This is a genomic window from Paraburkholderia suaedae, assembly GCF_040812055.1.
Classification (GTDB): domain Bacteria; phylum Pseudomonadota; class Gammaproteobacteria; order Burkholderiales; family Burkholderiaceae; genus Paraburkholderia.
On the sequence record NZ_JBFOAH010000013.1, the window covers coordinates 1 to 201,504 of the forward strand.

Below are 201,504 nucleotides of genomic sequence, written 5' to 3' on the forward strand. Positions count from 1 at the left end.
TGGCGCTCAACGACTTGACGCCGGGCGAGTTTGCCCGGCAGCACAGCCTTCGGCCTACGGCCGAAGGCTCATGAAAGGCCTGACACTAACATTGCAATGTGTCCAGGAAACCCAAGCGGTTCAGCTGTCCACGTATCGCGCGCTATCGCCTGTGTAGTGGGGTGGGAGCATCAGACCGGCTTTTTTGAAGCGACGCCGATGAACACCGCATTCCTCGGTCTGGGCATATTGGCGCTGCCGTGTCTCTCGATTGGCGTGGTCATGCTTGCTCACGACCGGATGGCCGAGCGCATGGAGCGGCTCGCAAACGTCGACGGACTGACCGGTGCGCTAGTGCGCCGTGCTTTTCTTGTCGAGGCAGAGTCCTTGTTGCATAAGGCCATGAATGCGGAGCTGCGGCTGTCCATTGCAATTCTGGACCTCGACAAGTTCAAGACGATCAATGATGTACACGGGCATGCGGGCGGCGACCAGGCGCTTGCGCATTTCGCCTCGGCAATATCGAGCGGCTTAGGGACCTGCAGATCTGTTCGGTCGCCTTGGCGGCGAGGAATTCGCTGTGCTGTTCCTGTCCAGCGGGCAGGCCGACACCGTTCGTTTGATGGACGAGCTTCGCGCCAGTGTCGCCGCATCGCGTCTGACTACGCCATCCGGCGAAGTCGCGTACACCTTCAGCGCCGGCGTCGATGAGTATCACGAAGGGGATGCGTTGGCGACCATGATGGGCAGAGCAGACGCCGCGTTATACGCGGCCAAAGCGATGGGCCGCAACTGCGTTGTCGGTACGCTGTTGTCCGGCATCCGACCGGTCGACGATGCGCTGAGCGAGAACACGGGTGAGGAAACAACGCAGGTGCGTGAAGATCGCTGAGCTTTGATTCTGTTTCCGGCGCGCTTTGCTGTCGAATGCTTGAGCCACTGGTCGGCATAGGTCATGATCGTGGCCGTCTTGGGAGCCCCCGCTCATTGTCCAGTAGCCCAATGGGACTCGCGCAGTGCTTCGGCGTGACCGTCTGACGCCAACACCGTCCCAGGAACCACGAAGGCGAGGAGTGCGGCCATACGTTTGGTTCAGCCATTGCTCAACTTCGGTTCCCGCCACGATGTCCCCGACTTCTCGCAGCAACGGTAGACACCGGTCAATCAGTTCCTCTCGCGAGCCCTCCTTGTCGCAAGCTCGAAGCCGCCGTTCTCACGGCGTGCGCTACCAGTAGCAGGGAAGTCCACGGAGTCAAACTCTGGCAGGAAATGCTGTTTTATTGGCCGTGTTGCAGGTACGGATCAGTTTGAAAACGACTTGAGACAAGCCAATACTATGGGTGCGGGCTTTCCCTTCGAGGGATTTGACGATTCACAACAGGCGTCGGTAGTACGGTAGAAGAGACGACTGGCAATCCGAATGTTTCGAGAAGCAAAAGCTCAATTCTCAACGTTGCTTGCGCAGCCATCCGGACGATGGACGGCGCAACGAAGCACCTATTGGAGCAACCAAAATGACGACGATCGCAGGAATCAAGATTCCCGACAGCGCGATGGCACGTGCGGCCACTGAACTCGTTCGCGACACAGAGTCGGACCTGCTTTTCCATCACTCCACCCGCGTGTTTCTGTTCGGTGCCCTCGCCGGGCAACGCAAACAGTTGGAGTACGACCCGGAGCTTCTGTACATCGGCGCGATGTTCCATGATATGGGACTTACCGAGCAATTCCGCACGTCGCAGAATCGTTTCGAAGTGGATAGCGCGAACGCGGCACGCAGCTTCCTTCAGCAGCACGGCATTCATGAAGGGGACATCGATCTCGTGTGGGATGCTGTCGCCCTGCACACTACACCGGGCATTCCGCCGTTCAAGAAACCCGTGGTACAACTCGTTACTGCGGGGGTCGAAATGGACGTGCTCGGCCTGGCATACGACGAGTTCACGGAGGAACAGCGTAAGCTGGTGGTGGCTGCCCACCCTCGCGGGGAGAACTTCAAGGAGCAAATAATCAATGCGTTCGATGAGGGAATGAAGCACCGGCCCGATTCGACGTTTGGCACAGTCAACGACGACGTGCTTGCGCTGAAAGACCCGAGTTTTCGTCGCATGAACTTCTGCAGCATTATTCTGGGAAATGCGTGGAACGACTCGCACTACGCATGTGCTTGCAACGACCCGGGACATCATCACAGCTGAAAGGAACCGTGCCTTTTGAGGCACCTTCCATTGCAACGCCTACCGGGCGTCAGCAAAAGTTATCCTCCCACATCGGATAACCGCGCCAGTGCCGGTGCCAATCCAAACAGAATGTCGTTATTCTGCCAGCGGACGTCGTATTGGCGACATGCCGGCAAGGCGGCGGACCGCTACATTCGGAGGTAGAAAGCCCCCAACGTCGGTAAACCGTGCCGCGCAGGACGAACGAGACTCAGCACGAATGAAACAGGCACCGGAACCGGCTGTTTGCCGGCCAACGGGCGCGTCCTTTTTAACGGACGCGCTACCGCTCGCCGATCGCGGTCAAAGTGCCGCTCCCCATAGCGCCGCGGTCGAAACGGGCGTGCCGGCGGGCAGCGTCGGGCCAGCTGCTTCCGTTATGAAGCCTGCGCCGGCCGCCGGAAGCTTGCGCTCCACCGCGGTCCTGCTCCTGGGCTACGCGATTCTCATCACCGGTAACGGCCTGCTGGGCACGCTCATCTCGCTGCGCCTGATTCAGCAGCAGTCGTCGGCGATTGTAGTGGGTGTCGTGCAGTCGGCGTATTACATCGGCTTCCTGCTTGGCGCCGTGTATGGCGGCGCGCTGATTGGGCGCGTCGGTCATCACCGCGCGTTCGTCGCATTGGCCGCGTCCTCGGCATGCTGCGCCCTCGGCTACGCGGTTTGGGGCGCGGCCGCGATGTGGGTCGTACTGCGCCTCGTCACGGGCTTTTGTCTCGTCGGCATCTTCACTGTGGTCGAAAGCTGGCTGCATCAGGTCGCGAGCAACGCGCAACGGGGCCGCGTGTTCTCGGCCTACCTGATCACCAATTATCTCGGCGTCGGCACCGGGCAGTTCCTGATCGGGCTCGCGGACCCGGGCGGCTTCGAGCTCTTTAGCGCAGTCGCAGCTTTGTTCACGGCGTCATTGATTCCCGTCGCGCTCGCAGGCACCGCGCCCGCCAGCGCGCCCGATGCGTGTAGCGCAGCGTTCGGCTCGCGTCTCGCGCGCGGCCTGTCGGGGCTACAGACCATCTATCGTTGGGCGCCGCTCGGCGTGGTCGCGTGTCTGTCGGCAGGCGCGCTCAATAGCGCGTTCTATACGATGCAACCGGTGTTCATGCGGCGCGTCGGCTATCCGGTGCCCGATGTGTCGCACTTCATGGGCTTCGCGCTGCTTGCCGCGCTCTTGCCGCAATGGCCTGTCGCGCGGTTGGCCGACCGGTTCGACCGGCGCAAGGTGTTGCTGTGTCTCGCTGTCATCGCCGGGTCCCTGAGCGTGCTGTTGTTCCTGCTGCGCGATGACGGGCTGATCCGTGCCTTCGGCTATCTCTACGTGGCGGTGGCCTTTTCCATGTACGGCGTGGTCACGTCGTACGTCAACGACTGCATTCCTTCGGACCAGCGCATCGCCGTCAGCGCCGGCCTGCTGCTGATCTTTTCGGTAGGCGCAAGCGCCGGCCCGACGCTCGCCTCCGCGACGATGGCAGTGGCGGGCCCCGCCGGTCTTTATCTGTTCACGGCGCTCGTCACAGGCACGCTCGCCACGCTGACGATCCGCAGCCTTGTGCGTCAGCAAGCGGGCTAACGCAAGCCGCGCCTGCGGCCAGGCGAAAGGGCGCCGCGACTCGTCGCACGGCAGGTCCTCGTCAGGCCCCCTTTTTCCAATTCTCCGAAACGCTGCAAAGTTGCGAGCTGTCGCTTCCAGGACGGGGATTACCCTTAATCGCCACTTGGTCAAATCCCCAGCCTGCAAGGGAAACCGGCCGACAGAAAACCGACATGTCGCATTCGTGACAAACGACGTCGAAAGCAGATGAAGGGTTTCAAATTTTGTCCGGATATCTTTTGCGCATGGCGAAGCACACCGACACGCAGCGCGAAACGGAGAGAACGTGGAAACCCTTGCTTTCATGCTCGACAACATGGCGTCGATCATCAGGCTCACCGTCGATCACATCGAGATCGTCGGCGTCGGTGTCGGCCTGGCTATCGTCACTGGCGTGCCGCTCGGCATTGCGATCACGGCCAATGCACGCGTCGCGAGAATCGTGTTGTACCTTGCGGCGATCCTGATGACCATTCCGTCCGTCGCACTATTCGGCCTGATGATTCCAATTCTGTCGATGATCGGCCAGGGTATCGGCTTTCTGCCGACAGTCATCGCGCTCTTTCTCTATTCGCAACTGCCGATCGTGCGCAATACGTACACGGCGATTACGAACATCGATCCTGCATTGCGCGAAGCCGCGCGCGGCATCGGCATGACGACGCGCCAACGCTTGTGGAAGGTGGAGATTCCCATCGCGCTGCCCATCATCATGGCGGGGGTCCGCATGGCCGTGGTGATCAATGTCGGCATTGCCGCCATCGCCGCTTATATCGGCGCCGGTGGGCTCGGCAAGCTGATCAGCCGCGGCATATCCCAATCTGACCCGCGTCAGCTGATTGCCGGCGCGATTCTCGTGAGCCTTCTTGCCATCGCCGCCGATTTCGGCCTCGGCTGGGTGCAACGTCTGCTGACGCCCAAGGGCCTTCGCAGCCCGTCGCGTACCGGCCGGCTTGCGTTGCGTCTCGGCGCGTGGGCGTCGTTCCGTAAATCTCCTCATCACGCGCAATAACCATGATCAAGCTCTCCAGCATCTCGAAGCGCTACGAAGGCGCGAGCGCCCCGGTGGTCGACGGCATCGACATGGAAGTCGGCGCGGGCGAAATCTGCGTGTTGCTCGGCCCCTCAGGCTGCGGTAAAACGACCACGCTGAAAATGATCAACCGTCTGATTCAGCCGAGCTCGGGCAAGATTTTCATTGACGGCCGTGATACGGATGAATTCGAAGTCGTCGAATTGCGGCGCCAGATCGGCTACGTGATTCAGCAAATCGGGCTTTTTCCCAACATGACGGTCGAGGAAAACATCAGCGTGGTGCCGCGCCTGCTGGGCTGGGACAAGGCGAAGGCTAGGCGCCGCGCGGCCGAACTGCTGGAGATCGTGGCGCTGGATCCGGCGATCTATTTGTCCCGCTATCCAAAGGACCTTTCCGGCGGCCAGCAGCAACGAGTCGGCGTGGCCCGCGCACTGGCGACCGACCCGCCCGTCATGCTGATGGACGAACCGTTCGGCGCAATCGATCCGATCAACCGCGAGCTGATCCAGGACGAGTTTCTGCGCATCCAGCAGCAGGTGAAAAAGACGATCATGTTCGTGAGCCACGACATTGACGAAGCCGTGAAGATGGCCGACCGCATTGCCATTTTTCGCGGCGGCAGGCTGGAACAGTTCGATACGCCCGACACGATTCTCGCGAGACCCGCGAGCCCGTTCATTGCCGGCTTCGTCGGTGCGGACCGCGCCTTGAAGCGGCTGCGCCTCGTGCGGGCCAAGGACGCTTTGTCCGCCTGCGAGTGTGCCGCCCGTGTGGGCGACAGCAGCGACCGTGCGCGGGCATTGCTCGAACGGCACGGCGTCGAACAGATCGTTCTGCTCGATGCCGCCGGCAAGCCGCAAGGCTGTCTCGGCGCTGCCGAGCTCGGTGCGATCGAGGGCTCGCTCATGGCTGCGCATGCAAAACCGGTGCAAGGCGTGGCGCGTCATAACGACGATTTGCGCAGCGTGATTTCCTCGATGTTCGCGCTCGGGCAATCCTGGTTGCCCACCGTCGACGACGAGGGCCGTTTCGTCGGTTACGTGAATCAGGCGCATATCGTCGACATGCTGCGCCTGCCCCCGGAGACGTGCGCATGAGAACACTGCTTTCACGCTGCGCTGTCGGGTTCGCCTGCATTGCGCCGATGCAGGCGCGCGCGGACAACTGGCTTGCATCGATTGCGCAATATCGCAGCGATATTATTTACCAGTCCATCCAGCAGATGACGATGGTCGCCATTGCAGGCGGGCTCGCAATTGTCGTCGCCGTGCCGCTCGGCGTCTATCTGAGCCGTGAGTCGGTCAAACAGGCGCGGGTCGGTCACGCGGTCTTGCAGACCCTGAACATGGGTCAGGCCGTGCCGAAACTCGCACTTCTCGCGCTCGCCATGAGCGTGCTCGGCATAGGACACTGGCCGTCAATCTTCGCGCTATGGGTGGCGACCTTGCTCCCGATCGTGCTGAACACGCTGGAAGGCTTGCGCGCCGTGCCGCGCGCGCTCATCGAAGCCGCCACTGGCATGGGCATGACACCCAGGCAGGTTTTATTGCGCGTCGAATTGCCCAATGCGCTTTATGTGATCTTCGCGGGCATTCGCACCGCACTCGCAATTACCGTCGGCACGGCGCCGCTCGCGTTCCTTGTCGGCGGCGGCGGACTTGGCGAACTGATTTTTACCGGCATCGATATGAACGATTTTTCGATGCTGCTGGCGGGCGCGATTCCCACCGCGGTGCTCGCGGTTCTCACCGACGTGCTCGTCGGCCAGATGCAGGCGCATCTGGTGTCGCGCGGCGTCACACCCCAACGCTAGTTCAATCACACGCATACGCGTTTCTTCGAGGACATCATGAACACTACGTTTTTCAAGCGGGCCTGCGCGTTCGTCGCTGTTTCTTTTGCGTCCTGCTGGGCCATCAGTTGCGCGGCGGCCAATGTCGTGGTCGGCGGCAAGAATTTTACGGAACAGCAACTGCTCGCCGAAATGACGACCGAGTTATTGCAGGCAAAGGGCTTCACCGTCACGAAGAAGGACGGCTTGGGCAGCGCAGTGCTGCGAGCGGCGCAGGAGAACGGACAGGTCGACGTGTATTGGGAATACACGGGCACCTCGCTCATCACGTACAACAAGATCGATGACCGCCTGTCGCCGGAAGACACTTACAAGAAGGTCAAGCAACTCGATGCAGCAAAGGGGTTGGTATGGCTCGATCCTTCCCGTGCGAATAACACCTATTCGTTCGCAATGAATCAGGACGAAGCGAAGAAACTGGGCATCGTGACGCTGAGCGATCTTGCGAAGGCCATCAAGTCCGGCAAGACGTTGAGCTTTGCGTCGAATTCTGAGTTTTATGCGCGCCCGGACGGGCTGCGTCCGCTGCAAAAGCTTTATGGCTTCGAATTTTCGCAGGACGAAGTCAAGCGGATGGACTCGGGTCTGACGTACCAGGCGCTCAAGGACCGTCAGGTCGACATCGCGCTCGTTTTCGCCACCGATGGCCGCGTGCCCGCATTCAACTTCGTCATTCTCAAGGACGACAAGGGCTTTTTTCCCTCCTATGCGCTGACGCCCGTCATCCGCAAGGCGACGCTCGATGCGAACCCGAAGCTCGGCCCGATCCTGAACTCGCTTTCGGCAAAGCTCGACGCGCCGACCATGGCACGTTTGAACGCATCCGTCGACGTGCAAAAGAAATCGTTCAGCGAAGTCTCGCATGACTTCCTGAAGCAGGCGGGTCTGCTGTAACGCTCGAGATTCGCCCCTACCTGAGAGAACAGAACATGCCTTCGTCTTCCCTCAACGCGCCGCGCGACGCCGCGCTGAAAGTCGCCGCCGCGCAGATCGACAGTTCATACGGCGATCTCGACACCAATCTCGCGAAGCACCTGGCCATGATCGACGAAGCGCGTCAGCGCGGTGTCGCCATGCTGCTGTTTCCGGAATTGTCCTTGTGCGGCCATAGCGCGGGCAAGGACGCGCCGCAGCTTGCAATGTATGCCGATGATCCGGCCATTGCGGCGCTTGCAGAAGCGAGCGTCGACATTCATACGTCGTTCGGTTTCATCGAAGAAGCGCCCGGCGGCCAGTTCTACAACAGCCAGGCAACCGTGACGCGGGGGCGGACCGTGCACGTGCATCGCAAGATTCAACTGGCGACGTACGGCAAGCTGCGCGATGGCCTGTACTACGCGCCGGGAGCGGATCTCGGCGCGTTCGGAATCGGCCGAAACTGGCGCGTCGCCACGCCGATCTGCAACGACCTGTGGAACCCGGCTCTCGTGCACGACCTGATGTGCGACGGCGTGACGCTGCTGGCCGCCCCGATCAGTTCGGCGCGCGAAGCGGTGGGCGGCAGCTTCGACAATCCGTCCGCATGGGAACTGAACCTGCGCTTCTATGCAGTGACCTACGGCGTGTCCGTGGTCATGGCGAATCGCGTCGGCACCGAAGGCATGCTGCGTTTCTGGGGTGGCTCGCGCATTCTCGATGCATTCGGCAATACGGTCGCGACGGGTTCGACTACCGACGAAGAACTGGTGGTCGGCGAACTCGACTATGCAGCGCTGCGCGAAGCGCGCTTCCTGCTGCCGACCGTGCGCGATGCACGCGTCTATGCCGCGCGCGGCATTCGTGCAGCGCATTCACCTGTCAACACTTGATGCGTCGTCCGCCATGCAAGATTTCCTCCTGACCGACGAAGACCGCGCGTTCCGCGCCGAGGCGCGGGCTTTTCTGCAACGCGAACTCGCGCCGCGCGCCGCCGATATCGAAGACCGCCGCGACTGGGACGCCGTCAAACGCGTGGTGCGAGCGCTCGGTGAAGCGGGCTATTTGCGGCTGATGTTCGCCGACCTGTATCGCGGCTCGCTGACAAAGCCCGGTCTCACGCACGCGACGATACTGTCCGAAGAAGCGTCCGCCATCAACTATGCATTTGAAACGACCATCGCAACGGCCTTGAGTTGTGCCTATCCGCTGCACCGGCACGCGACGAGGCAAGTGCGCGATGTGTATCTCGAACCCATTCTGGATGGCCGCGCGATCGGCGCGATCTGTGTGACCGAGCCCGGCACGGGGAGCGATTCCGCCGACATGCAAACGCGCGTCGAATACGACGCACGCACCGATGAATGGGTCATCAACGGCTTCAAGCGCTATATCTCGAACGCGTCGGTCGCGGACGTCTATATCGCGTACGGCATCACGCCGCGCGATGGGTTGCAGAGGCCGGGCATCACCGCCGTGGCCGTGCCCAAAGACGCGCGCGGGATCAGCTTTCCGCGCAACTATACGTTCATGGGCCGGCACGGCTGCATCGTCGGCGAAGTGAAGTTCGACGATTGCCGGGTCAGCGCCGATCACCTGCTGGGTACGGTGGGCGAGGGCTTTACGATCATGCGTGGCATGTTCAACTTCGAGCGCGCGATCCTGGGCGGCTCCGGCCTCGGCGTCGCGCGTAGTGCGTTCGAAATCGCGCGTGCCCATGCGCAAAGCCGCAGGACGTTCGGGCAGTTCCTCGGCTGCAAGCAACTGATCTGGGACAAGATCGCGCAGATGAGCTGGCGCATCGACGCGGCCGAACTCATCACCTATCGCGCGACGAAGATGTACGACACGGGCGCCGACGGCAAGGCGCTGATGAAGGAAGCGGCAATGGCCAAGCTGGTCGCCACCGAGACGGCGAACTTCTGTGTCAACGAAACCGTGCAGATACTGGGTGGCGACGGTCTCACCAAGGAATACGGCCGGGCCGAACAGCTCTATCGCGACGCGCGCGCGCTGACGATTGTCGGCGGAACGTCGGAAATGGCGAAATACCTGATCGCTTCGCGCGATCTCCCCGATCTGAAGATCAACCTCTGAGCGCATTCCATTTCCATCATGCTGACCATTACCTCGCTGTTCGAAAATACGGTAGCGAAATACCCCGACCGCCTCGCGCTGGTCTGCGGCGACGCGCGCTTGACCTACGCGCAATGGGACGTGCGCGTGCGCGGACTCGCGCAGGCGCTGTTCGACCTGGGCGCGCGGCAAACGGACCGCATCGCCATTTTTCAAAAGACCTCCGACGCCACGGCCACCGCTTATCTTGCCTGCCAGCTGCTCGGCGCGATTGCCGTCCCGATGAACTACCGGATGTCCGCGAACGAAGCCGCGTTCGTCATCCGCGATGCCGGCGCGCGCGTGCTGATTTACGACGATTCGATGCAGTCCGTCGTCGCGAAGATCGAACAGGCTCTGCCCGATCTGCGCATCTATGTGCGTGTCACGGGGCACGGCAGCCACGACGACGAACCCGATCGCCACGATGCGCCTTCGCATCATCACGATTTCGACGCGCTGATCGACAGCACGCGCCATCGCGATGCGCCGTTGCCTCCGCTTGCGCCCGACGACATCTCGGCGCTCGTGTACACGTCGGGCACGACGGGGCGCCCGAAAGGCGCGATCCACACGCATGGCAACGACGTGGCGATCGCCACGAACTGCGTGATGGAGTACAGCCTGACCAGCAATGATTCGGCGCTGCATATCGCGCCGCTTTACCACGTTGGCGGCATGCAGGCGTATTTCATGCCGCACCTGATGGTCGGTGCAGCCAACATCGTGCTGCCGCGTTACGATCCAGAGCGCACGCTTGCGGCCATCGGGCAACATCGCGTCACGACGCTCTTTGCCGTGCCGACGCAGATACAGGACATGCTGTTTCACCCCGCATTCAGCGGCAGCGACCGCAGCAGCCTGCGGATGATTACCACGGGCGGCGCGGCCATTCCCGCCGCAGCGATGCAACGGGTGATCGACGAGTTCTGTCCGAACGTGTACAACGGCTACGGCATGACGGAAGCCAGCCTCACGCTGCTGCTGCACCCGCGCGATGCGCTCTCGCGCCTGGGCTCCTGCGGCAAGCCGACGCTGATCAGCACATGCCGGATCGTGACGAACGACACGGAGCGCGCCGTGCCTTCCACCGAAGGCGTCGCTCCCGGCGAAGTGGGCCAACTGATCGTGCGCGGCCCGCAACTGGCGCGCGCATACTGGAACAATCCCGTCGAAACGGCGAAGAAGTTTCGCGACGGCTGGCTTTATACGGGCGATCTGTTCAGCGTCGACGCGGGCGGCTATTTCCACTTCCACGGCCGGGCCGACGACATGATCGTCTCGGGCGGCGAAAACATCTATCCGCGCGAAGTCGAAGAGGTGCTGTATCACTGCCCGGGCGTCCAGGAGGCCGCGGTGATCGGCGTGCCGGACGCGAAGTGGGGCCAGGCGGTGACGGCCTTCGTGGTGCGCAGCGACAGCCATTTGACGGAAGACGCGATCATCGCGTTCTGCAAGGCGAGTGACGACCTCGCGCCGTATAAGCGGCCCAAAAGAGTGCTATTCGTGGACCGTTTGCCGCTGAACCCGAGCGGCAAGGTGCTGCGGCGTGAACTGGCCGCTTCGGTGGCTTAGAATCTTTTGCGAACGGGAACTTGATCATGAACGAACCGGTACTTTACGAACTGGATGGCGGCGTCGCTACGATCACGCTGAACCGCGCGGAAACGCGCAACGCACTCACCGAAATGGAAGTGGTGGATGCGCTCGTGGCGAGCCTCGATCGCGCGCAAGCCGATCTGAACGTCCGCGCCATCGTGCTGACGGGCGCGGGTCCCGCCTTCTCCTCGGGCGGCAACATCAAACACATGCGCGACGAGCTCGGCACGTTCGCCGGCAACTCGGCGCAAATACGCGAGAGCTACCGGCGTGGCATCCAGCGCATTCCACGCGCGTTTCATGAACTGGACGTGCCTTGCATCGCCGCGGTCAACGGACCGGCGCACGGCGCGGGCTGCGATCTCGCGCTGATGTGCGATATCCGTATCGCAGCCGAGAGCGCGCTGTTCGCGGAAAGCTTTGCAAAGATCGGCATTATTCCCGGCGACGGCGGCGCGTGGTTGCTGCCACGCGCGATCGGCCTCTCGCGCGCCGCGGAGATGATCTTTACGGGTACGCCTATCGATGCTCAATGCGCGCTCGCCTGGGGCCTCGTGTCGCGGGTCGTGCCCGACGCGGAGCTGCTGTGCGCAGCAAAGGAACTGGCCGCGCGAATCGCCAGCAATCCGCCCAACGTGCTGCGCATGAGCAAGCGCCTCATCCGCGAAGGACAGCGGACTGACCTGCCGAGCCTGCTGGAACTGTCGGCCGCTTTCCAGGGCATCGCGCATCGCACGGCGGATCATCGCGAGGCGCTCGCCGCGACTTTCGAGAAGCGCGCGCCGAACTACACGGGCGATTGATCCCGGCCTCGTCGGCAGATGCGCATACATGAGGCGATGGACCGGCGAGGCGCAATATGCGACAGTTTCCCCACCTTGGCCAATCCAGCATCGACATGCGCAGGAAAATCAGCGACGAGAGGCCGCAAGCGGCCGCGGCGAGTCATTTGAAGCGGCCTGTGGCGGAGGAGGGCGGACCCGCCGCCGCGCCCACGGAAAGGACGGCGGATCCGAGCCACGAGCGGCCGGCCGACACTCAACGCATCGGTTTTTTTCTGGTACCCAACTTCTCGATGATGGCGCTCAGCTCCGCGAGCGAGCCGCTGCGCGCGGCCAACCGGATGAGCGGCAAGCCGCTGTATAGCTGGCACCTGATCAGCGCGGACGGCGAGCCGGTGTCGTCCAGCTCCGGATTTTCGCTACAGCCTGAATCGGCAATGACTTCATCGATTGCTGTCGACCAACTGTTCGTGGTGGCGAGCATCGGCGTCGAGAACTACCGCAACGAGCGAGTGTTCGAGTTTTTGCGACGCTATGCCGCGACAGGCAAACCGCTCGGCGGTGTGAGCCTCGGCACGATGATCCTGGCGCGCGCCGGGCTGCTCGACAAGCGGCGCTGCACCATTCATTGGGAAGCGTTGAAAGCACTCGCCGACGAATTTCCCTCGTTGGCGATCACGCGCGACCTCTACTGCATCGACGGTGACCGACTGACGTGCGGCGGCGGCACTGCCGCAATCGATCTGATGCTCGACGTGATCGCGCGCGCGCATAACCATCGGCTTGCCGCGGATGTCGCCGACCAGTTTCTGCATACCCGCATTCGTGCGTCGCAGGAAAGCCAGAAGATGGCGATTCAGTGGCGCTATGGCATCGAAGACCGGCGCATCGTCAATGCGATCACGCTGATGGAGCAGAACATAGAACGCCCGGTTCCCGTGCAGACGCTCGCGTCGCTGGTCGGCATTTCGCCTCGGCAGTTCGAACGTATGTGGCTCAAGCACTTCGACATGGGGCCCTCGCAGTTCTATCTGGGCGTGCGGCTCAAGGCGGCGCAAAAGCTCCTGCATGAATCGACATCTTCCATCTTCGACATTGCGATGCAGTGCGGATTCGCCAGCGCCTCGCATCTGGGGCGGTGTTATCGGAAGGTCTTTGACGCCACACCCGGACAGGAACGTACTGCCAAGGGCAAGTGACGCTGGCGCGGCGGCAGACATACGTGAATACCGCGCCGGCGCAGCAGCGGGGCGCTGACGATCGATCGGGTGCTTCGAAACAAACGGTCACGCCGTTACCGACGGTCGCTGGGTTCCCGTCGGCTCCATCCACGCCTACGGTCGGTGAACGCCGGCCGCAGCATGCGTCCGGCAATCACCAGAAACCTCCCGCCGAACCCTTCCCGTCGCATATCAGACTAAACTGATGGAAATTTGCTCCTGGTTGTCTTCGTAAGATGGAAAAACGAGATCCCGCCGCAGAAGACCGGACTGGGGCGCTTCCCGGGGCCTCGGCGCTTGACTTCCCGATCGTCGGCATGGGTGCATCGGCAGGCGGGGTTCAAGCCTTGGTCCGATTCTTCGAGCACATGCCACGGGACCCGGGCATGGCGTTCGTAATCGTGCTTCATCTTTCGCCTTCGCACGAAAGCCAGGCCGACAGCGTCCTGCGGCGCGTCACCCAGATGCCGGTGTTGCAGGTGACCGGCGCTACGCCGATTGAGAAAAACCACGTTTATGTTATTTCTCCGGCGACCGCGCTGTCGATGACCGACGGCTATCTGTCCGTGACGCCGGTCGAGCGGGGACGCGGCAGGCCAGCCGCGATCGACCTGTTCTTTCGCAGCCTCGCCGACGCACACGGCGAGCGTGCGATCAGCGTCATTCTGTCGGGGTCGGGCAGCGACGGGGCGGTGGGCATCGGCCGCATCAAGGAACGTGGCGGGATCACCGTGGCCCAATCGCCGGAGGATGCCGAGTATGGCGACATGCCGGCCAACGCCACGGCAACCGGGCAGGTCGACATTGTCCTGCCCGTTGCCGACATCCCGCAGAAGCTGATCGAGTTGAGCAAGAACGCTCGCGCGATAACTGTTCCGTCCGCCGACGCCAAGCCCAACGGGACCTCAGGGAACGACGCAGAAGACGAAACCGTGTCGGCAGAGCATGCGCTACAACGCATCCTGAAGGCGCTGCGCGTGCGCACCGGGCATGACTTCCGGCACTACAAGCGGGCCACGGTATTGAGGCGGATCGAGCGCCGTTTGCAGGTGAACGGCCTGCCAGACCTGCCGGCCTATCAGCGCTTCGTCGAAACGCATATGGACGAGACCGGCGCGCTGCTTCGCGACATGCTGATCGGGGTGACCAACTTCTTTCGCGACCGCGAGGCGTTCGAGGCCGTCGAGCGCGAAGTGGTGCCCGCCATCATCGCGAGCAAGGCGGACTCCGACTCTGTTCGGGCATGGGTCGCCGGCTGCTCCACGGGTGAAGAGGCCTACTCTCTCGCCATGCTGTTCAGCGAGCGCACGGCCGAGGGCACCGAGTTACCGAAGCTGCAGATCTTCGCCACGGACCTCGACCAGCAGGCGATAGAAGTCGCGCGCACCGGCAGCTACCCTGAGTCGATTTTGACCGATATTCCGCCTTCACGCCTGCGGCGTTTCTTTACGCTGGAGCGAGGCCGATACGTGATCAACAGGGCGCTGCGGGAAACCGTGCTGTTCGCGCCTCACAACTTGCTGTGCGATCCGCCTTTCTCGCACCTCGATCTCGTGTCGTGCCGCAACCTGCTGATCTATCTCGACCGGAGCGTGCAGCGTCAGGTGCTGGAAACGTTCCATTTCGCGCTTCAGCCAGGTGGCTTGCTGTTTCTGGGCAGTTCGGAGTCGGCGGACATCGCGGAAGATCTCTTCAGCACGGTCGACAAGAAGAACAGGATCTTTCGGGCGAGGATCCTGCCCACGAAGGTGCCGTCGATCTCGTCGCCGGCTGTGACGGGCAATCAGGCCGCCGCGCCGCGCCCGCTCGCACCGGCACCCATGCGCGATCCGGGAAGCCTCACTTTTGCGAGCCTGCATCAGCAGGCGATCGAACGCTATGCACCGCCGAGCGTGCTGGTCGACCACAACGCCGAGATCCTGCACATGTCCGACGACGTCGGGCGCTTCCTGCGACATGTCGGTGGCGAGCCTTCGCACAATCTGCTCACGCTCGTCACCCCTGAGCTGGGTCTTGAATTACGCACCGCGCTCTTTCAGGCGCTGCAAAACGGCAAGAGCGTCGATGCCGAGCGGGTGCGGTTCTCGCGCGGCGCCACGCATTCGTACGTGAACATGACGGTGCGTCCGTTCCACGACGCCACGAACTCGGCCGTGTTCTGTACGGTTTTCTTCGATGAAGTCGAGGAGACGACGCGGCCCGATGAAGCAGCGCAAGACAGCGCGGACCACAATCCCGTCGTGACGCACCTCGAGGGCGAATTGCATCGCACCAAGGAACTGCTGCGACTGAGCGTTGAGCAATCCAACGCATCGAACGAGGAACTGAAGGCTTCGAACGAAGAACTTCAGGCGATCAATGAAGAAATGCGCTCGGCGACCGAGGAACTCGAAACGAGCAAGGAAGAGCTCCAGTCGGTCAACGAGGAACTCGTCACCGTCAATAGCGCGCTTCAGGCCAAGGTCGAAGAAACGGTGAAGGCCAACGACGATTTGCAAAACCTCATTGCGTCGACGGGCATCGCCACCATTTTTGTCGACAGCGAGATGCGTATCAAGCGATTCACGGCGCCCGCTGTCGGATTGTTCAACCTGATCGAAACGGACGTTGGTCGTTCGTTGTTCGACCTGACGCATCGCCTCGTCTATCCGGAGCTGGCCGCCGATGCGAGCGCTACTTTTCAAAGCCTGCAGATTACGCAACGTGAAGTCAGCACGACGAGCGGTGAATGGTATCTGGTTCGGCTGCTGCCTTATCGCACCGGCGAAGACCGCATCGACGGCGCGGTGCTGACGCTGATCGACATCACGGAGCGACGCCTTGCGCAGCAGGAGGTTCGTTTGGGCGAGGAGCGGCTCAAGCTTGCTGCACTCGCTACCGACGACTACGCGATCATCGTCCAGGATCTGGACGACAGGATCGTTAGCTGGAACAGGGGCGCGCAGCGTGTGTTCGGTTATGACGAACAGGAAGTACTCGGCAAGCCCGTCGATCTGATCTTCACGCCGGAGGATCGCGCGCAAAATGTCGCCCGTCGGGAACGTGAGACCGCAAAGGCGACGGGTCGGGCGGAAGACGAACGGTGGCATCAGCGCAAGGATGGAAGAAGAATCTACTGCAGCGGGGTGATGACCACAATCACCAGCGAAGGCTTCAGCGGATTGGCCAAGATCGTCCGCGACATGACCGACAGGAAGAGCGTGGAGAGCCAACAGCAGATGCAACTCGAGCTGGAGCGAGCGACGCGTGCCCAGGCCGAATCCATCAACCGCCAGAAGGACGAGTTCTTCGCCGTACTGTCACAGGAGCTCAAGAATCCGCTGAACCTCATCCACGTCAAGGCCGAGCTGCTCAGCCGTGCGCCCGATGCACGGCATATTCCTCTCGTGCAGAATGCGGCCCAGGCCATCCAGCGCTCAGTGATCAGTCAGGCAAAAATCATCGACGATCTTCTCGATCTGTCCCGGGTGCGCACTGGAAAGCTCGCCCTGAACTTCGCCGACGTCGATCTGGCGGCCGTCGTTCGCTCTGTAACCGAAGCCTGCGCCAGTGATGCGGAGAAGAACGGCATCGCCTTGAGTACGTCCGGGATCGACACTGCGCTTGTCATTCAGGCTGACTCCGTGCGCGTCGAACAGATGCTGTGGAATCTTCTTCGCAACGCTGTCAAGTTCACACCGCCCGGGGGCAGTGTCAGGGTTGCGCTATCCGAAGATAATCGCTTCGCCTGTATTGAAGTGAAAGACTCGGGCAAGGGCATTGCGCCGGAGTTCCTGCCCAAGGTCTTCGACATGTTCAGTCAGGCGGAGCGCAGCGTCAAACGAAACAGCAGCGGACTCGGGATTGGCCTGTCGCTGACGAAGCAACTGGCTGAAATGCATGGCGGGAGGATCGAGGGGGAATCGGCCGGGATCGATCGGGGAGCGTGTTTCCGGTTGTGGTTACCCAAGCATTCTCCTTTTGCCATGCGCTCGACGTCGCAGGGTGTTGCCGACGCCAGCATCCTCAAGGGGCTCAGAGTCCTGCTGGTCGACGATTCGATCGAAGGCCTCGAGGCGTTTGGCGCGCTGCTCCAAATCGAAGGCGCCCAGGTCACCGTCGAGTCCAGTGCGCAAAAGGCACTTGCTCTGACCGAGGATCGTCAATTCGATCTGATTCTGTCGGACATCGCCATGCCTGACATGAGCGGGTACGAGCTGATCGAGGCACTGCGCAAGCAGCCGAATATGGCCAAGGTTCCTGCCATAGCGTTGACGGGGTTCGGACGTGATCAGGATGCCGCGCGGGCGTTGCGTGCCGGGTTCGATGCGCATCTGGGCAAACCGGTAACCTTGAGCGTGTTACTGCATGTCATCGGAGCGACTATGCGGCAGCCATAGCAAGTTGGCTCTTTCGAGTCGATTCCACAATGGGTCGCGAGCATGCATTGGCGAACATCGAGACATGACATTCGCGGCCATCGGTATGCGAACGCCAGGAAAGTGACCGAAGCGTCCTCACCGACGCAGTCCTCTGAACGACGGCAATTGCACGAGCTATGGCCGACAGCAGCATTGCGGCCATGCGGGCAATGCGTCGAGCACCACGCCCATCAGCCTCTTGTCGCCGCAGCGTAACGCGGCGCGCAGCTACGATGTCAGCGTCGATTCGAGTGTGCGATAGACCGCAGCCATCTCCTGGTTACTGCGACCGGCAGCAAGGATGGGGCGTATCGCGGCAACACGTTCTCGCCGAGGTGATGCGGCAGGACGCCGTGGTACAGTGATTAAACATAGACGGTTGATTTTCAATGGTAAATTTTATTCTGGCCAGACGGCCCCGGACGTCAAGGAACGAGAGATGACATATTGCGTCGCGATGTCCGTCGATGACGGACTCGTGTTCCTCTCGGACACGCGCACCAATGCCGGCGTCGATCACATCAGCACTGCGCGCAAGATGTCGGTGTTCGAGCAGCCGGGTGAGCGCATGCTCGTGCTGCTGGCGGCCGGTAATCTGTCGCTCACGCAAGCGGTGCTGCACGAGTTGTCCGAGCCGACCGACGCGGCGTCGCCCACCCTCTGGAGCGCCACCACGATGGCGGATGCCGCCCGCGTGGTCGGCCACGCGGTGCGATGCGTGCATCAGCGAGAGGCGCCGGCGCTGCGGGAATTCGGCGTCGAGTTCAATTGCAGCTTCGTTCTCGGCGGGCAGATTGCGGGGAATCGGCCGCGCCTGTTCATGATCTACGCGGCCGGCAATTTCATCGAAGCGTCGGCGGTAAACCCGTATTTCCAGATCGGCGAGGCGAAGTACGGCAAGCCGATCATCGACCGCGTGCTGACGCCATCCACGCCGCTCGACGAAGCAGCCAAGTGCGCGCTGATCTCCATGGACTCGACCTTGCGCTCCAACTTGTCGGTGGGCTTGCCGCTCGATCTGCTGGTCTATGAGAAAGACTCGCTGCAGGTGACGCGTTTCGTCTCGATCGACCACGACAACGCGTACTTCGACATGATCCACAGCACGTGGGGCGAACAGTTGCGCCAGGTGTTCGGCGCAATTCCAGATCCCGACTGGCAGGACGTGTCCAACCTCCCGTCGTTGCAGCGCGAGCGGGCCCTGGTGCTGCATCGCGCGCCGGTGGGCGCCGACGGCATCGAGCATGAACTCGACGCAAAACCCTCGCAGACGCTGGCCCAGGCGGACAAAGCGAAGGTGCAGCGGCGCTAGGACCCAGTCATCCGACACGAGGACGGCCGGCCAATCCGCTTGCGAATTCGTGCCGGCGGGCTTTTCCTTTGCCGCCGCCACTGAACCCGCCCGCGACGCGGCAAAAAAGTCAGGACGAAAAAAAGCCAGCCATCGGCAGTGCCTTTGGCTGGCTTTTTACTACGTCGCTCTCAGCTACGTAGCAAGTCCCGATCAGAACTTGTGACGGATACCGACGCTGACCATGACCTGGTTGCTGGTGCTCGACTGGTTGCCGTACGAACCGATCGAAGCGGTCGCGGAAGCGAGGCCGCCGCCCGGAATACGCTGGTCGCCGCTAGCATGTTGCCATGCGCCGACTGCGTAGAAGTCCGTGCGCTTGGACAGCGAGTAGTCCGCGCCCAGCGACACCTGGTTGTACGTCGCCGATGCGTCGCCCGTGCCGCGCGTGTACGCGTAGCCGACGCCCAGCAGCGCTGCCGGCGTGACCTGGTAGCCCAGGTAAGCGCGGCCGATGTTGAACTTCTGCGTCGAACCGAAGCCCGACGATGCATCCGGCTTGTACAGCGCGTTGCTGTAGCTCAGGCTGCCCGTGAAAGGACCCGTCACGTACTGGACGGCTGCCGAAGCGATGCCGATCGACTTGGCTGCAGCGTAAGCGGAGTTGATGCCTGCATTCGCCGGGAAATTGGAGTCGAACGTAGCGCCAGGCGCTGCGGTACCGGCCCAGCCGCCTGCTGCCGCGCGTGTAGCCGCCGAAGCTGCGTTGCTTGCGTGCAAGTAGCCACCAGCGACGCTGAACGGACCCGTTGCGAAGGTTGCCGCGCCCGCCCACGTCTGGCCCGAACCCGTCGCGCCCGCGACGCCGCCCAGTGCGTACAGGCCTTCGACCTGGAAGCCCGACCAGACCGGCGACACGTACTTGAGCGCGTTGGTCACGCGGAAGCTGTTGTCGTTGTTGTCGAGGTCACCCGGCGTTGCGAACGTGCTGCCGAAGTAGTTGTCGCCCGTCAGCGGCTGGACCATGTCGACGAGCGGGTCATATTGACGACCAGCCGTGAACGTGCCCCATGCGTCGCCCGTCAAACCGACGTAAGCTTGACGGCCGAACAGCGAACCGCCTTGCTGAAGCTTGCCGTTGTTGATGTCGAAGCCATTTTCCAACTGGAAGATTGCCTTCAGCCCGCCGCCCAGGTCTTCCGTGCCCTTCAGGCCGAAACGGTTACCTTGAAGGTTGCCGCCGAACAGTTGCACGAGGCTACCGCCGCGGGGGGTCGCGTTGTTGACGTACTGGACCGATTCGTCCAGCAAACCGTAAAGGGTGACGCTGCTTTGAGCATGTGCCACGCCGGTGGCACCCAGAAGCGCCAGCGAGAGGCTAGACAGTGCGATACGTTTCATCCATTTCTCCACGCAGATGATTAGTCGTTGTTGCGCAAAGGAGAATAGCGCACCGCGTCCGCCGGTAAGAACAGGAAAAAAAAGAGTGTCTCTAAAAACCGACAATCCGCGCAACGCCTTGTATTTAAAGCCACTTATGGATAGTTGCGATTTGCGCAATAGTCATTCATGGACCAGGCATTATTGTTGTTTCGTCGACAGTTACAGGAGTGTTAAACGCATCTTACGCATTGATTTGTAGGCTTTATGTAATGAAGTCGTCTAACGCTGTTGGCCATTTCATTAAAATCCGTCAATGCGCATTTACGAGCGATCAACGTGCGAGTGGACAGAAGCGATGCGTTGTGACCAATGGAGGTGCGACCGTCCTGGCAGAGAGTGCAACCAACTGCCGCCGGTAACGACGCCCGCGGGGGTAACAGCGTGCGGCTTCGCGGCAGCTTCGGGAAGCGGTCAGCGATGGGGGCCGGAGTCCTCGCTGTTGCGGCGAATTGCAACCGCAGCGGCCAGGCCGGCGACCGCGGCCAGCATCACCGAGGTCCACGGGTTACGCCTCACGTAGCGGTCGGCCAGCCTGGCATTGCGGCCCGTTTCGATTAACGCGAGCGCCGCCAGTCGCGTGGCCTGTGCTTCCGCGTGCACGACGCCGCGCGCCACGCTCATGGCGCTCGAGAGTGCGCCAGCGTGGCTGTCGGCTTGCAGGGGCAAGACGCCCGCCGCGCGAGGCGCGTCGGGCCGGGGCGTGCCGGGGGTGCCGTGGGCGGCACGCGCTTGCGCGTATCCCGGAACAGTCGACGCCGCCAGCACCGACGCAAGCTTCGCGCGGCTGCCCGGCGGCCCGTTGCTCTGGAGGCCACCGCCGCCTCGCGGGTCGCTGGCACGTGCGCGGGCCGCCGCGAATTCCGCGCCGAGCAGCAGCACGGCAGCCGAGAAGTACAGCCACATCAGCAGCACCGCGAGCGAACCCGCCGCGCCGAACGAAGACGCCATGCCCGCGCGCGCTAGATAAAGTGCGAAGAGTTTCTTGCCCGCGGAAAACAGCACGGCGGCCACGATCCCGCCAACCAGCGCATCGCGCCAGCGCACCCTGGCGTTTGGCAGGAACTTGAGCAACCCGGCAAACGCGAACGCCAGCACCACCAGGCCGACCCCGAGTTGCAGCAGGTTGCCGATCACCACGTAGGGTGAGTCGCCCCACAGCCAGTTGCCGACAAAGGTGATGAGCGTATCGAGCACGAGCGAGACGATCAGCAGAAAGGCGACGCCCAGCACCAGTCCGAACGAAATGAGGCGCACCCGCACCAACGCGATCACGCTCGACGTGTGCGGCCCCGTGTAGGGCCACACCTGGTTGAGCGCGGTATTGAGCGACGAGAACGTGGCCGATGCGCCGATCGCCAACGCCGAGAACGAAATGATCGCCGCGATGCCGCCGGCACTGCCGTTGTGATGCGCGTTCTCGACGATGGTCTGCACGCCCGCCGCGGCCTGGTCGCCGAGCAGCCCGTTGATGTGGTGGTACAACTCGCCGCGCGCGGCGGCCGCGCCGAAAAACCAGCCGGCCACCGCGATCACCATGACGAGCGTCGGCGCGAGCGAAAACGCCGCATAAAAAGCGATGCTGGCGGCCATGGCGGCGCAGCGGTCGTCGGCGAACTGCCTGAAAGCGCTGATTGCCCAGTTGGCCTGCTTGCGGGCCGCATGCTGGAGGTTGTCCGCGGAAAGGCTGTCGATGTCCATGGTCGTGCTTCTCAAGGGAGTACTCGCGTGCGCTACGCCGCGTACGCGCCGTTGACTGGCCCTGACGCAGTGTTCGCACCGGGAGTTCCGCAAAGCTTGTGCCTGTGACTATACAAGCGAAGCGCCGGGCTTACGCGGTCGACGTTCGTGGTCGTGGCAAGCGGGCGTCGGACCTTGCCGCCGCCGCGCCGTCGACCACGCGCGGCGAGGCGTGCCGGTAGAATGCCAGGGGATCCTCAGATAACTTTGCTCACTATGCACTCGCATGAACTCGTCAAGCAGCTGGAAGTCATTGCACCGGACCAATTGGGCGCGTACTTGCCTGCGCATGTCGTCGAGCAGTTGCCGGCTCGGGGCGTGACGGTTTTTACCGTCACCGACGACGCGTCCGACACCGCCGCATTCAGCGCGCGCTATGGCTTCGGTCTCGAAGACTGCGCGAACACCATCGTGGTCCGCTATAAGAAGGAGGGCGCCGAGCATTACGCGGCGCTGGTCTCGCTGGGCGCGCGACGGCTCGACATCAACGGCGCGGTGAAGGCCGCGCTAGGGGCGCAGCGGCTCTCGTTCGCCAGGCGGGAGCAGGCGGTCGAGCACAGTGGCATGGAATTCGGCGGGATCACCGCATTCGGCTTGCCGGCCGACTGGCGCGTGCTCGTCGATGCCGCGGTGCTGGAGCGCCCGCAGATCGTCATGGGCGCAGGCGTGCGCGCGGCCAAGCTGCTGCTCGCACCCGACGTGCTGCGGCAGTGGCCGCGTTGCGAAATCGCGGCGCTGACGCTGCCGCTGGAATAGCGCGGAGCACGCGTCGTGGGCGTTGTGCGTCGAGCGTCGAGCGTGTCGATGTCGCTGGCGCGCCGCAACGGAGGCGGGCATGCCGTCACGCACGCTGGGGCTGCCCGGCCGCGATGTGACGTGACGGCAAACACCGTCAGTGATCCTGACGATTTCGAATGACTGTCAGATGATCAGACGCGAAACTTTGGTCCCTTCGAGCGACACGCCGGCCATCAGGCCGCCGTTCGTCAGCACGAATGCTTCGACAGGCCCCGTTGCCGTGGATGTGTCGACTGCGCCGTTCGCGCCGACCTTCAGCACGGCGACGGTCGCGTCCGCGCCGGCCGCCCATCCCTGGCTGTGCAGGAATTTGTCCAGTGCTTCCTGGGTCATGAACAGGAATATGAGAGCTTTGGACTGCGCGCCGATCTGCAAACCGAACGAGCCCGCGACCGTACTGTAGTAACCGGTCGTCTGGCCGTTCACACGCAAGGCCCCTTCGCCATACTGCCCGCCGATCCAGAAGCCCGCCGAGATCACGGACGGAAACACGAGCACGCCCCGCGCTTTCGCGACCAGCTCGCGCGAGCCGTTGACGTTTTCGTAGAGGCGCGCGAGCGTCGAGTCGACGCCTGCGTTGATCGTCTCGCGCTTGCCGGCGTTGGCTGCGGGCGAGGCGCTGGAAGCCGGCGAAGTCGTCGTGCAACCGGCGAGGCCGAGGCCTGCAGTGGCCAAAGCAGCGCTGCCGGTGAGGATGAACTGTCGTCTGCGCATGATGATTTTCCTTTTGACTTATAGAGGTGGCGGGACCTGCATCGATTCGACTCGTTCTATCTGCTTGCGTTCGCATGCGGGCCGTCACGGCCAGCATTGGAATGTTTGCTACTGAGCAGATAGCGTGCCCGAACGCGCCGCCTGCGCAGCGGCAGCGCAATTCGCGCAATGCGACGGGGAATCGCGCATACGGGCGCGCGATTCCCCGTTGAACTGACGTGAGCCACCTCACGCAAGCCAGGGCAAGCTAGGCGGCCGGACGAATGTTCTGATTGCAACGAAACAGATTGTGCGGATCATAGCGGCTTTTTACCGCGACGAGCCGTTCGTAGTTGGGCCCGTATGCATCGGCGACGCGGCCGCCTTCTTCCTGCGTCATGAAGTTCACATAGACGCTGCCGAGCGCGAACGGCGCAGCGGCATCGAAGAAGGCGCGCGACCATGCGATGCAGCGCTCGTCGTCGCCGGCATCGTCCCAGCGGCCATGCACGTTCATCGCGTACTTCGTGTCGCGGCTCGGATAGGCCGTGGCCGCGACCGCGACGCGTTGCGTTTGCGCGCCTAGCTTCCCGAAGAAAATCTCGCACTGAGGCGACGGAAGATCGCCGATCGCCTGAAGCAGCGCGTCGATCAGGCCGTCCTCGATATGGGCGAGGTTGTGCGACTTCCAGTAATTGCGTGCGCCAGGCGCGAGCAGCGGATCGAACGCCTGCTGCCACGCCACGTAAGGCATCGGGCCGAGATGTTCGCCGAGCGGCGTGCCATAGCCGCGCACCGGTTGCACCGCGGACGGGCCGTCTTCCAGCGGGCCGCTATAGCACATCGCGAAGATGAGCACCGGCTTACCGTGCACGTCGGGCGGCAGGAACGGCAGGGGCGGCGCCAGCCGCGCAACCGCCCAGACGCTGAGTTCATCAGGGCTTTCGGCGGCGCGGTATTTCATCAGCGCGTCCTTTGCCTGTTCGATGGGCAGGACGACGAGGCCGCCGTAGACGAGCGGGCCGACCGGATGCAGCTGGAATTCGAATAGCGTGACGACGCCGAAATTGCCGCCGCCGCCGCGAATCGCCCAGAACAGATCCTCGTGCGAATCCGCGCTGACGTGCAGCAACTCGCCGTCGGCGGTAACGATGTCCGCTGACCGCAAGTTGTCGACTGTCATGCCGTACTTGCGGCTCAGCCAGCCGAAGCCGCCGCCGAGCGTCAGGCCCGCGACGCCCGTGGTCGAGTTGATGCCGAGCGGCGTAGCAAGCCCGAAGGCCTGCGCTTCGTGATCGAAATCGTGAAGCGTCGCGCCGGGCTCGACGTAGGCCCGCTGCGCTACCGGGTCGATACGCACGGATTTCATCGACGACATATCGAGCACGACACCGTCATCGCACAGCGCGCTGCCTCCTATGTTGTGACCGCCGCCGCGTATCGCCAGCGGCAGGTCGTTGTCGCGCGCGAACGCGACGCCGCGGCGCACGTCGGCGGCGCCCGCGCAACGCAGGATCATCGCCGGATGCCGATCGATCATCGCGTTCCAGATGCTGCGCGCCTGATCAAAGCTGGCGTCGCCGGGGCGCAGCAACTGCCCCCGGATCGTCGATCTCAAGTCGTCGATTGCACTGCTGGAAACGTTGACCATGGCTTACCTCGTGGGAAAGTGTATGCAGCAAAGCCAAGCAAAATGAAAGCGTATTGAGAGCTTGGTGTGCGTCCAGTAAACGGGGCCGTCCCGTCAAGTCAAACACAGGTTTACCCGCGCTCGCGGCGGTGTGCGCGCGAGCGCTCGCGCGACAAGCATCGACGGCCCCCCCCGGCCGCGCCGACGCGTGCCGATGCCGTGGATAATTGAAACGCATTGGTAAAACTTTGCGCGAGCAAGTGTTGGTGTGCGCCGCGCTGATGGTCGCGCGGCGACACTTGGCGCGAGCCCCGCGTATCTGTGCAATGCGTGGGGTCTTCCGCCCTTCATGAGCGGACCGTCGCAATGGCTGAGTTGGCGTGGTGGTCCGCAGCAGGCGGGGCTTGTAGCTGAAGAGGATGGATGCGTGCGGCGACCATGCTGCCGGATCTTTCCGGTGCATGCGGGGTGCAACTGCTCGGGACCCCATCCATTGCGATTGCGCCACCAACATCGATTGTTCGGACGGAAGCATCGGTGTTCGTTCGGTGATCAAGCCGCGATGTGCGGCTGTCGCCTGATTCGCGTTTTGCGTTCACCGGTCTTTTTCCGAGTAACAGGGTGATGACGTATCCGCGACTGTTTTTGAGTGCTATTCCGCACACAAACGCACGACTGTCGTCAGAGAGCGAGTGCCATCAAACAGACACGTGCGCAGTGGATCGCTTTTCCATCGCAGCACGCATCAATTCAACGACACGCTAACCCTTGGCCGCTCCGCACGCCGACACATAAGATTTGTTGTCGGTTTTCGTTTTTGCAATTAAGTGACCGGAAAATCGGAACGAAATAGTTCGGAGTGCGTAGATATCTATAGAAATTCCCGGCGTTAGATGCGCTCTTCAAGCGGCGCTTCGTGACAACCGGCGATACCTGAACCCCTTGGCATTGATTTGCAATAGCCCATTGCGTGGGCTAACGCACGGTCATCGCGTGGCGCTGCGCATAACTTCAACGTCCATCAGGCCTTGCTGTGCCGTTCTAACGAAGAGCTTCGCGCGCAGCCAGTTGATTCTTTCGAATAGCGCCAAATCGGACCGGAATTGCGCGCGAGAGAGAAGCCATCTGCGATGCGCTTTTGCATCGCATGACGCAGCGTCGACTGGGCTTTGAATTTTTCGTTTTAACGGTGAACAGAAATTCGTTCGTTGTTCGGACCGGTCACTTTATATGAATAGTTAGGAGAGTGAAATGAAAAAGCAAAGCGGGGACGCGCGGGCGCTGGGAACGTGCAAGGCCGTGTTGGCCGTCGCGGTGGGTCTGTACGCGGCGATGGCGGGCGCTCAAACGAATCCGGCGCCATCCGATGCACGGTTGCCGGGTTCGACGCTGGTGCTTGCGCAGACATCGTCGGGCGGCTGTCCGGCGTCCGGCTTCCCTGGTTGCAGGCCGCAAAGCGATGCCCTGTTCACGGGCGGCGGCCGCGGGGCAATTGCTGCGGCGAATGTGGGAACGACGGCGAGTGCGGGGCCGCAAGGTGGGAATGGAACCGGCACGTCCTCGGCGGGGTTGGGATCGGGCAACAATGGCGGTGTGAGCAACTCGGGCTCGGGTGGACTGGGAACGGGCAGCACCGGAAGCGGTGGCGGCAATGCAGGCGGGAAGGGCGGTGGCACGGGTGGTGGTTCCGGCAGTGGTTCTGGCGGTGGTTCTGGTGATGGTGGTGCGGGCAACGGCGGCTCAGGTGATGGTGGATCGGGGACCGGAGGCGACGGCGGCAGCGGTGGTGATGGTGGTGATGGTGGCGACGGTGGACATGGACATGGGCACGGGCATGGCGACGGTGGTCATCATGGCGACGGCGGTCATGGGCATGGCCATGGTGGTGATGGAGACGGTGGCCATGGCGACAGTGGCCATCATGGTGATGGCGGTCATGGGCATGGCCATGGTGGTGATGGAGACGGTGGCCATGGCGATGGTGGTCATCATGGTGATGGTGGCCACGGCCACGGTGGCAAAGGTGATGGCGGCCACGGGAATGGTGGTGGAGACAGTGGCCACGGCGACAGCGGTCATGGCGACAGCGGCCACGGTCAGAGCGGCCACGGCGATGGCGGTCGCGGAGACGGCGGTCACGGCGACGGCGGCCAGGGCGATGGTGGCCATGGCGATGGTGGCCACGGCGAAGGCGGTCACGGCGACGGCGCCCATGGCGATGGTGGTCACGGCGACGGCGGTCATGGTCAAAGCGGCCACGGCGAAGGCGGTCATGGCGACGGCGGTCACGGTCAAAGTGGTCGCGGGGAAGGCGGCCATGGCGACGGCGGTCATGGTCAGAGTGGCCACGGCGAAGGCGGTCACGGCGACGGCGGTCATGGTCAAAGCGGCCACGGCGAAGGCGGTCATGGCGACGGCGGTCACGGTCAAAGCGGTCGCGGGGAAGGCGGCCATGGCGATGGCGGTCACGGCGACGGCGGTCATGGTCAAAGCGGCCACGGCGAAGGCGGTCGTGGCGACGGTGGTCATGGCGACGGCGGTCATGGTCAAAGCGGCCACGGCGAAGGCGGTCATGGCGACGGCGGTCACGGTCAAAGCGGTCGCGGGGACGGCGGCCATGGCGATGGCGGTCACGGCGACGGCGGTCATGGTCAAGGCGGTCGCGGCGAAGGCGGCCACGGTGACGGTGGTCACGGCGACGGCGGTCATGGTCAGAGCGGCCACGGAGACGGCGGCCACGGCGACGGCGGCCACGGCCCAAGCGGCCACGGCGAAGGCGGCCATGGCGACGGCGGTCATGGCGACGGCGGCCACGGTGGCGGCTTTGGCTCAGGCCACGGCGGCGGCTTCGGCGGCGGCTTTGGATCGGGTCATGGCGGGGGTTACGGCGGCGGCCAGGGCGGTGGTCACGGCGGTGGCAACCACTGAACCAAAGCAGCCCTTCCGCAGGAAGAAGCGGAGGCCGGCAGTCCCCGGTCTCCGTCGCAAACCAGGCGAAGCCAGACCAAGCGTAACGAGTGGACGGCCCCCGTCCACTCACCTCACCGCAGCACCCAACTCAATCACCCGCTCCTGTACCACCAGAAACACCTTCTCTCCAGTCGCACGTCCTTCATCGCGCGCGCCCCCGGTAAAGCTTCCAAAAGCCGGCAACACGCCACAGTCCAAACCGAAGCGGAAACACGGCACCCGCACGGAATCCGTGCGCGTCGAGAGCCGATAAACCGGATGCAGATGACCCGCAAGCACGTACGCATCCTCGACCCGTTGCGGATGATGACACAGCGCCCACGGCCCAATAACCCAAGGCTCCTGCACATACTCGACACACAACGTCTGCGGCAGCACACCCGCATGCCGATCGTGATTGCCTTCCACCAAGACGACCCGTAGTCCCGCATGCCGGGCGCGCCATGCATGCAACGCATCGAGCGTCTGCGTCGCATGCGACTCGCGCGCGTGTAGCAGGTCGCCGAGAAAGACCAGCATCGCCGGCTCGTATTCGGCGATCAGCATATCGAGGCGCATCAGATTGTCGGCGCTCGAGCCGACCGGCACCGGGACGCCGCGCGCGCGAAACACCGCATCCTTGCCGAAATGCGCATCGGCGACGCACAGGCAACGCAGCACCGGATCGAAACAGGCGCGCAAGTTCGACAATACAAGCGGATGGCCGGCGATCTCGACGGTCAACGAAACAGCCTTCATTTGCGCGCTGCCTTTTCGAGTTCGGCAAGCATCCGCTCGACGCGGTCCGCGAGCTTCTCGGTACTCACCTTCTCGCGCAAGCGTCCGACGATCAACGGAAATGCAAACGGCGTCGGCTTGCTGGGCCGGCTCACGACCACGCGGCTCGCGTTCATGCGTTCGAGCGCGATCCGAATGCGCTGCGCGTCGAGTTCCTGCAGCAGCACTTCGTCATCGGCCTGGTTGAGCAGCAGATTGCCGCTATCGTGATTGCGGAAGATTTCGTAGAAGAGCCCGCTCGACGCCTGCAACTGCCGCGCGCTTTTTTGCTGTCCGGGATGTCCCTGGAACACGAGTCCCGACACGCGCGCAATCTCGCGAAAACGCCGCATCGAGAGTTCCGAAGAGTTGAGGCTCGCGAGAATGTCATGCTCCAGTTCGTCGAGTGACAGCACGCCGCCCTGCAATTGCGCGGCCCAATCGAAGGGTTGTGCAGAAAGCAGTTCGAATCCATAGTCGTTCATGGAAATCGAAAAGGTGCCGGGCCGTTCGCGCGAGGCACGCCATGCGAGCAATGCACCGAGGCCGATGTGCGCGGTACGACCCGCAAACGGATAGCAGAAGAAATGATGTCCCTCGCGCGACTTCAGCAACTCGACCACCAGCACACCAGGTTCGGGCAAAGCCGACCACTTCTGCTGCAATTCGAGCAACGGCCGTACCGCGCGCATTTCCGGCTCGTCGTAGATGCCGGCGGCGGCGCGTGCGAGCATCGCCAAGGTCGCGTCGGCGAGTTCCGACGACAGCGGCATGCGACTGCCCGCCCATTGCGGCATCGCTCCACGCGACGAACTCGCGCGACGTACCCACGCGGTCATCTCCTGCACGCGGATCAATTCGAGCGCGCGCCCGCCGAAGGTGAAGACGTCGCCGGGTCTGAGCCGCGAAATGAACGACTCTTCGATTGCGCCGATTCGTCCGCCCGTCAGATAGGCGACATTCAACGTGCCGTTTGCGACGATCGTGCCGATGTTGTTGCGATGCCTGCGCACCAGGTCCTCGCGCGGCACACGGTACAGTCCGTCGCTTTCGCGTACTACGCGGTGATAGTCGGGATAGGCGCGCAGCGCCGCGCCGCCGCCTTCGACGAAGCCGAGCGCCCAATCGAACTCCGCTTGCGTCAGTTGCCGGTACGCGTAAGTGCCGCGAATTTCACTGTACAGATCACGCGCATCGAAGCCGCCGCCGATCGCCACGGTGACCAGATGCTGCACCAGCACATCGAACGGTTTGTCCGGCGTTTCGCGGCCTTCTATGCGACGTTGTTCGACGGCCTCGCGTGCGGCGGCGGCTTCGACCAGTTCGAGCGCATGCGTGGGCACGATCGTCACGCGCGACGGACGTCCCGGCGCATGCCCCGAGCGTCCCGCGCGTTGCATCAGACGCGCGACGCCCTTGGGCGAACCGATCTGAAACACGCGGTCGACGGGCAGGAAGTCGACTCCGAGATCGAGGCTCGACGTGCACACCACCACTTTCAGCAAACCGTTCTTCAGTCCACGTTCGACCCACTCGCGCACTGTCTGATCCAGCGAGCCGTGATGCAGCGCGATTCGTCCGGCCCATTCGGGCCGCGCTTCCAGCAGCGCCTGATACCACACTTCGCACTGCGAGCGGGTGTTGGTGAAGACGAGCGACGTTTGCGCGTCGCCGATCGCGTCGGCTACCGCGCCGACCTGGCGCATGCCCATATGACCGCCCCACGGAAAGCGCTCGATGGTCTCGGGAATCACCGTATCGACAATCAGCGTTTTGGGCAGCGCGCCATGCACGCTCACGCACGGCGTCTGCACGGACGCGAGCAATACGTCGGCGGCAAAGGCCAGGTTGCCCAGCGTCGCCGACAAGCCCCACACCTGCACATCGGGCCGCCAATGAACGAGACGCGCGAGCGCGAGTTGCGTTTGCGTGCCGCGCTTGTTGCCGAGCAGCTCATGCCATTCGTCGACGATCACGAGGCGCACGTGTGCGAGTACATCGCGCGCGTCGGGCCGCGTGAGGATCAGTGTGAGGCTTTCGGGTGTCGTCACGAGCGCCGACGGCATGCGCCGGTTCTGCCCCGAGCGTTCGGCGGATGACGTGTCCCCGGTGCGCAATCCGACGCTCCAGGGCACCGCAAGCTCGGCGGCCGAACTCTGCAACGCGCGGGCGGTATCCGCGGCGAGCGCGCGCATCGGCGTGATCCACAGCACGGTAAGCGGTTCGGGCTGCGTGCGCGCGGAGCCCTTGCGCGCCGGCGCTCTGTCAGACGAAAAGGCGGCCAGCGCGCCGAACCACACGGCCCATGTCTTGCCGGCTCCAGTGGTCGCGTGCAGCAAGCCGCTCGCCCCCCGGCCGATTTCCAACCACACTTCACGCTGAAATTCGAACGGCTGCCAACCGCGCGCCTGGAACCACTCGTTGAGTTTGTCGGCGAAGGGGCGGCGCGCGGCGGCGTCGTCGAGCGAAAAGGCGATCGGCTCGAAAGCCGGCTCCTGCGCGTCGAGCCGTGCCTGTTGTTCGCGGCTGCGCGGAATTCGACGCGGCCGGGGCGCGCGGCGTGATGCAGGCACGGCCGCGGGCCCGGGAAGGACGGGCTCGTCGGGATCAACCGGTTCGGTCATCGAAAGTACTCTTTTGAGTCGGAGCGATCTGTAATTCAACGGCTCGCCGTAGATCTCTGTGTGGACTGCATACCCTGCCGGTGGTTCACGTGCGCAGGTTCACACTGACTTTGGGCACAGTCCATGACTAAATGCGCGGGGCCGCGCTCCCCCGCATTGCTGCGTTGAACGCCCAGGGTGCATTGCAACGACTCATCTACTATGGAGTTCGCATTTGAATCCTTTACAGACATCGCTGCCGCAGACCTCGTTGCGAATCGCGGCAGCACAGGCACAAGCGGTCTGCGGCGACGTGGCGGCCAACATCGCCAGAACGGTCGAACTGACCGATATCGCCGCCGGGCACGGCGCGAAGCTGGTGGTTTTTCCCGAAAAATTCCTGAGCGGTTATGAACCGGACCTGATTGCCGGCGACCCCGCGAAGTACGCGTTCGATGCGCACGATGCGCGGCTCGACCCGATTCGCGCGAAGTGCCGTGAGCGCGGGATCGCCGTGATCGTCGGCGCGGCGACGCGGGGTCCGGGCAAACGAGGTGCTCTGCAGATTTCGTCGCTGATTTTCAGCCGGTCCGGCGATCAGCTCGAGCCTTATCACAAGCAGTATCTGTTCCGCAGTGAGTCGCGGAACTATCAGTCCGGCTCGCAAGGCTGCATGCTGCTGCAACTCGAGGGATGGCGGCTTGCTCCCAGCGTATGCTACGACTCGGGCTTCCCGGAGCACGCACGGCTTGCGGCGGTCAATGGGGCGCACGGGTATCTGGCGAGTGGGCTCTTCAGGGCAAAGACCGGCTATCACCAGTCGCGCATCTGGTTCCCCGCCCGTGCTTTCGACAACACGATGTACGTACTGCTGTCCAATCATGTCGGCATGACGGGCGGCTGGGCCACCTGCGGCGCGAGTGCCATCTGGAACCCCTACGGCGACGTCATCGCGCAAGCGGCCCGCGACCGCGACGAGGTGATCACCGCGCTCCTCGATCCAGACGTACTGGCTGACATCCGTGAGCGAGAAACGGTACTCGCGGATTTCACTGCGCGCAGTGAGGCGCCGCCGGTGGGGCGATGTGTGGTTCAATGCCTCGATTGAAACGCCGGTGCAGAGCTTTCATTTCTTCGTAGCCGGTTATATAGGGCACGCGAGCCGACGGTTCGCAATAGACGATCCGCTACAATGGCGCGGATTTCCCAACTGGAGACTTGCTTTGAAATCTATCGTTGCTTTGATTGCCGCGGCTGTTCTTTCCACGACGGCAATGGCCGCCGCGACCGTCACCGAGAAACTGCCGTCCGGCGTGATCGTCGAACATCTGACGCAGGGCAGCGGCGCCCAACCGACAGCGACCGATGTCGTGAAGGTCAACTATCGCGGCACGCTGCCGAACGGCACTGAGTTCGACAGTTCCGCAAAGCATGGCGGTCCGGCGACCTTCCCGCTCAATCGCGTGATTCCGTGCTGGACTCAGGGCGTTCAGAAGATGAAAGTAGGCGGCAAGGCCAAACTGACCTGCCCGGCTGCAACCGCTTATGGCGACCGTGGCGTCGGTCCGATTGCGCCGAACACCGACTTGACGTTTGAAGTGGAACTGGTCGATATCGTCAAACAATGACGCTCGACATGTTCTGAGAATTGAACCCCGCACGGCTGACCGCTGCGGGGTTTTTTCTTGGGGCGGCAAATCGCCGCTGACAGTTCGGTGTCCGTCATGAATGGGAAAACAGTGCAGTGGGGGTTGCCGCGATCGGTTTCGCCGGCAAGGGCACGGAAAACTTTCTCGATCTGCTCAAGGTAGCGGAAGTGCGCACTGCTCCCGACATTCGCCTGAACTAAAGACGTTGTGCCTGTGGACCGCGGATCGCGCGAATGAACGGATGTAAGACGATGAAAGGCGCGCCGCCGCAAACAGTTCCTTGAAGTTGCCACAAGAATTGAGCGGCGGCCCGCCGGAGTCGGCGGGACCGCCAGGCTTATTGCATCTTCGCCTGCTGACGCTGCGCGGCCTCCTCCTGGGCGTGTTTCTTCGCCACATGCCGTCCCACGATGCATCCGCCCACGGCGCCGACTACCGCGTGGTGGCCGGCATAATGCCCCGCGACGCCGCCCACGACCGCGCCCTTGAGGCAGCCCGCGGCGTTCGCCGTGCCGGTCATCGCGCAAGTGAGTGCCACTGCCGCGAGAGCAACTTTAATAAAACCAGCTTTCATCTGAAAGTACCGTGTGGTTGAGATGCCCGAAGGTGGAGCGATTGGATTTATTTTCAATAGCCACCCCAGCGATTATGTTCCCGCCATTCATGTTCGCGCCACGATTCCCGGCGCCACTCATGTTCCCGCCATTCGCGGCGCTCACGCCATTCCCGCGCACGCCAGCCTCCATCGTCACGGTAGGCGACAGCAACCGGCGCTCGCTCGTATGCTACCGGAGGGCCGATATAGACGGACGGGGCTGTCTCGACCGCTACCGGCAAGCCTGGCCCAACGGCCACATCGACGTGCGCCGAGGCGGCGCAAGAGGCCGCCAGAATCGCCAGACCGAGTGCCGCGCCAATGATCTTCCTGTTCATCTTCGTTCTCCCTTGCGCGTCGAAGCGCGATGCCGCCGGTTGATTCCCTGTGAATCAGCGTGCCGCTGAATACGGTCCTAAGTGTAGAAGCGCGGCGGGGACAGAGGTGAAACAGTGCTGCGAGATCCGTAACGCACAGTTACGGCAGTCCTCGCCTACGTTTTCGTCGCTTACAAACGGGTTCTGCCTGGCTGATGGCTGGCGTCTCGGAACTCGACGCTTCGAAAGCTCCCGCTCGAATGAAAATGAACTGCTGTCCTTTGAATATTCGAATGCTTGCCTATAGTAGAAACGGCCATTGCTGAGAAGCACAGCTAGCGCCTTTTCGTTGATGCCGGTCCCGGGGAAACACGAATGACACCATCGAATGCCGCGATCTATCAGTCTCATACTTGCACGCCGGCGTCGCTACGCACGCTCGCCGGCTATCTTGAACTGGCGCTCGACAAAGGGAAAAGCGTGGTTTTGATGCGGATCGGCGTCCAGGTGCGCAGCGTTTATGTCGGCGATCCGTCGGGTTCGCTGGACGATATGTCGGATTCCGGCGTGATCGATGCATTCCAGGCGGACGAGATGCTGGCGTTGACGCGCCTCGGGCTCAACCGGATAACAGCGGACGGACAACAGTACCGCTTTGTACGTAGTGTGCGGTACATAGCCGATCGCCAGGCCGTTGTTTTTACGCCGACGTGAACTGCGGTACTCGCGGAGTTGCAAAGGCAAATAGAAGAGTGTGAAGGAAAGGTAAAGAAAACGAACAAAGATTGGGCAATTGAGTAGTGAACCTGAAAGTTTGTTACCTGCAAGCGACGTTATTAGGCCGCTCGGTGTCCGAAAGGCCACATTGATCTGCCTTTCTTCTTTCATTCATGGCATAGTTCGACGATTACCACCTACGGAGGAATCAAATGCCAACGTTAGAGCAAATCCAGGCAAAGCTCAAAAAACTTCAGGCGCAAGCCGACGCGCTTATTGCCAGGCAAACAAAAGTCGTCGTCGACGAGATTCGGGACCTGATGCTCAAGCACGGCCTGACTACTGAGGATATCGAGGGCAGCGCCAAAGCAACGCGTTCGGCGCGAGGGCTGAACGGTCATGCCGGAAATGAGAAGTCGAAGAACATGGGCACGGTCAAAGCGGCCAAATACCGTGACCATAAAACCGGCGCTACCTGGACGGGCCATGGCCGCGCACCGGGCTGGATCGCCGGGGCCAAAGACCGCAGTCGATTCCTGATCGAAGGCGCAAGCGAACCTCAGTCCGAGGCAAAAGCCGCGGTGTCGGGTGCAAAGCGCACCAAGGGTCAGCCGAAAGGCGCGCAGCCGCCCAAGTACCTCAATCCGAAAACCGGCGCAACCTGGAGTGGTCGGGGTCCGGCGCCCGCATGGCTTGCAACCGTCAAAGACCGCAGCAAATTCCTGATTGACGGCGCAACCGCCGCGCCGGGCAGTGTTGGGCAGAAAGGCGCAAAAAGCGCAAAAGGCACAAAAGGCGCAAAAGGCGCAATAAAGGTTGCTACTAAAGCGGCCACGAAAGCCGGTAAAGCCAGGTCGGCGGCAACGAGTGGTGCAGTGAGCAAGAAAGCCGCTGCAAAGAAAGTCGTGGCGAAAAAGGCTGCCGCGAAAAAGGCCGCGGCGGGGACCAGGAAAGTAGCGGCAAAGAAAGGCGCCGGCAAAACCGCCGTAAAGCCCGCCGCTAAAAACACCACTGCAAAGAAGACGGCAGCGAAAGCGGCCAGGAAAGCGCCGGCTCGCAAAGCTGCTGCGAAAACTGCCGCGCCCAGCACTGCGGCAGCGCCGCAAACCGCCCAGGTTGAAGCCAGCGCATGAGCGCCATGGAGCCATGAAATAGATGCCAGGCCCGATCGAAGCACCCCGGCAGGAAGATCTGGTCGTCCTGCTGGACTCGGTTCCTCATCCGGCGGCCGACGCCGCCGAACCCTTCATTGTCGCGAGCGAGCGGCGCGTGATTCTCGCTTATCCGATTGCGGAGACCGACTTCGATCGGTTCGGACCGTTCGATCCCGACGACGATCCCTTCTGCACGGTGCTGTTTGCAGACGCTCTGTTTCATCGGCTGGGTCCGCCGGGCGACGTCGATCTCGACATTCATCCACTAACGCGCCAAGGTTTGTCCGGCTATTCGGCGCATGAAGTCGAGAATTCGTCGCTGGCCGCGGAAATCGCGGCGGTCGGATCGGCAGGCCCGGCGCAGCGCCATTTCGTGATTACGTTTCAGGATTCGACGTTCGAATGTGTGGCGTCGGACTATACGGTGGTAGGCGTCTATGGCGCGGGTGAAATTGCCAGCCGGGAAGCGTTCTCACTGGTCCGATAAGCTTCAACACGTCATAAAAGCGGAGGTTGCAAAGCGGGTTGCGCAATAGGCATGCGCAATGCTTGTCGCTGTCGTGGTTAAAGCCGGACCCGGTCCGGCACTCTCCGTCAAACTCAGGGACGCGTAGACGGCGCCCGGCCGATTAGCCTGGAAACCGCGTATGCTGACTATTCCCATCACCGCGCTCGTCACGCTCGTCATCATATTGGTGATCGCGAATCTGTCGAGCGGCGAGAAGAAGATCGAACACAAGATCGAGCGGCTCTATGCGAGCGACGATCCGCAATTCCTGCGCTCAATGGGATTGCTACTGGGACCACCGGTCATCTCCGGCAATCGTTTCGAAATGCTGCTCAACGGCGACGGCATTTTTCCGTCGATGCTCGACGGGATTCATGCAGCGCGCAAAACCATCACGTTCGAAACGTTTATTTACTGGTCCGGCGAAATCGGCGAGCAGATCGCTCATGCGCTCGCCGATAAGGCGCGTGAAGGCGTCGCAGTTCATGTACTGCTCGACTGGGTCGGCTCTTCCAAAATGGACAAGCGCTATCTGGAGTTGCTGCGCGTAGCCGGTGCGCAAGTGATCCAGTATCACAAGCCCCATTGGACTGGCCTGGGCCGTATGAACGATCGCACGCACCGCAAGCTGCTGATCATCGACGGGTGTGTCGGCTTTACCGGCGGCGTAGGCATCGCACAGGAGTGGACCGGGCACGCGCAGGACGAGAAGCACTGGCGCGATACGCATTTTCGTGTAGCGGGTCCGGTGGTCGGTCACATGCAAGCTGTATTCATGGACAATTGGGTCAAGGCGACCGGCAACGTACTGCACGGCCCTGACTATTTTCCGCACGTCGAATCGGCAGGCAACGGTCTCGCACACATGTTCAGCAGTTCGCCGTCGGGCGGCAGCGACGACATGCAGTTGATGTACCTGATGGCGATTACGGCGGCCACGCGGAGCATACATCTCGCGAGCGCGTATTTCGTGCCCGACAAACTGACCATCAACGCAATCGTGGAAGCAGCAAAACGCGGCGTGAAGGTGCGGATCATCACGCCGGGCAAGCGCATCGACACGCATACGGTGCGCGAGGCGTCGCGCGCCTGCTGGAAAGACCTGCTCAAAGCCGGAGTCGAAATGTACGAGTACCAGCCGACCATGTTTCATTGCAAATTGCTAATCGTGGACGAGTATCTGGTGTCGGTCGGCTCGACCAATTTCGATAGTCGTTCATTCAAACTGAACGACGAAGCGAATCTGAACATTTACGACCGCGATTTCGCCAGGCAGCAGACCGCCACATTCGCGGACGATATCGCGAAGTCGCAGCGCGTCACGCTTGAAGCATGGCTGCATCGTCCCCTCACCGAGAAGCTGATCGAGAAGTTCGTCTGGATGCTGGACACGCAACTTTGAATGAAACACAGCGACGGCGTAGTGCGCCAAATCCGATTCACTGGCACATCGCGCCACTCAGATACGCTTGAACAGCGCAAGGCGTAGAACGCGCGCCGCCCTTGGCTTCGGCGTCCAAGGGAAGGGCAAGCATGGCTCTGGCGCGTCGGTAAGCCTGCGCGAAGCCGCGCAATTCCTGGGTGATCGGCCGATCATCGAGCCGACGCCGCGACAGGGCACCCGCGATGCATCGTTCAATCAACGCGAACTGGCTATCGATGGGAGCTTCGCGGCTCGATCGTGGCCTGATGGCGCGGTGTCGTCGAGCCACCGCGTGTCGGTTTGCGCCGCTTGCCGCATGCGCTAGTTGCCGGGGTCGAGCACCGGCTTGTCCGGGTCCGCAAGTGTCCTGTAGGGCAGTCGCGCGGCGTGCGGATCGGTCGTCGTATTGTCGATCACGCGTTCGACATCCGCCGTTTTTGCCAACTCGGCGAGGAAGGCGTGCTTGTCGAAGCCGGGCGTCACGCAGCCTTCGACATAGATGAAGCGGCGTTGCAGCGTGAGCCACAGGGTCGACTGTTCGCGCCAGTGCGTGGCGACGTTCACACTGGCGAGACGCCGCGCAACGGCCTCGGCGATTTCGGCGTCGTACAGATAGGCGTTCGGCAAACGGCAGCGGCCCTCGATCCAGCAGCTATTGCCGCGTTCTATTCGGTAGTGACTGTCGTCCAGCCATTCCTTCTGCGTTTGCAGCGGACCGAGCGGCGTGGGGCAGGCGGCGATTGCATTGGAGATCTGAAAGAACGGGTCGTGGCCGCGTTTGACGCGCGCCTGTTCGGCATGAACGTGGGCGACGCCGATGACGATCAGCAGACTGGCGAGCCGCGGTTTGATCAGGCGATTCATCCTTGAGCGCTCCGGTGCTGGGCGGTGAGGCGCGAAGAACACTCTTTGTCGTGCGCTCATTATCGCGCGCGGTCCAACGTGTGTCGCGCCACTCGACGCATCGACGCGCTTAGCACCTCAGCGCGTGGCGCGCCGGTTCTCCACCGCGAATTTGATCAGTTCCGCCTGCCCTTCGATCTCGAGCTTGCGCTTCAGATTCAACCGATGCGTCTCCACCGTGCGCACGGACAGATCGTTGCGTTGGGCGATCTGCTTGCTCGACAAGCCTTCGGCCAACGCATCGAGAATGTCGCGCTCGCGCGGCGTCAGACGTTCGACCGGCGATTGCATCGCCGACGCCTGAATCAGCCGTGCGCCCAGTCCGGCGCTGAAAAACGTTTTGCCGTCGAGCACTGCGCCGATCGCCTGAATGATTTCGGTGGCGGGCGAGTCCTTCAGCACATAGCCGCTCGCGCCGGCGCGAACCGCCTGGGTCACGTATTCGAGGTTGTCGTGCATGGACAGCATCAGCACGCGAATCGCGGGAAAGCGTTCGTGAAACAGGCCGGCGAGCGCGATGCCGTTCATGCCGCGCATGCCGACGTCCATCAGCACCAGATGGGGCGTCTCGTCCGCGGCGAGCGCAAGCGCCTCCTGCGCATTGCCCGCTTCGCCGACCACGACGAAGTGGCGCACGGCTTCGAGGCGCGCGCGCAAACCGTCGCGTACGAGCGGATGATCGTCGACGAGAAGCAGGCGCGCGATGGCGGCGGATGGATCGTTCATGGCGATATGTCCTGCAAGGGCGAGAACGGCGCGTCGGATGTGTGGAGCGGCACGCGCGCGGTGACGACAGTATGGCCCGCTTGCGAAGCGAGCGACAGCGTGCCGCCGAGCGCTTCGAGCCGCTCGCGCATATTGCGCAGCCCCACGCCCGAACGTCTGCCGACGAAAGCGTGCGTCACGTCGAAACCGCGGCCGTCGTCCGCGATCGTCAGCGTGACCGTATCGTGCGAGATTTCCAGCGCCAGTGCCGCGCTCGACGCTTGCGCGTGACGCACGATATTGGTCAGCGCTTCCTGGGCGATACGAAAGAGCACGGTGTTGACCGCATCGGGCAACGTCGCTGCATGCGTGTGCGTGATTTGCGTGAAGCCGAGCTCGATGCCGGACTGCTCGCTGAGTTCGCGCGTCAGTTGTTCCAGCGCGGCGGCCACGCCGAGATCGTCGAGCATCGACGGACGCAGCGCGTGAGATATGCGCCGCACTTCGCGCAACGTGTCGCCGAGCCGCACGAGACTGGTGGCGAGCGCCGCTTCGGCGGCGGGCACGCGCGTCTCGCTGCGCTCGAAGCGCGCCAGCGCGGACTCGAGCAGCAGCTTCACGGACACCATCATCTGACTGATGCCGTCGTGCAATTCACGTGAGAGGCGCGCGCGTTCGTTTTCCTGCGACTGCACCACCTGCTGCGCGAGCCGCTTCAGTTTCGCGTCGGCGCTACGGTACTCGGTGACGTTGAGCACCAGTGCGCACAGCGCGATCACCGCGAGCCCGGCCACCGCGATCGCGTCGATCCATTTCATCGTGCGATCGATGTTGGCGGCCGCGCGCGCATCGATATGCGCGAGCGTCGTGTCGACATCGTCGAGATAAATGCCGGTGCCGATCATCCAGCCCCAGCGCTCGAGCGGCACCACGTAGCCGAGTTTCGATGCGACTTTGCCGGTCGACGGACGGTGCCACACGTAGCGCACGTAGCCGCCGCCGCGCGCGGCCGCGGCGAGCAACCGCTGGATAGTTGGCACTCCCTGGCTGTCGCGCAGCGACCACAGATCGCGGCCGACGAGGTCGGGCTCGCGCGGATGCATCAGCGAACGGCCGTGCATGTCGTAGACGAAGAAGTAGCCGTCCTTGCCGAAATCCATCTTCTCCAACACATCGAGCGCGCGCATGCGCAACAGCGCGTCGTCGCGTGCGTTGTCGCCGGCCGCGTCGTAGAGCGGTGCAATCGCCGTGGTGGCGAGCTCGACGTAATGCTTGAGCTCGATTTCCTTGCTCGCCATGTACGCAGCCTGGGTAGTCGCGTGCTGCGTTTGCGCGAGCGCCGTGGCTTCCCGGCGCACGCCGGTTTCGATGCTGGCGATGGCCACCAGAAACGGCACGATCGCCAGCAGGACAATCTTGGCTTTGAGTTTCATCGTTGAAAAGCTGCCGACCGGCTACGTGGTATTACGTAGCCGGCTTACGTAGTTGCGCGCTTGTGAGGACGCTCACGAAGGCGAATACTACATCCCCGCAACGTACCGCGCGCGGCGGCTCGTTGCGCGTTGCCGCAAGCGCCGCCGCATGGCAGGGCCGCCGCGATGTTCTTACCGGGCGGCAGACGCCTCTATCCGGTTGATTGCCTGAAAACGGCTAACCGGTTTTCCGCACGCTGGGCCACGAGCGAGGCGTGCGTGTCGATAATAGACTTAGGAGATGTTCGTGGAGACCTCCCCATCCGAGGGCCGCTCATGGCTCTGGCTCATTTTGCTGATTCCGTATGTCGCGCTGTTGTGGCTGCCGTTCTATAACGACACGCATCCGCCGTTGTTCGGCTTTCCGTTCTTCTACTGGTATCAGTTTCTGTGGGTGCCGTTGACCTCGCTGCTGATTTACATCGTGTATCGAGGTGTCAAATGAACGATCTGAATCCCGTCAACCCGGTTGCGATGACCGTATTCATCGCGTTCTTCGTGCTCGTTACCGTGATCGGCTTTTTCGCCGCGCGCTGGAAGCGCGGCGACCTGACGCAACTGCACGAGTGGGGGCTGGGCGGCCGGCAGTTCGGCACGATCATTTCGTGGTTCCTCGTGGGCGGCGACTTCTATACCGCGTACACGGTGATCGCGGTGCCCGCGCTCGTGTATTCGGTGGGCGCGTATGGCTTTTTCGCGTTGCCGTACACGATCATCGTTTATCCGTTCGTGTTCGCGGTGATGCCAAAGTTGTGGAAAGTGGCGCACGCGAAGAACCACATCACGGCGGCCGACTATGTGCAGGGCGAGTACGGCGGCAAGTGGTTTCCGGGGGCGGTCGCGCTGACCGGCATCGTCGCGACCATGCCGTATATCGCGCTGCAGCTGGTGGGCATGCAGGTGGTGATCAAGGGACTCGGCGTGAGCGGCGAAATGCCGTTGATCGTCGCCTTCGTGATTCTCGCGCTCTACACGTATGCAAGCGGCCTGCGCGCGCCGGCGATGATCGCGTTCGTCAAGGACATCATGATCTACATCGTGGTGATCGCGGCGGTGTGGCTGATTCCGGCCAGGCTGGGCGGCTACGCGCACGTATTCGACATGGCCGATGCGCACTTCAAGGCGAAGGGCGGCGCAACCGGCATCATTCTGAAGCCGACGCAGTTCACCGCGTTCGCGTCGCTCGCGTTGGGTTCGGCGCTGGCGGCGTTCATGTACCCGCACACGATGACGGCGGTGTTGTCGTCGGCGTCGGCGAAGACGGTGCGCAAGAATGCGATGTTCCTGCCGGCGTACACCTTGCTGCTGGGTCTGATCGCGTTGCTGGGTTATATGGCGATTGCCGCCGACGTGAACGTCAAGTCGGCCTCCGACGTCGTGCCGGCACTGTTCGGCACGCTGTTTCCGGCGTGGTTCGTCGGTTTCGCGGCTGCGGCGATTGCAATCAGCGCGCTGGTGCCGGCCGCGATCATGTCGATCGGCGCGGCGAATCTGTTCACGCGCAATCTGTGGCGCCCGCTGGTGTCGCCGAATATCTCGCCGGCGGGCGAGGCTTCGACCGCCAAGATCGTTTCGCTCGTCGTGAAGTTCGGCGCGCTGCTATTCATCGTATTCCTGCCAACGCAGTATGCAATCGACCTGCAATTGCTCGGCGGCGTGTGGATCCTGCAGATCTTCCCGGCTATCGTGTTCTCGCTGTACACGCGGCGCCTGAACACGCCGGGTCTGTTCCTCGGGTGGATGGTGGGCATCCTGATCGGCTCCGGGCTCGCGATCTCGCAAGGGCTCAAGCCGGTGTATGCGCTGCACTTCGGCGATACGTCGTATCCGGTGTATATCGGCCTGATCGCGCTGGTGGCCAATATCGTCGTCAGTTTTGCTGTGTCGGCGCTGTCGCCGCGCAGAACGGCGGTCACGGCCTGATCCTGGTGCGTGTCCGATAAAACGCCGCGAAGCAATCGCTTCGCGGCGTTTTTTATGGGCGTTCGCAGCGGTTGCCTTGGGCGCCGGCGCAGCGTCGCAGCGGATTGCGATGGATGCGTGAACGACGAGGCCCGCACGCGCCGCCAAGAGCCTCTAAGCGCCTTGGAACCGCTCTATCCGAAACGGCTGCGGGTCGACGAGGGTCGGCTCGCCGGTCATCATCTCGGCGATCAGTCGGCCCGTCACCGGCCCGAGCGTGAGCCCGTGATGCGCGTGGCCGAACGCGAACCACAATCCCCGATGTTTTTTCCCGGACCCGATGACCGGCATCATGTCCGGCGTGCAGGGGCGACCGCCCATCCACGGTTCGGGGTCGAGGCGCTCGCCCAACGGGAACAGGGTGCGCGCGATCGGCTCGACCGCTTCGAGTTGCGTCGGCGTTTTCGCGGCGTCACGCCGCGCGATTTCCGCGCCGGTGGTGAGGCGGATGCCTCGCGCCATCGGCGCAAGCAGATAGCCGTTCTCGACATCGAGCACCGGATGATTCAGCCGCGCGGACTGTCGCGGCGCGTAGTGCATGTGGTAGCCGCGCTTGACGGCGAACGGCACGCGATAGCCGAGCCGCGAACTCACGCGATCCGACCACGGCCCCAACGCGACCACCGCCGACTCGGCCTCGATCGTTTCGGAGTCCGTATCGACTTGCCAGCCTTCGCGAAGCGTGTCCGCGTCGCCGAAAAAGAACCGGCCGCCGAGTGCTTCGAAATACTTCGCGTAGGCGGTCACCAGCGCGTTAGGGTCGCTTACAGAGTCGGATTCGGGGTAGCGCAGGCCGCCTGGCAAGCGCTTGTCGAGGTCGGGCTCGACCTGCTGCAGCCGTGCCGCATCGAGTGTTTCGAAAGCGACGCCGTACTCGCGATGCCATTGTTCGGCGAGACGGTTTTCCGCGTCTCGTACCGCGCCGCTGCGAAACACCTTGATCCAGCCGATCGGGCGCAATAACGCGCTCGCGCCGGCAGCGTCGGCGAGCGCGCGGTGTTCGCTCACGCAATGTTCGATCAGCGTCGAGTAAGACTTCGCGATCTCGGCGTGCCTTCTCGGGTGGGAATTGCGCCAGTACTGCCAGAGAAACGGCGCGGTCTTGAGCAGCGCGTCGGCATGGTAGCGAACGTCCGGCGACTGGTTGCGCGCGTAGCGCAGCAGGGTGCCGAGATCGCGCGGAAAGGCATACGGATAAACGCCCTCGCGCTGAATCAACCCGGCATTGCCGAACGATGTTTCGTTGCCGGGCAGCTTGCGATCGACCAAAGCAACGCGGCGGCCGCGTTTCTGTAAATGGACGGCGACGCACACGCCCACGATGCCCGCGCCGAGCACGACGGTATCGAATTTCATGCTGCCTGTTTGCCTCGCTTGAAGTCGGGGGTTCGAAGATCGCGGCGATCGCGTCGACTCACGTGCGCTTTGCCGTGCTAGCGTGACGGCCTTTTGTTTTCGCAGGGGGCGTCGGCTTGCTTTTTGCGGCGGGCAGTCGACGCGCCGTCGGCGGCCGGTCGCGCAGCGGGGTTTCATCTTACCGTGATCCGCCAGGGAAGCCACTGGCTTCGTGAGCGACATCCGCGGCAGGAGCAACGATCGGGCAACGACTTTAGAAGGTGCACGGTGGACGCACTGCAAGCGCGCACGAGCCCGCATGGCCGGACCCGCCGCAAGACCCGTGCGAGCGCCCGTCAGCTACCTTCGAACCCGCTTCCCGACCACTCGCGGACCGGTCGACATCGGCACCCGGCTCGTCAGCGTGTAAACTGCTGACTTTTTGTCTCCGGTGGTATGTTGCAAGTCCCCCAGCGAACAACGCTCAGCGGCCCGGCGCTCGTTCGCTTACTGGCGCGTGTGGCGGATGTCGAAATTCCCGAATCCAGGCAATCGCTGTCGGACCGGCTGAGTCAATGGCTCGGCTGGACCGACGCGATTGCGTTGTCGTCGGCGCTTAACGGCAGTCCGCCCGCCGTCGCCGGCGGTGCGCGCGTTGCCGGCAGCGCCGCAGAAGGCGAGTGCGTGCGTCTGCGCAGTTCGCTGACGAAGGCTGTAGTCGGCGACCGCGTGTTCGCCACTGCGCGCTCCGATGGACGTGCGCCGATGCAGAAGCCCAAGCAGACGCACGTGCCGATGCAAGGCACCGCTGAGGCGCCGGTCGATTACGCGGTGTTCCGTCAACGCTACCAGGCGATCCAGCAGTCGATGGAAACCAGCATCGCCACGCTGCGCAGCCGGCTGCGCGGCATGCTTGCAGCGAAGACGCCGGCGCTGGCCCGCCTCGCGGCGCTGGACGCCGTGATGGAGCGCGCGCTCGGCGAGCGCGAGCGCACTCTGCTGGGCGGGGTGCCCGGCATGCTGGCCCCGCACTTCGAGAAGTTGCGCGAGGCCGAGCAGCAAGCGCTCGCTGCCAGGAATGCCGAGTCCGCCGACCGCACCGGCTGCGACGCCGCAGCGCAGACCCCGCAAGCCTCCGCCAACGTCGCGCCGCTCACCCCCGGCGCATGGCTCGACGTATTCCGCAAGGACATGCAAAGCGTCTTGCTGGCCGAACTGGAAGTTCGTTTTCAACCGGTCGAAGGGTTGCTCGTGGCCCTTCGCACCCGCTAACTGAGACACTATGTCCAGATATCGTATCGATCTCGTCGTATTTCTGGCAGGTCTGGCCGCTGCGTGCTGGATCGCCGCCAGCTATGTCGGTTCGAACCTGCTTGCGCTGGCCGTCACCTTATTGATCGTCGCGTGCTACCTGACGGGCGCACTCGAATTGCGCCGCTACAGCCTGGCGAGCGCCACCTTGACGCGTGCGGTCGCGGCGCTGTCCGGGCCGCCGCCGAGTCTGGCCGCGTGGCTCGAGTCCTTGCATCCGAGCCTGCGCAACGCGGCGCGGCTGCGTGTCGAGGGCGAGCGCGTGGCCTTGCCTGGGCCCGCGCTGACACCGTATCTGGTCGGCTTGCTGGTCCTGCTGGGCATGCTCGGCACGCTGCTCGGCATGGTGGCGACGCTGCGCGGCACCGGCATCGCGCTCGAAAGCGCCACCGACCTGCAAGCGATCCGCGCGTCGCTCGCGGCGCCCGTCAAGGGGCTGGGCTTTGCGTTCGGCACCTCGATCGCGGGGGTGGCGACTTCCGCGATGCTCGGGCTGCTGTCCGCGTTATATCGGCGCGAGCGGCTCGAAGCGGCGCAGATGCTCGACGCGAAAATCGCGACGAGCTTGCGCGTGTACTCGCAGAGTCATCAGCGCGAACAAAGCTTCAGGCTCATGCAGCGTCAGGCCGAAGTCATGCCGACGCTAGTCGATCGTCTGCAAACGATGATGGCGGCCATCGAGCAACAGGCCGCCGCATCGAGCGAGCGGCAGATCGCGAACCAGGAGGCGTTTCATCGCAAGACCGAGGCCGCGTACCTGCGGCTTGCCGGCGCCGTCGAACGGTCGTTGAAGGAGAGCGTCGCCGAAGGTGCGCGCGTCGCGGGCGCGGCACTGCAGCCGGTCATGCAAGCGACGCTGGCCGGTCTGGCGCGCGAAACGGCCGCGTTGCAGCAGACGGTGTCGCACGCGGTGGAGCGGCAACTGGACGGGCTGTCGAAGGGCTTCGCGGCGACGGCCACGAACGTCGCGGACATCTGGAGCGACGCGCTGGCCGGACATCGCCGGTCGAACGATGCATTGGCTGGCCAGCTGCGCAGCGCGCTCGCGAGCGCGGCCGAGACCTTCGAGCAACGCTCGGCCGCACTGCTGGACGGTATGTCCACACGGCTGGACACGACGGCGGGCAGCGTGTCCCAGGCGTGGCAGGATGCGTTGTCGCGGCAGGAGAGCGTCGGCGAAAAACTGGCGGCGCACAATCAGCAAGCTCTGGCGACCGCCGCGGCAACCTTCGAGCAGCATGCGGCGGCGCTGTTGAGCACCGTCGGTCAGTCGCATGCGGACTTGCACACGCAGTTGGGCTCGCGTGACGAACAGCGGCTGGCTGTCTGGGCCGAAACGCTGCGGTCGATGGCAGGCACTTTCAGCGAACAATGGCAGCAGGCGGGCGCGCACACCGTGAGCCGTCAGCAGGAGATCTGCGAAACCCTCGCGCAGACCGCGCGCGATATCTCGGCGCAGACGCGTGCGCATGCGAGCGAGACGATCGCAGAGATCGACCGGCTCGTGCAGGCCGCGGCGCAAGCGCCGAAGGCTGCGGCGGATCTGCAGGCGCAACTGCTCGCGCAGGACCAGCAGCGGCTCGCGGCGTGGACCGAGACGCTCGGCTCGATGGCGCGCAACCTGAGCGAACAGTGGCAGCAAGCGGGTGCGCAAACGGCTAGCCGTCAGCAGGAAATCTGCGAGACGCTCGCGCAAACCGCACACGCTATCTCGGCCCAAACCCAGGCGCATGCTAGCGAGACGATCGGCGAAATCGGCCGGCTCGTGCAGGCCGCATCCGAAGCACCGAAGGCCGCGGCCGAAGTCGTTGCCGAACTGCGCCAGAAACTCTCCGACAGCATGGTCCGCGATACCGCCATGCTGCAGGAACGCAGCCGTCTGCTCGAAACACTGCAGACGCTGCTGGATGCGGTCAACCACGCATCCACCGAGCAGCGCACGGCCGTCGACGCGCTGGTCGCCACGTCGGCGGGTCTGCTCGAGCGCGTCGGCACGCGCTTCACCGATCATGTGGAACTGCAAACCGCGAAGCTCGGCGCGGTCGCCGCGCAGGTGACCGGCAGCGCCGTCGAAGTGGCGAGCCTGGGCGAAACCTTCGGCGCGGCGGTGCAGACGTTCGGCGAATCCAACGACAAGCTGGTCGCGCATCTGCAGCGTATCGAAACCGCGCTCGACAAGTCGCTCGCGCGCAGCGACGAACAACTCGCCTACTACGTTGCGCAGGCGCGTGAAGTGGTCGACCTGAGCGTGCTGTCGCAGAAGCAGATTCTGGAAGACCTGCAACGGCTTGCAAGCCAGCGCGCGAGCGCCGGAGCCGACGCCGTATGAGCGACGAAATCGACGGCGGCCTCGAGCCGCTCGCGCCGATCTGGCCGGTGTTCGGCGATCTGATGTCGGTGCTGCTCGGCGCGTTCGTGCTGATTCTGGTCGGCGTCATCGGCGTGCAACTGGAACTGTCGAGCAAGCTCGACCGGGAGGTCAAGCAGCGCGAGGCGGAAACGCAGCGTCGCAAGACGCTTGAGCAGGCGCTTGCCGGGCCGCTGGCCGCGGGGCGCGTGACGCTCGTGAACGGACGCATCGGCATTAGCGGCAACGTGCTGTTCGCGCTGAATTCCGATCAGTTGCAGCCGCAAGGCCGCGATCTGCTGAAGAGCCTGGCCGGACCGCTCGCTGCCTATTTGCAGGCCAGCGAGCAGATCCTGATGGTGAGCGGCTTCACCGACGACCAGCGCTTGCGCGAAGGCAATCGCCGTTTCGCGGACAACTGGGAGCTGTCCGCGCAGCGCGCGTTGACGGTGACGCGTGCGTTGGTCGACGCGGGTGTGCCGGCGTCGTCGGTGTTTGCCGCCGCGTTCGGCTCCGGGCAGCCGGTCGGCTCGAATGCCAATGAGCAGGGGCGGGCGAAAAACCGTCGCGTGGAAATTGCGCCTGTGCCCAGGCCGTCGGCTGCCACGGTGAAGCCAGGTGCTTAGCCACGGCAACGGCAACGGCAACGGCGATCGCGATGATCGCGGCGCGCGGAGCGAAGCGCGCGCCACGCTCGACGCCTGGCGCCAGCGCGGTGCGGATCGTCTGAACCCGGTGCGCTTTCAATTCATCGCGGCGCTGGAGCGGCGCGCGGCTGGCCACAGCGGCGCGGCGCGACGTATCCTCGACGCCAGACTGCGGGCGTTGCTCGATGCCTATGCGATCGATCTGGAACGCGCCAACGCCTCAACGGCGCAAACGGATGCCGTTGCCGCGTCCGCCTCGACTTCCAATGGTGCAGTTCACGAAACGCTTGCCGGGCTGATCGAACACATCGCCCGCCATGCGCCAGCGGTTCATGATCGCACTGCTTCGTACCCCGAACTACCGGCGCTGGAGTACTTCAGGGAAGTCTGGGCCAAAGTCCGCACCGAAACCCAGTTGCGCCAATCGCTCGCACAGGTGCCCGGCAATGCCGGTCCACTCAATTCCAGCAGCCTGGTCCACCGATCGCTTTCGTTGATGCGCGAGTTGTCGCCGGAGTATCTGAAGCAGTTTCTGTCTTACGTCGACACCTTATCGTGGCTCGAACAGATGCCCGGCGGCGCGCCCGCGAATAAAGACACGCCGCGCGCCGCGACCGGCAGTAAAGGCATGCGCGGCAAAGCACGCTGACACTGGCACGTTCAGTCGAAAGCTTGTTCGCCGATGCATGGCATATTGGCGGAACCGTCAATACCGGAGCTCATCATGCGAATCCAGACATCGTTTCTATTCGATCTCGATGGGACACTCGTCGATAGCGTGTATCAGCATGTTCTCGCGTGGAAAGAAGCGCTGGACAGCGAAGGCATTTCGCTGTCCGTGTGGCGCATTCATCGCAAGATCGGCATGAGCGGCGGGCTGTTCACCAATCAGCTGCTGCGCGAGACGCATGGCGAAATCAGCGTCGAGCGCGGCGAGCGGCTGCGTCACGCCCACGCGGCCGCGTATCAGCGCTTGCGCGCGCAGGTGTGTCCGCTGCCGGGCGCGCGTGAACTGCTCGACGCACTGACGCAGGCCGCAACGCCGTGGGCGGTGGCCACCAGCGGCCGGATGGAAACCGCCGCGCTCAATCTGGAGGCGCTTGGGGTCGACCCGGCGAAAGCGGTCGTGATCACACGCGACGATGTCAAATACGCGAAGCCGGACCCCGACCTGTTTCTGGCGGCCGCTCAGCGCCTGGGCGTTGCGATCGAACATACGGTGGTGGTCGGTGACAGCATCTGGGACATGCTTGCCGCGCGGCGCTGCCGTTCGCTCGGTGTCGGTTTGCTGTCGGGAGGGTACGGTACGGAGGAACTCGAACGGGCAGGCGCCTTGCGGGTCTACGACGATCCAGCCGATTTGCTCGCCCACCTGGATGAGGTCGCGTCGCGGCCGTGACTGCTCCGCATCAACGCGCATGAAGAGCGCGGGTGCAACGAGGAACCGCATTCGCGAGACGAAAACCGTCGCGCGAATGCAGCGCACTGGGCTCACTGTCTAGTGCTTGTCGTATTGCGAGGAATTCAGTCGCGAGGACTCCCGGACCAGCTGATCGGTCATCGCCGAGCCGACCGGATCCGGCTTGCGGCCGGTCGGTTCGCTGCGGGTCAGTGGCGGCAGCGGCAACGACGGATCGGGCCTGGCGGATTCCCTGACGAGTTGCGCGGTCATCGCCGCCGATAGCGGATTGATGCCGTTACGGCGCGGTTCCTCGCGCTTGTGCGCGCGAGTCTGCGCGGTTTTCAGCACCGGCTTGGACTTCGCCTGAGCGGTTTGCGGCTGGACTTTGATCTTGCCGGAGACGACCGTGCGGCTCGCGGGGGGCGTTCCCGCCTGCTTCGCGCGAGGCGCGTCTGTCGGGCCTGCACCGGCCGTCACGGTCGCGGCTGGCGCAGCGGGGGCCGCCGGCGCGGGTGGCGCACTGGGTGCGGGCGGCGCAGTTTGCACGACCGGTGCGGGCGGCGCGGCTGGCGCAACCGTCACAGGCCGCGGCGGCGGCACGGCCGCAAGCTGCTCGGTACCGCCGACAGGCGGAGCGCCGGCATCCACGGTCCCGGCCACCATGTGCGTCTCGTCGGCACGCAAATCGACTTTTGCCGCCGTCATGACGTCAGCGCTGCCGGTCACCGCGCCCGTTGCGGCCGGTGGCCGGTCGTCTTTAGGAAAAAGTAAATAACCGGCGACACCCAGATCAACCACGAGCAGGCCGACGATCAATACCTTGCCGGTATTTGTCATATTAATCAACACAACGTTCGATGCTGCAATGAATAGATGATATACGACTGCCCTCAGACGAGACGCTCCGGTCGTGCCCGAGCGATGGCTGATGTCCGAATTCGCCTTGAAAGGGCCGGGTGGCGCGCCCCGCCGCACCGATGGCCTTTTCGCTGTGCGCTGAGCGGTCCTGGCAGTTTCGCCCGATTCCATCGACGCTCACCCATTCGCGCCCGTCCTTGCAACGCGACGCCACTTTGCACTCTTCACACGTATAGACCTGTACTATACGTTCCAGCGGGATTTCGGCGCGCATCCAGCGTTCGGCCAGCCGGCGCACACGTCACCAAGGCGGCGCGGCGGCCTGTCCCGCAAAGAAGGGGCAGTGGCCGGAAACGGCAATCACAACGCGCTGACAATGCGGCACATGGCGAAAATCTGCTATGCCGCAAGCCCGGGGGCTGTCACGCCAGGACGCGTTGTGCGGCCGCGCCTTTCGCTGGTTTGCCTGCTGGCTGGTGCCACAGCGGCGGTGTGAAGATCCACGTGAAAACATGAACAACTTTATTCGACCACCTGTTTTTTATCCGGCCTCGGTTGTTTTCGTCGACGACAACGACAGTTACCTGGACGCGCTGCGCCGCTTTTTCCCGGACACTGCGACGAATCTGTTCTTCACGCGGCCGCAGACTGCGCTCCCCTACATCCGCCAGCATGCGCGCGAAAATTCGCTGGAGTTTGCGCCGGCGGAGGTCTGCCTGAGCGAGCCCGGCGTCGAGCGGTTCGTCGAAACGTCGGCCGGGCGGGATGTCGTCGCGCGACCTTCCCGCTTTCAGGAAGTCGCCGCGGTCGTCGTGGATTACGACATGCCGGGCATGAGCGGCGTCGAATTCCTCGCGTCGATCGCGGACCTGCGCTGCGCGAAAGTGCTGCTGACCGGCGTCGCGAACGAGACGGTCGCGGTCAAGGCCTTCAATGCCGGCATCGTCGATCTGTATCTGAGGAAGACGGAACCCGATTCGGCCAACCGGCTGGTCCATTTTCTGCATGACGCCAAGAACCGGCACTGTTCCGAGTCGGGCTGGCTGGCGCTTGGCGACAACGGCTTGACCTACTGCGATCCGCGCACCCGGAAGGTGATCGACGAGGTCGTGGCCGCCCAGGGCATCGTCGAATACTACTGGCGTCCGGAGCAGAACGCGATTCTGATGGTCGACCGCGACGGCAAGCCGAGCGTCTTCGTCGCGTGGGCCGAGAACGACTGGATTTCGCAGGGCGAGATCGTGGCCGACGAGGGCGGCCCGGCGGAGCTGTTGAGGCAACTGGCGGTGCGCGAGGCGATGCCGCTGTTCTGGCCGGACCTCGCCTACCGTGGCGGGATGGAGTTCAGGAAGCTGACGCCGCGCGGCATCCCCGGCTGGGACGATGCGTTCTATGGCTGGACGCCTATCGAACCGCACGAGGTGGGCTTCGACCTCGTGACGTTTTCGCAATGGCGCAACGAGCGCAATCGCTGAAACGGACCGACAGTCGAGGTTGTGCGTACGCGGTTTCAGCGGCGTTCATCGTTCATGTCGGCGCGGTTGATCCGCTGCGCTAGTGCGCGTGCAGATATTGCCTGCCGTGCGTAAGCCTGGCGGCGGCTTGCGCGAGCGCGTCAATCATGCGTTTGCTCGTTCGCGGCAATCGAGCCCGCAATCAACTGCATGCCTGCGTGCACAGAAAGTCGCACACTTGCCGATGCATTGCCTGCACGCCGGGACTCGACTCCAGCGCGCGCCAGCATCCATGCACGAGCCCCGTGCCGATGCGCCATTGCGCTTGTCCACCGGCTGCGTTGATGCGCTCGACGAACACGCGCGCATCGTCTCTCAACGGATCGTGCTCGGCGCCGATTGCGAGCGTGGGCGGCAAGCCGTCGAAGCGCGCCGCGTCGAGCGGGATGGTCCATGACGGGTAGGACGCCGACTCGCCTTTGCCCCAGTAGAGATCGCGGAACGTGTGCACGTCGACGAGCGTGAGCATCGGCGCATGCGCTTCGGTATCGCGTGCGGGCGGTTGCGGCTCCGTGCCGAGCATCGGATAGACGAGCGCCAGTCCGCGTACGCGTTGCTCGCCTTCGTCGCGCAGCCGCATCGCGACGCTGGCCGCGAGCGTGCCGCCGGCGCTGTCGCCGGCCAGTTGCAGCGGGGCGCCGTCGTGCAGTTCGAAAGGCAGGCGCCCGTGCAACGCGGCGCGCGTCACGTCGAGGCAATCGTCATGCGCGGCCGGCGCGTGGTGTTCGGGCGCCAGACGGTAGTCGACCGCGATCACGTCGAGCCCGGTGTCCGCGGCAATGCGCGCAGTGACCATCTGATGACTGTTCAGCGACCCGAGTACGAAGCCGCCGCCGTGAAAGTACAGCACGGTGCCGCGCAGGCCTTGGCGTGCGGTTGCACGGTGCCGGTAGCGCCGCAGCGCGATCTCATGACCGGCACTGGCGCGCAACGCAGCGTCCTGTACCGTGATTCCTTCGGGCAGCGGCGGCGTGAGCATCGCCGCGTAACGGTCGTACAGTGCGCGCTGCTCGGGCGGCGTCAATGCGGTGGTATGCGCGGGATAGATTGCAGTGGCCCTGTCGATGAATGCGGCCATTTGCGGTTCAAGCATGTCTTCTCCGATCGGGTTACGTTGCGGCGCGCAGGCCGATCACGCGTCCCGCGAATCTGGCGGGCGGCAGCGCGGCATGCGCGTCGGCGAATTCGCGCACGCGCGTCGCCACGTCGTGATCGAACGCGGCGGCGCGCGGGCCACGGGTATCGACGTGCAGCAACATCTGCTCGCCGGCGGCCACAGGCTCGCCGTGAGTGCCGCTGAACATCTCCAGGTACAGATGTAGGCGCTTCGCATCGTGCCCGAGCACGCGCATCTCGACCCGAACCGCTGCGCCTTCCTTGATTTCGCGCAGGTAGTTGAGGTGCGCTTCCAGTGTGTAGATCGAGCGGTGGCGCGCTTGACGCACCGCGTCGGGCAAACCGATCAAGTCGATCAGCACATCGGTGGCGAAGCTGAAAATCAGCATATAGAACGCGTCGCGCAAGTGACCGTTGTAGTCGACCCATTCGGCGCGCACGGTGTCCTGGTACGAGGGCAGAGCAACGGGCTGGGGCATGAGCGATTGTCTCGTCGATTGAAATGGGGGGCGCGGGCGCCTGGGCGTGCGCTAGCAGTTTAGCCCACGGTATCCGCGGTAATGCCCCCCGCTGATGGAGTGAAGCGAGCCTTATCGAGCCATTGTCCGTAAGAACCGCTGAGCCCACCTCTGCCGCACCGCCATCCAAATCAGAAAACAAGATTGATCTAATCAGATAAATTCATTTTTCAGGATGGTTGATTGTGCGTAGCCTCCAGCATTGAACGTGCCGCAACGGCGGTCCGGGCCGCGGCTCCGGTTTCCGCCTTGGCTTCGGCTTTGGCTGGCCCGGCGTCCGGATCCAATCCCGTTGCGCCAAGGCCCGCGCCGTCGCGGGCGCGGCCCACCATCTCGAGCGACCTCATGAACTCCCCTGCGAACCGGCTGGATGCATTGGCGACCCAGCCCAGTCACTCCAGCTACGCGGAACGCAACACCCGGTACTGGCAACGCAATCTCGCGGTCTGCGTGTTCGGCTCGTTCACGACCCTCGTGAGCTTGAGCATGCTGCTGCCTTTCCTGCCGCTGTACGTCGAGCAGCTCGGCGCCAGCTCTCCCGCCGCAGTGGTTCAATGGTCGGGCGTCGCGTTCGGCGCAACCTTCTTCGGCACGGCCGTGACCGCGCCGCTGTGGGGGCGTCTCGCGAATCGCTATGGACGCAAGCCGATGCTCGTGCGCGCGGCAATCGGCATGGCGGTGGTGATGTCCTTGATCGGCGTTGCACGCAGCGTGACGGACCTCGTCGCGCTGCGGCTGGTGGCCGGTCTGATCGGGGGCTATGCGTCGGCGTCGATCGTGATGATCGGCACGCAGGCGCCGCGCGAACGCGCCGGCTGGGCGCTCGGCGTGCTCTCGATCGGCGCGCTGGCGGGCAATCTGATCGGGCCGCTGGTGGGAGGCTTTCTGCCTGGCTGGGTCGGGATTCGCGGCACGTTCTTCGTCGGCGGCGCGATGATCGCGGTGGCAGCCGTGGCGACCATGCTGCTGGTGCGCGAAGACTTCGACAGCGCGGTCGACGCGAAACACCGGCTGGCCGCCCAAGCGTCGCCACGCGCAAGCGTGCATCGCGCGGTGATTCCCGCGCTGCTCGTCACGGCGATGATGGTGCTGCTCGCGAACATGTCCATCGAACCGATCATCACGGTGTACATCGGCCAGTTGGGTGTGCCGCATGCGCAGCTTGCGCGCGTCGCGGGTCTCGTGATGGCCGCCTCCGCGTTCGGCAGCATGTTGACGGCGCCGCGGCTGGGGGCGCTCGCGGATCGGGTCGGCGGATGGAACGTGATCGTCGGCTGCCTGCTTGCGACGGCGCTGGTCATGTTGCCGCAGGCTTTCGTCCGGCACTGGTGGCAACTCGCGCTGCTGCGCGGCGCGATGGGCATGACGATCGCCGGCTTGCTGCCAGCGATCGCAAAGCTCGTGCGTCAGTCGGTCGATGAAAGCCAGTCGGGCACGACCCTGGGTTATCTGCAATCGGCGCAGTTCAGCGGGCAGGTGGTCGGGCCGTTGATTGGCGGACAGATCGGCGCGCATCTCGGGTTGCAGCCGGTGTTCTTTGTCACCGGCTTACTGCTGGTGTGCTGCGCGGGGCTCAATTACTGGGTGCGCTCGCGCGAGGCGGGCGTGGTTCGTTCGCTTGCGTGATTGCCGAACGAGCGGTCTCACGCGCACCGGTCGTCGCCGAGATCGATAACGATCGGACCGGCGACGCCAACATGCCGGTCCAGCAACCAGCGCTGCGTCGTCACAAGCAGAAAATCCCGCTGCAACGCCGCGCGCAACCGCTCCCGACGATGCCCCCGTTTTCAGCAGCACCGGATCATTGCGATACAACTCGGGAAACATCCGCTTCAATTCACTGATCTTGGGCAGATCGTTGATGGCGATATAAGGGTAGTCCGGATGAAGCGCGAGGAAGTTCTGGTGATAGCTCTCCGCCGGATAAAAGCCCTTGAACTCCTCGACACGCGTGACGATCGGACGGGGAAACACGTGCGCGTTGTCCAACTGCGCGATGTACGACTTCGCGATGCTGCGCTGTTGCGAATTCGCGGGGAAAATCGCCGACCGGTACTGCGTACCGTGGTCGGGGCCCTGGTAGTTCAATTCGGTCGGGTCGTGCGCGACCGAGAAGAAGATGTGCAGCAGGCGTCCATACGTAATCTGCGTCGGGTCATAGGTGATCTGCACCGACTCCGCGTGTCCGGTATCGCCGTCGCTCACGGTTTCATATTGCGCGGTGCCCGCCGCCCCTCCCGAATAGCCTGACGCGACCTGCTTCACGCCCCGCACGTGTTCGAATACGCCTTGCACGCCCCAGAAGCAGCCGCCCGCCAGTACCGCGGTTTCGCTATGCGTGGCGCCGACCTGTTCGTCCTGGGCGGGCGGCGGGATTTTCGTCGCCGCTTCGGCCGAATTGGCGATGCGCTGCGCTGCGAGCACGCTCGCCGCAATCGCGACGCAACCCACGATCCTGGCGAGGGTCGAGTGCTTGCGCAACGAAGCCTTGATGGCAAATGCCGTGTTCATGATGTGCGTTCCTCAAATAGATGGGTTGATCGATGCCGTCCCGTTCACATCAGCCGAACGTGAACGCGTATGCCTGCACGCCAGGATCGAGGAATTCGATCGAGAAGGTGTGATCCGTCACATCGCCGGTTTGCCGCACGAGCTGGTAAAGGCGTTGCCCGGTCACCGTGCCGCTGCCGTCGGCGGCGCAGTCGGCGCCGTGTGCCACGCCGGGCGCCGCGCCATCCACGCTCACGCGAAAGCGCACCGGCTTGCCGTCGTCGCCCGGGCCGAGCACGAGATGCAGATCGCGCGCATGAAAGCGGTAGACGATGCGCCCGTTCGCCGCCGCGAGAGTCGCGTGTTCCGCGCCGACCTTCCATGCGCCGGCCAGTCCCCAATCGTTGAGGCCGGGCTGCGACGGCGCCGCATAGGTGCGCACCTTGTCCTGCGCCTCGCCGCCGGGCGACGCGAAGTTCTCCGCGCGCTGATAGCCGATGTAGGTTTCCTCCGATTGCAGATCGGCGTTGTCGGCCGCCGCCTGCACGCCTTGCATGCCCGTCCCCGCGATGCCGAGCGACACCTTCATCGCACCGGTATGCCCCGCTTCGGCGAGGAGTTGCTGGATCACCTTCTCCGACTCCGCATAGTCGCCTTCACCGAAATGGTGGTAGCGGATCTGACCTTGCGCGTCGACGAAATAGTGCGCCGGCCAATACTGGTTGTTCAGCGCACGCCAGATCGCGTAGTTGTTGTCGATTGCCACGGGGTAGTCGACGCCGAGGTCATGCGTCGCCTTTTTCACGTTGTCGATATTGCGTTCGAACGCGAACTCCGGCGCGTGCACGCCGATGACGACGAGGCCCTGGTCCTTGTATTTCTGCGCCCATGCTTTGACATACGGCAGCGAGCGCAGGCAGTTGATGCACGAGTAGGTCCAGAAGTCGACCAGCACCACCTTGCCGCGCAAGTCCTGGGTGGTCAGCGGCGGCGAATTCAGCCATTGGACCGCGCCGTTCAGCGGCGGCAGCACGCCTTCTACCGGAAGCGGCGCGGCGTCGCCCGACACGGCGTTTGTCGCGCGCATCATCGTGGGGCCGGGGGCTTCGGACGTGGCCGCACTGGCAGGGGCGTCGGCCGCCGCGACGACAGGCGCGTTGCCCCTCATCGTCGAGTTGCCGTTGTCCGCCGCGGCTTGCGTGACAGGCGCTGCCTTGGGCGAAAACCGGTCCACCAGCTTCTGTTCGAGACCGCCGGTGGCGACCGTCGATACCTTCGCGAGCACCCCGGTGTCGAGACCCAGCGAAATCGCCACGACGCCGAGCAGCATCGCCGCGCCGATCCCGCGGCGGATCCATTCGCCGGCGCCCAGTGAACGCTTCATCGCCGCGAACACCCGGCCGCCGATCAACAGCGCCACCGCGAGGGAAGTCGCCGCGCCCGCCGCATAGGCCGCGAGCAACAGCGTGGTGCCGACGCTCGCGCCGCGCAGCGCGGCACCGGTCAGCACGAGCCCGAGAATCGGGCCGGCGCACGGCGCCCACAGCAGGCCCGTCGCGATGCCGAGCAGAAACGACGAGCCGGCGCGAGCCTGCTGGCCGTCGGCTTGCGCGAAGTTCGACAGCCGGTTGCCGGCGCTCACGAACGGGCGCATCAGATGATCGGCGAAACGCGGCAGCAGGAGAGTCAGGCCGAAGATGGCAAGCAGCGCGATCGCGAGCCAGCGGCCGTACTGGTTGGCCTGCGTGACCCAGCCGCCGCCGACCGCGGCGAGCGTCGCGACGAGCGCGAACGTGAGCGCCATGCCGGCGAGCAACGGCAGCCCGCTGCGGACGAACGGTTGATCGGCGCGCGCGAAAACGAACGGAAGCACCGGCAGGATGCAGGGACTGAGGATCGTGAGCGCGCCGCCGAGATAGGCGAGAACGATGAGTAGCATGGCGATTCCAGACGTGAGTGTGTGGGCCGTTTGGCTCGGGCTGACCGGCTCAGGCGGCAGCCGGCGTGAACATCAGCGCGACGCCGTTCATGCAGTAGCGTAGGCCGGTCGGCGGCGGGCCGTCGTCGAACACGTGACCGAGATGGCCGCCGCAGCGCCGGCAATGCACCTCCGTGCGCGAGACGCCGAACGAGCGGTCCTCGCGGGTCGCCACGGCGTGATCGAGCGGCGCCCAGAAACTCGGCCAGCCGGTGTGGCTGTCGAACTTGGTGTGCGACGCGAACAGGTCGAGGCGGCATCCGGCGCAACTGAACGTGCCAGCACGATGCTCGTCGTTCAGCGGACTGCTGTAGGGGCGCTCGGTGCCCTCCTGGCGCAGTACCGCATATTGGGCCGGCGTCAGTGACTGGCGCCATTGCGCGTCCGTGCGGCTGACTTCGAAGGTTTCGGACGGTGCGGCGCCCCGCGCCGCTGCCGCGGTGACAGGCCGCCAGCGGCCCGCGGCGGCCAGCGCGGCGAGGGCCGCCGCGCCTGAAAACAGGAAGCGCCTTCTGCATTGCATGATGAGCCCCTTGATGAAGGTCCGCGCGTCGTTGCGCGAACGGACGAAAAGTGGCCTCATCGTAGGGCGTCGCCGATCCCGAAGTCCTCACGAAAACTTAAATTAAATGTGATAACTCGACGCCCGAAAATTTTGCACAATGGCGCCACGGGCCCGCGTCGGCTGAAACGTTGTTTGCCGGCGCGCCAAACCACGCTCCCTGCACGTTCCTCCAGGCACCCAAGCCCTCCATGGACAAGCCCAAGCGCATCCTGATCGTCGAAGACGACGTCGACATCGCCAACCTTCTGAGCCTTCATCTGCGCGATGAACGCTATGAAGTCGTCCACAGCGCCGACGGCAACGAAGGGTTGCGTCTGCTGGAACAAGGCGGCTGGGACGCGCTGATCCTCGATCTGATGCTGCCCGGCGTCGACGGGCTGGAAATCTGCCGGCGCGCGCGGGCAATGACGCGCTATACGCCGATCATCATCACCAGTGCGCGTTCGAGCGAAGTGCACCGCATTCTCGGCCTCGAACTGGGCGCCGACGACTATCTGGCCAAACCCTTCTCGGTGCTCGAACTGGTGGCGCGCGTCAAGGCGCTGCTGCGGCGCGTCGAGGCGCTCGCGAAAGACTCGCGCATCGACGCGGGCAGCCTGCGGATCGCAGGGCTGACGATCGACCCGCTCACGCGCGAGGCCCGCGTCGACGGTGCGCCGATCGAACTGACACCGCGCGAATTCGACCTGCTGTATTTCTTCGCGCAGCACCCCGGCAAGGTGTTCTCGCGCATGGACCTGCTCAATGCGGTGTGGGGCTACCAGCACGAGGGCTACGAGCACACCGTCAACACCCACATCAACCGGCTGCGCGCGAAGATCGAAGCCGATCCGGCCCAGCCCGAGCGCATCCTCACTGTCTGGGGACGCGGCTACAAGCTGGCCGCGGCCGGCGGTGATACGCCGGCCGCGGTCGGCACTCACAAGGACGCGCCGTGAACCTGACGCTGACCCAGCGGCTCTCGCTCGTTTTTTCCGCGCTGTTGCTCGCGTGTTGCGGTGCGTCGGCGTGGCTGCAAATCCGTTCGAGCGATCTGCACGAAAAGGAAGTGGTGCAGAGCCTGTCGAAGAACCTTGCCGACCACATCGCGCACCGCACCACGCTGATGGACGCGAACGGCTTGCGGCCCGACGCGGTGCGCCAGCTGTTCGGGCAATTGATGATGGTCAATCCGAGCGTCGAGGTCTATCTGCTCGACAACGAGGGGCGCATCAAGGGCGACGACGCTCCCGCCGGTCACCTCAAGCGCGAACAGGTGGATCTGGCGCCGATCCGGCGCTTCATCGCGGGCGACGCGCTGCCGATTCTCGGCGATGACCCGCGCAGCGTCGACGGCAAGAAGGTGTTCAGCGCGGCGCCGCTGCAAATGAACGGCCAGCCGCCTTCCGGCTATATCTACGTGGTGCTGCTCGGCGAAGAGCACGACGCGCTCGCCGCGCGCGTGGCGGCCAGTTCCGTGCTGCGCACCACGTTGTGGTCCATGGGGCTGGTTGCGCTGCTCGGCCTGCTCGCGGGTCTGATGGCATTCGGGCTGATCACGCGACCGCTGCGCCGTCTCACCGACGCAATGCGCCGCTTCGACGCGGAAGGCGAACCGGACACCCAGCCGAGCGTGCCGCGCTCCGCGCCGCCGGGACGGCGCAACGAAATCGCCGTGCTCGAAGCGACGTTCGCGCAAATGGCGAGGCGCATCGGCGACCAGTGGCGCGCGCTGACGCGCCAGGACCAGCAACGCCGCGAGCTGATCGCCAACATCTCGCATGACTTGCGCACGCCGTTGACCTCGCTGCACGGCTATCTGGAGACGCTCTCGTTGAAGGCCGACAGCATCGGCGAAACGGAGCGCGCCCGCTATCTGGCGATCGCGCTGGCACAAAGCGTCAAGGTAGGGCGGCTCGCGCAGTCGCTATTCGAACTGGCTCGGCTGGAACACGGCAACGTGCAGCCGATGCTCGAACCGTTTTCGCTGGTCGACCTCGTGCAGGACGTTTTTCAGAAGTTCGAACTGCCGGCCGAGGCGCGGCACATCCACTTGCGCGCGGGCATTGCGCCGCGCCTGCCGAATGTGTGCGCCGATCTGGGGATGATCGAACGCGTGCTGACCAATCTGCTCGACAACGCGATTCGCCACACGCCCGCCGAAGGCGCAATCGACGTGGACCTTGCGTATCAGGACGGCAAGGTATCGGTGACAGTGAGCGATACCGGTCCCGGCATTGCGCCGGAACAACGCGCGGGTCTGTTCGAGCGCCCGTTCAACCCCAGCGGCCCGCACCGCGGCGGCGGACTCGGCTTGCTGATCGTGCAGCGCATGCTGCAACTGCATCACAGCCAGATACGCCTCGTCGATCGGGCCGGAGCGGGGACGACCTTCCGCTTCGAACTGCCGACGGCGGAGCAGTCGAGCGCCGCCGGCCTGCGGTTGTGAGCGGCGGCTAGATGCCGCCCATGCACAGGTACTTGATCACCACGTAATCGTCGATTCCGTAGTGCGAGCCTTCGCGGCCCAGTCCCGATTGCTTGACGCCGCCGAACGGCGCGACTTCGTTCGAGATGAGTCCGGTGTTGATGCCGACCATGCCGTATTCGAGCGCTTCGGCAACGCGCCACACGCGGCCGATGTCGCGGCTGTAGAAGTACGACGCGAGGCCGAACTCGGTGTCGTTGGCGAGGCGGATCACTTCGTCGTCCGACGAGAAGCGCAAAAGCGCCGCGAGCGGTCCGAAGGTTTCGTCGCGCGAAACCTTCATGGCCGGCGTGACGCCGGCGAGTACGGTCGGCTCGAAAAAGCCGTGGCCGAGCGCATGACGCGCGCCTCCGGTGACGATCCGCGCGCCCTGCGCGAGCGCGTCTTGAATATGCGATTCGACCTTCAGCACGGCCGCCTCGTTGATCAGCGGACCTTGCGTGACGCCGTCCTCGGTGCCGAGGCCCACTTTCAACTGCTCGACGGCGACGCGCAGCTTTTCGGCGAACGCGTCGTAGACTTTGTCGTGCACATAGAAGCGGTTCGTGCATACGCAGGTCTGCCCGCTGTTGCGGTACTTCGATGCGATTGCGCCGGCCACGGCGGCGTCCAGATCCGCGTCGTCGAACACGATGAACGGCGCGTTGCCGCCCAGTTCCAGCGACACCTTCTTGACCGTCGGCGCGCACTGCGCCATCAGCAGACGGCCGACCGCCGTCGAGCCGGTGAACGACAGCTTGCGCACGACCTGATTGCCGGTCAGTTCCGCGCCAATCGCTTTCGGCTCGCCGGTCACGACGTTGAACACGCCGCGCGGCACGCCCGCGCGTTCGGCCAGCACGGCGAGCGCAAGCGCGGAAAGCGGCGTCGCCTCGGCCGGTTTGACGATGATCGGACAGCCCGCCGCCAGCGCCGGGCCGACCTTGCGGGTGATCATCGCGGCGGGGAAGTTCCACGGCGTGATCGCCGCGCAGACGCCAATCGGCTCCTTCACCACGACGATGCGCTTGTCGCTGGCCGGCGTGGGAATGGTGTCGCCGTTGACGCGCTTACCCTCTTCCGCGAACCACTCCAGGAACGACGCCGCGTACTGGATCTCGCCTTTGGCTTCGGCGAGCGGCTTGCCTTGTTCGGTGGTCAGGATCAGCGCGAGGTCGTCGGCGTTCTCCAGCATCAGGTCGTGCCATTTGCGCAGGATCGTCGCGCGTTGCTTGGCGGTTTGGGCTCGCCAGGCGGGCCACGCGCGATTGGCGGCGTCGATGGCGCGACGGGTTTCCGCTGTGCCCATCAGCGGCACGCTTGTGACGGTTGCGCCGGTGGCGGGATTGGTGACATCGAACGTCGCGCCGTGATCGGCGCCTTGCCATTCGCCCGCGATGTACGCGCGCGTTTGCAGAAGGCTGGGGTCTTTCAGGTTCGCTAAGGTCATCTGGGTTTGCCGTCGGTTCGTCGAAACGGGTCATGCGCGCGCCGCACGCGTTCAGGCCTGCGGCGCGCCGGTTGGCGCGAAGGAAAGGGAAGGGAAGGCCTTAAACCGATACCGCGACGCTTTCCTTCAACACGTCTTCGAGAATGGCCATTGCTTCGTCGAACACCGTGTCCTGAATCGTCAACGGGAACAGGAAACGCACCACGTTCGAATAGACGCCGCACACGAGCAGCAGCAAGCCGCGTTCGAGGGCGCGCGCCTGCACGCGCTTCGTGAAATCCGCGTCCGGCTGGGTGCCGCCCGGTTTGCAGAACTCGACTGCCACCATCGCGCCGGGTCCGCGCACGTCCGCGATCTGCGGCACCGCGGATTGCAGCGCGCCCAGCTTCGCCTTGACGCGCTCGCCCAGCACGGCGGCGCGCTCGCAAAGCCCTTCTTCGTCGATGATGTCGAGCACCGCATGCGCGGCGGCGAGCGCCAGCGGATTGCCGGCGTAAGTGCCGCCGAGGCCGCCGGGCGCGGCGGCGTCCATCACGTCGGCGCGGCCGACCACGCCCGAGAGCGGCATGCCGCCCGCGAGACTCTTGGCCATCGTCATCAGGTCGGGCACCACGTCGTAATGATGCATGGCGAACAGCTTGCCGGTGCGCGCGAAACCCGTCTGCACTTCGTCGGCGATCAGCAGGATGCCGTGCTCGTTGCACAGCTTGCGCAACGCGCGCACGAATTCGGCCGGCGCCGGATAGAAGCCGCCTTCGCCTTGCACCGGTTCGAAGATGATCGCGGCCACGCGCTTCGGATCGATGTCGGCCTTGAACAGCAGTTCGATCGCCTTGAGCGAATCGGCCGTGCTCACGCCGTGCAGCGGATTCGGGAACGGCGCATGGAACACGTCCGAGGGGAACGGTCCGAAGCCGCTCTTGTAGGGCGCCACCTTGCCGGTGAGCGCCATGCCCATCAGCGTGCGGCCGTGGAACGCGCCGGTGAACGCGATCACGCCCGGACGGCCGGTGGCGGCGCGGGCGATCTTGATCGCGTTTTCGACGGCTTCAGCGCCGGTGGTGAAGAATGCCGTCTTCTTCGGATAGTCGCCCGGGGCGCGCTGGTTGATTTTCTCGGCCAACTCGACGTACGACGCGTACGGCACGATCTGATACGCGGTGTGGGTGAAGTGATCGAGCTGGTCGCGAATCGCGGCCACGATTTTCGGATGGCGGTGGCCGGTATTGCAGACCGCGATGCCCGCGGCGAAGTCGATGAAACGGCGGCCCTCGATGTCCCAAAGCTCCGCGTTCTCGGCGCGCTCCGCGTAGAAATCGCACATCACCCCGACGCCGCGCGGTGTGGCGGCGTCCTTGCGGCTCTTCAGTTCGGCATTTTTCATCGACATCCCTTCGCTCCTGGTTTTGGACGGACGTCGCGCACACGGCGCGGCACTGCAGTGACTATAATGAGGTTTGGCTCTTAATCTCAGAGCCATTTTTGTAAAAATGTAGGAGCCAATCATGCGCGCGAGCGTGTTGTCCGACTGGCTGGCGCAGCGCCTCGACCGGGGCAATGGGCAGCCGATCTATCGCCAGCTGCATCGGCTGCTGCAGCAGGCGATTCTGTCGCGCGAATTGCCCGCGGGCAGCAAGGTGCCGTCGTCGCGCCTGCTCGCGCAGGAGCTGGGAATCGGGCGCAATACCGTCACGCAGGTGTACGAGCAACTGGTGCTGGAAGGCTACGTCAGCTCGGCGACCGGGCGCGGCACGTTCGTCGCCGACAGTGCGCCGGACGAGATCGTCGGCGCGCCGGATGCGGACGCGGCCCATGCGGCGCGCACGTCCAAGGCGGGCGCAGCCCACCTGGCATCGCCGTCGGTGCAGCCTGCGACGCGCGCGCTTTCGACTCGCGGCGCGCGGCTCATCGCCGGTGCGGGCGTGTCCAAGCGTCAATGGGGTGCGTTCATGCCGGGCGTGCCCGACGTCACCCGCTTTCCGGCGCGCGTGTGGAGCCGCCTGCACAACAAGTATTGGCGGCGCCTGCGCCCGGATCTGCTCACCTACGCGCCGGGCGGCGGACTCGCCGCGCTGCGTCACGCGCTCGCCGATTATCTGCGCACCTCGCGCTCGGTGCGCTGCACGCCCGAGCAGATCATCGTCACCACCGGGATTCACCAGTCGGTCGATCTCGCCGTGCGCCTGCTATCCGATCCGGGCGACCTGATCTGGACCGAAGATCCGTGTTATTGGGGCGTACGCAGCGTGCTGCACGTGTCCGGCCTGCAATCGCGGCCCATCGCCGTCGACGCCGAAGGCATCGATCCTTCGCCCGACGATCTCGCACAGCCGCCCAAGCTGATGCTCGTCACACCGTCGCATCAGTATCCGCTCGGCATGGTGATGAGCCTCGCGCGGCGCCGCATGTTGCTCGAATACGCGCGCCAGCACCAATGCTGGATCATCGAGGACGACTACGACAGCGAATTCCGCTACGGCAGTCGGCCGCTGGCGTCGCTGCAAGGGCTCGATACGTCGGGCCAGGTGATTTACGTGGGCAGCTTCGGCAAGACGTTGTTTCCGGGGCTGCGCATCGGCTATCTGGTCGTGCCCGAAGCGCTGGCGGAGAGCTTCGCCATGGCGAGCGCCGAGTTGTATCGCGAAGGACAACTGCTGCAACAGGCGATGCTCGCCGAGTTCATTGCCGAAGGGCACTTCACGTCGCATATCCGCAAAATGCGCACGCTTTACGGGCAGCGTCGGCAGACTTTGCTCGACGCGGCTTCCCAGCGTTACGGCGATGCGCTGCCCGCGGTCGGCGGCGACGCCGGCCTGCATCTGGTGATGCAGTTGCCCGAGGGCAGCGATGACCGTCGGGTGGCGGCCGCCGCGCTCGAGCGCAATATCATCGTGCGGCCGTTGTCGGGATATTACGCGCAGCCGTCGCGGGCGCCGTCGGGCTTGCTGATCGGCTATGCGTGCGTGCCGGACGAGCAGATCGGGCCGGCGTTCGACACGCTGGCTGATGCGATCGATGCAACGTTGCCGCAGTTTGCGTGAGCCAGGTCGGCATGGCGTCGTCAAGCCGCCTGGGCACGTCGGGGTATTCGCTTGCTCGTCACACCGCCGGGTCGCGCTATATCCGGATCAGCACAGCACCCAGCGTCACGAGGGCGCACGCAACGACGCGGCGCGGCGTGAGTTTCTCCCGCATGAACAGCCAGCCGATCAACACCGCGAAGATCGAACTGAGTTCGCGCAGCGCCGAGACCATTGCGATGGGCAGATACCGATAGGCCTCGATGATCAGGCAATACGCGCCGAGCGCGAGCAGGCCCGCCGTGATGCCCTTGATCACCACGGGGCGGCCGATGAAGAGCCCTTTGGCGCCGCCGCACCAATGCCAGGCGAGCAGAAACTGCGGGACGTTCCAGATCAGATAGACCCACATGATGTAGCTCAGGCCATTGCCTGCGAGGCGCGCGCCGATCCCGTCGACCACTGAATAGGCGGAGATGAACAGGCCGGTCAAAAGCGCGAACGGCACGCTCTCGCCGGAAAAGCGCATGCGGCGCCGGAACGCCAGCGACACGATGCCAATCGACACGAGCGCAACGCCGAGCGCCGCCAGCGGCTTGAGGACTTCGCCGGCGAACACCAGCGCGCCGACGAATACGAGCATGGGCGAAACGCCGCGGGCAATCGGATAGATCTGGCCGAAGTCGCCGCTTCTGTATGCGCGGATCAGCGCGAGCAGATAGCCGAACTCCAATACCACCGACGCGAAAATATACGGCCACGCCGCCGGCGCCGGCAGGGGCAGCATGAGCACGCCGACCGCGCTGACGGCGATATACGGCATCGCCATCATGCCGAGCAGCCAGACGCGGTCCTCGGACAGATGCAGAAACGCGTTCCAGGTAGCGTGAAGCAGCGCGGAGAACAACACCAGCAGGACGACAAAGGTTTCCATCGACTATCAGGCAGAGGAGGGAGAAGGCCGGGGGCCGGGCGCGCGCCCGTGATTATTCCAGCAGAACACGGGAATGGAGGAGAGGACGACTCAAGCGAAGGGGCTTTGTCTGGCGAAAAGGCACGAGCTTCTTACTGATTCGTTCGTCGAATCGCGGCGTCGTTGATAGCCTGTACTGCGATACGCCTGTAGTGCATGCCGGATGTCATTTTTATTAGACTTTTCCTTCCGGGAAAACAGGGGTGACCGTGTCTTCTCCGGATGGATCCGCATAACCAGCAGGATCGACAAATCCACCATTTAAGGACTCTTTCATGCAGACCACAATCGATCGCAGCAGCTTCAACTCGTACAGCCTGTCGCAGTCCTCATTCGCGGCGAACGGCGCGTCGTCTCGGAGCACAGTGCAATCGTCCGGCGCGAAGTCGTTAGCGACCGTCATCGGCGAAAATGGCGCAGCGAATCAGCACTTCTCAGCCATGAGCTATGCGCAGCCGGGCTCGCGATCACCGAACGGCACGTCGACGTCAATGTCGACGGTCAGATTTCAACAGATCAGCGGCAAAAGCGACAGGTCGGATCAATGCGGCAGCCGCAATAGCAGCTGGAACACTACCCGGGCAAAGAACGCAAACAGCCATTACAGCAACCAGAAGTTCGAATGCGGCAATGCGCAGGTCAAGGACAACAAACGCAATTGCAGCGGTCAACAAAATAACTGGAGCAATACGCAGGTTCAGAATAACAAAGCGAGTATCGATTTGGGCAACTACACGATCGATCTGAACAAGAGCGATTCATCTCTCGTTCTGACGAACAAACAGACGGGCAGTACGACAAAAATTTCGGGCGATCCGCACATCGATACCAATGGCACATCGGGTACGTTCAAAGGATCGCTGACGTTCGATCTTCCCGATCAGACGAAGGTCACCGTCGGGACGCAGGCGCAGGGCTCCGTCAGCTATGCCGACCAGGTGACGATCACGCAGGGCAACAAGGCCTACGTGGTGAATGGATTGAGCCAGCTTGACGGCAATCCGCTGACCGTGCAAAGCAGCCACAATGGCCGCCAGCTCGACCAACAGACGCCGGACGGCTATGCGCTCGTTGCCAATAGCGCCGGCACGGGCTGGATCGATCCGCAGACGGGCCTTGCACCGACTGCGGCCGACTTCAGCAAGGTCTGACCGTAGCAGACGAGGTCGCCGCAAAACGGCGACTTCGGCTGCACGCGCTTTTGACTACAGCAGCCTCACACGAACTGGCGAGGTGTCCCATTCGGCGTTGGGTCATCAATCGTCGGGATCGCTATCGTCATGCTGCGCGGCGAGCAGACGGCGCACCCGCTCCCGCGCATAGTCCAGCCCGCGCATCTCCTTTTGCAGAACATGCAGCGCCCTCACGGCCTGTTGCTGTGCTTTCTCGTTGGCATGGCATGCAACGGCAAGCGCCGATTCCAGAGCGAATTTACCGGAGTCGTGCCGCTGCAATGCCATGCGCCATAGCCACGCGCCGCTATCGCCGCTCGAACAGGCGGCCAGAATTTCCCAGCGCCTTGCCTCGTGCTCCGCGATGGCGTTCCTTTGCGACGCAGTATCCGCTGCCCAGCGCTGAAGGCGAAGGTGCGCCTCGTTCGACAAGCGGCGCGCACGCTCGACTCTTAGCTGCCGCACGCGTGTGAGCAGGGTCCATACGCGCACCTGCGTCGGGTTCTTCATTTGCGCGTCTCACGGCAAAGCGCGTGCAACGATGAAATCGTGGTTTCCCAATGGCAATACTGATCATGCGGCTGACGCAAAAAGCGTTCGATCAGTTTATGACGATCGATCGCCAGATCGCTTTCGGTATCGTTGCCACGCCGATATTCACCTATCTGCAGCAACAGTTCGACTTCTTGATATCGACTCATCCAGCCACGCACGCGGTTTGCATCGTCGCGATGTTCCTGACATGTCACGCGTGTCATCACGCGACTCTTGCTCTTCAACACGTCGATGGCCGGATAATGTCCCGCTGCGCCCAATCGTCCCGAGAGCTGGATATGTCCGTCGAGCAGCGAGCGCGCCTCTTCCGCGATAGGGTCGGTCATTTCTTCGTCCTCGGCCAGCACGGTAAAGAACGCAGTAACCGAGCCGCGCCGCGTCAGCCCGGCCGCTTCGGTCAGTTTCGGCAGTTCGGCGAACACGCGCGGCGGATATCCACGGCGCACTGGGGGCTCGCCTACCGCCAGACCCACCTCACGAAGCGCGCGTGCATAGCGGGTCAGCGAATCGAACAGCAGTAGAACCCGCTTTCCCTCGGCGCGCAGTTCACTCGCGACGCTGCACGCCAGCTCTGCCGCCTTGATGCGTTCTGCCGCCGGCCGCTCCGCGGTCGACGCGATCACGACCGCTGACGCCCGCCGCGGACCCAGATGATCGTGTATGAACTCGGCCACTTCGCGGCCACGCTCGCCGATCAGCGCGACGACGATCGCATCGACGTTTGCCCCGTTTGCGATCATGCCGATCAGGGTGCTTTTGCCGCCGCCTGCCGGAGCGAAGATGCCGACGCGCTGGCCGACTCCGCAGGACAAGAGGCCGTCGATTGCTCGTACGCCGGTCGCGAATGGCGTCGAAATCACCGGACGCTCGAGTGGATTGACAGGCGCGAGCATGTCCTCCGGGCGCCGCACGTTGGCCGTCGTCGGGGCGGCGCCGCCATCGAACGGACGGCCAAGTCCGTCGACCGTCCGTCCGAGCAGCGAAAGCGCGTCGAAGCCATGCCAGTTGAGCCCGCAGCCCTGCACGTGGGTGATATTCGACAAGCCCATCAGTCCGTCGAGCGGAACGACGAGTGCGCCGTCCTGCGTGAAGCCGACGACCTCGCCGATTTGCGCCTCTTTGGTATCGGGCCGGATAAGGCGCACCATTTCGCCGACGCGCAACGAGGCGCCGACCACACGCACGATGACACCTCGCGCTTCGACGATCCTCGCATTGAGCACGGGCTTCGTCGAGAATAGTGGCGGTTGCGGCACGAGCGTTTTCCTCTCGCTGTTGATTGGCTGCATGGATCAACCCGGTTCGAGCGTCGCGATCACGTGGATGCGATACGTGTCGAGCGGGATTTCCGCCGTCGCTAGCACATCGGTGCGAATGCCGAGCGTGCGCAGAATGCGCGCGAGATGAGGGCGCAGAAAAGCAGTCGTCACCACGAGCCGCACCGTATCCGGTTGTGCGGCAAAGGCGCGCTGCAGGATTTCCAGTCGATCGGCGTCGAGTACGCACTGCGGTTCGCCATCGGGGCCGACTTCGATCTGCGCTTCGAGATCGGCTTCCCACGCCGGTTCCAGCACGGCGGCATTGACTACCCAGTTGTTCAGATCGGCAAGCGGGCGCACCACCTGCTGCCCCAGCGAGATGCGCGCCTCGCGTACCATCCGGTCGAGCGAGCGCCCCCCATCCGGCACGCGAAGGATTGCCTCGAGAATGCCACGCAGATTGCGGATCGGCACTCGCTGTTCCAGCAGACTGCGCAGCACGCAAGCAAGCTGCACCGTGGTTATCGCCTGCTGAATCTGATTCACGAGTTCACGGAACTCGACGCTGATCTGATCGAGAAGAAAGCGCGTCTCCTGCGTGCCGATGAACGAGGCTGCATGCTGTTCACACACGTCCGTCAGGTGATCGCAGAGTGCTGCATCCACGCTCGATTTGATGATGCGTGCGTCGTCGATCACGACGGCCGCCTGCTCCGGCACCCACACCGATTTTTCTGCCCGTGGGTGATAACCGGGCACGCCGTCCATCGTCACCAGAGATGCCTCACCGCTCACCAGCACGTGTCCGGCAACCAGCGTACCGCTGTAGAACGACACGTCGGCGATGTCGACGATATACCGATCTTCGTCGAGTTGCGCATCGCGCAACAGCCCGACGCCAGGAAACGGAACACCGAGCCGCACCATCAGGTCGCGGCGCATGAGTGCGAAGCGGCGGTTCAGATCGGCCGGCTGCAGCGCATCGCACGCCTTGACGCCAAGACGCACCCGAAGCGGCGAACTCGTGCCCAGCTCGACATCGTCGAGGATGCGTTGCACGTAGGTTCCACCGTCGCGGGTCATCGCCGGCATCGGCGGGCGCTGCAACCTGTCCAGCGCCGCGCGCTGACGCTTCGTCACAGCAGCCAGGCCGATCTGCGCGAGCGCCGCGAGGGCGAACTGCACGTGAGGAAAACCCGGAATGACGGCGAGAGCAAGGCAGGCAATGCCCGCCATAGTGAGCGCCGCTGGATGCAGTGACAACTGCCGGAAGATATCCTGGCCCAGATTCGTGCTGCCGCCGCTCGAAGACACGCGCGTCACCAGCAAACCCGCCGAGATCGAGACGATCAGCGACGGAATCTGCGACACGAGACCATCGCCTACCGTCAGGATGGTATAGGTGTGCAGCGCGTCGTCGAACGACATGCCACGTTGCCCGATGCCGATGGTAAGACCGCCGATAATATTGACAAGTGCAACGAGAAGCCCCGCGATGCTATCGCCTTTGACGAACTTCATCGCGCCATCGAGCGATCCATAGAAGTACGTTTCGCGCTCCAGCTCGGCACGCAAGCGACCGGCTTCGGACGGCGGAATCTGGCCGCTGCGCAGATCCGCGTCGATGCTCATCTGGCGTCCGGGAATGCCGTCGAGCGTAAAGCGTGCCGACACCTCGGCGACGCGGTCAGCCCCTTTCGCCACGACAATGAACTGGATCACCGACAGCACGACGAACACCACGGTCCCAACCGCGACATTGCCGCCCACCACCATTTCGCCGAACGCGCTGATGATCTGTCCGGCGTGCGCGTCGAGGAGAATCATTTTCGTCGACGCAACCGCGAGGGCAAGCCTCAATAAAGTCGTCACCAGCAGCAGCGACGGAAAGCTCGACAGCTGCGCCGGCTTCGCCGCATAGATCGTTGCCGAGAGCATCACGAAGCTGGTCGTGATGCTCAGGCAGATAAACAGATCGAGGATGAATGGCGGAACCGGCAGGATCAGCAGCACCAGCACGCAGAGCAAACCTGCCCCAACGCCAAGGTCGGCGTAACGCGTCAACAGCCCCGGCAAATCGATATGGTTCAAACGGGCTTTCTCGAACATCTTATTGGCTAAGCTCCCTATGCATGGCCCGGCGACGCCCCTTGACAATAGGATCGCCTTCTTCGTCGCGGTATTCACGCTTGATTTCGTTCTTGTCCATTCTCAAACGCCGCCGCCACTGAAAACGCTGCAGTCCGACATCAACGGCTGCGGGCACGAGTTGCGACGCACTCATCACGGCCAGCAAATGCGCAAGCGCCTGGCACGTGGCGCTTAGGCGCCCACCGAACGAAAGCGCGAACGACGGCACCAGCTGCGCACACCACATCACGAACGCATCCCGGAAGATGAAAAGCAGGATAGAAAACTGCGCCAGCGTGATCGCGGTCTCGATCAACGTCTTCAGCCCGAACAGGTTCTTCAGTCCCGACACCGGATTCAGTCGTTTAATGTCTGGCGCCGCACGCTTGAATGCAACAAGACCGCCGGTCTGCGCCGCTTCGGGCACGATGATCGCAATCATGCCGACGCCGAGCGTTGCGATCACGAGCGGCAGCATCGCGGCGAGCGCGCTTGCCACTTGCATGTAGCGCTCATCGAATGGCAGCGTTTGATCGATTTGGGTCACAGACTCGACCGCGTGAGCACAGACCTGAAACATGTGCGCCCCTTCGGTCACCAGAAAGAGCCACCAGACAATACCGCTCGCCGCAACAGTCATATGCGCACTCTTCGCAATATCGCCTTCTTTGCGCGCGCGTCGCAGCCGTTGGGGAGTCGGGGCTTCGGTCTTGTCACTCATCGCAGTATCGCGCCTGACAGAAAAATGGCGTTGAGTCGTTCCAGTAGGATCGGCGCGCAGAAGACGATCGTGAACGACAACGCGATCGCCTTGACGGCGGGCGCGGTCGTGAACGGATTGAGCCGCTTTGCGTAGCGGGACATCGATCCCAGCGAGATATCAATCAGGAACGTCAGGCTGATGAGCGGCATCGCCAGTTTCACGCCCTCGGCGATCGACAGCGCCAGTCTCTGCTCCGCCAGCTCCTGCATCACTCGCATGTAATCGGGACGTGGCGCACCGGGCGGCCACAGCGCCCATGCATCGATGAAGAAGCCGAAGACGGCCCGCAACCCCGTTCCGGTGAAAAACGTCAACGTCGCGAACCAGACGAACAGCCTTTCGAAGTGTGCTGCTTCATCGCGGAAATTCGGATCGTAGGACGCGCCGATCATGTAGCCGCCTTGCTGGTCAATCAACGCACCGGCAGCCGCAGCCGCGTGAAAGGTCACGCTCAGCAGAAGACCGAGCGTCAGGCCGATCAATACCTCAACCCCGATCGCAATGACGGGACCGTTCGGCCAACCCACCCGATGCGGCAGCACGGCGAGCATGAATGTCAACGGCAGCCGTAACGCCAGTCCGAGCGACTCCGTGCCCGCAAATGGAATCAGCGATAGCGCGACGACCGGGCGGATGCTGCAAAACGCTAACCCCTCGATATATCCGATGTAGTCAGTGGTCATTGCGCACGTCCCGCTGCAATATATGAAAACGTCTGATCGAGAAAATGCAAGACCTCGTTCTCACCCCATGGCATCGCGATCATCAGCACAAGTCCCACGCCGATGATCTTCACGCTGTACGGCAAGGCTTGATCCTGAATCTGCGTGATGGACTGCACGAGACCAGTCAGCAGACCGATCACCGTGGCGACCACGAGCGCGGGCAACGACAGCCAGAACACGAGCAACAACGCGTCGCTCGACAGCGAGTGAAGTGAAGGATTCCAGTTCATTTTGCGTAGCTGACAATGAGGCCGTGCATCAGTTTCGAAATGCCAGACACGGAGACGAGCACGAAGAGCTTCAACGGCGTCGAGACCGTCGTGGGCGACAGCATCACCATGCCCATCGCCATCAAGACGTTGGCCACAACGAGGTCGATGACGAGAAAAGCGATGTAAAGCAGGAAGCCCGCTTCGAAGCCGCTCGAGATTTCGCTGATCATGAACGCCGGAATCAGAATCGAAAAATCGGTTTCCTGTACATCGTCCGCAGGATTCAGGCGCTTTACCGCCGTCACCATAAACGCGCGCTCCGCGGGCCTTGAATGTTGGAGCATGAAATCACCGAGCGGGCCGCTTACTCCCCGATAGAGGTCCGTTACGCCGGGTACCTCACCGCGCTCGATGCGCTCGTTGATGGTCGGATCTGCGCCGATCTTCTCCAGTGTCGGCGCCATCACCACCAGCGTTGCGGCGAGCGCGAGCGCCGAGATCGCCATGTTGCCCGGCGCCTGCTGCACGCCAACCGCGGAACGCAGCAACGTCAACACGATGCTGATCTTGGTGAACGATGTCGTCATGGTGACGATCAGCGGCAGCAGTCCAAGGAAGAAAAACAGGACCACTAGCTGAAGATTGACGATCTGATCTCTCATGATGGACTTTGCGTCTCAGCCATGTGGGCGAGATCGACGATGCGTACGCCCAGCGCGTCATCGACGTCGATCAGCTCGCCACGGGCGAACGGTACGCCCTGGCACAGCAGCAATACGGACCTTCTGCGCACGGGCAACTGCAATGACACGATCGAGCCCGGGCGCAAGCGGGTCAATTCATCGAGTGTCAACGTGAGTGTGCCGATCACCGCATCGAAGGAGAACGTGAGGGCGCTGGCCGGAACCAGTTCGCTTGTCATTTCGGCGCATTCAGTGTCTTCGTCGATCATCGGACGGTCTATCATCATGTACTCCCCTGAAGGTTTGAGAGAAATTCGGCGTGCCCCGCGGCAGAGCGGCAGGCGCAAATACAGCGAGGATCGGTTCAGAAGCAGCGCATCACCGGGTCTGATCCTGCGCAGGCGTCGCAGCGTCAGCGCGGGGCCGGCCTTGCACACGGCCACGGGCACCAGCAGCCGACCCGATAGACGGGCAATATTGTCGACGGGCACAGGTTGGCGTTGCAGCCATTGATCGATTGCTTCGCTGTCGAGCGACAAGTGTGCTGCGCGGTGGCTCCTCGCGTGCGTGAGGACGAAGCCATATGCGCCGGGCCGCGGTTCCACATCGAACGAAATGCCGTTCACTTCGATGGTGAATCCGAACAAGCCTTCGAGCGCGCTCAACCAGTCCTCAAACGCTTGCGTAATCAACCCATGAGCGCGGGCTCCGGCCTGCGCCAGCGATTGCCGGGCCAGCTCGGGAAAAAGCGCCTGTGCGTCGCAATCGAGCGTAAGCGTCGCGCCTCCCGCTTGTCCATGAAGCCGCAATGGATAGCTTGAACGACACGGCTCGAATTGCAGCGTAAACGTTTGCCTGCCGACGTTGACCGGATAGGCCACGCCGAAATACAGCGCAGCAACGTTTTGCCGCCGCGCGTGCTCGAGCGTGATCCGCTCGATGTCTCGCCACGGACTCATTCGTGCTCCCCGTCATCCTGCCGATTTGCCGGCTTCGCAAGCGCAGCGATGAGGTCGCGCAAACCGCTCTCGACCACGCGGAACCGCTTTGCCGATTCGTCATCGATGTAGCGATACTCATCGAGCAGCGTCTTGATTGCATCTCTCATGCCATGTTCCAGAGCATGCAGTTGCGGTGTGAGGCTGCCATCGATCACACCGCGCTCGGTTTCGACGACGAGCGAATGGCGCGGCAGGCACGCATCGGCCAATACCGTGAAAACTGGGGCGCTTAATTCCTGTTCGAGCCTGCGCACGCTGCGTTGCGTCTGTTCGTAGTCTTCGGCCGACACGCGCACCGAGAGCACCTGTTGCGCGCGTGACGCATGAAGGCATTGCCGCAGACGGCTCGGCAATACTAGGTCAGCAGGTAATTCGCCGAGTATCCCGGCGACCGTGTTCAACACCATGTCGGCAAGCCGTCCTTCCAGACAACGCGACGCGAACGATACGGCTGCCGGCTGCGCAACGAACTCATGCAGTGCGGCGCGCCGGCCAGCTTCGTAACCGCGGCGCCACGCGCGGCGCTTCAGTGCGCGCACGCGCTCTGCGAGGCGTTGGGTCTCGCATTCGGCCTCCCGCGCGCGAAACGCTTCCATTTTCGACAAGCCATCAAGCCCGTAAAGCTCCGTGGCCGACACATAGCCATCGGACTCCACGCGCCACTCGCCTCTTCGGCAGATCAACATGTTTCACCTCTCGCAAGCCTGTACGCAGCGTCAAGCAAATCCTGGGCGGTCTTTACACGCGTGTCGCACCCGCTGAAACGCGCCATCTGCAGCGAGACGGTGCGCGGCAGACGCAACTGCATCAACACACGCAGCGCTGGGTCATCGATCGCACGCATTGCCACTCTCAGCCCGGCCGCCGTCATATCCGCACGGTCGAGGACGTTTAGCATCGCGCCCTGATCCACCTCCTCTGCGTGAAAATCGCGTTGAATCGCGTGCAGCACGTGCGGCGCGATACGGACGGCAAACGTCTTCTGCGCCTGCCCGGCGACGACCTTGCGCAGCAAACGCGCATGAGCGAGCGCCGCGGTCACACGCAAGACCTTCGCGCATGCCGGCCGTGGCAATACCGAAAACGGCGGCATGGCTGGCTTCGGCGGCAACTCGGCCAGTTGCGGAAAGCGCGCGAGCAGATCGGCGTTTGCGTGCGCCTGCGCCCGCTCCGTCGTAACGCGTTTGCCACGCGGCAGCCAACTGAAGTGCGCCCAGTTCGACAAGGCGAGTATGGCGATGCGGGTCATGACGCGTCTTTTGCAGTGGAGGTGTCCGGCTTCGTGCCGGTGGGCCGGTCCGCCGTCTTTTTGGTCTTTCTGCGCCGAAAGAACGTCGGTGCGAACGAGCGAATGCCTTTGCCCCACACCCAGGCGGAAACAATGAGCGCCATCGCCATCATGGTCATGACCATCAGCGTCAATGTCTCGCCGCGACGCGGTCTGCCGTCGGACGCGGCTACGCACGCGCCTCTGTTGCCACTCGCATCGCCCGATTCGACACCAGGCGTGACCGGGACTAACGTCAGATAGACATGGTCGGGCGTCAGCCCCTCCACGCCGCCTGCCACCAGGCCGCGAATCTTGTCCCTCATGTAGTCGAGGTTGTAGTCGCTGCGATAGCGAATCATCACCGACGCCGAGGGCGCCGTGACCTGCCGCATCAGCGGATCGCGCTCCGGTTGTACGATGTGCACGCGAGCAACGAGCACTCCGTCGATTCTTTCGAGTGTCTCCGATAACTCCTGAGTCAAGCCATATACGTAGCGCACCTGGTCTTCTCCAGGATTCGAAATCAAACCCTTACGGCTGAACAGTTCGCCCAGATTCGCATGGCCGCCGTGAGGCAACGCATATTCGCGCGTAATCTCGGTTGCGGTAACGACTTTGTCTCGCTCCACCGAGACGTTCCACGTCTTATCGGCATTGCGTTCCTTGAGACCATCGATACCGTGCTGGCTCAGCACAGCGATGATCTGGTTTGCCTGGTCCTCGTCCAGGTTTTCGAACAGTGACGATTTGCAGCCGAAGAGGAGTAGTAGCGGCAATAGGATCAGTGCGCGGCGCATCAGTTTCTCTGTGTAAGCGTTGTCAATGCCTGGCTAAATTGATTGGCGATGTTTTTCGCCAGGGTGGCGCTGAATTGCATGTCATCGAGGTCGTATTGCAGTTGCAGGAGATTGAGCAGTTTCGCCGTCGGCGACCTGCTTTTTGTGTGCGCCTGCAGATCGTCAGCAATACGTCTGTCCTGAACCTTGCAGATTTCTTCTGCACGCTCAAGGATCTTCAGAAACGGAGAATTACCGGTGTTGTCCAACATATTGGCGGACGACTGAATCGGCGTCGGCATCGAGTCCGGTGCCGAATTCAGGGGAAATGCGTTCATCACTACAGGTTGCAGCAGCATGTCGTTGTATCTTCAATTGTGGTTCGCGTTAGAGGCGCCGTCAGCGCGGCGCCCCGCTCAGACAATTACTTCAGGTTTGCGATCACGCCCATTCGGGTCTGATTTCGCTTCGACTCCATGTTGCTTTCCTTTGTGATTTGCTCCTGGAAAGCGTTTTGCGCTTTTTGATCCTGAAGATCCTGAGTGGTCTGCCCATTACCCGCACTGGCCGCGGGGCTTGCGTCACCCGTGTTCGCAGCGTAAGGAGAGTTCATACCAAGGCCACCGATTTGCATGCTTAATACTCCTAATTAAAAAACGCGCGTTGTAATTCTCATCGACTTATTGCGCGCCGAGCCACGCGCGTACATGCCCGGCAGGCAAATCCTGTCCTGCTACTCAGCTACACTTCTTGTTGCCTTCGCCGCCCGGAGCGGAGAGTTCATATCGCGTTCCGTCGTCGTTGCGCACGATCGTCACCGTGCACCCCGAGATCCCCGTCACCGTGCCAAGCGGCAGCTGCGCACCCGGGAAATAACGCCCACCCCGCGCATCGACGAGCCATGCGCCATGGGCCGAACGCGCCAGATTCATCCCAATGGCGCCGAGCGGCGCCCGCACCGGACCGCTCTGCGCAACATGGCCTTCGAAGCCAACGTCGCGCAAGCCGTCGATCGATGCGTAGGCAAGGCGCGCGACGCGCGCGTAGTCCCACGACTCCGGCAGGAGGTATCCCTCTTCAGTTGGGGCGACCACAGTGAACGCGCCCGGAGCCCCTGGCCTGATCTGCGCGCCGCGGTAATACCTCGACAGAAAGTCCGCGAGTTGCTCCTTCATCTGATCGACGACGACCACGCGCATCACTGATGCACACGTCTCGCGGCGGACCATAGCCGCGAGCGCGGCGAGATCCGGCGCGCTCGACACATAGCCGTCGTAGACATACGCATGCGTTTTGGGGTCTTCATGCACGGTCACGAAACGGAATGCACCGTCGAGTTTCGGCGTTTTACTCGCGGCGTCGCGCGGGCCGTACGTTTGCCATAGCATGCCTGCCCCGGCTGACATCAGCACGATCATCAGCGTCAGCTTTACGCCCCGCGAAGCCAGCTGCCAACGTTTCGCTACGTAAGCGAGGGGCGCATGCGCCATCAGCCAGGCGAGCTCCGCCGAGCGCACTGTATCTGGCGCCGGCAAGTTCGGTCCGCTGAACTGTATTTGCGCATCGCCCAACGTGAACGACGCACCCTGTCTCAACACGGTCGTTCTGCCTCGCGCCAATGCGTGACCGAACACCCGCACGCCGTCATGATGGGCAGTCAGTCTCAGCAAATGGCCGTTCAGGCAAATGATCGCGTGGTGTGCCACGATGCCGTCATCGACGAGCACGAGATCCGCGTCTTCTCCGTTTCCGATCGCCATTTCATGGCCATCGGACAAAAGCACGCTGGCCCCGGCGTGGATGCCGCCGGTAACGGTAATGATTCCGCCGGTGCTCATCGGATTCGCCCCCTCGTCGTGAACGAACCCGGCAACGAGCCGGAAGGAAGCGGGGGAGGCGAATCGGTCCAACCCGGCGCGTACCCGGCAGCCTGGGTGATCGGCGTGTGTGCGTTCGCGTCAGCAACGCCGGGTTGAGCGATCGGCTGCGGGGGGCTCGATGGCAAACGTTCTCTCCCGGCGCCAGGCCGGCTAGCCTGGGTGGTCATGGACTTGATGCGTGGAGTGATCAGAATCAGCCGTTCGAGGCGCTGTGTCTGTTCCTGCCTATCGCCGAACAGATAACCAACGAATGGCAGATTCGACAGCACGGGCACCCGCGACGTGGACTTCGTGTTGCGCTCATATTCATAACCGCCGACGAGCAGGCTTTCGCCATCCGCGATGACGGCTTGCGTCACGATGGAGTTGTGACTGACTTTGGGAATGCCATCGACCGATACGGAGGAATCGAATGCACCGTCTTCGATCTGCACGCTCAAAAGGATATTCTTCGCGTCCCCCGGCACCGATTCCACCGTGGGTGTCACCTTCAAGGTCAGTCCGGTATCGACGTTGTAAAGGTCGACATCCTGATTACCTGCTACCCGCACATAGACAGAATTGCGCGAAGACAGAACCGCTTCCGTATTGTTCGACGTCAGCACCTGCGGCCGTGACAGGATGCGTGCCTTGCCGTTCTCTTCGAGCGCGCGGATCTTTGCGAATAGATGACTGGTCGAACTGCCGATCATCGTCGCGAGATTGAGACCCGGCAATATCGGTACATTGGGCGCGTTTTGGGCTGAGGACAATGCCCCCGTAATGGCCGAAGCCGCGCCCCATCCTCCCGTCGCCGCGCTGCCCAGGTGTATGCCCAGTTCACTCGCGGCGTCCGTCGACACATCAATGACTGCCGCCGTAATTTCGACGAGATCCTGTGGCTTATCGAGCATCGCGATCGTGCGCTCGTAGTTCGGCATCATCGATGGCGCGTCATAGATCACAACGGAATTCGTGCGCGCATCGGCGACGATATTGCGTCGCATTGCCGCAGCAACGGTATGAATCGCGCCAGGGTCGGGCAATGGTGTGTCGATGTCAGGCGCCGTGTCGGCCAAACCCAGGCCGCGCAGGCTCGGCAGCGGCGGGGGCCCCCCGCTAGCCTCCCGGTGCCGCGGGCGCACGTTCACCGGTGTCTGCGCAGTGGGCACGGAAGCCGGGACGTCCGCCATCAGCTTGCGTAACAGCGATGCGACGCCAGGCACGATCTGCTGCTGGTTGCCGGTCGTGTAGGTGATGTCCTGTGCCTGCGCGTAGTGAAGCGGAAAGACGCGGATCGCCATCTCGCTGACCGCAGGAGTGCTGACGGTCTGCTCCTGTGCCTGCGCAATGGCATCGGCGATCGCATCGACATACTCGGACGGACCGGATACGCCAGCCGTCGTATCCGAATAACGAACCGGCAGGTGACTGTCGTCGAGACCGAGATTGGACAACAGGCTGGCCACATCCGCACGCGTCATCGGGGCGAACGGAATCGTCTGGCTTCGGATATCGCGCGTGCGGGAGACGTGAATGACATGTCCGTCGAAGTACCAGGCAAGTCCGTAGGCCTCGGTCAATCTGGCGAACACGCGCTCAGGAGGTTCGTTGAACGCTCCGTTGACAGACTCCTTCACACCGGGCGAGATTTTGAGCTGAAGCCCGCCCGCACTCACGACTTCTCTCAAAAGCTCCGGCAAAGGTGTATCGCGTGCGAAGTAATGCATCGCTTCCCCGCGCCACACCGGCTGGACGGCATGGCCTGGCGAAGCGTGCAACACGATTCCGACAGCCAGGGCACAGCGAATGCCTACGGCGGCTCGATATCGCCTGACATCTATTTGTTTGCTTTTCGAACGCTCGCTTCGCCGCGTCATGAACATATGAATTTTCCCAAATGGGCACCGGATTTGACGTGAGGAGACTATATCGTCACTTTTGTGCACCAAGGTCATACGCATATACCACCGACGCAAATCTCAAGCCGAGAGCATTGCAAGTACCCAAATTACACTCTGGACTACGATGCTTAGAACAACGTATTGCAATTTCAACATGGATCTTCTCAAACTCAGGCAGCGATCGGTGCGGCTCAACGGTATTGCTACGTGTCTGAGGCTGGAAGAAATCTACTGGTCGATCATCGAGGAACTTGCTCGTGAAGAATCTCTGACTGTAGGCAAACTGATATCACGGTGGGCGATGGAAATGGATCTTGCGCAAGAGTCCATCTGGAACTTTACCGGCTACGTACGCGTAGTCTGTGTTGTCCAACTCATGAGGCGCGCGGATCCAGCTCATCAGATGCAATGTGTCCAATACCCCGTTGTTACCTGAAGTGCGTGGCGCTCTGTGATGCTTGTCGCTGAACATCACGCACTCATGCATCGGAGGTTCCAATGTAAAAGTTTGTCTTTTCACCCCTATATCAGGGCACTGTTGTGCCCATCACAAATTTGCCTTTCGTAAAAGGCTGCTTTAATCAAGGAAATAAACATGTCGGTCAATATCTCGCAAATGAGCGCCACGCAGTTTTCGTCCGCTAGTAATGCTGGTTGCGCGCCTTGTTCGCCCGCAGCCCAGCAAGGCCAGTCGGCTCCGATGTTTTCTCCTGATTTTGCTTCGAATGGCGATGGGGGGAAGGGTGGCCAGGGCGATCTCCTCAAAGACCTGATGAACCTCGTCAAGGATGTGATGAGCCTCGCGGGCAACGCAACCGGCATGTCCGGCGGCATGGGCGGCACGATGGGCTAACGCGAATTACCTGCCGATGAGACGGCCGCCGCATCGACTGTATGGGAGAAATCACCCTATCTGGAGTTGTGGCGGCCGGTACACGACGAGTCAGGTAGAAGAAAGCTGACACGACGATTCCGTGATCCTCGGCCCGGAAGCAGAGTCAGTCCCAAACGGAAGCGGAGATTTCGGGCTCGGTGGAGCAAACAGCCGGGGTGGCTGTGGTCCGCTGCAATGCAGAGGAGGACATTCGGAAAAAACTATTCGTTAGTGGTGCGTAATTATATTGAAAGATACGATCGGAAATAGTCTGAGCCGATTTCCTGTTCCGGAAAGGGCGTCGGAGGTCAACAGGCATCGGGCAATCTGCAGAATCAAACGGTGCTCCGGCAACCGTGCCGAGGAATCCTGTTTCGCTGATGAAAATTCTTTTAGCACGAGGGACATTCTCATGACGTCAATATGCGTTAGCAATCAACTCGTCTTATCCTCTTTTGCCGCGGGCGATGATGACAGGCAGGCGCAATCGAAGGAACGGTGCTCGACAACCGCAACGCGGGATGTGGCCGTGACGTCCCCGCTTGCCGGGCGTCTAGCCCAAACCTCCAGAGAAGCAGGTTGGCAGCCCGGCACCCGTCAGCTCCAATTGCCATCTGCCAGGAAAAGTATGGGCGGTATGGAAATTTTCGATAAAGCGCTCAATACAGACGCAAGTCCGGCCTCGACCGTCGATCTTTCAAATTCACATCGAGTCAAGCGCAACATTCCACGAAATGACGACGAGTATGCAAATCATGTGCTACGCGTCGGAGCACAGACCCCGCTTGGCCCAACCGAGATCGACGAATTGCGCCAAGATGTGATCAGGTCCGTCATCAGCAGCCGCAGCAGGCTCATTGACCAGCATACCGCCGATATGATCGGCAACACGGTGCTCGATGCTCTGACCCGGTCACAGACTTTCCGTACCGCGGTCGGCTATGGAATGCAAAACAATGCTGAGCGCCTTTCGCACATCACATACAGAAACCAATACGAGTCCAATCCTGAATCGTCTGCCGAGTCCCGGGATATCGGGGAACTGTCGATTGACGACCTGTACGAACATGACGCCCGAAGTGCGCCCATTATTCCTGCTAGCGAAGCGGCGGAAGACAGGGAGGGGCGACCCCATGTCAGTTTCGGCGTCGCGCCGAATGCAGACTCGCCGTATATGCCGTCGTGGCAGGAGGGACTGATCCACGAAATCATTCACCACGTCACGGCGGCGGGTGATCCGTCCGACAATACAGACAAGAGGCTCGGGCCTACCGAGATCCTCGCGCGTCGCGTGGCGCAGGAGATGGGATGGCCGATACCCAATTTCACAGGATATGCTGAGCCGGCGCGCAACGCACACCTGAATGAGCGGAACCTGGGGGCCCTTCGCGAGGCCGCGCAGCGGCATGAAGCTCACGAGTCTGCCTTCTTCGAAAGACTCGACACGATCGCCGACGGCGGCGAGGCAAGTCCGGATTTCCACGAATTGGGAGCGTCGTCCGTCGCGAGCCCTCCGCAATACCAGATGCATCAGAACCAGTCGGACCATTTTTCGGGCGTGTCGAACTCTGCTCCGCCGCCGGACTTGCATGAGATTCAGCTCGACCATCGTCCGCCGTATTTCTTCACGTTTGCAAGCAGCAGCCCCAGCGGCGCACCGACCGGATTTCAGAGCGCCTCTGCGGCGAGAAGCGCGAGCTGGGCCACGCAGGGCCGGTTCTTCCAATACGGAAAACCCGTGGACGGCAATCCGCATGCGCGTGCGTTCACCTTCCCCGATGGCAGCAAAGTCCTTGTCAGGGCGCATGAGCCGCTGCTCGCCGACAGTGACGGTCTGAAATTCGGGCGGTTTCTGACTGTGCCGGCTGCGACTTTGGCGGGCGCGGGCACCGGATTCGCAGTTGGAGCCGGTGTGGGAGCGGTGGGCGGAGCGGTGGGCGGACTCGCGGGCGGGATAAAGCTTGCCGCGAGCTATCCTTATGATCGAATCTGGCAGGGATTCACGCTTGACTACTATGAAAAAGGTAGCGCAAAACCGCTCGCTACCCAGTACATGTACGCGTGGGACAGCGACGCAACGAGGGTCAGGAATCTGTCGCAGATTAGAGATTCGAAGGAATGGCCTGATTACGCCGATTTCGGTCCCGACGCAAACTGGAGTTGGTTGAGCTGGAAATCGGACAATGCGCCCCTAAGGATGGTGTAAAGAAGCGGTTGCGGGGTCGTGCGGATAGCTGGTGCGGCGGAGCCGCTTCGATAAGCATACCTTATCAATCAGGCAGGATGAGATTCGTAGCGGCGGCCGCAGCGGTGTCCGTGAGCCCGAGAGCGCACAGGGGACCGGTTTGGCATACCCAGAGGCCAGTCACGGCGTGTTGATCTGAGACCTATGTCGGGTGCGATGGCAAGTGCGCGTACCTGTATCGGAGGTAGATTGATCCGGACAGTGGACTTTATGCACTGAGCGAAGCATGTTGTAACTGCCGCAAACGCCTTCTTCGGCAGGGCCATCAAACATCGGACCCAGCCAGGCGAGACGATTGCGCCAGAGGGGTATGCTGCGTGGCACAGGGCGGCGCGTGAGGCGAAGGCCGATGATCTGGCGGCGAACACGAAGATTCGGGTATCGAAGCATTCGCTACCTCCCGCGTAACGCAGATATGAACCATGCCAACCGCTCCGCAATGTCGGGCGTAGCAATGCTTGCGGTTGCCGGCCTATGCGCTTGCATTGACAGCAAAATTACGTGGTGCATTACGATGGCCAACCTTTTGGTGCGCAATCGCAGGCCCTCGTGGAAGAGTTTTGTAAAAATATCGATGGGTTTCACAACGTGGGAGCGGATTCGGATTTTGAGTGCGTTGATGGCGCAGAGGCACCGCATGTGTTTGAATTGAACCAACGTCATGCGAGGGCGTAAACGGGCCGTGACAACAAAGGGGCGCGTGCTTTTTTCCGCCAGACGGTGCGAGAAGACAACGACATTTATGTGTCGGTCTGTCACCGTTGCGAAATTACGCCGTGGAGTTAGCTTGATTCGCCAGAGCGGCGACACCGGAATATGTGTCCGCTTGCTGAATCCACTTGACCGGAACAAGCGACCTTGCCGCGAGACCAAGAAAAGAACGGGAGGTTGTGATGTCGTTAATTGCTCGAAGAGCAATGTCATGGCTTATTACAAGGTCCTCGCGCGACCACGCGTTATCAGTCAACCGTGCGCGCGGGTCCTCGTGTAATTGGGCTTGACCGCTGACATTTCGTTGTGGGGATTTCCGTTCACATCTTGGATGCGTGAATCCTGCAAGAGCGATCCTTAGCGATAGCGCGCCAGGGGGCGGCTGATGGCGTGGGGGCTATCGCCCCCGGTTTGGGGCGCGGCATCACGTGCGCACTGCGGACGATGGTCGGCGACGCAGGGCAACGGAGTCCACCATCGACCACATGAAGGCGGACCATTCAAGATGAATTGTTCAAGTTCGACCAGTTACGCCCCACTACCCACTAACCTTAGGAGAATATTGAATCGTAATTTCAGGGTAAAGTTTTCCATTTTGTTCCGTATGACTTGTCCGCATATAACCTAGAAGCGATTTTTTAAATGAATTTTCATCCTTGTATTTGAATGCGCCGTTATTGGGGTCGTATATCAAATATGTACCATCTTCTGCGTGTTGCAATAATATGGCGTGCGATGGCGGATTATCATTCCTTTCAACCTTCATCTGCAACAAGACAAGATCATCCTTGGGGATCTGCAATGTACTTAAAAAGACCTCTGCTTCAACATTATCGGCGAATTGCTTTTCCGACGATATCTTGTAATTAAACAAGGTAAGCTTGTTTGTCCCGCTTTGATAATTGGAAATTCTGTTAATAACGTGGGATTTTTCTGTTTTCGAATGAATGCTATTATCCATTTCTTGCACTGAATCAAGCAGATCAAATCCGTGCCGATCAGTTTGACGCAATGCTTCGTAGACTAGGCCCTTGCAATATCCAATTGAGCTACTATTGTGAGGGGATTCTTTTTTAAAGTAATTAATATAATCGCGTTGGTCAAACTTTACATTCGCGAAGGACGCTGCTTCAAGAGGGGCGCCTCCGCGATTTTCCCTGTAAATTAAGTTGCTAATTCGCGCTCCGCCTCCCTTCAAGCCCGCACCCCTAAGGATTGCCGTTCTAATCGCTTGATATTGCTCATGGGTAGTGGGAGTATTTATATCGGGATAAGGCGGGGAGGATCTTTCTTTCAATATTTGCTGGAGTTCGGCCTGCATTTGTCTTGCATCTTCCTCGCTCAGCTGGCTGGTTCCTGAAACCGATTTTGAGCCTGTCTTGTTATGTTCTTCGATCTGCTTTGACGCCTGCATGGCAACGTCTTTTAAACGAGCCAGATACCCCAGTGTATCCACAATCCCATCTGGCTGGTAGGCCCGGAGACTCCAGACGCCGGGAGTATCAACTATATTATTTTCATTTAATCTCCTCAGATTGAGCTCAAAATCAAAAAGTTCGTCCCATTTCCGCGGTGTTAGCGCTTTCTCAAGCTTGTAATCGGATATTGCTGGGTCCAACAAATCGGAGATATTTCGGTCCACCAGTTCAGTGTCAGGAGTACGCGTGTGTTCAGGTGTTGTTGCGGTCGGCGACACCACAACCTGTTGTTCCTCAGTTTTTATTGCTTCTGTTTTGGCTGAGCTGTCTGTTTTACCATTTTCATGGTCAGGCAAGACTTTCTTTATTTGTTTGGAGATGTATTCTAGAATGAGAGCTCGATTGGAAGAAAAATTATTTTTGTTGGCTGAATCGAGATCATCGAGCAGTTCCTTGCTAATTTTAAACTTATTACCTGTGTTATTTTTTAAAAATTCATCTTCGTAGTCATTAATTTTCTGCTCTAGCTCTGGCGATATCTTTCTATGAACCGCGTAATTTTCGACTGCCTGTTGCAAAAATGAGTTATCGCGAAGATCGATAGATTTACGCACCGTTGGGGTCGCGGTTCCACTATCGAGCAGCCGGCCTTCTGGGAGCGGCGCAGCCCGTCCTTGGTCAGCCTCTGATGTTTCCAATACCTCCTGTGAAATGGTTTTTGAAGCTTCCGATACCTCATCGGCAGCGATTTTTAGAGTGGCAAGGTATTCTGGAAAATACCTCGTTCCTTTGTTAATATCCAGGTCCCTGATCGAATTGTCAATATTGAATATTTGATTTTCATCCCATTCATTTATTTTTCTCAGTTCCGATTCGAGATTTTTAATTTTCTCGCGTATCTCCGGCGCGATATCTTTCCCAGATCGAGAATCGGAGATCGCGTCCTGCAAAAATGAGTGGTCAAGAGATGCTATAGCTTCGCGCATCGCCGCCGTTCCAATTCGAACAGCGGTTTTCCTGTCATTGGGTAGTTCCGCAACTGGCTCATTTTTACTCTCCTCGGAAACATTATCTTTGGCGTTGTTGGTTTTTGCTAGAAACTTCGATGCTTTTTTGGAAGTTTTGTACAAACTATTAATGTAGTTAAGCGTATCGTTCTGTTCCCTGTAATACGCGATCTCTGATATTTCCGGGTCAATATTCAGGATATCTTTTAATTCATTCAACCTTTTTTCAAGATCTTTGCTTTTGCTCTTTTCAGCTGATGTTGGTTTTCTAAAGCGCGCAGCATTGTCGAGTGCAGATTCCAAAAATGAAGTGTCAAGAGGCTCAACCTTGCTTGCAACTGGGGTCGGTCGTTTAGAAAAGGCGGCATTGTAAAAGGCACGTTCTAATGTTGCACTATCAGGCGACTCAGTCAAGGCCGTGCCGGTTCCCGCTGTTCTTTCGGTAGCCATGCCATCGTCGGATTTTAAGCGTGTGGTTGTTTGGTCATGATTGTCAGGGTGCAAAGTTCGGTATTCATCGCGCAAGTCATAAAACCTTTTTTGGCCGGGCGAATCAATAATCGAAGCATTGAGGTTTGGGCGAGCTGAAGATGGAGGAGTGCTATTCAAATCAGCGGAGCGGACGGCATCCGGAATGTCACTCCTGTTGCGAAACTGTTGGTATTTTTTAGGCGGCGATATTTTGTCTAAAATATTGGAAACAAATCTGGACGTTGTGTCACCAATTTGAGGTAGTTCAAGTGAATATCTGGATTTGGCCGCGGACGTGGCAAGTTTGGGAGGGTTCGGGCCAAACGCTGGGAGAAATGGAAGGTCCTTAAGAAACTGTGTAGTAATGTCTGCTACATGCTCACTGATAGGCTTGTTGTAATGCGTATTCTCCCGCTCGGAGAATTTCCTTCTTTCTTCGTCTATTAAGCTGATAGGTGACCTTGGCTGTCTTGATCTATGACTTTCCGCGACATGAGCGCTGCTTTGGAAAGCAAGAGGCGATTTTGCATATGGACTAATCGTGTTATCCCAAGAAGACATAGAATCCATCATCAATCTGCTGGTCTCGGACCTGGAGCGCAGTTGGCCAACTTGCCTCGTGGCGACTTCCACGCGTTGCCCGGTTGTGGTGTCAGGCTTACCCATACCATGTTTCGGCGTATTCTCGCCCTGGATCGGCCCGGCACCTTCGTGTAATGAAAGCTTAGCGGGGCGTGCCTCCAAATAATCAGGAGAGGGCGCCTGTACGCGAGGGGAAACGGCTCTAGCGATCGAGTTCAGTGGCGAACGTTTGCTGTCGAAGGAGATGCACCTTGCGACCGCTGCGGGACGCAGCGCGAAAGCAGCGGCCAGGCCTCCTGTAGCATCGTTTGGTAAGAGCGTCGGGTCGTTTGGCTTCTGTGAATCGCGAGGGAAGAGCGGCTCTAAAGCCCGAGAAAAGACCAGTTGATTATCACGATTTACTGACGTCATGAGAATGTCCTTCCTATTAAGAGATTTTTCCTTTAGGGCTATGAAACTGCCCTGCCACGGTTGTCGCAGCGCCAATTGAGTTGGCAACATTGTCCGATGCCCGATGTCCTCCCCCTCGGCTTAATCTAGCCTAATGCCACAAAAGGTCTTTTCCGTTTGTCCCCATCCCGATTGCACTGGATACAGACGCCGAATTCGCCGGTTCGCCCAGGGATTCCACCGCAACTCCGGATACGGGTGACTTCTCCCATGCGGTCGATGCGGCGGCCGTCACAACGGCAGGTAGCTCAAATTTGTGACGGGCACAACAGTGCTAGCGGTGTTGCGGGTGCAAGACAAAGTTTTACATTGAAACCTCCGATGCATGAGTACGTGACGTTCAGCCACAAGCATTACAGAGCGTCACGCGCTTCAGGCAACAACGGGGTATTGGGTGCGGTTCTCTGATAACCTGAACGGTGCTAAACACAATGTGTTGCTTAATGGACTCTGGTGAAAATAGATGGTGACGGGGAGACGCATCCAATAAATAAGGATGCCGTATGTACTCAATGGGGCCATTCCAGACGACACTGTCACATTGGCTGGCCATCTGAAGTGCTAAGACAATCGTAGGTGCGCGTTCAGCCACGCGTCAGTCAGCAAATTGGCAATACCGTGGAACGGTTTGGCGGTGCGCTTGCGGTGGCGGCGCCCGCGTGAGCAGTGGTTCTGCCGATAGAACAGGTCACCGAGATTGTTCAGAACGTCAGGATTTATCGGCTGTAGCGCGTGCGCTTTGTCCAGATATCTGGCCGTGGCCTCGAACTTGCCGATCTCCATGCGCAGTCGGCCACGGTTGTTTCACAGGTCAACGGATTGCGGATAGTGGCGGCACGCTTCTTCGAAAAGCCTTAGTGCTTCTTCACGCTTGTCTGCGTGAATCAGTTCGACAGATTCCTGATTGAACTTATTGGCCGTCTTGCTATCGGATGTAGCCAATTGACGTTGGGGAATCAGCTTGCTTAGCAAGCAGATGAAGCGGATTTGTGCGGTGGTTGTGACTGGCGCATGAATGTCGGAGTCCTTTGTTTCGACGGTGAGTGGAATACTAGCGCATCGCCGAAGGAAGAAGAATCGGTTAAGGCCGGCTTTTGATCGACATGAGGAACGGAAAGATCAACTTCGGGGTTGCCGCGTTCTGCTTGCGTGACCGAAACGGTTGGCACGGCTTGGCGGTAGCGTTGTGCATCTTTGCCCAACTTGAACATGGAGGCCCCGAGCGCGCGCAATCTCGAGGAAATGATGGCCGATGGGGTTTCAAGGTCGATCACTCGAGCGGGCTCCGCTGGGCGATCAAGCTCACGGGTTTTGTCGCGATAAGAATGGCAGAGCAGGCCATAGCGAAATGATTAGAAATACTTACGGCGCTAGCCAAACGAACTGCTCGGCGAGAGTTTGTAGGGCGCCGTTGTCTTTGATCTGCCCTTTGTCGCTTGCCAATCTGCGACAACCGGCCCCGATGAAGAAAAGCACCCCATGATCTGCGCGACGCGTGGGCCACCGGTGCAGGATCGTGATCATTCGCGTACAGACCTTCCGAAGCAAAAATATTTCGTAAGGGTTTTCCCTGAAAACATGCCAGGTCGGAGGTTCGCCAGCGGGATCTGGCGAGGGCTGCGCGTCGCCGGATCGACGGCTGGGGGCGACCCCGTTTGAAGCGAGGCTGTATCGGACTTCGCGGTCAACGTGTCAATCGGCGCCTGCCGGTGCGGCGTCACATGGCGGGCGTCATGGTAAGCGACTATATTGGCGTGCAGCATGCGAGTGCCCAAAACGGTCCTGCGAGAGATCAATGACCCAAGCCAAAGCGCTGACTCTGTTACCCGACAGTTTTGCCGAATACGACGACCTGAAGGCGCTGCTGGACGAAGGTGCTCGCTGGTTCGATACACGCAGCGTAGCGACGGTCGAGGTTAGCAATCGCAAGTTTGAACTCTTCGTCGCGGGCGTCGGAAGCAGCGATCTTCAAGCGCCCGCCATCGGGATCTTCGGCGGAATTCACGGGCTCGAGCGCATCGGCACGCGGCTCGTGCTGGAACACATGCGGTCGATCGTCGCTCGACTGGAGTGGGACGAACTCCTCATGCGGCAACTCGAAAAGGTGCGTATTTATTACGTGCCCATCGTCAATCCGGGCGGGATGTGGGCGTCCACGCGCGCCAATCCGAACGGCGTCGATCTGATGCGCAATGCGCCACAGAACGCGGACGAACGCGTGCCGCTGCTTGCCGGCGGTCAGCGTCTGGGCGCATGGCTGCCGTGGTATCGCGGACGCGAAGGCGCGCCGATGGAGGCGGAGGCCGCCGCGCTGTTGCAGGTGGTCGAAACGCAGCTGGCCACGCGGCCGTTGAGCATGGCGCTAGATTGTCACTCCGGTTACGGCTGGAGCGACAGCATCTGGTTTCCCTACGCGCGAACCCGCAAGCTAATGCAGCATTTGCCGGAGATGTACGTGCTGAAAACGATGTTCGAACGCGCGCATCCGCATCATGGCTACGCGTTCGAACCGCAGAGCCAGCGGTATCTGCTGCATGGCGATTTGTGGGACTACGCATACGACCGCGCGCCGTCTGCGCACGTCTTCTTGCCCATGACGCTGGAACTCGGCTCGTGGCGATGGATCAAGAAGAACCCGCGACAGTTGTTTTCGCGTCAGGGGATGTTCAATCCCGTGAAGCCGCATCGCACCGAGCGCGTGTTGCGGCGTCATGCGAACCTGCTCGACTTTCTGGCGCGCGCCGCGTTTTCAGCGCAGCGCTGGTTGCCGCAAGGCGCACATCGCGAGCAACTGCTGCAAAGCGCAATCGACTATTGGTATAAGGCGAAAATTGCATGAGCACATGGATCCTCCTGCGCGGACTCACCCGCGAAACGCGTCACTGGGGCAGTCTGCCCGACGCGCTGCGCGCCGGGCCTGCCTTTGAGCGCCTGCTGCTGATCGATCTGCCTGGCAACGGCGGGTTCGCACACCAGCGTGCGCCAAGTACCGTCGACCACATGCTCGATTTCATACGGCGTGCCGCTTGGCAAACCGGCGAGCCGGGTCCGTATTGCGTGCTGGCCATGTCGCTCGGCGGCATGGTGGCGACGGCCTGGGCGCAACGCCATCCCGCGGAAGTCGACCGGCTGGTGCTGATCAACACCAGCATGCGGCCGTTCTGCCGCATGCATGAGCGGCTTCGACCGTCGGCATGGCCTGGCTTGCTGGGCGTCGCCGCGCACTGGCGCGACGCGCCACGCGCCGAGGGCGGCATTCATCGGCTGACGTGCAATCGCGTCGACACGCTGGGCGCGGATCTCGACGCGTGGAGCGGGATTCGCCGCAGCGCGCCGGTGAGCCGCGCCAATGCGCTGCGGCAACTGTCGGCCGCCGCGCGCTTTTGCGCCGCGATTGCTGCGCCGCATTGTCCGCTGCTGGTTCTTTCGTCGCGCGGTGACCGCCTGGTGAACCGGGTGTCTTCGGCGAAACTCGCGGCGGCATGGGGCGCGCCGCACCGCGAGCATCCGTGGGCCGGCCACGATCTTCCGCACGACGATCCCGCGTGGACCGCCGCACAGATCTGCGCGTGGCTGGATGAGCCGCAGAAGCCCGCGCAGTCGCAAACCTACGTGGACCAGCAATCGTGTGGGCAGCCCGCACCAGGGCCAGCGTTTTAACAGCCCGTGCGGTCGGCATCCCAATCCTGAGCGGGTATAACCTGGCAACGGTCGTCGTTCGCATGCGGCGCGCCAGGCGCATAATCCGTGTTCAGACGATGCATGTGACTCAAGCCGTACTCGCCATTGCCGCCAGCCGGGGAAACTGATCATGCAAGCAAAGAACGAAGACGCCGTCACGCACTTGCTGAACGATGTTGTCGAATTCGCGCGTGGACGGCTGCCGGAGCCGACCTTCAACGTCGTCGAGCCGTTTTTGCGGCACTACTACGATTTCGTCGACGCCGACGATCTGCAAAGCCGCTCGATCGCCGATCTGTACGGCGCGGCGCTCGCGCACTGGCAAACGGCCCAGCGCTTCGTGCCCGGCGCCGAACGGTTGCGCGTCTACAACCCGATCCTCGAACAGCACGGCTGGCACTCGGACCATACCGTGGTCGAAATCGTCAACGACGACATGCCGTTCCTCGTCGATTCGGTATCGATGGCGGTCAACCGCCAGGGGCTCGCGCTGCATTCGGTCGTGCATCCGGTGTTTCGCATCTGGCGCGCTGCGGACGGCGCCATCGCGCGGGTCAGCCAGGGCGCCGAAGAAGCCGCCGACACGCGCTCCCATTTGACCTCGTTCATCCACTTCGAAGTCGACCGTTGCGGCGATGCCGCCAAGCTCGACGCGCTGCGCGAGGACATCGCGCGCGTGCTGCGCGACGTGCGCGCGGCGGTCGAGGACTGGCCGAAGATCGTCGAACTCGCGCGCGGGACGATCAAAGGCATGAAGGCGGGCGAGGGCGGCGCCGAAGGTGTGGAAGCGCGCGCGTTCCTCGAATGGATGGTGGCCGATCATTTCACCTTCCTCGGTCAGCGCGACTACGAACTGCTGCAGCAAGAGAGCGGCTACGGCCTGCGCGCGGTGCCCGGCTCCGGCCTCGGCATTTTGCGCGATGCGCTGCGCTCCGCGGGCGGGCCCGAAGTCACGGCGTTGCCGCCGGCCGCCGCCGAGATCATCGCAAGCTCGTCGCCGATCTTTCTGACCAAGGCCAACTCCCGGGCCACCGTGCACCGGCCCGGCTATCTCGACTATGTCGGCATCAAGCTGACCGGCGCGGACGGCAAGGTGACCGGCGAGCGGCGCTTCATCGGTCTCTATACGTCCACCGCGTATATCGTGTCGGCGGCCGAGATCCCGATCGTGCGGCGCAAATGCGCGAATATCGTGAGACGCGCCGGTTTCCTGCCAAAAGGCCATCTGGCGAAATCGCTCGTCACGGTGCTCGAAACCTATCCGCGCGACGAACTGTTCCAGGCCGACGAAGACCAGCTCTACGACATCGCGCTCGGCGTGCTGCGTTTGCAGGAGCATCAGCGCACGCGCCTGTTCGTGCGGCGCGATCGCTTCGACCGCTCCGTGTCGTGCCTCGTGTTCGTGCCGCGCGACAAGTACAACACCGATCTGCGGCAACGCATCGCGAACCTGCTGGTCGCGGCGTTCAACGGCGAGAGCGTCGAATTCACACCGCTGCTGTCCGAGTCGACGCTCGCGCGCATCCATTTCGTCGTGCATGCGAAGCCGGGCGGCATGCCCCACGTCGACACGCGCGAACTGGAGGCGCGACTCGTGCAGGTTGCGCGCCGCTGGCAGGACGACCTTGCCGACGCCTTGCTCGACGCATTCGGCGAAGAGCACGGCAACCGCCTGCTGCAGCATTACGCGGATTCGTTTCCGGCCGGCTACCGCGACGACTATCCGGCGCGCACGGCGGTGCGCGATATCGAACTGATCGAACGCGTGCAGGGCAGCGAGCGGCTCGCGATGAACCTGTACCGTCCGATCGAAGCAGGCCCGCGCAGCTTCCGCTTCAAGGTTTATCGGGCGGGTCAGCCGATCGCGCTGTCGCGCAGCTTGCCGATGCTCGAACATCTGGGCGTGCGGGTCGATGAAGAGCGGCCCTATCTGATCGAGGCGCCCGGCGCCACGCCCGCATGGATTCACGACTTCGGGCTCGAAGTCGCGGACGACGCCGAGTTCGACATCGAGCGCGTCAAGGATCTTTTCGAGCAGGCGTTCGAGCAGGTGTGGACCGGCGCGATCGAGAGCGACGACTTCAACCGTCTCGTGTTGCGCGCGCAATTGAACGCCCGCGAGGTGACGATTCTGCGCGCGTACGCGAAGTACTTGCGCCAGGTCGGTTCGACGTTCAGCGATGCGTATATCGAGCGCGCCGTGACCGGCAATCCGGCGATCGCGCGGATGCTGGTCGAGCTGTTCATCGCACGCTTCGATCCGGCGTTGGGCGACACGCGCGAGGCGCGCGTGGACGGCTGGCTGCGCACCATCGACAGTGCGCTCGACCAGGTGCCAAACCTCGACGAGGACCGCATCCTGCGACAGTTTCTCGGCGTCATCAAGGCGACCAAGCGCACCAACTACTTTCGCTATCAGACCGACGGTGGCCCTAAGCCCTATCTGTCCTTCAAGTTCGACCCTGCGCAGGTGCCCGGCTTGCCCGAGCCCAAGCCGATGTTCGAGATCTGGGTGTATTCGCCGCGGGTGGAAGGCGTGCATCTGCGCGGCGGGCGCGTGGCACGCGGCGGCTTGCGCTGGTCGGACCGGCGCGAGGACTTCCGCACGGAAGTGCTCGGCCTGATGAAGGCGCAGATGGTCAAGAACGTGGTGATCGTGCCGGTCGGCTCGAAGGGCGGCTTCGTCGTGAAGAATCCGCCGCCGCAGAGCGAGCGCGATGCATGGATGCGCGAAGGTGTCGCGTGCTATCAGACGTTTTTGCGCGGCCTGCTCGATCTGACCGACAACCTTTCCGGCACCGACGTGGTGCCGCCGCCCGACGTGGTGCGCCACGATCCCGACGATCCCTACCTCGTGGTCGCCGCCGACAAAGGCACGGCCACGTTCTCCGACTACGCGAACGCGATCTCGCAGGAATACGGTTTCTGGCTCGACGACGCGTTTGCGTCGGGCGGCTCGGTGGGCTACGACCACAAGAAGATGGCGATCACCGCGCGCGGCGCGTGGGAGTCGGTCAAACGGCACTTCCGCGAAATGGGCGTGGATACGCAGACGATGGACTTCACCGTGGTCGGCGTCGGCGATATGTCGGGCGACGTGTTCGGCAACGGCATGCTGTTGTCGCCGCATATCAAGCTGCTGGCCGCGTTCGATCACCGGCATATCTTTCTCGATCCGAATCCCGATCCGGCGGTGAGCCTTGCCGAACGCGCGCGGCTTTTCCTGCTGGACCGCTCGAGCTGGGCGGATTACGATCCGTCGCTGATCTCGGCAGGCGGCGGCGTGTTTGCCCGCACCGCCAAGACGATTCCGCTGTCACCGGCCGTGCAGTCGGTGCTGGGTATCAGCGTGGCGGCGCTCTCGCCCGCCGAACTGATGCGTGCGATCCTGCAGGCGCCGGTCGATCTGCTTTATAACGGCGGGATCGGCACCTATGTGAAGGCGAGCCGCGAAACGCATCTGCAAGTGGGCGACCGCGCGAACGACGCGATCCGCGTCAACGGTGCGGACCTGCGTTGCAAGGTCGTGGCCGAGGGCGGCAATCTCGGCCTGACGCAGCTCGGGCGCATCGAATTCGCGCAGCGCGGCGGCCGTATCAACACCGACGCGATCGATAATTCCGCGGGCGTGGACTGCTCGGACCACGAGGTCAACATCAAGATTCTGCTGGGCCTCGTTGTCGCCGATGGCGAGATGACCGAGAAGCAACGCAATGCGCTACTCGCGGAAATGACCGACGAAGTCGGGCTGCTGGTGCTGCAGGACAACTATTACCAAACCCAGGCGCTGTCGATTGCGGGCCGCTATGGCGTCGAACTGTTCGACGCGGAGGCGCGCCTGATGCGCTACCTCGAACGGGCCGGGCGCTTGAATCGCGCGATCGAGTTCCTGCCGAGCGACGAGGAAGTCGCCGAAAGGCTCGCCGCGAAGCAAGGCCTCACCACGCCCGAGCGCGCGGTACTGCTCGCCTATAGCAAGATGTGGCTGTACGACGCGCTGCTGGAATCGTCGATGCCGGAAGATCCGCTCGTCGCCGACATGCTGGTCGAATATTTTCCGAAGCCGCTGCGCCAGCGCTTTAGCGTACCGATGCAGCGCCACCCATTGCGCCGCGAAATTCTCGCCACGCATTTGACCAATGCGTTGGTGAACCGCGTCGGCTGCGAGTTCGTGCACCGGTTGATGGAAGAGACCGACGCGCAGCCCGGCGACATCGTGCGCGCCTGCATCATGGCGCGCGACGTGTTCGATCTCGACGATGTCTGGCATAGCATCGACGCGCTCGACAACCGCGTCGCCGACGATGTGCAGGCGCGTATGTTCGTCGAAGTGGCAAGGCTTGTCGAACGCTCGGCGCTGTGGTTCCTGCGGCATTTACAAACGGGCGGCGGCGCGGACGTGACGGGTCTGCTCGCGCGGTGCCGTGAAGCAGCCGGGCGTCTCGCGCCGCAATGGCCCGCGCTGTTGCCCGCGGCCGATCTCGAAGCGCTGTCCGAGCGGCGGCGCGTGCTCACCGATGCGGGCGTGGACAGCGAACTTGCGGTGCGCATCGCGAGCGGCGAGATCTCGGCATCGCTGCTCGACATCGCCGAAGTCGCGTCGACCTGCGCACGCAACCTCGAACTGGTGGCGGGCGTGTATTTCGCGCTCGGCACGCTGCTGAACTACGGTTGGATCAGCGAGCGCGCGGCCGCGTTGCCGGCGCCCACGCACTGGGACATGCTCGCGCGCGCCACGGCGCTGGCCGAACTCGCACGCCTCAAACGCGCGTTGACCACGAGCGCGCTGGCGGACGCGGACGACGCATCGACACCGGATGCGCTCGTGCAAGCATGGCGCGACAAACGCGCCGTGCAACTCGAGCGCTACGCGCGGCTGCTGGCCGATTTGCGCGCCACCGGCGGCGCGAGCCTGTCGATGCTGCTGGTGATAGTGCGTGAGATGGCTTCCCTCGAAAGGGTCTAGCGACACGCGGTGCGAGCGCGCAGCGGGACGCCGTTGCTGATGAACGTGCGGTGCGAACGACACCGGCGTTGGACGCATGCTGCCGGCGTGTCCATAATACGGCTTCCTGCCAGCCGTAAGCTCGCTGCAATCCCGTGCCAACTCGAGGACCTTCCGCCGACGATGAAAGAAGAATCGCCGAAAGCCATTTTCTATGCGCTCGCTGCCAACCTGGGCATTGCCGTCTGCAAGTTCGTCGCTGCATCGTTCACCGGTTCGGGGTCGATGTTCGCAGAAGCGATTCACTCCAGCGCCGATTGCGGCAATCAACTGCTGCTGCTGTTCGGGCTGCGTGAGTCGCGCAGGCCGGCGAGTCCATTGCATCCGATGGGCGGCGGACGCGAGATCAATTTCTATTCGCTGCTGGTTGCGCTGCTGCTGTTCTTTGTCGGCGGCGCGTTTTCCGTGTATGAGGGCGTGCATCGTCTGATCGCGCGCGAGCCGTTGCAGTACGCGTTCGTTGCGTTGGCCGTGCTCGGTGTGTCGGTGGTGCTCGAAGCGCTGTCGTTGTGGGGTGCTGTCAAAGAGATTCGCAAGACGCACTCGGATAAAAGCATGTGGCAGTGGTTTCGCGAGACGCGCGAATCCGAACTGCTGGTCGTCGCGGGCGAGGATATCGCGGCATTGGCGGGCCTCGCGATTGCGTTCGTCGCCGTGCTGCTCACGATGACGACCGGCAATCCCGTGTATGACGCGCTGGGTTCCGTTGGCGTCGGCTTCCTGCTGATGACCATTGCGTGGCTGGTGGCGCGCGAAGTGAAGTCGATGATCGTCGGCGAATCGGCGAGCCCGGAAGTGCGCCGCGCGATCGAGGCGCATCTGCGCGCGCGCGCCGAGATTCGCGGCGTCATCAACCTGATTACGCTGCAATGGGGGCGCCATGTGGTCGTGGCGGTACAGGCGGAAATGATCGACTATGCGAGCGGTCGCGCAATGGTGGATGCGATCAACGTGATCGAGGCCGATTTGCAGGCGGCCTTTCCGCAAGTGCGGTGGGTGTTTTTCGAGCCGGACGTGCCGCGCACATCAGCCGGCACCTGAGACGAGGTTGGCGGATTCCTTGCGGTTTCCGCCCCGCCGTTATCGAGCGGCCCGCTTATTTGAAGCCCGTCACAGCGTGCGGCACATACAGTTCTTCGAGCTGGCGGACTTCGTCCGCGCTGAGATTCAACGACAGCGCCGCGACCGCATCATCCAGATGATGCAGTTTGGTGGCGCCGACGATCGGCGCGGTGATCGGCTTTTTCTGCAACACCCACGCGAGTGCAACTTGCGCGCGCGGTACACCGCGTTCGGCAGCGATCTTGCTGACGCGCTCGACGATTCGCCGGTCCGCATCTTCTGTCTGCGCATAGAGCGTGCGGCCGAAGTCATCGGTCTCGGAGCGCGCACTGTCGGTGTTCCAGTCGCGCGTGAGACGTCCACGCGCGAGCGGACTCCACGGAATCACGCCGATGCCTTCGTTTTCGCACAACGGCAGCATTTCGCGCTCTTCTTCGCGATACAGCAGATTCACGTAGTTCTGCATCGTCACGAAACGCGTCCAGCCATTGCGTTCGGCAACTTGCAGCGCCTTGGCGAACTGCCACGCGTACATCGACGAGGCGCCGATATAACGTGCTTTGCCGGCCTTCACGACGTCATGCAGCGCTTCCATCGTTTCTTCGATGGGCGTGCCGTAGTCCCAGCGATGGATCTGATACAGGTCGACGTAATCCGTGCCCAGACGCCGCAGGCTGTGGTCGATCTCCGACATGATCGCTTTGCGCGACAGACCCGCGCCGTTCGGGCCCGGATGCATGCGGCTATTCACTTTGGTGGCCAGCACGATCTCGTCGCGCTTCGCAAAGTCCTTGAGCGCGCGGCCGACGATTTCTTCGCTGGTGCCGTCCGAGTACACATTCGCGGTGTCGAAGAAATTGATGCCGAGGTCCAGCGCCTGCTTGATGAAGGGCCGAGCGGCTTCGTCGTCGAGCGACCATGGATGGGTGCCGCGCGAGGGCACGCCATAGCTCATGCAGCCCAGACACAGACGCGATACATCGAGGCCCGTGCGGCCGAGTTTTACATAGTCCATCGTGGTGCTCCTGTTATGAAGTGCACGGACGCTGTGCGCGCCGCGACCTTCGATTATAGGGAAAGAACGCCGAGCGCGTGGCGGGCCGAATTTGCGTCAACGTACCCGCGCTTTCAAAGCCCAGGAAGAATTCCCGCCCACATCTCCTGGTGGCAAATAATTTCTTCGCCCCTATACTTCTGTCCGCCTGAGTGCAGCATTCTTTCAATCCGCATCGCAAGCAAAAGGGAAGATCATGATGCTGACCCGTTCTCTCGGCGCGTTTTGCGCCTTTGCAGTCGCAGCCTGCGCGGCCAGCGCGGACGACAACGATGGCGGGTGGCAACGCGACGGCGCCTCGCATGGGCAACCCGTGAAGGTGATGATCGTTTCGATGTTCGGTCCCGAAGGCCAGGTGTGGCTCGACCGGCTCGGCCCATGGCGCGATATCCCGGTAGACGGCTTGTCGCCGGATTACCCGAACGTGCACTGCAACCGGCAGGAAGTGTGCGTGATGACGACCGGCATGGGGCACAGCAACGCGGCGGCGTCGATCATGGCGCTGACTTTCTCGCCGCGCTTCGATCTGCGGCACACGTATTTCATGGTCGCCGGGATCGCCGGTATCGATCCGCGGCAAGGCACGGTCGGCTCGGCCGCGTGGGCGAAGTATCTGGTCGACTTCGGCTTTCAGTGGGAAATAGACGGACGCGAAATCCCGCCTGGCTGGAATACCGGCTATCTGGGGATCAACACGACGAGTCCCGCGGACAAGCCGCCGCTCGACTACCGCACGGAGGTGTTCCAGTTGAACACGCAACTCGCCGACACCGCATTTGCGTTGTCGCGCAACGTTGCGCTGTCCGATAACGCGCAGGCTCGGGGCGCACGCGCGAAGTATGCATATGCGCCGGCTAATCGTCCGCCCACTGTTATTCAATGCGACACGCTGGCGGGCGACACCTGGTGGTCGGGCACGCTGCTTGGCCAGCGGGCGCGCGACTGGACAAAGATCCTGACCGACGGCAAAGGTGTGTACTGTACGACGCAGCAGGAAGACAACGCAACGTATGAAGCCCTCAAGCGCGCGGCTTCCGTGCACAAAGTCGATCTGAATCGCGTTGCCGTAATGCGGGCAGGTTCGGATTTCGACCGGCCCTACGATGGGCAGACAAGCGCAGACAACCTGCTCAACTACGCGGCGCAAGGCGGTTTTACGATCGCTATCGAAAACCTGTTCCGCACTGGCAATCCGCTGGTCCAGGAAATTGCCACGCATTGGGGCGAGTGGCGTGAAGGTGTGCCTGAACGGTAAGTGCGGGCGACGGCTTTGCACGGGCGACACACGTGTTCATAGCCCAATGCAGCTTTTAATAGAGTCGCCGTCCATCCCGGCGAGGCGCATGCGGAACAAATATCCGCCTCGCCACAACATCTTTCTATCGCAAATCAGCACACCTTATTGCCGTGGTGCGCGGTAGGGCGTCCAGACGGGCGCGTCCGTATTCCATTGGTCCAGTTCGGATGGTGTCATGATGAGCTCCTTTTTTGAAGAGTGCATAGGCTGCACCGCAATGACGGTTTGTTTTGGATACCGAATCATTGCGGCGTCTTCCGCTGTGAATTACCGACTGTTCGCGACGCGCGTCACGGCGCCGTTGGTTCCTTCCTGCAGCGCGACACGAGCGGCCTGCGTCTGGCCGATCAGACCTTTGTTCGGATAGCTGGTGCGATTCAGCGCAGGCAGCGAGCCGTCACGGTAAGCGGCGACCAGTTCGGCCTTGACTTCGGCGCGCGTTTTCGCGCTGGCAGTCGGCGTGGGTTGTGTCTGATAAGTGCCCGCGTGACCGATGCCGCCGCCGCCATTGCCTTGCGCAAATACGGACGCGCTGGCGAGCAATGAAAGAGTCAAACCTGCCAAAAGATTGCGTTTCATGATTCACTCCTGTCGATTCATTTGCAGCACGAGCGGCGCTGCGACAGGGTGAAATGTAGACTTCGACGGCGTGTGGATAAATCCCACTTTCGCGAAATGAATAGTCGCGAAACCAGAACAATCGCATCGAAGGCCGGCTAGCGCGCGGTGCAACGAGGCCACCGCGACATTAGCGCCGCGCCTGGAATTCAGTGTTCCAGTTGTTGCACTGGAGCTTCAGTACTTTCACGCACCGATCACGCGACCCATTCGGTAATCACCGGCGTATCGAGCAGCGGAGCCGACTCGCGTTCTTCGAAGGTGCGCTTCGTGCACGTTGCGTCCAGCGTGCCGCGTCCGCTCAACAATGGGCAACGGTCGAACAACTCCGCAATCCAGTCTACGAAAACCCGGACTTTGGGCGACAGATGGCGACTGTGCGGATAGACTGCGGAAATCGGCATCGGCAGTGGTTTCAGTTCGGGTAACACTTCCACCAGTTGGCCCGCACGCAAATGCGGCAGCACCATGAAGCGCGCCGGCTGAATCAGGCCGAAACCTTCGAGTCCGCAAGTCACGTAGGCGTCCGCGTCGTTCACCGACACGATGCTTTTCATCTTGACTTCGACTTCTTTGCCGTCCACGAGAAACGCCCAATCGATCGTGCGGCCGGTGCGGCTCGAAAAGTAATTGACTGCCTTGTGATTCTCGAGATCTTCGAGCGAGGCCGGCACGCCCGCCCGTTCAATGTAGTCCGGGGCTGCGCAAGTCACGCCCTCGAACAGGCCGATGCGGCGCGCAACCAGCGATGAATCCTGCAGCGCGCCCACTCGCACCACGCAGTCCACGCCTTCCTGCAGCAGATCGACAGGCCGGTCCGTGAGGCCGAGTTGCAAGTCGATGTCCGGATAGCGCATGTGGAATTCACACAGCGAGGGTATGACCAGCAGGCGGCCAATCGAGCCGGGCATATCGATGCGCAGCTTGCCGTGCGGCTTTTTATTGCCGCTCTGGAAACTTGCCTCGGTTTCTTCCACGTCCGCGAGAATGCGCACGCAGCGCTCGTAGTACGCCGCGCCGTCCGGCGTGAGCGACAAGCGACGGGTGGTCCGGTGCATCAGACGCGTGCCGAGAAACGCTTCGAGGTTCTGAATAATCGTGGTGACGGATGCGCGCGGCAGATCCAGCGTTTCCGCTGCACGGGTAAAGCTGTTGGTGTCGACGACGCGCGTGAACACTTGCATGGCCTGAAGCCGGTCCATTGCAAACCTCCAGAAAGGGGCAGGCGCGCCAGGCGGGAAATCGAATCCGCAAAGCAATCGCATTGGATTGTTCGGGGGCGCCGAATTGTGTTGCCCGATTATAGGCATTTATTTCGGACTCTGCCGGACCCACAATTCGCACCATTGAAGTTCTATGCGCATTGCGCGGCTCGACATGGATGCATTCAAACCTCCGTACCCCTTCCTGGCATTGGGCAGCGGCCCGGCACAGGCGGACAGCACGGCGCTCGAAGTCACTGACGTGCGGATCGAAGGGTACGCTCAGGACATCACATTGCGCTTGTACCGGCAATTGAAGAAGACCGCGTTGCCTGTACTGCTGTATTTCCACGGCGGGGGCTTTACCAAGGGCTCGATCGAACAGGCGGAGTTCGCCGCGCGTTATTTCGCTGAACACTTACCGGCGCTCGTCGTGTCGGTGGGTTATTCGCTGGCGCCGGAGTTTCCGTTTCCCGCGGCGCCGGAAGACGCTCATCGCGCGGCACTGTGGGTGCAGACGCGTGCGCGGGCATTCGGCGGCAACAGCAGAAAGCTCGGCGTGGCCGGCCACGATGCGGGCGGGCAGCTCGCCAACTGCCTCGCCTTCATCGCGCGGGACCGCGGCGACGTGCAGATTGCCGCGCAAGCGCTGTTCGGGCCGATGCTCGACCCGAGCCTCACGCGTCTGGGCGACGAGAAGCGTTTGGGTTCGGACATCACGGCAAGAGAGTGTGCCGCGTGTTATCGCGCGTATCTGCCGCAGGCGTCGCAACGCATGCATCCGTACGCGGCGCCGCTCGAATCGTCGCGGCTCGCGGGCCTGCCCGCCACGCTGATCGCGACCGCGCAAAACGACATGCTGCATGTGGAGGCGGAGAAATACGCGAGCAGTCTGATCGACGCGGGCGTGCAGACCCAGGTGGTTCGCTATCCGAGCGTCTCGCATGCCGCGCTGGCCGATCATCCGGCCGCTTTGCAGGAAGCGGTGCGATTTTTTCAGTGGCGCTTCGATGCGCGCGCCCATCGATAAACATAAACAGAAATTCAATCAACGACATCGGGAGCTTCATATGACCATCCTTCCTCTTTCCCGTCGCCGTCTGGCGATCGCCGCACTGGCTGTTCTGGTGCTGGCCGGGCTCGGCACCTTCGGCGCGATTCGCGTGGATGCCAGCTCGCCCGCCGCGCCGACCATCGTGCCGGAAGTCGATGTCGCGACCGTGGTGCAAAAAACGATCACCGACTGGCAGAGCTATTCGGGCCGCCTCGAAGCGGTCGAAAAAGTCGAGGTGCGTTCGCAGGTGCCGGGCACCATCGTGTCCGTGAACTTCAAGGACGGCGCGCTCGTGAAGAAGGGCGACACACTGTTCGTGATCGATCCGCGTCCGTATGCGGCGGAAGTGGATCGCGCCGAAGCGCAGCTCGCAGCGGCGCAGGCGCGCACCGGTTACACGCAAAGCGACTGGGAGCGCGCGCAACGCCTGATCGTCGACAACGCGATCGCCAGGCGCGACTACGACGAAAAACAGAACGCCGCGCGCGAAGCGAGTGCCAACCTCAAGGCCGCGCAAGCCGCGCTCGAAACCGCGCGCATCAATCTCGGCTACACGAAGATCGTGGCGCCCGTGGCGGGCCGCGTGTCGCGCGCGGAAATCACGGTGGGCAACGTCGTGTCGGCGGGCGCAAGCTCGGCGCCGCTGACCACGCTGGTGTCGGTGTCGCCGATCTACGCATCGTTCGACGCGGACGAGCAAACCTACCTGCAATACCTGAGCCGCGCGAAAGACGGCAGCAAGGTGCCGGTGGAGCTGGGTCTCGCTGATGAAAGCGGCTACTCGCGCAGCGGCACGATCGAATCGGTCGATAACCGGCTCGACACGTCCTCCGGCACGATCCGCGTTCGCGCGCGTTTCGATAACGCGGACGGCGCATTGATTCCCGGCTTGTATGCGCGCGTGAAGGTAGGCGGCAGCGCGCCGCATCCGGCGCTGCTGATCGACGACGCCGCGGTCGGCACCGACCAGGACAAGAAGTTCGTGCTGGTGGTCGATCAGGGCAATCACGTCGTATATCGCGATGTGTCGGTGGGCGGCATGCAGGGCAATCTGCGCGTCGTCAAGGACGGGCTCAAGGCGGGCGATCGCATCGTCGTCAACGGTATTCAGCGCGTGCGTCCCGGCGACACGGTGCGCGCCCACGTGGTGCCGATGACGACCGACCAGGACCCGAACAGCGCGCCGCTCGCCCAGACCCGCGCGAAGGCCGACAAGAATTCGTGAGCGCCGGCGCGCCGCGGCACGTCAGCGCGGCGCTTGCTCCAACGTTAAGAGCTTCCCATGAACATATCCAAATTCTTCATTGATCGGCCGATCTTTGCCGGCGTGCTATCGGTATTGATTCTGCTGGGGGGCATCATTTCGCTCTTCAAGCTGCCCATCTCGGAGTACCCGGAAGTCGTGCCGCCGTCAGTGGTGGTGCATGCGCAGTATCCGGGCGCGAATCCGAAGGTGATCGCCGAAGCGGTCGCTTCGCCGCTCGAAGAGCAGATCAACGGTGTCGAGAACATGCTGTACATGCAGTCGCAAGCCAATAGCGACGGCAACCTCACGCTGACCGTGACCTTCAAGCTCGGCACCAACCCGGACCTCGCGACGCAACTAGTGCAGAACCGCGTGAACCAGGCGCTGCCGCGTTTGCCGGAAGACGTGCAACGGCTCGGCGTCACCACGATCAAGAGTTCGCCGACGCTGACGATGGTGGTCCACCTGATCTCGCCGAACAATCGCTATGACATGACGTATCTGCGCAATTACGCACTACTGAACGTCAAGGACCGGCTCGCGCGGATTCAGGGCGTCGGCGAAGTGCAGTTGTGGGGCTCGGGCGACTACGCGATGCGAGTGTGGCTCGATCCCCAGAAGGTCGCGCAGCGCGGCTTGACGGCGACCGACGTGGTCAATGCGATTCGTGAGCAGAACATCCAGGTGGCGGCCGGCGTGATCGGCGCATCGCCTTCGGTGCCGGGCACGCAGTTGCAGTTGTCGGTGAATGCGCGCGGTCGTTTGAAGACCGAGCGCGAATTCGGCGACGTCGTCGTCAAGACCGCGCCGGATGGTGGCGTGACCTATTTGCGTGACGTCGCACGTATCGAACTTGCGGCGTCGGAATATGGCTTGCGTTCTTTACTCGACAACAAACCGGCCGTCGCGCTCGCGATCAATCAGGCGCCGGGCGCGAATTCGCTGGCGATCTCCGACCAGGTGCGCGCGGCCATGAAGGAACTGGCCGAAGACATGCCGGCGGGCGTCGAGTACCGGATCGTCTACGACCCGACGCAGTTCGTGCGCTCGAGTATCGAAGCGGTCGTGCATACGCTGCTCGAAGCAATCGCGCTCGTGGTGATCGTCGTGATCGTATTCCTGCAGACGTGGCGCGCGTCGATCATCCCGTTGATCGCGGTGCCGGTGTCGATTGTCGGGACGTTTTCGCTGTTACTCGCGTTCGGTTTTTCGATCAACGCGTTGTCGCTGTTCGGCATGGTGCTCGCGATCGGGATCGTGGTGGACGATGCCATCGTGGTTGTGGAGAACGTCGAACGGAACATCGAGAACGGGCTGAGTGCGCGCGATGCGACGTACAAGGCGATGCAGGAAGTGAGCGGCCCGATCATCGCGATTGCGCTGACGCTGGTGGCGGTGTTCGTGCCGCTCGCGTTCATGACCGGCCTCACGGGGCAGTTCTACAAGCAGTTCGCGATGACCATCGCGATCTCGACGGTGATCTCGGCGTTCAATTCGCTCACTTTGTCGCCTGCGTTGTCGGCGTTGCTGCTGCGCAGCCACGGCGCGAAGGAAGACTTCCTGACGCGTGTGATGAACCGTCTGCTAGGCGGGTTTTTCAAACGCTTCAACAAGGTCTTTCATCGCGGCTCGAGCGCATATAGCAAAGGCGTGACAGGCGTACTGCGCCGCAAGGGCGCGATGCTCGCGGTGTATGCCATTCTGCTGGGCGCCACGGTGCTGATCGCGCGCGTGGTGCCGGGGGGCTTCGTGCCGGCGCAGGACAAGGAGTATCTGATCGCGTTCGCGCAGCTGCCCAACGGCGCATCGCTGGATCGCACCGAGAAAGTGATCCGCGACATGAGCGCAATTGCGCTCAAGCAACCGGGCGTGGAGAGCGCGGTGGCGTTTCCTGGTTTATCCGTGAACGGATTCACGAATAGTTCGAGCGCGGGCATCGTGTTCGTGACGCTCAAGCCGTTTAAAGACCGTGGCGGTAAAAAGCTGTCGGCCGGAGCGATTGCCGGCGCGCTGAACCAGCAATATGGCGCGATCAAGGACTCGTTCGTTGCGGTGTTTCCGCCACCGCCGGTACTCGGCCTGGGCACACTCGGCGGCTTCAAGATGCAACTGGAAGATCACGGCGCGCTCGGCTATGCGGAGTTAAACAAGGCGGCGCAAGCATTCGTGAAGCGTGCGGCCCAAACGCCTGAACTCGGCCCTACCTTTTCCAGCTACCAGATCAACGTGCCGCAGTTGAACGTCGACCTGGATCGGGTGAAGGCCAAGCAACTCGGCGTACCGGTCACGGACGTGTTCAACACGATGCAGATCTATCTCGGCTCGCTGTATGTGAACGACTTCAACCGCTTCGGCCGCGTGTATCAGGTGCGCGTGCAGGCGGACGCGCCGTTCCGTCAACGCGCCGACGACATCCTGCAACTGAAGACGCGCAATGCGGCAGGCGACATGGTGCCCTTGTCGTCACTGGTGACGGTGACGCCGACTTATGGTCCCGAAATGGTGGTGCGTTACAACGGCTACACGGCAGCCGACATCAACGGCGGACCGGCGCCGGGCTTCTCGTCGGGTCAGGCACAGGCCGCGGCCGAACGCGTGGCCGCGCAAGTGTTGCCGCATGGCGTGAAGCTCGAATGGACCGATCTGACCTATCAGCAGATTCTGGCCGGCAATGCGGGCATGTGGGTGTTTCCGATCAGCGTGCTGCTCGTGTTCCTCGTGCTGGCCGCACTGTATGAAAGTCTGACGCTGCCGCTCGCGGTGATCCTGATCGTGCCGATGAGCGTGCTATCCGCGTTGACCGGCGTGTGGCTCACTGGCGGTGACAACAACATCTTCACGCAGATAGGTTTGATGGTGCTGGTGGGATTGTCGGCGAAGAACGCGATTTTGATCGTCGAATTCGCGCGCGAGCTGGAGCACGACGGCCATACGCCGCTGTCGGCGGCGATCGAGGCCAGCCGCATGCGGTTGCGCCCGATTCTGATGACATCGATCGCGTTCATCATGGGCGTCGTGCCACTGGTGCTGTCGAGCGGAGCCGGCTCGGAAATGCGTCACGCGATGGGTATCGCGGTGTTCTTCGGGATGCTCGGGGTGACGCTGTTCGGTCTGATGCTCACGCCGGTGTTCTACGTCGTGCTGCGCACGATGGCGGGCGGAACGATTCACGTCGCGCAGAAGGATTCGCCGCACTATGGCGCGCCGGTGACGGACGCCTGAGGAGAAAACAATAATGAAACGCTTTGGTTTTTCAGGCCGGCTTTCGGGTCAATGGGCTCGCGCGGCCGTGAGCGGTTTGCTGATGGCGCTGCTCGCCGCATGCTCGGTCGAGCCCACGTATAACCGGCCGGAAGTAGATACGCCGGCTGCCTTCAAGGAAGCGCCCGCTGCATCGGCGAGCTCGGCCGCGTCGGCACCGTCCGCGCAGGACACCGGCACGTGGAAGCAGGCTCAGCCCTCGGACGACGCGCATCGCGGTCAATGGTGGACGGTCTTCGGCGATGCGCAGCTCAACGCGCTCGAAGAGCAGGCGGCCGCCGCCAATCAGGACCTCAAGGCAGCGGCGGCGCGCGTGCAGCAGGCGCGCGCGGTCACCCAGGCGGCGAAGTCCGACTGGTTCCCGAAGTTCGATGCGGGCTTCGGCCCGACGCGCGAGCGTGCGTCGGCGGCCTCGCAGTTCCTGCCGGCGAGCGCGGGCGGCACGACCGGCACGATCTGGCGCGCGCAGGTGGGCGCGTCGTATGAGGCGGACCTGTTTGGGCGGGTCGGCTCGAACGTGAACGCGTCGCGCGCGGACGAGCAGCAAAGCGAAGCGCTGTTCCTTTCGGTGCAACTGTCGCTGCAGGCTGACGTCGCGCAGAACTACTTCCAGTTGCGCGAGCTCGATACGGATCAGGAACTGTACCGTCGTACGGTCGAATTGCGCGAAGACACGCTGAAGCTGGTCGAGCGTCGTTTCAGGGAAGGCGATATCGGCGAGCTGGATGTGTCCCGCTCGCGCAACGAACTCGCGAGCGCGCGAGCCGATGCAGTCGGCGTCGCACGTCAGCGCGCAGCGTCCGAGCACAGTCTCGCGATTCTGCTCGGCAAGCCGCCGGCGGACTTCTCGTTCCCGCAAGCGCCGCTCGTGCCGGTGACGGTGCGGGTGCCGCCGGGTTTGCCCTCGGCGTTGCTCGAACGGCGGCCGGATGTATCGGCGGCCGAGCGCGCAATGGCGGCGGCCAACGCCCGCGTGGGTCTCGCGAAGTCGGCGTTCTTCCCGAAGCTCGATATCACCGGTGCTTTCGGCTTTGAATCGGCGACGCTCGGCGATCTGTTCATGTGGTCGAGCCGCGCGTTCATTCTCGGCCCTCTGGCGGGCACCGCGCTGACCGTTCCTCTGTTCGACGGCGGCCGCCGCAAGGCCAATCTCGCGCAAGCGCGCTCGAAGTACGATGAAGACGTGGCGCAGTACCGTCAGCAGGTGCTGGTGGCGTTCCGCGAAGTCGAGGACAACCTGGCCGATCTGCGCCTGCTCGACGATCAGATACGTGAGCAGAACGACGCAGTCCAGGCGTCGCAACGCGCGGCGCATCTGTCGCGCACGCAATACACCGAGGGCGCGGTCAGCTATCTGGACGTGATCGACGGCGAGCGGCAGGTGCTGATTTCGCAATTGCAGGCGAGCCATCTGTCGGGCACGCAAGCGGTCGCAACGGTCAATCTGATTCGCGCGCTGGGTGGTGGCTGGGGTGACGTGCAGACGCCGGAGACGGCAGTCGGAGCGGTCGGGGCGGATGCCGCTGCGGGGTCCACGTCGGCTTCGGCGGGTGCCGCCGCCGCGCCGCAGCAGGTGGCGAAGCGGTAAGCGACTGGGTAAGCGACTGCCTCATCAACGCCGTAGTGAACGCCGGGTCGCGCGATCGTGCCCCCGGCGTTTTGCGTTAAGCCCGCTTTCGCACTTTCTTTTTCAATATCCGTCCGTAGGCCAGCACATTGAGCCCCGCTTCGTAGCCGCGGGCTTGCGCGCTGAGCGGGACATGGCCCGACGTTTCTTTGTACACTCGAGGCGGTTTGCGACGGCCGGTCGCCATCGACACGGCGTCGCGGTTTATTCCCCCTAAAGAGACTCCCGGATTGCCGTTCAAACTACCCACCACCGCGACCGCGCCGTTTTGCCCATCCGAGGTTCAGGGCTCGGTTGCAGTCTCACCCCGCGCGACATTCTGGAAGAAGATCCTGCAATTCGCGGGACCTGGTCTGCTGGTTTCGATCGGCTACATGGACCCGGGCAACTGGGCCACCGCGATCGAGGCGGGCTCGCATTATGGCTACAGCCTGCTGTTCGTCGTTCTGCTGTCGAGCCTTGCGGCGATGGCGCTGCAATGTCTGAGCATGCGCCTGGGCATTGCCACCGGGCGCGACCTCGCGCAATTGTCGAGTGCGCGTTATTCGCGAGGCGTGGCGCGCGGGCAATGGCTGCTCGCGGAGTTATCGATAGTGGCCTGCGACCTCGCCGAAGTGCTCGGCGGCGCGCTTGCGTTCCATCTGCTCTTCAATTGCTCGCTGACCACCGGCGTGTTGCTGACCGCGTTCGACACGTTGATCGTTCTCGGCCTGAAGGGCAAGAATTTCCGCGATCTCGAAGCCATCATGCTCGGCCTGATCGCGACGATCGGCGTGGGCTACATCATCGAGCTGGCACTCGTGAAGCCGGATTGGCCATCGGTCGCTCAAGGGTTGATCCCGTCGTGGCAGGCGCTGAACTCGCGCGAACCCATGTATCTGGCGATCGGCATCCTCGGGGCAACGGTGATGCCCCACAACCTGTATCTGCATTCGTCTATCGTGCAGACGCGCGCGGTGAAGCGCGACTCGGCCGGCATCCGCTCGGCCATCGGCATGTCGCGGATCGACACCATCGCGTCGCTCATGCTCGCGCTGCTGATCAACATGGCGATCCTGATTCTTGCCGCCGCCGCTTTTCATGCGACCGGCCACATTCAGGTGACCCAGATCGAAGACGCGTACCGGCTGCTCGCGCCGATCGTCGGCAGCGGTTTTGCGGCAGTGCTGTTCGCGATTACGCTGCTCGCGTCCGGGCAGAGCTCGACATTTACCGGGACGGTGGCGGGGCAGGTCATCATGGAAGGTTTTCTGAAGATGAAAATTCCGTGCTGGCAACGGCGTTTCATCACGCGGGCGCTGGCGCTGATCCCCGCGCTGATCGGCGTGCAGATGCTGGGCAACGGCGCGGTCGGTCGATTGCTGGTCGCAAGCCAGGTGGTGCTGAGCCTGCAGTTGCCGTTCGCACTCTATCCGCTGATTCGGATGACCAACGACCGGGCGTTGATGGGGGAATTCGCCAACCGGCTGCCGACGCGACTGCTGGCCTGGTTTCTGTTCGCTGCAATCACTGCCGCGAATCTTTGGCTCGTGGTTCAGACAGTCGGTCTTGCCGGCTGATCCGGTCGCGCAATGGCCAAAAACAATCCGCACCGTGTGCGGATTGTTTCAGGGCTTCGTTGCTGTGTGGTTTGGAATCCGGGGGGGACCAGCCCTCGACGATTCAGCCCTGTCAGGCGGCTTGCGCGACCTGCGCGGCTTCAAGCGCTTCCTGACGAGCGGCTGCGGCCTTCTTCGTCTTGCCGGCACGCGACGGCGGCTGGCAGGCGCCACACACCACGTTGTGCTGCAAGTCGTGCTTATGTGCGACGAACTTGCCGGTGCAACGGCAGCACTTGGTCAATTGCAGAATCTCGGCGTCGAAGAAACGCACCAGCGTCCACGCGCGCGTCAAGTCCAGCACCGGTTCGGTTTCGCTGTGCTGGCAATGTTCGAGATAGAGCCGATAACCTTTGGTGAGCGCATCCAGATGCGAGCAGCGCGCTTCGTTCTTCAGGAACAGGTATGTGTTGTAGAACAACGACGCGTGGATGTTCGCGAGCCACGTCATGTACCAGTCCGCCGAGAACGGCAGCATGCCCTTGGGCGGCGATACACCCTTGACCTCGCGGTACAGGCGGATCATGCGGTCGCGCGAGAGCGTCAATTCGCTTTCCAGCACCTGCATGCGAGCGCCCAGTTCGATCAGTGCGATGGCACGGAACACGTCTTGCGCATCTTCCGTCAGGCTACGCTTGAGCATTGCAGTCACCTCGATTAAGCAAACTGCTCGGCGGGCTGGCCTGCAAGCAGGATCGCCGCGTGAGTTGGTGCAACTACCGTGTGTTTCGTCGTTTGGGTCAACGCCGACAACATCGCGTGGTCGTTGAAGCGGAAGAAGCATAAAAGCTGATCGGAAGCGGCCAGCTTGACGATCTGCGCGAGCGACAGCCCGGCAAGCAGATCAGCCAGTTCCGACGACAGCCCCAGGCGGAACATCCCGACCGGTTTGTCCTCGCGCAACATGCGTTGCGCGAGCATGATGTACGACAGGTTAATCTCGCGGATTGAGTCCAGCGTCTCGCTGCTACGGTCCATTTTTTGTGTTTCCGAAGCCCCGAATTACTAAGTCGGCTTTTTGCCGTTATGTCTCTTGTGCCTCGCCGGAAACGAAGACCTCCGGCTACATGTCCACCTGATCTTTGATACATCGCGTTACATTTCGTAACAGCTTGGGTCGAATTGTATGAAGGGTAAAAGCAGAAATCAATCCTTTCTCAAAAAAATTCCCAAAAAAGCCACGCCTTTTTTCGGTAATGTTTTCGTGCTATTGCATTGCGCCGCACAAGGTGCACTTTTAGCCGTCGGCTCACCGCGCCTGACCGGCTTAGGCCCTTGCGGTATGGGGGTTTCCCTAATCATTCGACAAAAGGCGATGAGGAAGCCCGAGAGCCGGAAATGCCCTTCGAATTAAAAGCACATAGAAAGCGGGGACAAAATGGGTAATTACTACCGCGTCTTGCAGGGCTATTGGGGACAGGCGGGAATTGTAACGAGACGCTCACCCCCGGTTACAAAGAAAGGTCGCACTTGTAACGGTTCGGCGATGTATGCAACGGGGCATCCCAAGCAAGGTCGCTTCGACACGCGGCAGGCCGCGGATGCCTGCCAGGCATGCTAGTGGCACGGGGTGGCCGCGGAGGCAGCCGTGAGATCGCCCGACACCGTGCTGCTGCGGCAGACGCCGGTCGCCGATGTGACGGCCTGCGCCAATGCGTGCGGGGGCGCTGCCGCTAGAGCCAACGCATCATCAGATCGGTGTCGTGAAACACGCCGTCGACGTTCAGCCCCTCCACTTCACAGCCGTATTTGCGAAAGCCAAACGACGCGTACAGCTTGCGCGCTGCCTCGTTGCGGCTGTCGACCATCAGTTGGAGTTGCCGCAAACCGTCGACCCGTGCCGCCCGGGTCAGCAACTCGTTGAGCAACGCGCGCCCAACGCCACGGCCCGCGGCTTCCGGCGCGACGTACATGCCAATGACCGACGCCTTGTGACGCTCCCTCTCGCGCGGGTTGCGCGCGAGTCCCACTACGCCGATCAACAGTGTGTCGGCCGATAGGTAAGCGCCGAGCAGAAAGCTTCCTTCGGCGGCATGCGCGCCTTCCAACATCGCGTCGTGTTGCCCGGGGCCCTTTGCGAGCGCTTCGTCGTAACTTTGGCCGAACAGTTCCGGATGGGCTTTCAATCCGCGTAGACGAAGCAGAAAGTAGGCGTCACGGTCGGCGAGACCCAGTTGACGGATAAACGGCTCGGCGTTGTTCAAGGTGTCTCTCTACGCAGGGCGTTCTCAAAAGGAGTAGCGGCTGAGTGGCTGACGGTCGAGCGCACGGTGCTTGCACTGGCTGCGCCGGTCCGGCTATGAATCGAGACCGCAGAAGCCGCTATACAAGCCGCTATCGTCAAGCCTCGAAGCGTTGGCCTTCCGCAAAATTGCGCAATGCCACTGCCGTTTGCGGATCGGCCGGGAAAAACGCTTCGATCGCAAGTTCCGACAGCGTAACGTCCACCGGCGTGCCGAACACGGTCGTGGTACTGAAAAACGACAAGACGCCGATCGACGTGCGCAACGTCAACGGCACGGCAATCTGATTGACGGCGGCTTCGTCGCTGTTCGGCGCGGCTGCGCCAACAGGCGCGGGATACGCGGCGAGTTCGTCACGCAGCGCGCTCAACGTGTCGTCGCCGCTCGCGTCGATTTGCCGCTGAAGCCGGGCCAGCACGTGTTCCCGCCATGCATGCCAGTTGACGATGGACGCCGCGATGCCTTGCGGATGCAAGCTCAGGCGCAACGCGTTGACCGGCGGCTTGAGCAGCTCAGGACTCGCGCCGGTCAGTAGCGGCGCTAGCGCACTGTTTGCCGCGACGATGGTCCAGTGCCGATCGATCGCCAGTGCCGGGTAGGGCTCGTGTCCTTTCAGCACCAGATCGACGGCCTCGCGTGCGGCGGCCAGTTGCGGATCGGACAGCGGACGCTCGCGGAACAGCGGAGCATAGCCTGCTGCAACCAGCAGCGCATTGCGCGCTCGCAGTGGCACTTCGAGCCGTTCGGCAAGATGCATGACCATCTCCCGGCTGGGCAGCGCGCGGCCCGATTCGACGAAGCTCAGATGGCGGGTCGAGATATCGGCTTCAGTGGCGAGCAGCAACTGGCTCATTCTTCGACGCTGCCGCCATTCACGCAGCAAGTCGCCGACCGTGCGACTGGTCGCGGGTGTCGGCGAAACGCCCGTTTGCGCGAGAGAGAGTGTGTTCATGCCCCCGATGATAGCCAAAGCGGGTGCGCGATCCATTACCTGGCAGGTAATGGAAAACCCCGCCGGCTGCTACGAATACGCGGGAAGCGTCACTGCAATGGCAATGCGACTGCGGCGCAGTCAAGACCGTCGGCCAGATGGCTAATCCGGCGTCATGCAAAGGCTCGATCAGCGCGTGCCGGGTCATCGCCGTGCACTCGAATGCTTACCTGTGACGTAATCGACGCTGCGCTGTCGAGCCGGCAATCTTCACTCCGAGCCCGCCCCATACGACGTGTGTGCCGAGCGTAGTGCTCAGTGATGCCAGTCAAGGAGTGTTGAGATGAATGCCCATACCGATCTGATCGACCGCTATTTCGACGCATGGAACGAGACCGACCGCGCGCGCCGCCGCGAGCTGATTGCCGCGACGTGGACGGCCGACGCCGACTATCGCGACCCGCTGCTTGCGGGCGAAGGCCACGACGGCATCGACGCGATGATCCGCACAGTGCACGAGCGCTTTCCCCAGCACACGTTTCGCCGCACGACCGAGGTCGACGGCTTCGCGAACCGTGTGCGCTTTTCATGGGAGCTGATCACGCCCGCGGGCGACGCGCTCGTCAAAGGCTCGGACTTCGGCGTGCTGGACGCACAGGGGCGTCTGCAGGCGGTCACCGGTTTCCTCGACCAGGTGCCCGACGGCGCCTGAGCGGCGCGTTTTTCTTACGGAGACGATCATGTACGAGCCCAATGCCCGGACGCCTCTGCAAACCGCCGTCACGATTGCGCGCGTGTCGGCGGCGCTCGACGCGCTGGCCAGTGTCATCGCCGGCTTCGCGCTGCTTGCGGGCGCGCGGGCGTTCATGTTCATCGCGCTGCTGGGCTGGCGCGAACCGGTGCTGGGCGGCGCGGGGCTCGTGCTGCTGGCGATGGTCGGCTGGCTGCGGTGGCGCTGCGGCGGCGCAGCCGCGCTCCTCGAGCCGCGCGGCGGCTCGCCGACGCATCGCGCCTGCGCAGCGGGCACGAGCACGAGCGCGAGTGCAGGTGCGGGTGCGAGAGCGGGCGCGGGCGTGGCCATGAGGTCCGGCGGCACGCAGCGTTCGTGCCCGGATGCGCTCAACGTCGCTTGCTACAATCGACCGTCGCAATGCGATGCGGCGGCGCGTTCGCGTGCTATCGTCGAGCGGGCATGTCGCCGACCTGCCGGACCATGACCGCGAGCGCGTTCGCATTGCGCTACCCAACCCGGACGGCGAGCCGCCGACCGGCATCGACTGGACAAGGAGACACCGTGCTGAAGAATCTGGACCCGCTGCTGAACGCCGACATTCTTTATGCATTGCGCTCGATGGGCCATGGCGACGAACTGGTCGTTTGCGACGCCAACTTCCCGGGTGCGTCGCTCGCGCGCGGCACCGTGCTCGGCAAGCTGCTCCATCTCGACGGCGTGAGCGCGCCCCGTGCGGTGCGCGCGGTGCTGTCGGTGATGCCGCTGGATACCTTCATCGAGCAACCGGCCTCCCGCATGGAGGTGGTGGGCGAGCCGCAGACGATTCCGGCCGTGCAGCGCGAAGCGCAAGCCGAGGTCAACGCGGCGGAGGGGCGCGAGGTTCCGTTTGCTTCGCTCGAACGATTCGCTTTTTATGAGCGGGCCCGCAAAGCCTATTGTGTGATCGCGACCGGCGAGGAGCGCGGTTATGGCTGTTTTGTGTTCACGAAAGGCGTGTTGCTGGCGCCGGACGCGCCGCGTTCGTAGCTCGTCGGAGCACGGGGGGAAGCGGGCCGTCGGAGCGCTTGCCCGCGCAGTTAGACAGTCGAGCCGATTTATCCAGGCGCTTCACATCCCATCACGGTGACACGGCCCATGAGCTTTTCGATAGACACGCTCGACCATCTTGTTCTGAACGTCGCAGACGTGCAAGCCAGCGCGGCCTGGTACGCGCGCGTGCTCGGCATGCAACGCACGGAATTCGCGTCGCGCACTGGCACGCGGGTCGCGATGACCTATGGCAATCAGAAGATCAATCTGCGTCCAGCCACCGCGGACACGGTTGCGTGGTTTACCGCACGCGAGCCGGCGCCCGGCAGTGCCGATCTGTGCTTCGTCACGACCGCAAGCCCGGCCGAAGTCGCGGCGCACTGGCTTGCCGAGGGGGTCGTCATCGAGGCGGGTCCGGTGGAGCGCGACGGTGCGCGCGGCAAGATGACCTCGGTCTATTGCCGCGATCCGGACGGCAATCTGATCGAGGTCGCCACTTACCCCGACGCCTAGCCGAGCGGCAAGGCCCGCGCCCATTCACGAGCGCGACGATGTAGGTGGACACGTATGCCTCGCGCGCCGTTGGTAGGGGTGCGGGCGGGCTTGGAAAAGGCAGCCATTGCACATATGCTGAGTGGCTAAGTGGGGAACTGCACCGCTCCGGCGGGGTCTGTTGCTTATTCATTTACAGGAGCCCCTCATGACGCGTCCCGTCGATTCCGGCATCATCTTCATCGCACGTATCGCGCTTTCCGTGCTGTTTGTGTGGAGCGGTGTGATGAAGCTGCTGGGCTATGCGGGCTTTGTCGGCTACCTGCATTCGAAAGGCGTGCCGCTCGTTCCGGTTGCCGCGCCGATCGCAACCGCCGTCGAGGTGCTCGGCGGTCTGTTGCTGATCGTCGGCTTCAAGGTGCGGCCGCTCGCGCTGCTGATGGCCGTCTATACGGTGGCAGCGGCGATTCTGGGCCACGATTTCTGGAACGTCGTCGATCCCGCCGTGCAACGAGACATGGTGATCCATTTCTGGAAAAACATCGGTATCGCCGGCGGCTTTCTGCTGCTATTCGTGACCGGCGCAGGCGGTCTGAGCGTCGACGGTGCGCGCGCGCCACGCGGAGGCCTCGGGCGTTGATGCGGCGCGTGCCGGTTTCGATTCTGGCTGTAACCAAGGGAGCACATAATGATTCAAAGTTTCGAGCAAACCATCGGCGGCAAGCTCACGCAGTTGTGCGCCAGTCTCGGCGAAGGGCCGACGCCGCATCGCGTGATCATCAGTCTGGCCGATTCGGCGAAGACACTCGTGATTTTCGACGCGTCGGGGCTCATCGGCGCGATCAAAGCGGAAATCGAGGAGCCGGAGAAGTTACTCTCCGGCGCAATCGCCAAGGCGCAAGCCGACGGACTGATCGAAAGGGCGATCGACACGGGCGTGATCCAGGAAGCGTCGCTGTGAACGACGTCGTGTCGGCCGGTACTATCTGAGGCCGGGCATTTGGCGCCACCGCCTGGCGCCGTCCGTAGCCGCCAATTGCTGGCGCGAGAGCAGCCGGTAAAGCCCCGGTGCGCACCAGCATCGCAGGGCTATTTTTTGAGCGAAAGGCGTCGCGCGACGCTCACCTCGATTCGCCGACGCGCGCCGCCTTCGCGTTGCGCGGGTTTTCGCGCGAGCCGGCCGCCACAGCATGCGGCTGCGGATGCACGAGGCAGCTCAACACACCACCCAACGCCAGTAACGCGACCGATATCGCGCTTGCCGCCTGCATCCCCGCGACGATGTGCGGCGCCGCCGCGCCGCTTGCCAGCGCGCCGAAGGCGGCCACGCCCACCGCGCCGCCTGCTTGCCGCGCCGTATTCAAAACCGCAGAGGCCGTGCCCGCGCGCTGTGCTTCGGTCGACGCGAGCACGGCGGTCGTCATCGCGGGCACGGCCAGTCCCATGCCTGAAGGAATCAGCAGGAACGCCACCAGCAGAGCGATGAGCGGCGTCGCCGCATCGACCCAATGCAGCATGCCGTAGCCGAGCCCGGCGGAGAGCGCGCCGAGAGTCATCGGAATGCGCACGCCGAAGCGGCCGACCACCCAGCCGCTCGCGACGTTCGACACCAGGAAGCCGCCTGTCAACGGCAAAAACGCCAGTCCCGCCTGCAACGGCGTATAGCCGCGCGCGCGCTGCAAGTAAAGACTCAGCACGAACACCATCCCGTAGTAGGTGAGATTCACGCAGATGCCGAACAGCACCGCCGCGCTGAACGTGCGGTTTTTGAACAGCGGGAGCGGCAGCATCGGCGACGCGACGCGCGCTTCGACGGCGATGAACGCGCCTGCCGCGAGCAGCGCGAGCACGAAGCCGCCAGCCACCAGCGGATCGCCCAGCCCCAGCGGACGCCATTCGATCACCGCTGCGACGAAGGCGGTGAGCGCGACGATCGCCAGACACTGGCCTCCCAGGTCGATGCCGCGCGGGCTGGTTTGGCGGCTCTCGTCCGTGCCGGCATTGGCTGCGCGGCGCGGGTTCTGAGCGGCGATTTCGGGCCGCGGCACCCAGAGCAGCGTCGCGAGCAAGCCGGCTGCACAAATCGGCAGGTTGACCAGAAAGATGCTGCGCCAGTCGAACGCCGCGATCAGCAGGCCGCCGGCCACCGGTCCCGCCGCGATCGAGATGGCGCCCGCGGCGGTCCATAAACCGACCGCTCGCGCGCGCAGTTTCGGATCGTGGCCATACGACTGATTGAGCAGCGCAAGCGAGTTCGGCAGCATCGCCGCGGCCCCGACGCCTTGAACCGCGCGCGCGGCGATCAGCATGGCGGCGTCGAACGCCAGGCCGCAGGCGAGCGACGCGAGCGCGAACAGCACAATCCCGGCCGCGTACACGCGGCGCGCGCCGAAGCGGTCGCCGAGCACGCCGGCCGATAGCATCAGCACCGCAAACGCTAGCGTATAGGCGTCGACGACCCATTGCAGGCCCGCGACGCTCGCATGCAGGGCCGTGCCCATTCTCGGCAGCGCGATATTGACGATAGTCACGTCGAGTTGCGTGACGACGAAACCGACGCTGACAGTGGCGAGAACGCGGCCGAGCGCCGATGAGCGAGTGGATGTCGAGGAGTTCATGCTTGGTGGTCTAGCAAATCTACCCGGCAAGAGCCAGAGTTGAGTGAGCGCCGAAAAGCGGCTGGCCGTCGCACGCTACACAACGTCAATGGGGCTTTGCGCAGATTGAGCGCAGTTGCATAAAACCGTCTTTGCATGGAGACGATTATGGGCCGTCGGCGGCCAAGATATTTCCATCCGTCGTGAAACTCGGAATGCACGAACACAAGGGCTGAAAAAGGGGGATCAGCGGCGCAAATCGACTGTCGCAGAGCTCTTGTTCCGTTAGCCAATGGAACCGTCGAAAGTTGCGCCGGCATTCTGCGGAAGGTGTCGACAGTTCGTTTCGCAAATCTGTGCGACAACTTGCGCAGCGTTAGTTGAAGAGCCTGGGGCTTACCTTGCATTGGCACACGCATGGCCGACCGGACAGCGTTGCCTGCGAGGCGCGCTTATCAACGCTCGCTGCGTGAGATTCAGGCTTTCTTTACGTAAGCGTTACACCATCCCTTCGCATAGACCAGCTTGCCGCCGTAGGTCGGGCAGGGCCCTGTCACCGAACCGGGTTTGCCCTGATACAGCTGGCAATTGGCGCATGTCTGGCCGGCCTGATAGTGCGGAAATTTGGCCTTGTCTACTTTGGCGGCGTCCGTCTTGTAGCCAAGTGCCTGTGCGGTGGGATCGTTCTCCGACAGCAACGGGGCGTCGGCTCGCGATTCAGTGGAAAGCGCCATCGCCGATGCGGCGGATGCGGTAAGTATCATGAAACGCCGACGGGAAAGTGACATGGTATGGACTCCTCTGGAAGAAGACGTCACCGACGGGGGCGCGGCAAATGACCGGATTACTGGCTCTTTGCGCACCGTGCGAATCTTGACGGCCGTCTAACTCCGTCGTTGGCGTGCGAGGCGCTAAACCGCTCTCGACACACCCTCCGTCTGATGATGATCGGTAGCGAGAAACATATACATCGCCGGCACGACGAACAAAGTAAAGAGCGTGCCGATCGACATCCCGGTGAAGATCACGAGCCCCATCGCATTGCGGCCAGCCGCACCTGCGCCGGAGGCGATCACGAGCGGCACGACGCCGAGCACCATCGCGGCCGTCGTCATCAGGATGGGGCGCAGCCGCACGCCTGCGGCTTCCTCCACGGCGTCACGCTTGGAGCGCCCGGCGCGTTGCAGTTCGTTGGCGAACTGCACGATCAGGATGCCATGTTTGCTGACGAGTCCCATTAGCGTGACGAGCCCGACCTGGGTATAGATGTTCAGCGTCGTCAGGCCGATGTTGATGAAGATGAGCGCGCCGAACAGCGCCATCGGCACCGAAATCAGAATCACGATCGGGTCGAGGAAACTTTCGAATTGGGCCGCGAGCGCGAGAAACACGATGATCGACGCGAGCATCAGCGTGATGACGAAGCCGCCCGACTCCTGCACGAACTGCCGCGATTGCCCCGAGTATTCTTCCGTATAGCCTGCTGGCGCGACTTGCGCGGTCTCATTGCGCAGGAAGTCCAGTACCTCCCCTTGCGACACGCCGGGCACGATGACGCCCGAGATCGTCGCCGAGTTCAGCTGCTGAAAATGGTTGATCGATTCCGGCACGACGCTGCGTTCGAGATGCGCCACCGTCGATGCCGGAATGACGCTGCCGTCCGGCGTGCGCAGATAATAGTCGAGCACTTGCGAAGGGTTCAGACGGTCGGTCTGCAACACCTGCGGAATCACCTTGTACGAGCGCCCGGCGATCGAGAAGTAGTTGACGTAACCACCCCCGAGCGCCGAGCCGAGCGCCTGCCCCACATCGCTTTGCGTGAGCCCGAGCGAGGCGACCTTGTCGCGGTCGACCACGAGCGTGGCTTGCGGCTTGTCGACCTTCAGATCGCTATCGACGAAGAAAAACATACCGCTCTCGCGGGCTTTCTGCAGGACTGCTTGCGATACCTCATTGAGATTCTCGAACGGTTCCGTCGTGCTAATGACGAACTGCACCGGCAAGCCCTGCGAGCCCGGTAACGGTGGAAACTGGAACGCCGCGACGCGCGCGCCGGCAATCCGATTCCATTTCTGTTGCAATTCCTGCTGCAGCACGGTCGCGTTCTTGCTGCGCTGGTCCCATGTCTTGAACAGCACGCCGCCGATCCCCTGATTGAGCGTGGGCGCACCGGTGAGCTGGAACATCTGCGCGTATTCGGGAAGCGTCTTCGAGATGTCGAACACCTGGTCCGCGTACATCTGCATCTGGTCGATGGTCGCGTTCGGCGGCCCGAGGATTTGCGATAGCACTATCCCCTGATCCTCCTGCGGCGCGAGCTCCGATTTCGACGTCATGAACAGGTAGACCGTGCCGGCGAGCAGCAGCGCGCCCATCACAGTGAACACGGGCCAGGTGTCGAGGGTGCCGTGCAGCAGACGGCCATAGCCGCGATGCACGCGTTCGAACTGGCGGTCGACGAAGCGCGCAAAGCGCCCCGACTCCTGCTCCACGCGGAAAAAGCGCGCGCACATCATCGGCGACAGGGTCAGCGCGATCACGCCGGACACCGCCACTGCGCCGGCCAGCGTGAAAGCGAACTCGGTGAAGAGCGCGCCCGTCAGGCCGCCCTGGAAGCCGATCGGCGCATACACGGCGATCAGCACGATGGTCATCGCGAGGATCGGGCCGCCGAGTTCGCGCGCGGCGATCAGCGCGGCATCGAAGGGCGCCTTGCCTTCCTGCTTCATGTGCCGGTCGACATTTTCCACGACGATGATCGCATCGTCCACCACCAGCCCGATCGCCAGCACGAGCGCGAGCAGCGTCAGCAGATTGATCGAATAGCCCAGCACCTGCATCACGAAGAACGTGCCGATCAGCGACAACGGCATCGCGATCAGCGGCACGATGACCGCGCGCAAGCTGCCGAGAAACAGAAAAATCACCGCGGTGACGATCAGCAACGCCTCGACCAGCGTCTTGATGACTTCGGCGATTGCCGTATTGACGAAATCGGTGGCGTCATAAACGATGTCGCCGGTCATGCCGATCGGAAACTGCTTCTGAAGATCGGGGAAGACGGCCTTCACGCGCCTGGCCACATCGAGGATGTTGGCGTCCGGCGCAACCTTGATGCCGATGAACACCGAGCGCTTGCCGCTGAACGCGACGTTGAAGTCGTAATCGTCAGCGCCGAGCACGACGTTGGCGACATCTTCGAGCCGCACGATCTCGCCGTTCTTCTGCTTGACGGCGAGTTGCCTGAAGTCGTCGACCGTATGCAGGTCCGTCCCGGCGTTCAGGTCGACGCTGACCATCTGGCCTTTGGTCGTGCCGAGCGTCGCGAGGTAGTTGTTGTTGCCGAGCGCCGCGAAGACGTCGGCCGCCGTGACGCCGTGCGCGGCGAGGCGCGCCGAATCGAGCCACGCGCGCATCGCGAACTGCCGCCCGCCGAGCACTTCGGCCGTCTGCACGCCTTCGATCGAATCGAGCTTCGGCTTGACCACACGCAGCAGGTAATCGGTCACGCTGTTGCTCTGCAGTACCGTGCTGTAGAAGCCCATGTACATCGCGTCGGTGGTCTGCCCGGTCTGCACCGTCAGCACCGGTTGCTGCGCCTGTGGCGGCAGCTGGTTGCGCACCGAGCCGATCTGCGTGTTGATCTGGGTCAGCGCGCGGTTCGCGTCGTAGTTCAGGCGCAGCGTCGCGGTAATGGTCGACACGCCGGTGGTGCTCGTCGAGGACAGATAGTCGATGCCCTGCGCCTGAGCGATCGCCGCTTCCAGCGGCTGCGTGATGAAGCCGGCGATGGTGTCCGCGTTCGCCCCATAGTAAGCAGTCGAGATCGTCACGACGGCGTTTTCGGTCTGCGGATACTGGCTGACTTTCAGCACGGCGAGCGAGCGCAGCCCCAGCACGAGGATCAGCAGGCTGACGACCGAGGCCAGCACGGGCCGGCGGATAAAGAGATCGGTGAAGGTCATGGCGCGGTCTCTCTATTGTTCCTGAGGCGCGGGGTTCGGATTGTCCGCCGGTTGCACGCTGTTGTTGATGATGAGGGGGGTGCCGTTTTTCAGCTTCAGCTGGCCGCTCGTCACGACTTGCGTGCCGGCGCTGACGCCTTTGAGGATCGCCACCTGATCGCCGCGCGTGGGCCCCGGCGTGACGAACACCTGCTGTGCGACTGGCAGCGTCTTGCCCTGCGCGTTGGGCTGGGTGCCCGGTTTGACGATGAACACCGTCGCGCCATACGGGTTGTAGGCGATGGCCGTTTGCGGCAGCGTCAGATAGCGCTGTTGCGGGCCCGAGTCGATCTTCACGTTCGCATACATGCCCGGCAGCAGCTTGCGTTCGCGGTTGTCGACGCTGGCCTCGACCTGCACGTTGCGCGTGGTGCTGTCGACCTTCGGGCTGACCGACTGGATCTTGCCGGCGAACGTCTGCCCGCTGTACGCATTCGTGTCGACCACCACGGGAGCGCCGATCCTGAGTTGGCCGAGTTGCTGTTGCGGCACGGAGAAATCGGCGTAGATCGGATCGATCGCCTGCAGCGTGACGATCGCGTCGCCCGGATTGAGGTACTGCCCCGGATTGATCAACGTGATGCCGAGGCGCCCCGCAAACGGCGCGCGAATGGTTTTCTTTTCGAGCAGCGCGACCTGCTGCGCGACTTGCGCCTTCTTGCCCTTGAGATCGGCGGCGTCCGCGTCGAGCTGCGCCTTCGCGATCGCCTGGATGTCGTACTGCGCCTTGTCGCGCTGGTAGACCGTTTGTGCCAGTTCTGCTGCTGCCTGCAGCGACTGGAGCAGCGCCACGTCACTGTCGGCATTGAGCCTGATCAGAACCTGCCCGGCCCTCGTTTCCTGCCCTGACCTGAACGCCACCTCGCGCACGAGGCCCGCGACTTCGGTCGTGACGTCGACGCCACGCACCGCGCGCAGGCTGCCGACTGCCGCAAGCTGCGGCTGCCACGACTGATAGCCGGCGACCACCGCCGAGACCGTGGCGGGCGGTGCCGTGTTGGCCGCCATGAATTTGGCGAACATGTGCGTGCGCAACAGGTTGAAGCCGACCAGCGCGGCTAGCAGCAGGCCGACACAGATCAGCATGATTACCATCCGCTTTGCCATCGGTTTTCTTTCGGTCATCGTCACGTCCTTGTGCGGCATTGGGCCAAGCGCCGGACCTTGCATTCTTTCGCTGCTCAGAGCGCGTGTTGCCGGCAGCAGTGAAGCGAGAACCCTGTCGGGTCAAGTCAATGCGTGGCTGCCGCGGCGCCCTGATCCGCAGCGTTCCACCACCCGCCGCCGAGCGCCTGGAAAAGCGCCGCGGTGTCGGCGTAGCGCGCTGCCTGTGCCTGCGCGAGACCCACCACCGTCTGCTCGTACTGGCGTTGCGCGATCAGAAGCGCCAGGTAGCTCACTCCACCGATGCGGTACTGCCCGCGCGTCAGCGCCAGCGAGTCGCTTGCGGCACGCCATGCATCCGACTGCGCTTGCAGGGTGAGCGCGTCGTGATCGAGCGCGCGCAGCGAGTCCGCGACGTTTTGGAACGCCAGCAGCACCGTTTCGCGATATTGGGCGTCGGCCTGCTCGTAGGCCGCCTCGGCGGCGCGCTTTTGCGCGCTCAGTTGCCCGCCATGGAAGACCGGCTGCAGCAGGCCGGCGCCCAGGCTCCATATCGTGCTGCCGGCCTTGAACACTTCTGCCGGCGTCAGAGCCTCGGCACCGTAGCTTGCCGACAGTGTGATCTGCGGATACATCGCCGCGGTCGCCACGCCGATTTGCGCGCTGGCCTGATGCAGCACGGTGTCGGCCGCGAGGATATCGGGCCGCTGCCGCACCAATGCCGACGGCAGACTGACGGGCAGCGTCTCGGGCAACGAAAACATCTCGAGCCTGAATTCAGGCAAGGCAGCGTTGCCAGGCGGTATGCCCGCCAGCACGGCGAGCTGGTGACGCACCTGGTCGAGTTGTTGTTGCAGCGGTGGCAGCGTTGCGCGGGTCTGCGCCAACAGGGTCTGCTGCGCGAGCACTTCCGTACGGCCCACGCCCCCCAGTTCGAACTGTTTGCCGAGTACGACCAGTTGCTGATCTTCTTCGGCGGCGATCTGCCCGGTTGCCTCGATCTGCGCGCGAAGCGAGGCTTCCTTGACGGCTGCGGTGACAATGTTGGCTGACATCGCGAGATAGGCGGCCTGCAACTGGAAGCGCTGATAGTCGACTTGCGCGTGCAACGCTTCGAGTTCGCGCCGCGCCCCGCCGAACAGGTCGAGTTTGTATGACACGTTCACCGATGCGTTGTAGAGATTGAACTCCTCGACGACTCCCGGCTGGCCGAACGCGATGCCGTTCAACTTTTCGCGCGTCGCGCCAAGTTGCGCGTCGACGCTGGGCAGAAGGGTGGCGCCGGTTTGCGCCAAAAAATTTTCGCGCGCCTGGCGCAATGCGGCTTGCGCCGCCGCGATGTTCGGACTGTTCGTGAGGGCCTGACGGATCAGCGCATCGAGCGGCTCGCAATGAAACAGCGCCCACCAGGTGGCGGGAATGTCCAGTCCCGGCACGAAGCGCTGCGGCAAGCCGGCGGCCCCGGGAGAAGAAGCGGTCTGCTCCGGCAGCGGCGAGGCGGTGTACGCGTTGGTGTTCGGCGCGGGGGGCGTGCGATAGTCGGGGCCCACCATGCAGCCGGCCATTGCGGCACAGCCGCACAGCACGGCACACAGGCGCCGCCGCCGGGCAATACGCTGGTTAACGCCGATCATCGATTCACCTTTTATCGCCGGCGTTTCGCCTGAACGAGAAAGCGGACGCGGATCTTCAGGTAACGCGGACTTTCGATGCTTCTCTGCTGACGCCGGAATTTATACCATGCGGAACACCGTAGCTACGCGTACTCTGCTACGGGCGATTGCTGCGCTTGCCCACGAGATCACGTAGTCAGTCAGCCGGGTTGAGGGTCTCTCGGGCAGTGACCTGCGTGGCGAGGGATTTCCCCAGGTCCGGCGAACCGGCGAGGCCCCGACGGCGCGGTCGTTCGATCGACGAGATCGGCCTGGCACAGATCAGCGAACGAACGCCGATGCGAACAGGCACGCAACCGCGAGTTCTGCCGCATCGAATCGTTCAGCTATGATGTTCTAACGACACCCGCAACCGAAAGCTCGACCGCTCATCAACAGCAAGCTAAAAAAGGAGAACGTCAAATGTCACGATCCATCTCGCAGCGCGCTTTCATGGTATTCGGTGGCCTGGCTTTAGCGGGCACGCTGAGCTTGGCGCAAGCGGCGCCGGTCTCGTTTCAGGTGCCGTTGACGGGCACCCAACAGGTCCCGCCGGTGCAGACTCCAGGCAGCGGCAGCGCTGACCTCACGTATGACTCCGGCAGCCGGGTGGTAACGTGGAACATCACCTTCAGCGGATTGTCGAGTCCGGCCACGATGGCGCATTTCCACGGGTCCGCCCCGGCCGGCAAAAACGCCGGCGTGAAGGTCTGGCTCTCCCAGAAAGGCAAAATGGAGGCGACAAGCCCGATCACCGGTCAGGCCACGCTATCCCCGGACGACGCGAAGATGTTCGAGGCCGGCGACATGTACATCAACGTTCATACCAAGGACCATCCGGACGGCGAGATTCGCGGCCAGGTGGTGCCACCCAAAAACAAATGACGTGACCCCGGGAGCGGCGCCGTGAGCTCCGGTTTGCGGCAAGCTCACAGGTAAGCCGCGAGCAGCATCACCACGGCAGCGCCGACGCCGAGCGGCAGCAGCGCCAGCAGCGCGGGCGTCTGCCGCGGCGCGTCGATGCTCGACGGTAACAGCTTATAGCCCGTTAGCATGGGACGCAGCAGGTTGTGCCCCTTCGCTACGGCGTACAGAGCAATCACGAGCACGTGCAGCGCCACGGCAGCGAGCAGCAAGTCCCAGACAAGCCCGTGCAGCGTCGAGATAGCGTTCGCAAGCCACGCGGGCACCACTTCGCTCAACGGGCCTTGGTCGGCGATGTCGTTGTTCAGGTAGAGCCCGCTCAGCGTCTCGACTAGCAGCAATGCGAGCAGCAGCACGACCATCCAGCCGCCGGCCGCATTGTGGCCCACCTGCAGATCCGGCTCGCGGCGCAATAGGTAACGCAAGTGACGAACTGCAGCCGCGGGCGACGCCATGAAATTGCGAAAGCGCGCGGTCTCGCTGCCAAAACAGCCCCACAGCAGCCGGAAAATCACCAGCGCGAGCAAGGTCTCGCCGGCGCGGACGTGCCAGTCGATCCAGTTCAGCTTCAACGTGACATAGGCCGCCGCGACCAGCACGACCACCAGCCAGTGAAACAGTCGCACCGGCGCGTCCCAGACCAGCACCGGGCGGCGCACCGGCTGTGTCGGCCGCGTGACGGGTTCGTGAGCATCCATGTGTCGCGCCTCCGTCCGCAAGCGGCTGAAAGAGATGCAGGTCCCGGTGAACCGTTTGAAAGGCCGGTGGCCGAGCGATTGCGGCCTTCCTCCGCCGATAGCGCTGGAGAGCTCCTCAAACGCGGGTAGGGGCGATCGCCGGACGTGGCCGCAGCGTCGCCATGATCAGGTAGATTCCGCCGCCGATCACCACGCCGAAGAACCAGCCATAGATGTTCCACCAAGCGGGCAGCAGGTCGGTGAAGTTGGGCAGGAACGTCGAAAACACGCTGCCGACCGCCGCCGCGGTCAGCGCGTTGACGTTCCAGCCGCCTTCGTAACGGTACTCGCCGTACTCCTGATAGAGCGCCGCCACATTGATCTTGCCCTTGGCCAGGATGTAGTAGTCCACGAGAATGATCCCCAGCAGCGGGCCCATCGTGGCGCCGATGGCGTTGACGAAGCGGGCGGCGTTGCCTTCCCAGGGCGCAAAGGGGTAGAGCACCAGCGCGATGGCCGCCGCAATGAAACCGCCCTTCCTGAAGCTGATCTGCTTGGGAAACGTGTTGGAAATGTCGAATGCCGCCGAGACGAAATTGGCCACCACGTTGATGCCTAGCGTGGCGACCGCGAAGGTCACTGCCGCGATGAGTGCCAGTAGCCAGCTGTCGAACTTGGCTGAGATCTGCTCCGGATGCAGCAGCACTTCGCCGTACACCTTGAACGCGGCGATGGTCGTGACGCCGGCGACCAGCGAGAACGCAATCAGGTTGACCGGCAGCCCCCACAGATTGCCTTTCCTGACCGCGTCGCGGTTCTTCGCGTAGCGCGAGAAGTCGCAAAAATTCAGGTACAGCGCCGCGAAGTAGGTGATCCAGGTCGCGCCTACGGCCATCAACGCCCAGAACGAGCCGGGCTTGCCGCTGACACCGACGTCCCTGGTTTTCTCGAGCAGCGCGTCCATCGGAATGCCATGCTCGAACGAGAACCCGCCTGCCTTCACGCACAGCCCGATCGCCAGGATCAGCATGGCGATCCACACGGCCGGCCCGGCCAGGTCCTGGAATTTGCGCACCGTTTCCATGCCCTTCTGAATGATGAGCAACTGCAGCGCCCACACGATGAAGTAGCAGATCACCTCGAGCCCAGAATGGCCGAGGAAGTGCGTGCCCTTGTGGAACGCCATCAGGCTCGGGCTGCGGATCAATAGCGCGACGATCGCGCTCGAAGCCGCTGCCGTCTGCGCGCCGTACCAGAAGCAGGCCACCAGGGCGCGAACCAGCGCTGCGAGGTTGGCGCCCCACACGCCGAAAGAGGCGCGCGCCAGCACCGGGTAGGGGACGCCGGTCTTCTCCCCGGCGTAGCCGATCAGATTCATCAGCGCGAAGATCACGAGTGAGCCGATTCCGATCGCCAGCACGAAGTTGATGAAGCTGCCGCACAGCAGGAACAGGCTGGCGGCGAGATAGTAGCCCCAGAGGCTGTGCACGTCCGACGTCCAGACGTTGAAAATGCTGAAGGCACCCCAGTTGCGCACCCGGGCGGGGGCGAGGTCGTCGTTGTAGAGGCCGGGGGAAGGGTTCCGGATGTCCATCTGTCATCTCCTTTGAGTTCGCAGAACTGAGGAAACACCGCCAGACGACCGGGGCGACGATTGGTCCGCGTCGGAAGCAAGGTCGTATGCAAGAACTGTACGTATTTTGCGGCGCATTTCAGAATGGGTTAACCCTGATCGCGATGGATGCCTGCGCAAACCGGTCAAATTGCGCGACGCATACCGGTGCTGCGTCGCGCTTGCGGTTTGTGGGTCGTGGATGTGGGGATGGCTGGAGGAGCCCTCGTCGATGTTGGGGGGCCGCCCGATTGAGGTATCGGTTTTGATCGATGGCCGGCATCGGGCGCGACGGGTCTGTTGCGAGGCGCGCGGCGCTCCGTCGAACCGACGTTGAAATTCAGATTGGTCCTATGGGATCGACGCGCCCAGCCTCCGAGAATGACGTGCGATCTACCCAGTTGAGAGCCACCCATGCGCATTGCAGTGCTTCAGCGTGACCCGGTCATGCGTCTGTCGATCGAACAAGTTCTCCTGAAGGCCGGCCACACTTGCATGCTTTACGACGACGGCCTCGCCATGTCAAAGGCACTTGCCCGTTCCAGCGTCGATCTTCTGGTGCTGGACTGGCAGGGCACGCGCCTGTCCGGCACCGACGTGCTGCGCTCGGTGCGAGGGGTCGGCGGCGACCGCTTGCCGGTCATGTTCGCGTCGCAAGATACGTCGGAGGAGAGCATGGTGCTGGCGTTCGTCGCCGGCGCGGATGACTACGTGGGCTTGCCCTTGCGGGCCGCGGAGTTTCGCGAGCGGATCGCGGCGTTGTTGCGGCGCGCGTACCCGGAGCGCGCCAGCACGGCGAGCTTCGAGGTCGGCCCCTATTACTTCGACACGCGCCGCCAGATGGTGCTGCTGCGCGGCGAGCCGGTGCCGTTGTCCAGCACCCAGTATCGGCTTGCCGCACTGTTGTTTTCGAACATCGGCCGCGTCATGTCGCGCGACCACATCTTCGCTATGGTGTGGGGCCGCGAGTTTCGTGAGTTCACCCGCACCATCGACAGTCATGTGTCGCGGCTGCGCTTGCTGCTCGAAATCGAACCGCAAAACGAATTCCGGCTGCAGCCGGTTTACAAGAGCGGCTACCGGCTGCTGCATCTGCGCGGGGTCGACTCAGCCGAGCGCCGGGTCGACGATACGCAGAAGCAGGCGGCCTGAGATCGCAGCCCGCAGCACGGCCACCCGCACGCCGCGGCCGGCCGGTCAGATGGCCGGCAGCATGGGCCGGGATTCGATCGCGCGACGGATCAGTGCTTCGACCGCCTTGCGTTCCTCGCCGACGAGCGGCAGACGGGGCGGGCGCACCGGCTCCGTACCCAAGCCGACGATCGCTTCGGCCAGCTTGATGTTCTGCACGAGCTTCGGCGATACGTCGAGCGCCAGCAGCGGCGCGAACCAGCGGTAGATCGCGCGGGCTTCCTCAACGCGTCCTGCCTTGAGCAGCTTGTAGATCATCACCGTCTCGCGTGGAAACGCGCACACCAGCCCGGCTACCCAGCCATGCGCGCCCATCAGGATCGCTTCCATCGCAAGATTGTCGACGCCGCACAGAATCGCGAAACGATCGCCGACCGCATTGATCAGATCTGTCACGCGCCGCACGTCGCCGCATGATTCCTTGATCGCGACAATCTTCTTTTCATCGGCGATTTCCGCGAACATGTCGGGCGTCATATCGACGCCATAGGCGAGCGGATTGTTGTAGATCATCAACGGCAGCGCGCTTGCAGCGGCGACGCTGCGGAAATGATTGAGCGTTTCGCGCCGGTCCGACAAATAGCGCAGCCCCGGCAGAACCATGTAGCCGGCCGCACCGTGCCGGCTGCCGGCTTCGGCCTGGCGGCAGGCGTCGAGCGTGCTGTTCTCGGCGATCGTCAACAGCACCGGCACGCGGCCCCGCGCGGCCTCGACCGCGATGTCCAGCACTTGCAGCTTTTCATCGAGCGACAAGGTCGACGCTTCGCCCAGCGAGCCGCACACGATGATGCCGTCTACACCGGCATCGATCTGCGCTTCGATATTTTTGCCGGTCCATGCGCGGTCTATGCTGAAATCCGCGTTGAATTTGGTGGTGACTGCGGGCAATACGCCTTCCCAGATGTGCGCCACGACTGCTCTCCTGAATGTGATGTGTCAAAGCGCAGTGTAGGCAGGCAATCGCTCGGCGTCTTGCGCGAATCGCGCGTGGCGGGTGACGATTTCAGCATAGCGTGGCTGCCGTGCCGGCTGCCGGAAACCGAACGGCAGCGCGTTCGCCACACGCCTTGCGACCCGTCGGGATCGAGCTTCGAGCGTAGGGCCCCAGCAGGGCGCCCGCCTCTTCAGTATGTCTGCCGGCTGTCGGTTCCATGCGTTGAACCGGCCTGAATCCGAACCCAGAACTATGCCAAAATCGTCACAATCCACGCGTATGCGCACCAAGACCCGGAGGCCCGCCGTTCCTACCATGGGCGTCATGAAAACCTTGAACATCATCGACTCCCACACCGGCGGTGAACCGACCCGCCTCGTAGTGACCGGCGGCCCGGATCTCGGCGGCGGTACGCTCGCGCAACGGCTCGACGTGTTGCGCGCGCGCTTTGACGACTGGCGCGCGGGCATCGTCACCGAACCACGCGGCTCCGACGTGGTGGTCGGCGCGCTGCTGTGCGAGCCGGACGACGCCACGTGCGCGGCCGGCGTGATCTTCTTCAACAACGTCGGCTATCTCGGCATGTGCGGGCATGGCACGATCGGCCTCGTCGCATCGCTCGCGCATATGGGGCGGATCGGGCCGGGGCGGCACCGGATCGAGACGCCGGTCGGCGTGGTCGAGGCGACGTTCAACGAGGACGGCAGCGTTGCCGTGCGCAACGTGTCGGCCTATCGCTATCGCAAGGCCGTGTCGGTCGACGTGCCCGGTTACGGCGTGTTGACGGGCGATATCGGCTGGGGCGGCAACTGGTTTTTTCTCGTCGCCGATCACGGCCGCTCGCTGGACGCCGCGGATATCGCCGGCTTGACCGCATTCAGTTCGGCGATCCGCGACGCGCTGATCGCGCAGCGCATCACCGGCGCGGACGGTGCGCTGATCGACCATATCGAGCTGTTCGGGCCCGGTTCGCGCGACGGCATCGACAGCCGCAGCTTCGTGTTGTGTCCCGGTAACGCATATGACCGCTCGCCGTGCGGCACCGGCACGAGCGCCAAAGTCGCGTGCCTCGCGGCCGACGGCAAGCTTGCCGAAGGCGCGGTGTGGCGGCAGGAAAGCATCATCGGCAGCGTGTTCGAAGCGAGCTATCGCCACGCGGGCGACGGCGTCTCGGTGATCCCGACCATCACGGGCCGCGCGTATATCACTGCGCAAGGGCAACTCTGTTTCGACGAGCGCGATCCGTTCGCCTGGGGCATTCGCACCGCATGAGCGCGGATGCGTTGATCGTGGGCGCGGGTATTGTCGGCGCCGCGTGCGCGGCGGAGCTGGCGGCGCTCGGCATGCGCGTCGAGGTACTGGACGGGCAGCGCATCGGCGGGGGCGCGACGGCGGCGGGCATGGGGCACCTCGTCGTGATGAACGACTCGCCGGCGGAATTCGCGCTGAGCCGTTATTCGCGCGACTTGTGGCTGCAACTCGCGCCGCGCCTGCGCACACGCGACGCGTTCGCGCGCTGCGGCACGCTGTGGGTCGCAGCCGACGACGAAGAATGGCAAGCCGCCCGTGCGATGCAGGCGGCGTTCGCCGCGCAAAACGTCGGCGCAGAACTGCTGGGCGCGGCGGAACTGCGTGCCTGCGAGCCCGCCTTGGCAGCGTCGCTGGCAGGCGGCTTGCGCATCGCGCACGACAGCATCGTGTATGCGCCCACCGTCGCCGAATGGCTGCTGACGCAGTCGCCGCACGCCGCGAACATCCGCGTGCGGCTGATGACGCCGGTCGCTTCCGTCGACGCGGACAGCGTCACGCTTGCAAGCGGCGAGCGCGTCGGCGCCGCGCACGTGATCGTCGCCAATGGCCTGGGCGCGCGGCAACTCGTGCCGTCGCTGCCGTTGCAACCGAAGAAGGGCCATCTGCTGATCACCGATCGCTATCCGGGACTGATTCGTCATCAACTGCTTGAACTGGGCTATATCAAAAGCGCGCATCATGCCTCGGGCCCGTCCATGGCGTTCAATGCGCAACCGCGTCCCACCGGACAACTGCTGATCGGCTCGTCGCGCCAGTTCGATACCACCGACCCCGCAGTCGAGATGCCCGTGCTCGCGCAGATGCTGCACCGCGCCGCGCGCTATCTGCCGGTGCTGCCGACGCTCAACGGCATTCGCGCGTGGACCGGCTTTCGCGCGGCGTCGCCCGATGGTCTGCCGCTGATCGGACCGGCCGGCGAGTTCGCGCCTGGCGTGTGGCTCGCGGTTGGCCATGAAGGTTTAGGCGTGACGACCTCGCTCGCCACCGCCAAACTGCTCGCGGCGCAGATCACGGGGAGTGCCGCGCCGATTCCTGTGGAGCCGTATATGCCGGTCCGTTTCCTCGAGCAGGTGGCTCATGACCCGTCCTGACACGGCACGCATCCACCTGACGATCAACAGCCGCGACATCGCAGTTGAAGCCGGCACGACCGTGGCGGCTGCGCTGGTGATCGCGGGCGTCGGCGGCACGCGGCGGTCCGTGCAGGGCGACACGCGCAGCGCGTTTTGCGGCATGGGCGTGTGCCAGGAGTGTCGAGTGACCATCGATGGCCGGGCGCACACGCTGGCCTGTCAGACATTGTGCCGCGAAGGCCAGTCCGTGCAAGCCTGCGAACCCGCGGAGCCGCAATGACGCGACACTTCGACCTGGTCGTGGTGGGCAGCGGGCCGGCCGGCCTGAATGCCGCGCATGCGGCGGCGCGCGCGGGCATGAGCGTCGCGTTGCTCGACGACAATCCGCGCGCGGGTGGTCAGGTCTGGCGTCAAGGCCCGGGGCATGCGCCGCAAGCGCCGCTGTCCGCGCTGCTCGATGCATTGCATCGGCACAGTCAGGTGACCCACTGGCCGTCGACCCGCGTGATCGCGCCGCTCGACTCCCGCGCTCTGCTGCTCGAATCGGCCGGGCAGGGCGGCGTGTGCGTCAGTTACGAGCGCCTGATTCTCGCGACCGGCGCGCGCGAGCGGCTGCTGCCGTTCGCGGGCTGGACCTTGCCGGGCGTGACCGGCGCGGGCGCATTGCAGGCGCTGATCAAAGGGGGGATGCCCGTGCGCGGCGAACGGATCGTGATTGCCGGCAGCGGGCCGCTGCTGATTGCCGCGCTCGATACCGCGCGCAAAGCCGGCGCGCGGGTGGTCGCGGTGCTCGAGCAGGCGCGGGCGCTGCAGGTTGCGCGCTTCGGCGCTTCACTGCTGGGCGAGCCCGCGAAGCTGCGCCAGGCGATCGCGATGACACGCGGTTTCGCGGGCTCGCGTTACTGGACCGGCAGCATGGTGCGCGAGGCGCACGGCGATGGCCGCGTGCAGCGCGTGACCATCCGGCGCGGCACGCACGACGTATCGCTCGATTGCGACCGTGTCGCGTGCGGCTATGGACTGCTGCCGAACGTCACGCTCGCCCAGGCGCTCGGCTGCGCGGTCAATGAGGCGGGCGAGATCGTCGTCGACGGCGAACAGCGAACGTCGGTCGACCATGTGTTCGCGGCGGGGGAGTGCACGGGCATCGGCGGCGCGGAACTGGCCGGCGTGGAAGGTGAGATCGCCGGTTTGGCGGCGAGCGGCGGCGGGGCAACGGAGCATGCCGTTCTGACCGCGCTGGTTGCACGGCGCGCGCGCTGGCGCCGTTTCGGCCGGCGCGTGGAAGCCGCCTTCGCGTTGCAGGAGGCCGCCCGCACGCCGCCTGCCGACGCCACGCTGCTCTGTCGATGTGAGGACGTGAGCGTCGGCGAGGTACGCCGCTGCGAGGACTGGCGCGAAGCCAAGCTGCACACGCGCTGCGGCATGGGCGCTTGCCAGGGAAGAATCTGCGGGGCGGCCGCGAACCTCTACTTTGGCTGGCCGACCGCCGCGCCGCGTCCGCCGTTCAGTCCCGCGCAAATCGGTACGTTGATGACGCCTGGCATCGAGCCGGCGCCGATCGAATGAGGTCTGTGCCCGCTCGCGTCGCGGCTATCGTCGGTACCGCGCGGCTCTATAATCGACGGGCCGCGTACCACCCGCGCGGCCGCACGGACGAACCCCCACGCGAATCCAGCGGACCAACGCGACGCACACGATGAACACGCCGGCCCACCCGCTCGTACCCGAAGATGCCACGCTGTCCGGCATGCTGTCGCACTTCCGGTTGCTCGAGCCGGTGTTCGACGCGATGCCCGACGTGGTGTTCTTCGTCAAGGACGCCGACGCGCGCTACGCACTCGTCAACCGCACGCTCGCCTCGCGCTGCGGCTTCAAGGAAAAGGCCGCGCTGCTCGGCAAGACCGCCGAGGACGTCTTTCCGCGCCGCTTCGGGCGGATTTATACGGCGCAAGACAAGGCGATCATCGGCGTGGGCAGCCAGATGATCGATCAACTGGAATTGCATCTCTATCCCGGCCGCCAGCCTGGCTGGTGCCTGACCTGCAAGCAGCCGCTGCGGGACGACGCGGGCAAAGTGGTCGGCCTCGCCGGAATTTCCCGCGATCTGAAAGCGGACGAAAGCAGCCACCCGGCCTATAGTCGACTCGCGGCGGTCGTGCAGTCGATCCAGCAAAATTATGTTCAGCCGTTGAATCTGAAACAGCTCGCCGCGATGGCGGACATGTCGGTCGCGCAACTGGAGCGGTACTTCCATAAAGTGTTTCATTTGACGCCGCGTCAGGTGCTGCTCAAGACGCGTCTGGACGCGGCGACCGCGCTGCTGCTCTCGAACGACAAGGTCACGGACGTCGCCGCGCTATGCGGCTACACGGACCACAGCGCGTTCACGCGGCAATTCAAGGCGACCGTGGGCGTCACGCCGACCGAATACCGGATGCTCCTGCACGGCACTTCGCGCAGTTGATCCGTTGCAGAGGGTCGGTCGAGGGCATCGCTACGCGTGTACGTCCTCATGCTGGGCGACGCGGTCTGGAATGAGGCGCGCTTTGGCCGCGCGAATGCGGACTACCGGTTCTGGAAATCGAGCAAGTGATTCGGTCGATGCTTTTCGGCCCACGCGGTCAAGGGCGGCCGAACGCGTTGCGCTCATCATGGACGCCGGACATGATGCCGATTATCGGTCCGGCAAAGCGGCACAAGGATCTGTGGTTTGCGTTCGGTCACGCGCATCATGGCCTGACGCTCGGGCCGGTCACGGGACGCATGATCGCGGAGATGATGACGGGCTCGGAAGTCATCGTCGATCCAATGCCCTTTCGCGTCGACCGTTTTTAGCAGCAAACTGACTCGATACTATGCGCGCCTCGCCGACCCGCGACGGCTCGATCTGGCTGCAGCTGCTGGAAACGGTCACGGCGGGGTCGGCTGGCGCTGGTCATTGCGAGGGGAGGGCAGACGCCGCATCGGTTGGACCGGGCTTTCGCGCGGCCCAGGCGGCCGCATGCTACCGGCTCGATGTTGCCGGCGGCCAGGAGGGCCCTTGAACTGCGAAGCGTCAGGTGCGTGTGCCTCTGACGCTTCTTTTGACGTCAGATGCTGCGCTTAGCTGCCTCGTCGAATGAGGCGGACAAGAAACAACAGAATGACCGCGCCGATCACAGCGGTGATGATCGATCCAATCCAGCCGCTGCCCAGCGAAATATGCAGCACTCCGGCCAGCCAACCGCCGATGAATGCGCCGACAATCCCCACAATGATGTCGACAATCAGGCCGAAGCCGCCGCCTTTGACCAGCAAACCTGCGAGCCAGCCCGCGATCGCGCCGATGATAAGCCATGCAATGATGCCGTGTTCCATATTCGGGACTCCAATGGGTAAGTGAAAAAAATCACGGTGCTAGAGCTTAGTCGAAGCTGGCCGGGCCGTCCATGTCGAAGGCGCGGAATTAACAATCTCTGAATCTATTGCAGAAAAGTGCAAACGATGCTTGCCGACAAAGGACACCTGCCCGCGACGCGTCACTCCGGCGTCGGCTCCGCTTCTTTCGCCGACTAACTGACGCTGGACACACGCTTTTCCACGCTGAGAAGGCTCGCCATCCGTTCGAGCTTCGACCGGTCTGTCGGATGCGGCCTGAGTATCGCCGTCACGCGGATGCGGCCGGCAGCGTGCTCCACGTCTGCCTGACGGATCGAATCCTTCATTGCCGGTTGCAGGACGTTTCGATCGACGATGCGGAATAATCCGCACATAGATACGGACTCCGAACGTTGATGGTCACCGTCTCGAAAGACACACTGTATGAACACTCCCGAGCGCGTCTGCCATTGCGGCGCTCTCCGTTCAGTCGACTGCGCGCGACATTCACGCGCAATCCATCGGTATAACGTCGTTGCTGTTGCGCCGTTCAGCGTATTTGAGGAATCTATGAAAGTTAGAGCATCGGGCATGGTTGCCGGCGCCTTGCTGGCGCTCGCGCCGCTGGTCTCCGCCGCGATTCTGCCTGCACCATTCGAAGGCAGCCGCACGATGCAGGCAGAAGGCGTCGTGAAATCAATCGACCAGCAAAAGCGCTCGTTGATCGTACTAGATGCGCATGGAGGGGAAGGCGTCTTCACCGTCACGGACCCGCGCAGCCTCGCTCAGGTCACGCAGGGCAGCAAGGTCCATATCCGGATGATCCGCAACGCGGTGGTCCGGGTCACGCATGCGGCGGACGGCCAAGGCAAGCTGGCGCCAGCGGCGGCGCACGACACCGCACAAACGGTGACCGCGCAGGTTGCCGCGATCGATCGCGCGAGCGGCGTATTGGCGCTAAAGGGCGCGGACGGCTCGGCGTTCCATATTCAGAGTCGTGAGCCGGCGGCCGTCGCCAATGTCGCGCCCGGCATGCAGGTGTCCGTGACCTTTGCGCCGGATGTCAGTGTGGCCGTCGCGCCGATGCAGTAATCAATCTGACGAGCGTCAACCTAGTCCGGCTCGCCCGGTACGAGGCGCAAGCGGGTGATTTCGGAAGGCGCGCCCAGCCGCTTCGGCGGACCCCAGTAGCCGGTGCCTCGGCTCGTGTACACCCACAGTCCATTCAGCCGTGCGAGGCCCGCGGTGAACGGCTGCTGAAAGCGCACAAAGAAGTTCCACGGGAAGAATTGCCCGCCATGCGTGTGGCCCGACAACTGCAGCGTGAAACCCGCCGCTGCGGCTGCTTCGGCGGAGCGCGGCTGGTGAGCGAGCAGTACCTTGATCAACACGTCGCCCGGCGCGCCGGCCAGCGCCGCAACCGGATCGCTGCGATGCGACGGGTCATGATGCCCCGCCGAATAATCGGTCACGCCCGCAATGACCGCACGCGCGCCGTCGTGATCCACGATCACGTGTTCGTTGAGCAGCACGTTCAGGCCCAGGCGTCGGAACTCGTCGATCCACGCATTCGCTCCGGCGTAGTACTCGTGGTTGCCGGTCACGAGAAAAGCACCGTGGCGGGCGCTAAGCCGCGACAGCGGTTGCGTGTGCCGCATCAGCTGCGGCACGCTGCCGTCCACCACGTCGCCGGTGACAGCGATCAGATCAGGCTTGAGCCGGTTCACCGCGTCGACGATCGCATCCACGTAGCGGCCCTTGATGGTGGGCCCCACGTGAATGTCGCTGATCTGGACGATGGTGAAGCCGTCGAGCTCGGGCGGCAGGTCGTCGATCGGCACGTCGATCGACACGACCTTCGCACGGCGACGTGCGTTGAACAGGCCCACCAGCGTCGAAAGCAGTGCGAGCAGTGGCACCGCTGCCGCGGAGCCGGTCCGCCAATGGGCGATGGCGATGGTGTTCGGCCAGATCGCATCGACGGTCAGCAGCGATGCGAGCACCAGGTCTCGCGCGAAGGTGAGCACCAGCAGCGATGAGAAGAAGCCCATCGCCAGCAGCCCGACCCATGAAAGCCGGTCGCCGAGCGGCTGCCGCTTGAGGCCGCGCGCCATCATGCCCAGCGGAATCAGGAAGACCGACAGCACGAGCCACACGCCGCTCAACCAGCGGCCGGTGATGTCGACCGGCATGTCCGGAATCAGACGCAAGCCAACGTAGATATGCAGCAGGATGCCAATCAGAATGAAGCGAACAAGAAACGATGAGCGGCGCATAGGAGGATCAGGGCGGGAAGGGGGCCGGCCCAAACGGGGGAGCGCGGCGCGTGGTCGTCGTCAGCAGCGCTGCTGCGATCGGCGAACCATTCTACCGACATGTGCCGGCGCTTGCCGATAGCGCCGAACTTTGCGAACCTGCGAGCACAGGCCCCGCGCGTGAGCACGCCGGCGGCATCGTGCGTTGCAGCAATTGTGATCACCGTGGCGACTGCCAAAGCGCTTCGCAGCCTAATTAAATGGCCTTTGAATTGTCGTCCCAGGTGGAGTATTCTCAAGGAGAACCGGCTCGTTTCAAGGTCGCCACGAAAACCGCAGCGGTTCGGCCGTGACAGGGTTGGTCGCCGGCCAGGGGCGACAGGGAGGTACATCATGAAGCTGCTCAGATCGGGCCATCTATTGCGCCATGTTCATCATGGGCATCACCCGCATCACCTGCATCCCGTTGGACACGAGGGTAGCCATGTGATGTTGCCGCTCGTCGGCATTTCATTGATGGCCCTTGCGCTGTATTTCGGCGTGCGCAACATCGACTTCTCCGAGCTAGGCAAAAGCGTGCTGTTCGACGTGGTGATGGTCTGCGTCGCGCTGGGCATCGCGGGGCTATTCGGCGTTGTCGGGGCATTGCTGCGCTCGAATGGCGACGAAGCCGACGAGGGCTTCTGCTTCGTCGGCGCGTTGATCGGCACGGTGGTGTTCTACGTGGCGGTCCTCACGTGAGCGAGGTTCCTCACGCATCAGGCATCAGACAATCCGCGCGGCTTCGTCGAACGAAAAGCGCGGGCTGCGCGCAAACAGTTTCGACGGATCACCGTAGCCGAGATTGATCAGGAAATTCGACTTCAGGGTCGTGCCGGCAAAGAACGCCTCGTCCACTTTGGCGGCGTCGAAGCCCGACATCGGACCCGTGTCCAGGCCGAGCGCGCGCGCGGCAAGAAGCAGATAGCCGCCTTGCAGCGTCGAATTGCGAAATGCGGTGTCCGCGATCGCACGGTCGTTGCCGGCGAACCAGCTGCGCGCGTCGGCGTGCGGGAAAAGTCGTGGCAGATACTCGTAAAACGCCATATCCATCGCCACGATCACCGTGACGGGCGCGGCCATCGTCTTCTCAAGGTTGCCCGCCGACAACGCCGGCCGCAGCTTTTCCTTGCCTTCCGGCGTTTTCACGAATACAAAGCGGCCGGGGCTTGAATTGGCCGAGGTCGGTCCGAGCAACGCCAGTTCGGTGATTTGCTTCAGCAGGGCGTCGTCGACCGGCTTGGGTTGCCAGGCGTTGTGCGTGCGCGCTTTGCGAAAGAGTTGGTCGAGCGCCTGATCGGAAAGAGTCATGACGGAGTCCGTTGCAAATAGAAGGTGACGAATCTGAACCACAGCGCGAAATAACAGCGCAATGCGCAGGGCGAGCGCATCGGTCTTCGCCGCCATGATAACCAGAGTTTTCGCCGCGCACATTCTGTCCGCGCAGTCGCATTCAGCATCAGGTGATCGCATGATGGATCTTTTCGACACTCTGCCGACGCTCGACGTCGACTGGTACCCCGACTGGCTGCCGCCCCTCGCCGCGCAGCAGACATTGCCGCAACTGATCGGCGAAGTCGCATGGCGGCAGGACACGATGGGCACACCTGCGGGCCGGGTCGCGCTGCCGCGTCTGACAGCGTGGCAGGGGGAGCCGGACGCGGTCTATGTCTACTCCGGCATTCGCAACCTGCCGCAGCCGTGGACGCCGGCCGTCGCCGGGCTGAAGGCAGCCGTGGAGGCCGCCTGCGGGGCACGCTTTAACAGCGTGCTGCTCAATCGCTATCGCAGCGGCGCGGACAGCATGGGTTGGCACGCCGATCGCGAGCCCGAACTCGGCGTGCAGCCGGTCATCGCATCGGTGAGCCTGGGCGTCGCGCGCACTTTCGATTTGCGGCACAACAAGACCGGTGTCGTGCGGTCTTTTTCACTAAAGGGCGGCAGCTTGCTCGTGATGAAAGGCGACACCCAGGCGCAGTGGCGGCACCGGGTGCCGAAAGAGCCGCGGGTGAGCGGCGAGCGGGTCAATCTGACGTTTCGCTGGGTGACGCCGCGCGCGCTTGGCCGCTAGTTCTGCTGCTCGTGCTGGTTGGCGACTCCGCCAACGCCGACCCCGCCGCCTATACCAAAATTGATATTGCTCCAGCGAATCATATGATTGGACGGTTAACGCTGTGCCCAGTACGCTACATCACGATCCACGCACCGTGAGGGCCGAAGGGCTGGGCAGGTTCGCTGGGTCGCCCATACAACAACGATCAGGAGACAGTCATGGCGAATACACGACGTGCCGCATTTCGCGCGTTGGGCGCACTCGCACTTTCCGCAGGCATTGGCGCGATGACGCTGGCTACGCCGGGCGCTTACGCACAGGATAAACAGATCACCCTCGGTTTTGCGCAGGTCGGCGCGGAAAGCGCATGGCGAACCGCGAACACGGAGTCGGTGAAGTCCGCGGCAGCGGACGCGAAGATCAAACTCAAATTTTCCGACGCCCAGCAGAAGCAGGAAAACCAGATCAAGGCGATCCGCTCGTACATCGCGCAAAAGGTGGACGTAATCGCGTTTTCGCCGGTCGTTGAATCCGGCTGGGAACCCGTGCTGCGCGAAGCCAAAGCCGCCAGGATTCCGGTGATCCTGACGGACCGCAACATCGACGTCAAAGACACTTCGTTGTACGTGACGATGATCGGCTCCGACTTCCTCGAGGAAGGTCGGCGCGGCGGTCACTGGCTCGCGGATCACTACAAGGACGACAAAGGCCCGGTCAATATCGCCGAACTGCAGGGCACGGTCGGCTCGGCGCCCGCCAACGACCGGCACGCCGGTCTGATCGAAGTGATCAAGAGCGATCCGAAGTTCAAGATCATCGCGTCGCAAAGCGGCGACTTCACGCTGGCCGGCGGCAAGCAGGTGATGGAAGCCTTCATCAAAACCTACGGTAACAAGATCAACGTCGTTTATGCGCATAACGACGACATGGCGCTCGGCGCGATCCAGGCGATGGAAGAGGCCGGCATGCATCCGGGCAAGGACATCACCGTCGTTTCGTTCGATGCGACCAAGGGCGGCTTCCAGGCAATGGCCGCGGGCAAGATGAACGTCGACGTCGAATGCAGCCCGCTGCTGGGACCGCAACTGATGTCGGCTGTCAAGGACGTGGTGGCCGGCAAGCCGCTGCCCAAGCGGATCCTCACGCAAGAGACCGTCTTCCCGATGAGCGTCGCGGCGCAAACTCTGCCGACCCGCAAATACTGAGGCGCAGACCGGCTTTTCTCTCGACATGCGCCGCCGTTCAGGCGGCGCTGAGCTAAAGAACCAGTACGGACAGATCGAACAGGTTTCTCCAGTGGTGCCTGGCCGCCCGGGCTGCTTCGGCAGCGGGCGGTCTCTTTTCAACGGGATGCCGCTGGAACCTGCCGAACCACGCATAGCCGATCGAGCGAGGTCCATGACCCATCCCGCTTCCGAACAGAACCCGCCGGCGAGTGGCGCGAACGGCGCCAGCGTCGACAGCGCCGCCATCGCGCCCGAGCCCATTCTCGCGACGGCCGGCGTCAGCAAGACATTCCCCGGCGTGAAGGCCCTGCAGCGGGTCGATTTCCGTCTGTTTCCCGGCGAAGTTCATACGCTGATGGGGCAGAACGGCGCCGGCAAATCCACCTTGATCAACGTGCTCACTGGCGTCATCGCACCCGATGCCGGGACGATCCGCCTCGGCGGCGAAACAGTCGCATTCGCGTCGCCGCAGGAAGCCGAAGCGGCCGGCGTGCGCACGCTGTACCAGGAAGTGAACCTGTGTCCGAACCTGTCGGTGGCGGAGAACATTTTCGCGGGCCGGCAGCCGAAGCGCTTCGGCGCGATCGACTGGCCCGACATCAAACGGCGCGCGCAGGCCGCGCTGGCGCGCCTCGACGTCAAGCTCGACGTCACGCGTTCGCTCGACGCGTATCCGATCGCCGTACAGCAGATGGTGGCGATCGCGCGAGCACTATCGGTCGACGCGCGCGTGCTGATTCTCGACGAGCCGACTTCCAGTCTCGACGACAGCGAAGTCGCGCAGCTTTTCAAAATACTTCGGCATCTTAAGCAATCGGGGATCGCGATTCTGTTCGTCACGCATTTCATCGAACAGACCTATGCGATCTCCGACCGCATCACGGTGATGCGTAACGGCGAGCGCGTAGGCGAATACCTCGCGCGCGATCTGTCGGCCGATCAGCTGGTCTCCAAGATGGTGGGTCATGAGCGCATGAGCGCGCGCTTGCGCGAAGCGGCGCATGAAGCGCAGGCGGCGCATGCATCGCATGACAGCGCGCAAGATCGGCAGCGATCGGACGCGGCGCAGCCGTTCGTCGAGCTGCGCGGTGTCGGCCGGCGCGGCATGTTGCAGCCGATGGATCTCGACGTTCAGCCCGGCGAGATTCTCGGCCTGGCCGGCTTGCTCGGCTCTGGCCGCACGGAAACCGCGCGCCTGCTGTTCGGCGCCGACCGCGCGGACAGCGGCACGATCCTCGTGCAGGGTCGGCCGGTGCGGTTGCGCTCGCCGCGCGACGCGGTACGGCACGGCATCGGCTATTGTGCGGAAGACCGCAAGAAAGAGGGCATCGTCGCGGAACTGTCGATCCGCGAGAACATCCTGCTGGCGTTGCAGGCGCGGCGCGGCTGGTGGCGCAAGATCAGCCGGCAGCGTGCGCGCGAACTGGCTGACCTGTGGATCGAGCGGCTCGGCATCAAGGCCTCGGACGCCGAGCAGCCAATCGGCCTGCTGTCCGGCGGCAATCAGCAAAAAGCGCTGCTCGCGCGCTGGCTCGCCACCGACCCGAAGCTGCTGATCCTCGACGAACCGACGCGCGGCATCGATGTCGCCGCCAAGTTCGACATCATGGACCGGCTGCTGGCGCTATGCGCAAACGGTCTGAGCATCCTGTTCATTTCGTCGGAGATCAGCGAGGTGCTACGCGTGAGCCACCGCGTCGCGGTGCTGCGCGACCGACGCAAGATCGCCGAGGTCGCCGGCCAGGCGTCGAGCGAAGACAATATCTATCGACTCATCGCGGGGAGCGGCGAATGAAGCTATCGAACTGGTTCGCGCGCGACGGCGTCGAACGCCCGTTGATCTGGCCGTGCATCACGCTTGCGCTGCTGTGCGGCCTGAACCTGTGGGTGAATCCGCATTTTCTGTCGCTGCGCATGCTCGACGGTCATCTGTTCGGCGCGCCGATCGATGTGCTCAATCGCGCCGCGCCGCTGGTGCTCGTCGCGATCGGCATGACGCTGGTGATCGCGACGCGCGGCATCGACATTTCGGTGGGCGCGGTCGTGGCGATCGCTGGCGCCGCGGCGGCCACGATCCTCGCGACGCAGCCCTCGCCCAGTGCGGGGCTGATCGCGCAGGCACTGATCGCGGCACTGGTCGTCGGCCTCTTGAGCGGCATGTGGAACGGTTTGCTGGTGTCCTTCGTCGGCATGCAGCCGATCATCGCCACGTTGATCCTGATGGTCGCGGGCCGCGGCATCGCGCAACTGCTCACAGCCGGGCAGATCATTCCCATCGGCGCGCCTGGCTATCTGTTCGTCGGCGGCGGCTATTGGCTCGGGGTGCCGTGTTCGGTGTGGATTGCGACGATCGCTGTGCTCGCCACTGCGGCGCTCGTCGAAGGCACGGCGCTCGGGCTTTTCATTCGCGCGATCGGCGTCAATCCGATCGCCACGCGGCTGGTCGGCTTGCGCTCCAAGGCGCTCGTGTTCGCGGTGTACGGCTTCTCGGGCTTGACCGCGGCCATGGCGGGCATCCTGATCAGCTCGAACGTGCGTAGCGCCGATGGCAACAACGCCGGCCTGCTGCTCGAACTCGACGCGATTCTGGCGGTGACGCTCGGCGGCACGTCCTTGCTGGGCGGCCGCTTCAGTTTCGCCGGCACGGTGCTGGGCGCGCTGATCATCCAGACGCTGACCTACACCACCTATTCGATCGGCGTGCCGCCCGAAGCGACGCTGGTCGTCAAGGCAGCGGTGGTGCTCGCGGTGAGCGTGATCCAGTCGCCCGCGGCGCGTGCACTCGCGATGTCGTTCGGCGGGTCGCTCTTTAAGCAGCGCGGGGTGGCACGATGAAACGACTTCTCGACGCGCTCGCTCATCTGGTCGATCCGCGCACGCTGCCCATTGCGGTCACGATCCTGCTGTTCTTCGCGCTATTCGGTTTCGGTGCGGTGATGTACACCGGCTTCTGCTCGTGGCAGGTGCTGCTGGACCTGCTGGTCGACAACGCGTTCCTGCTGATCGTCGCGATCGGCATGACGTTCGTGATCGTGTCGGGCGGCATCGATCTGTCGGTGGGTTCTGTCGTTGCACTGACGACCATCGTCGAGGCGGTGCTGTCCGAGCACATGCATCTGTCCGTGTGGGTAATCATCCCGATCGTACTGGCGATGGGCACCGTGTTCGGCGCGGTCCAGGGCGCGCTGATTCACTTCTTCCGGTTGCAGGCGTTCATCGTGACGCTGGCCGGGATGTTCTTCGCTCGCGGCCTGTGCTTTCTGATTACGACGCAGTCGATCACGATCACCGACTCCACCTTCCACACAATTTCGGCGTTCCATCTGGACATCGGCATTGGCTCGGTGACCGCAAACGTGCTGATTGCGCTCGTGACGCTGCTCGCCGCGATCTATGTCGCGCACTTCACGCGCTTCGGCCGCAATGTGTATGCGCTCGGCGGCAATCCGCGTTCGGCGTTGCTCATGGGCCTGCCGGTCGCGCACACGCGCATCGGCGTCTATGCGCTGAGCGGCTTTTGCTCTGCGCTCGGCGGCGCGGTGTTCACCTTCTACGTGTTGTCCGGCTACGGCTTGCAGGGACAGGGCATGGAGCTCGACGCGATCGCGGCGACGGTGATCGGCGGCACGTTGTTGACCGGTGGCGTGGGTTATGTGATCGGCTCGCTGTTCGGCGTCGGCATTCTCGGCACGATCCAGACGCTGATCACGTTCGACGGCACGCTCAGTTCGTGGTGGACCCGCATCGTGATCGGCGCGCTGCTGTGCGCGTTCTGTCTGCTGCAACGGCTGATCGAGCGGCACGCGAAATCCGTGCGGCGGCCTGGCGGCACCGCCGCGGTGACGACGCCGGGGCATGGGCACGCGCATGGCGAAACGCCGGCGACGGCATCGGATCCGCACGTGCTCGGGCGCGCTGCGCCGGAGCAGGCGTGAACGCGGGGGGCAGCGTCGTTGCGTGAGTGATTTGCCTGCCGCGAGTCGATGTCGCCATCAGCGTGGCTCAGCACAGTCGCGCCACGGCGCGGTGAATTAGCCCGATGAGCTACGCGGGTTGGCTTTGGCGGACCGATGCGCGCGCTCGACGCACGCGATCGGCATGCGAAGCCGTTGAAACGCGCGTCGGTCTGCCTGCGGTGTGCCGGCGCTGCGGATGCCGACAGCCCGCACGCGTGTCACCCGATTACGCCATCGTGAGCCGCCGGCGAGCCGTCGCCACGAGCCGGTCAAACGAAAAACTGCTGGCCGCGAGCGCCGTGACATCCGCAAAGTTTTCCCGTGCGATGTCGGTCAGCACTTGTCCGGGCGGCGCTTCGATCAACACGCGCGCGCCCATTTCCTGCATCGCTGTTAGCCCGTCGAACCAGCGCACCGTGTAGCGCATGTTGGTCACGAGATCTTCGCGGATCGCATCGGCCGTGTACAACGGCCGGCCGCCGCGATTGCCGATATAGATGCCCCGCGGCGCGTGAAAAGGCACTGCGCTCGCATAGGCGACGAGCGTATCGGTGGCATGCGCGAGCAGTTCGCAATGCGAGGGCACACTCACCGCGAGCCGGGTCGCCTGGCGCGCGCCCGCCGCGAGCGCGCGAGCGATGAACGTGTCGAGCGCATCGTTGGCACCCGCGATCACGATCTGGCGCGGCGCATTCACATTGCCGATATAGACGCGCTGCTGCTGCTCATCCGCATGCCGCGCGGCGAGTTGTTCCAGTTGGTGCTCGGTCAACCCCGAAATCGCCGCGAGGCCGTAACCGCAAGGGTAGGCCGCTTCCATCAGCTGCGCGCGCTGCCGCACGATCTTCAATGCATCGGCCAGGCGCAGCGCGCCGCAACTGACGGCCGCCGCAAACGCGCCGACCGACAGTCCCGCGCTGATCTCCGGCACGAGCCGTTCACTCTCGAGCGCACGCGCGATGGCCACGCCCGCTATCGTCAAGCCGACCTGCACGGCGACCGTCGAACGCAGTGCGTCTTGCGTGTCCAATCCCAGCACGTCGACGCCGAGCACCTGCGAGGCTTCTTCGAGCGTGTCGCGCACCGCGCGATGCGGCGGCAGATCGTGCAGGAACCCAGCGGTCTGCGCGCCCTGGCCGGGAAAAAGCAGCGCGAGCATCACTCGGCACCGTTTGGCGTTCCATGAGCGGCGCCCCACGGGTTGGCAATCAATCGTGGACCGCTCGCGTCGCGTGCCAGCACGCGCGCTTTGCCTGCTGCCCACTCGGCCAACGCGACGCCGCCTGCGGGCGTTTCGAGTTGCGCGTCGACGCGAATACCGGCGCGCGCCGCAAGCGTGTGCATTTGGTCGAGCCACGCGCGGGCGATGTCTTGCGTGAGCGGTTCGGGCGCGCGGATCAGCAGATCGAGATCGCTCGACTCGGTCACTGCCGGCACGCGGGTAGCGAGTTCAAAGCCCGCGCTCCCCGTCGGTCCCCAAGCACAAACTGCGAGTGCGCCCGCCGCGTCGCTGCGCAAATCGGCGAGGGCGGCGAAGGGCCGCAGCGCCTCGCGCCCGGCTAACGGCTCGGCTTGCAGCAACGCTTCGGGCGGCACGACACTTTCGATATCGCCAGCCTCTGCCCATGTGCCGTACCGCTGAGCGCGCCCCGCGCCGCGCAGGCCAACCGCGACGACGCCCTCGGCGGTCAGTGCGCGTCTGACGACCGCATAGGGCGCGCGCTCGAAAGCCGCTCGGACCCACGCCGGTTCGTCGTCGCATGCAGGCAGGCGCCGCAAGCGCAGCAAGTCGTGCGGCCGCCATCGCACGTCGCGTGACGACGTATGTCCGCCGACGAACGCTGCTGCAGCACGGGCCCGCATTACACGTCGTCCCATTGTTCGGCGAGACGGCGGCGCACTTCGATCGACGCCGCGCGATGGGTGCGCGCCGCCGCCGATTGCAGCCGGTGCGCAAGCGTGCGCCCACCTTCGCGTGCGCTTCGAATCTGCTCGCACAGCACCTGTCGCACATGCTCGATCTGCGCCGCGTCCGGCGCATCCGCATCGACGCCTTCGATCAACTGGTCGAGCAGCCCCAGCTTCGCGAACGACGCCATCGAATACGACATCGGCACAATGGTTTCGCCGAGCGCGTCGAGCGCCTCGACCGTGCGGCGCGTGACGCGCGCGGCGGCTTCCTTGCCCATTGCGTGGACCATGGTGCCGGGTGCGTCGAGCGCGACGATGCGGTTGGCCTGATAGCCGTGCGCGAGAAAAGCGCCCGACATCGCCGGTCCGACGATCAGCGCGACCACCGGATGGCCGGCCTCGCGCGCGCTCGCATACGCGTCGACGGCGGCCGCGCACGCGAGGTGAATGCCGAGCATTTCCTCGCGATAGCCGTACGCCTGGCTCTGCACGTCGACGATCGCGACGATCGGCCGGCGCGTGCCGCCCGCCGCATCCTGGTCGATTGCCTCGCGCACGGCGCGCGCGAGCTGCCAGCCTTGGTCGAGGCCGACCACGTTGTCGCGCGCGCGCGGGAAGCGGTTGGCGGGATCGGGAACGACCGCGATAAAACGCGCGCGCTCGCCGAGAAGCGCCGCATCGCCGCTCCATACAGGCGCCTTGCCCGACGGTTCACCGGCCAGCGCGTGAAACCAGCGCGCGCCGCGGCTCGCAACGGTGTCGCTCATGACTGCTCCGTGCCGGCGGCGTCGTGAAGTGGGGGGTTGTACACGTCGCGCATGCTTTCCGGCGTGACGCTCGCGGGATCGATTCGCGCGAGCCGGTCCAGAAACACGTCGACCTGTTCACTGCGATGCGCGGCCGGCATGCCTTGCGCGAACGCGTCGTGCACGGCGGCGCGCACCGCGTGTAGATCGTCGTCGACCAGCCGATCGGCGAGCGCGGTCGCCGTGCGCTGCTCACCGCCGATCAGTTGCCACACGCGACGGCGGTCGCTCGCATCCAGTTCCTCGATGCCGGCTTCCTGCTCGATCACCTCGGGGCCGTTCATGCCGAGCCGGCCCTGCTTCGTCATGATCAGATACGAGCACAGCGCGGCCGCGAGCGACATGCCGCCGAAGCAGCCGACCATGCCCGCGAGCACGCCGACCACCGGCACGTGCCGACGCAGCGCGACGATCGCCGCCTGAATCTCCGCGATCACCGCGAGGCCCAGGTTGGCTTCCTGCAGCCGCACGCCGCCGGTTTCGAACAGCACGACCGGGCGCACGAGCTTGCCGCGCTCGCAGTCGCGCAACGCCATCTCGAGCGCCGCGGCGATCTTGCTGCCCGACACTTCGCCGATGCTGCCGCCCTGGAACGCGGACTCGATCGCGGCGATCACCGCGGGCTCGCCGTCGATGCTGCCGCGCGCGATCACGCAGCCGTCGTCCGCCTGGCAGACGACGCCTTGCAGCGCAAGCCACGGAGACTCGATCTTGTCGAACGGGCCGAGCAGTTCGCGGAAGCTGCCTGGGTCGAGCAGCGAGCGGGCGCGTTCGCGCGCCGGCAGTTCGATGAAACTATCGTGCAGGAGCGGCGCGCAATCCGCGCTTGCTGGCGGGTTCAAAGGCCGGTTCATGCGTCGTCTCCTGCTTCGGCGGCTTCCACTGCTTCCGCGAGCCGCAGCGCGACCACGCCGGGGGTCGCGCCGAAGTCGTTGATTTCGATGTGTGCGGCGCCGTCGTAGCGGGTGAAGAAACGGTCGAGCACGCTCTTCCAGATGTGGCTGTAGCCGTCGACGCTGGTTCGCACGACCACGTGCGCGCTCAGCGAAGCCCCGGCATTCGCGGCAGTCGCGGGCGACAGCAGCACTTCCAGATCGCCCGAGCCGACCACGCCGACATGCGCGCGGGCCGTGACGGCGCGTTGCGCCGGGTAGTCGAAGGTCAGATGTTCCATGAGTCGGGGCTCCGGCCGGCGTCGTGCGGCGCCAGCATGTCGAGAAAGAGGGTGGCCGCGAGCAGGTCGGCCGCGCCGCCAGGCGAAGCGTTGAGCGACAGCAGTTCCCGTTCGAGCGCGGCCAGCGCGGTGCGGCCCGCCGGCGTCGAACTGCCGCCCGCGTCCAGCACGCGTCGCGCGCCGTTTTGCCCGGCGTGCAAGCCGGGCAGGCCCGCGCGATGTAGCAGGCAGGTGTCGTCGAGCGACGCCATGATGGCCAGCAATGTGTCGACGCGCGCGGCGTTTTCGCCGATTTCCCGGGCGCGCGCCCTGTGCAGCGCGGGCAGGCCCACGTCGATGACATGCGGGAAGCCATCCTGTGCTTCGCGGCGCGCGCCGCCGACCTGATAGCGGTGGCGGGCGCGTTCGCCGTGGCTGTCCGAGGGCGCGGCGAAACGGTCCGGAAAGCACGCGATTTGCGCGGCGTGGGTACAGATTCGCCGGGCGCTCGGGCGTTTGGCACTGCCGGCGGCAGGCGAAAGCGCAGGTATCACCGCGCAGCCAACCATAGTGACAGCGGCGCACGCATCCACGGCCGCCCCCGCCACCAGCAGGCCCACGATCCAGATCGCGCCGCGATGCGCGTTGCTGCCGCCGGTGGCGCGTAGCATCTGCTCCTCGCCGGCCCGGCCGATCTGCGCGAGTTCGGTGCGCAGCAGCGCGGACGGTTCGCCATGGCGGCGCGCCGCGCGCGCGAGCGCCGCGAAGGTCGGCTCGAGCGCGTGCGCCGAGCGCAGCATCGTCGCGAGATCGAGGTCGCGGTGCGCGCCGCTGCCACGCCGGTCGACCAGCGCAGGCTTGGGCGTGAGCTGCGCTTCCTCGATCAGCGCGGTCACGGCGTAGCGAGCGAGTTGTGCGTCGGCGGCTGAGGCGCGCGCGGCGGTGCCCGGCGAATTGACGCACGTGGCGGTGCCGGGCGAGGTGGCGCGCGTGCCGGTCCCGAGCGAATTGACGCGCGTGGCGGTGCCCGGCGAAGTGGCGCGCGTGCCGGTGCCGGGCGAATCGACGCGCGTGACGGTGCCCGCCGAATCGACGCGCGTGACGGTGCCCGCCGAACCGGCGCATGTGACCGGCGCAACCGATGGCCCGCCACGCTCGACCGACGCGGCGTTTGCCTCCACACCGCGCGAACCGGCGCGCGCGGCCAGTGCGGACAATCGTTCGGCGTGCTGTTGCAAACCGGGGTGCGCAAGCCCGCCGTGCGAGTCACCATGCGCGGCGGGCAGCGCACACGCGGGTCCTTCGACGAGCTTCGATACAGCAGCGGGCGCCATCGCTACCAGCTCCTGAAGCGCGCCGGCGGCGCATACAAGCCGCCCGACCACGTCACCAGATCGTCGATACTGCGCGCGGCCAGCAGCGATCGCTTGGCCTCGCCGCGGCGTATGCCCAGGTCCTCCGGATACGCGACGATGCCGCGCCGGCGCAATTCGGCGGTCTTCTCCGGCTTCGCATGCAAGCCGATCGGCGTCACGCCGGCCACGGCGGCCACCGCCGCGCGGCGCTCATCGATCCCTTCGGCCTTGTGCAGATGCGCGATGCCTTCTTCGGTGACCACGTGGCTGACGTCGTCGCCATAGATCATCACGGGCGCGATCGGCATGCCGTTTTTCGCGCCGACCGCGACGGCGTCGAGCTCGTCGACGAAGGTCGGTTCGCCGCCTTTCTTGTACGTCTCGGCCAGCTGCACGACCAGCTTCTGGCCGCGCGACACCGGCCCCTCGTCCTTGAGCAGCTTGAGCCACGCCTCGCTCGAATGACGCCGACCGCGCGGATCGTGGCCCATGTTCGGCGCGCCGCCAAAGCCGGCGAGACGCCCGCGCGTGACGGTCGACGAATTGGCGTCGGCGTCCATCTGCAAGGTCGAGCCGATGAACAGATCGACGCCGTATTGCCCGGCCAGTTGGCACAGCACGCGGTTCGAGCGCAGGCTGCCGTCGCTGCCGGTGAAGAACACGTCGGGGCGCGCCTCGATGTACGCGTCCATACCCACTTCGCTGCCGAAGCAATGAATGCTGTCGACCCAGCCCGATTCGATCGCCGGAATCATGGTGGGATGCGGATTGAGCGTCCAGTTGCGGCAAATCTTGCCCTTCAGGCCGAGCGACTCGCCATAGGTGGGCAGCAGCAACTCGATGGCCGCCGTGTCGAAGCCGATCCCGTGATTGAGCGAGGTGACGCCATACGGTTCGTAGATGCCGCGAATCACCATCATCGCGGTGAGCACCTGCAGGTCGCCGATGTGGCGCGGATCGCGCGTGAAAAGCGGCTCGACGGCGAACGGCCGGTCCGCCTGCACGATCACGTCCACCCACGAGCCGGGAATGTCGACACGCGGCAGTTCGTCGACGATTTCGTTGACCTGCACGATCACGATGCCATGCCGGAACGCGGCGGCTTCGGCGATGGTCGGCGTGTCTTCGGTATTCGGGCCGGTGTACAGATTGCCGTGCCGGTCGGCCTTGTCCGCGCACAGCAGCGCGACCTGCGGCGTCAGGTCCACGAACATGCGCGCGTACAGTTCGACGTACGTATAGATCGCGCCGATTTCGAGCTGGCCGTCTTCCAGCAGTTGCGCGACCCGCAAGCTCTGTGGCCCGGCAAACGAAAAATCGACCTTGTGCGCGATACCGCGCTCGAACAGCGTCAAATGTTCAGGACGACTAATGCTCGATATCAGCAGATGCAGGTCGTGGATCTTCCGTGGATCGACCTTGGCGAGCGAGCGGGACAGAAAGTCGGCCTGCTTCTGGTTGTCGCCTTCGAGCGCGACGCGCTCGCCAGGCTGGATCAGCGTTTCGAGGGCATCGACGATGCGGTGGGTCGGCAGCACGCCATCTTCGAACCAGGGCGCAATGACGGCGAGGCGGCGGTTCTTCTCGTCGCGGCGCGTGGTCCATGAACCCGCGGCGGGTAAGGTCGCAGCGGCTTGGGCGGGGCGGTTCATCGGCTCAATCGGCTCCGGTGGTGGCGCGCGCGCGTTTGCCGCGCGGCTTCGGTTGATCCACGAGCGCGGCTTGCGCCTGCGCGCGTTCGGTCAGAAAACGATGCAGCAGTTCGCCGGTGCCAAGAAGATGCGCGACTACCCGCGATTGCGCCGCCGCGATATCGCGCCGTTGCACGGCCTCCAGCAGCGCGGCATGTTCATTGTCGGACTCGTCCTTGTGCACGGGCAAGCCGAACTTGAGGCGCAGATATCTTTCGCCCCGCCGATGCAGCAAGCCGATCATGTCCACCAGCTGAGGCCGGCCGGCGGGCGCATACAGGCTCAGGTGAAACGCGGCATTGCGCTCGACATACAGCGACGGGTCCGACTCGCGCGCGGCAGCGCGGCACAGGCTCGCCGCTTCGCGCAGCGTCGCGGCAGTGTGCCTGGGAATGGCGAGGCCGATGGCGAGGCTCTCCAGCGCGGAGCGAATCTCGTAGATCTCGCGCGCTTCGTCCGCCGACAACGGCGCGACCGTCACGCCCTTGTGCACCGTGGCGCGCACCCAGCCTTCGCTTTCGAGTTGGCGCAGCGCCTCGCGCACGGGAATCGCGCTGACGGAAAAGTGCCGGGCAAGCGCGTCCTGCCGCAGCGGCGCGCCAGGCGCCAGCGTGCCGTCGACGATCGCCGTGCGCAGCGCCTGGGCAATGACGCGCGAGGTGCTTTCACGCGGGGCGGCAGCAGGCAGCGGGCGGCGGGCGGGGGTGTCCAGGGGAAAACCATCGGTTGCGTCGGTCATGGTATCAAATATTATATATAAAAATTCCCGCTTTACACGGGGACAAACCCGGAAGCTTGTGCCTTGAACTTCCCGCACGGGCTGCTTTCGTCCCACGTCAAGCAGCCTCGCATCATCTGGCATCAATCAGCGCGCCACTTCGTCGTTCCGTTTACGTACGTCAACCGTAGGTCCGAAGGAGCATGATGAATACACTGACCGACCGCACGCCGGTCACGCGGCGCCGCACGCCGCTTAACCGTTCGCAGATCGTAGGATTCTGGGGAGCATGGGCCGGCTGGACGCTCGACGGCATGGACTCGTTCATCTACGCGCTGGTGCTGACGCCGGCCCTGACCGAATTGCTGCCGCGCTCCGGTTTTGCGGCCACGCCGGCGAACGTCGGGCTGGCCGGGTCGATTCTGTTCGCGTTGTTCCTGGTCGGCTGGGGACTGTCGTTCATCTGGGGGCCGCTCGCCGACCGCTTCGGCAGAACGAAGGTGCTGGCCGGCACCATCTTCACGTTCGCCATTTTCACGGGGCTCGCCGCGACCTCGACGAACGTGTGGGAACTCGGCATTTATCGCTTCATCGCCGGCGTCGGCATCGGCGGCGAGTGGGCGCTGGCCGGCACTTACGTGGCCGAAGCGTGGCCGGAGGATCGCCGCAAGATGGGCGCCGGCTATCTGCAAACCGGCTACTACGCCGGCTTCTTTCTGGCCGCGGCGCTGAACTACACGATCGGCGTGCACTATGGCTGGCGCGCGATGTTCCTCACCGGCGCCGTGCCGGTGGTGGTCGCGATTCTGATCCTGCTGCGCGTGAAGGAGCCCGAGAAGTGGCAAAAGGCTGAAGCGAACGCGGTGCGCGCGAGGCCGCTGCGCGACATCCTTGGGCCGGCCTATCGGCGCCGGACCTGGGTGGCGTGCATCCTGTTGACGATTGCGATCATCGGCTTGTGGGCCGGCGCGGTGTACGAGCCGTCGGCGGTGATTCAACTGGCGACCCGTGCCGGCCTCGGCAAAGGCGATTCGATCAGGATGGCGTCGCTCGCTACGGGGCTGCTGTCCATCGGGACGATCCTCGGCTGCCTCGCGCTGCCGCCGATCGCCGAGCGCATCGGCCGCAAGAAGACCCTGGCGATTTATTTCGCCGGCATGGCGGTGGCGATCCTCGGCAGTTTCGGCTGGGCCTTCTATCTGCCGAACGGGCTCGCGCCGTTCATCGCGTGGCTGTTCGTGCTGGGCTTCTTCGGCGGCAATTTCGCGCTGTTCAGCCTGTGGCTGCCGGAGCAATTCGAGACGCGCGTGCGGGCTACGGCGTTTGCATTCTGCACGTCATTCGGGCGGTTCGTCGGCGCCGGCGTCAACTTTCTGCTGGGCGCGGCGGTGCTGCATATGCATACGCTGGGTGTGCCGGTCGCCTTGACGGCACTCGCGTTTGTGGTCGGTCTGTTCGTGATTCCGTTCGCTCCGGAGACGAAGGGCGAAGTGTTGCCGCAGTGACATTGGCCATTTGGTCGTGTGGCGCGCGGCTGTGAGCGGCGGGAGCGGACAGTGTCGGCACCGTCGCACGATACGGCGGTGCGCCCGTGTGTCAATCGGCGTGCCACCGCGCTCGCTGGCCGCCAGGCACGCCGCGCAACCAGGACAGCAGCGGCCAGCCGAGATTGACGCCAAGGCTTGCCACCACGATCAGCGCCATCCCGCCAAGCTGCGGCAGCGACAGCGCACGCCCATACACGAGGGCATCCACCGCGATCGCCGTGAGCGGATAGACGAACAGCAGTACGGCGATTACCGGTGTGCTCAGTTTGGGCAGCGCGCCATAGATCAACACATACGAAAGCCCCGTATGCAGCACGCCCATGCCCACCAGCCAGAACCACTGCATCGGGCCGATATGCGTGGCGCCAAGCGGCGCGATGAACGGCAGGCACACCACCCCGACCGCGCATTGCACCAGCGTCAGCAGATGCGGCCGCAAATTGCCGAGCCCTTTGGCGATCAGCGTCACGCTCGCATAGAGCAGCGATCCCACCAGCGCTTCGCCGACGCCGATCAGGTAGCTCGTATGGCCGTGCAGATTCTCCGTCGCGGCGACGCCCGAGGCCAGCACGAGACCGGCGAAGGCGGTCGCGATCCAGCCGAGGCGATCCGCGCCGAGGCGCTCATTGAACAACGCCGCGCCCATCAGCACGACCCAGAACGGCTGCACGTGGAACACCACCGTCGCCACCGCAATGCTGGTGCGATGGATCGCGTCGAAGAAGCCGACCCACTGCGTGACCATCAGCACACCTGAGACGAGTGCGAGTACGACGGTGCGGCGCGTGAAATGCGCGCGCGTGAAGAAGCCCTTCCAGGCGCAATACGCGGCGAGCGACATGAAGCCGAACAGGCAGCGAAAGAACACGAGCGTCAGCGCGTCAAGCCGCGCCTCTACGACGAAGACGCCCATCGTGCCCATCAGAAGCCCGCCGCTGGCGAGCGTGATCGCGCCTTGTCGACGTTGGGTGAGGGACATGCGAAGTGCCTCCGTGGCAGGCAATGACGTGATGCCCCTGAGTATTGCGTGGCTTGCGCCCCTCGCACAAACGAATTAAATTGAGCAATACCATCAGCTGGATTGATAAATCATGCACCCGGAATTCGACGTCGATCTGTTGCGCAGCTTCGTCGCAGTGGTGGAAACGGGCAGCTTCACGAAGGCGGCGAGCACCGTGCATCGCTCGCAGGCGGCTGTCAGCATGCAGATCAAGCGACTCGAAACGATGCTCGGCACCACGCTGTTCGCGCGCAACACGCGCAATCTGTCGCTCACGCGGCCCGGCAATACGCTGCTCGAATACGCGCGGCGCGTGCTCGCGCTGCATGAGGAGGCGTGGTCGGCAATCGTTCGGCCGGAGGTGACGGGGCGCGTCGTGCTCGGCGCGCCGGACGACTATGTGTCGTCGCTGCTCTCGCCGGTGCTGCGGCGGTTTTCGAATCTGTATCCGCACGTGGAGATCGAGATTGTCTGCGCGCAAAGCACGTCGCTCGCGCCGATGCTTGCCGATAACAAGATCGATCTCGCATTCGTCACGCGCGATCGCAAGCTGCGCGGCGAGTTCGTGCGCAGTGAGCCGATGGTGTGGGTGGGGGCATCGGTGGACACGCCGGTGCTGGCGGCGTCGCCGTTGCCCGTGGGGCTCTACGAGCCCGGCTGCGTGGCGCGACAGCACACGCTGGCCGCATTGGATGGCGCGCGCATCCGCTATCGGGCGGCGTTCAGCAGCGCGAGCCTGATGGGTCTGGTGGCAACGGTCGATGCCGCGCTTTCGGTGATTGCGCTCACGCGTTGCAGCGTACCGGCGCGGCTGGCCATTCTCGGCGAAGCGCAGGGCTTGCCGAAGATCGCGCCGCTCGAAATCGTGGTGGCGCGCAGCGCCAAATCGGATCGGCCGACCTGCGATTATCTCGCCGCGCAGATGTTGCAGGACCTGTCATTGCGCACGGCGGCGCGGGGCTCCGGCGCTTCAGGCGGCGAGGGTGGTTGAGCTGCGCTTCGTGGGCCGCGCGAGAGTCACATCGCACATCAGAACGCGACATTGGTCCGTACGCCGACGACGAAAGTGTTGCGCAGCGGCTGCGTCGGATCGTTCGGATTCTGGCCGGCACCGGCGTTGAACGTGTATTGCGCGTCGGCTTGCAGTTGCCACCACGGACTGACCTGATACTGATAGGTCGCCTCGAGCGTGGTTTCGCTGGTGCGCACGCCGTAAGGGCCACCCGTGAAAGAACGGAAATCCTGATCGAGCCCGTTCACGTGGTGGCCGACCTTGATGTAGGTGAGCGCGAGGCCCGCGCTGTCGTCGTCGCGGCCGGCGAACGGCGCTTTCAGCACGACCCCGAGATTGGCGGCGATGCTCACGAGGTTGCGGTCCCCGGGGCCGCCCATCACGCGCGCGAACACGCCCAGGCTGCGCGGCTCGTCCGGCTTCGGGCGCCAGACCGTCTGGTCGGCTACCGCGTAGATGCTGTAGTTGCCGCGATGATTCGCGGCGATGCCCGTCGAGGCCGGATTCGCGAGCGACAAGCCCTGGTCGTCGTAGCGCTTGTCCGCGAAGCTGTTGGTGTTGTACCAGACGCCGATCTTGTAGGTGCCCGGCAAACCGTTGCCGCCGGTGTGGGCCGTGTCGCCGTCGGCCGGCTGGTTGATCGCGTACTGCAGCTCCCCGATCCACAACGCGCCGTTGTGCACATTGAAGTTGGTGCCGCTCATGTTGGTCGGGTCATTGCCGAGCGGGTCGCCGGAAAATACGCCCGCCAGCGCCGTTAACGAAGGCGTGATCTGGCCGCGCACGCGCACGCCGAGCGCTGCCAGCGGATAAGCCGGACCGCCGGACGGCAGGTTGTACGAGGGCAGCGCGGGCCAGCCGAACATCGTGTTCAAAAACAGCGCCGAGTAAGTGCTAGTGATGAATTCCTGGTCGATACTTTGCTGACCTATCTTCACGTCGAGGCGCTTGTCGAGCAACGACTGCTGATACCACAACTCCCACAGGCGGGTGGCGTCGTCGGCTTCGATGCCGCTTGCGGTGTTCAGCGTGCCGAGCTTGCTTGCGCTCAAGCCGGTGCCGTGAATCTGCAATGCGCTGACGTTGAACAGTCCGCCTGGCAAGCCGAACGCTTTCTGCGTGTCCATCTGCACGATGGCGGTCGTCAGGCCGTCGTAGTCCGCACCGCGCGCAAGGCCACCGCGCAGATTCGCGAGCACTTCGCTGGTCTCGGTCAGCGCGAAGGTCACGCCGTACTTGCCAAGCCATGGGCGCAGGCCGCCCATGTCGCCGAGCATCTGCGGGCGATTCCAGAAACCCGTCTCCTGACCGGTGCCGGCCGCCTCAACGCTCGTGTCGGCGCGAGGCGCTTGAGCGGTGGCATCGGGATTGGCTTCGGCCATCGCGGCGCCCGCTGTCAACGATGCCCAGGCAAACGCGGTGCAGAGGGCAGCGCGCCGCATGGAAGGCAAGCGTGTGCGGCAGGTTGCGCCGCAGCGCGCCGCAGCGTGGCGAAGGGAATGGGCCTGAGCGGCGGGTCCGTTGATTTTGGCGTACTGCATCGACATCCCTGTTCATTGTTGTTTCGACTGCGCTATTCATCGCGGGCCACGGTGGCCACCGTGGCCGCAATTTTGCCTCAAGAGTGCGCGATGGTGTGCATGGGTAACGAAAGTCGTACTCCTGTGCATTGCTGGCGTCAACCCAACGCGACGATTGTATTCAAGGTTCAGGCAGGTAATTTTGAACATTGTGAACGACGGTTGTATGTAATAAAAAATCGAATAGGATCGAACGCGAACGGCAGCGCAGTGTCGAAGCGCACGATCAACCCAAAGGCCAACGTAAGGAGAGATGGACATGAAACCCCGCATTCTTTTGATTTCGATGCTCGCGAGCGGCGGCTTGCTGTTGTGCGGTGGTGCAAATGCGCAACTGAATCTGAAGCAGTTCGGGCTGGGCGGCGGCGATAGCTCGGCGGGCGCCGCGCCGGCGTCAGGAGGGATGTCGCAATTGCTGCAGACGTATGTAGGCGCGAACCAGCAGGTACTCAGCGGGCAGTCGAGCCTTGCGTCAGCGATGGGCATGACGAGTGCCGCCGGACAGGCGCAACAGGCAGCGGGCCTGCTGAGCGGCGGGACACCGTCGGTGAGTCAGTTGACTCAGGTGGGCAATACGCAGCAGTCGCTCTCCGAGAAACTCACGCAGGCGTTCGCGAGCCACGCGGGCGGCAGTGCGTCGGCGGCGCCGGTGAACAAGCAGGCGTTCACGGACGGTCTGTCGTCGCTAGGCAAGGGGGTTGGCCAGTATGCGAGCCTGCAGTCGGGGCTGGGCAGCATCGGTCAGATGAGCCCGTCGTCGCTGTTGCAGTCCGGGTTGAATCCGCAGACGGCGCAAAGCGCGTCGTATATCGCGCAATCGGCGCCGGGGCAGTTGCAATCGCTGATGTCGACGCTCAGTTCGGCCGTGCAGTTCGCGTCGAGCCACGGCATCACCGTGCCGTCGATCGCGACTTCTGCATTGAAAGGCGTCCAGTAGCGCACAGCCGATATCCGCGGCGCGCCCTCGGCCGCGGCAGCGCGCCGGCAGCTGCGGCGAAACAAAGACCGGCGCGTGATTGCGGCCACTGCGCCGGACCTGCGTTAACCGGCTATGATCGTTTGCCGAAAACCGCCTGCCGCGCGCAGCATGCACATGCACACGCCACAGGCGGCCAGCTCAACCCTGCCGGAACTACGCCGATGTCACACACCGTCAATCTGGATCACTACTTCGCGCGGATAGGCTACCAAGGCTCGCGCGCCGCGACGCTCGAAGTGCTTCAGGAAATCCACCGGCTGCACCCCGCGGCCATACCGTTCGAAAACCTGGCTCCGCTGACGCGCCGTGCGGTCAAGCTGGATCTCGAATCGGTGGAAAGAAAGCTCGTCACCGAACGGCGCGGCGGTTACTGCTTCGAGCAGAACACGTTGCTTGCGAACGTGCTGATGCAATTGGGCTTCAGCATCGCGCCGCTGCTCGGGCGCGTGCTATGGGGCCGCGAGTCCGGCGTGGTGACGCCGCGCACGCACATGGTGTTGCGCGTCGACATCGGCGCCGATGCATGGATCGCCGACGTCGGCTTCGGCAGCGTGACACTGAGCGCGCCGCTGCGTTTGATCAGCGGGCTCGCGCAGCAGACCCCGCACGGCACGTTTCGTCTGGCCGACGCGCCGCGTGACGCGCGCTATCTCGAAGTGCAGGCGCACGATGAAAGCTGGGCGCGGGTCTATCGCTTCGACTTGCAGCCGGTCGAATGGATCGACTATGAAACGTCGAACTGGTACACGTCGACCTCGCCCGATGCGATTTTCGCGAGCAACCTGATCGTATGCCGTGTGTTGCCCACGACGCGTCTCATACTGTTCAACGACCAACTGCACGAGCGCGCGGCCAATGGCGAGATCGTCGACGTACGACAACTCGCTAGCGCCGACGAACTCGCCGCCTGTCTGCGCGAGCGCTTCGGTCTGGATGCCGGCGAGATCGGCATCGACATCGGGGCGGTGTTCGAGCGCGTGCGGACCCCGGCGCAGAGTGCCTAGCGCATTGCCTCGCCGACCACGCACATGATCGCGCGCCTATTCCTGCAGACCTTGGTCTGGATGGCCGTTATGGGCGTGCTGCTGTTCGGCGCGGCGGGCACGCTGGCGTGGCCCGCGGCATGGTGGTACCTGACGGAGCTGGGCGTGTTGAGCTTATGGATCGGCGTCTGGCTCGCGCGCCATGATCCCGGCTTGCTCGCCGAACGTCTCGCGCCGCTCGTGCAGGCGGAGCAAAGCCGCTGGGACCGTCTGTTCATGATCGGCGTCGCGCTGGTATGGACGGCCTGGCTGGTCGTGATGGGACTCGACGCCATGCGCTTTCGGTGGTCGGCGCCGATGCCCATCGCGCTGGTCAGCCTCGGTTCGCTGTGCGTATTCCTGTGCATCGTCATGTGCCGCTCCGTGTTCAAGGCCAATAGCTATGCTGCGCCGGTCGTGAAGATCCAGGCGAGCCGTGGGCATAAGGTGATCGACAGCGGCCCGTATGCGCATGTTCGCCATCCGATGTATTGCGCCGCGTTGCTATTGTTCGTCGGTACACCGCTGCTGCTCGGTTCGTGGTGGGGGCTAGCGGTCGTGCCCGTGATGGTATTCGGCATGGGCTGGCGCGCGGTGCGCGAAGAGCGCCTACTGGCCGCGCAACTCGACGGTTACGCCGAATATATGGCGCGTGTGCGCTATCGGTTCGTGCCGTTCATCTGGTAGACGGCATTCGCCTTTGCGTGCTGTTCCGTTCTGCATCAGCGCAATCGGGACGGCAACCTCCATTGATCAGTATTGCCAGGTAGTCAGACGAATAGATGCTCCGACGGGCGTGGCGCGCCGTGCAGAGCTACCGCCACGAGCGGCCGCGAGAGCCCCGTCACCGCCGGTTCCGGACGAGCGCCGCCGCTTTTGCCGAACCCTGGTAACATCACGCCCGCGGCGCACACCTTGCGCCAGCGGCCCTACCACCCACGAGGTCGGAGTGAATACAACTACAAACACAAACGCGCAAACAGCGCAACCCACGCAACCGCATGGCCAACTCGACCGCAATCGCGAGATTGCGCCCAAGGCGTTGCCGGCGTATGAGCAGATCAAGCGCTACGTGATCGGCCGCATCACCGGCGGCGACTGGAAACCCGGCGAACTGATCCCATCCGAAATGGAACTGGTCAAACGGTTCGGCGTCGCGCGTATGACGGTTTCGCGCGCGCTGCGGGAACTCACGGCCGAGCGCGTGCTGACCCGCGTGCAAGGCTCGGGCACGTTCGTCGCACCGCAGCGTTATGAATCGACGGTGCTGGAAATCCGCAATATCGCCGACGAAATCGCCGACCGCGGGCATCGCCATTGGGCGAGCGTATTGACGCTGGAACCGAGCGACGACCCGTTCGCGCTCGAAGCGCTCGGCCTCCCGAGCGGCCCGGCGTTCCACTCGTGCATCGTGCACAGCGAAGAAGGCGAGCCGATCCAGTACGAGGACCGCTACGTCAATCCGAAGGTGTTTCCCGACTATCTCGCACAGGACTTCACAGCCGAGACACCGAACCGCTACATGGTGCGGCTCGCGCCCATTCAGCGCGCGGAGTTTCGCATCTACGCGCAAAAGCCGGACGCCCACGTGCGCCGGCATCTGCTGATGGATATCGGCGAGCCGTGCCTGCAGCTCTGGCGTCGTACGTGGGTTGGCGACGATGTGGCGACGTCGGTGCGCTTATGGCATCCGGCATCGCGCTTTCATCTGGCGGGCAACGTTTGAGGTTTGACGCGCACCGTGGGCCTGCATCACCCTTGGCGCTGCCACATATCCGGCGAAAAACGGCAGCCCAGCCGATAGCGCGAGCCCGGATGCACGAAGCGCGCGAACGTCACCGCCGCGCCGTTCGTCCACGTGCGGCGCATCAGCGTGAGGCAAGGCTCTTCCGCGCGAATTTGCAGGAGCTCGGCTTCGGCGCGCGTGGGCAGCGCCGCGTCGACCACATGCTCGACATCGTGCGCGGGCACGATCTCGAGCAGATACTCGGACGGCCTGACCGTGGAAAAGTCCTGTGACAGGAACTCCGGCGCGACCGCCGGATTCACGTAGCGGTCCTCCAGTTGCACCGGCAGGCCGTTTTCCCGGTGCACGCAGATCACATGAAACACCGACGCGCCAGGCGCGAGCCCCAGCGCGTTCGACACCATCACCGACGCCGTCTCGCGTTGCGACAGCACCGTATCGCAGCGATATTCGTGGCCGCGCGAGCGAATCTCGTCGCCGATATGCGCGATCATCAGCAGCGTCGATTGCGGCTTGCTTCGCGCGACGAACGTACCGACGCCGGACACGCGCGTGACGAGCCCCGCGTCCGCGAGTTCGCGCAGTGCGCGGTTGGCGGTCATGCGCGACACGCCGAGCGTCGCGACGAGATCGAGTTCGGACGGCAGGCGTTCGCCCGCCTGGCGCGCGCCCGATTCGATGATCTGACGGATGTGCTGCTTGACCTGTTCATAGCGTGCGGCGGGCACGTCGTCGGCGGCGCGCGAGCGCTTGTCGTGGGCCTTGCTATGAACCGGGGAGGTCATGGGGCGGCGCTCGCTAGCGTTCTTGCGGGGAGGGCATGCACGGCGCGAACCGGTGCGCGTTCATAGCGCTGGCGCGTCGCCGGCATCGCGCGTCCAGAACGCGTTACGGTCGAAGTAGTTCTGCAGGAACTGCCGCAAGCGCGGCTGCCCCGCGTCGTGAAAGACCTCGCGCGGCTTGCCCTGCACCGCAATGCGGCCCTGGTCGATGAACATCACCTTGTCCGCGACCTGCGCGGCAAAGCCCATTTCGTGCGTGACCACGGCCATCGTCATGCCGTCGCGCGCGAGTTGCTTCATCACTTGCAGCACTTCGCCGACCAGTTCCGGATCGAGCGCCGAAGTCGGCTCGTCGAACAGCATGATGTGCGGCTCCATCGCGAGCGCGCGGGCAATCGCCACGCGTTGCTGCTGGCCGCCCGACAGCTTGGCCGGGTGCACATCGCCCTTGTGCGCGAGGCCGACCGCTTCGAGCATCGCGTTAGCGCGGCGGCGCGCTTCGTCGCGCGACAGATGCCGCACGCGCAGTAACGCTTCCATCACGTTGCCCAGCGCGCTCATGTGCGGCCACAGGTTGAACTGCTGGAACACCATGCCGACGTTGCGCCGCACGCGATTGATCTGTGCCTGCGAAGCGCGCACCCGTTTGCCGTTGCGCTCGCTATAACCGAGCAGTTCGCCTTCGATGCGCACGTCGCCGTGATCGTAGGTTTCGAGCGCGGCCAGGCAGCGCAGCAGCGTGCTCTTGCCCGAGCCGGACGGACCGATGATGCACACCACTTCGGAGCGCGCGATCTCCAGATCGACGCCGCGCAGCACTTCGACTTCACCAAAGCGCTTGCGCAGATCGCGCACTTCGATCAGCGGCGCGGCGGGCGGCGCGGCGATGCCGGTGGACGGCGTGGAGGAGGGCATGTCGGCGATGGCATTCATAAGGACTCCGATTCATGCGATGAAGCGTGCGATGCGGGCTTCGGCCCACATGCCCGCGCGCGAAGTCAGTTCGACCAGCGCGAGGTAGCACGCGCACAGCACCAGCAGCGTTTCGACGAAAGCGAAGGTGGCCGAGCCGATGCCGGTCAGCACGAACGTCAGTTCAGGCACGGTGACGATGGACAGCACCGCCGTTTCCTTGCTCAGCACGATGATCAGGTTGGTCAGCGCGGGCACGATCAGCACCAGCATCTGCGGCACCTGGATGCGCAGCACGGCCTGCCAGCGCGTGAGTCCGAGGCACGACGCCGCCTCCAGATGTCCAGGCGGCACCGACTGAAAGCCGGAGCGGAATGCTTCGGCGAAATAGGCGCTGCCGTAGAGCCCCAGACCGAGCACGCCGGCCGTCATCGGTTCGAGTGTGAGGCCGATGGATGGGCCGCCGTAGTAGAGCAAAAACAGTTGCACGAGAAATGGCGTGCCGCGAAACAGTTCGATATAGACGCGCAGCAGGCCCCGGACCCAGCGTCCGCAAAAGAGTTGCAGTACGGCGATCAGAAAGCCGATCACGAGACCGATCGCGACGCCCGCGGCCCAGGTGGCGAGCGTCGTCGCAAGGCCCGCGGCGATCGGCTGCAGGTTGTGCGTGATGACGGTGGGGTCGAGCGTCTGCATGACGTGGCTCAGAAAGGATCAGGCGTGCTGCAAGCGATATTCGGCGGCGTGTGCGATGAGCGCGAGCGCACCGCAGATCACGAAATAGATCAGCCCCGCCGCGAGATAGGCTTCGAGCGGCCGATATGTGCTGGCGGCAAGGTTCTGCGCAGTGCGCGTCAGTTCCGCCACACCGACCACCGAAATCAACGACGAAGCCTTGATGAGCAGCACCATCTCATTGACGAGCGACGGCAGCGTCAAGCGGAAAGCTTGCGGCACCAGAATGCGCCGCAGCGTGTCGAACGGTGCAAGCCCGAGCATGCGCGCGGCTTCCAGATGACCCGGAGGAATGCTGAGAAAGCCGCCGCGCAGTATCTCGGCGATATACGACGCCGAGCACAGCGACACCGCGCTGATCGCCGCCACCACCGGCGACACGTTGATGCCCGCGAACGGCAACAGGTAATACACCAGCAGCAACTGCACCAGCATCGGCACGCCGCGAAAGAAAAACACGTATGCGCCGCCGATCATGCGGGCCGAGCGATGGGGCGAGAGCCGCGCCGCGCACACGCCGATCGCAACGAAGAAGCCGATCACGAGCCCCGTCAGCGAAATGCCGATCGTGGCGAGCGCCGCGTGCAGCAACAGCGGCAAACCCTGCAGGAAGACGGTCGTGCTGAACATGAGCGGCGCACTCGCTGGAACGGATGATGACGATGCGATTGGCGGCGCGGCCGGGCGCATCGCGTGCGTCAAAACGCCTGCATCGACGGCTCATGCCGGTCGATGCAGGCTGCGATCAGTAGTTCGGTGCGGGCATCGTGGTCGGCGCGTCCATTGCGACGCCGAACCATTTTTTCTGCAAGGCCGCAAGGCGCCCGTCCTGGTGCATCTTGACGAGCGCGGCGTTGAACGCGTCGGCAAGCGGCTTGCTGTCTGCGTCTTTTCTCAACGCGTACGCGAAGTACACCTTCGCGCCGAACGGCGGCTGCACGACCGCGAAGGTCTCGGGACGTTGCTTGGCCACGTACGCGATATTGGTCATCGAGTTCGCGACGGCGGCAATGCGGCCGGCGGCGAGATCGGCATAGGCCTGATTGTTGTCGACATACTCGCGGATTTCAGGCGGCTTCGGCAACGTGGCGACATAGGTCTTCAACTGGTCGAGCTGTGCCGAGCCCTTGCCCGCGCCGACCGTCTTGCCCGCAATATCCGACGACTGCTTGACCGACGCGTCGTTCGCGCGTTTGAGCAGCGCGTCGGTGGCGTCCGCGACGGGTAGCGTGTACGTGTAGCGGTCCATGCGCGCCTTCGTGACCGTCAACGGACCACCCACCATATCGAACTTGCCCGCTTCCAGACCCGGCAGCACGCTCGGCCAGGGCAAGTCGATGAAGCGCACCTTGACGCCGATTTCCTTACCGACCTCGGCGAACAGGTCCTTGTTGAAGCCCGCCTGCTGCCCGTTTTCGAGGAAGTCGAACGGCGCGAACTGCATCTCCGTGCCGACCACCAGTTCGCCGGCTTTCTTTACTTTGGCGAGCTGGTCGTCCGCGTGAGCGGCGACGCTTGCCGCGCACAACGTCAGCATGATCAGACGACACTTCCAGCCTGAAAGGATGTTCATGGGAATCTCCGGTTGGCAAAGCGGTGCCGTGCGAAAGCGATGCGTTCGACGCGTTCGGCGCGGATCATGCGAAGCAGTATATACCGCGTTTTTCGCGCGAAACAAATAAACGTGCGGCTAGAGAAAACCCCTGATATGCAGGGCCCAAAAGCAGGTTGCGACTGTGCTTTTGGCGGTATATACAACTGGAATGCGCGCGGCGCGCGCATGGTTGCATACGGTATCGCATGGTGCTGTTACTGCGACGCACCCAGTGCTTTCGTCGGTCCATTCCTGTCACTGTTGCACTTCGGTCCAAACGCCATTAAGGGAGCCGCGCCATGCCCGTGACCCGCATTCCGATCATCGACTTCGCCGGCGTGCGCGCGGGTGATCCGCAAGCCTTGCGCCGCACGGCACAGGAAATCCGTGAAGCGTGCACGACGATCGGCTTCTTCTACATCATTAATCATGGCGTGCCGCAAGCGTCGATCGATGCCGCTGCCGATGCGGCGCGCAAGTTCTTCGCGTTCCCGGTAGAGACCAAGCGGCGCGTGGCGGTGAATCAGCGGCATCGCGGTTTCAATGCGCTCGGCGACGCGACCATGTACCAGGCGAAGCGGCCGGACTACAAGGAGTTTTTCAGTATCGGCCTCGAACTGCCCGAAGACGATCCGGACGTGCGCGCGGGGCAGGCGCTGCGTGGGCCGAATAACTGGCCGGACTTCATGCCGGAACTGCGTCCCGCGCTCTACGGCTACTACGACGCGGTCGCGGCGTGCGGCGCGGATCTGCTGCGCGCTGTCGCAGTGAGCCTCGACGTCGACGAACATTTCTTCGCGCCGCGCTACACGAAGCGGATGCAGCGCACGCAGATGGTCTACTATCCGCCGCAGCCGCCTCAATCGGACCAGGATCAGTTCGGCGTCGCGCCGCATACCGACTACGGCTGCATCACGTTGCTGTGGCAGGACCAGGTGGGCGGCTTGCAGGTGCGCGAGATCGCCAACGACACATGGGTGGACGCGCCGCCCATCGAGGGCAGCTTCGTCGTGAATGTCGGCGATCTGCTCGCCCGCTGGACCAATGACCGGTTTCGCTCCACGCTGCATCGCGTGATCAATGCGTCCGGACGCGAGCGCTATTCGATTGCGACGTTCTATGATCCGACTTACGACGCGATGGTCGATCCGCGCGAGCTCGGTACGAGCGAAGCCGACCTCGCCTATCAGCCGGTAGCCGCCGGCGACTATATTCTCGGGCGCATCAACGATTCGATGGGCTATCGGAAGAAACACGCGGCTCAAGGCACACAAGGGACCCCTGCATGACAGAGCACGGTAGGGCACATGGCGACGCACGCGTCGACGAAAACGCCGTCGCGCCGCTCGCTTCGACACTCGGCGCATTGCGCGCCGCGCTCGGCGAAGAGTCGGTGCGCACCGGCGAACAGATCGGCGAACGCGCGATGACCGACTGGACGCGTCACGACCCGACGCGCCCGGCTGCGCTGCTCTTGCCGCGCAGCACCGAAGAAGTCGCGCGCGCGCTGGCAATCTGCCACGCAGCGCATCAGCCGGTGGTGCCGCAAGGCGGCATGACCGGCCTTGCGGGTGGCGCAATCGCGCGGGCCGCGGACATCGCGTTGTCGCTCGAGCGTTTGAGCGGCGTCGAAGAAGTCGATACCGCGTCGGCTACGCTCACGGTGCGCGCGGGAACAACGTTGCAAGCTGCGCAGGAAGCCGCTGCGCAAGCCGGCTTCGAACTCGCGCTCGATCTCGGCGCGCGTGGGTCGTGCCAGATCGGCGGCAATCTGGCGACCAACGCGGGCGGCAATCGCGTGATCCAGTCGGGGACCGCGCGCGATCAGGTGCTCGGTCTCGAAGTGGTGCTGGCCAATGGCGACGTGCTGAGCGCACTCGGCAAGATGGTCAAGAACAACACGGGCTACGACCTCAAGCACTGGTTCATCGGTTCCGAGGGCACGCTCGGCGTGATCACGCGAGCGGTGTTGCGGCTGCATCCGCAGCGCGCGGCGCGTCACACGGCGCTTGTCGCACTCGACGGCTACGGCGCCGCGGTGACCCTGTTGCGCCGCTTGTCGACGCGCTTTGGCAACGACATCGGCGCGTTCGAGATCATGTGGCCGGACTTCTACGACTTCGGCGTGAAGCTGACCGGCGCGGGTTCGCCGTTCGCCGCCGCGCATGCGCTGTATGCGCTGATCGAGCACGCCAGTTTCGATGCTGTCGGCAGCGGCGACAGCTTTGCTGCCGCGCTCACTGAAGCGCTCGAAGCGGGCGTGATTCGCGATGCCGTGATGGCGCAATCGGTAGCCGATGCGCGCGCGTTGTGGGCGATTCGCGAATGCACCGCGGAGTTTCCGTTGCGGCTCGATGCGATCAATTTCGATGTGAGCCTGCCGATCGGCGCGATCGGCGGATTCGTCGACCGTTGTCGTGCTGCGCTCGATGAACGCTGGCCGGGCAACGTGTCCTATTTCTTCGGGCATATCGGCGATTCGAACCTGCATGTGACCGTCGACGGTCACTCGATCGCCGATGTCGATCATCATGCGGTCTACGCGTTCGTCTATGAGATGCTAAGGCCGTTGCACGGTTCGGTGTCGGCGGAACATGGGATCGGCCTGCTCAAGCGCGAGTTTCTGCCCATTTCGCGTTCGCCGGCGGAGCTGGCGGCGATGGCCGCGATCAAGCGTGCGCTGGACCCGCACGGCATTCTGAATCCGGGCAAGCTGTTTTGAGCGTCGGCGAGGGCGCGTAACCGGCAAGTAGCCGCTGGCGCTGCGTCAATGCGCGTTCAGATACCGCGCAATCACCGGGTACACATCCACCGACGCATTCTTGCCGAAGATGCAGTCGATGTGTCCATAGCCAGGAATCAGATGCCGCTCATACGGCTGGTCGGGAAAGCGCTCGACGAGCATTTCAAAGGTCAGCTCGGTGCTTTTCGGCAGATACGTTTCGTTTCTGTCTCCGTGGATGAAGCCGATAGGCAGACGCATTCCGTCCAGGCCCTTCATCCCATCCGTGCCTGTGAGATAAACGTTCCTGCCTTCCGCATCCACGACCTGGCCCGCGCGAACCATCGCGGCCAGATGCTTGAAGACCTCGACATCGTGCACGCCGAACAATTCCTGCAGGTTCGCATGCAGGGTCTCGTTCAGCTTTTCATGCTCATAGAGCAGGCCATAAAGAAAAGTCGCGCGATGGCAGATCGGACTGCCGCATCCCTCGTCGTGATCGATCGGGTAGAGCCGCAGCGCTTCGTCGAGCAGGTTTTGCGGCCAGGCCTTGTCTTGCGTATACGCGCTCAGGTCCCGCACGTTCAGATGCTGCATGATGTCGGGGATGTGCAGGCCGGCTTTGATCTTTTGCAGTGTGCCGGGCACCGGATGCGCCGACACCTGCGAAATGACCGCTGAACGCACGCCTTCGAGTCCGTATAGCAACGACATGGTCAGCGCAAGGCCGCCCAGGCAGTGACCGACCACCTGAATCTCCGGCGCGCCGGTCAGTTCGCGGATCCTCGCGACGGCGGCGGGAATGTCCTCGCGAGCGACCTTATCGACATTGGTCGGCACGAGCACGCTTGCCATTTCGATACTGACGCGCAGATCGACCAGCCATACGTCGTAGCCGGCCGCGCACAGATACTCGACCAGGTTGGTCGCGATCAGATCGGTGGAAAAGATGCGGCTGGATACGCCCGAGCCATGGATCAGCAGCACGGGGCGGGTCGCCTTCCGGGCGGGGTCGACGTAACGTGTGAGCCGCAGCGTGGTTCCATCCGGCGTATCGAAGAAAACGACTTGCGGCGCCGGCGCGCGCAGCGTCCGCTTCATGCGCGGCGCCGGCTGCGGGCCGAGGAACTGCAAGGGCGCCGCTACGCCGCCGTATTCGTCGAACAGCACGCCCGCGAAGAACTTGCCGAACTTCAATGTCCATTCGAGGCGGGTCTTCAAATCGGGCGCGTGGGTGACTTCGAGCGTGCGTTGCTGCTTGAGGAAGTTTTCCGGCGTGATGATCAGCGTCGCCTTGCCGATCACCGGCGCGTCCGTCTGTTGCGACGCGCGAAGTTCGGCATAGAGCGTGTTGGTCTGTTCCCACAGATTGACCGGCGATGTACGCGTGACGATCTTCCGGCCGCTCAGATAGTAGGTGTTGCCTTCCACGGCGTTGAGCGTCATCCGGTAGTTCATGTCGCGCTCGTCCACGTCCGATTCATCGACGACGAACAGGTTGAATGTGCCGGCGGTGATCGTCATGGGTTGTGCGGAGAGCGCGGCGCAGGTGAGTGTGCCGGCGGTACGGGCGAGATGATAGGGATTACTGATCATGTCAGCGAGATCGTCGGATTCCACGGTCAGCGTGAACTCGATCGCGCTGGTGGCGGCGTCTCCCGCATCGGCCGGAACGACCGGCGTATAGCTGCCGACCATCGTCTCCGTGAAGCGCAAGCCGATCTTTTGCGCGGGCGGCGGCATCCCGGCGCCGCTTGCAGCATAGTCGATCGTCCAGCCATGCGAGGCCGCGAGCAGCGCGCAATTGCGCTCCGCGAGAGCGGAAATGGTCAGGAGCGGATTGACGCCGAGCGACATCGGCATCACCGCGCCGTCCATGACATACAGACCTTCGTGCACCGCGTTGCCCGCCGCGCCGCTGAATACGCGGCCCATATGATCGACTACGCCGTGCCCGGCATCCTCGCCCATCCCGCAGCCGCCGAGCGGATGGACGGTGACGGTCCGCTTGCCGAGCATATCGGTGGAGATGGGATTGCGGACGTATTTGCCGCCGAGCGGCACGCTCGCCTGCTTCAGCGCCGCTTCGACCGTGTCAAAGATCGGTTGCTGGCCCGCTTTCTCCCACGCGATGCGCGCGCGGCCCTTGCTGTCGACGCTGATCTGACCGCTTTCGTCGTCGTGCGCCATCACCAGGTAGGTTTGCGTATGATTGAGCGCGCCATGATATGGACCCCGAAGCAAGCTCTCGATCACGCGCGCGTCGTAAGCCAGCCGGTCGTGCAGCGAGCGCGGCCCGCCCACGTCTTCGCCTTCGACCGGTGCGGCGCCGCCGAGCATGCCGACCAGCGCAACGCCGACCGGCCCCGCCAGCGAGCCTTCTTCGATCACGAAGCCGTCTGTGACATTCGCGGTGCCGCGATTGTCGACGAGTCCCGTGATGGTCGGCCCGACCGGCGCAATCTCGCCTGGCTCGTGCGCGCCCCAGCCGACTCCGTTGATCGTGTCGTCGGTGTTGTACGCGAACGCGAGCACGTCGCCGTTGCCGGTGAAATGCTCGCCGAGCATGTCCGAGGTGCTCAGCCCTTCGTTGCGCGAGCGCAGCAGCAAGGCCGTCGAACCGATCGTACCGGCCGACACGATGACGATATCGGCGCTCACGAACAGATCGGGCGCGTCATAACTTTCGCGTCCGAGCTGCACCAGTTGGAAGCTCACCTTCCATCGCTGCGTGTCCGGCACGCGCGTCACCGAATGTACCGCGGCACCGGTGAAAATCTGCGCGCCGTGCGCGAGCGCATCGGGCAGATAGTTCATGTGCGTCGAATTTTTCGCGTCGTAGTTGCAACCCGAGTTGCAATCGCCGCAACCGACGCAGGCCTTCTGCTCGACGCCCGCCGCATTCGCGCGCGACTCGAAAGTGACGGTGATCGGCGGCCGGCTGAAGCGCTCGGCCATGCCGAGCGCCTGCGCGGATTTTTCGAGCGCCTGCAGTTTGGGCAGTGGCGCAAAGTCGTCGGGTACGCTCGACGGTTGCAGCATCGCGCGCGCAAGCGCGTAGCCCCGATCGCGGCCGATCTTGTCGGCGCGCAGCGCGGCTGGCCAGCGCGCGTCGTCCCAAACGCGCGGGTCCGCTTCGAGCGCCACGTTTGCATTGATCAGCGACGTTCCCCCGAGGCCGCAGCCGACCACCGCGTTCACGTCCTCGTTCACGTGCACTTCGATCAGCGCGAGCGGTGAGCCGATGTGAGCGGCGGCGGTGTTGTACTGGATCTGTGCGGCGCCCTCGAACGGCGTGCGCGGAAATTCGCCGGCCATGAATTCGCGTCCGCGTTCGAGCACGCACACGCTGCGGCCGGCGCGCGCCATGCGGCTCGCGGCAATCGCGCCGCCATAGCCCGAGCCCACCACGACGACCTCGTAATGTGCTTGCAATGCCGTCGGCGCGCTCGATAAGCGGTTCATGAGGACCACCTCGTGTGGAAGCGAATGCGGAAATGAAGGCCGCACTTTCGGAAGGAAGACGGTGCGCGGCGGCGGCTTTTTTATCGTAGGCGGTGCGGGGGTACAAAAAAAGCACGCCGTGGAGGGCGCACGAACGCTCGCGGCATCTGCGGTGTTCGCACTGCGCCCCGAACCCGCGTGCGCACTGCCGCGCATTCGCGGCAGGTTCTCAAGTTTTTTTACGCCGCTGCTTCATTCATTTCGCTGTCGCTCGATTCGGCGGCAAGCAGACTCAGCGCGAGCAGAATGGCCGCGCGATTCTCGATTTCGATGGCGATGCCGAGTACATTCGTGAGCCAGCGGCCGATCCGCGTATTGGAAAAATGCTCCGCGCCGCCCGTCTTTTTCATCGTGACACCGAGCTTGAGCGCACGATAGTGATACGACGGCACCCGATGCTGAGCCGCGACCGCCGACAGCCCGCCTTTGCCTTGCGAGCACCAGCCGAGGCTGCCGGCCAGCACGACGCGCTCGGGCTCGTCGAGGCTTTCGATGAACGCGCGCGCCGCGAGCCGCACGCGCTGTTCGTTCAGGCCGTATTGGAGCAGCACGCTTTGCACCGGGTCTTCCAGCGCCTGCGCACGCAGATCGATTTCCTGCGTCATGCCTTCGTTTTCCATCGACACGTTGCGTTGATGGCCGGCGCTGCGCAGACAGTCGATCAGATAGCGGCGGAAATACGCACACACTGCATAGCCGTTGGACGGCGCGCTATCGGCGCAGGCGTGGGTTTCCGTGTGACCGGGCGCAAGGCGCAGCACTTTCGCATAGATGAACTGGGCAACGAGTTCCTCTTTGTCCTCGCCGAGCGCCTGCAATTCCACCGGGTGATACGTGCGCAGCGCGCGCTTCACCAGTTCGACCATCGACACCATTTCGTCGGCCGACAAGCGGGTGCGCCGGCGCCACAGGTCGGGCAGGATCGCATCGTCGAGATTGCGGACGAACTCATAGTTCGGAACTGCGCCCATGAAAACCTCCGTCGGGGGAAGGCAGGGAGCGCGGTGAGCCTCAGGTGTGGGCCGGCGTTTGGACGGGGAAAGTTCAAGCCGCGCTGGAACGTGAATCCAGTATGGTTCGCAGCGACGCCTGCGCCTATATGGATTAAGTGTTAGCTGATGGGTAAACTGCCGGGTAAACCTTCTGACGAGAGCGCGCCTATTCGTCTGATGTGAGGCATTGGCTGCACCCCGCCCGCGGCCGCGCGAGTTGCTTCACCGCTGGCGCCTGCGCGTTGCCGCATGCGATGCCGGCCGCGCGCCGAGCGTGGTTCGCCCCGCCCATGCCGCCCAACCCGCGAGGCTTGCGCGCCCTCCTGAAGTTGCCGTGCCCGACAAGGAGACCGCGCGATGCGGGCCGATCCGATCCAGCGTGCCATCGATGAAGACCTGGTGCGTGTGCTGTACGCGCAGGACCCGATCGCCTTCTTCTCGCACTGGTTTTCCATCGCGGTGCTGGTGGCGATCTATTGGCCGAAAATCCCGTCGCCGCCGCTGTTCATCGCGTGCTTCAGTTTCTATGCGGCCGCCAATTGCGGTAGCCTCGGGCTGTGGATCTTCAACCGCCGCTATGCGAATCTGCTCGCGCCGCGCGGCTGGATTTATCTGCACGCGTTGCGCGGCGTGCTGCTCTACAGCGCGCCAGGCCTCGCGGTGTGGTTCGCATTCCAAAGCCCTCAAACCGATTTGCCGTTGCTGCATACGGTGATGCTGGTCACGCTCGCGGCCGGCGTGTTCATGTCCAACGGTTTCGACCTCCTGAACTTTTCCACCGCGATTCCATTCCTGCTGTTTCCGTCGATCGTGCTGCACTTCGGCTCGCACACGTTCGACCGCACGATCCTTGCGATCGTCCTCGCGTTTTTCTTTTGTGCGATCAACGTGTACGCGATGAGTTATCGAAAGCTGTTTCGCCAGGTCGTGCAGGCGCGAGTCGATCAGCTGTACCTGGCACAATCGCTCGCGGCGCAGAAGCAGGTCGCGGAAGAGGCCAGTCTCGCGAAGACGCGTTTTTTCGCCGCCGCGAGCCACGATTTGCGCCAGCCGCTGCATGCGATCGGCCTGCTCGCGGCGTCGCTCGACGACCCCACGGCGACGCCCGCGCAGCACGCCAAAACCGCCGAGCACATCGTCCATAACGTCGAAGCGCTGAATCAGCTGTTCAACCAGGTGCTCGATCTCGCGCGGCTCGAAAGTGGCGTGACCCAGGTGATGCGCCTGCATTTCAGGCTTTCCGAACTGTTCGAGCGGGTTGGCAGTCAATACCGCCCGCAGGCCGCGGCCAAGGGACTCGCGCTGCGCATCGCGCCGACCGCGATGGTCGTCTACGACGACCCGGTGCTGCTCGAGCGCGTGCTGAGCAACCTGCTGTCGAACGCGGTGCGCTATACCGAGCAAGGTGCGATCTGGCTGGGCGTTCGCCGCGCCGGACGGGCGTCGTGCGGCTACGTCGAGGTGCGCGATTCGGGCATCGGCATTCCGGCGGAAGAACATGACCGCATTTTCGAAGAGTTCTATCAGGTCGCCAATCCGCAACGCGACGCGCGCCAGGGCCACGGCCTGGGCTTGCCGACGGTCAAGCGGCTGGTCGGCATGCTCGGCGGCGAACTGCAACTGCGCTCGGCACCGGGGCGCGGGTCCGTATTCCGCTTCCCGGTGCAGGCGGGCGACTCCGGCGGGATCGTCGCGAGCCTGAACGAAACGGTGGCGGGCGGACCGTCCGCGCGGGGGCGGCGCGTGCTCTGCATCGACGACCAGGCATCGATTCTCGAAGGCCTGGCGAGCCTGCTGGGGCGATGGGGTTGCATCGTCCTCGGCGCGCGCGACGAGGCCGAGGCGATCGCGGCGCTCGAAAACGGCTTCGTGCCGGATGCGGTGCTGTGCGACTACCAGCTGGCGAATCATCGGACCGGCCCGCAGGCGCTCGCGGCGGTGCGCGGCGTACTCGCGAAGGCGGGGCATGACAATGTGGTGACCTTGCTGATTACCGGCGACATGGCGTCGGCGGAGTTGGCGGCGCTTGCTTTGCAAGGCATTCCCGTGCTGCACAAGCCGGTGACGCCCGCGCGCTTGCGGCGCACGCTGGAGATGCTGTGGCAACAGGCGGAACTGGATAAGGGACGGGTGGCTGCGACGATGGCGTTGCGTGACCACGCGAGCGGCGACGACGCGCGCGCCGGCGCGACGCCTCGCGCGATTTGAGGACGCGGCGAGCAGGACGCTCGGAGCCGCGAGGAGCGGCTCGCACGCTCAGGCGCCGGGCGAATCGCAGGAGCAGGGAACCGCTCGGCAGAACCCTTAAAGGATCTTCCCTGCTTCCAGCCACCCGTTGATGACCGCGATCGCCGTCGACCGATTATGCACACCGAGCGCCCGGAAGATCACCGACAGATGCACTTTGACCGTGCCTTCCGCGACGCCTAGCTCGCGCGCGATCATCTTGTTGGTCCAGCCGCGATGGACGAGTCGCATGATGTCCTGCTGACGCGGCGACAGATTTTCCAGCAGATGCTGTTGATGCGGCTGCAAGGACGGCACCTGCGTAACAGGTTCGGTGAGCGTCGCTCCGCTCTGGCCGCTGCCATCGGCACCCGGCAATCCGGCGAGTCCCGTCGAAGCCCCATCGCCACGCCCGCCCGCCGCCTGCGTTTCACGCGAGCCGAGCAGGCTCAACGCTTCCATCGGCACATAAGCGCCGCCCGACAACACCAGTTCGATCGCCTTGAGCATCACGCTGGCGGGCTGCCGCTTCGGCACGAAACCCAGCGCGCCGGCGGCCAGCACCGCGCGCATTTCGTCCGGCGATTCCTCGGCGGACAGCACGACCACGGGCAGCGCGGGGTTCGCCTTCAACAGCGCTTCGAGTGAAGAGGCGCCGCTCATCCCCGGCATATGCAGATCGACGATCGCAAGATCGTGATCGGCGTCGGGCCGCGCGGCGGCGGCGAGGCTTTCCCAACTCTCGGCTTCGTCGAACTGCGCGTCGGGATCGAGACCGCGCAGCATACCCTTGACGCCTTGCCGGATCAGTTCATGGTCGTCGGCCACAAGAAACTTCATGATGTCTCCGCGAGTCGGGCCTGCGCGTTTGGACAACCGCCGTAGTACGGTTTCGTTGTGCTTCTGTTCTCGTGAACCACATCATGGCCGGCTTCCCGCAGCTCGCCGCGCCAACCCGGCAGCGCGGCGCGCCTTGCGGCGGCAGACGGCCCGCGCAAGTGGCGCTGCATGGTTGCGTTCGCCCATTGCTCTCAGGCGCCACCACATGTGTAAGGCAGGTCTGTGCGCGCATAGGTTCCGGCTTGCTACGTAGACGAGCCGCGCGGGCATTTTTTTCAAGCCGTGCGGGCGGCTTCAGGCGGATTTTGCGGGCCGGCTCAAAGCAAGCTCCGGCCGTGTCTCGATCGCGTCTGGGCCGCGCTCATTTGACTGCGAACAGTGTCGCATTCATCAGGAGCTTGAACGCGAATCCGAGCGACATCGCCGAGGCGACGCCGAAGCACCATAGCGCGATGAACCATAGCCAGCCCGGCAATCTGCGCGTGCGTGCCGCGAGCGGTTGACGAGCGGCGGGCAGGCCGCGGCGCTCAGTGATAGTGATGTTGGTCGCCATGACGCACCTTGCCTCGAAAGACCCAATAACCCATCGTCGTATATGCGATGATGACTGGCAGAATCACCGCTGCCCCGGCCAGCGTGAAGGTTTGGCTGGAGCGCGGCGCGGCGGCTTCCCACAGCGTCATGCTCGACGGAATCGCATACGGCCACAGGCTCACGAGCAGACCGGCGTAGCCGAGCAGCACCAGCAGCAGCGCGAGCACGAACGGCGTGTTGTGATGCCGCTCACGCACGGCGCGATGCATGAAGAACGCGCAGATCGCGACGAGGAACGGCACCGGCAACAAGCGGTAGAAAAGGCCGCCATTGAACCAGCGTTGCGCGATCGTCGGGTCCTGCAGCGGCGTCCAAAGGCTGACTAGTGCGATGAAGCCGAGTAGCACCAGCGTGAGCGGCCACAGCACGCGATGCAGCCGGCGTTGCAGATCGCCTTCGGTTTTCGTCACGAGCCAACTGCACCCGAGCAGCGCATAGGTCGCGACGAGCCCGAGGCCGGTGAGCAGACTGAACGGCGTGAGCCAGCCGAAGGCGTCGCCGGCATAGCTGCCGTCGATCACGGGGATGCCTTGCAGGAACGCACCCAGCACGATGCCCTGGAAGAACGCCGCTCCCGCCGAGCCGCCGATGAACGCCAGATCCCACAGATGTTTCGTGCGATTGGCTTTGGCGCGGATCTCGAACGACACACCGCGAAAGATCAGGCACACGAGCATGAAGACGAGCGGCAGATAGAGCGCGGACAGCACGGTCGAATACACCGCCGGAAAGACCGCGAACAGCGCCGCACCGCCGAGCACCAGCCAGGTTTCGTTGCCGTCCCACACCGGCGCGACTGTGTTCATCATCAGGTCGCGCTCCTTCTCGTCGGGGAAGAACGGAAAGACGATGCCGATGCCCAGATCGAAGCCGTCCAGCACGACGTACATGAAAAGGCCCAACGCGATGATCGCGGCCCATACGACGGTAACATCCATTTTTTTCTCGCAAGCGGTTGGGTTGGGGTCAGGCCGCGTCGATCAGTCGATCGGCGGCGGACAGCGGGCGGCGCGCGCTCCGGGTGGGTTCGTGGCGCGGCACGCCATCCGGCGTGTGTCCCGGCAGCGCCGGACCCGAGCGCATCAGCTTGAGCATGTAGTAGATGCCGGTGCCGAACACGAGGAAGTACACCACCATGAAGGTCATCAGCGAGATACCGACCTGCTGTGTGGTCAACGGCGACACCGCCTGTGAGGTGCGCATCACGCCGTACACGACCCACGGCTGGCGACCGGCTTCGGTGGTGACCCAGCCGGCCAGCAATGTGATGAAGCCGCTCGGCCCCATTGCGACCGTGAAACGCTGGAACCACTTCGCTTCGAACAGACGTGCGCGTCGGCGCAGCGCCCAGGCCGCGAGCGACATGGCGATCATCAGGACCCCGAGCCCGGCCATGATGCGAAAGCTCCAGAACACCACGGTCGAGTCGGGACGATCCTGCGGCGCGAATTCCTTGAGGCCGCGAATCTCGCCATTCCAGCTATGCGTGAGGATCAGGCTGCCCAGATGCGGAACCGACACGGCATAGCGCGTCGTCTCGGTCTTCATATCGGGAATGCCGAACAGGTTCAGCGCGGTGCCGCCTTTCTCGGTGTCCCACAGACCTTCGATCGCCGCGATCTTGGCCGGCTGATACTGGCGCGTATTCAGACCATGCTGATCGCCGACGAACGCCTGGATCGGCGTGAGGATCAACAGCAGCCAGAGCGCCATCGAGAACATCTTCTTCACGGCCGGATCGCGCCGGCCGCGCAGCAGATGCCATGCGCCGACGGCCGCCACCACCAGCGCCGCGACGATGAACGCGGCGAGCGCCATATGTGCGAGCCGGTACGGGAACGACGGATTGAAAATGATCTTGAACCAGTCGAGCGGCACCACATGGCCGTTCACGACCTTGAAGCCTTGCGGCGTTTGCATCCAGCTATTGGAGGCGAGAATCCAGAAGGTGGAGATCAGCGTGCCGATCGCGACCATCAGCGTGGCGCCGAAGTGCGCGCGCGGACTTACGCGCTGCCAGCCGAACAGCATGATGCCGAGAAAGCCCGCTTCCAGAAAGAACGCGGTCATGACTTCATACATCAGCAAGGGGCCGGTGACGGGGCCCGCGAAACTGGAGAAGCCCGACCAGTTGGTGCCGAACTGATAGCTCATCACGACGCCGGAGACGACGCCCATGCCGAAGGCCACTGCGAAGATCTTCGACCAGAACAGGCAAAGGTCTTTGTAGTACGCCTTGCCTGTTTTCAGCCAGCGCCATTCGAGCACGGCGATGAAACTGGCGAGGCCGATGCTGAGCGCCGGAAACACAATGTGAAACGAGACGGTGAACGCAAACTGGATGCGGGCGAGATCGAATGCCGATAGAGCGGAGTTCATGAGCGTGTGTGCGTGAGGGCCGCGTGGGCGGACTACGCGCGTCGACCGGTGTCGGTGCGCACTGCGGCGAGCAGATGGCGCAAGCGTAGGGGATGGCCGGGGTTTTTGCTGCGCCGCGACGTGCGTCAAAAGACCATCTTGTGTTAGGTGGAATGAGCGTTTTTTGGCTGCGAACGCCTGATGGGTATGGGTTTTCCCTGATGGACGTGCGGGGTCCGCACAACGTGCCCGCACTGCGACTGCGGCAATCGACCGCGCTGCAGCAATGCAGCCTCGCCACGGTTTCGCGCGCTCGAGCGCCTGGGCAAGCCGGTTCGCAGGGCGGCTCGCTGCCTCCGGAATTTCCGTGACACGCGCTGGCGCGGTTACGCGGCAGCGGGGCTCAGGATTAAGCTCGCCCACTGATACGACGTCATATAAATAAATGTGTGCTGTCTTCAACTTGCAAGAGAAAATCCTCTTTTAAACCTCGTCGCACCAAGGGTAAATGCCGAGTTGAAATCCGCTTTCGCATCGCCGATAGTACGTTATCGTACAACATGCGGTTGGTGCAGAGACCCTCTGTCGTGGCACCACCGCCAGTTCTACCCCGTTCTATTGCGCGCAGCGCAGTAAAGGAACCCCTCATGAAAAAGATTGCCCTGAGCGGCGCAGGCGGCCAGCTCGGCTCCGTCGTGCGCGCCGCCATGATTGCGCGCGGCACGCCGCTGCGTTCGGCGGCCGGCTCGAAAGCGCTGACGCCTCTGGTCGAAGGTGAGGACGTGATGCACGGCGACCTGCGCGATCCGGCGGTCGTCGATCGGCTGCTCGAAGGCGTGGACGTGCTGATCCACTTCGCGGGAACGAGCGTCGAGCGCCCGCTGCCCGAAATCATCGAGAACAATCTGCGTGGCCTCGTCGAAGTGTACGAGGGCGCGCGCCGGCAACGCGTGAAGCGCATCGTATTCGCCAGCTCGAATCACGCGAGCGGTATGTATCCGGTTACCGAGCGGCTCAGCCTCGACTGCGAACTGCGCCCGGACGGCTTTTACGGCCTGAGCAAGGTGTGGGGCGAAGCGCTCGCGCGCATGTACTGGGACAAGCACGGGATCGAGAGCGTCTGCGTGCGCATCGGCAGTTGCCTGGAACGGCCGACCGAGCCGCGCCACCTGAGTACGTGGTTCGGTCATCGCGATCTGATGCACTTCCTCGAGCGCTGCGTCGAAGCGGAGAACGTCGGCTTCCTGACCGTCTGGGGCGTGTCGGCCAACACGCGCAGTTGGTGGGACAACAGCGGCGCCGAGCGTCTCGGTTATCAGCCGACCCAGAATGCCGAAGACTACGCCGCGGAGATCCTGGCGCGGCCCAATCCGCTCGACGCGCTCGGTCAACGCTTCCAGGGCGGCAGCTTCGTCGGTATCGACTATTCGCGCGACGACACGGGTGCGCACGATTGCGCGCCCCAAGGGGCACGGCCGCTCTGAGCGGCGCGGCATCAGGAGGAGAGAGTCATGAAAGTCAAAGGTATCCGCTGGTGGATGGTCGGTCTGGTCGCAGCCGGGCTCATCATCAATTACCTCGCGCGCAATACGCTGTCGGTCGCTGCGCCGACGTTGATGAAGGACCTGAACATCACCACCGAGCAGTACGCTCATGTGGTCGTCGCGTGGCAGCTCTGCTATGCGTTCATGCAGCCGGTCGCGGGCTTCGTGCTCGACAGCGTCGGCACCAAGCTCGGCTTCGCGGCGTTCGCGCTTGCCTGGTCGCTGGCGTGCGCGGCGGCCGCGTGGGCCACAGGCTGGCGCAGCCTCGCGGTTTTCCGCGGCCTGCTCGGCGTGGCGGAAGCGGCCGGCATTCCGGCGGGCGTAAAGGCGACGAGCGAATGGTTTCCGGCCAGGGAACGCTCCGTGGCGATCGGCTGGTTCAACATCGGTTCGTCGATCGGCGCCTTGCTCGCGCCGCCGCTGGTGGTGTGGGCGCTGTTGCGCGGGCAGTGGCAACTGGCGTTCGTGATCGTCGGCGTCGCGGGGATCGTGTGGAGCGTGCTGTGGATGGTGCTGTACAAGCATCCGCGCAAGCAAAAGCTGCTCGGCGCGCAGGAGCGCGATTACATCCTCAGCGGGCAGGAAGCCAGGCATAGCGACGACGCCAGCACCCCCAGGCGCAACTGGCGCGCGATGCTGGTGAGCCGCGACTTCTGGGCCATCGGGATTCCGCGCATTCTGTCCGAGCCGGCCTGGCAGACATTCAACGCGTGGATTCCGCTCTACATGATGACCGAGCGCCACATGAATCTGAAGGAAGTCGCGCTGTATGCATGGATGCCGTTTCTCGCCGCCGACGTCGGCTGCGTGCTGGGCGGCTATCTGAGCCCGCTGTTCCACAAATATGCGAAGGTCTCGCTGTTCACGTCGCGCAAGATGGTGTTCGTGGTCGGCGCGCTGTTCATGATCGGACCGGCGTGTGTCGGCCTGGTGGCGAGTCCGTACGTGGCGGTGGCGTTGCTGTGCGTCGGCGGGTTTGCGCACCAGACGCTCTCGGGTGCGTTGTACGCGATCACGTCCGACATGTTCGGCAAGAACGAAGTCGCCACTGCAACAGGCATGGGCGGCATGGCCGGGTATCTCGGCGCGGCGGCGTTCACCGCACTGTTCGGCGTGCTGGTTACGCAGATCGGCTATAGCCCGTTGTTCGTGGTGCTGGCCGTGTTCGACCTGATCGCTGCGGTCGTGGTGTGCGTGCTGGCGAGAAATCCCGGCAGGATTCCCGAGCCGAAGTGGAGCACGACGGGTACGGCTTCGGCGGGTGCGAAGTAAGCGATGGCGGGTGGCGCTCGGCGAGGCCGGGCGCGCGTGCAGGACGAAAAGGCGGCGCCCGGAATTGGGCGCCGCTTTCGTTTCGGGGCTGGTTTTGCCGGGTCAAATTCGCGACTCTGTGCGGCGCGGTCGAATGCTGCCGGGCCTGCATGACTGCGGCGCAATGAAAAGCGGGGCGAATGCACTTCGCCCCGCCGGGTTCACACTTACCGCTGATCGACGACCGTCGTGTTGTAGGTCGTCGAGCCGATCACGACATTGTTCAACGTGATGCCGTTGACGTTGTACGCGTAGATCGGCCCAGGTGTAGTCGCACTAGCCGGTCCGGCGCACACGGCCGTGCCCAGATTGCAGTTCGAGATCGTGACGCCGGTGATCGGCGGAACGGTCGGCGCCGGCGTCGGCCCGTTGTAGTCGAAAGCGACGGGCCCCTGTGCGACGATCGCCTGAAAGCACGAGCCCGTCGCGCCGTTTGCGGTCACGTTGCTGGCCTGCACGTTCGAGATGTTGACGTTCTGCACCACCGCCGGACGCGTGCGAATGGCGTCGTTGGCCGGCTGGTAGTCGCAGTCGAAGGTGATCAGCCCGCCCTGCGCCGCCGACGGATTGGCCGCCGTCTTCGTGGCCACGCCGAGCGGCACCGTGCCGTTGATCGGGCTGCCGCTCAGCAACGCGCTGCCGTAGCCCGCGCCTTTCAGGCTCACGCCGTTGGGCAGCGTGACCGTATCGACATAGAAGTTCTTCACGAAGCCGCCGCGATTCATGTTCGTCTTGATGCGAATCGCGATGTTCAGCGGATTGGTCGCCCAGTTCTGATTGAGCATCTGAAGATTGCGCGCGTAGATGTTTTGCACGCCGCCGCCCATTTCGCTGCCGAGCGTGATGCCGCCGTGGCCGCTATTCATCGTGCAGTTCTGGATCACGTGGTTTTGCGCGGGGCCGTATTGGGTGTCGAGATCCTTACCGGATTTGATAGCGATGCAATCGTCGCCGGTGTTGAAGGTGACGCCGTCGCACAGCACGTTGTCGCACGCGTCCGGATCGAAGCCGTCGTTGTTCGGGCCGATGCTGTTGGTCGTCACGCCGCGAATCACCACATTCTTGCAAGCGGTCGGGTGATGCTGCCAGAACGGCGTGTTGTTGGTGCAGTAGTTCTCCATCAGCACGTTGGTGCAGCCGAGGAATTCGACCATGCACGGCCGCAGGTAATGACCGACCCCGAAGATCCGCTTGGCGACCGGCACGCCGGCCTCGGACAGCGCGGGCAGATAGTTCTGGTCCTCCTGCCACGGCGTGACGGGGCTCGTCAGTTGCGCGTAGAGCGCGTCGGAAATGCCCGGCGCGGCGGTCTTCAGATCGACGTTGTTGGGATTGAGATAAACCTGCGACGGTGTCGACGAACTCACGCAGCCATACGCGCCGTTCGATCCCTTGAAAGTCCACCAGCAGGTCGCCGTGTTGCCCGTGCCGGCGAACGGCGTCATGGCCTGGCCGTTGAGCACGGAGCTCGCATCTTCACCGGTCAGCGCGATGTTGTTCTGGTTGCGCGCATAAACCGGCGAGCCATAGTTCAGGCAATCGTTGGCCTGCCAGCGGCTATAGAACAGTTTGCCGTTGGCGCCGCAGTCGATGGGGCCATCCTTCGCGTAGTCGGCTGGGTTCGGACTGAAGTAGATCGTGAAGTTCGCGCTGAGGTGAAAGTTGACGTTGCTCAACAGCACGATCGGACCGGCGCAGTACCACGTACCCGACGGCACGACCACGCGGCCGCCGCCCGCCGCGTTGCAGGCCTGAATCGCGGCGAGAAAGGCGGGCCGCGAATCGAACGAGCCGGCGGCATTGGTCTGTGCCGAGCCGGGGCTCGCAAGCGACGCGGCGCCCGTGTACGGATTGGCCGCGGCCACTACGGAGCAGGGCTGCGCGCCGTACTGGGTGACCACGTAGTCGCGTGCGGGAAACATGGACTGGGTGATGCCTTTGAGCGACGCGACGATCTGCGTCGCGGCGCCCGAGCTGCCCCAGATCGGGTCCTGCACCACCGGCGGCGCGGCCGGCGCGGGCGCGGCCGGCTCGCTGACCGAGCCGCCGCACGCGGATAGCCCGCCCAGCAGGGTTGCGCCGGCGGACGTGCCGGCCAGTACGATGAACGCGCGGCGCGCGGGAGAGTGCGGTTCGGTCGGGTTCGGGGTGCTCGATGCGGTCCGCTTGCCGTTATTGCGATGCCGGTTTGTCACGGATGTCTCCTTGCCCTGATTGGGCGTTGTCAGTAATCGTGGATGCTGCGGGGGAAGAGGGGCCATGCACGCCGTCCTTCAACATCGAGATCAGTAATCCTAAATATTTGTAAGGAGCGGCCGAGGATGACACAGCCGTTGTTGTCAATAAGAAGCGCGCTCAGGCCGCGCCCGCACGCACACGCCGCGCGGTCCGCACCTGCATGGAACGAACCGGGCGGCGCTGCGGTCGGCCGCGTGAGGTTTTAAGCCGGCTGTTGGCCGATCTCGTGGTTGGCCAGCACTTCGAGCGCCCGCACCATCGCGGAGTGATCCCACGCCTTGCCGCCGTGGGCGACGCACGCATTGAATAGCGCCTGGCAGGTCGCGGTGTTCGGCAGCGACACGCCGAGCGCTTGCGCGGTGGACAGCGCCAGGTTCAGATCCTTCTGATGCAGCTCGATGCGAAAGCCCGGGTCGAAGGTGCGCCGGGTCATGCGCTCGCCGTGCACTTCGAGGATGCGCGAGGACGCAAAACCACCCATCAGCGCTTCACGCACGCGCGCCGGATCGACACCGGCCCTGGACGCGAGCAGCAGCGCCTCGCCGACCGCTTCGATCGTCGCGGCGACGATCACCTGATTGGCCACCTTGCACACCTGGCCGGCGCCGACCGCGCCGATCAGCGTGACGTTCTTGCCCATCATGTCGAACAGCGGCTTGACGCTGTCGAAGGTGGCGGGTTCGCCGCCCACCATGATGGTCAGCGTTCCCGCCTTGGCGCCCACTTCGCCGCCCGACACCGGCGCGTCCAGGTACTCCGCGCCGCGCTCGCGCACACGGGCCGCGAATTCGCGGGTGGCCATCGGCGAGATGGAGCTCATGTCGACCACGGTTTGCCCGGCACGCAGCGCGCTGGCCAGCCCCTGTTCGCCGAACAGCACGCGTTCGACGTCCGGCGTATCCGGCACCATGATGAAGATCACGTCGGCCTGCGCGGCGACCGCGGCAGGGCTGTCGCACGCGAGCGCGCCGGCCTGGGTGAGTTCGTCCGGCACGCCGCTGCGCGTGAACGCCGCGAGCGCGACACCGTTCTTGAGAAGATTGGCGGCCATGGGCTTGCCCATGATGCCGAGTCCGATAAAGCCTGCTTTTTGCATGGAATGCTCCGAAAATGTCGTGGCGGCCGTATCTGCAACTGACCTACGCGTGGCGCAGCCCCAGCTTCAGCTCTGGCCCGCCGGTTTTTGCATGAACTGTTTCTGAACCGTCTGCGCGGCGTTTTTCAGAAGCCCCATGTCCGCGCAGACCGCGACGATGCGGCAGCCCATCGCCAGATAGCGCTCGGCGTCGGCCTGCACTGGCGCGAGAATGCCGCTCGCTTTGCCGGCGGCCTGCGCGCGCTCGAACACACGCGCAATCGCCCGTTGTACGTCCGGATGGTTCGCGTTGCCGAGATGACCGTAGCCGGCCGCGAGATCCGACGGGCCGACGAACACGGCATCGACGCCGTCCACGGCGAGAATCTCGTCGATCGAGTCGACGGCCTTGGGGCTTTCGATCTGCACGATCACGCAGACATTCTCGTTGGCTTGCTGGAAGTAGTCGGCCACGGTCGCAAAGCGGTTGCCGCGATGGCTCACCGACACGCCGCGAATGCCTTGAGGCGGGTAGCGCGTAGCGGCGACCGCGCGGGCCGCGTCCGCGCCGCTTTCTATGAAGGGCACGAGGAAATTCGAGAAGCCGCTGTCGAGCAGCCGCTTGATGAACACGCTGTCGTTGGCCGGCGGCCGGACCACCGGCGCGCTTGCGCTGTCCTTGAGCGACATCAGCTGGGGGATCAGTGTGAGCACGTCGTTCGGTGCGTGTTCGGCGTCCAGCAGCATCCAGTCGAAGCCGATCACGCCCAGCAGTTCCGTGACGATCGGACTGGCAAGCGACGCCCAGCAGCCGATCTGGGTCTCGCCCGCGCGGACGGCGCGGCGGAAGCGGTTGGGCAGGGCCTGGTAAGGCGTAACGGCTGGCATGCGATATCTCCTCGAACGGCAATGGATCGGGCGAGCGGTGGCGGATTCACACGGCGTTATAGGTCGTCGTACGTCTTGGCGAGATTATCACCGGGTTGGCCGGTTGTAACGGCCACGTAAACCCGAATGCGCCGTCAGACAAGCCCTCGACGTTGCGCTTACGGCGCGTGACGTTGTATGATGACCTATATCCACGAGTTCATTTAAGGAAGTCAAATGTCCATCACCGGCGAAATGCTGATCGGCCGCCAGGCAGTGCGCGGCGAAGAACAACCCCTGCATGCGTTCAATCCCGCCACGGGTTCGGCGATCGCCGAGCCGGTTTTCGGCAGCGGCGGCGTCGCCCAGGTCGAGCGCGCGTGCCAGCTCGCGCACCAGGCGTTCGACCCATACCGGGCATTGCCGCTCACGGTGCGCGCCGAATTCCTCGAACGCATTGCCGACGGTATCACCGCACTGGGCGACGCTCTGATCGAGCGCGCGCACCAGGAAACGGGCCTGCCCAAGGCGCGTCTGGAAGGCGAGCGCGGCCGCACGACCGGCCAGCTCAAGTTGTTCGCGCAGGTGGTGCGCGCCGGTCAATGGCTCGCCGCCACGCTCGATTCGCCGCTGCCGGAGCGCAAGCCGCTGCCGCGCTCGGATCTGCGCATGCAGAAAATCGCGCTCGGTCCGGTGGCGGTGTTCGGCGCGAGCAATTTCCCGCTCGCGTTCTCGGTGGCGGGCGGCGATACGGCTGCCGCACTCGCGGCGGGCTGCCCGGTCGTGGTGAAGGCACATCGCGCACACCTCGGCACGTCGGAAATGGTCGGCCGTGTGATTCAGCGCGTCTCGCAGGAAATGGACCTGCCGGAAGGCGTGTTTTCGCTGATCGTCGGCGCCGGCAATCTGGTCGGCGAAGCGCTGGTGTCGCATCCGGAGATCAAGGCGGTCGGCTTCACCGGTTCGCGCGCGGGCGGCACCTCGCTGATGCGCGTCGCCACGGCGCGCCCCGAGCCGATTCCAGTCTACGCGGAAATGAGCAGCATCAACCCCGTGTTCATTCTGCCGAACGCGCTGGCGCAACGAGGCGACAGCATCGCGCGCGGTTTCGTCGATTCGCTCGTGCTTGGCGCGGGCCAGTTCTGCACCAACCCTGGTCTTGCAATCGCGATCGACAGCGACGCGCTGAAGGGCTTCGTCGCCGCGGCGTCTGAAGCGTTGGGCGGCAAGCCGGCCCAGACCATGCTGACGGCCGGCATCCACGCGGCGTATCAGGACGGCGAGCGCAAGCTGGCGGCGACCCGCGGCGTCGAGGCCGTGGCGCACGGCGTCGAGCCGACCGGCCCGACCCAGGCGCGCGCGGCGCTGTTCGTGACCGATGCGCAGACCTTCCTCGCGAACCCGGCGCTGGAAGACGAAGTCTTCGGCCCGGTGTCGACCCTCGTGCGTTGCAAGGACGAGCAGCAACTGCTGGCGGTGGCCGAGCACTTTGCCGGCCAGTTGACCGCGACGCTGCAGATGGACAGCGCGGATATCGCGGCCGCGAAGAAGCTCGTGCCGATTCTCGAGCGCAAGGCCGGGCGGATTCTGGTCAACGGTTACCCGACGGGCGTCGAGGTATCGCACGCGATGGTGCACGGCGGGCCGTTCCCGGCTACGTCGGACACCCGCGCGACGTCGGTCGGCACGACGTCGATCGAGCGCTTTCTGCGCCCGGTGTGCTACCAGGACTTCCCGGCGGATCTATTGCCCGAAGCACTGGCCGATAGCAATCCGCTGGACCTGTGGCGTCGTCGCGACGGCGAGATCACGCGCGGTTAACGACGGACGATGGCTCGCAGCGTTGATGGATCATCGGGCTGCGGGCGCAAGTGGAATGATCACGGCGCTGCGAGCGCAAGCCGAATAAAAAATGGCCGGGAGTAAGACTCCCCGGCCATTTTTTGCCTGCTGCGTACGCGCAGCGCGAACCTGAACCCGCCTTCGGCCAATTGCTCAGCTATTGGCCTCAGCGGTTTCGTTCGCGCGCCGCAAGCGTTCGCGGCTATTCGACAGATGCATGCGCATCGCCGCGCGCGCGCCGTCGGCGTCGTGCCGCGTGATCGCTTCGAGAATGCTTTCGTGTTCGAGATTGACGAGCGACAAATACGCATCCGGCGCCGCGCGCGCGATGCCGGCCGAGTCGAGCCGGTTGCGCGGAATCAGCGCGCTGCCCATTTGCGTGAGAATGTCGACGAAATAGCGGTTGCCCGTGGCGCGCGCGACCGAGATATGGAACTGCAGGTCGGCATCGACACTATCCAGCCCGTTGTGGCGGGTGGCTTCGATCGCGTCGAGCGCGGTGCGCATGCGTGCAAGGTCGTCCGGCTTCGCGCGTTGCGCGGCGAGCCCCGCGCACTCCGTTTCGAGGCTGATGCGCAGTTCGAGGATGGACAGCACATCGCGCAGCGTGGTGGCGGGCACCATATCGATCCCCAGCTTTTCGCGCTGCGGCTCCAGCACGAAGCTGCCGATGCCATGCCGCGTTTCGATGACCTTGCCTGCCTGTAAGCGCGAAATGGCTTCACGAATCACCGTGCGGCTCACGCCCAGCGTGACCATCAGTTGCGATTCGGTCGGCAGCTTGTCGCCGGGCTTGAGCGCGTTGGTTGCGATCTGCTCGGTGACGTAGCTCACGACGAACTCCGCAAGATTGCGAGCGCGTCGTGGCGGTGCCGCGGACGACAGTGGTGTAGCCATCGAAAACGCCCCTTCCATCAGATAGTTGCAGATACGCCCTGCAATTCATTATACCGTCGTCTGACGACTGATTATATCAATGCGGGATCATTTTCGGCGCCTGGCACTGCCGCGCGCGAAGCGCCGCAGGACGCGCGGCAGCGGCCACGGCCCTCGCCTCAGGGCCTCGGGAAATACGATAACCGCGTCGATCACGCCGGGCGCAGCTCCACGCGCTCGATGTCCTTGACGATCACGAGGTAGCTGAACACCGTAAGCAGCGCGTTGGCGCCGACGAACACCAGCGCGCCGTTGAACGAGCCGGTGCGCGCGACGAGGTAGCCGATCACGATCGGCGTCACGATGCCGGCTACGTTGCCGAACATGTTGAAGATGCCGCCGGACAGGCCGAGCGCTTCCTTCGGCGACGTATCGGCCACGACCGCCCAGCCGAGCGCGCCGATGCCTTTGCCGAAGAACGCGAGCGACATCAGTGCGACCACGATCCAGTCGGTCGACACATAGTTGCAGCCGATGATGCTCACCGACAGCAGCATTCCGCCGACGATCGGCACCTTGCGCGCGACCGTCAGCGAGCAGCCCCGCCGGATCAGCCCGTCCGAAAGCACGCCGCCCAGCACGCCGCCGGAGAAACCGCAGATCGCCGGCAGCGACGCCACGAGGCCCGCCTGCAGGATCGTCATGCCGCGCGCCTGCACCAGGTAGATCGGAAACCAGGTCAGGAAGAAGTAGGTCAGCACGTTGATGCAGTACTGCGCGACATAGACGCCGACCAGCATTCGGTTGCCGAGCAGCTGACGCACCAGGGACCAGCCGCCGGCGTTCTCGATGTTGGCCGCACGCGTCCTCTGGTGGCCGGTGACCACGCCGCCGCCACGCTGGATGTACTCCAGTTCGGCAGCCGACACGCGCGGGTGGTCGGCGGGATTCTTCATGACCTTCAGCCACGTCAGCGCGAGCACCAGTCCCAGCGCGCCCATGACCACGTAGACCGCCTGCCAGCCGAACGCGTGCGTGAGCCACGCCATCAGCGGCGTGAACACGACGGCCGCGAAGTATTGCGCCGCATTGAAGATGGCCGACGCGGTGCCGCGTTCGTTGGTCGGGAACCAGCTCGCGACCACCTTCGCGTTGGCCGGAAACGCTGGAGATTCCGCGGCGCCCATCGCGAAACGCAACACGAACAATGCGGTCACGGCGGCGCCCGCGCTGCCGAGCAGGCCGATCGAGCTTTGCAGCAGCGTGAAGACAGACCACAGGAAGATGCTTGCGGCGTACACCCGCCGCGCGCCGAAGCGGTCCAGCAGCCAGCCGGCCGGCAGTTGCGATAACACGTAGGCCCAGCTGAACGCCGAGAAAATGTAGCCCATGCGGATCGCGTCGAAGCCGAACGCGGTGCGCATCGCCGAGCCGGTCACCGAGAGCGTCGCGCGGTCGGCGTAGTTGAGCGTGGTGATCAGAAAGATCAGCAGCAGGATCGCGTAGCGGACTTTGGTGCGCGTGGCTGCGGCGGCGGGGTTCGCCGTGCGGCTCAGATCCATGGTCATCTCCTGAAATTGTTATGCAACGCGGGGGCTCCCCGCTGGCCGACAAGCTGGCCGACATCTTGCGATGACAGACGAGGCTGCTGCTGCGCATGAAGCGCCGCGCGCGGCCCGCGCGTTCGCACGAAGCAGCGGGCGGCCGCGTGCAACGTCCGTCGCGCGACTGGAAACGCCCGGCGACGTAACCGTCCCCGGGCGCACGTTGCGTGGCCGTTCGCGCGGCCTTTTCGCATGCGTCTGCCGGGTCTTCGCCGGGCAAACGCGCCGGTGAATTACTGCGCTCCGAGCTTTTTGATGAGCGCGTCGAGCTGTTCCATCTCTTCGCCGCTCAGGTCGGTGAGCGGTGCGCGCACGGGGCCGGCGCTATGTCCGACCAGCTTCGCACCCGCCTTCACGATGCTGACCGCGTAGCCCGCCCGGCGGTTGCGGATCTTCAGGTACGGCAGGAAGAATTCGTCGAGCAGTTTGCCGGTCGTTGCGTGGTCGTCCGCCGCGATGGCGCGGTAAAAGTCCATCGCGGTCTTCGGAATGAAGTTGAACACCGCCGACGAGTACACCGGCACGCCCAGCGCCTTGTAGGCCGCGGCGTACACTTCCGCGGTCGGCAGGCCGCCCAGGTAAGAGAAGCGCTCGCCCAGACGGCGGCGGATCGTCACCATGTTTTCGATCTCGCCCACGCCGTCCTTGAAGCCGATCAGGTTCGGGCAGCGCTCCGCCAGGATTTCAAGCATGTCGGCGTTGAGCTTCGAGTTGGCGCGGTTGTAGATGATCACGCCCATGTTCGGCACAGCCTTGCAGACTTCTTCCGCGTGCGCCGCGATACCTTCCTGGCAGGCTTCCGTCAGGTAGTGCGGCATCAGCAGAATGCCGTTCGCGCCGTGGCGCTCGGCTTCCTTCGCGTACGCGATGGCCACGCGCGTCGGGCCGCCGGCGCCGGCCAGGATCGGCACCTTGCCTTTGCAGACTTCGGTTGCGGTGCGTACGACCTTCGAATAGTCGTCGTGCGTGAGCGAGAAGAATTCGCCCGTGCCACCGGCGACGAACAGCGCCGAAGCCCCATACGGTGCGAGCCATTCGAGGCGTTGTGCATACGTGTCGGCGCGGAAATCGCCTTGTGCGTCGAAGTCGGTAACGGGGAAGGACAGGAGGCCTTCTGAAACGATCTGCTTGAGTTCCTGCGGTGTCGTCATGGTGAGTATCCGGGCGTGGGTACGAGCCGATTAGTAGTATTTCAATCGAAATGGAGATTTCTTATACGTCATCGTACAACAACGAATCAGGTAACTCAACGATGTTTTCGCGGCATGATCGTTGCCTTAGGGTAAATACGGAACAGCTTCGCCAAGTCCAATGTTGTAGGATGACGTATGAATACTCGCGCAGCAGGCGTACCGAGGCCAAAAGGATCGATGCAATGGAACAATCTCCGCTCTACATTCGCGTTCACCCCAATGACAACGTCGCGATCGTCGTCAATGACGGCGGTCTGGGCGAGGGCGCCGTTTTCCCCGATGGCTTGGTGCTGCGCGAGCGCGTGCCGCAGGGCCACAAGGTCGCGCTGGCCGACCTGGCCGAAGGCGACGAGGTCATCCGCTACAACGTGGTGATCGGCTATGCGCTCAAGAGCCTGCCCACGGGCAGCTGGATCAACGAACACGTGATCCGCATGCCGAGCCCGCCCGCGCTCGACGACCTGCCGATCGCCACCATCAAGGCGCCAGAGATGCCGCCGCTGGAAGGCTACACGTTCGAGGGCTACCGCAATGCGGACGGCTCGGTCGGCTCGCGCAACATACTTGCCATCACCACCACCGTGCAATGCGTGGCCGACGTGGTCGAGCACGCGGTCACGCGCATCAAGGCCGAGCTGCTGCCGAACTACCCCAATGTCGACGACGTGGTGAGCCTCGGCCACACCTACGGCTGCGGCGTGGCGATCGACGCGCCCGATGCGATGGTGCCCATCCGCACCGTGCGCAACATCGCGCTGAATCCGAATTTTGGCGGCGAGGTGATGATGGTCAGCCTCGGCTGCGAAAAGCTGCAGCCCGAGCGGCTGATGCCGCCGGGCACGATTCCGATCGCGGCCGCCGCGAATGTCGCGGAAATCGCGGACATCGGCGATGTCGAGGCCGATACGAACGGCGACGTGGTGGTGCTGCAGGACGAGTCGCACGTCGGCTTCCAGTCGATGATCGAATCGATCATGCGCACCGCCGAGGGCCATCTGAAGCGCCTGAACAACCGCCGTCGCGAGACCTGCCCCGCGTCCGATCTCGTGGTCGGCGTGCAATGCGGCGGCAGCGACGCGTTCTCCGGACTCACCGCGAACCCCGCCGTGGGTTTCGCCACCGACCTGCTGGTGCGCGCCGGCGCAACGGTAATGTTCTCGGAAGTCACCGAAGTGCGCGACGGAGTCGATCAGTTGACGGCGCGCGCCGCCAATGCGGACGTCGCGGCCGCGATCATCCGCGAGATGCAGTGGTACGACGATTATCTGAAGCGCGGCGGCGCCGACCGCAGCGCGAACACCACGCCGGGCAACAAGAAGGGCGGCTTGTCCAATATCGTCGAAAAGGCGATGGGTTCGATCATCAAGTCCGGCAATTCGGCGATTTCCGGCGTGCTGTCGCCCGGCGAAAAGGTCCGCCAGAAGGGCTTGATCTACGCGGCCACGCCGGCCAGCGATTTCATCTGCGGCACGCTGCAGCTCGCTGCGGGCATCAATCTGCACGTGTTCACGACGGGCCGCGGCACGCCGTATAGCCTCGCCGAAGTCCCCGTCATCAAGGTCGCGACGCGCTCGGACCTGGCGCGCCGCTGGCATGACCTGATGGACGTCAATGCCGGCACGATCGCCACGGGTGCCGCGTCCATCGAAGAGGTCGGCTGGGAGCTGTTCCGTCTGATGCTCGACGTCGCCAGCGGGCGCAAACAGACCTGCGCGGAAAAGCTGAAGCTGCATAACGCGCTGGTGTTGTTCAACCCCGCGCCGGTCACCTGATTGACCGCGCGGCTCCCCCGTTGCTCCGCGCTGTCCAGCTGCACATCACATAACAGTAGATAACAGAAAGACATGACTGACTCGAACGCTGAACGCCCCGCGGCACCCAAACCTTTCCGCCGCCTGCTGCTCACCGGCGCCGCGGGCAACCTCGGCAAACAGTTGCGCGGCGCGCTCGCCGCGTGGGTCGATGTGGTTCGCGTGACCGACATCGCGCCGCTCGGGGAAATCGCGGCACATGAAGAAGCGAGCGTCGTCGACCTCGCGGACGAACCCGCGGTTCTCGCGCTGCTCGAAGGGGTGGATGCGGTGATCCATCTCGGCGGCATTTCCGTCGAAGCGCCGTTCGAAGACCTGCTCGAAGCGAACATCCGCGGCCTGTACAACCTGTACTCGGCGGCGCAGAAGCAGGGCGTGAAACGCATCATCTACGCAAGCTCGAACCATGCGGTGGGCTTCCATCCGGTGACTTCGGTGATCGATGTGGACGCGCCGCTGCGTCCCGATAGCCTGTATGGCGTGACCAAATGCTTCGGCGAATCGCTGTCGCGCTATTACTTCGACCGCTTCGGCCTGGAGACGGTGTGCCTGCGGATCGGCTCGTCGTTCGAACAGCCGAAGAACCCCCGGATGCTCGTCACGTATCTGAGCTACCGCGACTTCATCGAGCTGGTGCGCTGCTCGCTGCTGACCAACCGGGTCGGCCACGCGATTGTCTATGGCGTGTCGAATAACCGGGTCTCATGGGTGGACAACACGAAGGCGGCGTTCCTCGGCTTCCGTGCGCAGGACAGCTCGGCGCAATTCGAGCATCTGTTCCCGGCCGGCGCCCCTGACACCCACTTCGACGATCCGACGCAACGGTTCCAGGGCGGCCCGTTCGTGCTCGCCGGTCCGATGGAGCCGACGCGGTGAGCGCCACGCTCAATCCGCGCGTGGAACGACTCGAAGCCGCGGGGCACACGCCCGCGACGGTCGGCGAAAGTCCGGTGTGGCGCGCGGCCGAACAGGCGCTCTACTGGGTCGACATCCCCGCGCGAAAAATCGTGCGGCTGCGCGTCGAGACGGGCGAGCGCTCGGAATGGCTGTTGCACGAGCAGGTCGCCTGCATCGCGTTCGACCGTCACGGCACGGTGCTGGCGGGTTGCGAGACCGGGCTCTTTGCGCTCACGCTGAGCGAAGCGCCGCAAGGCGGCAGCGGCGAAGCGCTCGCGGCCAGCATGCGCAAGCTCGCCGCGCCGGCGTTCGGCGTCGACGGCATGCGCTTTAACGACGGTCGCTGCGACCGGCAAGGGCGTTTCTGGTCCGGCACGATGGTGCAAGACATGGCGGCGGCCAATCCGGCCGGCGCGCTGTACCGCTTCGACGCGCATGGCGTGTTGTCCGCGCCGGTGGTCGATGCGCTGATCACGCCAAACGGCCTCGGCTGGTCGCCGGACGGCACGACCCTGTACCTGTCGGACTCGCACCCGTTGCGCCGGCTGATCTGGGCATTCGACTACGACATCGAATCCGGCGTGCCGCGCAACCGGCGCGTATTCGCCGATCTGCATCATCACGCCGGCCGTCCCGACGGCGCAGCGGTCGACGCGGACGGCTGCTACTGGATCTGCGCGAACGACGCCGGCCTGTTACTGCGCTTCTCGCCACAGGGCAAGCTCGACAGGCGAGTCCCGGTGCCGCCCACCAAGCCCGCGATGTGCGCGTTCGGCGGGCGGGACATGGATACGCTGTATGTCACCTCGATTCGCCCCGGCGCGGGCGCGAGCGAGCACGACGGTCATGTCTTCGCGTTGCGTCCCGGTGTGACCGGCTTGCCGGAGCCTGAATTCGCGGGCGTTCTGTAGGGGCGGACGCAGGGTAGTGAGCGCCGGGCAGCGGTTCAGCCCGGCGTTTTGCTTTGCATAATGCGCGTTCTTCATCACTCATCGTACAACGCTGTCGCTTATAGGCCACAGCGGCAGCGACTTCGTCCAGAAAACGAGGGCGCCGGCGGGGCCGGCATGATGCTCCCCTTCTTTCCTCGTTAAGCGGACCCGGCTTGACGGACACACCGCCATCCCTGCCGGGGCCGTCGATGGTGCGGGTAAATACTGTCTGTACAACTCCGACAGCGTTTTATAGACTTCTTCGTATGTCGTCGTACAACGTATAAGCCCCGACAAAATCCTTTCTTTAAATTTTAAGATGGCGGGCGACGGGGCGGTTGCAGCGCGCCACACGCGGTCCGCGATCTCGCGCCCACGTGATCGAGCAAGAGAAGTGAAGCGGTCTGGTAGGAGTACTGAGCATCTGTGCCGGGGACAGTCGCACAGGCCAGTATGGCAACGCGCTCGCTAGCGGAACACGCTGCGGCGCCGAGTCGGGAGACGCATCAAAACATGTCGCATCCGCAAGCGGCCCTCCGCAATCGATTGGAGGGTCAATTTTTCAAGGAATGTCACGATGAACAACAAGTTTGCCTCTTCCCGTGTGTCGATGATGGTCGCGGCCGCGCTGGCGTTTACCGCCGTGTCGGCTCAAGCGCGCGTGTTCCGCGTTTCGGACGTGCATGGCGACACCTATCCGACCAATATGGCCGTGAAGTACATGGGTGAAGAGATCAACAAGGCAACCGGTGGCAAGGATTCGGTGAAGGTGTTCGGCAACAGCGCGCTGGGCTCCGAAAACGACACGATCGACCAGGTGCGTATCGGCGCGTTGGACATGGCGCGCGCCAACGGTGCCGCGTTCAACGAAATCGTTCCTGAATCGATGATCCCGTCGCTGCCGTTCCTGTTTCGCGACATCGGCCATTTCCGCAAGGTGATGTATGGCCCGGAAGGCCAGAAGATCCTCGACGCGTTCTCGGCGAAGGGCATGATCGCGCTGACGTTCTACGAGAGCGGCGCCCGTTCCATCTACACGAAGAAGCCGATTCATTCGCCGGCCGACATGAAAGGCCTGAAGGTGCGCGTTCAGCCTTCGGACCTGATGGTCGACGAAATCAAGGCCATGGGCGGCACGCCGACTCCGATGCCGTTCGCCGAAGTTTATACGGGCCTGAAGACCGGTCTGGTGGACGCCGCGGAAAACAACATTCCGTCCTACGAAGAAACAAAGCACTTCGAAGTCGCGCCGGTATATTCGGAAACCCAGCATTCGATGACGCCGGAAGTGCTGGTGTTCTCGAAGAAGATCTGGGACACCCTCACGCCGCAGGAACAGACCATCATCAAGAAGGCGGCGGCCGACTCGGTGCCTTACTACGAAAAGCTGTGGACCGCGCGCGAAGCGGACGCGGCCAAGACGGTCACCAAGGGCGGCGCGACCATCGTTGCTTCGTCGCAGATCGATCGCGCGTCGTTCGTGAAGGCGATGCAGCCGGTCTGGGCGAAGTATGAGAAGACCCCCCAAATGAAGCAGCTCGTCGACGAAATTCAGGCAGTCAAGTAGGGTCCGCGTTGCGGCCGGGCAGTGGCAGTGGCGCAAGCAGCCGCGCGGAAAGTCGCGCAGGCTGTTGCGCCGCGCGAGCTGCTGCGCCGGTTGAGTCGAGCAGGATTGCTGATTCTTAAAGACAGATCTGCCGTGAGCAAGGACGGGGTCAATGAGTTTCCTGAAGCGCCCAAACGATTTTCTTTTTCGCGCGCTGGCCGTTGTCGCATCGACAAGCCTCGCCGTGCTCTGTGTGCTGGTGATTTATAGCGTCGTCATGCGCTACGTCTTCAGCGATGCACCCGATTTCGTCGAGCCCATCGCGTTGCTGCTGGTGATCGTGATCGCCATGTTCGGCGCGGCGCTGAAGGTTCGCGAAAGCGGCCATATCGGGCTCGACTCGCTCGTCAAGAATTTGCCGGAGAAAGGCCAGGCCATCGCGGCGGGATTCCAGCATTTGTGTCTGGTCGCGTTCGCCGTGGCGGTGTTCTTCGGCTGCCTGGAGATGGCGATCACCACCCGGCAAGACCATATTCCGATTCTCGGTTTGCCCGAAGCATTGCGGTACTGCATCCCGGTGGTTGCCAGCGTTTGCATCGCAATGTTCTCGTTCGAGCACCTGCTCGCGCTCTTCGCAAAGAAACAAAAATAGAACGATCATGGAACTCGCCCTGCTGGCCATCAGTTTTCTCGTATTCCTTCTTCTCGGGGTTCCGGTTTCGTTTGCGCTGGGATTGTCGTGCGTCCTGACGTATCTGTTCGAAGGCTTGCCGGCGGCAACCGCGTTCCAGTCGATGATCTCGGGAATGAATGCGTTCTCGTTCCTCGCAGTGCCGTTCTTCATTTTCTCGGGCGAACTGATGCTGCACGGCGGCATCGCGGACCGTATCCTGCGTTTCGCGCAGGCCACGGTCGGGCATTTCCGCGGCGGCCTGGGTATGGCCAACGTGGTTGCTTGCACGCTGTTCGGCGGCGTATCGGGCTCGCCGACCGCGGACACCTCCGCGATGGGCGGCGTCGTAATACCGCTGATGAAGCGCGAAGGCTACTGCGCCGCGTATGCGGTCAACGTCACGACCCATTCGTCGCTGGTGGGCGCGCTGATGCCCACGTCGACCAACATGATCATCTATGCATTCGCGGCGCAGGGCATCACCGGCACGCTCAATGGCGTACAGATGAGCGGTGTGTCCATCGGCGATCTGCTGTTCTCCGGTCTGCTGCCGGTGCTGTGGGTGATGGGTCTGGTGCTGATCGCCGCTTACTGGCAAGCCGTCAAGTACGGCTATCCGCGCCGTCCCGACGGTTCCACCGAACTGCAGCGCTTCCCGGGCTGGATGGCGGTGTGCCGCACATTCATCGGCGCGTTGCCGGGTCTGATGGTGATCGCGATCATTCTGGTGTGCGTCGCGAAAGGCATCGCCACCGCGACCGAAGCCGCCGCGATTGCCGTCGGCTACTCGCTGATTCTCACGATCGTCGTGTATCGCTCGATGTCGATGAAGAAGCTCAGCCACGCGCTGTCGAAAGCGGCCAAGACCACCGGCGTGGTGCTGTTGCTGATCGGCGTGTCGAACATGCTGCGCTTCCAGATGGCCTTTCTGGAGATTCCGGACGCGATCGAACACATGCTCGACGGTGCGACCGTGCTGCCCTGGCTGATGCTGCTGTACATCAACCTGATCCAGATTTTCCTTGGCACGTTTGTCGACATGGCGGCGCACATCCTGATCACCACGCCGCTGTTCCTGCCGATGGCGATGCACAACGGCGTGGGTCCGGTGCAGTTCGGCATCATGATCCTGCTGAACTGCGCATTGGGCCTCGTGCATCCGCCGATCGGCTCCGTGCAGTTCATTGGCTGCGCGATCGGCAATGTGTCGATTGGGGAAACCACCAAGGTGGCATGGCCGTATTACCTGGCTATCTTCAGCGCGATCAATATTGTGACCTATGTGCCGTGGTTCTCGACGTGGCTGCCCAGCCTGATCAACGGACACCCAGTGTTCTGATTCGGACAACGTATAAACGCACACTCGGCGGCGCTCTCATCGGGCCGCGAACAAAGAAAAACTTTTAACAGAGGAGTAGCAATGAAAAAGGCACTGGTCACTTCGGCCATGGGGTTGGTCGCCATGGGCGCGCATGCACAAAGCACCGTGACGTTGTACGGTATCGTCGATACGGGTATCGGCTATCAGAACAGCGCGACGACGTTGAGCCCGACATCAGGCGCGGCGTCGGCCAGGCCGTCCCCGGGCGGCAGTTCGCAGGTCAAGATGATCAACGGCATCTGGGCTGGCAGCCGTTTCGGCCTGAAGGGCTCGGAAGACCTGGGTGGCGGCACCAAGGCGATTTTCCAGCTGGAGCAGGGCTTTAACAGCGCAACCGGCGCGCAGGGCGTGTCGGGTCTCGCGTTCAACCGTCAGGCATGGGTGGGGATGACCAACGCCACGTTCGGTACGCTCACGGCCGGCCGCCAGTACACGGCGTACTACACGCTGCTCTCGCCGTACAGCCCGACCACGTGGCTGACCGGTGCATACGGCGCTCACCCGGGCGATATCGACTCGCTCGATACGTTGTACCGCGTCAACAACTCGCTGGTCTACACGTCGCCGAACATGCACGGTCTGACGCTCAGCGGTTCGTACGCGCTGGGCGGCACGCCGGGCAGCTTCGCCGCCGGCCAGACCTGGAGCGCGGCAGCGCAGTACCTGAACGGCCCGTTCGGCATTGCAGCAGGTATCCAGCGTATCGACAACGGGACCTCGGGCGGCGGCGCATGGGGTGCGAACTCCACGACGTCGAACAACGGG

170 protein-coding genes and 4 pseudogenes are annotated in these 201,504 nt (G+C 63.5%); 88 read left to right on the forward strand and 86 right to left on the reverse strand.

Going from position 1 to position 201,504, the window contains the following annotated elements; translation table 11 throughout:
- Positions 1-291: 291 nt before the first annotated feature.
- The 15 genes and pseudogenes from ABQJ48_RS18460 to ABQJ48_RS18535 all read left to right on the forward strand — a co-directional run.
- Positions 292-453, forward strand: a pseudogene (locus ABQJ48_RS18460) (GGDEF domain-containing protein); the annotation flags it as partial.
- A 106-nt stretch (positions 454-559) separates the two neighbouring features.
- Positions 560-871, forward strand: coding sequence for a diguanylate cyclase domain-containing protein (locus tag ABQJ48_RS18465; RefSeq protein ID WP_367839448.1), 312 nt, complete (start codon positions 560-562; stop codon positions 869-871).
- Positions 872-1,493: 622 nt separating this feature from the next.
- Positions 1,494-2,177, forward strand: coding sequence for an HD domain-containing protein (locus ABQJ48_RS18475; protein WP_367839449.1), 684 nt, complete (start codon positions 1,494-1,496; stop codon positions 2,175-2,177).
- A 241-nt stretch (positions 2,178-2,418) separates the two neighbouring features.
- A complete protein-coding gene (locus ABQJ48_RS18480; RefSeq protein WP_367839450.1) occupies positions 2,419-3,765 on the forward strand; it encodes an MFS transporter in 1,347 nt (448 codons plus the stop codon).
- A 307-nt stretch (positions 3,766-4,072) separates the two neighbouring features.
- Entirely contained in the window at positions 4,073-4,798 is a 726-nt protein-coding gene (locus ABQJ48_RS18485) for an ABC transporter permease (protein ID WP_367839451.1), read from the forward strand.
- 2 nt (positions 4,799-4,800) lie between these two features.
- A complete protein-coding gene (locus tag ABQJ48_RS18490; protein ID WP_367839452.1) occupies positions 4,801-5,919 on the forward strand; it encodes an ABC transporter ATP-binding protein in 1,119 nt (372 codons plus the stop codon).
- Positions 5,916-6,635: an ABC transporter permease gene (locus tag ABQJ48_RS18495; protein ID WP_367839453.1), complete on the forward strand. Its 720-nt coding sequence runs from the start codon at positions 5,916-5,918 to the stop codon at positions 6,633-6,635. The genes ABQJ48_RS18490 and ABQJ48_RS18495 overlap by 4 nt, the downstream gene beginning before the upstream one ends.
- Positions 6,636-6,671: 36 nt before the next feature.
- Complete coding sequence (locus tag ABQJ48_RS18500) at positions 6,672-7,568, forward strand: glycine betaine ABC transporter substrate-binding protein (RefSeq protein ID WP_367839454.1); 897 nt, start codon at positions 6,672-6,674, stop codon at positions 7,566-7,568.
- 35 nt (positions 7,569-7,603) lie between these two features.
- Positions 7,604-8,482: a nitrilase-related carbon-nitrogen hydrolase gene (locus tag ABQJ48_RS18505; RefSeq protein ID WP_367839455.1), complete on the forward strand. Its 879-nt coding sequence runs from the start codon at positions 7,604-7,606 to the stop codon at positions 8,480-8,482.
- Positions 8,483-8,495: 13 nt separating this feature from the next.
- Positions 8,496-9,686 carry an acyl-CoA dehydrogenase family protein gene (locus ABQJ48_RS18510; protein WP_367839456.1) on the forward strand — a complete coding sequence of 397 codons (1,191 nt, stop codon included), beginning with the start codon at positions 8,496-8,498 and terminating at the stop codon, positions 9,684-9,686.
- An 18-nt stretch (positions 9,687-9,704) separates the two neighbouring features.
- The gene (locus ABQJ48_RS18515) at positions 9,705-11,279 is read left to right on the forward strand and encodes a class I adenylate-forming enzyme family protein (protein ID WP_367839457.1); all 1,575 of its coding nucleotides are present in this window, start codon (positions 9,705-9,707) and stop codon (positions 11,277-11,279) included.
- A 26-nt stretch (positions 11,280-11,305) separates the two neighbouring features.
- The gene (locus tag ABQJ48_RS18520; protein WP_367839458.1) at positions 11,306-12,106 is read left to right on the forward strand and encodes a crotonase/enoyl-CoA hydratase family protein; all 801 of its coding nucleotides are present in this window, start codon (positions 11,306-11,308) and stop codon (positions 12,104-12,106) included.
- Positions 12,107-12,162: 56 nt separating this feature from the next.
- A complete protein-coding gene (locus tag ABQJ48_RS18525; RefSeq protein ID WP_367839459.1) occupies positions 12,163-13,284 on the forward strand; it encodes a GlxA family transcriptional regulator in 1,122 nt (373 codons plus the stop codon).
- A gap of 257 nt (positions 13,285-13,541) precedes the next feature.
- On the forward strand, positions 13,542-17,684 hold the full coding sequence (locus tag ABQJ48_RS18530; RefSeq protein WP_367839460.1) for a CheR family methyltransferase: 4,143 nt from the start codon (positions 13,542-13,544) through the stop codon (positions 17,682-17,684).
- A gap of 460 nt (positions 17,685-18,144) precedes the next feature.
- Positions 18,145-19,017, forward strand: a complete 873-nt coding sequence (locus tag ABQJ48_RS18535; RefSeq protein WP_367839461.1) for a proteasome-type protease — start codon at positions 18,145-18,147, stop codon at positions 19,015-19,017.
- Between the two features lie 192 nt (positions 19,018-19,209).
- Here the strand turns inward: ABQJ48_RS18535 and ABQJ48_RS18540 are convergent, their stop codons facing one another.
- Entirely contained in the window at positions 19,210-20,397 is a 1,188-nt protein-coding gene (locus ABQJ48_RS18540) for a porin (protein WP_367839462.1), read from the reverse strand.
- 453 nt (positions 20,398-20,850) lie between these two features.
- Positions 20,851-22,137 (reverse strand): YihY/virulence factor BrkB family protein, encoded by a 1,287-nt coding sequence (locus tag ABQJ48_RS18545; protein WP_367839463.1) that lies wholly within the window; start codon positions 22,135-22,137, stop codon positions 20,851-20,853.
- 255 nt (positions 22,138-22,392) lie between these two features.
- Here ABQJ48_RS18545 and ABQJ48_RS18550 point away from each other — a divergent pair, with 255 nt between their 5' ends.
- Entirely contained in the window at positions 22,393-22,932 is a 540-nt protein-coding gene (locus ABQJ48_RS18550; protein WP_367839612.1) for a YbaK/EbsC family protein, read from the forward strand.
- Between the two features lie 165 nt (positions 22,933-23,097).
- On the opposite strand, the gene ABQJ48_RS18555 is transcribed toward ABQJ48_RS18550, so the two are convergent.
- From ABQJ48_RS18555 to ABQJ48_RS18575, 5 genes are all read right to left on the reverse strand, one after another.
- Positions 23,098-23,688 carry a BPSL1445 family SYLF domain-containing lipoprotein gene (locus ABQJ48_RS18555; RefSeq protein ID WP_367839464.1) on the reverse strand — a complete coding sequence of 197 codons (591 nt, stop codon included), beginning with the start codon at positions 23,686-23,688 and terminating at the stop codon, positions 23,098-23,100.
- A 247-nt stretch (positions 23,689-23,935) separates the two neighbouring features.
- Entirely contained in the window at positions 23,936-25,318 is a 1,383-nt protein-coding gene (locus ABQJ48_RS18560) for an FAD-binding oxidoreductase (protein WP_367839465.1), read from the reverse strand.
- 1,719 nt (positions 25,319-27,037) lie between these two features.
- Complete coding sequence (locus tag ABQJ48_RS18565; RefSeq protein WP_367839466.1) at positions 27,038-28,111, reverse strand: hypothetical protein; 1,074 nt, start codon at positions 28,109-28,111, stop codon at positions 27,038-27,040.
- Between the two features lie 222 nt (positions 28,112-28,333).
- Positions 28,334-29,005 (reverse strand): ligase-associated DNA damage response endonuclease PdeM, encoded by a 672-nt coding sequence (gene pdeM / locus ABQJ48_RS18570; protein ID WP_367839467.1) that lies wholly within the window; start codon positions 29,003-29,005, stop codon positions 28,334-28,336.
- Positions 29,002-31,647, reverse strand: coding sequence for a ligase-associated DNA damage response DEXH box helicase (locus tag ABQJ48_RS18575; protein ID WP_367839468.1), 2,646 nt, complete (start codon positions 31,645-31,647; stop codon positions 29,002-29,004). The genes pdeM and ABQJ48_RS18575 overlap by 4 nt, the downstream gene beginning before the upstream one ends.
- 214 nt (positions 31,648-31,861) lie before the next feature.
- Between ABQJ48_RS18575 and ABQJ48_RS18580 the strand changes: the two genes are divergently transcribed.
- Positions 31,862-32,734 carry a carbon-nitrogen hydrolase family protein gene (locus tag ABQJ48_RS18580; protein WP_367839469.1) on the forward strand — a complete coding sequence of 291 codons (873 nt, stop codon included), beginning with the start codon at positions 31,862-31,864 and terminating at the stop codon, positions 32,732-32,734.
- A 166-nt stretch (positions 32,735-32,900) separates the two neighbouring features.
- The gene (locus ABQJ48_RS18585) at positions 32,901-33,254 is read left to right on the forward strand and encodes an FKBP-type peptidyl-prolyl cis-trans isomerase (protein WP_367839613.1); all 354 of its coding nucleotides are present in this window, start codon (positions 32,901-32,903) and stop codon (positions 33,252-33,254) included.
- A gap of 358 nt (positions 33,255-33,612) precedes the next feature.
- Here the strand turns inward: ABQJ48_RS18585 and ABQJ48_RS18590 are convergent, their stop codons facing one another.
- Positions 33,613-33,849 carry a hypothetical protein gene (locus ABQJ48_RS18590; protein WP_367839470.1) on the reverse strand — a complete coding sequence of 79 codons (237 nt, stop codon included), beginning with the start codon at positions 33,847-33,849 and terminating at the stop codon, positions 33,613-33,615.
- 53 nt (positions 33,850-33,902) lie between these two features.
- A complete protein-coding gene (locus tag ABQJ48_RS18595; RefSeq protein WP_367839471.1) occupies positions 33,903-34,208 on the reverse strand; it encodes a hypothetical protein in 306 nt (101 codons plus the stop codon).
- Positions 34,209-34,562: 354 nt separating this feature from the next.
- On the opposite strand from ABQJ48_RS18595, the gene ABQJ48_RS18600 reads away from it, so the two are divergent.
- The 4 genes from ABQJ48_RS18600 (at position 34,563) to cls (ending at position 37,968) form a co-directional block, all read left to right on the forward strand.
- Positions 34,563-34,901, forward strand: coding sequence for a hypothetical protein (locus ABQJ48_RS18600; RefSeq protein ID WP_367839472.1), 339 nt, complete (start codon positions 34,563-34,565; stop codon positions 34,899-34,901).
- 215 nt (positions 34,902-35,116) lie between these two features.
- Positions 35,117-36,037: an H-NS histone family protein gene (locus ABQJ48_RS18605; RefSeq protein ID WP_367839473.1), complete on the forward strand. Its 921-nt coding sequence runs from the start codon at positions 35,117-35,119 to the stop codon at positions 36,035-36,037.
- Between the two features lie 22 nt (positions 36,038-36,059).
- Complete coding sequence (locus tag ABQJ48_RS18610; protein ID WP_367839474.1) at positions 36,060-36,545, forward strand: hypothetical protein; 486 nt, start codon at positions 36,060-36,062, stop codon at positions 36,543-36,545.
- 160 nt (positions 36,546-36,705) lie between these two features.
- The gene (gene cls, locus ABQJ48_RS18615; RefSeq protein ID WP_367839475.1) at positions 36,706-37,968 is read left to right on the forward strand and encodes a cardiolipin synthase; all 1,263 of its coding nucleotides are present in this window, start codon (positions 36,706-36,708) and stop codon (positions 37,966-37,968) included.
- A 342-nt stretch (positions 37,969-38,310) separates the two neighbouring features.
- Here cls and ABQJ48_RS18625 read toward each other — a convergent pair whose 3' ends face one another.
- The 3 genes from ABQJ48_RS18625 to ABQJ48_RS18635 all read right to left on the reverse strand — a co-directional run bounded on the left by ABQJ48_RS18625 (position 38,311) and on the right by ABQJ48_RS18635 (position 41,030).
- Complete coding sequence (locus tag ABQJ48_RS18625; protein WP_367839476.1) at positions 38,311-38,853, reverse strand: hypothetical protein; 543 nt, start codon at positions 38,851-38,853, stop codon at positions 38,311-38,313.
- 117 nt (positions 38,854-38,970) lie between these two features.
- A complete protein-coding gene (locus ABQJ48_RS18630; protein ID WP_367839477.1) occupies positions 38,971-39,618 on the reverse strand; it encodes a response regulator in 648 nt (215 codons plus the stop codon).
- Positions 39,615-41,030, reverse strand: coding sequence for a cache domain-containing protein (locus tag ABQJ48_RS18635; protein WP_367839478.1), 1,416 nt, complete (start codon positions 41,028-41,030; stop codon positions 39,615-39,617). Before ABQJ48_RS18635 ends, ABQJ48_RS18630 begins: the two co-directional genes overlap by 4 nt.
- Before the next feature lie 286 nt (positions 41,031-41,316).
- On the opposite strand from ABQJ48_RS18635, the gene ABQJ48_RS18640 reads away from it, so the two are divergent.
- The gene (locus ABQJ48_RS18640; protein WP_367839479.1) at positions 41,317-41,514 is read left to right on the forward strand and encodes a DUF3311 domain-containing protein; all 198 of its coding nucleotides are present in this window, start codon (positions 41,317-41,319) and stop codon (positions 41,512-41,514) included.
- Complete coding sequence (mctP, locus tag ABQJ48_RS18645) at positions 41,511-42,992, forward strand: monocarboxylate uptake permease MctP (protein ID WP_367839480.1); 1,482 nt, start codon at positions 41,511-41,513, stop codon at positions 42,990-42,992. Before ABQJ48_RS18640 ends, mctP begins: the two co-directional genes overlap by 4 nt.
- A gap of 153 nt (positions 42,993-43,145) precedes the next feature.
- Here the strand turns inward: mctP and ABQJ48_RS18650 are convergent, their stop codons facing one another.
- Positions 43,146-44,387, reverse strand: coding sequence for an NAD(P)/FAD-dependent oxidoreductase (locus ABQJ48_RS18650; RefSeq protein WP_367839481.1), 1,242 nt, complete (start codon positions 44,385-44,387; stop codon positions 43,146-43,148).
- A 435-nt stretch (positions 44,388-44,822) separates the two neighbouring features.
- Between ABQJ48_RS18650 and ABQJ48_RS18655 the strand changes: the two genes are divergently transcribed.
- The 5 genes from ABQJ48_RS18655 (at position 44,823) to ABQJ48_RS18675 (ending at position 50,070) form a co-directional block, all read left to right on the forward strand.
- Positions 44,823-45,638, forward strand: a complete 816-nt coding sequence (locus tag ABQJ48_RS18655; RefSeq protein WP_367839482.1) for a DUF3348 domain-containing protein — start codon at positions 44,823-44,825, stop codon at positions 45,636-45,638.
- 10 nt (positions 45,639-45,648) lie between these two features.
- A complete protein-coding gene (locus ABQJ48_RS18660) occupies positions 45,649-48,006 on the forward strand; it encodes a DUF802 domain-containing protein (protein WP_367839483.1) in 2,358 nt (785 codons plus the stop codon).
- A complete protein-coding gene (locus ABQJ48_RS18665) occupies positions 48,003-48,650 on the forward strand; it encodes an OmpA family protein (RefSeq protein WP_367839484.1) in 648 nt (215 codons plus the stop codon). Before ABQJ48_RS18660 ends, ABQJ48_RS18665 begins: the two co-directional genes overlap by 4 nt.
- Positions 48,643-49,320: a DUF2894 domain-containing protein gene (locus tag ABQJ48_RS18670; RefSeq protein WP_367839485.1), complete on the forward strand. Its 678-nt coding sequence runs from the start codon at positions 48,643-48,645 to the stop codon at positions 49,318-49,320. The genes ABQJ48_RS18665 and ABQJ48_RS18670 overlap by 8 nt, the downstream gene beginning before the upstream one ends.
- 75 nt (positions 49,321-49,395) lie before the next feature.
- Positions 49,396-50,070, forward strand: coding sequence for an HAD family hydrolase (locus ABQJ48_RS18675; RefSeq protein WP_367839486.1), 675 nt, complete (start codon positions 49,396-49,398; stop codon positions 50,068-50,070).
- A 99-nt stretch (positions 50,071-50,169) separates the two neighbouring features.
- Here ABQJ48_RS18675 and ABQJ48_RS18680 read toward each other — a convergent pair whose 3' ends face one another.
- The gene (locus ABQJ48_RS18680; protein WP_473094154.1) at positions 50,170-50,919 is read right to left on the reverse strand and encodes a hypothetical protein; all 750 of its coding nucleotides are present in this window, start codon (positions 50,917-50,919) and stop codon (positions 50,170-50,172) included.
- A gap of 524 nt (positions 50,920-51,443) precedes the next feature.
- Here ABQJ48_RS18680 and ABQJ48_RS18685 point away from each other — a divergent pair.
- A complete protein-coding gene (locus ABQJ48_RS18685; RefSeq protein WP_367839487.1) occupies positions 51,444-52,406 on the forward strand; it encodes a response regulator in 963 nt (320 codons plus the stop codon).
- A 181-nt stretch (positions 52,407-52,587) separates the two neighbouring features.
- Here the strand turns inward: ABQJ48_RS18685 and ABQJ48_RS18690 are convergent, their stop codons facing one another.
- Positions 52,588-53,538, reverse strand: a complete 951-nt coding sequence (locus ABQJ48_RS18690; protein WP_367839488.1) for an alpha/beta hydrolase — start codon at positions 53,536-53,538, stop codon at positions 52,588-52,590.
- Between the two features lie 16 nt (positions 53,539-53,554).
- Positions 53,555-54,040 (reverse strand): thioesterase family protein, encoded by a 486-nt coding sequence (locus ABQJ48_RS18695; RefSeq protein ID WP_367839489.1) that lies wholly within the window; start codon positions 54,038-54,040, stop codon positions 53,555-53,557.
- 384 nt (positions 54,041-54,424) lie between these two features.
- On the opposite strand from ABQJ48_RS18695, the gene ABQJ48_RS18700 reads away from it, so the two are divergent.
- On the forward strand, positions 54,425-55,705 hold the full coding sequence (locus ABQJ48_RS18700; protein ID WP_367839490.1) for an MFS transporter: 1,281 nt from the start codon (positions 54,425-54,427) through the stop codon (positions 55,703-55,705).
- A 150-nt stretch (positions 55,706-55,855) separates the two neighbouring features.
- Here ABQJ48_RS18700 and msrA read toward each other — a convergent pair.
- The 3 genes and pseudogenes from msrA to msrB all read right to left on the reverse strand — a co-directional run.
- Positions 55,856-56,590: pseudogene (gene msrA, locus ABQJ48_RS18705) on the reverse strand (peptide-methionine (S)-S-oxide reductase MsrA); the annotation flags it as partial.
- A 49-nt stretch (positions 56,591-56,639) separates the two neighbouring features.
- Positions 56,640-58,508 carry a cytochrome c biogenesis protein DipZ gene (locus ABQJ48_RS18710; RefSeq protein ID WP_367839491.1) on the reverse strand — a complete coding sequence of 623 codons (1,869 nt, stop codon included), beginning with the start codon at positions 58,506-58,508 and terminating at the stop codon, positions 56,640-56,642.
- A 49-nt stretch (positions 58,509-58,557) separates the two neighbouring features.
- On the reverse strand, positions 58,558-59,070 hold the full coding sequence (msrB, locus tag ABQJ48_RS18715) for a peptide-methionine (R)-S-oxide reductase MsrB (protein ID WP_367839492.1): 513 nt from the start codon (positions 59,068-59,070) through the stop codon (positions 58,558-58,560).
- A 230-nt stretch (positions 59,071-59,300) separates the two neighbouring features.
- Here msrB and ABQJ48_RS18720 point away from each other — a divergent pair, with 230 nt between their 5' ends.
- Together ABQJ48_RS18720 and ABQJ48_RS18725 are read left to right on the forward strand one after the other, a co-directional pair.
- On the forward strand, positions 59,301-60,050 hold the full coding sequence (locus ABQJ48_RS18720; protein ID WP_367839615.1) for a response regulator transcription factor: 750 nt from the start codon (positions 59,301-59,303) through the stop codon (positions 60,048-60,050).
- Positions 60,047-61,540, forward strand: a complete 1,494-nt coding sequence (locus ABQJ48_RS18725; RefSeq protein ID WP_367839493.1) for a sensor histidine kinase — start codon at positions 60,047-60,049, stop codon at positions 61,538-61,540. The genes ABQJ48_RS18720 and ABQJ48_RS18725 overlap by 4 nt, the downstream gene beginning before the upstream one ends.
- A gap of 7 nt (positions 61,541-61,547) precedes the next feature.
- Here ABQJ48_RS18725 and ABQJ48_RS18730 read toward each other — a convergent pair whose 3' ends face one another.
- Positions 61,548-63,008, reverse strand: a complete 1,461-nt coding sequence (locus tag ABQJ48_RS18730; protein ID WP_367839494.1) for an NAD-dependent succinate-semialdehyde dehydrogenase — start codon at positions 63,006-63,008, stop codon at positions 61,548-61,550.
- Between the two features lie 100 nt (positions 63,009-63,108).
- The gene (locus ABQJ48_RS18735; protein WP_367839616.1) at positions 63,109-64,392 is read right to left on the reverse strand and encodes a 4-aminobutyrate--2-oxoglutarate transaminase; all 1,284 of its coding nucleotides are present in this window, start codon (positions 64,390-64,392) and stop codon (positions 63,109-63,111) included.
- A 121-nt stretch (positions 64,393-64,513) separates the two neighbouring features.
- On the opposite strand from ABQJ48_RS18735, the gene pdxR reads away from it, so the two are divergent.
- A complete protein-coding gene (pdxR, locus tag ABQJ48_RS18740; RefSeq protein ID WP_367839495.1) occupies positions 64,514-66,049 on the forward strand; it encodes a MocR-like pyridoxine biosynthesis transcription factor PdxR in 1,536 nt (511 codons plus the stop codon).
- A gap of 76 nt (positions 66,050-66,125) precedes the next feature.
- Here the strand turns inward: pdxR and ABQJ48_RS18745 are convergent, their stop codons facing one another.
- On the reverse strand, positions 66,126-66,962 hold the full coding sequence (locus ABQJ48_RS18745) for an EamA family transporter (protein ID WP_367839496.1): 837 nt from the start codon (positions 66,960-66,962) through the stop codon (positions 66,126-66,128).
- 314 nt (positions 66,963-67,276) lie between these two features.
- On the opposite strand from ABQJ48_RS18745, the gene ABQJ48_RS18750 reads away from it, so the two are divergent.
- Complete coding sequence (locus tag ABQJ48_RS18750; RefSeq protein WP_367839497.1) at positions 67,277-68,152, forward strand: DUF1521 domain-containing protein; 876 nt, start codon at positions 67,277-67,279, stop codon at positions 68,150-68,152.
- A gap of 105 nt (positions 68,153-68,257) precedes the next feature.
- On the opposite strand, the gene ABQJ48_RS18755 is transcribed toward ABQJ48_RS18750, so the two are convergent.
- The 15 genes from ABQJ48_RS18755 to sctC all read right to left on the reverse strand — a co-directional run bounded on the left by ABQJ48_RS18755 (position 68,258) and on the right by sctC (position 81,190).
- Positions 68,258-68,683 (reverse strand): hypothetical protein, encoded by a 426-nt coding sequence (locus ABQJ48_RS18755; protein WP_367839498.1) that lies wholly within the window; start codon positions 68,681-68,683, stop codon positions 68,258-68,260.
- Positions 68,680-70,017: a FliI/YscN family ATPase gene (locus ABQJ48_RS18760; protein ID WP_367839499.1), complete on the reverse strand. Its 1,338-nt coding sequence runs from the start codon at positions 70,015-70,017 to the stop codon at positions 68,680-68,682. The genes ABQJ48_RS18755 and ABQJ48_RS18760 overlap by 4 nt, the downstream gene beginning before the upstream one ends.
- Before the next feature lie 3 nt (positions 70,018-70,020).
- The gene (locus tag ABQJ48_RS18765) at positions 70,021-72,096 is read right to left on the reverse strand and encodes a flagellar biosynthesis protein FlhA (protein ID WP_367839500.1); all 2,076 of its coding nucleotides are present in this window, start codon (positions 72,094-72,096) and stop codon (positions 70,021-70,023) included.
- Position 72,097: 1 nt separating this feature from the next.
- Positions 72,098-72,838 carry an EscU/YscU/HrcU family type III secretion system export apparatus switch protein gene (locus ABQJ48_RS18770; RefSeq protein ID WP_367839501.1) on the reverse strand — a complete coding sequence of 247 codons (741 nt, stop codon included), beginning with the start codon at positions 72,836-72,838 and terminating at the stop codon, positions 72,098-72,100.
- Entirely contained in the window at positions 72,835-73,563 is a 729-nt protein-coding gene (locus ABQJ48_RS18775) for an EscT/YscT/HrcT family type III secretion system export apparatus protein (RefSeq protein WP_367839502.1), read from the reverse strand. The genes ABQJ48_RS18770 and ABQJ48_RS18775 overlap by 4 nt, the downstream gene beginning before the upstream one ends.
- On the reverse strand, positions 73,560-73,835 hold the full coding sequence (sctS, locus tag ABQJ48_RS18780; RefSeq protein ID WP_367839503.1) for a type III secretion system export apparatus subunit SctS: 276 nt from the start codon (positions 73,833-73,835) through the stop codon (positions 73,560-73,562). Before sctS ends, ABQJ48_RS18775 begins: the two co-directional genes overlap by 4 nt.
- Positions 73,832-74,479, reverse strand: a complete 648-nt coding sequence (locus ABQJ48_RS18785; RefSeq protein WP_367839504.1) for an EscR/YscR/HrcR family type III secretion system export apparatus protein — start codon at positions 74,477-74,479, stop codon at positions 73,832-73,834. The genes sctS and ABQJ48_RS18785 overlap by 4 nt, the downstream gene beginning before the upstream one ends.
- Entirely contained in the window at positions 74,476-75,459 is a 984-nt protein-coding gene (locus ABQJ48_RS18790; RefSeq protein ID WP_367839505.1) for a FliM/FliN family flagellar motor switch protein, read from the reverse strand. Before ABQJ48_RS18790 ends, ABQJ48_RS18785 begins: the two co-directional genes overlap by 4 nt.
- Positions 75,456-76,157 (reverse strand): flagellar biosynthesis protein, encoded by a 702-nt coding sequence (locus ABQJ48_RS18795; protein WP_367839506.1) that lies wholly within the window; start codon positions 76,155-76,157, stop codon positions 75,456-75,458. The genes ABQJ48_RS18790 and ABQJ48_RS18795 overlap by 4 nt, the downstream gene beginning before the upstream one ends.
- 23 nt (positions 76,158-76,180) lie before the next feature.
- Positions 76,181-76,750 (reverse strand): hypothetical protein, encoded by a 570-nt coding sequence (locus tag ABQJ48_RS18800; protein ID WP_367839507.1) that lies wholly within the window; start codon positions 76,748-76,750, stop codon positions 76,181-76,183.
- Positions 76,747-77,568: a type III secretion system inner membrane ring lipoprotein SctJ gene (gene sctJ / locus ABQJ48_RS18805; protein ID WP_367839508.1), complete on the reverse strand. Its 822-nt coding sequence runs from the start codon at positions 77,566-77,568 to the stop codon at positions 76,747-76,749. The genes ABQJ48_RS18800 and sctJ overlap by 4 nt, the downstream gene beginning before the upstream one ends.
- A complete protein-coding gene (locus ABQJ48_RS18810; RefSeq protein WP_367839509.1) occupies positions 77,568-77,906 on the reverse strand; it encodes a hypothetical protein in 339 nt (112 codons plus the stop codon). The genes sctJ and ABQJ48_RS18810 overlap by 1 nt, the downstream gene beginning before the upstream one ends.
- A gap of 65 nt (positions 77,907-77,971) precedes the next feature.
- Entirely contained in the window at positions 77,972-78,181 is a 210-nt protein-coding gene (locus tag ABQJ48_RS18815) for a hypothetical protein (RefSeq protein ID WP_367839510.1), read from the reverse strand.
- 103 nt (positions 78,182-78,284) lie between these two features.
- Positions 78,285-79,385 carry an FHA domain-containing protein gene (locus tag ABQJ48_RS18820; RefSeq protein WP_367839511.1) on the reverse strand — a complete coding sequence of 367 codons (1,101 nt, stop codon included), beginning with the start codon at positions 79,383-79,385 and terminating at the stop codon, positions 78,285-78,287.
- Positions 79,382-81,190 carry a type III secretion system outer membrane ring subunit SctC gene (sctC, locus tag ABQJ48_RS18825; RefSeq protein ID WP_367839512.1) on the reverse strand — a complete coding sequence of 603 codons (1,809 nt, stop codon included), beginning with the start codon at positions 81,188-81,190 and terminating at the stop codon, positions 79,382-79,384. The genes ABQJ48_RS18820 and sctC overlap by 4 nt, the downstream gene beginning before the upstream one ends.
- Positions 81,191-81,464: 274 nt before the next feature.
- Here sctC and ABQJ48_RS18830 point away from each other — a divergent pair, with 274 nt between their 5' ends.
- The 3 genes from ABQJ48_RS18830 to ABQJ48_RS18840 all read left to right on the forward strand — a co-directional run bounded on the left by ABQJ48_RS18830 (position 81,465) and on the right by ABQJ48_RS18840 (position 84,390).
- Positions 81,465-81,746, forward strand: a complete 282-nt coding sequence (locus ABQJ48_RS18830; protein WP_367839513.1) for a ribbon-helix-helix domain-containing protein — start codon at positions 81,465-81,467, stop codon at positions 81,744-81,746.
- Positions 81,747-81,905: 159 nt separating this feature from the next.
- Positions 81,906-82,163, forward strand: a complete 258-nt coding sequence (locus ABQJ48_RS18835) for a hypothetical protein (RefSeq protein WP_367839514.1) — start codon at positions 81,906-81,908, stop codon at positions 82,161-82,163.
- 658 nt (positions 82,164-82,821) lie between these two features.
- Positions 82,822-84,390 carry a M85 family metallopeptidase gene (locus ABQJ48_RS18840; RefSeq protein WP_367839515.1) on the forward strand — a complete coding sequence of 523 codons (1,569 nt, stop codon included), beginning with the start codon at positions 82,822-82,824 and terminating at the stop codon, positions 84,388-84,390.
- A gap of 1,288 nt (positions 84,391-85,678) precedes the next feature.
- Here ABQJ48_RS18840 and ABQJ48_RS18845 read toward each other — a convergent pair.
- From ABQJ48_RS18845 to ABQJ48_RS18855, 3 genes are all read right to left on the reverse strand, one after another.
- Complete coding sequence (locus ABQJ48_RS18845; protein WP_367839516.1) at positions 85,679-89,029, reverse strand: hypothetical protein; 3,351 nt, start codon at positions 89,027-89,029, stop codon at positions 85,679-85,681.
- Positions 89,030-89,629: 600 nt separating this feature from the next.
- A complete protein-coding gene (locus ABQJ48_RS18850; RefSeq protein ID WP_367839517.1) occupies positions 89,630-89,851 on the reverse strand; it encodes a tetratricopeptide repeat protein in 222 nt (73 codons plus the stop codon).
- Between the two features lie 182 nt (positions 89,852-90,033).
- Positions 90,034-90,342, reverse strand: a complete 309-nt coding sequence (locus ABQJ48_RS18855; RefSeq protein ID WP_367839518.1) for a hypothetical protein — start codon at positions 90,340-90,342, stop codon at positions 90,034-90,036.
- A gap of 521 nt (positions 90,343-90,863) precedes the next feature.
- Here ABQJ48_RS18855 and ABQJ48_RS18860 point away from each other — a divergent pair.
- The 4 genes from ABQJ48_RS18860 (at position 90,864) to ABQJ48_RS18875 (ending at position 98,795) form a co-directional block, all read left to right on the forward strand.
- Positions 90,864-91,907, forward strand: a complete 1,044-nt coding sequence (locus ABQJ48_RS18860) for a M14 family zinc carboxypeptidase (protein ID WP_367839519.1) — start codon at positions 90,864-90,866, stop codon at positions 91,905-91,907.
- Positions 91,904-92,728, forward strand: a complete 825-nt coding sequence (locus ABQJ48_RS18865; RefSeq protein ID WP_367839520.1) for an alpha/beta fold hydrolase — start codon at positions 91,904-91,906, stop codon at positions 92,726-92,728. Before ABQJ48_RS18860 ends, ABQJ48_RS18865 begins: the two co-directional genes overlap by 4 nt.
- A gap of 151 nt (positions 92,729-92,879) precedes the next feature.
- Positions 92,880-97,715: an NAD-glutamate dehydrogenase gene (locus tag ABQJ48_RS18870; protein WP_367839521.1), complete on the forward strand. Its 4,836-nt coding sequence runs from the start codon at positions 92,880-92,882 to the stop codon at positions 97,713-97,715.
- 162 nt (positions 97,716-97,877) lie between these two features.
- Positions 97,878-98,795: a cation diffusion facilitator family transporter gene (locus ABQJ48_RS18875; RefSeq protein ID WP_367839522.1), complete on the forward strand. Its 918-nt coding sequence runs from the start codon at positions 97,878-97,880 to the stop codon at positions 98,793-98,795.
- A 55-nt stretch (positions 98,796-98,850) separates the two neighbouring features.
- Here ABQJ48_RS18875 and ABQJ48_RS18880 read toward each other — a convergent pair whose 3' ends face one another.
- Positions 98,851-99,831, reverse strand: coding sequence for an aldo/keto reductase (locus ABQJ48_RS18880; protein ID WP_367839523.1), 981 nt, complete (start codon positions 99,829-99,831; stop codon positions 98,851-98,853).
- Positions 99,832-100,069: 238 nt separating this feature from the next.
- On the opposite strand from ABQJ48_RS18880, the gene ABQJ48_RS18885 reads away from it, so the two are divergent.
- A complete protein-coding gene (locus ABQJ48_RS18885) occupies positions 100,070-101,125 on the forward strand; it encodes a purine-nucleoside phosphorylase (protein WP_367839617.1) in 1,056 nt (351 codons plus the stop codon).
- Between the two features lie 309 nt (positions 101,126-101,434).
- Here the strand turns inward: ABQJ48_RS18885 and ABQJ48_RS18890 are convergent, their stop codons facing one another.
- Positions 101,435-101,746 (reverse strand): DUF4148 domain-containing protein, encoded by a 312-nt coding sequence (locus ABQJ48_RS18890; RefSeq protein ID WP_367839524.1) that lies wholly within the window; start codon positions 101,744-101,746, stop codon positions 101,435-101,437.
- Positions 101,747-101,982: 236 nt separating this feature from the next.
- The gene (locus ABQJ48_RS18895) at positions 101,983-102,987 is read right to left on the reverse strand and encodes a LysR family transcriptional regulator (protein ID WP_367839525.1); all 1,005 of its coding nucleotides are present in this window, start codon (positions 102,985-102,987) and stop codon (positions 101,983-101,985) included.
- A 175-nt stretch (positions 102,988-103,162) separates the two neighbouring features.
- Between ABQJ48_RS18895 and ABQJ48_RS18900 the strand changes: the two genes are divergently transcribed.
- The 5 genes from ABQJ48_RS18900 (at position 103,163) to ABQJ48_RS18920 (ending at position 111,734) form a co-directional block, all read left to right on the forward strand.
- Positions 103,163-104,017 (forward strand): alpha/beta hydrolase, encoded by an 855-nt coding sequence (locus tag ABQJ48_RS18900; protein ID WP_367839526.1) that lies wholly within the window; start codon positions 103,163-103,165, stop codon positions 104,015-104,017.
- 40 nt (positions 104,018-104,057) lie between these two features.
- On the forward strand, positions 104,058-105,266 hold the full coding sequence (locus ABQJ48_RS18905; RefSeq protein WP_367839527.1) for an efflux RND transporter periplasmic adaptor subunit: 1,209 nt from the start codon (positions 104,058-104,060) through the stop codon (positions 105,264-105,266).
- A 57-nt stretch (positions 105,267-105,323) separates the two neighbouring features.
- Entirely contained in the window at positions 105,324-108,509 is a 3,186-nt protein-coding gene (locus tag ABQJ48_RS18910; RefSeq protein WP_367839528.1) for an efflux RND transporter permease subunit, read from the forward strand.
- A gap of 13 nt (positions 108,510-108,522) precedes the next feature.
- Positions 108,523-110,136 carry an efflux transporter outer membrane subunit gene (locus ABQJ48_RS18915; RefSeq protein WP_367839530.1) on the forward strand — a complete coding sequence of 538 codons (1,614 nt, stop codon included), beginning with the start codon at positions 108,523-108,525 and terminating at the stop codon, positions 110,134-110,136.
- 269 nt (positions 110,137-110,405) lie between these two features.
- Positions 110,406-111,734: an Nramp family divalent metal transporter gene (locus tag ABQJ48_RS18920; RefSeq protein ID WP_367839531.1), complete on the forward strand. Its 1,329-nt coding sequence runs from the start codon at positions 110,406-110,408 to the stop codon at positions 111,732-111,734.
- Positions 111,735-111,846: 112 nt separating this feature from the next.
- On the opposite strand, the gene flhC is transcribed toward ABQJ48_RS18920, so the two are convergent.
- From flhC to ABQJ48_RS18940, 4 genes are all read right to left on the reverse strand, one after another.
- Entirely contained in the window at positions 111,847-112,416 is a 570-nt protein-coding gene (flhC, locus tag ABQJ48_RS18925; protein ID WP_367839532.1) for a flagellar transcriptional regulator FlhC, read from the reverse strand.
- Positions 112,417-112,430: 14 nt separating this feature from the next.
- Positions 112,431-112,751: a flagellar transcriptional regulator FlhD gene (gene flhD / locus ABQJ48_RS18930; RefSeq protein WP_367839533.1), complete on the reverse strand. Its 321-nt coding sequence runs from the start codon at positions 112,749-112,751 to the stop codon at positions 112,431-112,433.
- 695 nt (positions 112,752-113,446) lie between these two features.
- A complete protein-coding gene (locus ABQJ48_RS18935; RefSeq protein ID WP_367839534.1) occupies positions 113,447-113,977 on the reverse strand; it encodes a GNAT family N-acetyltransferase in 531 nt (176 codons plus the stop codon).
- Positions 113,978-114,113: 136 nt separating this feature from the next.
- Complete coding sequence (locus ABQJ48_RS18940) at positions 114,114-114,968, reverse strand: helix-turn-helix domain-containing protein (RefSeq protein ID WP_367839535.1); 855 nt, start codon at positions 114,966-114,968, stop codon at positions 114,114-114,116.
- Positions 114,969-115,290: 322 nt separating this feature from the next.
- On the opposite strand from ABQJ48_RS18940, the gene ABQJ48_RS18945 reads away from it, so the two are divergent.
- From ABQJ48_RS18945 to ABQJ48_RS18970, 6 genes are all read left to right on the forward strand, one after another.
- Positions 115,291-115,659 carry a nuclear transport factor 2 family protein gene (locus ABQJ48_RS18945; RefSeq protein ID WP_367839536.1) on the forward strand — a complete coding sequence of 123 codons (369 nt, stop codon included), beginning with the start codon at positions 115,291-115,293 and terminating at the stop codon, positions 115,657-115,659.
- A gap of 28 nt (positions 115,660-115,687) precedes the next feature.
- A complete protein-coding gene (locus ABQJ48_RS37850; protein ID WP_473094155.1) occupies positions 115,688-116,164 on the forward strand; it encodes a hypothetical protein in 477 nt (158 codons plus the stop codon).
- Between the two features lie 77 nt (positions 116,165-116,241).
- Positions 116,242-116,706: an RbsD/FucU family protein gene (locus ABQJ48_RS18955; RefSeq protein ID WP_367839537.1), complete on the forward strand. Its 465-nt coding sequence runs from the start codon at positions 116,242-116,244 to the stop codon at positions 116,704-116,706.
- Between the two features lie 108 nt (positions 116,707-116,814).
- Complete coding sequence (locus tag ABQJ48_RS18960) at positions 116,815-117,222, forward strand: VOC family protein (RefSeq protein WP_367839538.1); 408 nt, start codon at positions 116,815-116,817, stop codon at positions 117,220-117,222.
- A 187-nt stretch (positions 117,223-117,409) separates the two neighbouring features.
- Positions 117,410-117,841, forward strand: coding sequence for a DoxX family protein (locus ABQJ48_RS18965; RefSeq protein WP_367839539.1), 432 nt, complete (start codon positions 117,410-117,412; stop codon positions 117,839-117,841).
- A gap of 48 nt (positions 117,842-117,889) precedes the next feature.
- Positions 117,890-118,162, forward strand: a complete 273-nt coding sequence (locus ABQJ48_RS18970; RefSeq protein ID WP_367839540.1) for a hypothetical protein — start codon at positions 117,890-117,892, stop codon at positions 118,160-118,162.
- Positions 118,163-118,322: 160 nt separating this feature from the next.
- Here ABQJ48_RS18970 and ABQJ48_RS18975 read toward each other — a convergent pair whose 3' ends face one another.
- The 5 genes from ABQJ48_RS18975 to ABQJ48_RS18995 form a co-directional block, all read right to left on the reverse strand.
- A complete protein-coding gene (locus tag ABQJ48_RS18975; protein ID WP_367839541.1) occupies positions 118,323-119,819 on the reverse strand; it encodes an MFS transporter in 1,497 nt (498 codons plus the stop codon).
- Between the two features lie 455 nt (positions 119,820-120,274).
- A complete protein-coding gene (locus ABQJ48_RS18980; protein WP_367839542.1) occupies positions 120,275-120,586 on the reverse strand; it encodes a high-potential iron-sulfur protein in 312 nt (103 codons plus the stop codon).
- A 123-nt stretch (positions 120,587-120,709) separates the two neighbouring features.
- Positions 120,710-123,763 carry an efflux RND transporter permease subunit gene (locus ABQJ48_RS18985; RefSeq protein WP_367839543.1) on the reverse strand — a complete coding sequence of 1,018 codons (3,054 nt, stop codon included), beginning with the start codon at positions 123,761-123,763 and terminating at the stop codon, positions 120,710-120,712.
- 12 nt (positions 123,764-123,775) lie between these two features.
- Positions 123,776-124,927: an efflux RND transporter periplasmic adaptor subunit gene (locus ABQJ48_RS18990; protein WP_367839544.1), complete on the reverse strand. Its 1,152-nt coding sequence runs from the start codon at positions 124,925-124,927 to the stop codon at positions 123,776-123,778.
- Positions 124,928-125,034: 107 nt separating this feature from the next.
- Positions 125,035-126,540, reverse strand: a complete 1,506-nt coding sequence (locus ABQJ48_RS18995) for an efflux transporter outer membrane subunit (RefSeq protein WP_367839545.1) — start codon at positions 126,538-126,540, stop codon at positions 125,035-125,037.
- A gap of 441 nt (positions 126,541-126,981) precedes the next feature.
- On the opposite strand from ABQJ48_RS18995, the gene ABQJ48_RS19000 reads away from it, so the two are divergent.
- Complete coding sequence (locus tag ABQJ48_RS19000) at positions 126,982-127,443, forward strand: CHRD domain-containing protein (RefSeq protein ID WP_367839546.1); 462 nt, start codon at positions 126,982-126,984, stop codon at positions 127,441-127,443.
- A 44-nt stretch (positions 127,444-127,487) separates the two neighbouring features.
- Here ABQJ48_RS19000 and ABQJ48_RS19005 read toward each other — a convergent pair whose 3' ends face one another.
- The gene (locus ABQJ48_RS19005; RefSeq protein ID WP_367839547.1) at positions 127,488-128,180 is read right to left on the reverse strand and encodes a cytochrome b/b6 domain-containing protein; all 693 of its coding nucleotides are present in this window, start codon (positions 128,178-128,180) and stop codon (positions 127,488-127,490) included.
- Between the two features lie 115 nt (positions 128,181-128,295).
- Positions 128,296-129,753 carry an NCS1 family nucleobase:cation symporter-1 gene (locus ABQJ48_RS19010; protein WP_367839548.1) on the reverse strand — a complete coding sequence of 486 codons (1,458 nt, stop codon included), beginning with the start codon at positions 129,751-129,753 and terminating at the stop codon, positions 128,296-128,298.
- 432 nt (positions 129,754-130,185) lie between these two features.
- Here ABQJ48_RS19010 and ABQJ48_RS19015 point away from each other — a divergent pair, with 432 nt between their 5' ends.
- Entirely contained in the window at positions 130,186-130,923 is a 738-nt protein-coding gene (locus tag ABQJ48_RS19015) for a response regulator transcription factor (RefSeq protein WP_367839549.1), read from the forward strand.
- A 45-nt stretch (positions 130,924-130,968) separates the two neighbouring features.
- On the opposite strand, the gene ABQJ48_RS19020 is transcribed toward ABQJ48_RS19015, so the two are convergent.
- Positions 130,969-131,874, reverse strand: coding sequence for a dihydrodipicolinate synthase family protein (locus tag ABQJ48_RS19020; RefSeq protein WP_367839550.1), 906 nt, complete (start codon positions 131,872-131,874; stop codon positions 130,969-130,971).
- Between the two features lie 337 nt (positions 131,875-132,211).
- Here ABQJ48_RS19020 and ABQJ48_RS19025 point away from each other — a divergent pair, with 337 nt between their 5' ends.
- The 6 genes and pseudogenes from ABQJ48_RS19025 to ABQJ48_RS19050 all read left to right on the forward strand — a co-directional run.
- Positions 132,212-133,168, forward strand: coding sequence for a 4-hydroxyproline epimerase (locus ABQJ48_RS19025; RefSeq protein WP_367839551.1), 957 nt, complete (start codon positions 132,212-132,214; stop codon positions 133,166-133,168).
- A complete protein-coding gene (locus ABQJ48_RS19030; RefSeq protein ID WP_367839552.1) occupies positions 133,165-134,298 on the forward strand; it encodes an NAD(P)/FAD-dependent oxidoreductase in 1,134 nt (377 codons plus the stop codon). Before ABQJ48_RS19025 ends, ABQJ48_RS19030 begins: the two co-directional genes overlap by 4 nt.
- Positions 134,285-134,560, forward strand: coding sequence for a (2Fe-2S)-binding protein (locus ABQJ48_RS19035; protein ID WP_367839553.1), 276 nt, complete (start codon positions 134,285-134,287; stop codon positions 134,558-134,560). Before ABQJ48_RS19030 ends, ABQJ48_RS19035 begins: the two co-directional genes overlap by 14 nt.
- On the forward strand, positions 134,557-135,849 hold the full coding sequence (locus ABQJ48_RS19040; protein ID WP_367839554.1) for an FAD-dependent oxidoreductase: 1,293 nt from the start codon (positions 134,557-134,559) through the stop codon (positions 135,847-135,849). The genes ABQJ48_RS19035 and ABQJ48_RS19040 overlap by 4 nt, the downstream gene beginning before the upstream one ends.
- Before the next feature lie 130 nt (positions 135,850-135,979).
- Positions 135,980-136,747, forward strand: a complete 768-nt coding sequence (locus ABQJ48_RS19045; RefSeq protein ID WP_367839555.1) for an AraC family transcriptional regulator — start codon at positions 135,980-135,982, stop codon at positions 136,745-136,747.
- A gap of 188 nt (positions 136,748-136,935) precedes the next feature.
- Positions 136,936-137,118: pseudogene (locus ABQJ48_RS19050) on the forward strand (NAD(P)/FAD-dependent oxidoreductase); the annotation flags it as partial.
- Positions 137,119-137,385: 267 nt separating this feature from the next.
- Here the strand turns inward: ABQJ48_RS19050 and ABQJ48_RS19055 are convergent.
- Together ABQJ48_RS19055 and ABQJ48_RS19060 are read right to left on the reverse strand one after the other, a co-directional pair.
- Positions 137,386-137,640 carry a GlsB/YeaQ/YmgE family stress response membrane protein gene (locus ABQJ48_RS19055; RefSeq protein ID WP_367839557.1) on the reverse strand — a complete coding sequence of 85 codons (255 nt, stop codon included), beginning with the start codon at positions 137,638-137,640 and terminating at the stop codon, positions 137,386-137,388.
- Between the two features lie 194 nt (positions 137,641-137,834).
- Positions 137,835-138,035, reverse strand: coding sequence for a hypothetical protein (locus ABQJ48_RS19060; RefSeq protein WP_367839558.1), 201 nt, complete (start codon positions 138,033-138,035; stop codon positions 137,835-137,837).
- A gap of 175 nt (positions 138,036-138,210) precedes the next feature.
- Here ABQJ48_RS19060 and ABQJ48_RS19065 point away from each other — a divergent pair, with 175 nt between their 5' ends.
- A complete protein-coding gene (locus ABQJ48_RS19065) occupies positions 138,211-138,732 on the forward strand; it encodes a hypothetical protein (protein WP_367839559.1) in 522 nt (173 codons plus the stop codon).
- 20 nt (positions 138,733-138,752) lie between these two features.
- On the opposite strand, the gene ABQJ48_RS19070 is transcribed toward ABQJ48_RS19065, so the two are convergent.
- Positions 138,753-139,916, reverse strand: coding sequence for a metallophosphoesterase (locus ABQJ48_RS19070; RefSeq protein WP_367839560.1), 1,164 nt, complete (start codon positions 139,914-139,916; stop codon positions 138,753-138,755).
- Positions 139,917-140,288: 372 nt separating this feature from the next.
- On the opposite strand from ABQJ48_RS19070, the gene ABQJ48_RS19075 reads away from it, so the two are divergent.
- Positions 140,289-140,636, forward strand: coding sequence for a hypothetical protein (locus ABQJ48_RS19075; RefSeq protein WP_367839561.1), 348 nt, complete (start codon positions 140,289-140,291; stop codon positions 140,634-140,636).
- Positions 140,637-140,660: 24 nt separating this feature from the next.
- Here the strand turns inward: ABQJ48_RS19075 and ABQJ48_RS19080 are convergent, their stop codons facing one another.
- Positions 140,661-141,245: a malonic semialdehyde reductase gene (locus ABQJ48_RS19080; RefSeq protein WP_367839562.1), complete on the reverse strand. Its 585-nt coding sequence runs from the start codon at positions 141,243-141,245 to the stop codon at positions 140,661-140,663.
- Between the two features lie 160 nt (positions 141,246-141,405).
- Between ABQJ48_RS19080 and ABQJ48_RS19085 the strand changes: the two genes are divergently transcribed.
- From ABQJ48_RS19085 to yjfF, 5 genes are all read left to right on the forward strand, one after another.
- Positions 141,406-142,005, forward strand: coding sequence for an alpha-ketoglutarate-dependent dioxygenase AlkB family protein (locus ABQJ48_RS19085; RefSeq protein WP_367839563.1), 600 nt, complete (start codon positions 141,406-141,408; stop codon positions 142,003-142,005).
- A 200-nt stretch (positions 142,006-142,205) separates the two neighbouring features.
- A complete protein-coding gene (locus ABQJ48_RS19090) occupies positions 142,206-143,192 on the forward strand; it encodes an ABC transporter substrate-binding protein (protein ID WP_367839564.1) in 987 nt (328 codons plus the stop codon).
- 193 nt (positions 143,193-143,385) lie between these two features.
- On the forward strand, positions 143,386-145,008 hold the full coding sequence (locus tag ABQJ48_RS19095) for a sugar ABC transporter ATP-binding protein (protein WP_367839565.1): 1,623 nt from the start codon (positions 143,386-143,388) through the stop codon (positions 145,006-145,008).
- A complete protein-coding gene (locus ABQJ48_RS19100; protein ID WP_367839566.1) occupies positions 145,005-146,048 on the forward strand; it encodes an ABC transporter permease in 1,044 nt (347 codons plus the stop codon). The genes ABQJ48_RS19095 and ABQJ48_RS19100 overlap by 4 nt, the downstream gene beginning before the upstream one ends.
- Positions 146,045-147,148, forward strand: coding sequence for a galactofuranose ABC transporter, permease protein YjfF (yjfF, locus tag ABQJ48_RS19105; protein WP_367839567.1), 1,104 nt, complete (start codon positions 146,045-146,047; stop codon positions 147,146-147,148). The genes ABQJ48_RS19100 and yjfF overlap by 4 nt, the downstream gene beginning before the upstream one ends.
- Positions 147,149-147,395: 247 nt before the next feature.
- Here the strand turns inward: yjfF and mdcH are convergent, their stop codons facing one another.
- The 8 genes from mdcH to ABQJ48_RS19145 form a co-directional block, all read right to left on the reverse strand.
- Positions 147,396-148,328 carry a malonate decarboxylase subunit epsilon gene (gene mdcH, locus ABQJ48_RS19110; protein ID WP_367839568.1) on the reverse strand — a complete coding sequence of 311 codons (933 nt, stop codon included), beginning with the start codon at positions 148,326-148,328 and terminating at the stop codon, positions 147,396-147,398.
- Complete coding sequence (locus ABQJ48_RS19115; protein WP_367839569.1) at positions 148,328-149,032, reverse strand: malonate decarboxylase holo-ACP synthase; 705 nt, start codon at positions 149,030-149,032, stop codon at positions 148,328-148,330. Before ABQJ48_RS19115 ends, mdcH begins: the two co-directional genes overlap by 1 nt.
- Positions 149,032-149,847: a biotin-independent malonate decarboxylase subunit gamma gene (gene mdcE / locus ABQJ48_RS19120; RefSeq protein ID WP_367839570.1), complete on the reverse strand. Its 816-nt coding sequence runs from the start codon at positions 149,845-149,847 to the stop codon at positions 149,032-149,034. Before mdcE ends, ABQJ48_RS19115 begins: the two co-directional genes overlap by 1 nt.
- Positions 149,844-150,740 (reverse strand): biotin-independent malonate decarboxylase subunit beta, encoded by an 897-nt coding sequence (locus ABQJ48_RS19125; RefSeq protein WP_367839571.1) that lies wholly within the window; start codon positions 150,738-150,740, stop codon positions 149,844-149,846. Before ABQJ48_RS19125 ends, mdcE begins: the two co-directional genes overlap by 4 nt.
- Positions 150,737-151,060: a malonate decarboxylase subunit delta gene (locus ABQJ48_RS19130; protein ID WP_367839572.1), complete on the reverse strand. Its 324-nt coding sequence runs from the start codon at positions 151,058-151,060 to the stop codon at positions 150,737-150,739. Before ABQJ48_RS19130 ends, ABQJ48_RS19125 begins: the two co-directional genes overlap by 4 nt.
- Positions 151,048-151,935: a triphosphoribosyl-dephospho-CoA synthase gene (locus ABQJ48_RS19135; protein WP_473094157.1), complete on the reverse strand. Its 888-nt coding sequence runs from the start codon at positions 151,933-151,935 to the stop codon at positions 151,048-151,050. The genes ABQJ48_RS19130 and ABQJ48_RS19135 overlap by 13 nt, the downstream gene beginning before the upstream one ends.
- Before the next feature lie 440 nt (positions 151,936-152,375).
- On the reverse strand, positions 152,376-154,046 hold the full coding sequence (mdcA, locus tag ABQJ48_RS19140) for a malonate decarboxylase subunit alpha (protein ID WP_367839573.1): 1,671 nt from the start codon (positions 154,044-154,046) through the stop codon (positions 152,376-152,378).
- Between the two features lie 4 nt (positions 154,047-154,050).
- Positions 154,051-154,824 carry a GntR family transcriptional regulator gene (locus ABQJ48_RS19145; RefSeq protein WP_367839574.1) on the reverse strand — a complete coding sequence of 258 codons (774 nt, stop codon included), beginning with the start codon at positions 154,822-154,824 and terminating at the stop codon, positions 154,051-154,053.
- A gap of 185 nt (positions 154,825-155,009) precedes the next feature.
- Between ABQJ48_RS19145 and ABQJ48_RS19150 the strand changes: the two genes are divergently transcribed.
- Positions 155,010-156,308: an MFS transporter gene (locus ABQJ48_RS19150; RefSeq protein ID WP_367839575.1), complete on the forward strand. Its 1,299-nt coding sequence runs from the start codon at positions 155,010-155,012 to the stop codon at positions 156,306-156,308.
- Between the two features lie 91 nt (positions 156,309-156,399).
- Here ABQJ48_RS19150 and ABQJ48_RS19155 read toward each other — a convergent pair whose 3' ends face one another.
- Positions 156,400-157,329, reverse strand: a complete 930-nt coding sequence (locus ABQJ48_RS19155) for a DMT family transporter (RefSeq protein ID WP_367839576.1) — start codon at positions 157,327-157,329, stop codon at positions 156,400-156,402.
- A 112-nt stretch (positions 157,330-157,441) separates the two neighbouring features.
- On the opposite strand from ABQJ48_RS19155, the gene ABQJ48_RS19160 reads away from it, so the two are divergent.
- The gene (locus tag ABQJ48_RS19160) at positions 157,442-158,341 is read left to right on the forward strand and encodes a LysR family transcriptional regulator (RefSeq protein ID WP_367839578.1); all 900 of its coding nucleotides are present in this window, start codon (positions 157,442-157,444) and stop codon (positions 158,339-158,341) included.
- Between the two features lie 38 nt (positions 158,342-158,379).
- Here ABQJ48_RS19160 and ABQJ48_RS19165 read toward each other — a convergent pair whose 3' ends face one another.
- Positions 158,380-159,903: a carbohydrate porin gene (locus tag ABQJ48_RS19165; RefSeq protein WP_367839579.1), complete on the reverse strand. Its 1,524-nt coding sequence runs from the start codon at positions 159,901-159,903 to the stop codon at positions 158,380-158,382.
- Positions 159,904-160,201: 298 nt separating this feature from the next.
- Here ABQJ48_RS19165 and ABQJ48_RS19170 point away from each other — a divergent pair, with 298 nt between their 5' ends.
- From ABQJ48_RS19170 to hutC (ABQJ48_RS19185), 4 genes are all read left to right on the forward strand, one after another.
- Complete coding sequence (locus ABQJ48_RS19170) at positions 160,202-160,879, forward strand: hypothetical protein (protein WP_367839580.1); 678 nt, start codon at positions 160,202-160,204, stop codon at positions 160,877-160,879.
- A gap of 203 nt (positions 160,880-161,082) precedes the next feature.
- A complete protein-coding gene (locus tag ABQJ48_RS19175; RefSeq protein WP_367839581.1) occupies positions 161,083-161,925 on the forward strand; it encodes an arylamine N-acetyltransferase family protein in 843 nt (280 codons plus the stop codon).
- A 24-nt stretch (positions 161,926-161,949) separates the two neighbouring features.
- Positions 161,950-162,630 carry a methyltransferase family protein gene (locus tag ABQJ48_RS19180; RefSeq protein ID WP_367839582.1) on the forward strand — a complete coding sequence of 227 codons (681 nt, stop codon included), beginning with the start codon at positions 161,950-161,952 and terminating at the stop codon, positions 162,628-162,630.
- 262 nt (positions 162,631-162,892) lie between these two features.
- A complete protein-coding gene (gene hutC / locus ABQJ48_RS19185; RefSeq protein ID WP_473094156.1) occupies positions 162,893-163,669 on the forward strand; it encodes a histidine utilization repressor in 777 nt (258 codons plus the stop codon).
- 26 nt (positions 163,670-163,695) lie between these two features.
- Here hutC (ABQJ48_RS19185) and hutC (ABQJ48_RS19190) read toward each other — a convergent pair whose 3' ends face one another.
- From hutC (ABQJ48_RS19190) to ABQJ48_RS19210, 5 genes are all read right to left on the reverse strand, one after another.
- On the reverse strand, positions 163,696-164,475 hold the full coding sequence (gene hutC, locus ABQJ48_RS19190) for a histidine utilization repressor (RefSeq protein WP_367839583.1): 780 nt from the start codon (positions 164,473-164,475) through the stop codon (positions 163,696-163,698).
- A gap of 60 nt (positions 164,476-164,535) precedes the next feature.
- On the reverse strand, positions 164,536-165,405 hold the full coding sequence (locus tag ABQJ48_RS19195) for an amino acid ABC transporter ATP-binding protein (protein WP_367839584.1): 870 nt from the start codon (positions 165,403-165,405) through the stop codon (positions 164,536-164,538).
- Between the two features lie 12 nt (positions 165,406-165,417).
- Positions 165,418-166,080, reverse strand: a complete 663-nt coding sequence (locus tag ABQJ48_RS19200) for an amino acid ABC transporter permease (RefSeq protein WP_367839585.1) — start codon at positions 166,078-166,080, stop codon at positions 165,418-165,420.
- Between the two features lie 18 nt (positions 166,081-166,098).
- Entirely contained in the window at positions 166,099-166,749 is a 651-nt protein-coding gene (locus ABQJ48_RS19205; protein ID WP_367839586.1) for an amino acid ABC transporter permease, read from the reverse strand.
- A gap of 115 nt (positions 166,750-166,864) precedes the next feature.
- Positions 166,865-167,692, reverse strand: coding sequence for a transporter substrate-binding domain-containing protein (locus ABQJ48_RS19210; protein ID WP_367839587.1), 828 nt, complete (start codon positions 167,690-167,692; stop codon positions 166,865-166,867).
- A gap of 320 nt (positions 167,693-168,012) precedes the next feature.
- Here ABQJ48_RS19210 and ABQJ48_RS19215 point away from each other — a divergent pair, with 320 nt between their 5' ends.
- Positions 168,013-169,002 carry an isopenicillin N synthase family dioxygenase gene (locus tag ABQJ48_RS19215; RefSeq protein WP_367839588.1) on the forward strand — a complete coding sequence of 330 codons (990 nt, stop codon included), beginning with the start codon at positions 168,013-168,015 and terminating at the stop codon, positions 169,000-169,002.
- Positions 168,999-170,435: an FAD-binding oxidoreductase gene (locus ABQJ48_RS19220; protein ID WP_367839589.1), complete on the forward strand. Its 1,437-nt coding sequence runs from the start codon at positions 168,999-169,001 to the stop codon at positions 170,433-170,435. Before ABQJ48_RS19215 ends, ABQJ48_RS19220 begins: the two co-directional genes overlap by 4 nt.
- Positions 170,436-170,480: 45 nt before the next feature.
- Here the strand turns inward: ABQJ48_RS19220 and ABQJ48_RS19225 are convergent, their stop codons facing one another.
- Positions 170,481-173,900, reverse strand: a complete 3,420-nt coding sequence (locus tag ABQJ48_RS19225) for an alpha/beta fold hydrolase (RefSeq protein ID WP_367839590.1) — start codon at positions 173,898-173,900, stop codon at positions 170,481-170,483.
- A 218-nt stretch (positions 173,901-174,118) separates the two neighbouring features.
- The gene (locus tag ABQJ48_RS19230) at positions 174,119-174,910 is read right to left on the reverse strand and encodes a hypothetical protein (protein ID WP_367839591.1); all 792 of its coding nucleotides are present in this window, start codon (positions 174,908-174,910) and stop codon (positions 174,119-174,121) included.
- A gap of 378 nt (positions 174,911-175,288) precedes the next feature.
- Between ABQJ48_RS19230 and ABQJ48_RS19235 the strand changes: the two genes are divergently transcribed.
- Positions 175,289-177,139, forward strand: coding sequence for an ATP-binding response regulator (locus ABQJ48_RS19235; RefSeq protein WP_367839592.1), 1,851 nt, complete (start codon positions 175,289-175,291; stop codon positions 177,137-177,139).
- Positions 177,140-177,235: 96 nt separating this feature from the next.
- On the opposite strand, the gene ABQJ48_RS19240 is transcribed toward ABQJ48_RS19235, so the two are convergent.
- From ABQJ48_RS19240 to ABQJ48_RS19255, 4 genes are all read right to left on the reverse strand, one after another.
- The gene (locus tag ABQJ48_RS19240) at positions 177,236-177,997 is read right to left on the reverse strand and encodes a response regulator (protein WP_367839593.1); all 762 of its coding nucleotides are present in this window, start codon (positions 177,995-177,997) and stop codon (positions 177,236-177,238) included.
- Positions 177,998-178,358: 361 nt separating this feature from the next.
- Positions 178,359-178,550 carry a hypothetical protein gene (locus ABQJ48_RS19245; protein ID WP_367839594.1) on the reverse strand — a complete coding sequence of 64 codons (192 nt, stop codon included), beginning with the start codon at positions 178,548-178,550 and terminating at the stop codon, positions 178,359-178,361.
- On the reverse strand, positions 178,525-179,529 hold the full coding sequence (gene cydB, locus ABQJ48_RS19250) for a cytochrome d ubiquinol oxidase subunit II (RefSeq protein WP_367839595.1): 1,005 nt from the start codon (positions 179,527-179,529) through the stop codon (positions 178,525-178,527). Before cydB ends, ABQJ48_RS19245 begins: the two co-directional genes overlap by 26 nt.
- Positions 179,530-179,557: 28 nt before the next feature.
- Positions 179,558-180,970 carry a cytochrome ubiquinol oxidase subunit I gene (locus ABQJ48_RS19255; protein ID WP_367839596.1) on the reverse strand — a complete coding sequence of 471 codons (1,413 nt, stop codon included), beginning with the start codon at positions 180,968-180,970 and terminating at the stop codon, positions 179,558-179,560.
- Positions 180,971-181,596: 626 nt separating this feature from the next.
- On the opposite strand from ABQJ48_RS19255, the gene ABQJ48_RS19260 reads away from it, so the two are divergent.
- Positions 181,597-182,433, forward strand: coding sequence for an NAD-dependent epimerase/dehydratase family protein (locus tag ABQJ48_RS19260; RefSeq protein ID WP_367839597.1), 837 nt, complete (start codon positions 181,597-181,599; stop codon positions 182,431-182,433).
- A gap of 27 nt (positions 182,434-182,460) precedes the next feature.
- A complete protein-coding gene (locus ABQJ48_RS19265; RefSeq protein ID WP_367839598.1) occupies positions 182,461-183,765 on the forward strand; it encodes an MFS transporter in 1,305 nt (434 codons plus the stop codon).
- A gap of 206 nt (positions 183,766-183,971) precedes the next feature.
- Here the strand turns inward: ABQJ48_RS19265 and ABQJ48_RS19270 are convergent, their stop codons facing one another.
- The 3 genes and pseudogenes from ABQJ48_RS19270 to garL all read right to left on the reverse strand — a co-directional run bounded on the left by ABQJ48_RS19270 (position 183,972) and on the right by garL (position 188,005).
- Positions 183,972-185,909 (reverse strand): glycoside hydrolase family 28 protein, encoded by a 1,938-nt coding sequence (locus ABQJ48_RS19270; RefSeq protein WP_473094158.1) that lies wholly within the window; start codon positions 185,907-185,909, stop codon positions 183,972-183,974.
- A gap of 335 nt (positions 185,910-186,244) precedes the next feature.
- Positions 186,245-187,150 (reverse strand): annotated as a pseudogene (locus ABQJ48_RS19275) (2-hydroxy-3-oxopropionate reductase); the annotation flags it as partial.
- A gap of 54 nt (positions 187,151-187,204) precedes the next feature.
- Positions 187,205-188,005 carry a 2-dehydro-3-deoxyglucarate aldolase gene (garL, locus tag ABQJ48_RS19280; protein WP_367839600.1) on the reverse strand — a complete coding sequence of 267 codons (801 nt, stop codon included), beginning with the start codon at positions 188,003-188,005 and terminating at the stop codon, positions 187,205-187,207.
- A 216-nt stretch (positions 188,006-188,221) separates the two neighbouring features.
- On the opposite strand from garL, the gene ABQJ48_RS19285 reads away from it, so the two are divergent.
- Positions 188,222-189,805, forward strand: coding sequence for an aldehyde dehydrogenase (NADP(+)) (locus tag ABQJ48_RS19285; RefSeq protein ID WP_367839601.1), 1,584 nt, complete (start codon positions 188,222-188,224; stop codon positions 189,803-189,805).
- Between the two features lie 174 nt (positions 189,806-189,979).
- On the opposite strand, the gene ABQJ48_RS19290 is transcribed toward ABQJ48_RS19285, so the two are convergent.
- The 3 genes from ABQJ48_RS19290 to kdgD all read right to left on the reverse strand — a co-directional run bounded on the left by ABQJ48_RS19290 (position 189,980) and on the right by kdgD (position 193,457).
- Positions 189,980-190,723, reverse strand: a complete 744-nt coding sequence (locus ABQJ48_RS19290; protein WP_367839602.1) for a FadR/GntR family transcriptional regulator — start codon at positions 190,721-190,723, stop codon at positions 189,980-189,982.
- Between the two features lie 191 nt (positions 190,724-190,914).
- Complete coding sequence (locus tag ABQJ48_RS19295; protein ID WP_367839603.1) at positions 190,915-192,264, reverse strand: MFS transporter; 1,350 nt, start codon at positions 192,262-192,264, stop codon at positions 190,915-190,917.
- Positions 192,265-192,539: 275 nt separating this feature from the next.
- The gene (gene kdgD / locus ABQJ48_RS19300) at positions 192,540-193,457 is read right to left on the reverse strand and encodes a 5-dehydro-4-deoxyglucarate dehydratase (protein WP_367839604.1); all 918 of its coding nucleotides are present in this window, start codon (positions 193,455-193,457) and stop codon (positions 192,540-192,542) included.
- Between the two features lie 224 nt (positions 193,458-193,681).
- On the opposite strand from kdgD, the gene garD reads away from it, so the two are divergent.
- The 7 genes from garD to ABQJ48_RS19335 form a co-directional block, all read left to right on the forward strand.
- Positions 193,682-195,271, forward strand: coding sequence for a galactarate dehydratase (garD, locus tag ABQJ48_RS19305; RefSeq protein WP_367839605.1), 1,590 nt, complete (start codon positions 193,682-193,684; stop codon positions 195,269-195,271).
- A 72-nt stretch (positions 195,272-195,343) separates the two neighbouring features.
- Positions 195,344-196,186 carry an NAD-dependent epimerase/dehydratase family protein gene (locus ABQJ48_RS19310; protein WP_367839606.1) on the forward strand — a complete coding sequence of 281 codons (843 nt, stop codon included), beginning with the start codon at positions 195,344-195,346 and terminating at the stop codon, positions 196,184-196,186.
- Positions 196,183-197,118: an SMP-30/gluconolactonase/LRE family protein gene (locus ABQJ48_RS19315; RefSeq protein ID WP_367839607.1), complete on the forward strand. Its 936-nt coding sequence runs from the start codon at positions 196,183-196,185 to the stop codon at positions 197,116-197,118. Before ABQJ48_RS19310 ends, ABQJ48_RS19315 begins: the two co-directional genes overlap by 4 nt.
- Before the next feature lie 598 nt (positions 197,119-197,716).
- Positions 197,717-198,706 (forward strand): TRAP transporter substrate-binding protein, encoded by a 990-nt coding sequence (locus ABQJ48_RS19320; protein ID WP_367839608.1) that lies wholly within the window; start codon positions 197,717-197,719, stop codon positions 198,704-198,706.
- 151 nt (positions 198,707-198,857) lie between these two features.
- Positions 198,858-199,337: a TRAP transporter small permease gene (locus tag ABQJ48_RS19325; protein WP_367839609.1), complete on the forward strand. Its 480-nt coding sequence runs from the start codon at positions 198,858-198,860 to the stop codon at positions 199,335-199,337.
- 7 nt (positions 199,338-199,344) lie between these two features.
- On the forward strand, positions 199,345-200,697 hold the full coding sequence (locus tag ABQJ48_RS19330; RefSeq protein ID WP_367839610.1) for a TRAP transporter large permease: 1,353 nt from the start codon (positions 199,345-199,347) through the stop codon (positions 200,695-200,697).
- A gap of 81 nt (positions 200,698-200,778) precedes the next feature.
- Positions 200,779-201,504: porin (locus ABQJ48_RS19335; RefSeq protein WP_367839611.1), on the forward strand; the 726-nt coding region annotated here is incomplete at its 3' end.

What these genes read in the sequence shown, in the direction of transcription:
- ABQJ48_RS18475 (WP_367839449.1), top strand. Translation starts at nt 1,494, where the DNA reads ATGACGACGATCGCAGGAATCAAGATTCCCGACAGCGCGATGGCACGT.
- ABQJ48_RS18480 (WP_367839450.1), top strand. Translation starts at nt 2,419, where the DNA reads ATGAAACAGGCACCGGAACCGGCTGTTTGCCGGCCAACGGGCGCGTCC.
- ABQJ48_RS18490 (WP_367839452.1), top strand. Translation starts at nt 4,801, where the DNA reads ATGATCAAGCTCTCCAGCATCTCGAAGCGCTACGAAGGCGCGAGCGCC.
- ABQJ48_RS18495 (WP_367839453.1), top strand. Translation starts at nt 5,916, where the DNA reads ATGAGAACACTGCTTTCACGCTGCGCTGTCGGGTTCGCCTGCATTGCG.
- ABQJ48_RS18500 (WP_367839454.1), top strand. Translation starts at nt 6,672, where the DNA reads ATGAACACTACGTTTTTCAAGCGGGCCTGCGCGTTCGTCGCTGTTTCT.
- ABQJ48_RS18505 (WP_367839455.1), top strand. Translation starts at nt 7,604, where the DNA reads ATGCCTTCGTCTTCCCTCAACGCGCCGCGCGACGCCGCGCTGAAAGTC.
- ABQJ48_RS18510 (WP_367839456.1), top strand. Translation starts at nt 8,496, where the DNA reads ATGCAAGATTTCCTCCTGACCGACGAAGACCGCGCGTTCCGCGCCGAG.
- ABQJ48_RS18515 (WP_367839457.1), top strand. Translation starts at nt 9,705, where the DNA reads ATGCTGACCATTACCTCGCTGTTCGAAAATACGGTAGCGAAATACCCC.
- ABQJ48_RS18520 (WP_367839458.1), top strand. Translation starts at nt 11,306, where the DNA reads ATGAACGAACCGGTACTTTACGAACTGGATGGCGGCGTCGCTACGATC.
- ABQJ48_RS18525 (WP_367839459.1), top strand. Translation starts at nt 12,163, where the DNA reads ATGCGACAGTTTCCCCACCTTGGCCAATCCAGCATCGACATGCGCAGG.
- ABQJ48_RS18530 (WP_367839460.1), top strand. Translation starts at nt 13,542, where the DNA reads ATGGAAAAACGAGATCCCGCCGCAGAAGACCGGACTGGGGCGCTTCCC.
- ABQJ48_RS18535 (WP_367839461.1), top strand. Translation starts at nt 18,145, where the DNA reads ATGACATATTGCGTCGCGATGTCCGTCGATGACGGACTCGTGTTCCTC.
- ABQJ48_RS18540 (WP_367839462.1), bottom strand. Translation starts at nt 20,397, where the DNA reads ATGAAACGTATCGCACTGTCTAGCCTCTCGCTGGCGCTTCTGGGTGCC.
- ABQJ48_RS18545 (WP_367839463.1), bottom strand. Translation starts at nt 22,137, where the DNA reads ATGGACATCGACAGCCTTTCCGCGGACAACCTCCAGCATGCGGCCCGC.
- ABQJ48_RS18550 (WP_367839612.1), top strand. Translation starts at nt 22,393, where the DNA reads ATGCACTCGCATGAACTCGTCAAGCAGCTGGAAGTCATTGCACCGGAC.
- ABQJ48_RS18555 (WP_367839464.1), bottom strand. Translation starts at nt 23,688, where the DNA reads ATGCGCAGACGACAGTTCATCCTCACCGGCAGCGCTGCTTTGGCCACT.
- ABQJ48_RS18560 (WP_367839465.1), bottom strand. Translation starts at nt 25,318, where the DNA reads ATGGTCAACGTTTCCAGCAGTGCAATCGACGACTTGAGATCGACGATC.
- pdeM (WP_367839467.1), bottom strand. Translation starts at nt 29,005, where the DNA reads ATGAAGGCTGTTTCGTTGACCGTCGAGATCGCCGGCCATCCGCTTGTA.
- ABQJ48_RS18575 (WP_367839468.1), bottom strand. Translation starts at nt 31,647, where the DNA reads ATGACCGAACCGGTTGATCCCGACGAGCCCGTCCTTCCCGGGCCCGCG.
- ABQJ48_RS18585 (WP_367839613.1), top strand. Translation starts at nt 32,901, where the DNA reads ATGGCCGCCGCGACCGTCACCGAGAAACTGCCGTCCGGCGTGATCGTC.
- ABQJ48_RS18590 (WP_367839470.1), bottom strand. Translation starts at nt 33,849, where the DNA reads ATGAAAGCTGGTTTTATTAAAGTTGCTCTCGCGGCAGTGGCACTCACT.
- ABQJ48_RS18595 (WP_367839471.1), bottom strand. Translation starts at nt 34,208, where the DNA reads ATGAACAGGAAGATCATTGGCGCGGCACTCGGTCTGGCGATTCTGGCG.
- ABQJ48_RS18600 (WP_367839472.1), top strand. Translation starts at nt 34,563, where the DNA reads ATGACACCATCGAATGCCGCGATCTATCAGTCTCATACTTGCACGCCG.
- ABQJ48_RS18605 (WP_367839473.1), top strand. Translation starts at nt 35,117, where the DNA reads ATGCCAACGTTAGAGCAAATCCAGGCAAAGCTCAAAAAACTTCAGGCG.
- ABQJ48_RS18610 (WP_367839474.1), top strand. Translation starts at nt 36,060, where the DNA reads ATGCCAGGCCCGATCGAAGCACCCCGGCAGGAAGATCTGGTCGTCCTG.
- cls (WP_367839475.1), top strand. Translation starts at nt 36,706, where the DNA reads ATGCTGACTATTCCCATCACCGCGCTCGTCACGCTCGTCATCATATTG.
- ABQJ48_RS18625 (WP_367839476.1), bottom strand. Translation starts at nt 38,853, where the DNA reads ATGAATCGCCTGATCAAACCGCGGCTCGCCAGTCTGCTGATCGTCATC.
- ABQJ48_RS18630 (WP_367839477.1), bottom strand. Translation starts at nt 39,618, where the DNA reads ATGAACGATCCATCCGCCGCCATCGCGCGCCTGCTTCTCGTCGACGAT.
- ABQJ48_RS18635 (WP_367839478.1), bottom strand. Translation starts at nt 41,030, where the DNA reads ATGAAACTCAAAGCCAAGATTGTCCTGCTGGCGATCGTGCCGTTTCTG.
- mctP (WP_367839480.1), top strand. Translation starts at nt 41,511, where the DNA reads ATGAACGATCTGAATCCCGTCAACCCGGTTGCGATGACCGTATTCATC.
- ABQJ48_RS18650 (WP_367839481.1), bottom strand. Translation starts at nt 44,387, where the DNA reads ATGAAATTCGATACCGTCGTGCTCGGCGCGGGCATCGTGGGCGTGTGC.
- ABQJ48_RS18655 (WP_367839482.1), top strand. Translation starts at nt 44,823, where the DNA reads ATGTTGCAAGTCCCCCAGCGAACAACGCTCAGCGGCCCGGCGCTCGTT.
- ABQJ48_RS18660 (WP_367839483.1), top strand. Translation starts at nt 45,649, where the DNA reads ATGTCCAGATATCGTATCGATCTCGTCGTATTTCTGGCAGGTCTGGCC.
- ABQJ48_RS18665 (WP_367839484.1), top strand. Translation starts at nt 48,003, where the DNA reads ATGAGCGACGAAATCGACGGCGGCCTCGAGCCGCTCGCGCCGATCTGG.
- ABQJ48_RS18675 (WP_367839486.1), top strand. Translation starts at nt 49,396, where the DNA reads ATGCGAATCCAGACATCGTTTCTATTCGATCTCGATGGGACACTCGTC.
- ABQJ48_RS18685 (WP_367839487.1), top strand. Translation starts at nt 51,444, where the DNA reads ATGAACAACTTTATTCGACCACCTGTTTTTTATCCGGCCTCGGTTGTT.
- ABQJ48_RS18690 (WP_367839488.1), bottom strand. Translation starts at nt 53,538, where the DNA reads ATGCTTGAACCGCAAATGGCCGCATTCATCGACAGGGCCACTGCAATC.
- ABQJ48_RS18695 (WP_367839489.1), bottom strand. Translation starts at nt 54,040, where the DNA reads ATGCCCCAGCCCGTTGCTCTGCCCTCGTACCAGGACACCGTGCGCGCC.
- ABQJ48_RS18700 (WP_367839490.1), top strand. Translation starts at nt 54,425, where the DNA reads ATGAACTCCCCTGCGAACCGGCTGGATGCATTGGCGACCCAGCCCAGT.
- ABQJ48_RS18710 (WP_367839491.1), bottom strand. Translation starts at nt 58,508, where the DNA reads ATGCTACTCATCGTTCTCGCCTATCTCGGCGGCGCGCTCACGATCCTC.
- msrB (WP_367839492.1), bottom strand. Translation starts at nt 59,070, where the DNA reads ATGCAATGCAGAAGGCGCTTCCTGTTTTCAGGCGCGGCGGCCCTCGCC.
- ABQJ48_RS18720 (WP_367839615.1), top strand. Translation starts at nt 59,301, where the DNA reads ATGGACAAGCCCAAGCGCATCCTGATCGTCGAAGACGACGTCGACATC.
- ABQJ48_RS18730 (WP_367839494.1), bottom strand. Translation starts at nt 63,008, where the DNA reads ATGACCTTAGCGAACCTGAAAGACCCCAGCCTTCTGCAAACGCGCGCG.
- ABQJ48_RS18735 (WP_367839616.1), bottom strand. Translation starts at nt 64,392, where the DNA reads ATGAAAAATGCCGAACTGAAGAGCCGCAAGGACGCCGCCACACCGCGC.
- pdxR (WP_367839495.1), top strand. Translation starts at nt 64,514, where the DNA reads ATGCGCGCGAGCGTGTTGTCCGACTGGCTGGCGCAGCGCCTCGACCGG.
- ABQJ48_RS18745 (WP_367839496.1), bottom strand. Translation starts at nt 66,962, where the DNA reads ATGGAAACCTTTGTCGTCCTGCTGGTGTTGTTCTCCGCGCTGCTTCAC.
- ABQJ48_RS18750 (WP_367839497.1), top strand. Translation starts at nt 67,277, where the DNA reads ATGCAGACCACAATCGATCGCAGCAGCTTCAACTCGTACAGCCTGTCG.
- ABQJ48_RS18755 (WP_367839498.1), bottom strand. Translation starts at nt 68,683, where the DNA reads ATGAAGAACCCGACGCAGGTGCGCGTATGGACCCTGCTCACACGCGTG.
- ABQJ48_RS18760 (WP_367839499.1), bottom strand. Translation starts at nt 70,017, where the DNA reads ATGCAGCCAATCAACAGCGAGAGGAAAACGCTCGTGCCGCAACCGCCA.
- ABQJ48_RS18765 (WP_367839500.1), bottom strand. Translation starts at nt 72,096, where the DNA reads ATGTTCGAGAAAGCCCGTTTGAACCATATCGATTTGCCGGGGCTGTTG.
- ABQJ48_RS18770 (WP_367839501.1), bottom strand. Translation starts at nt 72,838, where the DNA reads ATGAGTGACAAGACCGAAGCCCCGACTCCCCAACGGCTGCGACGCGCG.
- ABQJ48_RS18775 (WP_367839502.1), bottom strand. Translation starts at nt 73,563, where the DNA reads ATGACCACTGACTACATCGGATATATCGAGGGGTTAGCGTTTTGCAGC.
- sctS (WP_367839503.1), bottom strand. Translation starts at nt 73,835, where the DNA reads ATGAACTGGAATCCTTCACTTCACTCGCTGTCGAGCGACGCGTTGTTG.
- ABQJ48_RS18785 (WP_367839504.1), bottom strand. Translation starts at nt 74,479, where the DNA reads ATGAGAGATCAGATCGTCAATCTTCAGCTAGTGGTCCTGTTTTTCTTC.
- ABQJ48_RS18790 (WP_367839505.1), bottom strand. Translation starts at nt 75,459, where the DNA reads ATGAGTCCGTGGCGAGACATCGAGCGGATCACGCTCGAGCACGCGCGG.
- ABQJ48_RS18800 (WP_367839507.1), bottom strand. Translation starts at nt 76,750, where the DNA reads ATGACCCGCATCGCCATACTCGCCTTGTCGAACTGGGCGCACTTCAGT.
- sctJ (WP_367839508.1), bottom strand. Translation starts at nt 77,568, where the DNA reads ATGCGCCGCGCACTGATCCTATTGCCGCTACTACTCCTCTTCGGCTGC.
- ABQJ48_RS18810 (WP_367839509.1), bottom strand. Translation starts at nt 77,906, where the DNA reads ATGCTGCTGCAACCTGTAGTGATGAACGCATTTCCCCTGAATTCGGCA.
- ABQJ48_RS18815 (WP_367839510.1), bottom strand. Translation starts at nt 78,181, where the DNA reads ATGCAAATCGGTGGCCTTGGTATGAACTCTCCTTACGCTGCGAACACG.
- ABQJ48_RS18820 (WP_367839511.1), bottom strand. Translation starts at nt 79,385, where the DNA reads ATGAGCACCGGCGGAATCATTACCGTTACCGGCGGCATCCACGCCGGG.
- ABQJ48_RS18830 (WP_367839513.1), top strand. Translation starts at nt 81,465, where the DNA reads ATGGATCTTCTCAAACTCAGGCAGCGATCGGTGCGGCTCAACGGTATT.
- ABQJ48_RS18835 (WP_367839514.1), top strand. Translation starts at nt 81,906, where the DNA reads ATGTCGGTCAATATCTCGCAAATGAGCGCCACGCAGTTTTCGTCCGCT.
- ABQJ48_RS18840 (WP_367839515.1), top strand. Translation starts at nt 82,822, where the DNA reads ATGGAAATTTTCGATAAAGCGCTCAATACAGACGCAAGTCCGGCCTCG.
- ABQJ48_RS18845 (WP_367839516.1), bottom strand. Translation starts at nt 89,029, where the DNA reads ATGACGTCAGTAAATCGTGATAATCAACTGGTCTTTTCTCGGGCTTTA.
- ABQJ48_RS18850 (WP_367839517.1), bottom strand. Translation starts at nt 89,851, where the DNA reads ATGGAGATCGGCAAGTTCGAGGCCACGGCCAGATATCTGGACAAAGCG.
- ABQJ48_RS18860 (WP_367839519.1), top strand. Translation starts at nt 90,864, where the DNA reads ATGACCCAAGCCAAAGCGCTGACTCTGTTACCCGACAGTTTTGCCGAA.
- ABQJ48_RS18865 (WP_367839520.1), top strand. Translation starts at nt 91,904, where the DNA reads ATGAGCACATGGATCCTCCTGCGCGGACTCACCCGCGAAACGCGTCAC.
- ABQJ48_RS18870 (WP_367839521.1), top strand. Translation starts at nt 92,880, where the DNA reads ATGCAAGCAAAGAACGAAGACGCCGTCACGCACTTGCTGAACGATGTT.
- ABQJ48_RS18875 (WP_367839522.1), top strand. Translation starts at nt 97,878, where the DNA reads ATGAAAGAAGAATCGCCGAAAGCCATTTTCTATGCGCTCGCTGCCAAC.
- ABQJ48_RS18880 (WP_367839523.1), bottom strand. Translation starts at nt 99,831, where the DNA reads ATGGACTATGTAAAACTCGGCCGCACGGGCCTCGATGTATCGCGTCTG.
- ABQJ48_RS18885 (WP_367839617.1), top strand. Translation starts at nt 100,070, where the DNA reads ATGCTGACCCGTTCTCTCGGCGCGTTTTGCGCCTTTGCAGTCGCAGCC.
- ABQJ48_RS18890 (WP_367839524.1), bottom strand. Translation starts at nt 101,746, where the DNA reads ATGAAACGCAATCTTTTGGCAGGTTTGACTCTTTCATTGCTCGCCAGC.
- ABQJ48_RS18895 (WP_367839525.1), bottom strand. Translation starts at nt 102,987, where the DNA reads ATGGACCGGCTTCAGGCCATGCAAGTGTTCACGCGCGTCGTCGACACC.
- ABQJ48_RS18900 (WP_367839526.1), top strand. Translation starts at nt 103,163, where the DNA reads ATGGATGCATTCAAACCTCCGTACCCCTTCCTGGCATTGGGCAGCGGC.
- ABQJ48_RS18905 (WP_367839527.1), top strand. Translation starts at nt 104,058, where the DNA reads ATGACCATCCTTCCTCTTTCCCGTCGCCGTCTGGCGATCGCCGCACTG.
- ABQJ48_RS18910 (WP_367839528.1), top strand. Translation starts at nt 105,324, where the DNA reads ATGAACATATCCAAATTCTTCATTGATCGGCCGATCTTTGCCGGCGTG.
- ABQJ48_RS18915 (WP_367839530.1), top strand. Translation starts at nt 108,523, where the DNA reads ATGAAACGCTTTGGTTTTTCAGGCCGGCTTTCGGGTCAATGGGCTCGC.
- flhC (WP_367839532.1), bottom strand. Translation starts at nt 112,416, where the DNA reads ATGCTCAAGCGTAGCCTGACGGAAGATGCGCAAGACGTGTTCCGTGCC.
- flhD (WP_367839533.1), bottom strand. Translation starts at nt 112,751, where the DNA reads ATGGACCGTAGCAGCGAGACGCTGGACTCAATCCGCGAGATTAACCTG.
- ABQJ48_RS18940 (WP_367839535.1), bottom strand. Translation starts at nt 114,968, where the DNA reads ATGAACACACTCTCTCTCGCGCAAACGGGCGTTTCGCCGACACCCGCG.
- ABQJ48_RS18945 (WP_367839536.1), top strand. Translation starts at nt 115,291, where the DNA reads ATGAATGCCCATACCGATCTGATCGACCGCTATTTCGACGCATGGAAC.
- ABQJ48_RS37850 (WP_473094155.1), top strand. Translation starts at nt 115,688, where the DNA reads ATGTACGAGCCCAATGCCCGGACGCCTCTGCAAACCGCCGTCACGATT.
- ABQJ48_RS18960 (WP_367839538.1), top strand. Translation starts at nt 116,815, where the DNA reads ATGAGCTTTTCGATAGACACGCTCGACCATCTTGTTCTGAACGTCGCA.
- ABQJ48_RS18965 (WP_367839539.1), top strand. Translation starts at nt 117,410, where the DNA reads ATGACGCGTCCCGTCGATTCCGGCATCATCTTCATCGCACGTATCGCG.
- ABQJ48_RS18970 (WP_367839540.1), top strand. Translation starts at nt 117,890, where the DNA reads ATGATTCAAAGTTTCGAGCAAACCATCGGCGGCAAGCTCACGCAGTTG.
- ABQJ48_RS18975 (WP_367839541.1), bottom strand. Translation starts at nt 119,819, where the DNA reads ATGAACTCCTCGACATCCACTCGCTCATCGGCGCTCGGCCGCGTTCTC.
- ABQJ48_RS18980 (WP_367839542.1), bottom strand. Translation starts at nt 120,586, where the DNA reads ATGTCACTTTCCCGTCGGCGTTTCATGATACTTACCGCATCCGCCGCA.
- ABQJ48_RS18985 (WP_367839543.1), bottom strand. Translation starts at nt 123,763, where the DNA reads ATGACCTTCACCGATCTCTTTATCCGCCGGCCCGTGCTGGCCTCGGTC.
- ABQJ48_RS18990 (WP_367839544.1), bottom strand. Translation starts at nt 124,927, where the DNA reads ATGACCGAAAGAAAACCGATGGCAAAGCGGATGGTAATCATGCTGATC.
- ABQJ48_RS18995 (WP_367839545.1), bottom strand. Translation starts at nt 126,540, where the DNA reads ATGATCGGCGTTAACCAGCGTATTGCCCGGCGGCGGCGCCTGTGTGCC.
- ABQJ48_RS19000 (WP_367839546.1), top strand. Translation starts at nt 126,982, where the DNA reads ATGTCACGATCCATCTCGCAGCGCGCTTTCATGGTATTCGGTGGCCTG.
- ABQJ48_RS19005 (WP_367839547.1), bottom strand. Translation starts at nt 128,180, where the DNA reads ATGGATGCTCACGAACCCGTCACGCGGCCGACACAGCCGGTGCGCCGC.
- ABQJ48_RS19010 (WP_367839548.1), bottom strand. Translation starts at nt 129,753, where the DNA reads ATGGACATCCGGAACCCTTCCCCCGGCCTCTACAACGACGACCTCGCC.
- ABQJ48_RS19015 (WP_367839549.1), top strand. Translation starts at nt 130,186, where the DNA reads ATGCGCATTGCAGTGCTTCAGCGTGACCCGGTCATGCGTCTGTCGATC.
- ABQJ48_RS19025 (WP_367839551.1), top strand. Translation starts at nt 132,212, where the DNA reads ATGGGCGTCATGAAAACCTTGAACATCATCGACTCCCACACCGGCGGT.
- ABQJ48_RS19030 (WP_367839552.1), top strand. Translation starts at nt 133,165, where the DNA reads ATGAGCGCGGATGCGTTGATCGTGGGCGCGGGTATTGTCGGCGCCGCG.
- ABQJ48_RS19035 (WP_367839553.1), top strand. Translation starts at nt 134,285, where the DNA reads ATGACCCGTCCTGACACGGCACGCATCCACCTGACGATCAACAGCCGC.
- ABQJ48_RS19040 (WP_367839554.1), top strand. Translation starts at nt 134,557, where the DNA reads ATGACGCGACACTTCGACCTGGTCGTGGTGGGCAGCGGGCCGGCCGGC.
- ABQJ48_RS19045 (WP_367839555.1), top strand. Translation starts at nt 135,980, where the DNA reads ATGAACACGCCGGCCCACCCGCTCGTACCCGAAGATGCCACGCTGTCC.
- ABQJ48_RS19055 (WP_367839557.1), bottom strand. Translation starts at nt 137,640, where the DNA reads ATGGAACACGGCATCATTGCATGGCTTATCATCGGCGCGATCGCGGGC.
- ABQJ48_RS19060 (WP_367839558.1), bottom strand. Translation starts at nt 138,035, where the DNA reads ATGTGCGGATTATTCCGCATCGTCGATCGAAACGTCCTGCAACCGGCA.
- ABQJ48_RS19065 (WP_367839559.1), top strand. Translation starts at nt 138,211, where the DNA reads ATGAAAGTTAGAGCATCGGGCATGGTTGCCGGCGCCTTGCTGGCGCTC.
- ABQJ48_RS19070 (WP_367839560.1), bottom strand. Translation starts at nt 139,916, where the DNA reads ATGCGCCGCTCATCGTTTCTTGTTCGCTTCATTCTGATTGGCATCCTG.
- ABQJ48_RS19075 (WP_367839561.1), top strand. Translation starts at nt 140,289, where the DNA reads ATGAAGCTGCTCAGATCGGGCCATCTATTGCGCCATGTTCATCATGGG.
- ABQJ48_RS19080 (WP_367839562.1), bottom strand. Translation starts at nt 141,245, where the DNA reads ATGACTCTTTCCGATCAGGCGCTCGACCAACTCTTTCGCAAAGCGCGC.
- ABQJ48_RS19085 (WP_367839563.1), top strand. Translation starts at nt 141,406, where the DNA reads ATGATGGATCTTTTCGACACTCTGCCGACGCTCGACGTCGACTGGTAC.
- ABQJ48_RS19090 (WP_367839564.1), top strand. Translation starts at nt 142,206, where the DNA reads ATGGCGAATACACGACGTGCCGCATTTCGCGCGTTGGGCGCACTCGCA.
- ABQJ48_RS19095 (WP_367839565.1), top strand. Translation starts at nt 143,386, where the DNA reads ATGACCCATCCCGCTTCCGAACAGAACCCGCCGGCGAGTGGCGCGAAC.
- ABQJ48_RS19100 (WP_367839566.1), top strand. Translation starts at nt 145,005, where the DNA reads ATGAAGCTATCGAACTGGTTCGCGCGCGACGGCGTCGAACGCCCGTTG.
- yjfF (WP_367839567.1), top strand. Translation starts at nt 146,045, where the DNA reads ATGAAACGACTTCTCGACGCGCTCGCTCATCTGGTCGATCCGCGCACG.
- mdcH (WP_367839568.1), bottom strand. Translation starts at nt 148,328, where the DNA reads ATGCTCGCGCTGCTTTTTCCCGGCCAGGGCGCGCAGACCGCTGGGTTC.
- ABQJ48_RS19115 (WP_367839569.1), bottom strand. Translation starts at nt 149,032, where the DNA reads ATGCGGGCCCGTGCTGCAGCAGCGTTCGTCGGCGGACATACGTCGTCA.
- mdcE (WP_367839570.1), bottom strand. Translation starts at nt 149,847, where the DNA reads ATGAGCGACACCGTTGCGAGCCGCGGCGCGCGCTGGTTTCACGCGCTG.
- ABQJ48_RS19125 (WP_367839571.1), bottom strand. Translation starts at nt 150,740, where the DNA reads ATGAACCGGCCTTTGAACCCGCCAGCAAGCGCGGATTGCGCGCCGCTC.
- ABQJ48_RS19130 (WP_367839572.1), bottom strand. Translation starts at nt 151,060, where the DNA reads ATGGAACATCTGACCTTCGACTACCCGGCGCAACGCGCCGTCACGGCC.
- mdcA (WP_367839573.1), bottom strand. Translation starts at nt 154,046, where the DNA reads ATGAACCGCCCCGCCCAAGCCGCTGCGACCTTACCCGCCGCGGGTTCA.
- ABQJ48_RS19145 (WP_367839574.1), bottom strand. Translation starts at nt 154,824, where the DNA reads ATGACCGACGCAACCGATGGTTTTCCCCTGGACACCCCCGCCCGCCGC.
- ABQJ48_RS19150 (WP_367839575.1), top strand. Translation starts at nt 155,010, where the DNA reads ATGAATACACTGACCGACCGCACGCCGGTCACGCGGCGCCGCACGCCG.
- ABQJ48_RS19155 (WP_367839576.1), bottom strand. Translation starts at nt 157,329, where the DNA reads ATGTCCCTCACCCAACGTCGACAAGGCGCGATCACGCTCGCCAGCGGC.
- ABQJ48_RS19160 (WP_367839578.1), top strand. Translation starts at nt 157,442, where the DNA reads ATGCACCCGGAATTCGACGTCGATCTGTTGCGCAGCTTCGTCGCAGTG.
- ABQJ48_RS19165 (WP_367839579.1), bottom strand. Translation starts at nt 159,903, where the DNA reads ATGCAGTACGCCAAAATCAACGGACCCGCCGCTCAGGCCCATTCCCTT.
- ABQJ48_RS19170 (WP_367839580.1), top strand. Translation starts at nt 160,202, where the DNA reads ATGAAACCCCGCATTCTTTTGATTTCGATGCTCGCGAGCGGCGGCTTG.
- ABQJ48_RS19175 (WP_367839581.1), top strand. Translation starts at nt 161,083, where the DNA reads ATGTCACACACCGTCAATCTGGATCACTACTTCGCGCGGATAGGCTAC.
- ABQJ48_RS19180 (WP_367839582.1), top strand. Translation starts at nt 161,950, where the DNA reads ATGATCGCGCGCCTATTCCTGCAGACCTTGGTCTGGATGGCCGTTATG.
- hutC (WP_367839583.1), bottom strand. Translation starts at nt 164,475, where the DNA reads ATGACCTCCCCGGTTCATAGCAAGGCCCACGACAAGCGCTCGCGCGCC.
- ABQJ48_RS19195 (WP_367839584.1), bottom strand. Translation starts at nt 165,405, where the DNA reads ATGAATGCCATCGCCGACATGCCCTCCTCCACGCCGTCCACCGGCATC.
- ABQJ48_RS19200 (WP_367839585.1), bottom strand. Translation starts at nt 166,080, where the DNA reads ATGCAGACGCTCGACCCCACCGTCATCACGCACAACCTGCAGCCGATC.
- ABQJ48_RS19205 (WP_367839586.1), bottom strand. Translation starts at nt 166,749, where the DNA reads ATGTTCAGCACGACCGTCTTCCTGCAGGGTTTGCCGCTGTTGCTGCAC.
- ABQJ48_RS19210 (WP_367839587.1), bottom strand. Translation starts at nt 167,692, where the DNA reads ATGAACATCCTTTCAGGCTGGAAGTGTCGTCTGATCATGCTGACGTTG.
- ABQJ48_RS19215 (WP_367839588.1), top strand. Translation starts at nt 168,013, where the DNA reads ATGCCCGTGACCCGCATTCCGATCATCGACTTCGCCGGCGTGCGCGCG.
- ABQJ48_RS19220 (WP_367839589.1), top strand. Translation starts at nt 168,999, where the DNA reads ATGACAGAGCACGGTAGGGCACATGGCGACGCACGCGTCGACGAAAAC.
- ABQJ48_RS19225 (WP_367839590.1), bottom strand. Translation starts at nt 173,900, where the DNA reads ATGAACCGCTTATCGAGCGCGCCGACGGCATTGCAAGCACATTACGAG.
- ABQJ48_RS19230 (WP_367839591.1), bottom strand. Translation starts at nt 174,910, where the DNA reads ATGGGCGCAGTTCCGAACTATGAGTTCGTCCGCAATCTCGACGATGCG.
- ABQJ48_RS19235 (WP_367839592.1), top strand. Translation starts at nt 175,289, where the DNA reads ATGCGGGCCGATCCGATCCAGCGTGCCATCGATGAAGACCTGGTGCGT.
- ABQJ48_RS19240 (WP_367839593.1), bottom strand. Translation starts at nt 177,997, where the DNA reads ATGAAGTTTCTTGTGGCCGACGACCATGAACTGATCCGGCAAGGCGTC.
- ABQJ48_RS19245 (WP_367839594.1), bottom strand. Translation starts at nt 178,550, where the DNA reads ATGGCGACCAACATCACTATCACTGAGCGCCGCGGCCTGCCCGCCGCT.
- cydB (WP_367839595.1), bottom strand. Translation starts at nt 179,529, where the DNA reads ATGGATGTTACCGTCGTATGGGCCGCGATCATCGCGTTGGGCCTTTTC.
- ABQJ48_RS19255 (WP_367839596.1), bottom strand. Translation starts at nt 180,970, where the DNA reads ATGAACTCCGCTCTATCGGCATTCGATCTCGCCCGCATCCAGTTTGCG.
- ABQJ48_RS19260 (WP_367839597.1), top strand. Translation starts at nt 181,597, where the DNA reads ATGAAAAAGATTGCCCTGAGCGGCGCAGGCGGCCAGCTCGGCTCCGTC.
- ABQJ48_RS19265 (WP_367839598.1), top strand. Translation starts at nt 182,461, where the DNA reads ATGAAAGTCAAAGGTATCCGCTGGTGGATGGTCGGTCTGGTCGCAGCC.
- garL (WP_367839600.1), bottom strand. Translation starts at nt 188,005, where the DNA reads ATGCCAGCCGTTACGCCTTACCAGGCCCTGCCCAACCGCTTCCGCCGC.
- ABQJ48_RS19285 (WP_367839601.1), top strand. Translation starts at nt 188,222, where the DNA reads ATGTCCATCACCGGCGAAATGCTGATCGGCCGCCAGGCAGTGCGCGGC.
- ABQJ48_RS19290 (WP_367839602.1), bottom strand. Translation starts at nt 190,723, where the DNA reads ATGGCTACACCACTGTCGTCCGCGGCACCGCCACGACGCGCTCGCAAT.
- ABQJ48_RS19295 (WP_367839603.1), bottom strand. Translation starts at nt 192,264, where the DNA reads ATGGATCTGAGCCGCACGGCGAACCCCGCCGCCGCAGCCACGCGCACC.
- kdgD (WP_367839604.1), bottom strand. Translation starts at nt 193,457, where the DNA reads ATGACGACACCGCAGGAACTCAAGCAGATCGTTTCAGAAGGCCTCCTG.
- garD (WP_367839605.1), top strand. Translation starts at nt 193,682, where the DNA reads ATGGAACAATCTCCGCTCTACATTCGCGTTCACCCCAATGACAACGTC.
- ABQJ48_RS19310 (WP_367839606.1), top strand. Translation starts at nt 195,344, where the DNA reads ATGACTGACTCGAACGCTGAACGCCCCGCGGCACCCAAACCTTTCCGC.
- ABQJ48_RS19320 (WP_367839608.1), top strand. Translation starts at nt 197,717, where the DNA reads ATGAACAACAAGTTTGCCTCTTCCCGTGTGTCGATGATGGTCGCGGCC.
- ABQJ48_RS19325 (WP_367839609.1), top strand. Translation starts at nt 198,858, where the DNA reads ATGAGTTTCCTGAAGCGCCCAAACGATTTTCTTTTTCGCGCGCTGGCC.
- ABQJ48_RS19330 (WP_367839610.1), top strand. Translation starts at nt 199,345, where the DNA reads ATGGAACTCGCCCTGCTGGCCATCAGTTTTCTCGTATTCCTTCTTCTC.